The following is a 224,315-nucleotide window of genomic DNA, read 5'->3' on the forward strand; positions in this document are numbered from 1 at the left end:
TGCGGGCGGAAACGATCACGGACGAGACAGGGATAGACGCGGCCATCGCCCGCGGGCTAGCGGCCAGGGAGCCCTGTTTCATCGAGGTGAAGACCAGCCTGCAAGCAGTGCTACCGGTAAAAAAATAATGATGCGGTACGGCTTGCCTGGCTAGCGCCTCTGGCGCGGCTCGGTGTCGTCCGGAAGCGGGTAGTCGTCCGCGCCCCAGGCATCACCTTTCATCACGATGACCAGCACGCAGCCGACCGCCATCGTAATCACGGCCAGAACATCCACCATCGCGATGCCCGCAGCGATGAACAGGCCCACTTGCCAGGCCGGGTCGAAATACATCACCAGCAGTGCGAAGATTGCGGGCACAGCCAAGCCGCCGATCAGCAGCGACGGCAGCATCCGGAACAGTGCCCGCTCGCGGCCGGGCGGGAAGGGGTGGGAATCCGGTAGTTTGTGCATGATGGCTTTGGGGGGTATCAATGAATCAGGCTAGGCGCTGGGACGAGACTGCGCAATGTCAGACCCGCACCGATCCTGCCATGGCGTTGGAAAAAGCAGAAGGCTTTTGGCGGCAACGGCGCGAAGTAAATAACTGATATCAATGATCAGTGGGGGTGGAGAGGGTGGGGGCGGCGGCGCCTTGCACGACAGGCAAGGCATGCATCCGGGAATTGTCGGTCCGGGGGAAACACCCTATCATTCCGGTTTTACCGATCCTGAAGCGCCTGTCATGAACCTTCGTTCCATTGTCCGCCTTGTGCCGACCTCCATGGGCGGCATCCTCAATGCCATCTGCATGGTCTACTTCTTCCAGCGTGGGGGTAACTGGATCTTTCTCGGTGTGGCGCACGGCGTGATGGTGATCGTGCTCGGTTATATCGCTGCGCAAAAAGCCAAGGCCAGGGACGCACGCGAGGCCGGCGATGCGGCCGCGCCGGGCGAGCAGCAGCATTGATCATTGGTCAATGTTGCAGGGATCTCCGGGGTAATGCCATTGGTGGAATGTTGAGAATTCTCAATAAAATGCTTTTCTGAAAACAGGAATTCAGGCAATTCCCGCATCATCCATCGGAAACATTCCTCGTCCTGGAAGGAGAATCCGATGGTGCGTTTTGCTCGCTCTGCACTGTGCGTTGTGATTGCCGCTTCGACGCTGGCCCACGCTGCGCCCGGCAAAGAAAAATCCATCGCCCGCGGCCGCTACCTGGTCGAGATCAGCGGCTGCAACGACTGCCACACCCCGGGCTTCGCGATGTCTGGAGGCAAAGTACCGGAAAAGGAGTGGCTCACTGGCGACCAGCTTGGCTGGCAGGGTCCTTGGGGCACGACGTATCCGCCGAATTTGCGGCTATCGCTGCAAAAGATGAGCGAACAGGAATGGATCAAGTTCGCCCGCACCGCCGAATTGCGCCCGCCCATGCCGTTCTGGGCCCTGCGGACAATGAAAACAGAGGATTTGCGCGCGATTCACCGGTACGTGAAGACGCTGGCGCCGGCCGGCGATCCTGCGCCGGCCTACCTGCCGCCGGGGCAGGAGGCGAAGGGACCGGTTGTGAAGTTTCCGGCTCCGCCGAAGTAGGGGCAGGGGCATTGACCCGCGGGTGAGTGATTTTTTGGTTTTGTTGCTTTGCGGCTTTTTGGCTTGCGGGCCAAACGAACCGCAAGCCAAAGAGCGAAAACCCATGAACCGCAAGCCAAAGAGCGAAAAATCGACTCACCCAAGGTCATGGGTAGCAATCAACCCTTGAAGGCGAGCGCGGCCACCGCATGCCGCCAGTCATCCCCCTTCACCTGCTCCCCTTGGCAAACAACACCACCTGCACTGTATCGATAATGATCAGCAGATCCAGGAACAGGCTCTGGTTCTTGATGTAATAAAGATCGTACTGCAGCTTCTGGATCGAATCCTCGACCGTAGCCCCATAGCGATACCGCACCTGCGCAAAGCCGGTGATGCCTGGCTTGATGCTGTGGCGGATATCATAGAAGGGAACCTGCTGGCTCAGTTGGTGCACGAAGTAGGGGCGCTCCGGCCGCGGGCCGACGAAGCTCATTTCGCCACGGAGCACATTGAAAATCTGCGGCAATTCATCGATCCGTGTCTTGCGCATGAATGCGCCGACCCTGGTCACGCGCTGATCTCCCGCCTGCGCCCAGGTGGGGACACCTCCCGCTTCGGCATCCTTGCGCATGCTCCTGAATTTCAGGACCATGAAGGACTTGCCCCTTTTTCCCACCCGCTCCTGGCGGTACAGGACCGGCGCGCCGTCCTCGATCAGTATGGCCAGCGCGGCCAGCAGCATCACCGGCAGCGTGACCAGCAGCAGCGTCGTGGCTGCAAGCAAGTCGACGACGCGCTTTGCCATCGCGCGCAGCATGTTCTCGCGGAAGCCGTCGCCAAAGACCAGCGCACTGGGTTGCAGGTAATCGATCTGGATCTGGTTCACCTCGCGTTCGAAGAAGCGCGAGATCGGCGTGATCATGATGCCGTTGATCTTGCATTCCAGCAGTTGGTGGATCGGAACATTCAGGCCGCGCCAGTTCTTCAGGGAAATGACAATCTCGTTCACATCGTATTTGCGCGCGATGCTCATCAGCGATCCCTGGTTGGGCAGCAGGAAAGCACCCGCGATCGAATTCTGGTCGTTCTGCAGCGGGAGAATCCCGACCACCTCGAAGCGTTCGGAAAACGCGTTGTCACCGCTCATTTCCATGCACTCCCGTGCCTCCTGCGAAGCGCCCAGGAACAGCACGCGCGACTTCAGGAAGCGAGATCTGAATAGATGGAAGACGACCAGGCGCAGTAACAGGATGGCGCTCAGGCTGAGCACGAAGCTCAGGCCCAGCACGCCCCGTCCCAAGTATAGATCCGGGAAAAGGTAAAAGGCCGCGACCGTCAGGCAGGCGCCAATCAGGAATGCCGGCGCCAGGCGAAGTATCGAACCGCGCAGGCTCTGCCTGGAATGCAGTTCGTAGACACCCAGGCCGGCCAGCGACAGTGAGGTCAGCAGTGCATATACCACCGCCGAAATGCCGAAGTTCGGAATACGCTCCACGAACTCGTGTGGGCTCTCGCCGAAGCGCAGGCTGGCCGCCAGATAGGTGGCCGCGACGAAAATCGACACTTCGAGCAGCAAGAGCAGCGTGGCGACTCTGGGCGTGAAGTGATTGAATATCTTGTACATGCCGCGCCCTTTGAGCACCGTTTTCTTGTTTTTCCGGTGACGGGTGTGGCTCCCTGATCGCGTCTTGCAATTCATGTCAGGGTTCAAGAATAGCGATTGAAGAAGCCAGTCCTTTGATGCCGGACAATCGGTCATCGCATGATTGTGCGGTCAACGACTCTTGGCATGTTCAAGCCGAAACTTCGCCTTGCGCATTCAGATCAGTCCGTGATCCTTGTTCCCGCGTCATCCCATGCTGACCATGGTTTGAAGTAGATCATGGAGCGACTCCACATGATCGGGCGATGATGTTCGTGCGACTAAAGAACAAGAAAACAAAAATCGCACAAGCCAGGGGGCATGGGGATGTTCGTGCGGAGGAATTTTGTACACAAGCCTAGGTGAAAGTACTGACCCGGGTCCTGGCGGCGAGGCGCAGTTCAGCGCCTCAGGCGACATTCCCGGGATCGGCGTGGTCGCGGTGGTCGGACTGGGCTATGTAGGCTTGCCCTTGGCCATTGCGTTCGGCAAAAAGCACCGCACCGTCGGCTTCGATCTTTCCGAGGAAAAGATTGGACACTACCGAAGTCACTTCGACCCGGCCGGTGAAGTCTGCTGCGACGAATTCGAGGCCTCGTGCTGGCTCTCCGTGACCGGCGATGCCGGGGCGCTGGCGACCGCGGACGTGATTGTGGTTGCGGTGCCGACGCCGGTCGATGGTGCCAACAATCCGGATTTTGCGCCACTGATTGCGGCGAGCAAGAGCGTCGGCCGGCACATGAAGCGTGGCGCCGTGGTGGTGTACGAGTCGACAGTCTATCCGGGCGCGACCGAGGAGATCTGCGTGCCCGTGCTTGAAAAAGAGTCGGGCCTGACCTGGATGGAAGACTTCCACGTCGGCTATTCGCCGGAACGAATCAACCCCGGCGACCCGGAACGGACGCTGACTTCCATACTCAAGGTGGTGTCGGCCGACGACGCACCAACGCTCAAGACCGTGGCGGCGCTATACGGATCGATCGTCAATGCCGGCGTGTATCCCGTGTCGAGCATCAGGGTTGCCGAGGCCGCCAAGGTGATTGAAAACACGCAGCGCGACCTGAATATCGCCCTGATGAACGAGCTCGCCATCATCTGCGACAAGCTCGGCATCGATACCCGCGAAGTGCTGCAGGCCGCGGGGACCAAGTGGAATTTCCTGCGCTTCGAGCCGGGTCTGGTGGGTGGCCACTGCATAGGGGTCGATCCCTACTACCTGACCCACAAGGCGCAGGCGCTGGGATACCACCCGCAAGTGATCCTGGCCGGCCGCCGCATCAATGACGGCATGGCGAAATTCATTGCGGAAAAGACGATCAAGCAAATGATACAAGCCGGTTTTTGCGTCAGGGGCAGCGCTGTCAATGTGATCGGGCTGACCTTCAAGGAAAACTGCGCCGACCTGCGCAATTCCAAGGCGGCCGATCTGGTGATGGAGTTGCGCTCGTATGGCGTGGATGTCCATGTGCATGACCCGCTTGCCGCAGCCGCCGAGGCGCGCAGCGAGTATGGCATCGAGCTCGAATCCTGGGATCAGCTTCCGCGCGCGCGCGCCATGGTGATTGCCGTCGCGCATCGGGAAATTGCCGAACGCAGCATCTGGGATTTCGCTGAAAAGCTGGAAGACCAGGGCTGCTTCGTGGACGTCAAATCGAAATTCGATATCGATGCCTTGCGGACTGCGGGCTACAGCACATGGCGGCTGTGAGGATGCGCATGGGACTGTCTGCGGATTGGCGGTCATCAGTGGAGGCTATGCAATGAAGGCAATTGAGGCAATGAGGGCTCGTTCCGTACTTTTCCTGGCCTTGCGCCTGTTGTGCATCGCGTCGCTGGCGGCGCTTGCCGGATGCGCGTCGTCGAGCCGGCCGCTGGCGTCACAGGCGGCGGCGCCGGACGAGTACCGGCACGCCTATCTGATCGGGCCGGGCGACAGCCTGCACATTTCGGTCTGGCGCTATCCCGATATCTCGCTCAATGCGCCGGTGCGTCCTGACGGCATGCTGACCACGCCGCTGGTGGAAGACATGCAAGCCAGCGGAAAGACATCGACGCAGCTGGCGCGCGATATCGAAAAGGCGCTGGCCAAATTCATCAAGGATCCGGTGGTCACCGTCACGGTGACCGGATTCAGCGGGCCGTATGGCGAACAGATCCGCATCATTGGCCAGGCGGTCAAGCCGCAAGCACTGCCTTATCGCAACGGCATGTCGCTGATGGACGTGCTGATCGCGGTCGGCGGCATGACGCCCTTCGCGGCCGGCAACCGGGCGCACCTGATCCGCAACCAGGGCGGCAACATGCAGAAGGTCGATTTGCGCCTGAATGACCTGCTCAAGGATGGCGACCTGTCTGCGAATTTGCCGATGCGGCCGGGTGATGTGCTGGTCATCCCGCAAAGCTTGTTCTAGCTGCCGCTGAAGATGAGATATCGGGCGCTGATGAAATTGGCCAAATTGGCGAAATCAGCGATCTCGGTCGGGCTTGTACTGCTGGGCTGCCTGCTTGCCGCTGCTCCTGCCGGTTGCGGCGGCGGGGGCACATCGGGAACAGGGAACGGTGTTGCCAGCGCGAGCGGGTCCGACGGCACCGCAATTCCGGCAAATGCGACATTTCCCGACACCTTGCCATCCTTGCGCCTCACCAGCACTTCGGCCGGTGTCCAGCAGACGGTGCCGCTGACGGTGGGGCAGGCCTTTCCACCGGCGCTGCTGCAACCGGCCGACGGGCTGGTCGGTCAGATGAGCGATGGCAGCCAGGTTCCGGTGCAGGTCGACGCCAAGGCCACGCATGCGGATGGCAGCATCCGGCACGCGCTGCTGTCCACGGTCGTCCCGGCCTTGGGCCCGGGGCAGGCGCTGACGATGCAGCTCGCCAAGGGCGGCCGATCAAGCGCGGCAGCGGCCATCCCCGGGCCGCTGCTGGATGCCGGATTCACGGCCTCGGTCAACATCCTTGTCGATGGCATTGCCTATTCCGCTTCGGCCGATGCGCTGCTTCGCAGCGGCGGCTTCAGCACCTGGGTGGCCGGCCCCCAGGCGAGCGAATGGCTGATGTCCGCGCCTTTGACAAGCGCGGCGGGCACGGCGCATCCCCATCTGCAGGCGCGCTTTTCCATTCGCCATTATCCCGCCGCCAACCGGGCACGGGTCGATGTCACGGTCGAGAACGCCTGGGCGTTTGCGCCAGCGCCGCGCAACTTCACCTACTCGGTCCAGGTGCTGGTCGGTGGCCGGACTGTCTACGCCAATCCGCAACTGGTCCACACCCATCACGCCCGCTGGCGCAAGACATCATGGTGGGGAGGTGAGCCGGAAATCGATGCGGCTCACGATGCCGCCTACCTGATGGCCTCGCGGGCGCTGCCGCGCTACGACCCGTCGCTGCAGATATCCGGGGCCGCGCTGTCGGCCCTTGCGTCCGGCTGGACCGGGCCGAAGACCGAGCCGATGGGGGCGGGCCAGGCGAATCCGTCGATGCCGGATCCCGGCGGGCGCCCGGACATCGGATTGATCCCTGGCTGGGCCGTGATGTACCTGCTGAGCGCCGACCGGGGCGCCAGGGCCGTCACATTCGGCACCGCCGACCTGGCCGGCAGCTGGCCGATACACTATCGGGACCAGCAGACCGGACGCCCGGTGAGCCTGGCGAACTATCCTTACATGACCTTGCTCGGCAAGGACACGGACACCGTCAATCCGGCCACCGGAAGGGCGGAAGCGTTCCCGGCGTGTGGTGGCGACTGCAGCAGTCCCAACACCCCGGACTCACCACACCAGCCGGCGTTTTCATACTTGCCCTACTTGCTGAGCGGCGATCATTACCATCTTGAAGAGTTGCAGTTCTGGACGATGTTCAACCTGTTCCAGGATAATCCGGGCTTCCGGGAGGCGGGCAAGGGCTTGTTCAAACCCGACCAGGTGCGCGGCCAGGCATGGAGCATGCGCACGCTGGGCGAAGCCGCATGGATCACGCCCGACCAGGACCCGCTGAAGCTGCAGTTCGCCGGCTTCCTGTCGAACAATCTTGACTGGTACATCGCCAATTTTCCCGCCAATCCGAACGCCAACCGCCTGGCCATCCTCGACACCAATGAGTACGCCATCGAATATGACGGCGGCGTTGGCGTCGCGCCCTGGCAGGACGATTTCTTTACCTCCGCGATCGGGCGGCTCGACGAACTCGGCTTCGTCAAGGCCCGGCCGTTGCTGTCATGGAAGGCGACATTCGCGGTCCGGCGCATGACGGACCCGGGCTTCTGCTGGATTTTCGGCAGTAACTACACGCTCAAGGTGCGCGACTCGGCCAGCAGTCCCCTGTATCCGTCATTCTCCGAGGTCTACCGGGCCAGTGCGCCGGCGCAGGCGGGCCTGCCCTGCGGCGGTGCCGCCATGGCCGCCAGCCTGGGCCTGCAGCCGGGCGAGATGGTGGGCTTTTCCGCCACCAACATCGGCTATCCGTCCAACCTGCAGCCGGCGCTGGCGTATAGCGTCAACGCCGGCGCTCCCGATGCGGGCAGCGCCTGGGACGTCTTCATGAAGCGCCAGGTGAAGCCGGATTATTCCGACGGTCCCCAATTCGCAGTCGTGCCCCGGTAGGCCGCGCAGCCGGCCAGGCCGGTTCCGGCGTGGCGCCGCCATTTCGAGCCTCCATGGCCGCATCATCTCTTGCCTTGGCTGACATCTCCCGCTCCATCAGCGCGCGGGTCGCCACCAGCGCCGCCATCAGGAAATAGGGCACGTCGAGGTAAAGCAGGCTCAGGAAGGCGCCGCCCGCCGCATAGCCGAGCAGGCTGACCTGGAGCATCGAGGCCAGGCTGCGCGCCCAGCGGTACTGCTCGCTGCCGGCTGCATGGCGGATGATCCAGTTGGCGCAGCGCCAGGTCGCCAGCATGTACAACAGGACCAGGCCGAGCCCGACAAAGCCATGCTCGCCGAGCGCCTGGAAGTAAATGCTGTGGGCCACGTGAAGGTCATCCGGATTGGGGGCATAGATGGCGAACAACTCGGGCAGGTAGATCTGGAATCCACCGCCCACCAGCGGATGATCCAGGGCCAGGTTGTAAGCCATGGTCCAGGCGTTGATGCGTCCCATCGCCGATCCATCCTGCTCATAGAGATGGATGCCTTCCATGCGCGCCATCCATTCCGCCGGCATGAAGTTGAATGCAAACGGGAGGACGGCCAGGATGAACAGGAAAACGCCGGCCTTGTGGTGGCTGCGCAAGGCGAGCACGCCCACCATCAGGCCCATCGCGAGCAAGGCCCCGCGGGAGTAGGTTCCCAATATGGCTGCGAAGCACAGCAGCATCGCGCCGCTGAGGGCGTATCGCACGGTCCTGCTTTTGGTGGTGGTCTGCAGGTAGTGCATCAGCGGGATGGTCATCACCAATGCCAGCGCGATTTCATTGTTGTCCGCGATCGAGCTGAGTGGCGGCCCCCAGACCTTGTCCTTGCCGCCGGTGAGGATGGTGAAGATGCCACCCTTGACGCCGTAGAACCCGAGCGAAATGACGATGATCCAGATCAGTGCCTGCACATGGTGGCGATCCCGGATCAGGATCAGCGTGACGAATGTCATCAACATCACCTTCATCACGCGGTTCCATTGCTCGGGCACATCGGGCACCAGGGAGAAATGGGTGGTGACGTTCATCCAGAACACGAAGGCCAGCAGAAAAACGGTCACGGCGGTGAGCGGAAAGCGTTTTGGCACCGGACGCACCAGCAATGCCATCATGGTGACGCCGGCCACAATCGCCGCCAGCGGCCAGTCGGCGGCGACGCCATAGCCGAGGCGGTGCGGATTCATGACGCTGAGCCAGACCCACATGATGATGCCGATCCAGGGCCGCCACACGATCAGTGGCACCGATCCAAAGGTGATGGCAAGGACGAGCAGGTCTTTCATGGCCGGATTCCGTTCACGCTCATGCTCCCTGTGGCTTGAGGCGCAACCACTCCCTGACTTTTCCCAGCAGGTAGCTTTCCGGGCCGTCGCCACGCCCGCTCAGCAGCCAGAGTGCCAGGATCGCGGCAATGAATACGCCGGCTCCCAGCACCACCTTCCACAGCAACTGCAGGACGACCGGCATGCCCCCCGGCAACGGCAACATGGACAATGCAAGCCACATCAGCGCCGCGCCGATGCAGGGCCGCCAGACGGCATCCACCAGGTCCATCAGCCGCAGCGCCGGCAACTCGCGAACCAGCAGGAACACAAAGCTTGCCAGGCCGAGACCGGCCACGGCCAGCCTGAGCAGCGCGACGCCGACCGCGCCTTCATGGGGTATCAGCCACACGGCGCAGGCAAGGAACAGCAGCACTTGCAGCCAGGCATTGATGGCGACCACCTTCGGCCGTCCGATGGCCAGCAGCAGGCAGGCGCCGCTGGCGCTGATTGCGGTGGCGACGTTGATGACGCCCATGATCTGCACGAAAGGAATCGCAGCCTTCCACCTGTCGCCGAGCATGGCGGCCACCAACTCGGGGGCAACCAGGGCCAGGCCTGCGCCGGCCGGTATGCCGACCAGCGCCTGGATGCCGAGCGCGAGCAGGAATGTCTCGCGCAGCCTGGCAGGATCTTCTTTCTCCTTGACGAAGGCCGGCAGCAACACCCGTCCGATCGGCATCAGCAGTTCGGTGGAAGGCAGGGCGGCAATGTCGCTGGCCATGCTGTACTGGCCCATCATGCCGGTGCTCACGCGTCGTCCCACGATCAGGCGATCGGCATTCTCGTTGAGGTGGGCGCCGATGCTGCGCATCACGTTCCACATCGAGAACGAAAGGATGGCCCGGATTCCCGAAAAATCCAGGCGCGGCCGCATGGGATGCATGGCGTAACTGAGCGCCACGCCAGAGATGCGCAGCACAATCGTGCCGATCACCAGCGCCCAATAGCTCTGCAGAACCACGGCGGCGGCGAGGGTGACTGCGACGCTGATCACGCGTTTGTAAAAGAAGAAGCGGAAGTCCATGCCGAACTGCATGTTCTTCTGGAACGCGACAATCCCGATGTTCTCGAAGCCGGATATCAGGGTGGCGACGGCCAGCACCTGCATGACCGGACCGATGCGCGGATCGTGAAAGTAGTTGGCCGCCAGTGGAGCGCATGCCGCCACCAACACCGCGCCGATCACGAACTGGATCAGCCGCAGCGTCCATGCGGCGTGGTAGTCGCGGCGGGTGGCGCGCAGGTTCTGGACCAGCGTCGTCGCCACGCCCATGTCGAGCAGCACATCGATCAATTCGATCACCACCGAGGCAAGCGCGATGACGCCGAAATCCTCGGGCGCCAGCAGGCGCGCCAGCACCAGCGTGCTGAGCAGGCCCAGCAGGCGGTCGCTCCAGCGCATCGCCACCATGGTCGCGGCGCCGGCCGAAACCGACATCGCTTTCTTGTCTTGAGCCTCTGGCGGATTCATGGCCAGACTCGTGCTTGCGCTTCCGGCCTGCCTGGATCACCCGCCGCGGCCGGGGCGCCTTGTCCGCCGGCGAGTATGTGGCGGAACAGCGCCAGTTGCCCGGCGGTGGTGTCATCCCAGCCGAAGCCCTGCGCATGGCGCCGGGTCTGCTCCCGTGTCGGCAGGCACCGCCGTAGCGCGCGCACCGCCTGTGCGATCGCATCGGGGCTGCGCTGTTGCAGCAGGATTCCGGCTTGCGGTGCATTGACGACCTCGGGTGTGCCCGATACGTTGGTGGCGATCACCGGTGTACCGCAGGCGAGCGACTCCAGCAGCACGTTGGCCCATCCTTCGCTGCTGGAAGCGAGCACCAGCGCGTCCGCCGCGCCGTACACCTCGCGCAACTCCATCTGTGGCAAGGCGCCGAGGAAGCGGACGCGATCCGCTACCGACAGTTCGCGCGCGAGCAATTCCAGAGGGACTTGCTGCGGGCCGCTGCCGGCAATCAGCAATTGCACGCCTGGCAACTGCGCCAGCGCGCGTATCACCAGGTCGTGTCCCTTCAAGGGCACCAGGTGGCCGGCGGACAGCAGCGTAAAGCCCTGCAGCGCCAGCCCTGAGCGGACGCGGTTGCGTTCATCTTTGCACTCACCTTTGGGTTCGCCTTCGCCTTCACTATCTAGCGGCCGGAACACATCCAGGTCCACGCCATTGCGCAGCGGAACAATGCGTTGCGGGTCGACCCCCAGCCTGGCCAGTTCAAGCTTCAGCGCCTGGCATACCGTGACGACTGCACGCGCCCGTGCCGCCGCCCACAGGATCAGCCGGCGCGGCACTCGATAGCGCGGCAGCACATTCACATCGCTGCCGCGGGCGGTGATCACGACCGGCTTGTTGAAGTACTGGCCGAGCATGACCGCGGCCACGCCATCCGGATAAAGATAGTGGGCATCGATCAGGTCGAAGCCGCGCCCTTGATCGAGCAGGCGGCCGAGTACGGGCTTCATCGCGGCCGCCAGCATGAACGGTGCCAGTTCCATGCCGACCCTGGGAAGCAGCGGATAGCGCGGATGCTGCACCTGGAGCCCGAAGCGGACTTCTTCCCGCGGGACGCGGGCAAACCGCGCATAGGCGCCAAAGCGCTCGTGCCGGAACGGAAACCAGGGGACCGGCGCGACCACGCTCGCTTCAGCCTGGCCACTGGCGACCAACTGGCGCAGGCGGGTTTCGACGAAGATGCCGTGCTGCGGGCGCAGGGCATTCGGATACAGCGTGCTGAATGTCACCAACTTCATTGCACCGCCTGGTCGGACAGCTGTCCGGTCAGCTGCCCGTACACCTGCTGATAGCGGCTGACGCTGCGCGGCCAGTTGCGCTCGATTTCGACAAACTGGCGGGCGGCTGCGCGCATCGCATCCCAGCGCTCCGGGGCAGCCAGCAGCTCGCACAGGGTGTCGGCCAGCGACTGCACCTCGCCGGCCTTGAACAACCATCCGGTCAGCCGGTCTTCGATCAGCTCCCGGTGTCCGCCGACGTCGGAAGCGACCAGCAGCCGGCCCTGCGCCATCGCCTCCAGCGGCTTGAGCGGCGTCACCAGATCGGTCAGCCGCATCGGCAGGCGCGGATAGACCAGTACATTGACCAGGTCGTAGTAGCGTTGCACCTGGTCATGCGGCACGCGCCCGGTGAAAATGACGCGGCCATCAAGCCCCAGCGCGGCACTCAGAGTCCGCAGATGCGCATCCTGCGGACCGCCGCCGACCAGCAGCAATCTCAGGTCCGGATGGCGCTGCAGCAGCCGCGGCATGGCCTGCAACAACAGCGGCAATCCTTCGTAAGCATAGAACGATCCGATGAAGCCCAGCACCCGCTTGCCTTCAAGGCCGAGGCTGGCGGCCAGCGCCGGATCGGGGGCGGCGCCGGGTGCAAAATTCTCGATGTCGACCGCGTTCGGAATCACCGTAATGCGCTGCGCCGGTATCCCGCGCGCCAGCATGTCCTGGCGCAGCCCGTCGCAGATGGTGGTGACCGCGTCAGCGCGGCGCAGGGCAAAGCTCTCCAGCGCTCGCGACAGGCGATAGCGCGGTCCGCCCTCGCGGCTGGTGCCCTGGTCGACCGCGGCGTCTTCCCAGAACGCACGCACTTCGTACACCACGGGCACGCCGAAGCGCTGCCCGGCCTGCAGCGCCGCAATCGCATTCAATGCCGGGGAATGGGCGTGGATGACATCCGGCCGCAGCACCGGCACGATCTGCTGCAGACGCTTGCCGAGTTCGTGTATCACCGACACCTGGTTCGATAGTGGCAGGCGGGCAAGCAGGTTGGCTGTCGGCGGGGCGCGGAAGAACTGCCAGCCGTCCACGGTCTCCTCCTTTGCCCCATCCTCGCTGCCACGGCCTTGCTTCGGCCCGGTCAGATGGAAGGTCTCCCAGCCGCGCCGGCGCTGCTCCCGCAGTATCGAGAGCGTGCGGAAGGTATAGCCGCTGTGGAGCGGGGCTGAGTGGTCAAGCACGTGCAGGATGCGCATGGGTTGGTGCAATCCTCGTCTCATGTAGTGGATATCGCCATCCGCTGCGCCAGCCCGGCATACGCCTGGCCGCTTGCCGCATCGGTCTTGCGCAGGAAGGCTTCAAACATCAGCAATGCCCACAACGCAGCGGAATGGTCGCTGGCACCTGACAGATGCTGGCTGACCAAGCTGGCGATGCATTGCATGTCGAAGTAGCCGGTGGCACCCAGTCGTGGCCCCAGCAGGGCGGCCTGCATCGGCTGGCGCAGGGGGCCGCGCAGCCACACGGCAAGCGGCACCGAGAATCCCTTTTTGGAACGGTACAGCAGTGCATGCGGCAGGCTGGGCTCCATCGCCTTCTTCAACAAATACTTGCCTTCGCCGCCGCGCAGCTTGAGCGAAGAGGGAAGGGTGGCGGCCCACTCCACGAACTGATGGTCCAGCAGAGGCACCCGAACCTCCAGTCCATGCGCCATGCTGGCCCGGTCCACCTTGGTCAGGATGTCTCCCGGCAACCAGGTCTTGAAGTCCAGGTACTGGATGGTGGCGAGCGCATCCCCATCCGGTGCATTGCGGGCATGTGCGCGCATCATGTCGCTGGCCTGGAAACCCTGCAACTGCCTCTTGAATGCCGGGCTGAAGAGTTGCGCTCGCTGGCGGTCGGTCATCAGGGACACGCCGTGGAAATAGCCATCGGGCAGATCGCGTGCCAGGGATTCGAAGGTGCTCCTGGCGCGCAGCACGCGTGGCGCCCAGTCGGCCTTCGGATACCAGCGGCCAAGCGCACCGAACAAGGGCCGCCGCAGCGCCGGCGGCAACAGCTGGCGTAGCCGGTCCTCCGCCACCGCATGACGATAGCGGCGGTAGCCGGCAAAATTTTCATCGCCGCCATCGCCGGACAATGCCACCTTGACGCGCCTGGCGGCCAGTTGGCATACCCGGTAGGTCGGAATCGCGGAGCTGTCGGCGAACGGTTCGTCGTACAGCCATGCCAGCAAATCGACCAGGCCGAAGTCGTCGCTGCGCACCAGTTCCGACTGATGGTCGGTGCCGTAGCGGCTGGCCACTGCCTGCGCATAACCGGATTCGTCGAACTCCGGGCGGTCGAAGGCGATGTTGCTGGTCAGCACCGGACTCTGCTGCAAGCCGGCCATGGTGGCCACCACCGCGCTCGAGTCGACGCCCCCCGAGAGGAAGGCGCCGAGCGGCACATCGGCCATCAGGTGCGACTGCACTGCTACCCGCAGGCGCTCGCGCAGTTCGAATGCCTCGTCTGCAATATTTGCCGCCTTTTCCGGGCCGGGGCGGAAGGAAAGATCCCAATACTGGCGTTCCACCGGCGGTCCGCATCGTCGGCCGACCGCGAGCGTGTGCCCGGGCGGCAGCTTGCGCACATGGGCGAAAATCGTCAGCGGGTCGGGAATGTATCCATAACCGAAATAGGCTTCGACCGCCTGCGGCTCCAGGCTCCGGTCCAACTGCGGCAGCGCCAGCAGCGTCTTGAGTTCCGAGCCGAAGGCGAAGGTGCCGTCGGGCAGCAGCGCATGAAAAAGCGGCTTGATGCCGATCCGGTCGCGCGCCAGGAACAGGCTTTGCCGCTGGCGGTCCCAGATGGCGAAGGTGAACATTCCCTGCAAGCGCCTGACGCAGTCCTCGCCCCACGCCTGCCATGCGTGGACGATGACTTCGGTGTCGCTGTGGGTCAGGAACTCGTGCCCCAGCTTCCTGAGCTCCGCAGTCAGTGCGCGGAAATTGTAGATCTCGCCGTTGAACACGATCGCCACGCTGCCATCAGCGCTGAACAAGGGTTGCTGCCCGCCCTCCAGGTCGATGATGGAGAGCCGGCGATGGCCCAGGGCGACGCCGGGCTCCAGGTGGAGCGCCCCCTGGTCCGGTCCCCGGTGGTGTTGCGATTCGTTCATCGCATGCACCAACCCGCGCTCGAAGCGGCGCCAGCCGGTGGTGTCGAACAGGCCTGTTATTCCGCACATCGCGGCCTCGACTCATGCATGCCGGCGCCGGTCTTGTTCTTGCATAGCGTGTCGTACACCTCGATATAGTTTCCGACCATGGCCTGGATGCTGAAGTGCTGCTGGACCCGCTCGCGGCCGCGTGCGCCTTGCTCCCGCGCGCTTTGCGGGTCGCGAACATAGGCAAGCATGGCCTGCGCCAGCGCTTCGGTATCGCGCACCGGAACCAGCGTTCCGGTCACGCCGTCGAGCACCAGGTCGGGAACGCCACCCACCGGCGTAGCGATCACCGGCAGGCCGCTGGCCATGGCCTCAAGCAGGGCTACCGGCGTGCCTTCGCTTAGCGAAGGCAAGACAAACAGGGAGAGCCCATGCATGATTTCTGCAACGTCGGAGCGGGCTCCGGTGACCGTGATCACATCGCCCAGGCCTTCTTCCTGCACCCGATGCCTGACCGACGGCAATTGGTCCCCTTCGCCAACGATGGTCAGGCGCAAGCGGCCGGCATCCCGGGCGTCGCATAACTGGCGCAGCCGCAGGAACGCATCGATCAGGCCATGAGGATTCTTGATTTCGGTGATGCGGCACACTACGCCGATGACGAACAAGCCGTCCTCCATGGCGGGCTGCGAGGCCGACACCGGCAACGGCAACGGCCGGTAGTGTTCCGTGTCGACGCCGTTCATGATCAAGCGGTTCTTGGACTCCGGAACCGCAATCACATCTGCCAGCCACTCATTCAGGTCACGCGACACGGTCACGAACATGTCGATGAAAGGGCGCATCGCCCGCCGCAGTTGGTTGTGGCGGCGGTTGGTCCCGGCTATGTCCCCGGCATGGCGCCCATGTTCGGCATGAACCCGGACCGGCACCCGGGCCAATGCCCCCGCCAACGCATATTCGACGCCCGCCACGTTGTAGGTATGAAGTACCGTCGGGCGCAGTTCGCGCAGCAGCCGGTATACCTGCCAGTGGCTTTCCAGCCCGATGCCGGGTCCTTTGTCCAGCGAATGAATCACCGCGCCGGAGGCAGAGATCGAGCGGCTGAAATCGGTGTACCCCTCCAGGCAGATGATTGCATGCCGGTAGCGCCCGGCCGGGATGCGGTTCACGCACTCGGAAACCAGCTTCTCCATGCCGCCGAAATCGAAGCGGTATAGCAGGTGCACCACCAGCGGCGGTGTGGACACTGCTTCGGGGTGGCCGCGCTCAGCGAAGTTCATGGAAATGCTCCCGCGGATTGGATGCAAGCAAGGACAGCAGTGCCGGTTCCTGCGCCTGTCGGCCAGCATCCAGTGCCAGCTCGACCCGAGCCAGGTTGGGCTCCCAACCATAGCGCTCGAGAATGCGGGCTCGGGCGCGCTGGCCGAGCCGCACGCGCTGTTCCAGCGCGCCTTGGCGCAGCAGTGCCAACACCGCGTCCGAGAAGGCGGTCGCACCGGCGGCCACGATCAGCTCATCGCCATCGGTGGCATCGATGCCTTCCAGCGCTTCAGGACTGGTGACCACGGGCTTGCCCATGGCCATCGCTTCCAGCACCTTGTTCTGGACGCCGCGCGCCATGCGCAGTGGTGCGACGGCGGCCACGGCGTGGACCAGCCAGGGTCGGACATCCGGAACGGCTCCCGTGACGCGCACGCCGGGCAGCCGCGCCAGCATGCTGACTTCCTTTGCCGGGCGGGAGCCGACGATGGTGAACACGACGTCCGGCTCTTGTTCCCGTATGGCAGGCAGGACTTCGGTGGCAAACCAGCGCACCGCATCGACGTTGGGCCAGTAGTTCATGGCGCCGGTGAAGGCGATTGCGCGTTCCCCGCTCGGATAGGGGTTGGAAAAAGGCAGCCATGGAGAAAAATAGTCAGCGTCCACGCCGTTGTTGAACCAGCCGATGCGCCCGATGCTCTCCGGCGCCACCGACGCAAACAGTCGTGCCTCGGCCGCTGACACGAACAGCGAAGCATCGAAGCTTCTTGCCGTGCTGCGTTCGTGCTCGGCCAGTAGCGTGGCCTCGCGCCGGTACAGCCAGCGCGCAAAGGAATACCAGCGCCGGCGGTCTGCATACTGCCGCCATTTGTCGGAGTCGACATCGACGAAATCGATCACGCGCACGGCATTCTCCAGCCCGGCCGCATACTGTGCCATCGACGACGAGAACACCAGCACCCGGTCAATCCCGTGCGTGCGCACCGTATCCGCAACCCAGCGCGCCATGCGCTGGTCCGCATAACAGGAGGTCGTGAACGGGGCGCCCGTCAGCAAGCCCAGGGCGCCCCGGGCACGGGTCCGGAGCGCGCCCAGGGGAACCAGCTTGACGTCCCCGCAGACCTCGCGCAGCGCGCTTTCGTGCTGCCAGTCGCGTTCGTCGTCGACGAAGGCGCCAAGGTGGACGGTGAAGCGGCCCGCCAGGTGGCGCAGCAAATGGTAGGAGCGTATCTTGTCGCCCTTGTCCGGTGGCCAGGGAACGCGGTGCGCAAGGAACAGCAGGTGTGCGGTCGCCATGGTCATTTCCTAGCCCAGGTCCTTGACGATATGCGGCCCGACCGCGTTCGCTACCCAGAGCGGAAGACGCTGCCAGGCCTGGATGAATAGCCGGTACTTCGGATTGAGCGGATTGTGATCGGGTATCGATTGCGCCCGGTGCAACTGGTATTCGTAGTGCAGCGGCTGCGGCTCGAATCCCCAGTTTTTCTTGAAATCGAAGGAGCCGGTGCCGAGCTTGCTGCGGCCGAAATCGAACAGCCTGCTGCCGTGCAAGGCCGACCGTCGCATCAGCTCCCAGTACATGAAATCGTTGCCGGCGACATCGCGCGCGGCGTCGATGCCGCCGCCATGGTAGGGCAGCACCTCGTCGCGGAAATGAAAGCTCATTACGCCGGCGATCGTCCGGCCCTGGTGTTCCACGATCAGGCTGTCGCAGTCGCGCCGGAAGGTATCGCTCAGGAGACGGAAATACTTGCGCGGGAATGCCGGGGTGCCAAGCCGCAACAGGCTGCGCGAATAGACCTCGTACACGCGATCCGGATCCTGGCCGTCATGACTGGTCAGGCCGGCCTTGATTCCCTTCCTTACCATGGCCCGCTGTTTGCGGGGGATGGCAAGCAGGTTGGCCTCGTCATCGGCGCAGATCGCCTTGCGGAAGGTGGCGTAAAGCGGCTTCTCCGGCCAATCCGGATGGCGCCGTTCGAGATGCCGGTACTCCAGGTAGTCCACGCCAAGCCGCGCGGCCAGATCCTGCGCCGCCTGGTCCAGCGCCAGCGCAGCCGCCGGATCATCCGCAGCAATCCCGCCGTAGACGCAGAACGGTAACGCGCGCAGTGAATGTCCGAACAGGCGGCTCCTTATCTGCGCCAGCGGAAGCACGCCGGCAATCTCGCCGTCGCGTTCGGCGTAGTAGAACCAGGTCCGGTGGCCGAAGGCGTTCTCGATCACGGTCTTCCATCCGGCGCGGTGAAAAAATGTCGCCTGCGGGCACGACTGGACAAACCGGTCCCAGCGCGCGCCTTCGCCGCTATCCAGCTCGCGCACGTCGATCCGGCCGGCGCAGCGGGCAATATCCTGCCGTAGGACCTGGTTCAGTGCATCCATGTGCGATCGAGAAAAATCCGGTCGATCCGATCCCAGCGAAAATCATGCGCGAGCAACTCTATCCGCGATCGCATCCTGCCGAGGTTGAGATAGTGGCGCCAGCGCGTCTGCATGTTCAGGTTGCACGGCCGGGGCTGCTCGGGATCGATCTCCCAGGGATGGAAATAGAAGATGCAGGGCGCGCTGTATTCGGTGTTGACATGATTGATCATCCAGCGCGACACCGGGTACGGCAGCAGGCGGAAATAGCCGCCGCCGCCAGCTGGAAGATTGGTGTCGAGCATGCGCACCGTGGTAATGGGAATTTCCAGTAGCCCGCCATAATCCCGCGGATAGAACGGGAAACGCGGCGCATCCGCCATGCCATAGTGATCATGGCGAATCGGATAGACACTCGAGCTGTAGCGATATCCTGCCGCCTGCAGCACGTCCCACGCCCATTGGTTGCCGTGGCCGATGGAAAAGCTGGGTGCCCGATAGCCCACCACCGGCTGGCCGGTCAGCTGCTCAAGTATCAATTTTGTGGTGGACACATCGCGCAAGAAGGCCTCGGGCGTCATTTCATTCACGCGCTGATGGCCATAGCCGTGGCTGGCAACTTCATGGCCGGCCTGGTGCACCCGCTTGACCAGATGCGGATAGCGTTCTGCTATCCAGCCGAGCACGAAGAAGGTCGCCTTGATATCCAGCGCTGCGGTCAGGCCCAGGATCCATTCCATGTTGGCCTCGATCCGGCAGGCAAGATCCGGCCAGCTGTCGCGCGATATGTAAGGCGCAAAGGCAGAGACGTGGAAATAGTCCTCGACGTCTATGCTCATTGCGTTGCGGATCGCGTCCGCCTGCGGGATATCAGCCGCCTGCGGGTGCGTCAGCAGATGCTGATACTGCGGGTGGTCCATCGGTTTGCTCCATGATGTGGTGATCCATCCAGACTTCGCTATCCATCCGATCGCCTATCCAGTCGCGCAGCACATCGGCGATGCGGATCGAAGCCTTGCCGTCCCAATAAGCCGGGATTCTTCCTGTCTTGCCGCCGTGCAGCAGCACATCGTCGACCGCCGCCAGTATCCTGGCCGGGTCGCGTCCCACCACCGTATTGGTCCCCTCGATCACCGTGACCGGACGCTCGGTCGCCTCGCGCAGCGTCAGGCATGGCACGCCCAGGGCTGTGGTTTCTTCCTGTATGCCGCCGGAATCGGTCAGCACCAGGCGCGCATCCTTCATCAGCCCGAGCATCTCCAGGTAGCCGGCCGGCGCAAGCAGCGCGACCCGGCCAGCGCGCACCCGCGGCAGCAAGCCGAATTTTTCCAGCATGGCCGCTGTGCGCGGATGCACCGGAAACAGGACCGGTAGCGCACGGCTCACCTGCGAGATAACATCCGCCAGAGTGGCCAGCACCGCGGGGTCGTCGACGTTGGAGGGACGGTGCAGCGTCAACACCGCGTAGTTTCCCGCCCGTAGCTTGAACCGATCCCGATCCACAGGACTGACGCTCTGTTCGAAGCTTACGGCCCGCCCGAGGCTGGCGCGCAGCGTGTCGATCATCACGTTGCCGACGTGATGGATCGCGCCTGCCGGTATGCCTTCGCGCAGCAGGTTGTCGCGGGCATCGCTCTCGGTGGTGAACAGCAGGGTCGAGATCTGGTCGGTCAGGACGCGGTTGATCTCCTCCGGCATGCTGCGGTCGAAGCTGCGCAAGCCGGCTTCCACATGGATCACGGGCACCTGCTTCTTTGCGGCGACCAGCGCGCAGGCCAGGGTCGAATTGACGTCGCCGACCACCAGCAACGCGCGCGGCGCGAGTCGCTCCAGCGCCGGCTCGAAGCGGCGCATGATCTCGGCTGTTTGCATGGCATGGGAACCGGGCCCCACCTCGAGATCGATATCCGGACGCGGGATGCCGAGCGCCTCGAAATATTGACGGCTCATTGCCTGGTCATAGTGCTGCCCGGTATGCAGCAGCGTCACGCGTAGCGCCGGCGCCTGGGTAGCGAGGGCAGCGATGACCGGCGCGATCTTCATGAAATTCGGGCGGGCGCCGACCACGCACATGATGTCGCAGCCGTCCCGGCGGTCGGGGTTCGTGCTCATCAGCGGTCCTTCCCGGAAGCTCCGTTCATGCGGCTTGGCGTCACCAGCTTGCGCAGGGCGTCGAGCATCGACGCCAGGGACGACTCCATGCGCTCGACTTGCTCCTGCACCTGTTCGATTTGCTGCTGTCCAGCCGCGGCGGCAGCGCCGGCGCTGGACGAGCCGATCTGTTGCATCATTGTCGGCGGCACGCTGAACTCCTGTTGCAGGTCGTCTATCACCTGCTGGACTTCCAGGCCGCCGAAGTGATGCAGCTCCTCCAGGTATCCCATCAGGAACAGGCGGTCGCACAGCGTATTGATATTGCGCGGAATGCCGCCGGCATGGCTATGGATCGCGCGGTGCGCATCGCCGTCTATTTCGGGGTCGTTGCGCCAGCCAACACGATGCAGGCGATGCTCGATATAGGTCCTGGTTTCGTCCTCGTCGAGCGGGCCCAGGTGATAGGTTGCCCGCACCCGCTGGCGCAGCTGCGACATTTCGACGCTCATCATTGTTTCCCGGAACTCCGGCTGTCCGAGCAGGAAGGTCTGCAGCATCGGCGTGTCGCCGATGTGCAGGTTGGACAGCATGCGCAGTTCTTCCAGCGCGGGCCGTGACAGGTTCTGGGCTTCGTCGACGATCAGCAAGAGCCGCTTGCCGCGGCCATGGCATTCGTTCATGAACATTTCAAGCCGCATCAGCATGGCGGCCTTGCTGATGTTTTCGAACGGCTGCCTGAATGCTGCCAATACCATCCGCAATACGTCGACCGAGTTGTCGAGCGCACTGTTGACGATATTGGCCACCACGATCCGGTCGGCCGGCAAGCGGCGGCACAGGTTACGCACCAGCGTGGTCTTGCCAGCGCCAACATCGCCGGTGATGACGATGAATCCCTCGTCCTGCGACAGGCCGTACTGCAAATAGGCCATTGCCCGGCTGTGGCCCTTGCTGCCAAAGAAAAAATCCGGATCTGGCTTGAGCTGGAAGGGCTTGGCGTTGAAACCGTAATAGTCGTTGTACATTCAGGGCACCACATTGTTACAACTGGATGAACAGGAAGGCGATCACCGCGTTCTCCTTGTAGTCCACGTCGGACATGGAGGAACTGCGCTGCTGGCGGCGGAATTCGATCGATGCGCTGACCTTGTCCCGGAGCCGCCTGGCGAGCGCGATGCGCACGCTGCCATCGCGGTCGGTGCGGCCGTCAAGGTAGGAATGCAGCCGCGCATAATTCACGCCGAGGTTCAGGTGCGTGCGCGGAGAAAGATGATGGGTCAGGGAGAGGTTCACCCCTGCCTGCCTGCTGTTGTCGTCCTGGAACGGGAGCGCGGTAGGTGGTGGCGCTACCGGTGTGCTCGCGATGCTCAAGGGCTCGCGACGGGTCGCGAACAAGCGGACCATCATGTTGTTCCTGGCGCCGGTCAGCTCGAAGGTGGCCTGCAGCAGCTTTTGCAGGTAGACGCGATTCGACAAGCCATAGCTGAACCCTCCCAGCCCGCCGGGCAGCCCGGTGTTGCGCGCAAACGGATCGAGCAGGTTCTGCTGGGCGGTGCTGCTTGCCAGTGCCGCTGCAGCTTGCGGAATTATCGGCGCGATCGGGTTGCCCCAGCCGGGCGGGACCGGGACCGCGGCCTGGCCCGCGAAGGCTGGGACTGGAATCGTGCCCGGAGGCCCAGCTTCGGGCGGCGCCGCGACTCTTGCCGCCTCGCCTGCGGCCGCTTCGCCTGCAATGCCAGCCTCTGCCGCCATGGCGCGGTCCTGGTACGCGCTTGGCCTCACCGGTTGGCGAACCGGTCGAGCAGGAGTGGCCGTGGGACGTGAAGGCGTTGCCGATGTGCGTGGAAGGCCGGGCGCTGGCAGCGTCTCGCCGGCGGTCTCGCCACCCGCAGCATCAAGCCTGTCTCCCCTTGTATCGCCAGCAGATTCCCCGCGTGCCAGGCCGGCTGGTCCCGAGTCGGACGGCATGATCCGGCGCTGGTCCGCGCCCGCGGCTTGCGGGGCTGCGGACGGGCGTTGCGCGCCTCCCGCAGTCGCCGCGGCCGCTTCCGCGATGGCGGCGTCGGAGCCTGGTGCAAGTATCGGCAGCTGATCCTGGCGCTGCGCACGCTGTGCCTGTGACTGAGGCACTGGCATCGCAAGCGTTCCCGCACTCCCGTATGGATTCGGCCCGGACTGGCTGAAACCCGGGGGCAGGTTCTGGATGGTCGGCGCGTTCGCGTTGGCCAAGGCGCTCAGCATGCGCACCGTGTCGAAGGTGCCGGTCGAGCCGATCCCGGCCAGGGTCGTGACATCTTCGCTGTAGCCGAGGGTGAAGGCGCTGCGCTGTGTGCGCCGGCTGGCCAGCAGGTTGAAGGTGCGGCCAAAGAAGCGATGCCCCGCACTGCCCGACACAATGGTGTTTTCGGATGGGGCCCATGTGACGGCGCCGGCCCACACCCGGCCATTACCCTCTGCGCCAAGCGCGGGATAGTCGTTGTCCTCATGTCCGCCTATGATGTGGGCGGCCAGTCGCGGCGTGATGGCGTAGCGCAGCTTGGCGGTGTAGCGGTTGAACTCGAGCGGAAACGCATTCAGGTAGTCGATCTTCTGCCGGTCAAGCAGCACATCCCATCCCCAGCGGGCGAATTCGCTGCCGCTGCTGACATCCACCGTGACCCGGTGCGCGTCGGCATTGAGCAGGTCGCCGCTGGTAGTGCGGATGCTTTGCGCCGTGTAGCGTGCTTCTCCGATGGCGAAGCTTCCGAACTGGCGGCGCAGGTAGGGGCTCACCTGTACGTTGCGCACTTCGGTACGGTTGGCGGTGTCGTTGATCAGGTCTACCGACTGCGGGCCGAATCCCGATATGTTTTGCTGTGTCACGGACGCCGCGGCGTCGATGAACAGCCAGTCCTTTACCAGTTCACCGTTGGCCGTCAGGCTGCCGTTGTTCAGCGCATCGTTGCTTCCGCTTCGGCGGTAGTCGAGCAGGTGCAGGCCATAGCTGCCGGAGAACCGGAAGCGCGGACCGACGGCAGCCGCCGTGATGCCCGGCACCAGCTCGGTCACCCAGTCGCTGCTGGCACGAGGGGACGGGGTCAGTGCGACGTTGTCGGTGTACGCCTCCCGCAATCCGATGCTGGGGACGATGGTCCATTGCGCCGGCCGAGCCTCGGCGCAGAACAGCAGCAACACTGCCGGCATGACGAGATTAAGTCGGAAGCGCGGGCAGGGGACTGGGGGAGGGCTCATGGGGGCGTGTCAGTGCTTGTCAGTAATAACTGCCGTACATCGCGGCGCTGGAAAAGCGGCGCGCCTTGTTGTAGATCAGGCTGACATCGGGACGACCGTCCAGCATGTGGAGGGCTTCCTTGAGCTGGCGCTGGGTCGTGTTCAGGGCTTCCACCACCACCACGATCTGCCCCATGTGGTTGGCCAGTACCTGGGATTCGGAGGTTGCCAGCAGCGGCGGCGAGTCGAAAATCACGATCCGGTCCGGAAATCGGTTCGCCATCTCCGCCACCAGCCGGGCCATGCCCTGGCTGGACAGCAGTTCCGTCGCATGCCGGTCCTTGGTGCCGGCAGTGAGAATGCTCAGGGACGCAACGTTGGTATCGATGATCGCGTCTTCCAGGTCAGGGCCGCCTTCCTGCAGCACGTCCATCAATCCCGGCCGCTCCGGCAGGCCCAGCGTCCTCGGCACGGAAGGGCGAGCCACATCCGCGTCGACCAGCAGCACCTGATAGTCCTTTTCATAGGCGATGCTCATGGCCAGGTTGACGGCACAGTAGGTCTTTCCTTCGCCCGGCGCGCTGCTGGTCACCATGATGACGTTGGCAGGCCTGCCGGACCGGGTCTCGATCCCGCGCTGGCTCGCGACCTGCAATAGCAGGGGACGCTTGATGGTCCGGAACTCCTCGCCGATGGCGCTGCGCTCGTTGCTCGCCACCACCATTCCTCTCTCGCGCAATCGCTCCAGATCGATATCCAGCTGTTCGCGGGGCGCAACTGGGCGCAGTGTCCCGGCACGCGTGCCGGCATCGTCGGGATGCCACGCCTCCTTGTTTTCCGCGCGCCTGGCACCCTGCGCTGCCGCGCTGGCCGACCCGGACTCCGGCCTGGCTTCGGGCTCGATGCCACTGGTCTGGTTGAGGCGCCTGACAGCGTTTTCTATGATGCTCATGAGATACCGGCCTCCGTCGTTGCGGGCATGCGCGCCAGTTGGCACGCACAGTCCCTGTTACCGATCCGCCCCGCCGGCACCTTGCGGCGCTGGTCCCTGCTTACAGTCCACGCCTTTCAATCCAACCCTTTACCTGATCTTCAAAATCATGCCGGCGTAGGCCAGGGCGAGTGCGCCGAAAGCCAGGCTCCATGCGTAGACACCGCGCATTTCCCGCGTCCGTTGCACCGTGTTCCGGTTCAGCGTCACACAGCCCAGGACCGGCAGTCCGGTGATCTCCCGCAAGGCGGCCTGGTTCATGAAAGCGGGCCGCAAGCGGTTCAGCAGCAGGACGCCGACGACACCGGCAGCAAGCGCAAGCACCAGCGCGACCGAGAGCAGCAGGAATCGGTTCGGGCCGGCCGGTTTCTTGGGCACCACGGGGGCGTCGATGATCCTGAACTTGACCATGCCTGCCGAATTGAGATCCTCGGACAGCCTGGCGGCTTCGCGCCGGTTGATCAGCTTTTCGTAATTTTCCTTGTTGACCTGATAGTCCCGGTTCAGGCCGGTGAGCTGCGACTCCACTTCCGGCACGGTTCGCAGCATCGCCTTGAGCTTGGCGTGGCGCCTGGCATATTCGGACACCCGCGCACCCATTGCGGCATAGGTGGCTTCCGCCTCGGCCAGCGAGGCCGACAATTGCTGCATCACCGGCCCGGAAATGCGGCGCGTAGGATTCACCCGGACATTGGCTTGCTCGCGGGCGCGGCGCTCTTCCAGTTCGCCGATCAGGCGCTTGGTGGAGACGATGTCGGGGTGGCGCTCGGTGAATTGCATCTGCAGCGAGTCCAGGTTACGGTGCAGGACGAGCAGCCGGCGGTCCAGCTCGGTGTCGGCTGGCGGCGGCGGCTGTTCGGACAGCGGCGAATCGCTGGCAAGCTGACGACGCAAGGCGGTCCTGGTCTGGTCGGCTTCGCGCATTTCCAGCTGCGCCTGATCCAGCGCGTCGCTCACTTCCTTCAGCTTGGTCGCGTAGCTCATGCCCTCGCGGGGCAGCACCTCCGCATACTTGATCTTGAATTCCTTCAGTGCGGTCTCGGCACCGGCCAGCTTCTGCTCGTACATCCTGATCTGGTCTTCGATGAAAGAGACGGCCTGCTGGCTGTCCTGCTTCTTTTCGCCAGCGCTGCCCTCAATGAAAGTGGTCAGCAGCGCCTGCACCAGGTCCCTTGCCAACTGGGGATTGCGGTGGTTGTAGGAAATCGAATAGATGTCTTCGCGCCCGGTGCCACCCAGCTTGATGTCGCGGGTCACGTTCTGCACCAGTTTTTCCATCTCCTTGGGCGTCCTGGCGGTGGTGTCCAGATGGACCATGCGGATCACTTTTTCGATATTGGTGCGGCTCAGCAGGCTGCGGTTCATGATGAACACCTGCTGGTCCAGGTTGGGAATGGTGGCCATGTTCGACAGCAGTGGCTTAAGGATGCTTTGCGTGTCCACGTACACCCTGGCCGAGGCCTGGTAGGTGTCAGGCAGGAGCAGTATCAGCACACTGGCCGCGACGAACACGGCCCACGAAATGGCAGCGGCCCACCACCGGTACTTCCACATGCCGGTAAGTTCGGACCATATCTTGTTGGCGAAATCTTCCATTGACCAAGTCCTTTCACTACCTGCCAGAGTCCGCTGCTGCTGTCTTGACCCGATTCCAGCCTTAAGGCCGAACATTGACCATGAGAGCCATTAAACGAACGACGATCGAGTTTGTCATCCGTCCGCTGTCTGAAGGCTGATACAGATTCATCCGCAGATGCCGGGATCACGATCTAGATCAAACTGCACGGCCATGCTGGCAGGAAACGAATCAAGAGCGTGTCCGATTGTTTTTGAAGGGAAATAATGCGTTGGCCTTGCCGTCATCAGGCCGGTTCAAAGTCGGTGCTGCCCATCGGATCGGCTGAGCGCCGCCAGCAATTTCCCTGCTTCTCGAGCTCTCCTGCAAGCTCTCCTGCCAGTTTTCCTGGAAGCGATCTTGCAGGCGTGGAAATTTTGCTTGCCCGCACTTTTTCTACTTGTGGCGTTTGATCTTTGCTTAGCTCCGCTCCGGTGAGCGCTGATGTACCTCATGTCGGTACCCCTTGCGACTGCCACACTGGGCCTTCGTTGTGTTCGGTGACAGACTGGTTCGTCCATCTACGTACCGCTGCCGCCAAACCAACTCCGGCCTGTACCACGCACAAAGCAAGCCAATCCGGGACAGGGCAATAAATTACAGATCATCAGACGGCGATTTTTTTCGGGGGCAAGTGCCTCCGGGGCGCGGCAGGATTGCCGGGGGAGATTGGATTTCGATGTCAGCAATTGGGCCCACCGCTGGATCTGCCATCGCCGGCGCGACCGCAGAAGCCTCGGCAAAGTCGGGATCGGCCTTGCCGGCAGGATCGCATCGATCGCGGCGGCCGCTGCTTTACGGTTTGCTATTGATGCTGGCCGCCATCGCGATGATGGCGCGCTTTCATGTCGGCTTCCAGGGCGGTGACGACAAGAGCTACCTGACCGGCGCGATCGGTTGGTTGCAGGGCTTCCCGTACGTCGGCGACAACCATTGGGCATTGCGCCACACGATCACGATCCCGACGGCACTTTCGGTGAAGCTGTTCGGTTTGAACGAAGTATCGGTCGGTCTGAGCAATTCGATCTATTTCCTGCTGTTCACCGGCCTGAACGCATGGATGGTCAGCAAGCATTTCGGCGGCCGTTGCGCTGCGATTGCCAGCCTGCTGATCCTGACGCTTCCGGGCTTCATCGTGTTATCGACCTACCTCGACATCGATATTCCGGAGTTGCTGTTCGTCTCGCTGTCATTCTGGCTATTCCGGTGGGCGCTCGATCATCCGGCAGCATCCTCGGCCTGGATTGCCAGCGGGGCTTTGCTTGGAATCGCCTTCATCACCCGTGAAACCTCTGCGGCGATGGTGCTGTTCCTCGGCATCCTGTTCCTGTTTCATCCGATGGCCCCGCGCAGCCGTTACCTGTTGCAAGCCGGATCCTTTGCGACGGTGATTGCCATCGACTGGGGCTATCTGACGGCCATGACCGGCAATCCTTTCTACCGATACCGGATCGATTTCAATCACGACCATGTCGATCGCTTCGCCCAGGTGGCGCGCACGGTCGAGCGCGGCGGTCTGATCGATAGCGAAGGGAACCTCAGCATCAATGTCTTTCTTGACCCGGTGCTGAACCTGCTCGTGACCCAGAAATATGGCGTGGTGTTCTGGCTGCTGGTGCCGGCCATGCTGGCAGTGTGGAAAGGCCGGCGCAGCATGCAGCAGCGCACATTGCTGCTGCTGGGCGGGCTGGGGCTGGTCTGGTTCCTGTTCATCGCGCTCAATCCCCGGCTCTATCTGGTGCCACGATATTTCATTGTCCCCGCCTGGATCGCATCGATCGCCGTCGCCTGGTGGCTGGTCGACTTGTTCGGGCGCTCCCGGCGCCGCCTGGCCGGGGTCACCTTGTTGGCCATGCTGGTCGGTGTGAACTTGCTGGCGCTGTCGGTCGAGAACATCAATCCACGCTTTACTGAGCGGCAAATGGTGGCATGGGTCGCCGCGCATCCGGGCGAGAGGGTGTACAGCGATCTCGAAACCATTGGCAAGGTCCGGCACCTGCTCCGCTTTTCAGGGATACCAATGGATCGGGTCGCCGCAGGCCGGCCGGTGGACAAGGCAATTTTTTTCTACAACCCGGACCGCATCGAAACCTGCAAGCTGAACCCGCGCTGCAGGGAGAGCCTGGATCAATATCGACCGCGGCCTGACTGGAAAGTTGAACAGGTCATTACGCCGGCGCCGCTCCCGATCGGGCGGCTGGTGCGCGTTGCAGGGCTGGATGCGATGCTCCCCGGCGATATCAGCCGGCGCCTGCTCCAGCCCGGCGGCAGCGTGGTCGTGTACAGGACAGGAGGGACCTGACGATGGATACGGTGACGCTCGGCGCGGCAGCAACGATATCGGACTCATGGAGGGCACTTGGCGAGCCGCCGCGGATTGCGGTGCTGATTCCCTGTTACGACGAGGAAGTGGCCATTGCAAGCGTGGTGCGCAGCTTTCACCAGGCCTTGCCCGCCGCGCGGATCCATGTGTACGACAACAATTCCAACGACCGCACCGGGGAAGTGGCACGCACCGCCGGCGCGGCAGTGCACAACGAGCGCCTGCGCGGAAAAGGCAACGTGATCCGGCGCATGTTCGCCGACATCGACGCCGATGTGTACGTGCTGGTCGATGGCGACGGTACCTACGATCCGGCCAGCGCCGAAGCCATGGTTGCGTTGCTGCTGGCGGACAACCTCGACATGGTGGTGGGCTGCCGGGTCCACTGCACGTCCGCTGCTTATCGCCGCGGGCACCAGCTCGGCAATGCAATGCTCACCGGTTTTGTCGGCTGGTTGTTCGGCAAGAGCTTCACTGACATGCTTTCCGGCTATCGTGTTTTTTCGCGCCGCTTCGTGAAGTCGTTCCCGGCCCTGTCCCGTGGATTCGAGACAGAAACCGAACTGACCGTGCATGCGCTCGAGCTGCGCATGCCAATCGCCGAGGTCAAGACGGCCTATGGCGAGCGGCCGGTCGGCTCTGCCAGCAAGCTGCACACCTATCGTGACGGCTTTCGCATCCTGAAGCTGATCCTGTCGCTCTACAAGCACGAGCGTCCACTGGCATTCTTCATGGTGATCTCGGCGCTGCTGGCCGCGATCGCGATCGGGCTCGGGATCCCGATCGTGGTCGAATGGCTGTCGACCGGACTGGTACCGCGCTTTCCGACCGCCATTCTCGCGAGCGCAATCATGATCCTGGCCTCGCTGTCGGCCACCGCAGGCCTGATCCTGGAGACAGTGACGCGCGGCCGCAAGGAACTCAAACGACTGGTCTATCTGCAGATACCGGCATTCAAGGATGAATAGTGCCAGCGCTCACCGCACAGTTCCTGCGTTTTTGCCTGGTGGGCGGGATCGGCTTCTTGGTCGACGCCGGCCTCACCTTGTGGCTGCAGCAGCGATGGCATGCGGCAGTGCTGGAATCGCGGCTGCTTGCCTTCGTAATCGCTGCAACCGTGACTTGGGCTCTCAATCGCAGCTACACATTCGCTTCCACTGCCGGGGCCGGCAGCTGGCTGCGTTACCTGTTCCTGACGGCCGCGGGCGCGCTGATCAATATCGGCTTGTACCTTGCCTGGTTGACCGTGTTCGGCGCCGGATCCGCGAATGTACTGGCTGGCGTGGCGCTCGGATCAATTGTGGCGATGGGCTTCAATTTCACGGTTTCCCGGAAGTTCGTGTTTGCCGTGCGGTGAGGGCCGGCATTCCGCCCTCCCGCCAATGGAATGTCCTGACCGGCCCGACTGAGCTGAGCGAATGAACTGGGCGAATGAACTGAGTGAATGAAACAGTGTGCGGAACCTGAAAACAGATGCGAGTGATACTTTCATTCGATGTTGAAGTCTGGTGCGAGGGATGGGACGACCTCGACGCCAGCTTTCCTGCGTGCTTCGACACCTGCGTGCATGGACTGCAGGCGCTGCCGCCGGCCGGCCGCAGCAATGGCAGCACCGGCGTGGCTGGCCGTGCGGGTGGCTATGGCTTGCAGGACATCCTCGACCTGTTGCAGCGGCATCGCCTGCACGGCGTGTTCTTTGTCGAGCCGCTGTTTTCGGCGCGCTTCGGAAAGCGCTTCCTGGAGACCATCGTTTCGATGATCAAGGCAGCCGGCCAGGAGGTGCAGCTTCATCTGCATCCGGAATGGGTCGACGAGATCCGGCCTGCTTTCATCGCCAACTGCAGCGTCAAGCGGCCGATGCTGGCGTCCTACAGCCTGGCTGACCAGACCGCGCTGATACGCTGGGGCAGCGAGTTGCTGCAGGAGGCGGGGGCGCCGCGCCCGGCGGTGTTCAGGGCCGGTAACTTCGGCGCCAACCGCAACACCCTGACAGCACTGGCCCGCAATGACATCTGGCTGGACTCCAGCTTCAACGGCGCCTATGGTCCCGCTCTGGAGCGCGCGGACAGCATGGACGGCTACAGCGGATTGGGCCGGGAAATGCTGCTTTCCCCGTTCTCGGCCGGGGGCGTGTGCAGCATCCCGGTGTCGGTATTCAGGGACTTCAGGAACCGGTTGCGGCACGCGCAGGTCGGTGCGTGTTCTGTCGGCGAGCTGGCAGAAGCGATGGTGCTGGCGCGGCAATCGGGTCGCGAGGAATTCGTGATCCTGGCGCACAACTTCGAAATGATTCACCGCAAGGCGCGGGTGCCGAACCGGATCGTGGCACAACGGTTTGGCGCGCTCTGTTCCTTCCTGGAGGCGTCGATCGAGACGCTGCCGAGCGCTTCTTTCCGTGCCGTTCGCGCCACGTCCGGCGAGCAGGTCCGGTTCCCGGTTCCGCGCGTCAGCGCATCGGCCACGTTGCGCCGCTATTGGGAGCAGTTCAGGCAACTGGAATCCCGTTTTCATGTTTCGACCGGAGGCAATCATGCTGGATAGCCCAACTTCTGAGGAACCGGTGGTCGGGTCATCAGACCGTTCCTTCGGCCTGGTGTTCGCCAGCGTGTTCCTGATCATCGCGCTGCTCCCCTTGTTCTCGGGACACGCGCCGCGGCTTCCGGCGGTTGCGGTCGCGCTCGCATTCGGCGTGGCCGCTTTCCTGTTTCCATCGCTGCTTGCACCGCTGAACCGGGCATGGATGCGGCTCGGGATGATGCTGCACAAGCTGACTTCGCCAATCGTGCTGGGGCTGATCTTCTTCCTGGTGATCACACCGGCGGGGCTGATCCGCAGGGTCCTGACCGGCGATCCGCTGAGACTGAAAGCGAACAGGAAGGCGCAGACCTACTGGGTCGATCGCAATCCGCCCGGTCCGCGCCCGGACAGCCTTGACAATCAATTCTAGGGAGAGATCGATGAGCCTGATCCGGGAACTGTGGCGCTTCATGCGAGTGCGCAAGAAATTCTGGATGCTGCCTATCCTGCTGTCGATGCTGCTGCTGGGTGGCCTGCTGGTGCTGGCCAAGGGGTCGGCGGTGGCGCCGTTCATCTATACGCTGTTCTGACCGAGGGCTGGCATGCGCATATTGGGAATTTCTGCCTTCTACCACGACAGCGCCGCTGCGCTGATCGAGGACGGCGCGATCGTCGCCGCTGCGCAGGAAGAGCGTTTCACCCGGAAAAAGCACGATGCCGACTTTCCGAAGAACGCCGTCGAATACTGCCTGCGAACGGCGCGCACTTCGCTGGATGACATCGATTACGTCTGCTTCTACGAAAAGCCCTTGCTGAAATTCGAGCGATTGCTCGAAACCTACCTGGCGTTCGCGCCACGCGGGTTCAGCTCGTTTTGCATGGCCATGCCGCTCTGGCTGCGGCAGAAGCTGTTCCTGAAAGACCTGCTATCCAAGTCGCTGGCGCCGTACGCAAACAGCACGTATCCAGAGGAGCGCCTGCTTTTTTCAGAGCACCATCTAAGCCATGCCGCGAGCGCCTTCTATCCGTCGCCCTTCGAGCAGGCAGCGGTGCTGACAATGGACGGCGTCGGCGAATGGGCGACCACCTCACTGTGCTGGGGCGAGGGCAGCAAGCTCGAAGTGCGGCGCGAGATGCATTTCCCGCACTCGCTCGGCTTGCTGTATTCGGCCTTTACGTATTACACCGGATTCAAGGTGAACTCGGGCGAATACAAGGTGATGGGGCTGGCGCCATACGGTGAACCGAAATACACAGGTTTGATCCTCGACCACCTGATGGACCTGAAGGAGGACGGCAGCTTTCGCCTGGACCTGGATTACTTCAACTACTGTGCAGGCCTGACCATGACCAGCAATCGCTTCGACCGGCTGTTCGGCGGGCCGCCGCGCAAGGCGGAAGCGCAACTGACGCAACGCGAGATGGACCTTGCCGCATCGGTACAAGCGGTGACGGAGGAGGTGGTGCTGCGCCTGACACGCTCGATCCGGCGCGAGACCGGCGCGGCCAATCTATGCCTGGCCGGCGGCGTGGCGCTCAACTGCGTGGCAAACGGCAAGGTGCTGCGGGATGGCATGTTTGACGGACTGTGGGTGCAACCGGCATCCGGCGACGCCGGTGGCGCGCTCGGCGCCGCATTCGTGGCCTACCATTTGTTCAAGGACCAGCCGCGCAAGGTTCCGGTGGGAACGGCCGACCTGATGCAGGGAAGCTTCCTGGGGCCGGAGTATGCGCAAGCGGAATGCGAGGAACGGCTGCGCAAGGCCGGCGCCCGGTTCGATGTCCTGAGCGACGATGGGATCGTCGATCGTTGTGCGCGGGCGCTGGCGGATGGCAAGGCCCTGGGATGGTTCCAGGGCCGGATGGAATTCGGGCCGCGGGCGCTGGGCGGGCGTTCGGTGCTGGGCGACGCCCGGTCGCCGGCGATGCAGTCGGTACTCAACCTGAAGGTGAAATATCGCGAGTCGTTCCGTCCCTTCGCTCCCTCGGTATTGCGCGAACATGTCTCCGATTGGTTCGAACTCGATGCCAGCAGTCCCTACATGCTGCTGGTTGCCGATGTCGTCAAGCAGCGCCGCAAGGAAATGACGGAAGACGAGCAGAAGCTGTTCGGCATCGCCAAGCTCAACATTCCGCGTTCCGACATTCCGGCCGTGACGCACGTCGACTACTCGGCGCGGGTGCAGACCGTGCATGCCGACACCAACCCGAAATACCACCGTCTGATCTCGGCTTTCCATGGCATGACCGGTTGCCCCGTGATCGTCAATACCAGTTTCAATGTCCGCGGCGAGCCCATCGTGGGCACGCCGGAGGATGCCTTCCGCTGCTTCATGGGAACCGAACTTGATTGCCTGGCCGTCGGCAACTGCTTCCTTGAAAAAAGCGAACAGGACGCGGCGCTGAAGCAGAACTACGAGGCCGCTTTCGAGTTGGACTGAAGATGAGGCTGAACGGCTGAAAGAAAAGCTGACTGAAAAACGGACTGAAAAGCGCAGGGCAGGGGAGCGCCAGAGAAAACCATGGAAGAAACCAGCAGCCCGGATGGGGAGCGCCTGTCAAACCGTGCCAAGTGGGTCGCCCTGCTGGCGCTGCTGGCGGTCATCCTGCTGCTGGCGTTTGTCGGTGCCGAAGCGCTGTTGAGAATGCGGCAGGCAGCGAAATATGGCATCCAGAATTCGATCGAGTCGCGCTTCACGCAGGATCCGGTGAGCGGCTTGCGTGTGCCGCGGGCGGGATTTTCGAGCGGTCCCTATTCGATCAACAGCCTGGGATTTCGTGGTCCGGAACTGACACAGCCGAAGCCGGCGCAGCGCTTGCGCATCGCCTATCTGGGCGCATCCACCACTGCCTGCGAAGAGGTATCGGACAATGCCGCCATCTGGCCGCATCTTGCCACCGCCTCGCTGCATCAAGCCTTTCCCGCCCGGCAGATGGACTACATCAATGGCGGCGTCGCTGGCTACACGCTGCGCTCGTCAATCAGGAATCTCGAACTGCGCGTGGCGCAGCATCAGCCCGACGTGATTGTGATTTACCACGCCACCAACGACCTGAGCCGCGAGTTGCGTGAACTGGCCGTGAAGCAAGGCCTGATTCCGGAGGGGGGCTTCAAGGAGTTCTCATGGCCCGGCAACTATTCCCTGTTGTGGAACCTGGCCGAAAAGAACTTGCGCGTGATGGCGGCACAGCGTGCAGCCCGCGACAAGCAGGGTCGGCTGCGTTTCGATCCCGGCCAGCTCGGCCTCGGCTTCCGGGACGAATACATCGCCCTGGTGCGCCGCGCACAACATTCCGCGAAACTGGTCGCGCTGGCGACCTTCTCGACCCGGTTGCGAAAAGGGCAGTTACCCGAGGAGCAACAGCGGTCGATGGCCTCGGCCATCTTCTACATGCCCTTCATGAGTTTTGAAGGATTGCTGGCATCGTACGAGCGATACAACAACATCATCAGGGAAGTGGCTGCGGCAACCGGCGCCTTGCTGATCGAAGGCGAGCAGGACGTGCCGGGCACAGCAGAATATTTCAACGACTCAGTTCACTTCACCGGAGCTGGCAACCGGGCGATGGCGCAACGCATCGGCAGCGCACTCGCCGCCGATCCCCGGTTCCGGGCGCTGGCGAACGGATCAGCGCAGGCGCACTGATTCCGGTAGCCCCGATCGGCCGGGCACCGCTGTTTGCTGTCGAAATGGCAACCGTGCCGCCAGCGTCCAACGAGACCAACGAGGCCAACGAGGCCAACGAGACCGCCTTGATCGGAAGCGCAGTCTTTCAGATCTGTCCATCCCCGTAACATCTGGAAAATATTCCCTATGGAACCAATTTCCACACGGAAACCTCCAACCCGTTCTTATTCAGGTCCACGTCTGGACAAAACGGAGAGGTTTACATGGCTTTATTTGCACGATCGGTACTTCCCATGAGTTTGCTCGCCTGCGTCAGCAGTGCTGTTCTCCTCGCCGGCTGCGGCGGCGGCAGCGGCGACACAGCCGGTACCACCGATACCTCGGCGGTCGCGGCCGATTCGGCTTCAGCGGATGTCTTCGCGGCCCGGAGAAAGAAGGTTTCGACCACCACGACCACCACGACGACCACTACTGATCCGACGACTACCACGACGACCACTACTGATCCGACAACTACCACCACCCCGACCACTACCACGCCGACAGGCACGGTGCTAAGCGTCGGGCCTGGAAAACAGTACACGCTTCCCTGCCAGGCGCTGAAGGCAGCGCCTGACGGCGCAACAATTGAAATCGAGGGATCCGCCACCTATACCGGTGACGTCTGTGCTTTCTATGGAAACAATCTCACGATCCGTGGCGTCAACGGACGTCCCAAGATCGATGCCGCCGGCCTGGGCGCTGGCGGCAAGGGCACCTGGGTGGTCGGCGGCAAGAACACCGTGGTGGAAAATGTCGAAATGTACGGCGCCAAGGTCGCGGACCGCAACGGCGCAGCCATCCGGCTGGACGGCCAGCACCTGACGGTGCGCGGTAGCTATTTCCACAACAATGAAGATGGCATCCTGACCAGCAACGATGGCATCAGCGACATCGTGGTCGAGTATACCGAGTTCGGCGCCAACGGCTATGGCGACGGCCAGTCGCACAACATCTACGTGGGTTCGGTGAACAGCCTGCAGTTCCGCTACAACTATTCGCACGACGCGAAGGTCGGGCACAACCTGAAGTCGCGCGCCAAGACCAACCTGGTGGCGTACAACCGGTTCTCCAGCTCGGGCCTGGGCCAGCCCAGCTACGAGATCGACCTGCCGAACGCCGGTACCAGCTACATCATCGGCAACGTGATCCAGCAACCGGCGCAGAACCAGAATCCGAACCTGGTCGCCTACGGGGCGGAAGGTGCCACCAATCCGGGCAAGGACCTGTATTTGATCAACAATACTTTCCTGAACGACGGCAGCAGCGGAACCTTTGTCATGATCGGCAGTACTGTAACGACGCCGGCCCTGATCCAGAATAACGTCTTCGCCGGCACTGGCGCCGTGACCAACCAGGCCTCTGCAATCAAGCAGTCGAACTACGCGGCAGCCAATCCGGCATTCGTCGATCGTGCAAATTACGACCTGCGTCCGGCCGCTGGTGCGCCGTTCATCAACGCCGGCACCCAGCCCGGCACAGCGCCATCGGGTCTCACCCTGGCGCCGGTGATGGAGTACCTGCACCTGGGCTCCGGCCAGGCCAGGCCACTGGTTGGCACCATCGACATCGGCGCATACGAGGCGCGCTGATTGGTGCTGATCGTCCTGATTGGTGCTGATGTGAACTGATGCCGTAATGGCAATCAAGAAGGCGGGATCCTCCGGCAGGAGGTCCTGCCTTTTTTTTCGCTCTCGCCTGCCTTGCACTGCCGGTCCCTTTCCAGCGCATGGATCAAGGGCTGCGCATGCCTTTGCAGGCGCTGAAATCCTCGAACGCGCCGTAGGCGGCCAGCAAGGGACGCGGCTGGCCGCAGAGGTCCGGCATGCCGGGCGCGGCGGGTGTGCGCGCCGGCATGCCGCTCCATCCCAGGTCCAGCGACGCGACATCCCCGAACAGGGCGCGCACGGGATGGCTTCCGGCATACAGGCGGCTGAGCGGGGTCGATATGTTGTCATCCGTATCGAGCAAGGCGCCGTCGCGCGTGCGGATAATGCCGTCCACCAGGTTGCCCTGCACGTTGGCGGCAGTTTCGGCAAATCGCAGGTCGATGCCGGCAGTGTCGAGCAATGTGTTATGCGTGACCCGGCTGGCGGCTGCGCGGTTCAGGTAGATGCCAACGTCGGAGCAGGCGAGCACCAGGTTCGATTCGATGACGCTGTTCTCCTGCTCGGTAATGCAACGCCGGTCGCGGCAATAGGCCGGGCCGGTGCCGCCGCCGCCCAACGACAAGCCGACTTCCTGCCCGGCCGGCTGCAGGCGGTCATGGCAGATGACCAGGTTGCGCTCGATCCGGTTGCGGGAACCCGCGCCTTTCATGTAGACGCCGAAGCTGACCTTGTTGCCGCCGGTCTTGACGAAATCAGCGATCAGGTTCTCGCTGACCAGCCAGCCGCTGGCGGCGACGATATCGACCAGGTTGACCGATCCCGCTGTGCGCCGCGCAGAGGTGTTGCGTATGGTGTTGCGCCGGATGATCCCGTGATCCGGGTAATGGTTTTCAAGGCCGTTGACCTTGAAATGCGCATTGAAGTCGAGCAGCGTGTTGTCCGTCGCAACGAAATTCCTGGCCCGCCCGGCCACGTGGAAACCGTGTTCGCATTGATCTTGGCTGGCGCAGACGCCCTGGAGGTGCAGGTTGCGGAAAGTCCAGTAGGGTTCTTCGACCAGGATCGCCTCGGCGGTGGCAAACAACAATTTCACCGTTCCCTGCTTGCGCGCCTGCACCACGATGGGCCGCTGCGCGGAGCCGCCCCGGCTTGGTCCCAAGGTGCGTTCGAAACGGTATTCGCCGGGCAGGAAAGTGATGACATCGCCTGGCTGGGCCATCTCGAACGCCTGTTCCGCCTGCAAGGGCGTGGACACCAGCAACTCGCGTCCGGCTGGCTGCGCCGCAGGCTTCCCGTCGTCCACGGCAGCGCCGATGCCCGCAAGCGGACGCTGCCTGGAATGGCTGGCGGCCTGCCATTCGGCCTGGTCGATGCGATCGGCGTCAGCAATGAATCTGGCCACTGCGTAGCCGATGTCGGCCAGCGGCCCATCCCGCGGCATGATGCGTTGCTCGATCCGGTAGCCCAGCGTGCGAGGTGGCGCCTCGTCGATGGCCCGGATGGCATACAGCATGGAGCCCGACACCAGCGCAGCAGCCGCGAGCAGCAGCAAAAGCATGCGCGGCAGGTGGCCGGACATCATTGCTTCGGCCGCGCCAGTTCCTGGCCAAGCGCCCAGTCGATTGCGGTGCCGAGGCCGGCTTCGGTGGAGTGCGACGGAACATATCCGAGCAAGGTGCTGGCCTTGGCGATGCTCGCCTGGGAATGGCGCACGTCGCCGGGGCGAAACGCCAGGTAGACGGGTTCCTGGGTGCAGCGCACGCCGCGCTCCGCCAGCGTGCGCCTGATCGCGGCGAACAATTCGTTCAGGGTGGTCCGGTTGCCGAGCGCGATGTTATAGACCTGATTGATTGCATCCGGGTCGTCGTTCATGGCCGCCAGCAAGTTCGCTTGCACCACGTTCTGCACGAACGAGAAATCACGGCTGGTTTCGCCATCGCCGTGGATGAAAACCGGCTCGCCGCGGATCATGGCGGTGATCCATTTCGGAATTACCGCCGCATAGGGTCCATCGGGATCCTGGCGCGGACCAAAGACGTTGAAATAGCGCAGCCCCATGCTCTCGAATCCATGGGTGCGCGCGAATACGTCCGCGTACAACTCGTTGACCAGCTTGGTCACGGCGTAGGGTGACAGCGGATTGCCCACTCGATCCTCGATTTTCGGCAGGTCCGGATGATCGCCATATGTGGACGAGGAGGCGGCATAGATGAAGCGCAGCACACCGGCACCGCGGGCTGCAACCAGCATGTTCAGGAAGCCCGAGATGTTGACGGCGTTGGTGGTGAGCGGATCCTGTATGCTTCTCGGGACGCTGCCCAACGCCGCTTCATGCAGCACGAATTCGGCGCCGGAACAGGCTTCCCGGCACACTGCGGGATCCCGGATGTCGCCTTCAATCAGGCGGAAATTTTTCCAACGGCTGGCACCCAGCTGCGCCTGAATCTCCGCGAGGTTGCTTGCGTGTCCTGTGGAAAAATTATCGAGCCCGACGACCCGCTGATTCAGTGCAAGCAGGGCTTCCACGAGATGACTGCCAATGAATCCGGCAGCGCCGGTCACCAGCCATGCGCGTGGGCTTGACTCCATGGTTGCCCGGGTTTCTTCGTAGAAGGTGCTCATCGGTCGCCGCACAAGTCAGGCGTCCATACTGCACCTGTGGCGTGCGCCGGATATGAGCGAAATCGAAAGTTGGCGCTGTCCCGGGCTTTGGTGCAGGTGGTTTGTTGCACGGCTGTTCATCAGCCATGTCCTGATTCTTGGCGGAGAGCGTCGCGCGCCAGGAACGCTCCCTCCCTTTCAAGGTGAGGGAGATTCTTGGCGTGCGACGGGCCACGCGTTACACAGCATTCAGCATTCAGCTTGCAGCGGCGCCCCTACGTCGCCCCTTTGCCCGGGGCCTTGCTTGCCGGATTCGGCGCCGGCCGTTCGTCCGGCGCCACCACGACCCGGTTCTTTCCGCCCTTTTTCGCATCGCGAAGGGCGGTATCGGCGGCGGCATACAGGGCGTTCCATCCGTGCCCTTTTCGATGCTGGGCGACACCAATGCTGACCGTATATTGGATGTTGGACGGCCGCGCCTCGCTCCACTTCTGCCTCATTCGCTGTGCTATCCGGGCTGCAGCGTCTGCATCCGTGTCCGGCAGCAACACCGCGAATTCTTCGCCCCCCATCCGGCAGAAGTAATCAATGGCGCGAATGACGGTGCCGCCACGCAAGACCAGGTCGGCCAGGATCGTATCGCCCACCGGATGGCCGAACGAATCATTGATGCGCTTGAAATCGTCGACATCGAGCACCAGCAACGAAAGGGGATTGCCGGTGCGGTCGGCGCGCTCCGTTTCCCGTTCCGCGAATTCCAGCAAGGCCCTCCTGGACCAGGCGCCGGTCAGTACGTCAGTCTTGGCTTCATGGCGGGCAATCAACACCAGCCGGGAGGTCACCAGGATCGCACCGGCAAGCGTCAGCGCCGGAAACAGCATCAGTCCGAGCGCAAGGAACAAGGTGCCCAGGCCGTCCCAGTCTATGGCGGCGCCCATGCGGCCGGCCACGACAGAGTCGACCTCGGCGCCGATCCGGACAATCAGGATGGCGAGTATGGATAAGACCAGGATCCGTGCGAACGCCAGCGGGTGGCCCGATGCATGCACCTTGGGAGCGCTGCGAATCGTCAAATAGATGATGAAGGTCACTCCTGCATGAAACAGGGAAACCGCGATGACCCGGGCGCGCGGCAGGTCGGCCATGTAATGGAAGTAGTACAGGAGTGCGAACAGGGCACCCAATGCGTAGAACAGTGGACGATAAAGGGCGCTCTTGCCGAAGAAACGCCTGAAGCCGGCCGCAATCAGGATGCCGGTCGCGCCATAGGCGACGTTTGCCATCTCAAGCAGCAAGAAAGGGTGGTATTTCCAGCCGATGGAATACAAGGGATACGCGATGAGGGCCACTGCGTTGGCCGCGAACCATTCCCTCACGCCAGGCATGTTGCCGCGCCAAAGGGGCGCCAGAACCCCAAGCATGACAATGGACGTGCCTGCGGCGGACACGAGCATCACATCAACTGCACGCATTCAACGCTTCCTCAGAGGGGTATTGGGTGTTGCAACGGATACTTCGCTGTTGGAAGAATTTTATCCGAAACCTGTCCCTTGAAATGCGGTCGTGAAGGGTAACGGACCGAACGGAGCAACAAGATGAAGGACCTGAAACGATTTGTCACTGCGCAGGCTGAGGTCTTCGACCGTGTGCTCGCCGAACTTGCTGCCGGCGAAAAACGTAGCCACTGGATGTGGTTCATTTTCCCGCAACTGCGGGCGCTGGGGCGCAGCCCCACCGCGCAGTACTACGGCATTGCAGACCTGGACGAGGCAAGGGCCTACTGGCAGCACCCGCTGCTCGGACCGCGCCTGAAGACCTGTGCCGAGATGCTCCTGAACACACACGGGAGGACAGCACATCAGATATTCGGGACGCCGGACGACCTGAAATTGCGTTCCTGCATGACGCTGTTCGAGCGGGCCGCACCGGACGAGCCTGTCTTCGGCCTGGTGCTCGACCGTTTCCATGCCGGCGTCCGGGATGGCCTCACGCTGGATTTGCTCTGCGGAAATTGAGCGCGGCAAAGCTTCCACCCCGGTTCGAACCCGGTCGCGCTATCATGCGGCCTCATTCGAATGAAAGGGAAGTGACCGTGAATTTCAAGATGCGCGAGAACTCGCTGTTTGCCATTTTGCTACGCTCGCCGTACTGGATCAGCTTTCTGATCGCCGGCGCGCTGGGCGTGGTGGCAAGCATGACCTTGCCGCGCCAATATGCCAGCATGGGCGCCTTCGCCGGCGGGCCGTTTTTCATCATCGGCGTGATCGCCGCCTGGAAACAGTTGCGTGGCATCAGCCCGGCCCGCGCGAGCAAGCTGATCGACGAGATCAACCGCATGGCCTGGCCGGCGTTCGCCGATGCAATCGAAGAAAGCTTCAAGCTGGAGGGCTATGCCGTTACCCGATGCGCCGGGGCCGGCGCCGACTTCGAAGTTGAAAAATCGCAGCGCCGCACGATGGTCAGCTGCAAGCGCTGGAAAGCGGCCAGGCATGGGGTGGAGCCGCTGCGCGAATTGCAGGCGGCAGCTGCCGAACGCGGCGCGGAATGCGTGTACATGGCGACCGGCGAGGTGACCGAAAACGCACGACGTTTTGCAGCCGAAAACGGGATCGACCTGATGCAGGGAGCGCGGCTCGCACAGTTCCTGCGCAAGGCGGTGGCGCTCAAGAAGTAAGGGAGCAACTCACGAAACGAAATCAGCTTCCATCGCTGCGCGCACCGTCACCCGCGAGCCTTGAGCAGGAGCTTCCGCAGCGCAGTCAACGAGCGGGCATTGAGCACGTTGTCCGGCCCGGTCCATCCGCGCCGCGCCTGGGCAATGCCGAAGCGCAGGTTGTCAAAGTCGAGTACGCTGTGGGCATCCGAATCGATCGCCACCATCACTCCCTCACGCCGCGCCTGCATGCAGTACTGGTCGTTGAGGTCGAGGCGGCTGGGCTGTGAATTGACTTCCAGGAAGCAGCCGCGTTCGCGGGCGTGCCGGATCACCCGGTTCATGTCCAGCGCGTAGGGTTCACGTTCGCCCAGCAAGCGGCCGGAGGGATGGGCCAGCAGCGTGAAGCAGGGGTGGTCCATCGCCTTGAGTATGCGGGCAGTCTGGCGCTCGCTGGGCAGGTCCATCTTGCTGTGTACCGCGCCCACTACCAGGTCCAGACGGCGCAGCAAGTCATCGGGCAGGTCGAAGCTTCCGTCCACCCGGATCTCTGCCTCTATTCCTTTGAGCAAGACGATGCCGTGCAGCTCTGCATTGAGCGCGTCGATGTCATCGATCTGGCGCGCCAGCCCGTCGGCGTCCAGGCCCCCGGCCACGGCGAGCGAACTTGAATGGTCGGTGATCGCGATGTAGTCCAGCCCGCGTTGCTGCGCCGCCAGCGCCATTTCGCGCAGGCTGTTGCGGCCGTCACTGGAGCGGGTGTGCACATGCAGGTCGCCCTTCAGATCGGACAATTGCACCAGATCCGGCAGCTGTTCCTGCTGTGCCGCTTCGATTTCCCCACGATTTTCCCGCAGCTCGGGCGCGATCCATGGCAGTCCCACCGCCTTGAATACCGATGCTTCAGTCTCGCCGGCGATCCTTTCTTCTGCGGAGAAGACACCATACTCGTTGATCTTCAGTCCGTTCCTGCGCGCCAGGCCGCGCAGTGCGATGTTGTGCTCCCTGGAGCCGGTGAAGTAGTGCAGCGCAGCGCCGAAACTGACCGGCGCCACCACCCGCAGGTCGACCTGGATGCCCTGGCGCAGCACCACGCTGGCCCTGGTGCTGCCCTTGGCAAGCACCTGTCCCACGCCATCGAATGCGGCGAACGCGGCGATTAGTGCAGTGGGACGGCTGGAGCTGGCGACCAGGTCGAGGTCGCCCACCGTTTCGCGGCCGCGCCGGAAGCTGCCCGCCACTTCGACCTTCGCCTGCGCATCGCTGGCGCGAAGATGACGTACGAGCGTATCTGCCAGCTCAGTGGCGAGCGCGATGCCGAAGCGGCGCGACTTCGACAACCTGTCCTCGACCGCCTGCAGGATGCGTTGCTGTCCGCGTGTGCCCATTCCCCGCAAGCCTGCCACCGTTCCCTCGCGGCAGGCGTCTGCCAGTTGCTCCAGGCTGTCCACCCCCAGCACCTCGTGCAGCAGCTTTGCGCGCCGGGGGCCGATTCCGGGTACCGCCAGCAACTGTCGCAGGCCGGGAGGAAGTTCACGCCGCAATTGATCGCGCAGCGCGCATGTTCCGTGATCGGCGATCTCACGGATCTTGCCCATCAGGTCGGTGCCTATTCCCGGCAGATGCGGCACTGGCTGTCCCTGCTGCAGCATCGTCTGCAGGTTGGGAGCATAGCTCTGCAGCAGCCGTGCAGCATTGCGATAGGCTCGTACCCGGAACGGGTTGGCGTCCTGGATTTCCAGCATATCGGCGATCTCGGAGAAGATCTCCGCGATATCGCTGTTATGTACCAGCATCTTCCTCCTCCACGCCCCATCACGCTGCCGGTGCGCCGGTGCCCGATCAGGACCTGCGGCGGGCCAGCGTGCGCAGCTGTTCGTACAATGCCCGTTCCTCGCGGCCGAGATTTTCCGGCACGCGCACGCCGATGCGCAGGTACAAGTCTCCATGCTTGCCGCCGCCAAATGCCGGCAGGCCTTTTCCCGCAAGCCGCAGCACCGCATCCGGCTGGGTGCCAGGCGGCACCGTCACTCTGGCTGATCCCTGCAGCGTAGGGATGGTCAGGTCGGTGCCGAGCACGGCGTCGGTGAGCGCGATCGATTCCTGCCGCACCAGATCGGCCCCGAGGCGCTCGAAGCGCGGGTCCGGCCTGCTGCGAACCACGGCAAACAAGTCCCCGGGCGGCCCGTTCTTGTCGGGGCTGGGCATGCCTTTGCCGGGAATGCGCAAGGCCGTTCCTTCCTCGACGCCGACCGGAATCTTCACCGTCAGGCTCTCTTCGCTTTCGACCGTGCCGCTGCCCTGGCATTCCGGGCAGGGATGTTCAATGAACTGCCCGCTGCCATGGCAGGAAGGACAGGTGCTGATCTGCTGGATGAACACATGCTGTTTGTCCTCATGGCTGCTGTGGGTGATGCGGCCAGTTCCACCGCAGGCCTTGCATGGGGTTGGCGCTGCGCCATCTTTTGCGCCAGTGCCATGGCAGGCCTGGCAGGGGACAGGGCGGGCAATGTGCAGCGTTTCTTCGCCCCCGTTGGCAATATGCTCGAGCGACAGGGTCAGGGGCACCTGCATGCTTTCGCCGTGCCGTGGCCCGGATGGGCGCCGATGAAAGAAACGGGAGAAGGGGCTATCGCCGCCGAAACCCAGGCCGAGGCCGCCGAACAGGTCCTCGAAATCAATGTTGCCGAACAAGTCTTCCGCGCTGAATCCGGCCACGCCGGAGAAGCCACGTGCATCGTACTCGGATCGCTTCCGAGGGTCCGACAGCACCGCATATGCCTGCGCGATTTCCTTGAAGCGTTCCTCGGCGCCCGCGGACTTGTCGCGGTCCGGGTGATGCTTCAGCGCCAGCGCACGAAAGGCGTCCTTGATGGCCTTCTGGTCGGCATCGCGGCCGACGCCAAGCACCTCGTAATAATCACGTTGTCCGGAATCGATGGATCACCTCGAAAATTCAGGATGCATCGCGGGTTCCCCGGTGTTGGTCCGGCCCGCGCGCTACAGTGCCGCTAGCGGTTGTCCGGGTTGCCCGGGTTGTCCGGGTTGTCCCTGTATTCGGCGTCGACCACCTTGCCGCGCGGTCCCGATCCGCTGGGGCGCGCTTCGCCGGTGGCCGGCCCGGCATCCGGCGGCGGTTCCGGGGATTCCCATCTGGTTTCCGCGTAGGGACCGCCCTTGCCGGCCTTGCCTGATTGCGAGTACAGCACCGTGCCGGCTTCGCGCAGCACTTTCTTCAAGGCCTCGGCGCGTTCGGTGGCGGCGGCCACATCCTTCCTGGACACGGCGTCCCTGGCATCGCGCAAGCTGGATTCAATGCGGCCTTTCAATTCTGACGTGAGCTTGTCCTCGAAGTTCGCCAGCATCTTCTCCGCTTCGTAGCAGGTCTGGTCTGCTGCATTGAGCTTCTCCGCATCCTCCCGCCGCTTCTTGTCGGCGTCGGCATAGCGTTGCGCGTCCTCGACCATGCGCCGCTTCTCGCTCTCGGACAGGCGGGTGGAGCCACTGATCGTGATCGAACGGGATTTCCTGCTGGCGGTGTCGAGCGCCGCTACGCTCAGGATGCCGTTGGAGTCGAGATCGAAAGTGACTTCGATTTTCGGCACGCCGCGCGGCGCGGGCGGCAGGCCGTCGAGCGTGAATTCTCCAAGGCTGGTGTTGTCCTGCGCCATGGCCCGCTCGCCCTGGTAGACGTGGACGGTGACGCTGGTCTGCATGTCGGCGGCGGTGGTGAAAGTCTCGGTGCGCTTTACCGGGATCGGCGTGTTGCGCGCGATCAGCGAGGTCGCCACGCCACCCAGGGTTTCGAGTCCCAGCGTCAAGGGCGTCACATCCACCAGCACGATGCCGCCGACTTCGCCACCCAGCACGCCGGCCTGGATCGCCGCACCGGCGGCGACGCATTCCATCGGGTCCACCCCCAATTCCGCGGGGCGGCCGAACAGCTCTTCGAAGAAGGCGCGCACCGCCGGCATGCGGGTCGGCCCGCCGACGAAAACGATGCGGTCGATGTCCCTGGGGGTCACGGCCGCATCATGCAGCGCCTGCTCCACCGGTGCCCGGCAACGCTCGATGACGGGCCGCACGATGCGTTCCAGTTCGGTTCGGCCGAGATCCATTTCCAGATGCCGCGGCTCGCCGCCAACCGCAGCCAGGTAGGGAATGCTGACATGGGCGCTGACACTGTTGGTAAGGTCGATCTTGACGGCTTCGGCGGCTTCCATCAAGCGTGCTGCGGCCTTGCGGTCGCCACGAACATCGACCCCGCAATCGGCCTGGAAGCGATCCGCCAGATACTCGAAAATCCGCTGGTTCATATCGGTGCCGCCCAGTTGCGTGTCGCCGCTGGTGGCCTTGACCTCGAATACCCCTTTGCCGAACTCCATGATGGTGACGTCGAGCGTGCCGCCTCCAAGGTCGACCACGACAATTCTCAGTTCCTGCTCCAGGCGGTCAAGGCCGTAGGCCAGTGAAGCTGCGGTCGGCTCGTTGACCAGGCGCAGCACTTCCAGGCCGGCAATCCGGCATGCGTCTTTAGTGGCGCTGCGCTGGTTGTCGTCGAAATACGCCGGCACGGTGACGACAGCCTTCTCGACCGGCTCGCCGAGAAACGCCTCTGCATCGCGCTTTATCTTCTGCAGCAGGAAGCCGGAAAGCTGCTCGGGTGAATATTCGCGGCCGCGCAGGAGCACGGTTTCGCGCTTGCCCATCTTGCGCTTGAAAGCAGTGGTTGTGCCTTCGGGATTGGCTGTGGCCTGGCGCCGGGCGGGCTCACCCACGAGCATTTGGTCGTCGGCAGTCAGGGCGACATAGCTCGGGAATGCCTTGCCGCCAACACTGATTCCCTCGGCACTGGGAATGGTGACGGGCCGACCGCCGCGCAACACCGCGGCAGCCGAGTTCGATGTGCCGAGGTCGATTCCGATAGTGGCCATGAATGCTCCGTGGACGATGGAAATTGCACGACAAAGGCGCCGGAAGTTGAATGCGCATTAGTCCGGACAATGCGGCCAATCCGGTGAATCCTGTCCTGCTGTCGCATTCCGGCGGGGTTGCCATGATGGTGGGCCTTGCCATGCCCGGATTCGTTGATCGCGGTCAATGAGCGCTAGCGACCCGGATATTGACTGGGCTTTCCGGGGCTAAAGTAGATATCCGCAGGCGATCCGGGACCGGGGAGCGGTACTGGACGCGACTGATCTTCCAAGAATAAAAATGACGCCATCCCCATCACTTCTTCCAGGCCAGCTCTATCACGCGTGCGATCCCGCACAATTCAGCTTCGATACCACCGCGGATCTGGACGACCTGGGTGAAATGGTCGGCCAACTGCGCGCGATGGATGCGATGCGCTTCGGCGCAGACATTCGCCACGAAGGCTATAACGTCTTCGCGCTCGGCCCGTCCGGACTCGGCAAGCGCAGCGCGATACGTCAGTTGCTGGAGAAACAGGCGAGGACGGAGCCCGACCCCGACGACTGGTGCTACGTCAATAATTTCGCTCATCCGGACAAGCCGCGCAAGCTGCGACTGCCGTCCGGCCGGGGATCGATACTTCGCGCGCAGATGGCGCAGCTGGTCGACTATCTGCGCACCGCGATACCCGCACTGTTCGACAGCGACGAGTACCGCGGCAAGATGGATGCGATCCGGGATGAATACCGCGAGCGGCAGGAAAAGGCGTTCGGCGAGTTGGGCGATGATGCGCAAAAGCAGGACATCGTGTTGCTGCGCACACCGGGCGGATTCGCCTTTGCCCCAACCCGCAACAAGGAGATCATTCCGCCAGAGGAGTATGAAAAGCTGCCGGAAGAACAGACCAAGCAGGTGGAGGCAAAAATTGCCATCTTGCAGGAACGCCTGGAAAAGATCCTGCATCGCCTGCCGCAGTGGCACAAGGAGCGGGCAGAGCGCGTCAAGCAACTCAATCGCGACACGGTAGTTTCAGCCGTCGAGAACGCGATGATCGAGCCGCGCACCAATTTCAGCGACCTGGCCGAAGTGCTGGATTATCTGGACAAGGTGCAGCAGGACTTGATTGAACACGCCGACGATTTCAGCAAGCAGGAGGAATCCGCGGTGGTGGACGGCATGGTGATTTCGACCGGCCAGAATTTCCAGCGCCGCTATCGGGTCAACGTGCTGGTGGGGAACGGCAAGCATTGCGGCGCCCCCATCATCAGCGAGGATAACCCCACCTACACCAATCTGGTCGGGCGTGTAGAACACATGGCGCAACTCGGCGCCCTGGTAACCGACTTCAGCCTGATCAAGCCGGGCGCCCTCCATCGCGCCAATGGCGGCTATCTGCTGCTGGACGTGCGCAAGGTCCTGATGCAGCCCTTTGCATGGGAGGGACTCAAGCGGGTGCTGAAGGCGCACGAGATCCATATCGAATCCCTGGGGCAGATGTACAGCCTGGTCAGCACGGTATCGCTTGAACCGGAGCCGATCCCGCTCAAGGCCAAGATCATCCTGTTCGGGGATCGCCTGTTCTATTACCTGCTGCAGGAATACGATCCGGAGTTCAGCGAACTGTTCAAGGTTGCGGCCGACTTCGACGAGCAGGTTGAACGGACCCCCGATAACGATTTTCTCTATGCCCGCCTGTTTTCCACGCTGGCGCGCCAGGAGGGATTGTTGCATTTGGACCGGGGTGCGGTGGCAAGGACTATCGAGCATTGCGCCCGACTGGTTGGTGACGCACAACGCCTTTCGACTCACATTGGCAACGTCAAGAACCTGCTGCGCGAAGCCGACTACTGGGCGCACAAGGAAGGCACGCCGGTGGTGCAGGCATCCCATGTGCAACAGTCAATCGACCAGCAGATCAGGCGCCAGGATCGCCTGCGCAATCGATTGCAGGAGGAAATCCTGCGCGGCACCTTGCTGATCGCAACCGAAGGCGAGACCAAGGGCCAGATCAATGGCCTGGCGGTGCTCGAGTTGGGGGGCTTTGCCTTTGCCCATCCGATGCGCATTACGGCCACCACGCGGCTTGGCGAAGAAGAGCTGATCAATATCGAGCGCGAGGCAAAGCTGTCCGGCAAGCTTCATTCCAAAGGGGTGCTGATCCTTTCCGCTTTCCTCGCAAGCCGTTACGCGAAAGACCAGCCGATGGCACTGTCCGCCAGCCTGGTGTTCGAACAGTCCTACGGCGTGGTCGAAGGCGACAGTGCTTCGCTCGCGGAACTGTGCGTGCTGATCACGCATCTTGCAGACGCCCCGGTGAAGCAGTCGCTGGCCGTAACCGGCTCCGTGAACCAGTTGGGGCAGGTACAGCCGATCGGCGCGGTGAACGAGAAAATCGAAGGCTTTTTCGATATCTGCGCCGCGCGCGGCTTGAACGGCGAGCAGGGCGTGCTGATACCCGCTTCGAACGTGCAGCACCTGATGTTGCGCCGGGATGTGGTGGAAGCGGCGCAAGCCGGCCGGTTCCATATCCATGCCGTGGAGCACGTGGACGAAGCGCTGGCGATCCTGACCGGCCTGCCTGCCGGGGCACTGGGCCCGGAGGGCTATCCGGAAGGAAGCATCAATGACAGGGTTGCGAAGCGTCTGGCTGAACTGACCCGACTGCGGGAAAAGTATTCCACCGCCGGCGACGGGGACTCCAGGAAGGACAATGGCTCGCCGGACACTGCGGAAAGCACAGTCAGATAAGGACGCGGGAATCCGCACGCTGCCCACACGGTGCACATGGCTCATCCTGTGATCGCGCGGCAGCACGGGCAGGGCAGGGGCCTCGCGGGAAACCGGTCAGGGATGACGAATCAGGGATGACGAATGCGTGAGGGCTGGAAATCGCAGCCGGGATTCCTGCTGGCCTCGCTCGGATCGTCGGTCGGCCTGGGAAATATCTGGCGCTTCTCCTATGTGGCCGGCGAGAATGGCGGCGGCGCCTTCCTGCTGGTGTACGTGGCGATGTTGCTGCTGATCGGGCTCCCGCTATTGCTCGGCGAATTTGCGCTTGGCCGGCGCGCACATTGCGAAAGCTCGCGCGCCATGCACGCCGTGGTCCCGGCCCCACGCTGGCGCCTGGCAGGGATGCTGGGTGTGGTGATTTCCTGCGTCATCATGAGCTATTACCCGGTGATTGCCGGTTGGGTGTCCAGATACCTGTTTCTTTACCTGGCCGGTGGTCCGCAGGCGACCGGACCCGCGAGCCATGCACAAAGCTTTCATTTATTCATCTCGCACCCGCTGCAGCCGCTGGCGTGGCACTTGCTGGTGGTACTGCTCACGGTCGGGATCGTCTCGCGCGGAATCAGGCGCGGCATAGAGGCCGCCACTGCTTTCCTGATGCCGATCCTGGCTTTGATGGTGCTGGCCTTGGCGATCTACGGCATCACCTTGCCGGGCTTTCGCGAAGGGGCGGAATTCCTGTTCAAGCCAGACTGGTCGGTTCTCGCCACCCCCGGTGTGTACGTCGCTGCACTTGGGCAGGCCTTTTTCTCCATCGGTGTCGGGATGGGTGTGATGGTGACCTACGGCAGCTATCTGGGCCCGGGACACCGGCTTCCCCTGGCCGCTGCGGTCGTCGCCGGCGGCGACACCCTGATTGCGATTGCTGCCGGGCTGGTGATCTTTCCCGCCGTGTTCAGCTTCGGCCTCGACCCGGCCAGTGGCCCGTCACTGGCCTTCATCGTGATGCCACAGGCATTCGAGCAGATCGAAGGAGGGCGCTACCTGGCCATTTTCTTCTTTGCGCTGCTCCTGATTGCCGCGCTGACCTCGATGCTTTCACTGGTGGAAGTGGTGGTCGCCTACCTGATGGCGCAATTCGGCTGGTCGCGGCGGCGCGCGGTCGGTATCGCAGGCATCGTGATTTACCTGCTCGGCATGCCAGTGGCGCTGGGCTACGGCGCGGGATCAGTGCTGGGTGCAGTGGACCGGTTTGCCGTTCACGTCCTGCTGCCCTTGAATGGACTGTTGCTGGCCGTGTTCATCGGCTGGGCGTGGCCGCGGCAGGCAGCCACCGCGGCAGCCGGTTTAAGGCAAGGCTTGCCGGGACGCGCATGGCATTTTGCGCTGCGCTACATTGCGCCCTTGCTGTTGGCATCGGTCCTGCTGGCCGGAATCCTGTGAGCCTTGTTCGCGTTGCCTGGAGCGCCGTTTTCCGATCAAGCGGGCTGTATATTTGAGGTGTCACAAAATAGCTTCTACCAGCGCGGTCTGGCTGACGGGAACAAGGCATAGCATAGGCAGGCCGTTGATCAGATGGGTGGACATCATTCAGGGAGGAAGGGGTTCATGCATTCAAGGACAAGACCATGAACGAGCAACAGCTTATCGAGAAGGTGAAGCAAGGAAACGCCCTGTTCATTGCCGGAGACATCCAGCAATTGGTTGGCGGCTTTGCCGATGATGTGGAGTGGGTGATGGCTGATATCCCTGGCGTGCCCTTTGCGAAGACCTGGAAGGGAAAGCAGGAAGTCGCCCAGTTTTTCAAGACTTTTTCAGAGTCGCTGCGCACCAGCAGGTACGAACCGCGGGAATACATTGCTCAGGGAAAAAAGGTTGTCGTACTTGGCTATTACGCTGGGGAGGCCAAGCCCACCGGCCGTGCGCTGGAGGGGGATTGGGTGCAGATTTTCAGCTACAACAATGAAGACAAACTCTGCCGGTTCCAGCAATTCACGGATACGGCGGCGTATCAGGCAGCGTTTTCCCCGGTCATGACATCTGCGGCCACGCTCGGTACAGAGTTGCGGCACTGACGCCAGTAATGATGTTGAACCTGAGTTCCCCATCATTTGCGCACAACGGCGCAATACCGGCCAGCCACACCTGCGACGGCCGGGACATCTCGCCGGCGTTGGCTTGGACCGGCGTTCCGCCCGGCGCGAAGAGCATGGTCCTGATCGTGGACGACCCGGATGCGCCCGATCCGGCAGCCCCGCAGAGGACGTGGGTGCACTGGTTGCTGTACAACCTTCCGGCAGACTTGCCCGGACTGCCGGAAGGGGCGAAGGCCAGCGACCTGCCGGCAGGCGTCCTTGATGGCCGCAATGACTGGCAGCGCACCGGCTACGGGGGGCCATGCCCGCCGATCGGCACGCACCGCTATTTCCACAAAATTTATGCGCTGGACAAGGTCCTGCCGGACCTGAAGCATCCCGACAAGGCAAAACTGGAAAAGGCGATGAAGGGACATGTGCTCGCTCAGGGCGAGCTGATTGGATTATATCGGCGCAGCCGGTGAAGGCTGCAAGTCGCCGATTTTCGCAAGTGGATTGCCCGCGGGGGCAATAGTGCCCGCGGGCCTTGTCCTGACGCGTGATCAGTCCAGCCGGATCCCGGACGAGTCGACCACTTTCTCCCATCGGCGGACTTCAGCATCAATGAAACTCTTGAATGCCTCGGGCGTTGAACCGATTGGCTCTGCCCCCTGCGCCGCAAGCTTTGCCTTCACCTCGGGATCCTTCAGGGCGACGCTATACGCTGCGCTCAACTTGTTGATGATGGCCGGTGGCGTGCCTGCCGGCGCCATCAGGGCTTGCCACGCTCCCATGGAGAATCCGGGCAGGATCGATTCGCTGACTGTCGGCACATTCGGTGCCAGGGCAGAGCGTTGGGCGCCGGTGACGGCAATCGCGGTTACACGGCCGTCGCGCACATAGGGGTAGGCGGAGTTGATCGGATCGGCAAACAGATCGGTACGGCCCGCGATAAAGTCCGGGAATGCGCCGGCTCCGCCCTTGTAGGGCACGTGGGTCGCGTCAAGCTCCAGAGCCCTCAGTGCGACAAACATGGCGAGGTGGGTAAGATTGCCGGTGCCCGAGGATGCATAGCTCAGCTTGCCCGCGTTTTTCCTCGCGTAGTCGCGCAGGGTCTGGACATTGGTAATGCCGGACTGGTTGCTGGCCATGATCAACAAGGGCTGGTTGATCACCAGCGATACCGGCGCCAGGTCTTTGGCCAGGTCATAAGAGACCTTCTGACGAAAAGCAGCCGTGAATGCGAGCGAAGAGGTGCTGTGCAGTACCGTATAGCCATCAGGCGCAGCCTTGGCGACATAATCGGCGCCGATATTGCCGTTCGCACCGGGCTTGTTTTCGACCAGGACTGTCACGCCCAACTGAGCCGTGAGCTTGGTCCCCATCAGCCGGGCCACCTGATCGGTAGCGCCACCGGGCGCAAAGGGAACGATCAGGCGTATCGGCTTCGATGGCCACGCCTGTTGGGCGATCGCCTGGCTGCCGCCGATGAGCAGTGCGGCTGCCAGCAGGATCTTGCAATGTTTGAATGTGGTTTTTTTCATGTGACTCCTCCGGATATTTATGTTGCAGGGACAAGCTAAGTCTATTGAGCGGATCGGCCCCCGTCGGCCTTTGGTGGATTGGCCGTCAGGTACAAGCCGCGTCCGCTCGCGATCAGACGCCCGGAAAGATCGGTAATCCGCGAATCCGCCGTCGCCAGGGTGCCGCCAAGATTGACTACGCGGGCCTCCGCAAGCAGATCCCCGGGGGTGGCCGTGCGGTGGTAATCAACCCGAAGGTCAACGGTAGGGAGAGCGCGACCGATACGCGCAGCGACTGCATAGTCGCCACTGGTGTCAATCAGGGTGGCCAATATGCCGCCATGAGTGGATTGGCGCTCGGGGCTGGAAATGAGTTCCTCGCGCCAGCGAATACGCAGCAGGATGCTTTCCTCGCTGACTGACTCGACCGTCATTCCAAGCCAGCGGTTGAACGGTGAGCGATCAACGATTGCCTGCAGTTCTTGCTGATTCAATGTGCCATGAGCGGGATGCGACATTCGGATTGATCGTCCTTTTTCATTTGGTTAGCTGATCCGGCGTGCGCTGTCAGTGTCGGGCCGCAGGAGCGCGTCGGGCGCGGCAGGTGCGTGGCAGTTCTCGCCGACGTTCGGATATATGAACTGCGTTCCATTATTATAATCGCAGATCGCCGATGTGGTCGCATCCGCGCGCCTGCTTTTACGCGCCAGTTCGCCAATTCTGTTTGTCAGTTATCCAGCCATCCGCCTTTGCGCCAAGCCGTTTCGAACTCGGTTTCGAATTCCGTTTATATAATGTGCAAATGTTCGATCATCGAACTAAGCATGCGGCACGTCCGCCATCGATCCACTGATTCGTCCGGTGACAGGCGTCACGTACGACGTATCGCGCATTAACGCCGTCCGGCCACGCCTCCTGCCGCGTGAACCCGGACACAGGAAAGACATAATTGACAGCAATAGCAAGCCGGACGGATGCCGTCGCCAGCGGCGCGACAGGGCGTTTTTCCAGATTTCTCATCATCTTTTTCATCGCGGCAGCTGCGTCCTTCCAACTGCTCCCGGCGTATGCCGCGCGCTTTGAAGGCAAGGTTGTCGGTCTTTCCGATGGCGACACCATCACCGTCCTGTCCCGGGATCAAGTTCAATACAAGATTCGCTTGGCAGGGATAGACGCGCCCGAGAAACGCCAGGCGTATGGCGACAAGTCCAGGGCGCACCTGGCGTCGCTGGTTTTCGGGAAGTGGGTGGCGGTGGACTGGACCAAACGCGACCGGTACGGCCGCATCCTCGGAAAGGTGTCGGTGGCGGGCCAGGACGTATGCCTGGAGCAGATCAGGAACGGAATGGCGTGGCATTACAAAAAGTACGCCGCCGACCAGGATTGGTCGGACAGAAGCTTGTATGCCGCCGCGGAGCGTGACGCCGTGCGCGACAGGCGGGGGCTCTGGGGGGATGCTGCGCCGGTGCCGCCATGGGGATTCCGGTCAAACGGCAGGCATCCCACTTGAAGCGAGACGTTCTTCAGCGCCGGACGCCGAAGCCAATGCACGGCGGCACAGCCACTACACCTTCTGCGATGATGGAAGGCCGCAATGCGTTGGATGAGATCATCGCGGGGCTGGATTTGAAGTGACAAAAATTTCGGGGGTTGCAGCCTGGAGTCCCGGAAAGGGGAATCCAGTCCCGGTGCCTATACCTTAGAGGACTCCAGGAAGCTGGGTGCAACTTGTAATCCGCATTTTACATAATACAGAGTGATGTCTAAATCGCGTGCTAAATAATCCGTTACACCCTGGGCGAGAGGCCCAGTTTAGCGATGTGCAACGGCACGCGAAAACCCTTAAAAATCTCGTCCCAAACGGCGCGGGTTTCGTCGTTTGCAGCGCGTTCGCGGTGCATGTCGAGCATGACAAAGCCGGGATGAATTCCAAGCAGGGAAGCAACGCGCTTCGCTGTCTCATCATCGAACCCGCTAAGGCCTTTGCTCCAACGGCCAGCGGCCTGTTTCGATACGCCTAGGGCTTTCGCCAGCGCGTAATCAGTGGATACACCAAGCTTCTCGCGAAGCGCGGACAGATAGTCCTGTGTGTTCATAACCAACCCTCCTTTTTTTCCCGGATACCGGGAGCGAATGTGCGAAGAATAGGCAATTACCTATTGACGCGCAATAGACAATTGGCTGTTACCTATACTAAAAGTTGTGACAAATCAATACTTGCCGGAAAAAAATAAACAGCCAATGGGCTATTGACTGGACAAAAGACAATCGACTATTGTCCGTTGTCAGCGCAGCAAAACTGCTTTCAACCAACCCGGCAGGGGCCGCGAATCCCATCTTGCGGCGCTGACGTTTTATCTCATTCGTAGGGTTGGAATCGAGGGGTTACGGTATGTCAGTTACTTTCCGAAACAAAGAGTTCATCGAAAAAGCGGTGCTGTTCCTGCAAGGGGTGGCCTGTGGCCTGCTGATGGGCGCGCCGGTCCTGCTGTCCGCCTTCGGCGTGATCGGGGGATGACATGTGGCGAATCTACGAGCGCGACCCGCGCAACGACCAAAACAAATTCACCGATTCAGGCGTGGTTTTCGGCACGTTCGAACAAGCAAATTCGTACCTTGCGCAGAAGTACACGGAACAACCGGCGCTGGAATTCGAAGCGCGGTTTCGATGCTACTGGCCAGCGCTATGAAAGCCAACCGAATAGAACTGTCCGCACTCGCTGCGGTATCCGGGCCGATCAGGTCAAAGCAGGAAATCGAAACCCTGCACAAGTGCGCGGAACTGGCGCGAATCTCAGACCACATTGCGAAGCTGTCGAGCAGCGAGCGCCAGGAGCGCAGCGCAGCGGCTGCGGCGGCGCTGGCTAACATCGCTTCACCGGCAGACATTGAGGCGGTCCGGGCAGCGTTCTGGACCCGTTCGCGGCTGTCGGCGCGAAAAGTCGCTTGCATGGCGGCGAACATGCCGAAGGAACGCGCAGAAAAGGCGCTGGAGTCTTTCGACGCAATGGAGCGCGGCGCGGTGCATCTTGCGCTTGAAAAGCTCATAGCGGACCTGCAAAACATACAGCGGTGCATGAACGGCGGGCGTATGCCTAAGCCCGCGATCGGGCAGGGGGTGCATTGATGCGCGTCCTTGTGGCTTGTGAATATTCAGGCGTGGTGCGTGATGCGTTCCTTCGCGCTGGCCATGACGCAATGAGTTGCGACCTGCTGGAGACGGAAAAGCCGGGGCCGCATTATCAGGGAGATATCCGCGACGTGCTGGAGCCGGGGCAATGGGATTTAATGATCTGTCATCCGCCCTGCACGCATCTTTCCGTTTCTGGTGCGAGGCACTTCGCAGCGAAGAAAGCCAGCGGCGTGCAGGACGAGGCGCTGGACTTCGTGCGCTTCCTGCTGTCCGCTCCGGTTCCGCGCATCGCACTGGAAAACCCCGTTTCGATCATCTCAAGCAGGATCCGCAAACCGGATCAGGTAATCCAGCCGTGGCAGTACGGGCACGGAGAGACAAAGGCAACGTGTCTTTGGTTGCAGGGACTGCCAAAGCTGACGGCAACGGACGTGGTGGAAGGGCGCGAAGCGCGGGTGCATAAGATGCCGCCCGGGCCGGACCGCTGGAAAGAGCGGAGCCGGACATTTACCGGCATTGCGGCGGCAATGGCTGCGCAATGGGGAACCGTCGCGGCATGATGCAGGCGAACTACGTTACCGGGCTTCCGCGTCGGATGGGCGCCGCGATATCGGCGCTGTTCGCTCGGGACGGCTACGCCAGACACGCACGTAAATTCGCAGTGGTGCGCGAGTTGCAGCAGGACGGCGACAACCTGCCGCTGACGGCGGACGATGCGGCGCTGTTCAGGGCGGCGGAACAGGCGCAGCGGGCGTGCTATGAGGACGTATCGCGGCTGGTCACGGTCGATTCGATCATGGCCAGCATCGCGCAACGCTGCGACGCGGCGAACGTGCCATTTCCGGCCGGAGAAATGCCGCAGGAAATCATCGCCAGGGCGGTAGATCGGGCATGGTGGCTGCGCCAGCTTCGCAAAGAGCACGCGAGGCGCTTTGAACATGTGGCTATCCGCCTGGGCTTTACGGGGCTACGCGCCGGGGTGTACCTGTCGCACGAAAGCGCATCAAGACAAGCGCGGCGCAATGCGCAAAACCAGAAGCTGCTGGAATCAAAGACGCTGGTAAACGAAAACGGCCAGGAATACACGCTCGCAGAACTGGCGGCGCTCGGCATGGCGGACAAGGCGAAGCGGCGCGGCGAACTGATGACGCGCATCCGCGGCTTTGAAGAAATAGCGTTCGACCTGGGGCACGTGGGCATGTTCGCGACGATCACGGCACCTTCAAAATTTCACAGCGTAGGCGGGGAAAATGCGAATTATCAGGACTTCACGCCTAGAGAGGCTCAAGCCTATTTGGTCGGTGTATGGAAGTGCATCCGATCGAGTCTGCACCGTCGCGGAATTGGGGTTTATGGATTCCGTATTGCAGAACCCCATACGGACGGGTGTCCCCATTGGCATCTGCTTTTATTCGTTGAGGCAGAAAAACTTGTATATCTGGAATCCGTCATCCAGGCGTATGCACTTGCGGAAGATGGCGAAGAAAAGGGCGCGAAGGAAAACCGCTGCAAGCTGATACGCATCGAAGCGGGCAAGGGCACGGCGGCGGGCTACATCGCAAAGTACATAGCAAAAAACATAGACGGCGAGGGCGTGGGCGACCACAAGACCCGCGACGGATACACGATCGTGCCGGACATGTTCGGCAGCGAGACATTCACGCCGTCGCAGCGGGTAACGTACTGGTCACAGCTTCACGGCATCCGGCAGTTTCAACAGATCGGCGGCGCACCAATAGGGGTATGGCGTGAAATCAGAAGAATTAAGGCGGAGGCGGTGGCAAAAGCGCCAGCGGAGATTAAGGCGGCATGGCAAGCGGTCCAGGCTATTAAAAGCACGGATGCGGCGGTCGCGAAGCGTGCGGATTTCGCGGCTTATATCAGGGCGCAAGGTGGCGTATTCGTTGGACAAAAAGGGGCGATCAAAATTGCTCGGACTGCTGTCATGGTCGAAGGTCGGTATCTGACCAGAGAAGAACTGAAGCCGTGCGGCGTGTACGCGGTGCGGCAACCAGAAGCGGTGTACGAATCGACCCGCTACACCTGGACGGTGAAGCAGGGCGGCGGTGTGGCAGTTGCCGTTCCTTGGACTCGTGTAAATAACTGTACGGAGTCGCTGCGCGACCTGGGACAGAAAATGTACCGGGCGGCAAAGAAAAAGCCGGTAGCACGCGAAGTGCGGGTGCCGGTCCTGATTGATTGGGCCGGAATCAAGCGCAAGGCGCGAGATATCGAGCAAAAAACGAACGATTTTGCCAGGGGTGATTGATGCAATACACATGTAAACATAGTCCAACGGGGTTTTGCGACTGTTCACGAAATATGGTTTTTTGTCCACGAATGGTGAATGAGTCGGATGAACTGGAAAGGCGGGCTATCGCGCTGGTGAATCAGTACGGTTTTTTCCTGCCGAAAGAAGTAAAAGCGCTACTGCGCGATATCGCTGAGCGCCTGGGGTGGAAGGTTTTCAAGGTGTAATTTTCAGCAACGCGGGGACCGCTCACGAGGCGGAAACCGCACTCATACGGGCGCGCCTTACCGGGCGCGCCTGATAGGGGTTTCACATGGAAAAAGAAGTCATTGGGCGCTGCGATTGTCCGTACTGCGGGACCGTGGCCGGGATGCGGTTCACATGGGACCGGAACGGCAAGCCGTTCGGGTACTGCGAGGCGGAATGCCGGGGGCAGTTGCGCGTCGGCGGCGACGCCAGGCGCGAAAAGCTGTTCGCGGCGCGCCATGCATGGGCCAGTCAAAAGCCTGTAACGGTAACGGAGACAAAACCGGAACCGGAATTGCCGGTCCTGCCTGTAACGGTAACGGAACCGAAGAAGAAAAAACCGTCAACGAAGCCGGTAACCGTACCGGAACCGATACAGGAAAAAAAAGCGCACTGGACGGATAGCCTGTCCGCTGGCCTGGGCGCGCTCGGGATTGCCACATGATCGACCAGGACGACGAAAAAGCCGGGCCGGTAGACGGCGAGCGGGCGGCGGACTTCGCGCAATTGCAGCGCATGGCAGCGGAAGGCGACCAGGGCGCGCCGGGGGCCGCTGGCGAGGCGCAACAGGGCGAGGCGGGCGTGCCGCTGGCGCAGGAAATAAGCGCGGTGCTGTCGCTGCTGGTGAAGCTGGCAACGCCTATTTTCCCATCGCTGGAAGAAATCTACTCGGAACAGGTAATAGGCGCGGTCGGCGCGGCGGTAGAGCCGGTCTGTATCAAGCATGGCTGGCTGGCCGATGGCATCGGCGGCAAGTACGCGGAAGAACTGGCAGCGGCGTGCGTGCTGGGGCCGCTGGCCTGGGCGACGGTGACCGGCATCAAGCGCGACATTGCGAGTCGAAAAAAGCCTGAGGCAATCGGGCAGGGACCGGCGAACCTGAGCGCGCCTATACCTGATACGGCACCGGGACAGAAAACAGTCCAGTTCGGCGGCGCGGTGGCCGAATGAAAACGAACGATGGACGCTTGATCGTCATTGGAGGCGCGTCGCGATCGGGAAAAACCGCCTACGTCAAAAAGCAGGTGAACATCATCCGCCGAATTTGCGCGTGGGATCCGGAGGCGCAGTGGTGCGAGTTGCGCGGCTGGCGCAAGATCACGCGGCGCAGTGAACTGCTGGCCGCAATGCAGACGCCGGGGCATGTGAAGCTGGCGTATGTAGCGGGCGGAGACCTGAAAGCGGAGTTCGATTTTTGGGCGGCGTGCGTGATGCACGCGGGGCGATACATCGCGCCGATCACTTGCATTGCGGAGGAACTGGCGGACGTGACGACGCCGAGCAAAGCGCCTGGCAATTGGGGCATTCTGCTGCGGCGCGGACTCAAGCGCGGCATCACGATTTACGCCATTTCGCAGCGCTGGAGCGAGGCGGATAAAACGGCGGTCGGCAATGCGTCGGAGTTCGTGCTGTTCAGGCAGTCGAGCGCGGATGATGTGGCGTATATGTCGCGAAAAACGCGGGTGCCAGCGGACATGCTGGAAGGGCTGGAAACGCTGCAATTCGTTAGATTCAATGCAGATACAAGAGAGATAGAGCAAAGCAAACTGCGCTTCTGACCCTGTAACGGTAACGGTTACTGCTTGTAGACGCGGGATTTTGGAGGGCGTGTAATGGCGGCTAGTTACAAGTTCAATCCTTTAATTCTATGTGTACCTGTTCAGGAGAAAAAAACATGAGTGCAGACGTTCAAAAGCTGGCAATCGCTGCCGGTATCCTTTTCGCGGCCTACAAATACGGCAATGCGATGGTAAAAGGCGGCGCGCTGGCAATCGCTGCCGGTATCGCAGCGAAGCGGGTGCCGTACCTGAAAGAAGTCCTGTAAGACAGGGCAAAAAAGAACCGCTGCGACAGCTCACGAGGCTGGCAAGGCAAACCAAAAATGAGCGCCTTACCGGGCGCGAACGAGGGGAAAAAAATGTCTGTTGGAAAACTGATTCGCTACGGCCTGCCGTTCTCGAATGTCGTCGCCACCGGCACGGCAACGAACACCATCACGCCAGGCCGCACGCTGGAAAATTTCCAGTTGAAGCTGGGCGGAACGACCCTGACCAAAGCGATGCTCTCGCTGGTCAAGATCAAGGCAAACGGCAAGGTGATCATGGAAGGCACCGGCACCGAGATTGACAAGCTCAATGCCTACCGGGGCCAAACCACAGCGGCGGCATACCTGGATTTGCACTTCGCCGATTACTCGATGCTGTCCGAAGTGGACCGCATGGCGGGCGCTTTCGACACGTCGCTGGGCGTGGCGAACATCACGTCAGAAATCACCGTCGCTGGCGCGACCGCACCGATTCTGACACCGATTCTGGTCGAATCTGCTCAGCAGAAAACGACAAATGGCGCGATCGCGCCGTTCGCCCCATTGCTGACGAAATTCCTGCGCTATCCGTTCTCGGTGGCGACTGGCGGCACGCTGCCGGTCACGGTGCCATTCGGTCCGCAGTCGGGCGCAATCATCAAGCGTGCCCACGTACTGAGCGCGGCAGGACTGATGACCGGAGCGACCGTCAAACAGGACGGACTTGTCATCCATGAATCGCTCGCCGCTGAAAACACGTACATGCAGTTGAAGCATGGCCGTGTGGCGCAAACGAACATGTACACCATCGACTTTTGCCTGGACGGAAATCTAGCAAAGGCGCTGGATACCCGCGACGCAAAGTCGCTGGAATGGCTGTTCGCGTTCTCGGGCGCTGAGTCCGGCAACGTCATCATCGAATACCTGGACCCGCTCGGCAATCTGTAAGCGGGCAGGGCGGGCAGCGCGGGGCGCTGCCCAAATCCATTTCAAGAGGTGACGAATGAACGATATTGCATTGCCAAGCTACGAGGGCGGTTCATCGTGGTCGGAATGGCTGCAAGGCGCGGCAAAGGATGCGCTCGGCGCATATGCCGGGGCCTACACGACCAGGAGCAGCCAGAACTATGAATTGCAGCGGCTGCGCATTCAGGCGCTTGGCGCTGACGGCGCGCTGTACAACGAGGGCCAGCCACGCCTGCCAAGCGTCGCGGGCGTGAACACGTCCACGCTGCTGCTGCTGGCGGGCGCTGCCGCCGTGCTTTTCATGATGTCGAAGAACTGAGCGCATGGACCCGGTAACGGCAAACGTACTGAGCAAGGGCTTGACCATCGGAGCCGGTTCCGGCGCGGCACCGGCCGGACCGTCGCAGGCCTACGGCGGGAGCCTGGGCACATCGGGCATGTTCGACGGCTCGGGCTGGAACGTGAATTTCGGAGCGGGCGGCATCGAGTCGAGCGCAAGCAAAGCAGGGGAACTGTCGCAATACATGCCTTACATCGTGGTAGCTGTGGTCGGACTGCTGGCATGGCGCGCACTCAAACGCTGACGATTGCCGAGGCGCACTGGTCGGCGGAAATCGCTGAACTGGTGGGCCGGGCGGTACAGCACGCGAGCGTGGCCGATGTGCGAGCGCAATGGGCCGCAGGCGCGGCGCACGTGTTCACGGTGGCAGATGATGACTGGAATCTGGTGGCGGCATTCGTGCTGCGAACGGATGAATTGGCAGCGGGGAACGAAGGCGTGATCGTGGCGGCCGCGGGCGGCGCGGACGGCCTGAGTCTGACCGATAACGTGCTGCCAGCCATCGAGCGCATTTTCAACGGCTGCACATCGTTGCGCATTCATACGGCACGGCCAGGGTTGATCAGGCTGCTGACGAAGCGGCACGGCTACACGCTGACGGAATGCGTACTCAAAAAGGATATGGGAAATGGGCAGTAGCGGATCGCAGTCGTCGGCCAATCAGAGCCAGACGACCTACAACACGGACAAGCGCATCACGCTGCAATCCGGGGTTGCGCTGTCGTCTGAAAATTCAACGGTCAACGTCGAGACGCTGGACGGCGCAATCGTGCAGCGGGCGCTGGACGTGGTGTCGAACGCGGACGCGACCAACGGAGACAGCTTTTCTCAGTTGCTGTCCCTGGCGGACAAGATCATAACCGGCGCGGGCCAGTTGGCGATATCAACGCAGGACAGCGCACTGAAAGCGTACAGCCAGGCGACGACCGAAAAGGCCGGGACCATCGACAACAAGACAATGATCATCCTGGGCGTCGCTGCGGCGGCTGCGCTGGTGATGCGGGGGAAATAGCATGTACATCAATCAACCGCTGACGGCAGGCGCACGCTACGAATTCTCGGAACCGATCGACTACATATACATCCTGACGGCGGCAACGGCTGACCTGACGATGGAATGGTATCGCCAGGGGCGCAAGGTCGATGAAGTGCAAAACGTGGGAGCGGGCTATGCCGAGTTTTTCCGGGAGCCGATAGACCGTATCGTCATCGTGTCAACCGGCGGGCAGACGGTGAAGTTTGCAACCCGCCTGGGCGCGGAAATCCGCAACGACACGCCGCCGAACGGCAACGTGACGATTACCGGAACACCATCCGTGAACATCGCGAACGTCACGTCAAATTACGACTACGGCAAGGTGCGTTCATCGTCGGGACAGAATTTCATAGGCGGCGAGGCGCTGACGGCACCGGCAACGGCACCGAACGTGCAATTGTGGAATCCGGCCGCATCGGGCAAAACGCTGTACGTCGAGCGCGCCTTGCTGATGTCCAGCGGCAGCATGTATGCATCGCTGAGCCTGCACAATGCGGCGCTGACGACGCTGGCGCAGCAGGGCAAGAACAAGCTGCTGGCCGGAGCCAATGCGGTGGCGCAAATCAGAACGCAAGACGCCGCCAATCCGGGGACCGTCATCGCGGGCAAGATCGCGATTCTGAACAATGGCAACGTGCTGCTGGACTGGTCAAAAAACCCGATTGCGGTTCCACAAGGCTATGGGCTGCATGTGACCGGGCTGGCCGCAATCGCGGGCGGCGCATCGTTCGAATGGTTTGAGGAATAACATGAAAATCTACACCTTCGATGCGCGCACGCTGGCCTACACCGGCGACGCAATCGCGCAACCGCTGCCGGAAAATCCGGACATGCTCGCGATGCCGGAATGCAGCACAACCGTGCCGCCTGCCGAAGATCGAGAAGGATTCAGCCAGCATTTTGACGCTGTATCGTCGGTCTGGTTTTACCGCCAGGCGTGGCGGGCGCCAGAACCGACGCCGCAGAGCCAGCAAGAAATCGACGCGATGCGCGCCGAGGAAGTGCGCGCACGGCTGCTGGCGATTGACGCGGCCAGCGTGCGACCGGCCAGGGCGGTGGCATTGGCGCTGGCAGCAGGCGAAGCGGTCGATGATCTGGACCGCGAGCAGCTGCTTGACCTGGAGGAAGAAGCGGCGGCGCTGCGGTTCGAACTGCACAGCCTGACGACATGAGCAGACTGGCACTGGTGGCAGGGCTGGCACTGGTCGGCGGCGCGGTGTGGTGGGTGTCACGGCAGGACCAGACGGAAATCGCACAGGCCGCAGACGATGCGGCGCAGACGATGAATCAGACGGTGGACGATGTATTGGGCAGCGTGTCGGACGTGGTGGAAAGCGTGGCGGAAACGTTCGATTCAGTAACGGGGGGCATGTTGAAAATATCGGCAATGGCGCAGGTGACACCGGACCTGCTGACGAATCGGAACGTGCAGGCAATGCTGCGCGTGATTCGTCGCGGCGAGGGAACGGCGGACGCGGGCGGCTATCAACGGCTGTTCGGCGGCGGCACGTTTGACAGCCTGGCGGACCATCCGCGGCAAGTGATCAAGAAAAGCGGCTACACGTCGAGCGCGGCGGGCGCGTACCAGATTCTTTCTTCGACGTGGGACGAGACCAAACGCATCATGAAGTTGCCGGACTTTTCGCCACGTTCGCAGGACCTGGCCGCAATCGGGCGCATCAAGGCGCGCGGCGCGCTGGATGATGTACTGGCCGGACGCTTTACGAAAGCGGTCAACAAGATTGCGCGGGAGTGGGCAAGCCTGCCAGGTTCGCCCTACGGCCAGCCGACAATTTCATGGTCGACAGCCATGGCGGAATTCACGAACGCGGGCGGCACGTCCAGCGGCACGGCAATGGTCTAAGGGGAAATGATGAAAAATCAGGATTTGATGATACTGGCGGCGGCAATCGGCGGCGCGCTGCTGATCGTGAAAAGCGTCAAGGCAAACAACGCGGGCGCACCGGGCGGCACGGTGAAGGCAATCAAGGATTTCGCAACCGAGATTTTCGGCGCGAACGGTGCGACGTATGGCAACGGCTGGCGCTACTTCTCGGACGGAACGACGATTGACCCAAGCGGAAATTATTACAAGGGCGGGCAAATGATCTGGATGAATCCGGCATCTGCCACGATGGTCTGAGCATGAAGGCGCTACAAATTCCTTCGGTGGTGTGGCTGGCGGTGGCCGTGATCGGCGGCGCGCTGGTCTACGTGTCGATCAAGGGAGCGAAGGGTGCAGGCCAGGCGATAGGCAGCGCTGCGGTCGATATGGTCGATGGGGTGGTGTCGGGGACTGTCGAGGGCATCGGAAGCTTTGCCGGGATCCCGAAAACGAACATGTCCGAATGCGAGCGGGCGCGGGCCGAGGGGCGGACCTGGGACGCATCGTTCGCGTGTCCGGCAAAAGATTTTCTGAAACACGTTTTTTCATAAAGGAGAATGACATGGGCGCACGAGTACGGGCAAGGCTGCGGGAACCGTCCACCTGGGCAGGGCTGGCGGTGCTGGTGGCGGGCGGGGCAAAGCTGATCGCGCCGGAATGGGCCGTCTATTTCGACATGGCAGCGATGATTCTCGGCGGCGGCGCAGTCGTCAAAGCAGAGCGGACGTTCTGACATGTCGGCGCTGGAACTGGTGCTGTTGATGCTGAGTTCCGGCGTGCTGTCGGGCGGCGTCGGCGTGTCGCTGTGGGCGCTGAATGTCGAAAAGCGCGTGCGGGCAATAGAGGTCTGGAAAGAAGTCAAATTCAACAAGGGGTAAAGCATGGCAAAGAAAAAACGCAAACCGGCGAAGAAAACGCCGCCGAGAAAATCGAACGGCCAATTCCGCAAACGGAAGTCGAAATGATGGGCCGCGTCATCGGATGGCTGCTGCTGCTGAGCGTGGCGCTGGCCGGATGCACGCTGCCAGCGGCGGCGCAGAACGTGCGTCCGCTGTCGTCGGTGCAGGTGCTGGCGCAGTCGGGCGTGGCGGCATCGTGGACCGGGACCACCGATGAGGTGGCGCTGGCGACGGTGAACGTACCGGGCGGGCTGTTGGGACTGAATAGCGCAATAAGGGTAAAGGTCGTATTTACCACAACGAATAGCGCAAACAACAAAACGCTTCGCGTTCGATACGGTGGAATTTTGATGGGTGGACAGACGGTAACGACCGTCGCATCGTCAAATTTTGAGTGGGTGATACGCGCCAGGGGTGTACGAAATTCACAAGTCAGTTTTCCACAGCCAGCGGCGCAAACAACGGCACTATCGCCGATCACATCAAGCATCAACAGTGACAGCGATCAACCGCTGGTAATTTCCTGTAGTGTGGCGCTGTCCAGTGAATCATGCGGCATGGAAGGCTACACGATAGAATTGATGTCGCCCTAGACGATCGCGGCCAGCGCGAGGCGGGCGTGCCAGGCATGGCGGGGATGGGCGGTGATCGCATAGAACGTGCCGTCGATCTTGGCGCGGCGCACCTTGTCGGCGACGGCGTAGTGCGCGACATACGAGCGGAACGAGCGTTCCGGCGCCAGCCAGCGCGGGGAGACGGCGGCGACCCAGGCGGCGATATCATCGTCGGTGACGGGGACCTGACCGAACAGATCATGCGGGGGCTGCTTGTAATGCGGTGTCGAAGGCGGTAGCATAAAAGCTCGCAACATAGCAGAAATGACAACGGCATACCGGGCGGTATGCCGTTTTTGTTGCTGCACGCGATTTGACATAATACAGATTATGCGTCTATTGCCAGTGCAACCCGGCCAGCTTCCTGCGTTACAGTTTGCCGCCGTGAATAATGATAATCAAAAATGCGGTATCCAAACCTTCGCTATGGGAATCCCACCGAGATGGCGCACTACGCGCAGGGAATCCCGCTTGCAGACCTCGCCCGGCGCCTGCGCCGCTCCGAACGAACCGTCCATGACTGGCTGAATGGCCGCGCCCGAGTGCCCTGGTGGGTGCCCGAGCTGATGCGCCTGCAGCACCAGGAGCATCACGACCAGCTGCGCCGCATGGGACTCCGGCGCCACACACCGCTGCGCCTGGTCAGCGGCCAGCTGCTGGCGTTCAAGCCAAAAAAAGAGCCGCACAAGGCGGCTCAAGTTCCTGCTGGAGACTCCGAAATTCAGGGGCGCAAGACCTCAACGCTGTAGGCTTCCAAGCTACATGTCTCCGTCGAGACCGCCAAAGAACAAATTATTGATATCGGCTGATCAATCCTGCCATCTACCGAAGTAGGCGTCGATGTTAGGTTCGTTGTCGCAGCCGTTGGCTGGGTATAAGTGATTTGCGAATCCAATGTCCCACGACTTCGCACAATAACCTGGAGGTCAGATGCTACTGACGTCGTAATGCTCGCCCATCCCACAAGACTTCCACCATATCGAAATTTTAAGAGCTTGGCGTTGGCGCTGCTCGTATGCGAAAAGATCGCCCTGATTCGAATTGCGCCGTTCGGCCCAACTAAGCCCGCGGGGACATTCACCGTAGCGAAAGTCACCTCCGCAGTGGTTCCGGTTGTGGATACAGCGACTGCGGATTGATCCAGCAAGAACACGGTATTCGCGTTCAGCGTCGCGGGCACCGCCAGCGCCGGTACCGGTACCGCCACGCCGATGGCCACAGCCGCCAGCATCAGCACGGCAAAGAGTTTTTTCATTTTTCAGCCTTTTGCAGAATGTCGAGAATCATGTTCAGCTGGGTCCGCATTTCCGTGATCCGGTGTTCCAGCTTGAACGCATAGACCAGCGCGGGGACCACCAGGACGTTTGCCCATTGCAGAAGCTCGCGCAGGTCAATGGTCATGATCGATTAGCTGTTGTCGCCCAGCTCGGGCACCAGGACGGCCGCGACGCCGGCCAGTCCGCCGACGATCCGGCTAATGTCCCCGATCAGGCTTTCCGGCAGGCCGAACAGCACCGCCAGCACGCCGAGGCCGGCCATCGTGGACGGTTCACGCAAACGCTTGATCACTTTTTTCATGGCAGTTCCTTTAAAACAGGTTGAAGTTGATACCGCTGGAATTGTTTGAAACCGGGTCTTCAGACGACAAAATCGGATAGTCATACACCGGGTCGTGGTATCCGCTGGGCACCTGGTTGGCCCATGGAACAGTTGGCTCCCATGCTGGGGCGCCGCTGGTGGTGGTTGCTGGCCGAATGCCGAAGGCGTCCAGCGGATCCGTTACGATGGCAGCGCCGAGCTTGCCGAGCTGGCCCATGGCCTGCGCTCCATCCTTGACCACTTCGGGCACCAGCGCAGTCAAGCCGCTGATCCCCTTCTTCATCTTGTAGCCCAGGTACAGGCCGGCGCCGGCCAGCGCGGCCAGCATCACCAGCTTTACCTTGAGGTCACCGGAAATCATCTCAGCCCACCGTCCACATCTGCGACGGGTTCGACAGGTTTTCCGACGCCGGCGCGTTGTTGATCGCCCAGCTGATTTCCTTGGTCGCCTGCGTGTCCAGGTAGGACGGGTTCACGTAGGTCGACCAGTACGATCCACTGTTTGGCTGTGCCAGGTACTGCTCGTACCCGGTGCGCTGCACACCCGTGGCATTGGCCCGGCGCGACAACGAAAACAGCATGAAGCCCACGCCGGCCGTCACGGCCAGCAAGGTCAGGTCGATTGGTTTCATCCGTACACCCCACTGTTGAAAACCTGCATTTCTTCGTTGCGCCGGTTCCGGATCCCGTTCTGCAGGTGCGCCGGCACCCACGCGATCGACGTCGCCGCCATCTCGTTGATCCCCTGCCCTGCGTTCACCTGGTCCGCGAATTTGCGGAAACTGCGGGGGCTCATGTTGTAGGCGATCGAAACCAGTGCATCAAATTGATTTTGGGTGAGGTCTACGGTTACGTAGAGCTTCACCCATTTTTCTGCCCGGTTCACCAGGTCCGCATCGAACATCGCGTCCGCCTGCTCCCTCGTGATTCGGTCCGGCAGCGAAGACCGGCTTTTCTCGAAGTGGCCATAGCCGATGGTCCATCCGCCGTCCCCGAGGTTGTACGGTTCCAGCTTCAGCTGCTCGCGATCCTTCAGTAGCTCGCGCATGTCGGCCGAGGTTGTCATGCCGGCGACCGGGCCGCCGCCAGTCAGCACGCCGGCCACCTGGTCAATGCCGGTAATGATCGAATCCATCAATGAACCCTCGTTGGTTGCTGGTGCGTCGTTCGGCTCGTACAGATAGCCGCCGCCTTCTTCTTCGCCCTGGGGGCCGTACAGGCGCCAGGCCAGATAGCCGGCCGCGCCCAACATCGCCAGGAGAAGAATGTTTTTCATCACAGGATCGAGTAGAGGACGTTCTTCACGCCGCCGGTTTCGATCAGATTGGCAATCAGGTACAGGCCTTTACCGGCCGGCACGAACAGAGGCGTCTGCACCGTGCTGACCCCGGCGCCATTGACCGCGATGTTCAGCACGTCGCCATCGGTCACGCTGGCTGGTGCGGAAGCCTTGGCAATCAGCACGGCCAGCCCGGCGCCGGCGTCGGTGTGCTGCAGCTGCGACAGGTGCACCGTGATACCGGCCACGTTGAGCGTTGGATTCACCACCATGACCGCGGTATTTGCGGTCGGCAGCGTCGCGCCGACTGCTGCATAACTGCCGGTGTACTGAAGTCCAGTCGCCTGCGTCTTGACGGTACCGGCGACTTGCACGGTACCGGCCACGCTCCGAGTTCCGGACTCGCCGTAAGAGATCAGGAATTTGACCGTCTGCGACGTGCTGGAAGTGATCGCGACCCGCTTGAATCCGCCATCCGGGACCATGTAGGTGCCAGCCTCCACGCCCGTGGCCAGGCCGTTCGTGATTTCGACGCCGTTGGCGTTTTGCAGCGAGACCGTGACGGTGCCGGCGCCAGAGCAGGACAGGATTTCCAGCCGGTTGCCAGGGATGAAAAATTCCTGCTTTACGCCGGCGACGAAGGCTTCGGAAATGGTGCGCATGATCTACCTTTTGAAGATTGCCAGCGCGGCCGCGAGCGCGACCATGCCAATGGCAATGGTGGTGTTCTTGCTGAGTTCGGTCTTGCCCGAGTCGTTGGGCGCGTAGGACATCACTGCATCGGTCGCCAGCTTGGTGTTTTGGGCTGCGGTGTCCTGGTTCACCTTCAGCATGCGGTCGAAGGATGCGAACAGCCGGTCAAGAACGTTTTCATGGGTGACGGCCAGCGTGTCGACGGTTTGCCGCAGGACTTCGCCATCTGTCGAATTGATGATGACGGATCCGCCGCTGGAAGCGGTAGCGCCGACGCCGCCCTGGTTCAAGTTCAGGCGCTGGTCGGCGTTGTTGGTTGTGCTCGATGTGGTGCTGGTGCTTGCCGAGTCGCTGATGAACATGGGCAACCAGGCAATGCAGAACCACGCTTTGAGAATGTGGATGATGCTCACGCGATCGCCTTTTTCATGATTGTTCCCTTGCCGTTATTCGTGACGCCGGCGACCTGGTAGCCCAGCTGCGCCGCCTTCCTGATCAAGCCGCGTCGCTTGGTCTGGAAAATGATGTTTTGCACTCCGTCCGGCCGGTACTGGGTGATCGCTTGCGTGATGATCCTGGTAAGGTCGCGCCGGCTGCGCCCTGCTGCTGCCGTTACCCACACATCCGGCTTGCAGACCTTGATCGTGAAACCCGCCGACGCCCTGCCCTGCTCGATCACCAGATAGCCGCCCAGCTTCGCTATGTCCTGCGCCGTCTGCTGGCCGTCTGTCATATCGAACCTTGCCGCGGACTGCACGAATGGCAGCACTTCTTCCGCGCTGGCTTCCTGCAGCCTTACTTCTTCCTGGTCAGCATCCATACCAGGGCGACCAGTGCCAGCGCCGTCAGCGGCAGCGAACCGGCCTTCATGGTCGCCGCCGCCGCCGAGGTGCCGGCGAAAAAATCGCCAGTCTGAAAACTGGCGCTGTTCCAGATATCGCCGGCGTCCGAAGTACTCGACGACGATGACTTCAGATTGATCGGCGGCAGATTCATGCCTTCAGCGCCTTCAGCGCGACAAAGCCGATCAGCGCGAAGATCAGCAGCTGCTGCATGCCGCCCGTCGTGGTCGGCAAAATCGACGTTGCCACGCCGGGACGGTAGGTGTAGCCATTGGCGCCCTGGATGCCGTAGCCCTGCGCCTGCATGAGACGGCTGGCTTCCTGATCCTTGTAGTGCGAGTCGATCGCACGGGTCGCGCCCACCTGCAAGAGACGTTCCCACCATGGCATGTCGGCCGGCCCCGGCTGCATGCTGCCCAGCTTGCGCTCGTCTGCCTGGTCAGAGGCGAAGACGAAGCCGCCGCCGTTGTCGACCGACAGAATCCCTGCGTCGTAATCTGATCCTTCATCCCACATGCTTTTCTCCTGGTGGTAGCACATCGGCCCGCATCGCTGCGGGCCGTTCGATTCGCTGCGCCGGTTAGACCCGGCTCAGGCTGTCGATGTACTCCACGTACATGTTGATGGTGTCGGCCGCGCTGGCCGTCACCAGGAAGTCCAGACTGTTGACCACGCCAGCGCCCTGATCTGTGCCGCGTGCGTTCAGCATGTCCGAACCCAAGTTGCTCATCACAGGGTCGTAGACCATCAGGTTCGTCTGCGGCACCTTGCGCTTTTCCGTCTGCATGAAACGGTTCTGCGTGTCGGTCAGGTTGAACAACTCGAAGTTGTTGCGCTTGATCTGCAGACCGGTGCAGTTCCCGCCGTGGAACATCCAGACGCGCTTGACCTGGCCGCCCTGGGCACGGCCGTACGGCACGTACACCGGGAAGGTGCCAGCGGCCGTGATGCCGATCTGGTTCCAGATCATGCGGGTGACGATATCGTTTGCCGATGGCTCGCCGCATTGCTGGATCAGTGCCAGCGTCGGTGCCGTGGCGCCAGCGATCGTGACCTCGATGGTCGCGGACTGCACGCCGGCTTCCTGGGTGCACGCGAAGGTGCCCAGCAACATGGCTTCGATGGTCTTGAAGTCTTGTTCGGTGAAGTCGATGGCCAGATACGCGGCATTCGCAGCCAGGCCGCGATAGGTGTTCATCAGGTCCAGGCGGGTGCCGGTCGCACGCCAGAACAGCTTGCCATTCACCTTGATCTGGATATCCGTGATCATGGCTTTGGTGAAGGTCGTGCCGCCCAGTTCCAGAATCAGGCGTTCGTAAGTGCGGCCGAGCTTGAGCTGGGCCGTGGCGACGTTGTTGGCGCCGACATTGACAAAGGCAATGTCACGGAGATAGGTACTCATCGTTTTCCTTCGGTTGTGAGGGGAATGGAGACCGGCCGATTACGAAGGCAGGTACTGACCCACAACCGGGATCGGCATCACATTGCGCTGGATGATCGTCACCAGTGCATAGGCAGCCAGTGCGGTCAGGCCGATTTTTACTGCCGGGTTCTTGAGTGCGGACATTTGACGCTCCTAATAGTCGAGAGGGGAAGGCACTGAATTTCCCCTGACCAGCTTTTGCAGGCGGGGATGTTGAGAGATGACCCAAGCCGCGACCACAGTGGCGATCAGCACCGCAATGACTTCCTGCGAGACTTTATCCAGCGGTGGTATGTATTTCGAAATCGACATTGGGGCTCCTGACAGACGCCCCAAATATCTCAGTTACAAGAAAATCGACAAACTCAGGAAATTGCAGGCTTTTGCGGCTTTTTCCGGGACCGGCGAGCGGGGGCCGGTGGAAGTTTTTTTGTCGAATTCGGGATTTTCGCCACACCAGGACTGTTTATTCCCTGGTTGACCATCCGATGGATGTAATGAAACTGCGGCAGGCCGGCGATTTCCTGCCTGGTGACGAACATCGAGTCCGCCATCGTGGTCACAGCTGACGCCGAGTTCACGCGGTAGCACCGGATTTCCGTGCAGTTGCCCAGGAAGTCCTTGTCGATGTTCTGCGGCCGCTGGGCCGTTGCGATCAGGCCAGCGAACCGGCGCCGGCCACCAGTGCACAGCTTCTTCCACGGCATCGGTGCCCAGCTGGCCTGCGTGACCAGCGCCAGCTCTTCCACGACCACCAGCGGATCCGGCAGATTCCAGACGATATTGCAGAACTGATCGAACTGGCGTTTGCAGCGCCCTTCCTCCTGCGCCGGCACGAAGACGATCCGCTTGTGCCCCTTCTGCAGCGCCGCGCCGAAGCCGACAAAGGTATCGACTCGGATCCCCTTGATCAAGCCGGCGTAGTCATCGCCCTTTTCCTCCCGGGTGATCGGGTCAACGCTGGTCTCGTACGGGCTCCAGACAATGATCATCGGATGCGTCGCCCAGCGGCCCTGGATCAACTCGTACTTCACGCACAGGCCCTTGCCCTGCATCGATGCGCCGATGACGCCGATTATTGGAGCGTCGCGGCTCATGACGCTTTCTGCGTTTCGTCCATGTTCCGGACGGTGACGGCAGGGTGACCGGACCGCGCCGCCATCGCGCTGGCCGGCGTGGATATCGCCGCCGGCGGCGCCGGTGGCCGGTTGGCCTCGATGGCCGCCTGAATCCGTGACTTCTTGATTTCGATTGCAGCCAGGCCGATCGGGAATGCCGCCATCGCCAGCTTGACCAGCGGATGGTTCAGGGCTTCGCCCAGGCCGAGACCGTAGTAGTCGCAGGCTTCGCCCAGGGCTACGCCGAAGGCTTCCCACATGTCCCGCGTCACCCGCGCCTTGAATTCTGGCAGGAACGATTCGATCATCGGGACCGCTTGCATCACGGCGATTTTCCATCCCTCGATGTTCGCGGCCTTGGCCGGGTCCACTCCCAACTGGGGCATGCCCGGTGCACCTGCTGCACCCGGGTCCATCTGCTCGGATGCTTGGGCAGCGCTTAGCGCGTTCGCCAGATCGTTGTTCAGTGCTGCGTTTTTGGTGTCGTCTTTCATGTCAGGACTCCATCAAAGAAGCCTGCTTTTTTCTTGGCCGGTCCCGGTACCGTATTCGCCGGTACCGGGATAGCGCCTTCCGGGGGTGGGGTATTCTGCGCCGGCTCATCTCGCTCCACTTTGCCTTGCAGGAAGGCTTGCGAGTGCCGCATGTTGGAGAACTTCGGGAAGAATCCGCAGGGGCCGCACTTGTAGTAGGCCAGGCCATTTTTGTCAGTGTAGACGTCGGCCTTTTTCCCGCAATTTTGGCAGCTGCAGCCGCCTTCGTATTTCGCCATCTCTTTGCTCCCTCTGCCTGGGCCGGTAAGCCCAGGCTTCGAAGTGGCAGCGCCGGCCCGGTAAGGTCGGCGCTGCCGTTGGATTTGCAGCTTACAGCTGCCGGACGTATTGCTTGTCGATCGAGATGATCGGCTTGCCGTCGCCTGGATTCACCTGCAGTTCATCGCCAGCGCCGCCGCACACGATGCCCACCACGCCGGAATGTTCACCGGCATTTTCGATGACCTGCACCAGCGTCCAGATCTGCAGCGCCGGCGCGTCTACCGTCTTCGGCTGGGCGGCCTGCCAGGCGTTGAATTCATTGCTGGCATTGATGGCATCGTTGATGTTGACCGACAGGTTGCCGGCGGCGTCGGGTTGCTGCTGCTGCAGGCCGGCGAACAGCGCGGCCACGATTGCGAGTTTCATGATTTGTCCTGGTTGAGGTGGTCAAGGGTCTTGCAGATATCGATCAGCAGGGTGATCAATGCGGTGGGCACCACGGCCTTTGCCATTCCGGACAGTCCGGCGGCCAGCTCGATGGCGCGTTGTTCGAAGGTTTTGTTCATGCTGGCAGCTCCTCGTCGGCATAGGCGAAGCCGCGAACATGCATTTTTCGCTTCACTTCGCCGCGGCTTACCCGTGGCTGTAGTCGTGCCCATTCGATGTAGTCGTCAATCTCCTGCTGGGCGACCTCGATATCGGTGCACCAGGTAGCGACGTAGCCGATGAAGTTCCCCAGCAGCCGGCGCGACTGCAGCACGGACAAGGCTTCGGAGTCGATCCGGCCCACGCGCTCCTCGTCGGGCATCGTGTTCTGTTCGGCTTGCTCGTCGGTCAGCTCGTCCAGTCCGGTCAGTTCCTTCTTCAGCCCCGGCGACCAGGACAGCATGCGCTTGCCCTCGAAGGCGTGGACGTATTCCCGGAACTCGCGGCCTGCCTGGTCGTCACCCTCAGCAGCCCACGCCAGCAGCTGGAAAGGGTGAGCTCCGGCATATTCGCCGGCCTTCTTCCCGCCGGTCTTCGCCGCGTGCATGGTGACTTCTCGAGACAGGCCCCACTTCTGTTCTTTTCCGAATTTCGCGATGTATTCAGCAGCGTACTGGCCGCCGCGCACGTCCAGTCCGTGGGCCAGCACGTCATTCATCTGCGATTGCTCGCAAAGCCCGGCCTTGCGAAGCGCCATGTACCAGGCTGCTTTCAGCTCGTCGATCACGGACGACGCCATGCGTCCGCCGTCCAGCTCGCGTACCAAGCCAAAGGCGTCAGGCGTTGCAAAGACAAGATCATGCTGGTGGGGGTGCCAGCCGTTCTCGCCCAGGGTGACCTCGAGACTGGTGACCGATCCGCGCCGCACGCCACCCTTTGGCAGAATCTTTTTGTACGTCCTCGAATTCTTGAATCTGTCCTTTGCTTTGCTGAATTGCCCCAGCAGCTGCGCCAGCGGTACGCCGCGCTCATGGGGGAACGTCAGTGTCATCAGCCAGGTGTAACCCCCCTGCCCCACCCATGCCTGCATGCCAGCGGAAAGCTCCGCCTGGCGCGCCGCGCATATCCGCGCGCTGCACACTGGGCAGGCCCACACTGATTTGCAGGTTGTGACGCCCTGCAGGCGCGCCGAGTCGCCGCTGGTCTGCCGGTACACGGAGACGCCGGCGCCCGGGTTGGCCGTGCCACGGTGGCACCAGCAGGTGCGGTGCTGTTCGCTCGCGGCCTTGTTGTGGTCGTGGATCAGGGATTGCGCCGTGCGCAGCAGGCCGAATTTTTCGGTACGGCCAGCGGCCACATCAGAAATCGGAAGACCGGCCCGAAACCGCTTGTAACTCGTTGATTCTTTTGGGCCGTTTGTGGATTTACCACTAATACCAAGTTGATTAGAGGCGGGTTGCTGGGGGTGGCTCGAATTAAGCATGATCGAGGTCGCCTTTCACTTCCACGGCACGAACGCAAACCGACACGGAAGGCAAAACGGCCTCACACACCTCAGCAGCTCTGTAAGCCTCATCCGCAGTTGTCCACGGTTCGCCAACCGTCACCCATTCCCCATTGCGCACCCGGTACACCTGGTAGCGCCTCATATCGCAAGCTCCAGCTGGAGAGGCTTCGATAGGGCTGCAGACACCGGCCGGCAGCCGGTATGCCACATGGACGCGCTTTCTACGGCCTGCGCAGGGCTGTGCGCCCAAATGGACTTAAAAGGGAACAGCGAGCCGTCCTTACGCCTCATGGTGACTGTGTAGGATTCGTTCATATCGCAAACAGAGCTTCGGCCCTGTCCCTCAGTCTCTGCGCAGCTCCGCGAATTGCAGCTTTTTCCAGCTCCGTCAGGTCGCGGTCCAGTTTGGATATCACGGCAATATCCAGACTTGCGGCCCTGCAGATCAGCTTGCGGAATGGTTCCGGCGTGTCATGCCAGCAGTTGAGATTTTTCGGGATTCTGCCAATCCGCACCGGTGGCTTGCGCATCTCCTCCAGCGTCTTCGCCAGCACACTGCGGCCGTGGTCGCGGCAGGTAATTTCGGGGATTTCCGGGGGCTTGGCATCGAGCCAGGACGGGTGCCAGGTACGGGCCGGCAGCGTGGAAACGTCGGAGGGGTCGGCGTCGCCCTGGTGCAGCTCGCCGGGGTCGCGGTCGTGCATTTCAGAGATTCGCTGCTTTAGCAGCTGCTGGAAGTCACTCATTTCAGCTCCCCTTCCAGCTCGCGATTTTCGAAGTAGGTGATCAGGCCGGCACGCTCAAGCGCCCAAAGGAATCCCCACCAGTGCGTCCTGTAGCTATTAATTGCCGCAGGCACAACAAGCAGCAGTCCTTCCATACGCTTCAACTCAGCATCAATGATGGCTTTCGTGTTTGGCGTCATGGTCTACCCCTGAATGACGCCGAGGGCGACCAGGAGCACGGGGGAGCCCATCAGCAGGCCGCAAAAAATCCCCTGCGCCACGAGAGCGAGAGGGGACGGTTTTTTGTCACAAGAAGTAAATGTTTTCACTGGTTGCCCTGGTCTTTTCCCCTGGTCAGAAGGCCGCCGGGCCTCACATATGCCATCCGGACCAGGGAACAGTTTTGGGAATTGCCCGGCGGCAGGTGTGACATTACGTCAAGGCCTTGTCGTACGTCAAGCACCTTTGCGCAAAGCGTCATGCCTCTTGAACGGTCAAGGGGGGTGAACTATAGTCCGGTCAGGTGGGATTCTTCCCATGCCAAGACCAGGAGAACATGTGAAATCGATCGAATATCTTGACCAGGCGAAGCGTCGCCTGGGGATTGAATCGGACTATGCCCTAGCCAAAGCGCTGGGAATTACCCACTCTGCGATGAGCAATTACCGGGCAGGTCGAAGCCGGATTGATGACTCGGTGGCCGTCAAAGTTGCCCAGGTGCTGGATATCAATCCGATGGAGATCATCGCCGCGGCAAATATCGAACGCGCGAAAACGGACGAAATGCGGGTGATGTGGTCCGGCGTCATGGAAAAATTTTCCATGGGTTTTGAAGCCCTGCTATGTCAAGTAACCCCTTGTTTTCAAATGAGAAAAACAAGGTCATAGCAGGTACAGGGTTGCACTTGCAATATACAGATTATGGGCTTAACGGCCATTCATCTTGAGCCGGGTTTCGGCCCTCCAGGCGGCCGCATCCGCCTCGACCTCTTCATCAGAAATCACGTCACCAGCGTCAGCAGCGTCCAGCCCGGTCTGGACGGCTTGCCGAAACCAGGCTTCGTGCTCAGCCATATCTTTCTCTTGTCTCATGACTCAGAACTTGACTACGTATCCTGGCCCTTCGATCAGCGGAAACTGCTCGAAGACCGATTCATCAACGTCGACGCCGAGTCCCGGGCGGTCTGGCGGTTCGACGCAACCGTCCGCGCCGATCTCGTACACCGTGCCGAACATGTCCCGCAACGGGTTGTATTCCGAAACGCAGGATTCAAAGTAACCGGCGTTTTCCGTCGCCGCCAGGAAATGAAGTGTCGCTGCATGGTTGATGCCGGTGGCCGAACTATGCGCATGTAGCGGTATGCGCCAGGCAGACGCAATCGCCGCAATACGCAAGCCTTCGGTGATCCCGCCGGTCTTGGACAGGTCCGGCTGCCAGACTTGCACTGCGCCAGCTTCCAGCATCTGCGCGAATTCGAAACGGGTGAAATGGTTTTCGCCAGCGGCTATCGGCACCAGCGGCGTGATGGCTGCGGCGGCCCGGTAGGATGCGAAGTCATTGCACGCGAATGGCTCTTCCAGCCAGCCGGCATTGATCTCGGCCAGCACCGGAAATACCCGCCGCACATCGGCGATGGTATATGCCGTGTTGGCGTCGGTGAGGATGTCGATATCGTCGCCGAGTTGCTTTCGCACATGAACGACGCGCTCGATATCGGCCCTGGCGGTGTCGCCGATCCGCAATTTCAGCGCCTTGTAACCCTGCTCAACGTATCTCTGCGCCTCGTCCGCGAGCGATTCCTTTTCCTGGAATCCCAGTGCGATACCGCCCGCATATGCCGGCATGCGTCGCTTGCTGCCGCCCAGCAGTTTGTACAAGGGCATGTTGGCAGCCTTGCCGCGAATGTCCCACAGCGCCATGTCAATGCCGGACAGGCCCATCGCAGCGGCAGCGCCCTGGCCGTGGCTCGACAGCTGCATGCGATGCACCCGTTGCCAGACGCCGGTGGTATCGGTGGCTTCCATGCCAATCAGCATGGGCGCGAGTGTGCTGTTGATCAGGTTGGACACGGCGCCGGGGCCGCGTCCCGGATGCGACTCGCCATACCCGGTGATTCCGTCTGAAGTCTGGACTCTGACGATGATGGTGTCACGCTTGGTGGTGCTGCCGATGCCCATCTTGACGGTTTTCCCTTCGGGAAGCCGGTACGACAAGGGGATCGCGGTGATGTTCGTTATTTTCATGGGTAGATATCGTCTTTCAATCAGCGGGATGCGCCCGCGGCCCTGGCTCGCAGATCTGCTGCATTGGCGCAGTTCAAAGGGGGTTCGCCACGTAAAACCCGCAGCACATCTTCAGTGGAATCCATGCCCATTCGAAGCATCGCTTCCTCGGTCAGCGCTGCACTGTGCGGCGTGAAGATCACATTGTCGATGCCCAGCAAGGGATTGTCTGCTTTTGGCGGCTCATCCTCCAGGACGTCCAGGGAGGCACCGCGAACGCGCCCTGCCCTGAGCGCCTCGGCCAGCGCTGCGGTATCGACCAGTCCGCCGCGCGCGGCATTGATCAGATATGCGCCCTGCCGGATGTTGGCGAACGCCTCGGCATTCATGATGTGTTTCGTTGCCGCATTCATCGGCAGGTGCAGGGTCAGGAATTCTGATTGAGCCAGGATGTCCTTGAACGACACCGGCTCGCCGCCGCGCTGGACAATGTCATCGGGGCCGAGATGCGGATCATAAGCAAGCACACGCATGTTGAAGGCAGTGCGGCAGATCGCGGCCACGCGCGTTCCGATGCGACCCATTCCGACGATGCCGATGCTGCGGCCATAAAGGTCGACACCGACCATGCCGTCGCGGCGCTCCCATTGATGCGATCGCACAGCGCGATCTGCCGGTCCGAAATAATGCGCCAGCGCGATCATGGAACCGAGTACATGCTCTGCCACCGATTCAGTATTCGCATTCGGCGTGAAGATCACCGGCAAACCCAATTCCGTGCAGGTCTCGACCGGAATGTAGTCCAGGCCGACCCCGTGCCGGGCCACGGCCTTCAGCCCGGTCCCGGCTTTGATGACCGCTGGTGAAAGCGGCATCCGGACGATGATCGCCGATGCGTCGCTGATGGCGGCGCACAATGACGCTTCATCATAGGCATCCGCGACCCGTATTTCGGCCTCCTCGCCCAGCCGTTCCATGGCGCGCGGATGAATGGCGTGAGTTAAAAAAACGATTGGTTTCATGTTTCAGGAAAAGTGGAGAGGATGGCGAAAGTGATTCGAACAGCGCGGGAAAGCCAGTCCGGTGGTTTGATCAACGCACCGGACAAGCTATCACGGCTCAACCTCCAAAATAAGCTTTCCGGATGGATTCGCTTTGCTTCAGTTCTTCGGCATTGCCCTCAATGCTGACCTTTCCCGATTCCAGGATGTAGGCCCGATGAGCGACTTTCAGAGCGAGATATGCGCTCTGTTCAACCAGCATGACGGTGGTTCCGCGGCGGTTGATTTCCTGCAGCGAGTGGAATATGTCTTCGATGATCAGCGGCGCCAGGCCAAGCGAAGGCTCATCCAGCAACAGAAGCTTTGGATTGGACATGAGCGCACGTCCCATGGCGAGCATCTGTTGTTCACCGCCACTCAAGGTACCCGCCAGTTGCTTGCGCCGCTCTTTCAATAACGGGAAAAGATCGTAGGCCTGCTCCAGGTTCGCCTTGACGTCCGCACCCCTGGTAACCGTGTAAGCTCCCAGCGCCAGGTTTTCATAGACCGACAGATCGGCGAACACACGGCGCCCCTCCGGAACGTAACCCACACCCAGCTTGCAGATCTGATGGGCCGGAACATGGGCGATGGACTGCCCCATGAGTTCCACTTTGCCCGAAGTCGGGGCCACGATCCCCATGACCATGTTCAGCAAGGACGACTTCCCTGCCCCGTTCGCCCCCAGGACGGCGACGGTCTCTCCCTGGTTCACCTTCAGGCTGACGCCCTGAACGGCATGCACCATTCCATAATGGATATGAACGTTTTCAATGTTCAGCATCATGCCGTCGCTCCCGTCTCGCCCAAATAGGCAGAAATCACCTTTGGATCATTTGCAATTTCAGCCGGGGTTCCCATGGCGATCGCTTTGCCATAATGCAGGACCATGATGCGGTCCGAGATTCCCATCACCATTCGCATATCATGTTCGATCAAAAGTATGGGCATGCCGCCCTTGTGCAGCCTGTCTACCAGCTGCGTTATGGAGGCACGTTCTTCGGCATTAAGCCCGGCGACGGGCTCATCCAGCATCAGCAGTTTGGGATCCGTCGCCAGAGCGCGTGCGATTTCCAGGCGCTTCTGGTCTCCGTACGACAGTTCAGTTGCGGACAGGTCTGCCTTGTCTGTCAGGCCAACCATCTCCAATGCCTCCCAGGCACGCTTTCTTGCCGCTTCGTGCGGATCCCTTGAGCGCCGCGAGCCAAACAGGTCACCCAACAACGACACCTCCGAGCGCACCATCGAGCCCGTCATGACATTTTCAAATACCGACATGCTGGAAAACAGCCTGATATTCTGGAATGTGCGCGCCACGCCGGATCGATTCAACTCCATCGGCGATTTACCGGTGACGCGGGTGTTGTCGAGATAAACCTCTCCACCCGTCGGGCGGTAAATACCCGTAATGACATTGAATAATGTGCTTTTGCCGGATCCGTTGGGGCCAATCACACTGAACAATTCACCAGGCCGCAACTCCAGCGAAACGCCATTCAACGCGGTCAGCCCGCCAAATCTCATCGTCAAGCCTTCAGTTCGTATCATTTGCGCGTTACTCCTTCCGCGGATTTGATCCGAAAGCGCTCAGGCAACAACTGAGGAATCCGGCTCAGATACGGGCCAATTCCATTCGGCATATAAATCATACCCCATAGCAAAAATAGACCATAAGCGACCATCCGGTATTCACCGATATTGCGGAGATACTCGGTAGTCCCGGTAAGAACCAAGGTGGCCAACAGCATTCCGGTGATGCTGCGTTGTCCACCGAAAACAGCCATGGTCAACAGCATCACCGACAGGTCCAATTTGAAATTGTCCGGATGGATATAGCCAACGTAATGCGCATACAAGGAACCTGCAATACCAGCCCAGATGGCGCTGATCACGAAAGCAATTACCTTTGAGCGCACGGTGTTGATACCGACCATGGTCGCCGCAATCTCACTGTCGTTCAGTGCCCTGAAGTACCAACCCAGTCGCGACCGCATCACCCTGAGCGTCAACCAGATGAAGAGCACCAACATGGCAAGGGCCAGGAAAAAGAACGATCTCGGCGAGTCGATTGCATAGCTGCCGATCATCGGTGGCGGAATCTGCAAGACGCCCTGCGCGCCCTTCGTCACCTCGGTTGCATTCATCATGACCAATGAGACGATCTCGCACACGCCAATGGTCACCATGACGAGATACAGCCCGGAGACCCGAAGTGTCGGCACGCCCACCGCCAGGCCGGCCAAGCCGGTAACGGCAGCCGCCGCAAGGATGCCAATCCAGAATGGCACGCCAAAATTGATGGCAAGCAAGGCAGATACGTAGGCGCCGATCCCGTAGAAAGCCGCCTGGCCCAGAGATGTCTGCCCAGCGTAGCCTCCCAGGATCCCCAGGCCCAGCACGGCGATACCGTTGATGGCGACCATTACGCCAATATGGACGATGTATTTCGGCCCCAGGATCGGGAACAACAGAACCGCAAGAAGCCCTATCGCGAAGAGATTTATTTTCGCTGTTTTTGAAATTGAGATGCTCATTGTTTTCGTCATACCTTCGTTGGGATAGCGCGACCGAACAGTCCGTGCGGGCGTACCAGCAACATGATTATCAATACCGCGAAAACTACGGCGTCTTTATAGGCGGAGCTGATATATCCGGCTGACAAGTTCTCCAATACGCCGATGATGATTCCACCAACGATTGTTCCTGGAACACTATTAATGCCACCGATAATCGCTGCCGAGAAGGCTTTCAAGCCGACCATGTCGCCCATGTCAAAGGATGCGTAATAAAGCGGTCCGATCAACAAACCACCAATCGCCGCCACCGATGTGCTGATGGCGAAAATCATCATGATCGCCAGATTCACGTTAATTCCCATCGCGGATGCGACAACCCGGTCAGAGGCCACAGCCCGTAATGCCCGCCCATGCCTTGAATAGGTAAAAAACAGGTGAAGCAGGGTGACAGCGATGAGTGCCACGCCAACGACCCAGAAGAAAGGCTCGGCGATGCGTATTCCTGAAAACTCGTACACCTTGGTACCGAACAGTGCCGGGTACTTGACTGGTTCAGGATAGAAAATTCGAATCCCGTTCTGAAGCACGATCCCCAGACCGATCGTTGCAATCACGAAATTCATGTGGTTGGCGGAATACAATTTTCGGAACGCAAGTCGGTCCAGTATGATTCCGAAAATGAATCCAGCCACGGCAACCATCAAAATCGCCGTGACCGGACCAACTGGAAATTTCGACACAATCGCAAATCCAAGAAAGGATCCCGCCATGAAGACGTGACCTTGCGAGAATATGACCTGATTCAATGTGCGAAATACCATTGTGAAGCCGAGACCGACCAGTGCATATACTGCACCGGTCGCAATCCCTTGAACAAGCAGCTGTGGGAACATGAGTATTACTCAGCCTCGGTTATCGTTAGTTCTGATTTGAAAATTCAACAAAATGCCGCATGCCTGATTATTTCGAGAACAATGCAAACTTGCCGTCTTTGACTTCAACCAATACGGATCGCTGAACAAGCTGATGGCTCTTGTCGAAAGACACGGCATCAGCCACGCCAAACACCTTGCCATTGAAGGACTCGAGGCCTGCACGAATCTTTTCCTTGTCGGAACCGGCGGTTTTCAGCACAGGGGCCACGATCTGCGAGATCGTGCGGTATTCCCAAGCAGCCAGGACCGGACGTGGTGCGCTTGCGCCGGACGTGTACTTCGCGGTGTAGCGCTTGCCCCATGCACCGGCCTCGGCGTCCGAGTCTTCATGGAAATAGGTCGTCAGGACCGTGCCCTCGGTTGCCTGGCGGCCGAGCTCCATCAGCTGCTCGTTGGCCAGCCCACCGGTACCGATGAAGCGCGCGGTGATCCCCAGTCCACGTGCCTGCGACATGATGGCCGGTGCGGCCGGGATCGTTCCGAACACGGCGATGCCATCCGGCTGCGCTTCCTTGATCTTGCTCAGTTGGGCAATGAAGTCCTTGTCATTGGTCTTGAAAGTTTCCATCGCGACCGGATCGACCCCCAAGCTCTTCAAATGCTTGACGAACACTTCTTTATTGCCAGTTCCATAATCATTGGAATCAAAGATCACGGCGATTTTCTTCAGGTTCAGCTTCTTGACCGCAGCTTCGGCGATCTCAACCGATTGAATGCTGTCCGTCTGAATGACACGGAAGGACCATTTGTTGCCCTCTTTCGTGATTTTCGGGTTGGTTGCGCCGACGATCACGTAAGGCACGCCCTCTTTCTCTACCGTACCCTGATGGGCGAGGACCTGGGACGAGCCCCAGCCACCGACGATGACGTCAACTTTCTCGTTGTCGACCAGCCGTTTCATGGCGGTTACGCTCTGTGCAGGATCGCTGGCGTCATCAACGACGACCAGATTGATTTTCCTGCCGTTGACGCCGCCCGCCGCATTGATTTCCTCGACGGCCATTTCCGCGCCTTGCTTGATGCCAAGGCCGTATGAGGTACCGCCGCCGCTCAGTGGTGCAATGACGCCCAGCTTGATCGGCGTGTCTTTCGAGCCGCTGTCACAGCCCACCAGGAATGTAGCCGCCACCATACCGGCCAATACCGTCTTTCCAAATGCCTTCACCATTTTTGTCGCCTTTATAAATTTCATTGATATGGGTAAAAAACTTCATGCACGCTGGACTGCAACATCGAAAAGGGCCTGCTATCGACAGATGAATGTTGCGTCGATCTCCACCTGAATTCCTCTTAGCCCCGCCTGTACGAGAGTTCGTGCGGGATACGGCTCCGAGAAATACTGAATATAAATCTCGTTGAATTTCGGGATATTAGAAAGCTCGGTCAGATAGACAGTTAATTTCAATGCATCCGTCAAGTCGCAATCAGCTGCCGCCGCGATTTTCTTGATGTTTTGAATCGTCAGGTGCACTTCGCTCTCGAACGTTCCCGTCACTGGCGTATTGGTAACAGGGTCAAGCGGACCCTGGCCGGAAACGAATAATTGATTGTTGTATTTAACCGCTTGCGGGAATGGCCCCCGGCCTTTCGGTGCATCTGGTGCAAATACGGTTTCTTTATTCAGGCTCATATCAGTATTGGATTATTTTGTGAATATGAAATTACAGCTTCAGCAGGCGTGCCACATTGCCGGAGAAAAGCAGCGCTTTGTCGCTTTCCGAAAGGAATGGGCAATGCCGTTCCAGATATTGCCTGCCCTGCTTGTATGTGCAATTACGTTCGAGATTCGGCAGATCCGATCCCCATAGCAACTTGTCCGGACCCAGTTTCGCGTAAAGATCCTTGATGATCGGATGGACCTCGGTGTACGGGTAGTCCCAGATTGTCCCGCCCGGCGTCGGATGACTGACCTGCATCGGGAACAGCAGCTCCAGGTACACATTCGGCTGCTTCCAGATGTTCCAGAGCTCGTCAGGAATATCCATCAGCTGATCGCCCTTGCGGACATAGCGCAGCGGCACGCCATGAACCAGGATGCACGGAATTTCCGGGAAATTGCGGCGCCAGTTTTCAAACCGGTGCATTTGATGGGAGAAGCGGTCGTATGGCGTTTCGGCGCTATGACCCGGCTCTTTCAGGGCGACGAGATCCCAGTACACAGGGATTCCAAGATCACGAACTTCATTCCAGAATGGATGGAATTTCGGATCGTCAAAATAGCTGCTGTAGCCGTTCTCGAAAAACCTCGCGTTTGCGTAATACAAGGCCTTCAGGCCGAGTTCGAGGACACCCCTGCGGAGCTCCCGGATCTGGACTTCAGAATCTGCAAATGCTTCGCTGATTTGCACCGAGCCGACGAATCGTCCCGGATATTTTTTCATTGCATCTGAAAAATAGTCATTCATCTGCCCATAAATCCAGGCATTTTGCAGGACCGCCATCCCAACGCCGGCATAATCCATCTGGGCGATCAGGAACTCAGGTGGCGACGTCAGCTTCTGCAGGTTAGGGCCATACAGATGCATGAAATAGTCAGTTCCCTTCGTGGTCCAGACCAGGCGTCCGAATTCACCAAGGCGGAAATTCACGTCATAGGCACCATTCGGGCTCGGATCATTTGGATCCCACATGGCCCACTGTGTGCGGTCTTCGATGATTGCGTTGTCTTTCAACCGGCGCACTGCTTGCGCCGGCGATTCGGAAACGAATTTCTGGAGATACAGCAACGGGAATGATTTATCTTCCCCGCTGGAAGCACCTTCCAGATTCGGGAATATGTGAGTATGCGAATCGATAATCATGGTGTTCCTAATAAAGTCAAAGATTATTCTTGCCCTGCCGTCTAATCGGCGGATTTTTCAGCATTCAGGCCCTCTACGATCAAACTGCTCCCTCCGACCAGATAGCCGCCACTTGTCAATGCCAGGCCAGGAGAATTTTTCTGCGGCTTCGCATTCAGGACCAGCTTGTACAGATCCCCGCGGAGATACACCCTTGCCACCTGGATTACCCGGCGGTCTTCGGTCCTGGAAACGGATTGGTGCAATAACAGCGCATCATTGGACGAGATCGCAAGAAGCTGCGATTGCCTGGGCGTGGCGATCACCGCCTGCAAATGCATCTCGACCTCGGCCACCTGGTAGCCGACCTGGTTGATAAGGGTCAGGATCGAGCCCTTGCCGAGATCTGCCTTCACAAGTTCGCGGCCCACATCGAGAGGAAAATATCGGGACTCTATCCAGAGCGGTTGCTCGCCGGCCCGGCCAAGCCGTCGGATGCGAACGGCCTCGGCACCGGGGGGCAGGTCCAGGAGCGAAGCGATGAATGATGGGGGCGCCCCCTCGCTGACCTCCAGGATGGCGGCATTGGGACGGATTCCGAGGTCATGCAACTCGTCTTCGAAGCCACGAAAGTCGCCGCGGGGCCGTTCGCCTTTGGGCATGAGCGAAATTTTCGGGGAAAGGATGGTGCGCGCCCCCCGGCGTCGAATGATCAGTCCGTCCTCCTCCAGCCGGTCGAACGCACGGCGGACGGTGATGCGGCTGACATTGAACATCTCTGCCAATGAATTTTCACTTGGCAAAGACTCCCCCGGCTTCAGCTCGCCGGACTCGATCCGTTCGCGAAGCAACAATTCCAGCTGGTAATACAACGTAATGGGGCTATTCGCCTGTAGCTTGCTTGTCACCTTCGGGCCCTCAACTTGTACGCTTGTTATAACAATACATCTTGTTTTCTGTCTGTGTCAACCGTCAGGCGGATCATTCACAACCGGTGGTTTCGCATGAGAAAGCTGTCAAAAATGCATTGAATGGCCCGTGCCGGGAGGTTCCGAGGGATAGACGCCGAGAGCGTCACTGGCCGGATGTTCGGGGGAAACCTGAGGGAATTTTGGCCGTTCTGGCCGAAGGTATAGCCGGTAAGAAACGACCTCAAGGGAGGACGGCGCCTGGACGCCCAAGCGACTCTCAAGCGAATCGGCCACGCAGCACGTCCCTGATTGAAATCAATCACCGTGTGATCCAGCGGCGTAGCTTTTCATGTCCACTTCAATCAAACATCCAAGGAGATTGCCATGAAGCAGGTTTCAATCGAGATGCCCCTGGTGTCGGGATGTTCGGCCGTAGAGTGTGTCTACAACCGGAACAGCGATTGCCATGCCCGCGCCATTACTGTCGGCGACGGCGTGCATCCGGGCTGTGACACCTATTTCAATCTTCCTGCTCCGGAAACCTTCCACACGAAGGCGAAGCACCAGATCGCCGGCGTGGGAGCATGCAAGGTGTCCCTATGCCAGCACAACACGGACTATGAGTGTCATGCGGATGTCATCGCGGTCGGTCGGACTGCCGAACAGGCGAATTGCCTTACCTTTCATGCTCGTTGACGCATGAATCGAGCGCTTGCGTCGTTCACCTTGCAGCGATCAGGCATGCGGAGCGCTCTGGCCAACAAGGCTCACATCACGGCGCAGATCAAGGCTCAGATCAGGGTTCAAATACTGGCGCTGACCAGTTGCCCCAGCGTCGTGATCGCAGCCTCCGCCCGCGCGTCCCACGGATGGCCATAGTTCAGGCGCAGGCAATTGGTGAACGCGCGCCGCGCCGAAAACATCGGCCCCGGCGCGATGCTGATCCCCAGCGACAGCGCCTGTCGATGAATCTGCAGCGTATTCACATTGCCCGGCAGTTCGATCCATAAAAAGTAGCCGCCGGCCGGCCTGGTCGCTTTGGTCCCGCGCGGGAAATGGCGCACCACTGCCTGGATCATCGCGCTTTGCTGGGCTGCAAGCACATGGCGCAGCTGCCGCAGATGCTTGTCATAGCCGCCTTTTTCCAGGTAGTCAGCCAGCGCCGCCTGTGCAGGCGCGGAAGCCGAGAGCGTGGTCGTCAGTTTCAGCCTGGAGACGTCCCGCGTAAACTTGCCTGCCGCCGCCCATCCGATCCGGTAGCCCGGTGCCAGGCTCTTGGAGAACGACGAACAATGCATGACCATTCCCCTGGTATCGAAGGCCTTCGCCGAAACCGGGCGCTTGCTGCCAAAGTACAGCTCGCCGTAGACGTCATCCTCGATCAGTGGCACCTCGTGTGCAGCCAGCATTTCGACCACGGCTTTCTTTTTCTCGTCCGACATCAGGCTGCCGAGCGGATTCTGGAAATTGGTCATCAGCCAGCATGCCTTGGGCTGGTGGCGCTCCAGCGCCAGCGCCAGTGCATCCAGGTCGATGCCTTCGCGCGGATGAGTCGGCACTTCAATTGCGCTCAGGCCGATCCGTTCCAGTGCCTGCAGCGCTGCGTAGAAGGTCGGGGATTCAATGATCACGCAGTCACCAGGACGCGCTACCGCTTCCAGGCACAAGTTGAGCGCCTCGAGCGCACCGTTGGTGATGACGATTTCGTCGGTATGTACATGAAGCCCGTCGGCCAGGTAGCGCAGCGCAACCTGACGGCGCAGGCCGGCATTGCCGGGCGTCAGGTCATCAACCGTGTTCCATGGGTCCATGGCGCGCACGCTGGATGCCATCGAGCGCGCCAGCCGCTGCAGCGGAAACAACAGCGGGCTCGGAAACGCTGATCCGAACGGGACCACATCCCTGGCCCTGGCCGACTCCAGCACCTCGAATACCAGGTTGCTGACGTCGACCGAGGTCGATCCGCCGTCAGGGCCGGAAGAAATTTCCGGCTCGGGCAGCAGCGGTTTCGCGCGGTCGATGACATAGTAGCCAGAGCGCTCGCGGGCGCGGATCAGCCCGCGGGCTTCGAGCAGGTAATAGGCCTCGAACACGGTGGAAGGGCTGACTGCCCTGTTCGCGCTGGCCTGCCTGACCGACGGCAATCGATCCCCCGGTTTCATCACGCCGCTGTGGATAGACTGCGCTATCTCGTCGGCCAGTACCTCGTAGCGCTTCATGAATGGGGCATCCTGTGGATCTCGATTTGGACCTCAATCCGCGATCGGCAAACCGGCAAGCGTCACGGCACGACGAAATGAACGATCGCAATCAGCGACCCGACAAAGATGGCCGTCCCTGCCAGGCCGGCGAACAGCACGTACAGCGGATTGAGTCCGCCGACGTCCTGATCGAAATCCTTTTTCCTGCGCAGGCCGATGAATGACCACGCAACCGCCAGCATCGTGGCGCTGAAAGAGCGCGTAGCCGGTTTTTCAGTGACTTTATTTTCCATGGGGATGATGGTGCCGCTTATCCCCACCCAAAAACAGATGCAGAAGCGCGAAAGTTTTACATATCAGATGGGAGATTGCCAGCGTCTGACGCCTGACGCCGCACAATGAGCCGGTATCAGTGCCCGAGAACTTGTCCAATGTGCGTGGCAGATTGCATCTGATATGGTGAAAAAACATGGCACTGCATCTGTTACATGACACCCGTCTTGCGCACAATACGGTACCGCGCAGAGTGCCCATTGCACATCCACAGCATGCCGCTCCGATCGGGAACTCCTGCAACACAAGCTTGTAGCCCTTAGATGAAAAATACCAAACCAGCCGATATCAGTGAGCACAACCGCGAGCACTCCGGCCAGCGCTCCCCTTTGCGCTCGATGTCCCGAAAATTACTCCTGCTGTGCATTTCGGCCGCCGTCCCGGCACTGGTGCCCTGCACTGCGCTCGCATTGCAGCCGACCCAACTGCCGGCACAGCTTCACGACAGCATCGCGCAGCGGGCAGTGGCCTGTGCCGCCTGTCACGGCAAGGAAGGCCGGGCGACCAGCGAAGGATATTTCCCCCGCATTGCCGGCAAGCCGGCCGGCTACCTGTACAACCAGTTGCTGAATTTTCGGGAAGGCCGGCGGCAGTATCCGCAAATGACTTACATGGTCGGCCACATGTCTGACGACTACCTGCAGGAACTGGCGAACTACTTTTCAACGCTTCATCCGCCCTATCCGGCGCCGCAGGCAAGCACGCTGCCGGCCCGGGTACTGGAGCGCGGACGGGTGCTTGCCTTGCGCGGCGACCCGTCGAAGAACATCCCGGCCTGCATTGCCTGTCATGGCCAGAACCTGACCGGCGTGCTCCCTGCCACTCCGGGCCTGCTGGGCCTGCCACGCGACTACCTGAACTCGCAATTCGGCGCGTGGAAGACGGGAGCGCGCAGGGCGACGGCACCGGACTGCATGGGGCAGATCAGCGCAAAGCTGACCCCGGAAGACATCGGTGCCGTATCGGCCTGGCTCGCATCGCAGCCGATTCCAGCCGACATGGCCCCTGCTCCCGCCCTTTCAGCCAAGCTGCCGCTTGCTTGTGGCAGCGCACCGCAACCGAAATGAGTCGTTCCATGAAGCGCATTTTATTTATCGCCCTGGCTGCCGTGATCCTGGTGCCCCTGATGGTGATCGGGATCGACATGTTCCGCGATCCCGCAAGCGAACACGCCAGCATGCCGGTGGCGGACACTGCCGGGCAGCTAAAGCGTGGCGAATACCTGGCGCGGGCCGGCAATTGCATGGCCTGCCACACCGAGCGAGGTGGAAAGGAGTATGCAGGCGGACGCGCGATCGCGACGCCGTTCGGCAACATCTACTCGTCCAACCTCACGCCCGACCGCGAGACCGGGATTGGCACATGGAGCGCAGATGACTTCTGGCGCGCCATCCATGCCGGCAAGTCGAAGGATGGCCAGTTCCTGTATCCGGCCTTTCCGTATCCGAATTACACCAAGGTCACGCGGGCGGACGCAGACGCCATGTACGCCTGGTTCCGGACCCTGCCCCCAGTGCAGCAAGCGAACAAACAGCATGAGCTGAGGTTCCCCTACAACCAGCGAATCCTGCTGGCGTTCTGGCGCACGCTCTATTTCACGCCAGGCGAATACAGGGCGGAAGCGAACAAGACTGCGCAATGGAATCGCGGCGCCTACCTGGTACAGGGATTGGGTCATTGCGCCGCCTGCCATACCAGCCGCAACGCACTTGGCGGGACAGTCGCGCAAGCCGACCTGGCCGGCGGCATGATCCCGATGCTTAACTGGTACGCCTCGTCGCTGACGGTGGATGCGGGAAGCGGGCTCGGTGACTGGGACGCCAGGGATATCGCCAGCCTGCTCAAGACCGGCGTGTCGCAGCGAGGCGCGGTGTTCGGCCCGATGGCCGAAGTGGTTGGCAAGAGCCTGCAGCATCTTTCTGAGGAAGATATCGGGGCGATGACGACCTATCTGAAATCCATCCCGAAGGCAGATACAGCACCTGCAAAAGGCGCGGTCCGCGTGTCGGGCGATACCGAGGCGGTGCTGAAGCAAGGGGCAAAGCTCTACGAGAAGCATTGCGTCGAATGCCACAAGTCGGATGGCACCGGCATGCCGCCAGCCTATCCGCCACTGGCCGGGAATCACTCGCTATCCGCATCGGCCATCAACCCCATCCGTATTGTTCTTAACGGTGGCTATCCTCCATCAACTGCAGGCAATCCACGCCCTTATGGGATGCCTCCATTCGGATCGGCGCTGAATGACGAGGAAGTCGCTGCGGTGGTCTCGTTCATCAGGACCAGTTGGGGCAACAAGGGTGATGTGGTTTCGCCGGTCGATGTCGGCCGGTTTCGGGGGGCGTTCATCGAGTAAGGAAGCTGCCTCGCGGTGCCAGGCGCAAACCTCGATCGCGAGAGCCTGGCAACGGCATCCGTTCCGGCGGCCGTAGTTCGCGTATCATGGCGACCCTTCCAGATTCGGGTATTTCAGCATGACGCAAGCATGTGGCGTCGATTTCGGCACCTCCAATTCCACCGTAGGCTGGCACCGCGCCGGCCAGCCAGCCCTGCTGGCATTGGAAAACAGCAACACCACCCTGCCATCGGTCGTCTTCTTCAATGCCGAAGATGACAAGATCAGTTACGGGCGCGCGGCGCTGGCCAACTACCTGGCCGGTTATGAAGGCCGCATGATGCGCTCCATGAAAAGCCTGCTGGGCACCAGCCTGATGGATGGCCAGACCGAAGTGCTGGGACGCGCACTGCCGTTCCGCGCGCTGCTCGGCCAGTTCATCTCCGAACTCAAGCGCCGCGCCGAAGCGAGCGCCGGGCGCAGTTTCGAGCGCGCCGTGCTGGGCCGGCCAGTGCATTTCATCGACGACAACCCGCAGGCCGACCAGTTGGCCGAAAACACCTTGCGCGAAATCGCCCTGGATGCGGGTTTTCGAGAGGTCGCTTTCCAGTTCGAGCCGATCGCCGCCGCATTCGAGTACGAATCCCATATAAATCGGGAGGAACTGGTGCTGATTGCGGACATCGGCGGTGGCACCTCGGACTTCTCCCTGGTGCGACTGGGGCCGGACCGCGCCGGCCGGCCGGACCGCCGTGATGACATCCTCGGCAATGCCGGCGTCCACCTGGGCGGGACTGATTTTGACAAGTACCTGAGCCTGTCGTCCGTGATGCCCCTGCTGGGCCTGGGCTCGCGCCTGAAGAACAATGGCGAGATGCCGTCCAGCCATTACTTCAACCTGGCGACCTGGCACACCATCAACCTGGCCTACATCCCGCGCGCGGAGCGCGAATTACAGGATCTTCAGCGCGATGCGCTCGAACCGGAAAAACTGGCCGTGTTGCTGAAACTGATCCGGGATCGCGCCGGACACTGGCTGGCGTTGCGGGTGGAAGAAGGGAAAATCCTGCTGTCCGACACAGCCACAGCCGAGCTGGACCTGCCGCGCATGTCGCCGTCGCAGAAGCTGGTCCTGGAGCGCGAGCGCTTCAATAGCGCCATCGGCCCGCTGACGGAATCCGTGGAAAGCACGGTGCGTGGCCTGCTGCGCGATGCTGACCTGGGCAGCCAGTCGGTCGACACGGTGTTTTTCACCGGCGGGTCGAGCGGCGTGCCCTTGCTGCGGGAACGGATCGCGGCGGTCGTGCCGAACGCCCGCAGGGTGGAGGGCGACCTGTTCGGCAGCATCGGTGCCGGGCTCGCGCTGGATGCGGCGCGCAGGTTCGGCTGAATGCAGGACAAGTACAGGGGGACGCGTTCGGCGGCCCCCGTACGGCGTATAATTTGTTCAGATTGTAAGTTTAATAGCTTATTCAACAACTTACGATTCATTATTAATCTAATATCGAGATTCTGCGGACGGGTTCGGGCGCTGCGTTTGATCCAGCAATCCCGCCGTTACAGCCCGATTGCCCTTCCGGCGGATCGGCTCGCTTAAATTGTTGCAATGCACCAACCAACCATGCAGTCGAACACCGCCCCGGTCGAAGACGACCAGGGCAGCTCCCTCCAGGCGTATTTCAGGTCTAACGTTCCGGCCGAGGACATCGAACAGGTCTACCAGCTCAGGAAGGCGCAGCCCTTGTTGCAGGCCTTCACCGCCTTGTTCCATGGCGGTTTCAACAGCGTGCTGGTGCGCTTGCTGGTATTGCGCGAACTGGCGGCCGAGGTCCAGTCCACCGCCCTGACCCGGGCTGACATCAACGCCAAGCTTGGCTATCTGGACCCGGACAGCCTGGAAACCGTGCTGTCCCGCCTGCGCTCGCATGACCTGCTGGCCTGGGATCCGGGCCAGTCGGTCTACCGGGTGACGCCGACCGCCCGCAACATACTGGCTTCCATAGAAGGCCTGCTGGCGGCCACTGCCGGCGATGACGACGCCGAAGTCGGCTTCTTGCTGTCCCAGGTGGCCGGTGCCCAGGCAATCGGCGGCGTGACCGCCGAACAGTTGCACCACCTGCTGGGGCGGCTGGTCGAACTGACCGAGGAATTCCGCGACGCGATCGCTTCCGGATCCGAATTCCTGTTGCGCACGGCGCAACTGAAGTGGAACACCGCCTGCGACTGGGTCGAGCGCGGATCGAAGATCATCCATGCGATCACCGCGGATTCGCGGGCCGATATCGCGACCCACCGGGCAGCCCAGGCCATCGGCCGGGCGCAGAGTGCCTTGTTGAACATGCAGGGCATGTTTTCCCGCGCCCTCAACCAGATCGAGCGCCAGCGGGTCCACCTCGGACAGTCCGGCTTGTCCACCACCGATATCAAGACCTGGCTGATGCAGCAGGACGACCTTGCCTGCATCGCTTCCGGCGCCCTCTCCTTCCCGGTCAGGACGGCCTTCATCACGCCGCAGGAAATGCTGGACGTGGCAGAAGCCGAACTGTTTGCCGATCGGGTTGTGGCGGCCGATGCCGGCCTTCCTGTCGGCGAGGACGTGCATATTTCCGAATCCGACAGCGCATCCACCCCGGTGGAACTGGGCAGGTGGCTGGACGCGCTCACCACGCTGGCCGGCGAAGTGCGCGAAGCCCGGTCGGTACACGAAACGCTGCTGCCGGCCAGCTTCGCCATCGCCTCCTATCGCGCTTCGCTGCTGCCATTGCTGGGCGACGAGAGTGAGTCGGCATTGCAGGGAGGCACCGCCACCATGGCGCGGCTGCCGCTCGAGTTCAGACCCAAAGATGCCTTGAAGCGATTGTCCGATCCGCAAATCGCGGCAATTTCCGCAGGCACCCTGCATCCCATGCCGAAAAATCCAGGCCAAACCGAACATGAATGACGATTCCCAGATACTGATTGCCCGGCTGCTGGCCCACCAGACCCTGGCGCGCGAGGACAAGCTGGTCAAACGGGCCCTGTCCGACGAGGTGTTCCGCGCCGACCTCGACACGCGCCTGGCGGCCTGCGGGCTGAAACTTCTCGACAACGTCTACGCCGACCATGTGGCTCTCGCCCTCGCCCGCGAGGTCGAGCCCAAGGTTTTCGGCGCACGGGAAGTCTGGCAGAACAACAACATGGGCCTGGCGCGCGACGGCGTCGCGCTGCTGGTAGTCCTGTGGTCCTTGATCGTCCTGCCCAAGCGCGAGCGACAGGAGTCGCACCAGGAGGCCGCAGAGGACCAGGACGACATGTTCGGCAAGGACAAGCCACTGCCCCGCGCCGCCGGCGCTTCAGTCGGCATTTCCTATCGCGCGCTGCTGGCCGACTTCGGCGACAAGCTGGGCAAGAAAACCCGGCTCGACATGAACCTCGGCCAACTCAACAAGCTCGGTTTCATCGAGCGCCGCGGCGACCAGATCGTGGAAGGACCCTTGCTGGACCTGATGATGGACACCGACGTGCTGAGGGAGCGCGTGGTCAACGGCGCCCTGGCCGATATTTTCAAACGCGATATCAGCCCGCAGACGCACGAGGAAAGCAACGTGATCGCCCTCGATATTCCGCAACCGCAATAAGGTCCAGACCACATGTTTCACATCAAATCGCTGGAACTGGTCCACTGGGATTACTGGCAACGCGTCAAGAACATCCCGCTGGACGCCAGGATCATCACGATCGCCGGCCAGAATGGCTCGGGCAAGACCACCCTGCTGGACGCACTGCGCACACTGTTCGGCCTGGACTGCTCGATGGGCCGCACCTACAAGCACTACGCCCGCCACTCGGGGCAGCAGACCGCCTGGCTGCGCGCCGTGATCGACAACCGGGCAAGCGGCAAACAGCTGTCGAGCCGCCCTTTCCGCACCTCCGGATTTTTCAGCGACGACGAAGTGACGCTGTTCTGCCAGATCCAGAAGAACGGCGGCGACTGGAAGCGGCAGTACCTGATGCGTGGCGGCGCGGTCGAGATCGAGTCGGTGCAGGATGCGACCGACTGGCTTGGCGTCGATACCTACCGCAAGCGGCTGGCCAATGCCGGCCTGTCCTCGGCGATCGCCAAAGTGCTGGCCCTGGAACAGGGCGAGACCGACAAGCTGTGCGAATACTCTCCGCGCCAATTGCTCGACCTGGTGTTCCAGGTGTTCGGCGACAAGGAAGTGCTGGATGCCTATGAAGAGGCAAAACGGCACCAGCGCGACACCGAGAGCGAGCTACAGAGTTTCGAAAAAGAGCTCGAATCCTCGCAGACCAGCCTTGAACGGCTCAAGCTGCGTGTGACGAATTACCACCAGTGGGAAGGCATCAACCAGGAGCGGCGCGACCTGCGCGAGGAAATCCTGCCGGCCCTGCAATACCACGAGGAACGGGAAAAAGCCCTTGAGCGCAGCGCTGTATTGCGGGACGCAAGGAAACTGCTGGCGTCACAGGAACAGCAACTTGCCCGCAAACGCGGCGAGGTGGCCGAGCGCGCGGCGGCGCTGGATGAAGCCCGAAAACATGAAGCCGCGCTGGAGACCGAAAAGGCCGGACTCGAGCCCCGGCTGTCCGCGCTCAATGACAAGCTCAAGCCGCAGGAAAGCCTGTTGATGCAAAAGAACCGCCTGCAGCAACTGGCGGCACAAGCGGGTGGCGACGTCGCCGAATTCGCCGCGCAACTGGCCGGCAAGGAGAGCGACTTGTCACGCCTCCGGCAGCAGCGCAAGGAGCTTGAGGGCCGGATCGCGGAGACCCGGGCCGACATCGCTGCGCTGGAAAGCAAGGCCCCGCTGCCCGAGCCGGAGGCGGTGCGCGGCATGCGGCGCGCCATGCGCGAAGCCGGCATCGAGCACGTCATGCTGCCCGACGTGGTCGAAGTGTCGGATCCCGCCTGGCAGGGCGCCGTCGAGGGCGTGTTGCGCAGCTATGCGTCGGTGGTATTGCTGGAAGACGCCAGCCAGGCCCGGGCCGCGTACCGGCTGGGCGAGAAGGAGCGCTACGGGCATTTCATCGTACCCGATCGTGTCACCGCGCCTTCGGTCAAGGACCAGAGCCTGCTGTCGGTGGTGCGCTTCAGCGCGCCGGTCCCGGGCTGGCTGGTCGAGCAACTGGCACGGATCACCCGCGTCGATTCGGTCGATGCCGGCATGGCCGTGGCGGCCGACAAGGAATGGATTACCCCGGGCGCCTATCATCGCGAGCGGCGCGGCGGCCGCTCGCTGTTTGTCGAGCCGGCGCGCTACCGCTTCGGCCAGGCCGGACGGGCACAGCGCCTGGCAGCGCTGCAAACCGCGCTGCCGAAGCTGGACGCCGAGGACGACCGGCTCACCATGCAGATCAGCAAACTGGCCGGCGAAGTGGGCGCGCTCAAGTCGCGCATCGAAGGCGTGGATGCGGCCAGGGAACTGGTCGCCCGCGAAGTCGAATTCGAGGAGGCGGAACGCGCTGTTGCGCCGCTGAAAGCTACCCGGATGGAGGTCGGCGCCCGTCTGGCAGAGTTGCTGTCCCTCACCAAGGCGGCCACCGAATCCCGTGCCGGCGCCGATTGGGCCTGGAACACGGCCAGGCAGGAGCTGGCGAACGCCGAGTCGGGCGGGCGCCAGAATACGAAGCGGCATCAGGAAGAACGCGGCGCACAGGCGCTGAAGTTGGCCGGACTGCGCAATGGCTGGCGCGGCATCCCGTTCAGCTGGCGCCGCCCGGAACGCCGCACTTCCCTGATCGCTCAGCACCGCAACTCGCATCAGGTGGCATTGCGGATCACCGCGCTCGAATCCGACCTGGCCCGCGAGGACTGGGAAAAGGATGCGACCGTGGTCGACCAGCATGCGCGGCTGGCTGCCCTGCTCGCCGCCCGCCAGGCTGAAACGGACGAACGCCGCTACCAGAACAATCGCGCGATCGAAGCGACGACCAATGCCCGTGGCGCCTACATCGAGCGGCTGCGCTATACGATCCGGACCTACGGCCGCAACATCAAGGAACTGGGTGAACTGGCTGGCATTGATGTCCATGCCGACCCGGTGCGCCTGGAAAACGATGACCTGCAACTGTCCCAGGCCGGCCTGCATGTGCGATTCAAGTTCGACGGCAAGGGTGCAATCGGCATGAATGACGGCGAGGCATCGGGCGGGCAGCAAGTGATGAAATCGCTGATCCTGCTGATCGGCCTGCTGAAGTCGGATGACGGCGCTGGCGGCTTTGTGTTCATCGACGAGCCGTTTGCCCACCTGGATATCCGGAACATCCAGCTGGTCGGCCAGTTCCTCAAGAACACCGAAGCGCAGTACCTGATGACGACGCCGCTGACGCACAACACCGACGTCTACGATCCTTCGGAGCTGACCCTCATCACCAGCAAGAAGAAGCGCGACGACCCGTGGGCGCCGCCGATATTCGTGTTGCAGCGCAGGCAGGGCAAGGCAAAAGCAGCTTAGGGAAAAGCTGCGGGGGAGCCGCGTGGCCGCTCGGCGGCAAGTGCACTTCTCATTTTTATCAGTGAGTTATGACTTTAATTTCGAGTGAAACCGGAGATATTGTCGCGCCGGATGCGGGGGCAGCCAGCGATCCTCTGGCTGCCCCCGGCTCCACGGCTGTATCATTCCATCCATCCCGTTTTCCAAAACCCCACTCCAGACAACGATGACGGACGCTCATGCGCCATTGGTGGATGCAGCCCACGCCGCCTTCATCCAGGCCGGCGTCAGCATTTCGGTCGGCGGCTGCGACCGCAACAATCGGCCATCCCTGGCGCGCGCCACCGGATGCCGGGTTGCCCCGGACGGACGGCGGCTGGTGATCTTCGTGTCCGCGGTACAGGCCGCGCCGCTGCTGCAATGCCTGCGCGATAACGGCTCGATCGCGGTCGTATTCACCCAGCCTTCCACCCACCGGACCGTGCAATTCAAGGGTATCGACGCCGTTGTCGGCGATCTGCAGGATGGCGACCTGCAACGCATCCGCAACTACCGCGATGCATTTTGCAGCGAACTGGAGCCCATGGGCTTCTCGAAAATCCAGATCCGCACCCTGCTGGCGGTCCCGCCGGCCGACCTCGTGACGCTCGAATTCACGCCTGGCGAAGCGTACTCCCAGACACCGGGGCCGCACGCCGGCGAAGTGCTGAAAGCCAACCCATGAGACCCCGGCTCGATGCCATCCGCGAATGCCTGGAGGGCGTTATCCCGGGCACCATGGCGACCGCGTCGCCGGACGGCACGCCGAATGTGTCCTACCTGTCGCAGGTACAGTTCGTCGATAGCGATCACGTCGCGCTCTCCTACCAGTTCTTCAACAAGACGCGCCACAACCTGATGGCAAATCCGCATGCGCTGCTGATTGTTACCAGTCCGCTCAGCATGGCGCAGTACCGGCTCAGCCTTGAATATCTGCGTACGGAGACCGCGGGACCGCTGTTCGAGAGCATGAAGGCCAAATTGGCCGGGATTGCCTCGCATACCGGCATGAGCGGCGTGTTCCGCTTGCTCGGCTCGGACGTGTTCCGGGTCAACTCGATTGAGCAGGTGCCGGGCGAAACGCTGCCGGCAGCACCGCCGCAGCGCAACCTGCTGGCCGCATTGCGCGCCACCAGCTCCAGGCTCAGCGCCTGCGCCGATCTCGATCGCCTGCTGGCCGAGACCCTGGCCTGCCTCGAACAGCAGTTCGGCATCCAGTACACGATGGTGTTGATGTTCGATGAAAGCAGCAGCCGGCTGTACACCGTCGCCAGCCGCGGCTATCAATCATCGGGCGTCGGCTCCGAAATCGCGCTGGGTGACGGCGTGATCGGTGTCGCCGCGCGCGAAAGGACGCCCATCCGAATCGGACACATGAATTCGGAATATTCGTACAGCCGCGCCATCCGCGAGAGCACCGCCAGCAGCGAGTTTGCCGATGCGCTGGAGAGCGAAATTCCCCTGCCCGGCCTGTGCCAGCCACGCAGCCAGTTGGCGATCCCGATCACTACCGGCGAACGGCTGCATGGCGTGCTTTACGTCGAAAGCGAGCAGGACCTGCGCTTCAGCTACGACGACGAAGATGCGCTGGCGAGCGTTGCCGGGCATCTGGGGACGGCGATCCAGTTGCTGCAGGGCGCAAGCGAAAACGTCGAGGAAATCTTGGGCGCTACCCGCGCGCCGGTGCCGCGACGCGGGCCAGCGCCGGCCGCCGCCCCCCTGCTGATCAGGCACTTCCGCGAGAACGACAGCATATTCCTGGGTGACGACTATCTGATCAAGGGGGTGGCCGGTTCAATTTTCTGGACCTTGTTGAAGGACTATTCCGACAAGCAGCGTACCGAATTCACCAACCGCGAACTGCGTCTGGATGGCCGCATCCGACTGCCAGATGTCAGCGACAACCTGGAGGCCCGCCTGATCCTGCTGAGCCGTCGCCTGGAAGAACGGGATGGTCCGATCCGGATCGGAAAAACCGGCCGCGGACGCTTCCGGCTCAGCGTCGATTGCCCGATACGGCTGGCCGAAGAGCAGGAGCGCGCCTGACGGAGACGCTGCCATCCCTGCCAGGATGGCAGCGCGCTGACACACGCGGTGGCATCGGACCGGGGCTGATTTACCCGTTCAGCGCGTTTTACACGCAAAAAACCGCTGCTTGCGGCACTTGCGATTCAGGCGCTCACTGGCACGCCAATTGCGTTAGGATTGATTCGCAGCATAATGAATACCCAATCACAACTCAAAGGAAACATCATGAAAGCAAACGTTGGCGGTGTGGATCGTGTCTTGCGTATCGTCGTGGGCGTGGCCCTGCTGGTAGCAACTGGAACTGGGATGATCGGCCCTTGGGGATGGATAGGCATCGTGCCGCTGGCGACCGGCCTGCTCAACTTCTGCCCGCTGTACATCCTGCTGGGCGTGAACACCTGCACGGTAAAAAAATGAGCATGATTCATCTGCAGCGGTGCACCGCATGAGCGATGCCGGCAAGGGTTATAAATCCCTGACCCAGTCGATCTCGAAATCGCTGCATACCATGCGCGCCGACCTGCCCGAGGTCATGCAGGCCTTCAATGATCTCGGGCGTGCCGCATCGAAGGACGGCGCGCTGGAGCGCAAGACCAAGGAGCTGATTGCGCTCGCCCTGGGCGTCGCGGCGCGCTGCGACGGCTGCATCGGCTTCCATGTGCAGGCACTGGTGAAGCTTGGCGCAACCAAGGCGGAAGTGGAGGAAACGCTGGCGATGGCAGTCTACATGGGCGGCGGACCGTCGCTGATGTATTCGGCGAATGCGCTGGCGGCTTTCGAGGAAATGTCGCAGGCTTGATGGGTGCTGCGTTCTGATGCTTGAAGGTCAGGAACGGTAATAGCTTGATTGATAGCGCAGACCGGCGCACACCATGAACGCACCCTCCCCTTGAAAGGGAGGGTGCCATAAGGTCGCTCGGCAGTTGACGCTCTTGCTGCGGCAAATCGCCCTTGGCTCTCAACCCGCCGCGCAGACCTCCGGCGACAACTCCGACACCGCCTGGTAATGCGTCAGGTACACCTTCCCGCTCAGATGCCGCAGGAAATCGGTTTTCTGCAGGCGGTCCATCACCGGTCCCTTTACCTCTGACAGGTGCAGGGCAATCCCTGCAAGATACAGGCGCTCTGCAATTGCCTCCAGGCTTTCCAGCGCGCTCGCATCGATATCGTTGACTGCCGAACATTGCAGGATCACGTGCTTGAGTTGCGGATGGGTCGCTACCGCATCGTTGATCCAGTCTTCCAGATAGCGCGCGTTGGCGAAATACAGGCTCTCGTCCACCCGCAAGCTCAGCACGGATGAAGACACCGCGACCGTGTGGCGCAGCACATTGCGGAAATGTTCCGTGCCACGGACCAGGCCGACTTCCGCAATATGCGGCCGGCTGGTCCGGTACAGGTGCAGGGCCAGTGAAATCGTCACACCCACAATCAGTCCGGTCTCCACGCCGAGCGCCAGCGTGCTGAGCAAGGTACCGGCAGCAGCGAAGAAATCCGGCCGCGAATAAGCCCAGGTACGCCGCAGTATGCTCAAATCGACCAGGGACAGGACCGCCACGATAATGGTCGCGGCCAAGGTAGCCTGCGGCAGGAAATACAGCGCGGGCGTCAGGAACAGCGATGCCAGCGCCAGGCCGACGGCGGTGAACACACCGGCGGCCGCAGTCTGCGCGCCGGCATCGAAATTGACAACGGAACGGGCAAAGCCGCCGGTCACCGGAAAGCCGCCGGTCAGGGAAGAAGCGATGTTGCTGGCGCCGAGCGCAACCAGTTCCTGGTCCGGTTCTATGCGCTGGCGCCGCTTGGCTGCCAGCGTCTGCCCCACCGATACCGATTCGACAAATCCGACCACGCTGATCAGCAGCGCCGGCACCAGCAACTGTTGCCACAGCACCGGATTCCAGGCCGGCAGCGTGAACGGCGGCAATCCCGTTGGAATTTTGCCGACGATCGCCACGCCGCTTGCATCCAGTTTCCAGCCCCAGACCGCGATCGAGGTGGCCGCGATCGCGGCAATCGGCCCGGCCTTTGCCAGCAGGTCCGCCATGCGTGCAGACAGCCCCACCCGCACCAGAAGCGGCTTGAGCCCCTTTCGCACCCAGAACAGGAATGCCAGCGCCGAGAGGCCGATCGCCAAGGTGACCAGGTTGGTTTGCGGCAGCTTGCGCGCCAGCGCCTGCAACAGTTCAAACAGATTGTGCCCGTCTGCCTTCACACCCAGGATGTACTTGAGCTGGCTGGCGGCAATGATCAAGCCGGACGCGGAGATGAATCCCGCAATGACCGGATGACTGAGGAAATTCGTGAAAAACCCCAGGCGCAGCAGGCCCAGCCCCAGCAGCAATACGCCCGACAGGAAGGCCAGCACGATCGCAGCCTCCCAGTATTGCGGCGATCCCTGTGCGGCGAACTGGCCGATGGCCGAGGCCGTCATCAGCGACACCACCGCCACCGGGCCCACCGCCAGCACCCGGCTGCTGCCGAACAGCGCATACGCGACCAGCGGCGCAATGCTGGCGTAGATGCCGACTTCCGGCGGCAGCCCGGCCAGCATGGCATAGGCCAGGCTTTGCGGAATCAGCATGATGGTGACGATCACCGCCGCCACCAGGTCGCCCGTCAGGGATTCGCGGTCATAACGGGCGCCCCACTCCAGTATCGGTAATGACGGCAGCCAGCGGGCCAAGCTTGATTGCCTGTTTTTCATCGATCGGTCATCTCCGGTTCTGCCAGCCATTCGCGTCCTTTCAGCATGCCTTGCCAGTACAGGGGCGGCAGTATGCGCTCTTTCAACAGCCACGCCAGGCGCGAAGGACGGGTGCCGTCGATCAGCCATTTGGGGAAGCTGGGCGCCACCTTGCCGCCGTACAGGAATTCGGCCAGCACGATCTTGCCACGTTCCACCGTCAGCGGACAGGAGCCATAGCCATCGTAGCGCGCATAAGTATTGACCATGCCCATTTCGGCCAGCACATTGTGGGCCACCACCGGCGCCTGCTTGCGCGCAGCAGCCGCGGTTTTTGCGTTTGGCGAATTGGTGGCGTCGCCCAGTGCGTGCACGTTGGCAAAACGCTTGTGACGCAAGGTCGACTGGTCGACGTCGATCCAGCCGGCGGCATCGGCCAGCGGACTGACACGGATGAAATCGGGCGCCACCTGCGGCGGCACCACGTGGATCATGTCGAACGACTGCTGGATCGTCTCCTTGCTGCCGTCGGCATTGCTGCGGCTGAAAGTGGCGATGCGGCCCGGGCCATCGATGGCGGTCAGGTTATGGCTGAATTGCAGGTTGATGCCGTATTTCGCTACATATTCGTTCAGGGCTGGCACGTACTCGGGCACGCCGAACAGCACAGCACCGGCGTTGCAGAAATCGATCTCGATCTTGTCCAGCACGCCGCTGCGGAGCCAGTGGTCGGCTGACAGGTACATCGATTTCTGCGGCGCGCCGGCGCATTTGATCGGCATCGGCGGCTGGGTGAACAAGGCGCGGCCGCCGCGCAATTTCTGCACCAGTTCCCATGTGTAGGGAGCCAGGTGATAGAGATAGTTGGAGGTGACGCCATTGCGTCCCAGCGTCTCGGACAGTCCCTCCACGGCACCCCAGTTCAGCTTGAGGCCGGGACAGACCACCAATTGCTGGTATTTCACCACCCGGCAGCCGTCAAGGATGATGGCGTTGTTGTCGGGCTCGAAGGCCGCCACGGCAGCCTTGATCCAGTGCACCCCGCGTGGAATCAGCGATGCCATGGTCCGGGCCGTTTGTTTCGGCTGGAACACGCCCGCGCCAACCAGGGTCCAGCCCGGCTGATAGTAGTGGATATCGGCTGGATCGACGATCGCAATATCGAGGCTGGCGTCGCGCGCCAACAGACTGGCGGCGACCGAGATGCCGGCGGCGCCGGCACCGACAATCACGATCTGGTGTGTGGCTTCAACCGCCTCCAGCGGCGTCTTGCCCTTGTTGACGATACGCCGTACGACCGCCTTCAGGTCATACCCGGCGCTGCTGGATGTTTGCAATATTTCCGTCAGCGGCAACTTGCCCGACTGCGACAGCGCCCACATCGTGGCCGAACGCATGCCGGTGCGGCAGTAGGCCAGCACCGGTTTGGGCAGCCCGGCCAACAAGCTTCCGAAATCGGTCCCCTGCTGGTCGGTGACCTTGCCTGGTTCGGCCGGCAGATAGTGCGCTTCCAGCCCGGCCGCGCGCGCCGCATCTTCGATCTCGCTGAACAGCGGCTGGTCCGAGCCCTCGCCATCCGGCCGGTTGCAGACCACGGCCCGGAAACCGGCAGCCTTCAATGCAGCCATGTCCTCCATCAGGATCTGCGGCGAAACCGACAACTCGTCATTCAACTTGCGAATTTCCATCCCTGTCTCCTTTGCGTGCTTTTGTTTTTGCGTGAATTCTGGTCGATCACAGCGCGTTGAGCGGAATCTTCAGGTAACGCTGCCCATTGGACTCCGGTTCCGGAAGATGGCCAGCCCGCATGTTGACCTGCACCGAAGGCAGGATCAGGACCGGCATTTCAAGCGTCGCATCGCGCTTGGTGCGCATGGCAACGAACTCTTCTTCGGTAATGCCATTGCGCACATGAATATTGCTCGCGCGCTCCTCGTCGACGGTGGTCACGAATTGCACCTCGCGGCCGCCCGGCTGGTAGTCATGGCACATGTACAAGCGGGTATGGCCAGGCAGGCTGAGCACCTTGTTGATCGAGCGGAACAGGGTGCGGGCGTCGCCGCCGGGGAAGTCGCAGCGCGCGGTGCCGTAATCGGGCATGAACAGTGTATCGCCGACAAAAGCCGCCGTTTCCCGGCCGTCGCTGATCACATAAGTCATGCAAGCCGGCGTGTGCCCTGGGGTATGCATCGCCCGGCAGGTGAGCGAGCCGATTTCAAAGGTCTCGTTGTCCGCGAACAGGCGGTCGAACTGGCTGCCATCGCGGGCAAAGCTGCTGTCCGCATTGAACAGAGTGCCGAATGTTTCCTGCACCACGCGGATGTTCTGGCCGATGCCGAACTTGCCGCCGAGGTGTTGCTGGATCCAGGGCGCAGCCGACAGATGGTCGGCATGCACGTGGGTCTCCAGTATCCAGGCCACGCTTGCGCCGAGTTCGCGCACCCGCGCGATCAGCTTGTCGGCCGACGCGGTGCTGGTGCGGCCCGACTTCGGGTCGTAATCGAGCACGCTGTCGATCACCGCGCACTGCATGCTTTCGGTATCCAGCACGATATAGCTGACGGTCCAGGTGGCGGTGTCGAAAAAGCCTTCGATCTGCATTTTGCTTTGCGGGGTCATCTCGTCTTTCTCCAGTGCAGTCGCCGAATCCGGCGGATGGTTACGGGTGATGGGTTGCAGCATATGGAGAGCTCATAGCAAAAGGCTTGCCTGCACGAGCCGGATCGATAGATCGCGCGCAACTCTATGAAAAACAAGGGGATTTTTTTGCGGCGAGCAGGGATCGCGCGGAATCCACGGAAGAAATAACTGCCACTGCCATGCGATTGGCAGTGAACTTGGCAGTGTTTTTGGGAGATCCCGAAAAGATTCAGGCGAGACCGAGGGATTTCAGGCGGCGATAAAGCGTGCGTTCGCTGATGCCAAGCGCAACCGCCAGTTCGCGCCGGGTGCCCTCGAAATCCTTGAACCGGTGCCGCAAACCTTCATCCCGGTCGGTTTCCAGCGCAAGGACTGGCTTGACCGACTCGGCCCGGACGATTTCCGGCGGAAGATGTTCGGGATGTATCGTGCCCTGGTCGGCGAACAGCCGGGCGCGTTCGATGACGTTGCGCAGCTCGCGGATATTGCCGGGCCAGCCGTAGCTGCACAGCAGCGCCATCGCCGCCGGATCGACCGTGAGCCGCGGTTGGCCCTGATTGCGCTGCAGGATGGTGTTGACCAGCAGCGGAATGTCGGCAAGCCGCTCGCGCAGAGCCGGCAGCTGGATTGGAAACGCGCTGATGCGGTAGTACAAGTCCTGGCGGAAGCGGCCGTCCGCGATCATTTCCCGCAGCGGCTTGTGGGTCGCTGCCACCAGCCGGAAATCGGCGTGCAGGGTGTCGGTGCCGCCGACCCGGCGGAAAGTGCCGGTTTCGATCAGGCGCAGCAACTTGACCTGCATGCCGAGCGGCACGTCGCCGATTTCGTCCAGGAACAGGGTGCCGCCACGGGCGGTTTCCACCAGTCCCTGCTTGCGATTCACGGCGCCGGTAAAAGCACCCTTCTCGTAGCCGAACAGCTCGCTTTCGAACAAGGTCTCGGTCAGGCCGGAACAGTCGACCACGACGAAGGGCTTGCCCGCGCGGGCGCTGGCTTCATGTACGGCGCGGGCAAACAGTTCCTTCCCGGTGCCGGACTCGCCTAGCAGCAGCACCGGCAACATTGAGGGCGCTACCCGCTCGAGTGCCGCGATCGCGCCGTTGAAGCGGGCGGAACTGCCGACCAGCCCTTCCTCCGTGCTGGGCCGCGCCGACGCGCTGCGCACCACTGCCAGCCGTTCCACATAGGCCACTATTTCACGGCCTTCGTTCAGGATCGGGCGCAGCTCGACGTCCACATGCTCCTGCCCGCGCGGGGTGTGATGGATATGCAGCACGCGATCGCGGCCGCGCGTCTCGATCGCACGCTTCATCGGACAGTGTTCGCCGGCCTGGTCGCAGGGAACGTCGTAATGGTGCGAGACCCGGTAGCACTTTTGCCCGATATAAGGCTTGTCGTCCGTCGCGAACTGGCGCCGGTAGGCCAGGTTCGCTGCCAGGATGTTGTAGTCCGGGTCGAGCACGATCATCGGGTGCGACTCCTGCTCCAGGAACGAGATCAGGGCCTGGACCTGGGCGGGATCGTGCCGCGCGCTGGCGGACGCGGCGGCGGTGGCAGCGCCGGAATCGGGAGTTGGCAGAGTAGTCATGAGCGGGATTCGGTTTCCTGTTCCTGGCAAATTTATGCCAAATTCTGCCAGGCGCAGGTAGGTTCTGCCAATTATGGCAGAACCTGCAGTAAAACATTAGGGAATCCGCAGTAACTAATGACGCTAAGTTCTTGATCAGAAAGGAATCTGCCAGATCAGGTTCTTGCGCCTAGGCGGCAAGTCGCTCCGGCACTGACAAGGCTGCTGCCAGCGCGCTCCACTCCCGTGCAGAAAGATTTGCCCGGGCGATGCCCAGCAGACCTTTGAATACTTCCGCCGGCGCCTGCGCCTGAGCCCCGGACAATGTCGCCACGCGTTCAGCATGGTTCATCGCCGGGATCATCCAGCGCATCGACAGCGCCGACTCTTCCGCTGGCAGCGAGGCCACGATCGCCTGCTCGATGCCTGCCAGTTCCTGGTCAGAATGCGTCGCCCAAAGCACCGCATTGTGGCGGGTCTCCTCCATGTCCATGTGGGTCAGGTTGTGCGCGACGAACAGTGTCAACTCACGGTACAGCCGCGCCAGGGCCCGGGCGGACTCGGCTGGCGCCGCGTGTTCCACTGCGTCGGACAGCGAGCGCAACTGCGCCAGCTCGAGCAGGTGATGCACATGATCGCCGGCAATCTCCGTCGTCGAGCCAGCGCGCCTTGCTTCCATTGCGGCGTGGACAAATTCGTTTTCGTGCTGCAGGTGTCCGGCGCAGAACGCCAGCAGCGAGCGCAGTTGAGCCAGCGTGTCTTTCAGTCCCTCCGCGTCTGCGCTGTCGGCGCTGCCGACCCGGGTCAGCGTGTCGAACATGAACATGCGCAGCGCCTTGTGGATGCCGGCATAGATGTCATGCCGGCCATAGGTGTTCCCTGGTGCGATTACGGCGTCGGACCAAAGTGCGGATAGCGGTTTGATTTCCATCATCGGACTCCTTTTCCTTGAATGATTGCTTGCGGGTGAAGCGTAGATTAAGAGGCCGCCCGGCCTTCCTTTCCTAAAACTTCATTCAACAAATCCTAAAAAAACCTTAAGGCCGGAAGCCGGTGCTTTTTTCGCTGGCAGGCGGAAGTAGACTCGCCACACATCCACACCCCGCCCCTATCAAGGACCGACATGAACCCGATCACCCAGCACAGCACGCCGCAATCGATGCTTGAACGCATGATGCTGATCCGTGCTTATGAAGAGCAACTCGCCGCGCTGCACGCAGAGGGCAAGGCCGCCGGCACCTGCACATCGGTTGGCCAGGAGGCATCGGCCGTCGGCGTGGTGGCGGCATTGTCGGCCGAGGACAGCATCCTGACCAATCACCGCAGCGCCGGCCACCTGCTGGCGCGCGGCGCCGATCCCGGCCGGATGATGGCCGAGGTGCTGGGCCGGAGCACCGGTTATTGCAAGGGCAAGAGCGGCTCGCTGCACATATCCGTCAAGGAACTCGGCGTGTTGCTGACTTCCACCATCGTCGGCGGCGAACTGTCGCTGGCGCCCGGTGTGGCACTGTCCAATACGATGCTCGGCCGGCCCGGCATCGTCGCCTGCTTCTTCGGCGATGGCGCCGCCTGCGAAGGTGTGTTCCATGAATCGCTGAACCTGGCCGCGGTGTGGAACCTGCCCATCCTGTACATCTGCGAAAACAACCAGTGGCAAGCCTTCGTCCACCGCAAGGAAACCATGGTCGCCGACCATGTCAGCGTGCATGGCGGCGGTTACGGCATTGCCAGCCGCACGGTAGATGGCAACGACGTCGAAGCAGTGCGCGGGGCGGCAGTTGAAGCGGTGGCGACCATAAGGGAAACCGGCAAGCCCTTCCTGCTGGAGACCTATACCTACCGCCTGCGCGGCCACTTCGAGCCGGATGACCAGTCCTACGTGGATCCCGCCGAACTGGAACGCTGGCGCGAGCGCGACCCGATCGCCCTGATGCGCCAGCGCCTGCACAACAGCGACCAGCTGAGCGTGGACCAGCTGCAGGAAATGCAGGCGCGGGTGCAAGCCGCGATAGAACAGGCGCTGGAATTCGCGAACGCGTCGCCCGTCCCGGACCTGTCCGAACTGACGACCGATATCTACGCTTGACCGACAACCAGGAGCGCACCATGGCACAGATCACAATCAACGAAGCAATCGGCCAGGCGCTGGCCGAAGAAATGCGGCGCGATTCGCGCGTGATGATGTTCGGCGAAGGCGTCGCCACCAAGCGGCCGGAACTGGTGAATGAATTCGGCAAGCTGCGGGTGCGCAATACCCCGCTGGCGGAAGGCATCATCGCCGGCACGGCAGCCGGCGCCGCGGCGACCGGATTGCGGCCGGTGGTCGACCTGCTGTTCGCACCCTTCCTGTGCTTCGCGATGGACGAGATCGTCAACAGCGCCGGCAAGCTGCGCTACATCTCGGGCGGGCAGTTCGAATTCCCTATGGTGGTGATGGCGATGACCGGCGGCGGCTGGACCGTCGGCGCCCAGCACAACCACAACCTGGAGGCCTGGTTCGTGCACAGCCCGGGACTGAAAGTAGTGATGCCCTCCTGCGCCGCTGATTTCAAGGGATTGCTCAAGTCGGCGATCCGCGACGACAACCCGGTACTGTTCTTTGTCGACCTGGCGCTGGGCTATGTGCCGGGCGAGGTGCCCGATGGCGAACACATGATCCCGCTCGGCCGCGCAGCGCTGCGGCGCGAGGGCTCGGATGTGACGCTCATCTCCTATGCCAAGACGGTGGATCACTGCCTGCAGGCGGCGGCGAAGCTGGCCGAAGAAGGCATCTCGGCCGAGGTGATCGACCTGCGCTCGCTCAAGCCGCTGGACGAGGAAGCGATCCTGGCTTCCGTACGCAAGACCGGGCGCTTGATCGTGGTGCACGAGGCCAGCCGCATGTGCGGCGTCGGCGCCGAAATCAGCGCACTGGTGGCCGAACATGCGTGGGCTTCACTGAAAGCACCGGTAGTGCGCCTGACCGGCCCCGATGCGCCGGCGCCATCGAGCTACGTGCTGGAGCAGGCGTTCATACCGCAGGCCGACGGCATCACTGCGGCCGCGCGCAAGCTGCTCGCGCCGGCTGGGCAGCCGCAGTCGGATCGGGTTGCCGCGACAGCGTGATCAATTCACAAGGCTGAAGCACAAGACTGACTCACAAGGCAGAAGCACAGGGGCGCAGGGAGACAGCGGCACAGGCAAAACATCGGATCAAAGCGGCGTGCGTTCATAAACCATCGGTGCGGCGAGTTGAACAAGACTGTTCACCATGACACCAAGCTGGATTCCAGCCAACACCGAGGTCCATTGATGAAGCGTGTTTCCCCTGATTCACCGCCATCCACCGCTCGTACTCCTGCCCGCGAACTGCAGCCGGTACCAACCCGGGCGATCGAGCCGCAGTTGCGACAGAACCCACGGCCATCGCTTCAATGGATCTCGTACGGCGCGCCCTGGCTGGAGATGCGTCACACGATCTTGTACAACGCGCTGCCAGCCCTGAATGGCCGTCAGGATGCCCTGGCTGATGTTGCGATCAAGCTCGGGCCTCGCCGGCGCCTTTCTCTCCCGGCCAACCACGACGCCGCCCTTCCCCATGAAATGTTGGCGCACGTTGCCCGTTTCATCACCGATCGCCAGTCACTGCTGCGCTGGCGCTCGGTCAGCAAGGCCAACTATTTCGCCATGGCCGAGGTGCGCGAAACAGGACAACTGATTGCTTGCGTGAAGGACCTGCGCAAGCTGCACGGGAATTGCGTGGAACGGTACCAGATGGAATTCGCGAAAGCGTGTTGCGAAGACGATGGCCTTTACAACCGCCTGCTGATCATGCCGCTGCCGGAACATGTCCGGATATTGCTGCCGCTGATGCTGCTTGACAGTCTCTACCCGCACCCGGATAGGCCAACGGAGAGACAGGAATTTGCGGACCATCTGCTCGACTATCTGCGCCAGATCGGACCGAAACAACTTGCCGACGCGCTGGTTTGGCTGGTTTCCATGTCCGGACAGCCGGGCTCCCCGTTTGACCAGGGCCGCCTCCATCCGGAATTGGCCGAGCTTGCCGATTCCATTTCCACGGCCTTGTTGCTGGAACCGGCCTTGCTGGAGAAATTGATTCGCTCGACCACGGCCGGCAGGGACCGCATTGCGCTTATCCAGGTGCTGCTGGAGCTGGTCGGTCTTCACCCGACCGGCTACATTGTCGCCTTCGAAATGCTCGGACCACTTCCCGCCCTGCTATCCGATTGCGATCCAACCGCGCAGACAAGCGCTGCAGTTCATTTGTCGCTTGGATTCCTGCGCGGGCAGCGAGGCGAGACTGACCTGGCGTGCGCGCACCTGAAAACCCTCGCAGATCAATTGGCGAAGATGTCCGGCGAAGCTCGGATATCCGCACTGCATGAACTTGCCAGCGACATCAGCAGGATGCAGGAAAGACATATCGCTGCCATGAAGGAATGGAGGCATATTCGCAACGTGCCGGGGCAGTCGCTGTCGACAGCGGCGAGTGCGACCACGCCCCCGGTCACCCGCCCTTTCATGGACTGCTGGGAGCAATTGGTGATCTGCGCCCGGCAGATCACCAGCGTAGTCGGGCGTGCCAGGCTCCTGCTTGAGCTATCCGGCCGGATCGAAAGTGAAATGATGCTGTTCGCAGACACGGTGAGGTTAAGGTTGAGCGCCTACTTTCTGGTAGGAGATGCCGAATTCCTGACCGAAAGACTGAGGCGGATTGTCGATCAATGGAGCTCTGGCACCCCCACACCGGAGGTGAGCGACGCGATCCGGATCGTGCACTCGCCAGGCGCGAACCTTTCCATCCACGAAGAGTGCGCACATCGCTTGTTGAGCGTATTCCGGAACCTCGTTGCGGCCGCGCCCGCGGCGGATTCCTGCGCCGACGCTCTGCTCCTTCGACAGAAGCTGGCCGGGATTGCTGCCGCCTGGCCCATGGAGGACAGCCGCGCCGTGCTTGCGTCGTGGCTGACTCAGTTCCCTCAGTTCCCTCAGTGATCTCAGTGGCCTTGGTGACTCGTGCGCTCCCGCCGCCCACCATCAATCTGGCTCAGCAGAGAGCCCAGCTGAGCCAGGCTTTCCAGGTTATGCACCGGAAGGAAGCGGTCGACGTGCGGCAGCATCGCGCGGATGCCGGCGGGCCTGGCTTCGAAGTGTTCGTAGCGTAGCAGCGGGTTAAGCCAGACCAGGCTCCGGCAGGAACGTTTCAGACGCGCCATTTCCTGCGCCAGTTCGTCGGCCGCATCGCTGTCGAGGCCGTCGCTGATCAGCAGTACGATTGCTCCCTGCCCCAACAGCCGGCGCGCCCAACGCTGGTTGAATTCATGCAGGCAGGCGCCGATGCGGGTGCCCCCGGCCCAGTCCTGGACCTGGCGCGACACCCGGGTCAGCGCGACATCCACATCGCGGTCGCGCAGTGCGCGGGTGATGTTGGACAGCCTGGTGCCGAACAGGAAGCTGTGCACCCGGCTGCGGTCGTTGGTGACGGCGTGGATGAAATGCAGCAGCATGCGGGTGTAGCTGTCCATCGAACCCGAGATATCGCACAGGATCACCAGCGTCGGTGGCCGCAGTCGCGCGGCACGGTGACGCAACTCGATCAGGTCCTCGCCTGATTTCATCATCTGCCGCATGGTATTGCGCAAGTCGATGCGGCCGCCATGGGCGCGCGGCCGCGAACGGCGGGTGGCAATCTGCGGCAGCCGCATGCGCATGCCGGCGACCAGCCTGGTCGCCTGTTGCAGCTCTTCCGGCGTCATGGCAGCGAAGTCGCGTTGCTGCAGCAACTCGCGCCCGGACAGCGTCAGCGAGGCATCCAGCGTGAGTTCCGGCGGCAAGGCCTCGTTGGCGGTCGGCGGCCGGGCAGCCCCGGGCCACAAGGCATGCGCCAGCCTTGGTGAAACCGCCTGCCTGCCAGCATCCGGCTTGCGCAGTCCGCCGCCCAGTTGCTCCAGCAAGGACTGCAGCTTTTGCGCAGCCTGGTCGGGATCGCGCCAGAACAGCTGGAATGCCTGGTCGAAAATCACCTGATGCTCGTGACGGTTGACCAACACCGCATTCAAGGCGAAATAGAAATCGTCGCGGCGTTCCAGCCCGACCGCCTGCAGCGCCCGCAGCGCATCCAGCACCTTGTCCGGCCCAACCGGCAGGCCGGCATGGCGCAGCACGCGCACGAAGCGCACCACATTGCCGGCCAAGGTGCCGGCTGGCTTGCCGACGTTCACGTCCGATGTTGCGGCCGCTGTCATCGCCCGGCGGCGGCATCGTTGCGGACCGCTTCCACCATGGCGCTGACCTTGTCATGGTCCATGCGGGCCAGGTCATCCTGGTATTTCAGGACCACGCCCAGCGTCGCATGGACTGTCTCCGGGTCCAGTTCCACCCGGTCGAGCGCGGTCAGCGACGCCGCCCAGTCGATGGTCTCGGCAACCCCGGGCAGCTTGTACAACTCCATCTGCCGCAGCCTGGCGATGAAGGCCACCACATCGCGGCTCAGCCGGTCGGCGGCTTGCGGCACCTTGCGGCGCACGATTTCCAGCTCGCGCACACGGTCCGGATAGTCGACCCAGTGATAGAAGCAGCGGCGCTTGACCGCATCGTGGATCTCGCGGGTGCGGTTGGAGGTGATCACCACGATCGGCGGTTGGGATGCCTTGATGGTTCCCAGTTCGGGGATGGTGACCTGGTATTCCGCCAGCACCTCCAGCAAGTAGGCTTCGAACGGCTCGTCGCTGCGGTCGAGTTCATCGATCAGCAGCACGGCCGGGCCTGACTCGTCGCTCTCCAGCGCTTGCAGCAGCGGGCGCTTGATCAGGAATCGGTCCGTGAAAATGTCGGCCGCCAGCGCGTCGCGCGATGCGCCGCCGGCCGCTTCGGCGAGCCTGATCTCGATCATCTGGCGCGGGTAATTCCATTCGTAGACCGCGCTCGCTGTGTCCAGACCTTCGTAGCATTGCAGGCGCACCAGCCGGCGTTGCAATCCAGTGGCGAGCGCCTTCGCGACTTCGGTCTTGCCGACGCCGGCCTCGCCTTCGAGGAACAACGGGCGGCCCATCTTGAGCGCCAGGAAGATGGTGGTCGCGAGCTGGCGGTCAGCGACGTATTCCTGGGTGGCGAGGAGTTGCTGGACCTGGTCGACCGATTGGGGGAGCTGGTGGATAGTCATGGGAAAACAGGTAGAGGGAGAGGGAAAGGGGGACACCCTTTCCCTTCAATGGGCGCAGACCAAACTAGCCCAGCGCCTTCTCCACCGCCCTCCCCGCCAGCACCGGTATCAGATGCGCCCGGTAGGCCGCGCTGGCATGCAGGTCGGAATTAAGGTCGTCGGCCGGCATCTGCACCGCCTTTGCCGCAGCCGGCGAGAAATCGGCATTCAGCGCCGCCTCGATCTGCGTGGCGCGGAATGCGTGGCTGGCCGAACCGGTCACTGCGACCCTGGCCCCGCCCTCGCCCTTGCTGACGAATACCCCGACCAGCGCGAAACGCGAGGCCGAATTGGCGAACTTGATATAAGCCGCCCGCTCCGGAATCGGAAAATGCACGGCCGTGATCATCTCGTCGCTGGCAAGCGCCGTTTCGAACGCGCCGGTAATGAAGTCGTCGGCAGCGATCGTGCGGCGGTCGGTCTGGACCCGCGCGTTCAATGCCAGCACCGCCGCCGGATAGCAGGCAGCAGGGTCGTTGTTGGCCAGCGACCCGCCTATGGTGCCCATGTTGCGCACCTGGGCATCGCCGATCTCGCCGGCAAGCCATGCCAGCGCCGGAATCGCCTTTTGTACCTCGGGCGATGCCGCCACCTGTGCATGGGTGGTGCCGGCGCCGATCACGATCGTATTGCCTTCGCGCCGGATGCCGCGCAATTCCTTGATCTGGCCAAGATCGACCAGTGCGCCCGGCGCCGCCAGCCGCAGCTTCATGGCGGCGACCAGGCTCTGGCCGCCGGCCAGCGGGCGGCTCTCTTCCCCGAGCAGGGCGACCGCGTCTTTCACGCTGGTCGGCTGATGCAGTTCGAATGCGTACATGACGGACTCCCTATGCGGATGATTTTGCGGACTGGATCGCGGACCAGACGCGGTGCGGCGTGGCCGGCATGTCGATATGCGTGACGCCCAGCGGTCCCAGGGCGTCGATCACGGCATTGATCACCGCCGGCGGCGAGCCGATTGCGCCGGCTTCGCCGCAACCCTTCACGCCCAGCGGATTATGCGAACAGGGCGTGACCCGGTTGCCGACCTTGAAGCTCGGCAGGTCCTCGGCGCGCGGCATGCTGTAGTCGAGGTAACTGCCCGACAGCAACTGGCCGCTTTCCTTGTCGTAGACGCAGTTCTCCATCAATGCCTGGCCGATGCCCTGCGCCAGTCCGCCATGAACCTGCCCCTCGACGATCATCGGGTTGATGATGTTGCCGAAGTCGTCCACCGCAGTCATCGCAGCGATCTCGACCACGCCGGTATCCGGATCGACTTCCACCTCGCAGATGTGGGCGCCGGCCGGATAGGTGAAGTTGGTCGGGTCGTAGAAGGCGGTCTCGTTGAGCCCCGGCTCCAGTTCCGCGAGCGGATAGTTATGCGGCACATAGGCCGAAAACGCGACCTGGCTGAATGGCACGCTGCGATCGGTTCCTTCGATCGTGAACTTGCCGTCCTTGAACTCGATATCGCCGGCCGATGCTTCCAGCAAATGGGCGGCGATCTTCTTGCCCTTGGCGACGATCTTGTCCACCGCTTTCATGATCGCGCTGCCACCCACGGCCAGCGAGCGCGAGCCGTAGGTACCCATGCCGAACGGCACCCGGCCGGTGTCGCCGTGGACGATGTCGATCTGGTCAATCGGCACGCCGAGCCGCTCGCCGACAATTTGCGCGAATGTGGTTTCATGGCCCTGGCCGTGGCTGTGCGAGCCGGTGAACACGGTAATGCTGCCGGTCGGATTGACCCGCACCTCGCCCACCTCGTACAGGCCGGCGCGGGCGCCGAGCGCGCCGGCAATATTGGACGGCGCCAGGCCGCAAGCCTCGATGTAGGTCGAATAACCCAATCCGCGCAGCTTGCCGCGCTTCTTCGATTCCTCGCGACGGGCGGCAAAGCCGGCCACATCCGCCAGCTCGACCGCGCCGTCCAGGCAGGCGTTGAAGTCGCCGACGTCGTACTGCAATGCAACCGGCGTCTGGTAGGGGAATTGCGTGATGAAATTGCGGCGCCGGATGTCGATGTCGCTGATCTTCATCTCGCGCCCGACGGCCGACACCAGCCGTTCCACCACATAGGCGGCCTCCGGTCGTCCCGCGCCGCGGTAGGCATCCACCGGTGCGGTGTTGGTGAACACGCCGTCCACCTCGCAATAGATCTGCGGCGTGGAGTACTGCCCGGCCAGCAGCGTTGCGTACAGGATGGTCGGCACCGAGGTGGCGAAGGTGGACAGGTAGGCGCCGAGGTTGGCAACCGTATGCACCCGCATGGCGAGGAACTTGCCGTTGGCGTCCACCGCCATTTCCGCCAGCGTCGCATGGTCGCGGCCATGGGCGTCGGTCAGGAAGGACTCGGAGCGCTCTGCCGTCCATTTCACCGGGCGGTTCACTTTTTTCGAGGCCCAGGTCACCACCACGTCTTCCGCATACAGGAAGATTTTCGAGCCGAAGCCGCCGCCGACGTCAGGCGCCACGACCCGCATCTTGTGTTCCGGCAGGCCCATCACGAAAGCTGTCAGCAGCAAGCGCTCCACATGCGGGTTCTGGTTGGCGACATAGAGCGTGTAGCTGTCGTCGCCACGGCTGTAATGCCCGATCGCGGCGCGCGGTTCCATCGCATTCGGTATCAGCCGGTTGTTGCTCAGTTCCAGGCGCGTGACGTGGTGCGCGCCGGCGAATGCCGCATCGACCGCTGCCTTGTCGCCGATCGACCATTTGTAGCATCGGTTGTCCGGCGCGACATCATGCAGCACCGGCGCACCGGCTTTGATGGCGTCGCTGGCATCGACCACGGCCGGCAACACGTCGTACTGGACATCCACCCGCTCGGAAGCCTCCTTGGCCTGCAGGTAGGTACTGGCAATGATCACCGCCACCTGGTCGCCGACGTAGCGCACCTTGCCGTGCGCCAGCGCCGGATGCGGCGGCTCCTTCATCGGCTGGCCGTTGACGTCGGTGATCAGCCAGCCGCATGGCACGCCGCCCAGCTTGTCGGCGGCGAGGTCGTCGCCGGTCAGCACTGCCAGCACGCCCGGCGCGGCCAGCGCGGCGCTTTTGTCGATCGACACGATGTTGGCATGCGCATGCGGCGAGCGCAGGAAATAAGCGAAGGTCTGGCCTTGCAGCTGGATGTCATCGGTGTACCGGCCGCTGCCGGTCACGAATCGGTAGTCTTCCTTGCGGCGCACGGAGGCGCCAATGCCGGTCTGGATTTCAGCGGGCGCGTTCATCTCAGGCTCCTTCCATGTTGGCGGCGCCGAGCTGGATGGCCCTGACGATGTTGTGATAACCGGTGCAGCGGCACATGTTGCCGCGGATTTTTTCGCGGACTTCGGATTCGGTGGGAGTCGGGTTGTCCTTCGCGACTTCGAGCGCGCACATGATCATGCCGGGGGTGCAGAAGCCGCACTGCAGGCCGTGACATTCCTTGAATGCGGCCTGCATCGGATGCATGGTGCCGTCCGCGGCGGCGACGCCCTCGATGGTGGTTACCTCGGCGCCCTGGAACTGTGCTGCCAGCGCTGAACAGGATTTCACCGCATTGCCATTGACGGTCACGGTGCAGGCGCCGCACTGGCTGGTGTCGCAGCCGACGTGGGTGCCGGTGAGTTGCAGGTTTTCCCGGAGAAACTGGACCAGCAGCGTGCGCGGATCGATGTCCGCACTGACGGGAGTACCGTTTACCGTCAGGGATACATGAATAGCCATTTGCCTCGACTCCTCGTTTGAATGATCAAGCGGGCGATACAGCCATTCGATGCAAGGGCGGGAAGATCAACGCGAAGGCGAAGGCAACGGCCAGGCGGATGCCCGGTCGTGAATCTGTCGTCTCCTCGTTATCCCGATCACCAGGCAGATCGCCTCGTTACCGATTTCTTCTTCTCCAGCTTTTTTTGCCGCAACAGGGAGGCCTGGGCCGGGATCAACACGAAGCCTGCTGCTGCCAGGCAAGCGTACTGCCGGTGAGGGCCGGTCTTTTGCGGAAAATCAATAATATCAGCAAGGTTCCGGCTTGTTGGTATCGGGTACTTGAAAAAAATTCACAAGGAGCGCAATGGGGTCAGGTCTTGACCTTTCCCGAACAGATGTACTGCAAGGGGTCAGGTCTTGACTTTTCCCGCACGGATGTACTTACCTGATCAAACCTTCCCCAAGGCACGCAACACCTTCTCCGGCGTCACCGGTTGCGACCATACCTGGGCCTTGAAGGGTGCCAGTGCATCGTTGATCGCGTTCACGATCGCCGCTGGCGCGCCGGCCGTGCCGGCCTCGCCGGCGCCCTTGGCGCCCAGCTTCGACGTCGCGGTCGGGGTTTCCACATGGGCTACCTCGATGTCCGGCATCTCGGCCGCCATCGGTACCAGGTAGTCGGCCATGCTGCCGTTGAGCATGATGCCGTTGTCGTCATACAGGCATTCCTCGTACAGCGCGCCGCCTATGCCTTGCACGATCGCGCCACGCATCTGTTCGTCGACCAGCAGTGGGTTCAGCACCCGGCCGCAGTCTTCCACCACCCAGTGCTTCAGCAGCTTGACGAAGCCGGTGTCTACATCCACCTCGACATACGAGGCCTGAATGCCATTGGTGAAAATGAAGGGATAGTCGCGTTGCGCATAGTGCCGCGTGACCATCAGCTCCGACTGGAAACCGGCCGGCAGTGTGTCGGGCCGGAAATAGGCGATCCGGCCCAGTTCCGCCAGTGGCAGTACCGGCTCATGCGAATCCGCATCGACAATGGCGTCACGCCGTACCGACAGCGTCGAGCGCTCGCGTTGCAGGATTGCGCAGGCCACCGTCAGGATGTTTTCGCGCAGCGCCATGCCGGCCAGCAGCACCGCTTCGCCGCCAATACCTGCACCGCGCGAAGCCCAGGTGCCGCCGCCATACGGCGTGACGTCGGTGTCGCCGGTCACGACCCGCACGCGCTCGATGCCGACCCCGACCGCGTCAGCCGCGATCTGGGCATAGATGCCTTCGGTTCCCTGCCCTTGCTCGCCGACGCCAATCAGGATCGTGACCGCGCCGCTCGGCTCCAGCCGTGCGGTGGCGCCGTCCTGGGCCGAGATGCGGGCGCCGCCCACTCCATAGAATGCGGCGCTGGGGTTGGTCAGTTCGATCACCGCCGCAAAGCCGATGCCGCGATGGATGCCCTTGCTGCGCAAGGCTGCCTGTTCCTGCAGCAGCGCGCTGTAATTCATCATTGATTCGAGCTTGCTCATGCAGGCTTGGTGCGACAGAACTTCCAGCTTGATGCCGGAGGCGCCGGTGCAGGGATAGGCGTCGTCCGGTATCACGTTGCGGCGCCGCAATTCGAGCGGATCCATGCCCAGCTTGCGCGCGGCCAGGTCGACCAGGCCTTCAGTGACGGCGCAGGCGATCGGGTGGCCAACGCCGCGGTACTGGCAGGTCGGCGTCTTGTTCTGGAATACCACGTCGAGATGGGCGCGGTAATGCTTGTGCTTGTACGGCCCGCCGACCAGATTGACCACCTGGTTGCCCTCGATGGCGCTGGTGCGCGGGAACATCGAGTACGGCCCGATGGCGGTCAGGTCGTCGATCTCGAATGCAATGATTTCGCCGGCGGCGGTGGCTGCGATGCGTCCACGCACCCTGTGCTCGCGGGCATGGATGTCGCTGGAAAATGACTCCAGCCGGTCGGCCACGAACTTGACCGGACGCTTGAGCATGATGGACAGCGCGACCGTCGCGAAATCGTCCGGATAGGCATGCACCTTGATGCCGAACGAGCCGCCGACGTCACGGCAGATCACTCGTACCGACGCCTCCGGCAAATCGAACTGGCGGGAATACAGGTCCTGCATCATGTGCGGCGCCTGCTGCGAGTGATACACCGTCAGGCGCTGCTGGCCCGGATCCCAGTCCGCAATCTGAGCGCGCGGCTCGAGCGTGACACCGGTATGGCGGCCGAATTGAAAGGTCGCTTCCTCCACCACGTCGGCACGGGCGAAAGCGTCATCCACGCCGCCAGTGTCGAGGTCGCGCGTGAAGCACAGGTTGTCGCCCAGTTCGGGATGGATCACCGGCGTGGATGGCGACAGCGCGCTTTCCATGTCGACCACCGGCGTCAATTCCTCCAGGTCGACCTGCAGCAACTGCATCGCATCTTCGGCTTGCGCCCGGGTCTTGGCCACCACCGCCACTACCGGCTCGCCCTGCCAGCAAACGCGTTCCGGCGCCAGCGGATATTGCGGCGCCGACTTCATGCCGGGCAGGTGACCGAGCACGGCAACCCAGGGCTTGCATACCTGGGCCATTTCCTTGCCGTCGACAACCGCCAGCACGCCGGGCATTTGCAGGGCTGCCGAGCGATCTATCGAGACGATGCGGGCATGCGCCAGCGGGCTGCGCCAGAACACCACATGCCCCATGCGCGGCAGCGAAAGGTCATCCAGGTACTGGCCGCGGCCTTCGGTCAGGCGGCGGGCACCGCTGCGCGGCACGCTTTCGCCGACATAGCGCGGATCCTCGGTGACTGGCGGCAGCGGCAGGGTGATTTTTTCCGGTGCGTTCATGCTTTTGCTCCTTGTGCAGCCAGGCGTCGCGCCTGCAACACGTCACAGATTGCGTCGACGATGGCGTGATAACCGGTGCAGCGGCAGAAATTGCCGGCAATGAAGGACCGCACTTCCTCGCGCTGCGCGCCGGGCTGCTGCTCGATCAGTTCGGATGCGGCCATCAGCATGCCGGACGTGCAAAAGCCGCATTGCAGCGCATTGCGCTTGACGAAGGCGTCCTGCAGGTCGCGCATGGTCCCGGATTCGGTGAGCCCCTCTACCGTCTGCACCGATTTGCCGTCGGCCTGCACCGCCAGCACCAGGCAGCCGCGGACGATGACGCCGTCCAGCTTCACCGTGCACGCACCGCACACGCCGTGCTCGCAACCAAGATGGGAGCCGGTCAGTTCAAGTTCATTGCGCAGGAAATCGACCAGATGCTGGCGCGGCTCGACTTCATAGCGACCGGCCTGGCCATTGATGGTGACCTCGATGCTGCAGGTCGGGTTGGATGTGCTCATGTCGGGTCCTATTTTTTGTGCCGCGATTGTGCCGCGATGGTTCCGCTACTGTGCAGCGATCTGCGCCAGCTGCCGGCGCAGCAGCACCGTCGCCAGGTGGCGCTTGGTGGCGGATGAGTTTGTCAGGTCGGACATCGGCGCGTACTCGCCGCTCAGTTCGGTCCTCAGTGCGGCGGCAGCATCGTCGATGGCCTGCGCATCCAGTCGCCTGCCGTTCAGCACAGCTTCGGTCTGGCGCGCGCGCAGCGGCGTGTTGCCGACGCCCAGGAAAGAAAGTCGCGCATCGGCCACCAGCTCGCCGTCACGACGCGCGGCCACGGCCAGCCCGACGATCGCATAATCGCCATGGCGCCGCGCCAGTTCATCGAATGCATGACGCCAGTCCGGACCGCGCAGTGGAATCTCGCAGGCGACCAGCACCTCGCCAGCAAGCAAGGAAGTCGTCAGCACGTCGACGAAGAAATCGGCGGCTGCGATGCGGCGTTCGCCGCTCCTGCTGCGCACGATCAATTCGGCGTCCAGCGCCAGCGCGCAGGCCGGCCATTCGGCGGCCGGGTCGGCGTAGGCGATGGAGCCGCCGAAAGTGCCGAGGTTGCGGATCGCCCGGTGCGCGATATGCGGCACCGCCATCGCCAGCAGCGGCGCATGCCTGGCCACCAGGGGCGAATCCTCGATTTCAGTGTGCCGGGTGAGTGCGCCGATGCGCAGGTGCGTGGCGCTGACCGAAATGCCGGATAGTTCGGCAATGCCGTTGATGTCGACCAGCAGTGCCGGCTCGGACAATCGCATGTTCAGGGTTGCCAGCAGGGTCTGGCCGCCGGCCAGCAGCCGCGCATTGTCGCCGTGTGCCGCGAGCAGGTCGAACACCTCGGCCAGGCTGGCTGGCCGGGCGTAGTCAAAAGGAGGCGCTTTCATCGCGGCATCCCGGGGCCGTTCTTGCTGCGCGCATGCTGCAGTGCGCCAACAAGCTTATCGCTGTCTTGTTTCATTGCGTCTCCTCGCAGCCCTCGTAGAGGACCGTTGTTCTTGCTGTTGTCCTGTGCTGCAGCGACTTGCGCGGCATGGCGCGATCAGGCAACCAAGCATGCAACCAAGCCTGCAGTTAAGCCTCGAATTAAGCCTATTTACCAGCTGATAAATAATATGCCACAATGTTGAACACTTGGTAAATAACAAAATATGAAACAAGGGGACACGTCAGTGCGTCGTTCAAGCGCTTCCGCCGGAGAGACCGCACCGGCACGCCGGCGGCTGTCTGTAGAGGAGCGCGAGAAGCAGATCCTGCTGGGCGCGGTTGCGTTCTTCTCCGAACACGGGCTGGACGGGCAGATGCGCGTGCTGGCACAGGACATCGGCATCACCCACGCCCTGCTCTATCACTATTTTCCGACCAAGCAGGCACTGATCGAGCGCGTCTATTACGAACTGTTCGAAGGCCGCTGGAAGCCGGAGTGGGAAAAGCTGCTCGATGACCGGAATATCGGCGCGGAGGAAAAGCTCGTGCGCTTCTATTGCGACTACGCCGGGACGATACTGGACCGCGATTTTGTGCGCATCTTCATTTTCTCCGGCCTGTCCGACCATTACATTACCGACCGTTTCTTTGCCCTGCTGCGTGACAAGCTGTTTCCGCGTTTGGTGCGCGAGGCGCGCCGTCATTGCGGCAGCACTTCCCGCGCCCGTCCGAGCGCGCGAGAACTGGAATTACTGATGGGCCTGCACGGCGGCATTTTCTACACCGGCGTGCGACGCTGGATCTACGGCCAGGCAGTGCACGGCGCCGAGGCCACGGAAAACGACGAAATCTACATAGCAGACCGGGTGCGATCCTATCTGTGGTCATCGGCCCGGATACTGGAAGACAGCGTCCGGCCGGCAAAGCCGGCGCGATCCGCAGCGGGTGGCAAGACAAGCAGGTTGGCGAACAGCAAAGCAAACGACAGAGCGAACGACAAAGCGAACAACAGCGCGAGCAAAAAGCGCGCACCCAAAGGAGAATGACATGGCACTGACGCTGAACCATTTTTCGATACGTACCATGGACCTGGAGGCGTGCCGGGCGTTTTACGTCAATGTGCTGGGCCTTACCGTCGGCCCGCGTCCGCCCTTCCCTTTCCCGGGGATATGGCTGTACCGCGGCGATCACGGCGATTATTACAACGCAGTGGTGCACATCATCGGCATCGACCCGAATGATCCCGAGGGCCTGAAAAAATACCTGGGCGATCGCGATCCCTCCGAACTGAAGGGCACGGGCACCATCGATCACATCGCCTTCTTCGCCGAAGGGCTGTCCGACATGCTCGACCATCTGGGCAAGCTCGGCATCGCGGTGCGCGAACGCACCGTGCCCAGCATCGGCCTGCACCAGTTGTTCCTGGACGATCCGAACGGCGTGGTGATCGAACTGAACTACCCGGCGGCCGAAAAAGAAGCCCTTGACGCGCGCCCCGCACGGGCCTCCTGAGATGGCGCGTATCCTGATTGCCGGCGGATCGCTGGGCGGGCTGTTCGCTGCCAATATCCTGCTGCGTGAAGGCCATGACGTGCTGGTGCTGGAAAAGGCATCCGAGTCGCTCGACGGCCGCGGCGCCGGCATCGTGACCCACAAGGCGCTGGAGCGCGGGCTGCTGCGCGCCGGCGCCCGCGTCGACGAGACGCTCGGCGTGCGGGTCGAAGAACGGGTATCGCTGCAGATCGACGGCACGCCGGACGTCACGGTCGTGATGCCGCAGATACTCACGTCCTGGAGCCGGCTCTATCATCTGCTGCAAGAGGCGCTGCCTGCCGGACGTTATGTCCATGGGGCGAGCGTGAAGAGCGTCACCCAGACCGAAGACAGCGTGACCGTGCACTGCGAGGACGGCCGTGATTTCAGCGGTGACCTGCTGGTGGCCTCCGATGGCCTGCGTTCCGCGGTTCGCGCCCAATATGCGCCGCAGGTGCAGCCGCAATATGCCGGCTATGTGGCCTGGCGCGGCGTCTGCGACGAGTCGGTACTGTCAAAATTCACGCTGGATTCGGTGTTTGAACGCTTCGGCTTCGGCCTGCCGCCTGGCGAGCAGATGCTCGGCTACCCGGTGGCCGGCGCCGGCAACTCGACCGTGCGCGGCAAGCGCCGCTTCAACTTTGTCTGGTACCGGCCGGCAGCCGAGCCGGAAGGGCTGAATGCCTTGCTGACCGACGCCGACGGCAATTTCTATCCGACCGGCATCCCGCCGAACAAGGTCAACTGGCGTAATGTCGCCGCCATGCGCGAAGCCGGACGCCGGTTGCTGGCGCCACAGTTCGCTGAAGTGCTGGAAAAGACCGCCCTGCCCTTCCTGCAACCGATCTACGATGTGGTTTCGCAGCAGATCGCATTTGGCCGCGTGATGCTGATGGGCGATGCCGCTTTCGTCGCCCGTCCGCATTGCGGCATGGGCGTGACCAAGGCCGCGCAGGACGGCGGCGCCATCGCCGACGCGATCGCGCTGCATGGCGCCACGCCGGCTGCCGGGCTGGCCTATCAGTCGGCACGCTTGCAGATGCTCCAGGATGTCGTCCAGCATGCGCGTAATCTCGGTGCCTACATGCAGTCCCAGACTGGCAGCCGCAAGGGAACCGTGGCGCGCAGCGACGAAAAGGTGGTGCGCGAGACGGCAGTCGATCCGTATGAACCACCGGCCTCAAGCACGCGTTGAGCAAGGAACTGTGAGCAAGGAAAGTTGAAGCAGGAGAATCACCCGGCAAACAGCAAAGGAAAGCAGAAAAGGAAAGCAGGAAGCAGCAAAAAAAAGCAGCAAAAAATGCAGCAAAAAAAAAAGCAGCATCGAAGTAATCGGGCACAAGCGAAAAAAGCAACAAAAGCAACAAAAGCAAGCACTCGCGACCACACCATCGATCTATCGAGGAGACAGAAATGACGCAGTCCACACATAACAAGCATCGCCGCATGATAGTAGGCGCCGGCCTGGCAGCAGCCAGCTCGCCGCTCTGGTTCAACATTGCGCAGGCCCAGAGCACGCCGATCCGGATCGGCTTTCCGGTGCCGCTGACCGGTCCTTTCTCTGCCGAAGCACAGGACCAGGTGCGCGCGGCCCAGCTCGCCGTCAACGAATGGAACGCCGCTGGCGGCTTCAACGGCCGCAAGGCCGAGTTGCTGGTGCGCGACGACAAGCTCAACCCGGGCGAGGCTGCCACCCGCACGCTGGAACTGATTGAAAAAGACAAGGCCGATTTCATCGTCGGTTCCTTGTCAGCTGCGACGCAGCTGTCGATCAACGCCGTCTGCCGCGACCGCAAGATCCTGTTCAACTCGATCAGTCAGTCCGATGCGATCAACGAAGCCAAGGACTGGAGCCTGTTCACGTTCCATGAAGCGCTCAATCCGCACTTGACCGCCGGCGCGGTCGCCCGCTATGCCTTCCCGAAATACGGCAAGACCGTGGTCTACCTGACCGCCGACTATGCTTATGGCCATGAAATGGTGCGCGGCTTCCAGCGCGCCGGCCAGGCTCTCGGCACCAAAATGCTGGCTGACATCCGGCACCCGATTGGCACCGCCGATTACTCCGCCTTCCTGCCGCGCATCCAGGCGCTCAAGCCGGACATGATCGTGCTGAACAACTTCGGCCGCGACAATATCAACTCGGTCAAGCAGATCACCGACTTCGGCCTGAAAGCCAAATCCAAGGTCATTGTCCCGGTTCTGCTGTTCACCGCGCGCGTGGCTGGCGGCGCCGACGCCTACGAAGGCGTCATGGGCGGAACTTCCTATTACTGGGGCATGGAAGACACCGTTCCCAGCGCCAAGGCGTTCAACGACAAATTCCGCAAAGCCTATGGCGGCGCGGTGCCGTCCGACTACGGCGCGCTCGGCTATGCCGGCGTGCGCAGCGTGCTGCAGGCAGTGCTGAACGCCAAGTCCACCGATTCGACCAAGGTCAGCATTGCGCTGCGCCAGTTGCGCTACGACTTCTACAAGGGCGAACAGTTCTACCGCAAGTGCGACCACCAGTCGGTGCAATCGGTGGTCATCGTCGAGTCCAAGTCCAAGGGCAAGGACAAGAACGACGTGTTCAAGGTTCTCGCCGTCGAAAAGCCGAACGAGGCGAACTTGCGCAGTTGCGACGAGCTCGGCCACAAGATAAGCACCTGAACCAGATAGCCGAGGAGGACAACACACATGGGCGACATCACGCTCTCACTGCTGGCAGCACAACTGATGACCGGCATCGCGCTGGGCGCAGTGTATGCGTTGCTGGCGATCGGCCTGTCACTGATATTCGGCATGCTGACCGTCGTCAATTTCGCGCATGGAGCGTTTTTCATGGTGGGCGCCTTCCTCGGCGTCTATTTCATCGCGCTGACCGGAAATTTCTGGTTCAGCCTGGTGCTTACCCCGCTGGCAGTCGGTGCCATCGGGCTGGTGACCGAGCGTTTCCTGGTGCGGCCCTTGTACGGGCGCGGCATCGACTATCCGCTTCTGCTTACCTTCGGCCTGTCGTATGTAATGATCGAGGCGATGCGGGTGGCGTTCGGCATCGAAGGCATGCCGACGTCGACGCCGCCTGAACTGCGGGGCGCGGTCAACCTCGGCTTCGGCCATTTCCCGCTGTACCGCCTGTTCCTGATCGGCGCCACCGCGGTAGTGATATTAGGGCTGTGGCTGTTCATCGAGAAAACCCGCTTCGGCCTGATCATCCGGGCCGGTTCGCGCGATCCCGAAATCGTGCGGGTGCTGGGCATCGATGTGTCGCGGGTGTGGCTGATCGTGTTCGGAATCGGCACCGCGATCGCCGGCCTGTCCGGCGTGCTGGCGGCGCCGACGCGGGCGGTCAACCCCGAAATGGGCATACCGATCCTGGCCGAATCTTTCGTAGTGACGGTGGTCGGCGGCATGGGCTCACTGCCCGGTGCCGTGGTGGCCGGCCTGTTGGTCGGCGTGGTGTTCAGCATGACTTCGCTGTTCGCGCCGGAACTGGCCGAACTGTCGATCTTCGTGCTGATGGCTGTGGTGCTGCTGATCCGGCCGCAAGGCTTCTTCGGCAAAGCCGGACTGATGAGTTAAGACCATGCAGAATTTCATTTCCCTGATTGCCCGGAACCGGGTAGCAGCCGTGCTGCTGTTCCTGCTGATATTCCCGCTGGTGATGCCGTACGAGGCGCTGGCGATCAACATCCTGATCTTCGGCCTGTATGCGGTCGGCCTGAACCTGCTGTTCGGCTACACCGGCATGCTGTCCTTCGGCCATGCGGCTTTCTTCGGCGTCGGCAGCTATGCGACCGGCATCGCCATGGTGCACTTCAACGTGCACTGGGTGCCGGCGATCGTGATCGGCGTGATCGGCTCCTTGATAGTGGGCGCCATCGTCGGCTATCTTGCCATTCGGACCCGCGGCATCTATTTCTCGATGGTGACGCTGGCGCTGGGGCAGATCGTGTACTACGGCTTCTACAAGGCAGAGCGCTGGACCGGCGGTGAAAACGGCCTGCGCGGCATCAAGGTCGAGAAGATACAGTTGCCCGGCATCGAACTCGATTTCCTGCATCCCTTGACCAAGTACTACATCCTGTTCGTGTTCGTGGCGCTGGCGTTGTGGTTCGTTTCGCGCGTGCTGAACTCGCCGTTCGGCGCCGTCATCGAAGCCATCCGCGAAAACGAAAAGCGCACCGCCGCCTGTGGCTTTGACGTCGCCCGCAGCAAGCTGCTGGTGTTCGTCATATCGGCCGGCGTGTGCGGACTGGCCGGCACGCTGCGCGCGCTGCACTTGTCCATCGTGCCTGTCGATTCGCTGCACTACGTCCAGTCCGGCCAAGGCATCATGATGTGCCTGCTCGGCGGCATGGGCACCTTCTTCGGCCCCTTCGTCGGCGCCGCGGTATTCCTGTACCTGGAAGACGTGGTGACGGCAATGACCAAGCACTGGATGGCGGTGGTCGGCGTGGTTTTCATGCTGTTCGTGCTGTTCTTCCCGAAAGGCATCTGGGGCAGCATCGTCGGCTGGGCCCTGCGTTATGCCGGGCATGAACAGAAAGCGGCGGTCGCGCCGCTGGCCGCGGATGCTGCGGGGGCCGCAAAATGAGCACACCGATCCTTGAAGTGGAAGGCATCACCCAGCGCTTCGGCGGCTTCCGTGCGCTCAACGACATCAACGTCAGCTTCCAGCCCGGCAAGCTGACCGCGATCATCGGCCCCAATGGCGCTGGCAAGAGCACGTTTTTCAATGTCGTCAGCGGGGCATTCCCGCCCAGCGAGGGGCGGATACGCTACCAGGGCCGCGACATCACCGGCATGCCGCAGCATGAATTCGCGCGCATCGGCATCGCCAAGAGTTTCCAGATCACGAACGTGTTCAAGCAGTTGTCGGCGCACGAGAACGTGCGCGTGGCGGCGCAGATGCGGCGCGCCCGCTTTTCGCTGTGGCGCAACCGCGCGGACTTGCCGGAACTGATCGAACTGGCCGACCACCTGCTGGAACGAGTCGGATTGAGCGCGGTGCGCAACCGTCCGGCGGCCGACCTGGCGCACGGCCAGCAGCGAGCGCTGGAAATCGCGATGGCCCTGTCCTGCGATCCGACGCTACTGCTGATGGACGAGCCCACCGCCGGCATGTCGCCGCAGGAAACCACGGTGATGATGTCGCTGATCACCTCGCTGGCGCAGGAGCGCACCGTGATCCTGGTCGAGCACAAGATGAAGCTGGTGATGGGCATCTGCGAGCGCCTGATCGTGCTGCATCACGGCGAATTCCTGGCCGAGGGGACGCCTGATGAAATTCGCAACAACAGCGAAGTCAAGCGCGTCTACCTTGGGCAGAATTAAAGGAAAACCGATGCTGAAAGTAGACCGACTCAATGCCTGGTACGACCGCAGCCATGTGGTCCAGGACATTTCTTTCGAAGTGAAACCGGGCGAGATCGTCACGCTGATGGGCCGCAATGGCGCCGGCAAGACGACCACCCTGCGCACCATCATGGGACTGGTGGGCAAGCGCAGCGGCAGCGTCCTGTTCGACGGCCACGAGTGCCTGGCTTCAGCGCCGCATACGCGCTTCCATCTTGGCCTGGCCTATGTCCCGGAAGACCGGCGCATCGTGCAGGGCTTGACCGTGCGCGAGAACCTGCAACTGGGCCTGATCGCCTCGGCGGGGCGCCATCAGATGGCCGAGATGATCGAAGAGATCGCCGCAATCTTCCCGCGCCTGAAGGAACGTCTGGATCAGGACGGCACCTCGATGTCCGGCGGCGAGCAGCAGATGCTGGCGATCGCGCGGGCCATGATGGCAAAGCCCAAGATGATCCTGCTGGACGAGCCGTCGGAAGGCATCATGCCGATCCTGGTCGATGAAATGTTCCACCTGTTCCGCAAGATGAAGGAACAAGGCACCACCATCCTGCTGGTCGAACAGAACGTGGAACGTGCGCTATCGATTTCAGACCGGGCATATATCCTGGATCAGGGCGAGATCGTGCACACCGGGACCGCGGATGAATTGCTGGCGGACCGCGAGATACAGGAAAAGTACTGCGCGGTGTAAGAAGCCGGGAAGCCAGGAAGCCAGGACCATGCAGCGCAGGTCAGGGGCGGGACTCGAACGGGGTCAACCTGCCCCCGACTTCGCCACTTTCTGCCTGACCTGTTCGAAAAAGCACACGGCAGCACTGGCCGCGACATTCAGGGATTCGACCGGGCCGAGGTGCGGAATCGAGATGGATGCCGTGGTCAATGCCATCAGTTCATCGGATACGCCCTGCCCTTCATGGCCGAACAGCCATCCTGCTTCGCCGTGCAGGTCGAGCTCGTAGATGGTGGCGCTGGCATGCGAACTGGTCGCATAGACCGGTACCCTGGCCGTGCGCACACATTCGGCCAAGTCCACATTTTCATGAATGGTCAACGCAAAGTGCCCGCCCATCCCGGCACGCAACACCTTGCTCGACCACGCGAAGGCCGTCCCCGGGCCGCAGCAGATGACGCGGATGCCGGCTGCTGCTGCGCTGCGCAGGATGGAGCCGACATTGCCCGGATCCTGCACGTTGTCCAGCAGTACCGCCGATTCGGTCAGCACCGGCGCTGGTCCGGTGGACGGTGTGTCGATCACGAACAGCAGTTCGATGCCATGTTCGACCTGGCTCAGTTGGCCGAACAGTCCATCCGCCAGCACCAGGCAGCGCGCCCCGGCGCGGGCGACGATTGCAGCCACTTCGGGATTCGAGCGCGCGCTCTCGCCGACCACGCAGGTGTGCGGCAGGCCGACCTGGTCAAGGTAAGCCTGGCACAGGTGTATGCCGTCCAGCAGGCACTGGCCGGCCCGGCGCCTGGCTTGGGTGCTGGATGCCAGTTGCCGCAGTGCCTTGTACTGCGGATTGTCGCGGGAACTGATGTGCTTCTCGTTCATTGGTCTTGGTCCGGGATCGTGGCGGCATCCGCCCTGATTGCGCGCTCCAGTGCTGCCCTGACCGGCGCATACGACCGGCGGTGCACCGGCGACACGCCGTGCAAGGCCAGCCGTTCCAGATGCATGGCAGTCGGATAGCCCTTGTGCTGGTCGAAGCCGTATAGCGGGTATTGCTGGTGCAATTCCTGCAGCGCAGCGTCGCGCGCGGTCTTGGCCAGGATGGAGGCGGCGGATATGGCCGGGATCAGGTCATCGCCGCCGACCACTGCTTCGCTCGGGATGTCGATCACCGGGCAGCGGTTGCCGTCGATCAGGGCCAGCGTGGGTGTCACCGCCAGTCCCTCGATTGCGCGCCGCATGGCCAGCATGCTGGCCTGCAGGATGTTGATCTGGTCGATCTCGGCTTCGGAACACTGGGCCACGCTCCATGCGATCGCGCAGGCGCGGATCTGCGCTGCCAGTTCATCGCGCCGCTCGGCGCTCAGCTTCTTGGAGTCGCGCAGGCCGTCGATCGGCCGGTCGGGGTCGAGTATCACTGCCGCTGCATACACCGGCCCTGCCAGTGGTCCGCGCCCGGCTTCATCGACGCCGCAGACCAGCCGGTCGCCGTAGTCGAACAGCGGCAATGCCAGGGTGGCGCTACGCTTTTTCATGGGCGCTTGCCCTGCGGTGTCCGGTGCTCCGCCATCACTTCCAGCACGGCTTCCGCGCTCAGGGTGGCGGTATTGCGCAGCAGGTCGTGATGCATCATCGTGAAACGGTCCTGCAGGCGCGTGCGCAGACCTTGGTCCTCGAGCTGGCGCGACAAGGCATCGGCGATCGCCTGCGGCGTGGCGGCGTGCTGCAGCAGCTCGGGCACCACGAACTCGCGCGCAAGGATGTTCGGCAACCCGATCCAGGGCTGGTAGCCCATGTGACGCAGTACCTGCCATGACGCCGCCATCATCTTGTAGGCGATCACCATCGGCTTCTTGAACAGCGCGACTTCCAGCGTGGCCGTGCCTGATGCGACCAGCACGGCATCGGCCGCGGCGATGGCGGCATGCGACTGGCCTTCGAGGATTTCGAGCGGCACATCGGACAGGCCGGCCTTGGCCAGCAGTTGCCTGAAATACGCGGCCTTGGCTGCGCCGGCCATCGGCGCGATCAGGCGCAGAGAGGGATTGCGCTTGAGCAGCAAGGCCGCCGCCTCGACAAAGGTGGCGGCGTTGTAGCGCAATTCGGACATCCGGCTGCCGGGCAGGATGGCCAGCACGGCGCCATGTTCGGGCAGTCCAAGGCTGGCGCGCGCCGCGCCGGTGTCCGGCTCCATGGGAATCACTTCTGCCATCGGATGGCCGACATAGGTCACCGGAATGCCGGCCTGGCGGTAGATCTCTTCCTCGAACGGGAACACGACCAGCATGTGCGACACGGCGCGTGCAATCTTCTTGATGCGCGATCCGCGCCAGGCCCAGATCGACGGACTGATGAAATGCACGGTCGGAATGCCGGCCTCGCGCAACTGCATCTCGAGGCCGAGGTTGAAGTCCGGCGCGTCGACACCGATGAAGACGGCCGGCCGCTCCTTGAGCAGGCGGTCGCGCAAGGAGGTCTGTATGCCCTTGATCTCTCGGTAATGCGCCAGCACTTCGAACAGTCCGCGCACGGCCAGCTTGTCCATGGAGACGTCGCTCTGGAAGCCCCAGCGGGCCATTTCGGGGCCGCCAATGCCATGCAGGCGGGCATGGGGCAGGCGCGGGCGCAGCCCGGACAGCAGGCGGCCGGCCAGCAGGTCGCCCGAGGTCTCGCCGGCGACCATGGCAATCGACACTGCCTCGTCCGGCGTCACCCTGGAGGAAATGCGTTGCCCCGTCTGGTCAGCGGACGATGCCACGAGTCGCGCTGTCCAGGAACTTGCGGATGGCCAGGATGTGTGGCGCGGCCACCGGATCGCCCGCTGCCTCCGCCTCCAGCGCAGCCTTGGCTTGTTCCAGGGTCAGGCTCGATTTGTAGAGCAGCTTGTAGGCGCTGCGTATGCCCTGGATTTCTTCCGGGGAAAAGCCGCGACGGCGAAGGCCCTCGACGTTGATGCCGCGTGGCGCGACCGGGCTGCCGCCGGCCAGCACGAATGGCGGGACGTCCTGGCTCAGGCTGGCGTTCATGCCGACGAAGGCGTGCGCGCCGATCTTGCAGAACTGATGAACGGCGGCAAAGCCCGACAGGATCGCATGGTCGCCGACGTGGACGTGCCCGGCGAGCGTGGCGTTGTTCGAAAAAATCGTGTGGCTGCCGACCTGGCAGTCATGCGCCAGGTGGACGTAGGCCAGTATCCAGTTATCGCTGCCCAGCCGGGTGACGCTGGCGTCCTGTACCGTGCCGGTATTGAACGAACAGAACTCGCGTATGGTGTTGCGGTCGCCGATCTCCAGGCGAGTGTCCTCGCCGGCGTATTTTTTGTCTTGTGGCGCCGCACCGAGCGAGCAGAACTGGAAAATGTGGTTGTCGCGGCCAATCGTGGTGTGGCCTTCGATCACGACATGCGGGCCGACACGGGTGCCGGCGCCGATCGTCACGTTGGGACCGATGATGCTGTAGGGACCGACTTCGACCGTCGCGTCCAGCGCCGCCTTCGGATCGACGATTGCCGTCGGATGGATACGCGTCATGCTTATACCGCCGGCCGGCTGGCGTCCTGTGCGCTGCGCATCGTGCACATCAGTTCGGCTTCGACGGCGGTCTTGCCGTCGACAGTGGCGCGAGCCGTGTATTTGTAGATGCCGCGCGCGGCACGGATCAGCGAAACTTCCATGCGCAGCTGGTCGCCCGGCTCCACCGGCCGCTTGAAGCGGGCATTGTCGATACCGGCAAAGTACACCACCGAATTCTCGTCCGGCTTCTGGCCCATTGACAGGAAGGACAGCAGCGCGGCGGTCTGCGCCAGCGCCTCGATCATCATCACGCCCGGCATCACCGGCTTGTGCGGGAAATGGCCGTTGAAGAATTCTTCGTTGATCGTCACGTTCTTGATGGCAACGATGTTCTTGTTGGGTTCCCAGTCCAGCACGCGGTCGACCAGCAGCAGCGGGTATCTGTGCGGCAGGTATTCCTTGATCTGGTTGATGTCCAGCGTTTTCATTTCTTGCGGTTGCATGTCAGGGTTCTTCTTTCTTGACTTTTAGTTCTTTCAGTTCCTTGAGAGCTTTTTCAAGCTCGCGTATCTTGTCCCGCATCGAACCGAGGTTGCGCACGATGGCCGCGCTTTTTTCCCAGTCGGCATTCTTGGCCAGCGGATAGAATCCGGTGTACTGCCCAGGCTCGTGTATCGAACGCGACACCAGGCTGCCCGACGACACATGCACATTATCGGCGATCGTCAGGTGGCCCAGCACCATGGCGGCACCGCCGAAGGTGCAATGACGGCCTATGCGGGCGCTGCCTGCCACACCCACGCAGCCCGCCATCGCAGTATTCGCACCGATGTGACAGTTATGCGCTATCTGGATCTGGTTGTCGAGCTTGACCCCGTCCTCGATCACGGTATCGGACAGCGCGCCACGGTCGATCGTGGTGCTGGCGCCAACCTGCACATCATCGCCGATGATGACTCGCCCGGTTTGCGGGATCTTGATCCAGGCACCGCCTTCATTCGCAAACCCGAAGCCATCACCGCCGATCACCGCGCCGGAATGGACGATGCCGCGTTCGCCGATTTCACAGCCGGCATGGAAGGTGACGTTGGCGAAAAAATGCGTGCCACGGCCAATGCGCGCACCGCGGCCGACGAAGCAGCCACTGTCCAGCACGCAATCGTCGGCCACCTCGGCCCCCGCCTCCACCGTCACGTGCGGCCCTATGCAGGCCGTGCCCGCAATCCGGGCCGTCGGGTCAACAGCTGCGGTGTGATGGATGCCGGGAATTACCGGCGGTGCATTCAGCGCCGCGAAGTGCTGCGCCGCACGAGCAAACCATGCGTAAGGATTCGGCGTCAACACGCGCGATCCGGCATAAGCCGGCCCGAGCGCTTCGCTGTCTGCCACGCTCAGCACCAGTGCCGCGGCCTGGCTGCTGCGCGCCTGGTCACGGAGTTTTCGATTTGAAAGGAAGGTGACCTGCGAGGCGTCGGCGCTGTCGATCGGCGCGATGCCTGTCACGACCAGATCGGGGTTGCCGACCAGCTCTCCACCCAGGCGCTCGACCAGTTCTGCAAGACGTGTGCTCATCGTCGCCGGCGGCGGGCCCTGCCCGTTATTTGCTGTTGTTCAGCGTCCTGATCACCTTGTCGGTGATGTCGAGACGCGGATTCACGTACACCGCTTCCTGGAACACGATGTCGTACTTCTCGGCCTCGGCGATCTGTTTGATCACGCGGTTGGCGCGTTCAAGCACGGTGGACAGTTCCTCGTTGCGGCGCTGGTTCAGGTCTTCACGGAATTCACGCTGCTTGCGCTGGAAATCCTTGTCGAGATCGGCCAGCTCGCGCTGGCGGCGATTGCGGTCCGATTCGGATAGCACAGGCGCATCCTTGTCCAGTTTCTCGGACATGCTCTTGATACGGCTGGCGATGTCCTGCAATTCCTTCTCGCGCTTGGAAAACTCCTGCTCGATCTTGGCGGTGGCCGCCTTGGCCGGCGCAGCATCGCGGAAAATCCGCTCGGTGCTGACGAAACCGATCTTGCCGTCCTGGGCGACGGCGTCAGCCATCAGGCATGTGGACGCGGCGAAAATCGCGAACAATTTCTTGAGATTATGTGATGACATCAAGATTCTCTCCGTATCTGTTGCTATGTACTGTAATCAATGTGACGAAAATTCCGCCGGAAATCAGAGGCCGGAAATCAGAAACCTGTTCCCAGCTGGAACTGGAATGCCTGTTTCCGGTCGGCGTCTTTTGCGTTAAGCGGCGAACCGAAGCTGAGCTTCAGCGGTCCGACTGGCGAAATCCAGCTTATGCCCAAGCCGACAGAATAGCGCAGGTTGGCGGTCTGGATTTTTTCTCCGGCGTCCAGGTTGAACACCTGGCCGGCGTCGAAGAAGGTAAACCAGCGCAAGGTGCGGTCGGCGCCCGGTACCGGGAACTGCAATTCGGCGTTGGCGATCAGGCGCGCCTGGCCGCCGGTCGGATCGACACCGGTCACCGGACTCACCTGCAGCGATGACCCGGAAAAGCCGCGCACCGAGCCGATGCCGCCAGCGAAGTAGTTCTTGAACACCGGATAAGTCTGGCCAAACAGCCCCTTGCCGTAATTGACCTCGCCATTCAGCGCCAGTACCGAAGTGCGGGCCGCGTTCATCGGCCGGAAATACTGTTGCTGGTAGGTGGTCCGGTAGTAACGCAGCGAACCGGCTGGCGCGACCTCGAGGTTGGCGCGCTGGTAGCGGCCGGTGGTCGGGATCAGGGCGCTGTCGCGGTTGTCACGCTGCCAGGCAACCGTGAAGGGGAAGCTGTTGGTGCGGGCGTCGGTACCATTGCCAAAATCGTTGGTGTACTTCTGGTACAGCGCCGGACTGTTGAAATAGGTGTTGACCTCGGTACGCTCGTAGCCGACGCCGAAGAACACACGGTCGACTTCGGTGAACGGAACGCCGAAACGAATATTGCCGCCCAGGGTCTGGACCCGGAAATCGCCGTTGTAGATCAGCGGCGGACGAACCGTGCGCAGGAACACCTCATAGGTGCGGCTGACGCCATCGTCGGTGAAGTACGGATTGGTCTGCGAGAGCGCCAGGGTGCGATAGCGGCGGCTGGTATTGACGTCGACGCTGAGCGTATTGCCGGTGCCGAACACGTTCTGCTGCGAGATCGATCCGAGCAGGGTGAGTTTCTCGTCGGACGAGAAGCCGGCGCCGATGGTGATGGCGCCGGTAGGCTTCTCGGCCACGGTCATGTTGACGTCGACCTGGTCGGGCGTGCCCGGCACTTCCGGTGTTTCGATGTTGACTTCGGTGAAATAGCCCAGGCGGTCTACGCGATCGCGCGACAGCCGGATCTTGTCGCCGTCGTACCAGGAGCTTTCATACTGCCGGAATTCACGGCGCACGACTTCGTCCCGGGTGCGGGTATTGCCGGCGATATTGATGCGGCGGACATAGACGCGCTTGCCGGGATCGACCAGAACCGTGAAGGCGACTTCCCGCTTCTCGCGGTTGATCTCGGGGCTGGCATTGACGTTGGCGAAGGCATAGCCGAAGTTGCCCATGCGCTCGGTGATCTTCTTGATGCTGCCTTGCAGCTTCTCGCCGTTGTAGACCTCGCCTTTTTTCAGTTCGATCAGCGCGCGCAGTTCTTCTTCGCGTCCCAGCGTTTCGCCTTCCACCTTGATGTCGGAGACGGTGAATTTCTCGCCTTCGCTGATGCCGAAGGTGACATAGATATCCTTGCGGTCCGGCGTGATCGACACCTGGGTCGACTCGATCTGCATTTCGAGGTAGCCGCGGTTGAGGTAGAACGAGCGGATGGCTTCGATGTCGCCGGTCAGTTTTTGCCGGGAATACTGATCTGACTTGCTGAACCAGGTGAACCATCCCGGCGTGGTCAGCTTCAGCATGGCGCGTAGTTCTTTTTCGCTGAATGACTTGTTGCCGACGAAATTGATCTCGCGGATGCGGGCAGCCGTGCCCTCGTCGACGGCGAACGAGATGTTGACCCGGTTGCGCTCGATCGGCGTCACCGTGGTCGTGATCTGCGCGCCATACAGTCCGCGTGACAGGTATTGCCGCTTCAGTTCCTGCTCGGCGCGGTCGAGCAGCGCCTTGTCGTAGATGCGGGTTTCGGCCAGGCCGATTTCCTTGAGCGCCTTGACCAGCGTGTCACGGTCGAATTCCTTGGTGCCGGAGAATTCGACGGCGGCGATCGAAGGCCTCTCCTCGACCTGCACTACCAGCACATTGCCTTCGGCTTCGATGCGCACATCCTTGAACAAGCCGGTGGCGTACAAGGCCTTGATGGAGGCTGCGCCCTTTTCGTCGTTGAAGGTATCGCCGACCCGCACCGGCAGGTAGCTGAATACGGTCCCGGCTTCAGTACGTTGAATGCCCTCGACCCGGATGTCCTTGACGACGAAAGGATCGACCGCCAGCGCGGGGCCGGAACATAGTGCGAAGGCAGCAGCGGCGACGATACGGCGGGATAATTGAAGAGGCAGAGGCAGGCGCTGGAGTGGAAAGTTCATTGGCTTTTGTTATGTAATGATCGCGTACCGATGGCAGCGGCTGCCCGGTCGCACCGCCAGCCGCGCTCAGCAGCCAGATGCGACTCAGGAGATGAGCCGCACGATGTCGTTGAACATGGCGACCATCATCAGCGTCATCAGTATCCCGATACCCGCACGCTGCGCCAGCTCGCCGAATCGTTCGGATACTGGTCGCCCGGTCAAAACTTCGACTGAATAATACAGCAAAAGCCCCCCGTCCAGAACGGGGATGGGTAGCAAATTCATCACCCCAAGGCTGATGCTGATGAAGGCGATATAGCTGAGGAAGCTGATGATGCCTATGCGCGCGGTCTGGCCCGCGTAGTCCGCAATCGTGATGGGGCCGGTAATGTTCTTCCACGAGACTTCGCCGACCAGCATCTTGCCGAGCATGCGCAGGGTGAGCGTGCTGGTATCCCAGGTCTTGACTACCGCCTGTCCGAGCGCCTTGATCGGGCCGGAGCTGCTGACCGCCATCTCGGGCGCCATCGGCACCTCGGCCTGTATCCGTCCGAATGTCTTGCCGTCCTTGGACACCGGGGCCGGCGTCACGCTGAGCGTGAACGGCTGGCCCTGGCGCAGGCCGGTGAGCGTCAGCGCCCTCCCCGGTGCAGCGCGCACGGATTCGACGAAGGCCACGGCGTCGGCGACGGGTCGCCCATCGATCGCCGTGATGGCATCGCCGCTGCGCAGTCCGGCGCGCTCCGCGGGGCCGTCGGCGCCAATGCGGCCCAGAACGGCTGCCGGGCGGGCCAGGTCGAGCCCGAGCTTGCCGAGGAAATCGCCCTCGAGGTCGGCCACGCTCAGCATGTCCGTGCGCAGGCGCAGTTCCTCGGTGCGGCTGGCGCCCGGCCGTTGCGGGTCGGCGCGCATCACCTCGATGCGGGCGACCTCGCGGTCGACCGCGAGGTCGATCATCTTCCAGCGCAGGGTGGACCAGGAATCGACCGCCTGGCCGTTGACCCGGGTGACCAGGTCGCCGGCCTGGACGCCGGCCTGGGCCGCCGCGCTATGAGCCGGCGCTGCCCGCAGGCGGGCGGTCGGCTCCGGAATGCCGTACATGTAGAGACCGGCGAAAACCAGGATCGCCAGCAGGAAGTTGGCCAGCGGACCGGCGGCGACGATGATGATCCGGCGCCATACGGATTGCCGGGTGAATTCGCGGGCAAGGTCGGCGGGCGCGATCTTGCTCAGGTCCTGCTCGCGGGCATCCAGCATCTTGACGTAGCCGCCCAGCGGTAGCGCCGAGAGCGCCCATTCGGTCTGGTCGCGGCCGAAGCGGCGCGACCAGACGATCCGTCCCATTCCGACCGAGAATCGCAGCACCTTGACGCCGCACCAGCGCGCCGCAAGGTAATGGCCAAGTTCATGCACCACGACCAGCGTGCCAAGCACGACGAGAAAAGCCAGTACTGTCTGGATCAGCATCATGATGAGGTCGACCGGATGGTTGGCATCGTTCGGATAAGTGCCCGGGTTGTCTCGCGCGCCAGCTCGTCCTGTTCCAGCAAGCTCCCGATGTCGGTCACTGGCCCGGCGGGCAGGCGTTCCATTACGGTGGCGATCAGGCGATCGATGGTGCGAAATCCGATGCGACGATCAAGGAATGCGTCCACTGCAACCTCGTTGGCCGCATTCAGTATCGTCGCCGCGCTGCCGCCAGTCCGAAGGGCATCATACGCCAGTTTCAGGCAGGGAAAACGCCCGAGATCGGGGCGTTCGAAGCGCAGTTGCGCTATCTCGGCCAGATCCAGCGGCGCCACCCCGGACGCAATGCGTTCCGGCCAGGCCAGCGCATGGGCGATTGGCGTTCGCATGTCCGGATTGCCCAGCTGCGCCAGGACCGAGCCGTCGATATAGGACACCATCGAATGGATCACGCTTTGCGGATGGATCACCACCTCGATCTGGTCGGCAGAGGCGCCGAACAACCAGTGCGCCTCGATCACTTCCAGCCCCTTGTTCATCATGGTGGCGGAGTCGACCGATATCTTACGCCCCATCACCCATTTCGGATGGGCGACCGCTTCTTCCGGCGTGACCGTTTCCAGGGTGGCGACGTCGCGTTGCAGGAACGGCCCGCCGGAAGCCGTCAGCATTATTTTTGCAATGCCGTGCCCTTGCGGCACCCGCTGGTAACCGACCGGCAGGCACTGGAATACCGCATTGTGCTCGCTGTCGATGGGAAGCAGGGTCGCGCCGCTGGCGGCCACCGCATCCATGAACAGCTGGCCGGACATGACCAGCGCCTCCTTGTTGGCAAGCAGGACCTTCTTGCCGGCGTGCGCAGCGGCCAGCGTCGGCGCCAGCCCGGCTGCGCCCACGATGGCCGCCATCACCACATCGGTTTCATTGCCGCTGCTGATCTGGCACAGCGCTTCCTCGCCCCATGCGACCTCGGTCGGCAGGCGGCGTTCGCGCAGCAGCGTCGACAGGCGGGCCGCCGCATCGGCGCTGCCGACCACGGCCACCGCCGGCCGGAACCGCTCGCACAGCGCGGCCAGCTTCTCAACCTTGGAATTGGCGCTCAGCGCATGCACCTGATAGCGCTCGGGATGACGGGCGATCACGTCCAGCGTCGATTCGCCGATCGAGCCAGTGGCGCCCAGTATGGAAATGCGTTGCATCAGGATAGGCTCAAAGGCGCGCGCTCAGCAGGACCGCCAGCGGCAGCACGGGAATCAGCGCGTCGATCCGGTCCAGCACGCCGCCATGGCCCGGCAGCAGGTTGCTGCTGTCCTTGATCCCGGCGCGTCGCTTGAGTTGCGATTCGAACAGGTCGCCGACGACGCTGGCCACGGTGATCAGCGCCAGCACCACGCCGGCGCCGGCCCAGCCCCACTGCCGCTGCACCGCAGCCGGGAACGTATCCGCCAGGGACGGCAGCGAGGCTGCCAGCACGCCCAGCAACAGCACGCTGAGCAGCCCGCCGACCGCTCCTTCCCAAGTCTTGCCGGGTGAAATCGAGGGTGCCAGCTTGTGGCGGCCGAATGCGCGGCCGGAAAAATAGGCGCCAATATCGGCGGCCCAGACCAGCGCCATCACGGAAAACAGGTACAGGCCGGACATCCGGTACAGCGTGTCGAGCGCGGTGAAGCAGCCCAGGATTGCAATTGAATAGGTCAGGGCCAGCAACCGGCTGCCGATGCCGGACGCCGGCGGCAGGCCGAGCCCGAGCGCGGGCGCGAAGCGCAAGGCCCACAAGGCCACGCACAGCGCGAACAGGATCTGCGTCTGGTCCGGACGAAACTGGACCAGCACCAGCAGTAACACGCCGGTCCAGACGGCAGCCCCCAGCAATGGCCGCCGTAGTCCGAACAGCCGCATGCATTCCCAGGCGGCGGCGGCCTGGAAGGCAGCCAGCACCAGCACGAATGCGAGGAAGGATTGCGAATACACCACCGCCAGCAAGATAGCCAGCAGCACGACGGCGGTGATGACACGGGTCTTGAGCATCAGGAAGCCTTCTTGGATTCGACCAGCTGCTCGCTGGTACGTCCGAAGCGGCGTTCCCGCTGCTGGTACGAAGCAATCGCCAGGTCAAGCGCTTCGCCGTCGAAATCAGGCCAGTAAGTGTCAGTGAAATACAACTCGGTATAGGCCAGCTGCCAGAGCAGGAAATTGGAGATGCGCTCCTCGCCCCCGGTACGGATGAACAGGTCGGGCTCGGGCGCGTACGCCATCGACAGGTGCTGCGCCAGGTCTTCCTCGGTGAAGTCGGCGGCTGCGCCACCGGATGCGACCAGCTTCTTCATTGCCTGCAGGATGTCCCAGCGGCCGCCATAGTTGGCGCAGATCGTCAGCGTCAGGCCGCGGTTTCCAGCGGTCCTGGCCATCGCCACCGCGATCATCTCCTGCAGCCGCTTGTCGAAGCGCGACAGGTCGCCAACCACCTTCACGCGGATATCGTTGGCGTGCATCTTGGCGACTTCGCGCTCCAGCGCGGTCATGAACAGGCGCATCAGCACCGATACTTCATCGGCCGGACGGCGCCAGTTTTCGGAACTGAAGGCAAACAGCGTCAGGAACTGCACGCCGCGGGCCGCACAGGCTTCGACGATGGTCCTGACCGCTTCAACGCCCTTGGCATGGCCCGCCACCCGCGGCATGTAGCGGCTGGTGGCCCAGCGGCCATTGCCGTCCATGATGATGGCGACATGCTTTGGCACGGCCGTTACCAGCGGTATTACCTGGGTCGAACTGGAATGCGTCATGTGGTTTGGGCCAGATTGTGGGGAAACGGCAAAACGGCGCGCAGGAGACGATCCGTCAAACCTTCATCACCTCTTTTTCCTTCTCGGCGGCGAGCTTGTCGATTTCGGCAACGAACTTGTCGGTCAGCTTTTGCACCTCGTCCTGTGCGCGTCGCTCGTCGTCTTCGGAAACCGCCTTGTCCTTCACCAGTTTCTTCAGGCTTTCGTTCGCATCGCGGCGGATGTTGCGCACGGCGATCTTGGCATCCTCGGCTTCGCTCTTGACCAGCTTGACCATCTCCTTGCGGCGCTCCTCGGTCAGGGCCGGAGTCGGCACGCGGATGATGTCGCCCTGGGTGGCGGGGTTCAGGCCGAGATCGGATTCACGGATCGCTTTCTCGATCGCGGCGACCATTTTCTTTTCCCATGGCTGCACGCCAATGGTGCGCGCGTCCAGCAGCGTGACGTTGGCCACCTGGCTTATATGGGTCGACGTGCCGTAGTAATCGACCTGGACATGGTCCAGGATGCCAGGATGGGCGCGTCCGGTGCGGACTTTGGACAGATTCGACTTGAGAGTCTCAATCGACTTGTGCATCTTTTCTTCAGTGCTGTTTTTGACGTCGGCGATCGTCATGCGGCTCTCCTCAATTGCAGGGCGTGATTTTCTGGGTTCAAACGTGGACCAGGGTGCCTTCATCCTCACCCAGGATCACGCGTTGCAGCGCGCCGGGCTTGGTGATGGAGAACACCTTGATCGGGAGTTTCTGGTCGCGGCACAGCGCGAATGCGGTGGCGTCCATCACTTCCAGGTGACGGGCGATGGCCTCGTCGAAGGTGATGGTGGCGTAGCGGGTAGCGTGCGGATCTTTCTTGGGGTCGGCGCTGTAGACGCCATCGACCTTGGTCGCTTTCAGCACGATCTGGGCGCCAATCTCCGAACCGCGCAGCGCGGCGGCGGTGTCGGTCGTGAAGAACGGGTTGCCGGTACCGGCAGCGAACACCACGATCTTCCCTTCTTCCAGGTATTGCAGCGCCTTGGGACGGACGTAGGGTTCGACGATCTGCTCGATGGCGATCGCCGACATGACGCGGGCGGTCAGGCCAGCCTGGCGCATGGCGTCGGCCAGCGCCAGCGAGTTCATCACCGTGGCGAGCATGCCCATGTAGTCGGCGGTGGCACGGTCCATTCCCTGGGCGCCGGGGGCCACGCCGCGGAAGATGTTGCCGCCACCGATCACGATAGCCAGCTCCACACCCATCGCCGCGATACCCGCCACGTCTGCCACCATCCGGTCAATCGTCACCCGGTTGATGCCGTAGGCGTCATCGCCCATCAGCGCTTCACCGGAGAGTTTGAGGAGGACGCGCTTGTAGGCGGCTTTTGACATCGGTTCTGGCTCCTGTGTTCCGGTGGATTTGGGACCTTGACTATGCAAAGTCCCGGAATTATCGGACATTTTACTTTCCTGCGACTTGCTTGGGCTTAAAACGGGGCATTCTTTCTGGAAAGCCTTGTAAGCAATCGCAACTACTCGAAAAAACGGGCCTTGCGGCCCGCTTTTCCTGATCCTGACTGCTTACGCCTGCTTGGCGGCAGCCACTTGCGCTGCCACCTCGGCAGCGAAGTCGTCCTGCTTTTTCTCGATGCCTTCGCCGACGATGAACATCACGAAGGATTTCACCGATGTGCCGGTGGCCTTCAGCATTTGCTCGACGGTCTGCTTGTCGTTTTTGACGAACGACTGGTTCAGCAGCGACACTTCCTTCAGGAATTTCTGGACCGAACCCTCGACCATCTTGGTCACGATTTCGGCCGGCTTGCCCGATTCCGCTGCCTTCAGCGAAGCGACCGAACGCTCTTTCTCGATCAGGTCGGCTGGAACTGCGTCGGACGACAGCGCTACCGGCTTCATGGCAGCAATGTGCATGGCAACATCCTTGCCAACCTGCTCATCGGCGCCTTCGTACTCGACGATCACGCCGATCCGGGTGCCGTGCAGGTAAGACACCAGCTTGGAGCCGGAATCGAAGCGCTTGAAGCGGCGGATTGACATGTTCTCGCCGATACGGCCAACCAGCGCCGTGCGCAGCTGCTCGACCGTGGTGTCGCCATCGATCGGCAGTGCCGACAGGGCGGCGACGTCAGCCGGGTTCTTTTCAGCGACCAGGCGGGCCAGGTCATTGGCCAGCTTCAGGAAATCGTCGTTCTTGGTGACGAAATCGGTTTCGCAGTTGACTTCGATCAGTGCGCCGACATTGCCGCTGATGAAAGCAGTGACCACGCCTTCTGCGGCGATACGGGAAGATGCCTTGGAAGCCTTGCTGCCCAGCTTGACGCGCAGGATTTCCTCGGCACGGACCATATCGCCGTCGGCCTCGGTCAGCGCCTTCTTGCATTCCATCATCGGTGCGTCGGTCTTGGCGCGCAGTTCGCCTACCATTCCCGCAGTAATTGCTGCCATTTTTTCTCTCCTGTACTGGTTTGGTTGCCCGGCGCGCAGCGCCCGGCAACGAGAATCTGTTTGAAAAAAAGGGGCACACTGCCCCTTTTTCGCCGAGGTCGCTTCTTTCGAAGCGGCCGGCATCAGGCCTGGTCGACCTCGACGAATTCGTCTGCGCCGCCCTTGATGGCTTCGACCAACTCGCTGGTGGAGCTGGAACGGCCTTCGAGGATCGCGTCAGCCACGCCTTTGGCGTACAGGGCGATGGCCTTGGACGAGTCATCATTGCCCGGGATCACGTAGGTGACACCCTCTGGCGTATGGTTGGTATCGACAACGCCGATGACCGGAATGCCCAGCTTGGCGGCTTCGGTGATGGCGCCCTTGTGGTAGCCGACGTCAATCACGAAGATCGCATCCGGAACGCCGCCCATGTCCTTGATGCCGCCGATGGCCTTTTGCAGCTTGGTCATCTCGCGCTGGAACATCAGGCCTTCTTTCTTGCTCATCTTCTCAACCGAGCCGTCAGCGATCGCTGCTTCCATGTCCTTCAGGCGCTTGATCGAGGTCTTGATCGTCTTGAAGTTGGTCAGCATGCCGCCGAGCCAGCGCTGGTCGACGTAAGGAACACCGGCGCGTTGCGCTTCGGCTGCGATCAGCTCGCGTGCCTGGCGCTTGGTGCCGACCATCAGGATGGTGCCGCGATTGGACGACAGTTGACGGATGTACTTCATCGCCTCCTGGTACATGCCCAGGGTTTTTTCCAGGTTGACGATATGGATCTTGTTGCGATGACCGAAAATGTAGGGGGCCATCTTCGGGTTCCAGAAGCGGGTCTGATGTCCGAAATGGACGCCGGCTTCCAGCATTTCACGCATGGTGACTGACATTACTTTCTCCAGGGTTGGGTCTTGAATCCGGACTGTGACCGCCTGCATCGAGCTGCTTGCAGGGCGGCACCCTTTGTGTCCGGAGTCGCGATTTTCGTTGCTCCGCCCAGCACCATGCCAGGCGAACCCGTGATTCTAATACAATTACCCCTTCCGGTTCAAGACCTGCCTTCCAGGCGGCGACGAATACCGTGCCGGTCGTCTATAATTGCATCTTGACAGACTAGGTGTATCACATGGGCTCCATCTCCATCAAAACAGCAGAAGACATCGCCGGCATGCGGGTTGCAGGCCGGTTGGCGGCAGAAGTACTCGACTACATCGAGCCCTTCATCAAGCCCGGGGTCACCACCGAAGAGCTGGACCGGCTCTGCCACGATTACATGGTGAATGTGCAAGACAGCATCCCGGCCCCGCTGAATTATTGCCCGCCGGGCTACACGCCCTACCCCAAAGCAACCTGCATCTCGCTCAACGACATCGTCTGCCACGGCATACCGGGCGACAAGGTGCTGAAGAATGGCGATGTGCTGAATATTGACATCACCGTGATCAAGAACGGCTATCACGGCGACACCAGCCGCATGTTCGCCGTCGGCGAGCCGTCGATCCTGGCTCGCCGGCTGTCGGAAATCACCTTCGAATGCATGTGGCTGGGTATTTCCAAGATCAAGCCGGGCGCACATCTTGGCGACATTGGCCATGTAATCCAGCAGCATGCTGAAAAAGCCGGCTACAGCGTGGTACGCGAATTCTGCGGCCATGGCATCGGCAAGGTGTTCCATGAAGAGCCGCAGGTGTTGCATTACGGCCGGCCCGGAACGCTGGAAGAACTGAAGGCCGGCATGATTTTCACGGTCGAGCCAATGATCAATTCCGGCCGCCGTGAAATTCGCGCGATGGGCGATGGCTGGACCATCAAGACCAAGGATCGCAGCCTGTCCGCTCAATGGGAACACACTGTGCTGGTGACCGAAACCGGGTTCGAAGTGTTGACCGTCTCCCCGGGCATGCGGCCAGCTCCCGCGATCGCCCAGGTTCCGGCCCCGAGCGCCACCGCCTGAACCGATGGCCACGCTTGCGGCGTCGCTGAAAGAGCAGCTTCGGGAAGGCAAACAGTCTGCCATTGACGGCTTCCTGGTCAACGGCCGCCCCGAGAAACTCCTGATGCGGCTGCGGCAAAACGTGGACGCCGCGCTGACCCGCGCCTGGCGCGAGTTCGGCATTCCGGCCGCGCTGTCGCTGGTCGCTGTCGGCGGCTATGGCCGCGGCGAGCTGTTCCCCTACTCCGACGTCGATGTGCTGATCCTGCTCGACCAGGCACCGGATCCGGTGCTGCAGGCCAGGCTGGAACAACTGGTGACGCTGCTGTGGGACCTCGGGCTGGAAGTGGGGCACAGCATCCGCACCATCGATGAATGCCTGACGGAAGCCGCAGCCGACATCACGGTGCAGACCGCGCTGCTGGAGGCGCGCCTGATCACCGGCAACCGCCGCCTTTTCGCCCGGCTGCGCGAGAGCTGCCAGGCGGCGATGGACGCGCCGGCATTCTTCCGCGCCAAGACCCTGGAAATGCGCCAGCGGCATGTCAAATATGAAGACTCCCCCTACAGCCTGGAGCCGAACTGCAAGGAGAGCCCCGGTGGTTTGCGCGACCTGCAGGTGATCCTGTGGGTGGCCAAGGCCGCTGGCCTCGGCGATTCCTGGCGCGCCCTTGCCGAGCGCGGCCTGCTCACCCCGACCGAAGCGCGGCAACTGAAGCAGAAGGAGCGGATCTTCAAGGAGATCCGGATCCGGCTGCACATCATCACCAGGCGGCATGAAGACCGGCTGGTATTCGACGTGCAGACCCCGGTCGCCGAGCTGTCGGGGTATCGCTCGACCGAGACCCGGCGCGCCAGCGAATACCTGATGCAGCACTACTACTGGGCGGCCAAGGCAATTACCCAGCTCAACACCATCCTGCTGCAGAACATCGAAGCCCGGCTGTTTCCCACGGCTGGCGTGGCACGTCCGCTGAACGAGCGCTTCAATGAAATCAACGGCCTGATCGACATTGCCCGCGACGACACCTTCGAAAGCCAGCCGTCGACCATGCTCGAAGTGTTCCTGATGCTGGAGCTGCACCCGGAACTGAAAGGCATGACGGCGCGCACCATGCGATCGCTGTGGCATGCCCGCTTCGGCATCGACCGCAAGTTCCGCGCCGATCCGGTGAACAGGGAGCTGTTCCTGAAGATCCTGCAGGCGCCGCAAGGAATCACCCATGCACTGCGGCGGATGAACCAGCTGTCGGTGCTGGGCCGTTACCTGCCAAATTTCCGCCGCATCATCGGCCAGATGCAGCATGACCTGTTCCACGTCTACACGGTCGACCAGCACATCCTGATGGTGGTGCGCAACATGCGCCGCTTCGCCCTGCCCGAGCATGCGCACGAGTATCCGTTCTGCAGTCAGCTGATGGCGAATTTCAGCCAGCCCTGGCTGCTCTATATCGCCGCGCTGTTCCACGACATCGCCAAGGGGCGCGGCGGTGACCATTCCGAACTGGGGCAGGAGGACGCCCGCAGCTTCTGCCGCGCGCATGGATTGTCGGCGCCCGACACCGAACTGGTCGTGTTCCTGGTCAGGCAGCACCTGTCGATGTCGCAAGTGGCGCAGAAAAAGGACTTGTCGGATGTCGAAGTGCTGCAGGATTTCGCGAACATGGTGAAGGACGAGCGCCACCTGACCGCGCTCTACCTGTTGACCGTTGCCGATATCCGCGGCACCAGCCCGAAGGTCTGGAACGCCTGGAAGGGCAAGCTGCTGGAAGAGCTGTACCAGAAGACGCTGCGCGTGCTCGGCGGCGAAACCCCGAGCGTCGATCGCGAATTGCGCAACCGGCAGGAAGAAGCGCTGAAGACGCTGCGCCTGTATGGCATGTCGGAGCAGGCGCACGAGCGGCTCTGGGACCAGCTCGACGTGGTCTACTTCCTGCGTCACGACGCTTCCGACATTGCCTGGCAGACCCGCAGCCTGGCGACCAGGGTGGACAGCGATACGCCGGTGGTCAAGTGCCGGCTGGCGCCGATCGGCGAGGGCTTGCAGGTGACCGTGTATGTCAGGGACCAGCAAGACCTGTTCGCGCGCATCTGCAGCTACTTCGATCGCAAGAATTTCAGCATCCTTGACGCCAAGATCCACACGACACGGCACGGCTATGCGCTCGACACCTTCCTGGTGACCGAACCGAATTTCGCCAAGAACTATCGCGACATCATCAACCTGATCGAGCATGAACTGGCCCAGGCGCTGACCTCGAACGAAGCGTTGCCGCTGCCGCGCAAGGCAAGGCTGTCGCGGCTGTCGCGCAGCTTCCCGGCCACCCCCACGGTCGACCTGCGCCCCGACGAACGCGGCCAGTACTACCTGCTATCGGTTTCCGCGAACGACCGCAACGGCCTGCTATACGCGATTGCCAGCGTGCTGGCAAAGTACAAGATCAATCTGCACACTGCCAAGATCATGACCCTGGGCGAGCGCGTGGAAGACGTTTTCCTGATCGATGGCCCGACCCTGAACCACGCCCGCAGCCAGATCCAGCTGGAGACCGAATTGCTGGATGTGCTGAAGGTCTGACGGCCGGCAAGCCACCGTGCCCTGCGCTGCCATGTTTTTCTCCCTCTAACTCGCACCTCACCCCGCATCAAATGACCGAACCTCTGCGCCTCTCCAAAAGAATGTCCGAACTGGGCCTGTGCTCGCGCCGCGAAGCTGACGAATGGATCGCGCGCGGCTGGGTGCGCGTGGACGGGGTCGTGGTGTCGGAACTGGGAAGCAAGGTCCTGCCGCACCAGAAGGTCACCGTCACCCGCGAAGCCAGCGTCGAACAGGCGCAACGGGTCACGGTGCTGCTGCACAAGCCGATGGGCTATGTCAGCGGACAGGCAGAAGATGGCTACCAACCCGCCTTCGTGCTGGTCCGGCCGGAAAACCGCTGGAGCGAAGACACGGCGCCAATCCGGTTCCACCCCTCGCAACTGAAGAGCCTGGTCCCCGCCGGACGGCTGGATATCGATTCCACCGGCCTGCTGGTGCTGACCCAGGACGGCCGCATCGCCAAGCAGCTGATCGGCGAAGACACCTCGATCGAGAAGGAATACCTGGTGCGGGTGCAGTACTCACGCCCGGGCCGCCTGCCGGATGCCGACCTGAAGCGACTCAATCACGGCCTGTCCCTGGATGGCAAGAAGCTGTTGGCGGCAAAGGTCACCTGGCAGAACGACGACCAGTTGCGCTTCATCCTGCGCGAAGGCAAGAAGCGCCAGATCCGGCGCATGTGCGACATGGTCGGACTGAAAGTGCTGGGCCTGAAGCGTGTTCGCATCGGCCGCGTAAAGCTGGGCGACCTGCCGCCAGGGAAATGGCGCTATCTGTCGGCGACCGAGAGCTTCTGAACGCGCTGCAGTCCTAGCGGTAGTAACGACCCGGATGACGGTAGTACCGGTAAGCCGGATAGGCGGGATAAGCCGGATAAGCCGGGTAGGCATAGACCGGCCCCACTACCACCGGCGGCGGCGGGTTGACATAGACACCGGCGGAGATGCCGACTTCCGGCGGATAGGCCGGCACCACTGCGCATCCGGCCATCAGGGCCGACAGCGCAAGCAATCCACCTGCCATTAAAATTTTCACGATGAGCCTTTCAAGGAAACCTGAGGCATCATCCGCCGGCAAGCCAGTCAATGCTGTGACGATTTGTAAAGGGTGTGCCAGGGCGCCGACAAGCGGGGACGTTCGAGACCTTCCGCTGCATCGCGCTTAGCGCGATGCGACTATCTGCTTCTTCAATCCACCCCGGCCGGCATTACCGAATGCAGCATCGCCTGCAACACCGCGGCGCCCAGGGCCGCGCTGCGCGCACCGTTCCAGCCCACCTCCGGATCCGGCAAGGCAGCGTTATCCTTGAACGGCATCTCCAGCGTCAGCGACACGCATCCGAATGCATGGCCGACATACTTCGAGGCCAATGCCAGCATCTCTTCCCGATACTTCCCCGACGGGTAGCCATGGACCTTCTGGAAGTCCGGGCTCGCATCGCAAAAACGATCGATGAATGCCTGCTGCGCCCTCGCCTGCTGTGCGGTGAAGCCGTCGAGCATTTCACAACCGGCCGTGAACACATACGGCAAGCCCTCATCGCCATGCACGTCGAGGAACAAGTCACACCCGGTCTGGTGGATCTTGTTGCGCACGCATAGCACTTCCGGGCTGCGCTCGGCCGACGGCGTCATCCATTCCCGGTTCAGGTTGGCCCCCGCTGCATTCGTGCGCAGGTTGCCAAGGACCGAGCCGTCCGGATTCATGTTCGGCACCACATATAGCACCGCATGTTCAAGCAAGCGCGCCGCGACCGGATTGGCGCGCTCGGTCAGCGCATTCAGCATGCCATCGACGAACCATTCCGCCATCGATTCACCGGGATGCTGGCGCGCGATGACCCAGATTTTCTTTTCCTTGGTGGTATCGCCGACCACCACCATGTCGATGTCGCGCCCCTCCAGCGTCACGCCGAGATTTTCCAAGCGCGCACGCGGCGAATTCGACATGCGGCCCAGCAGGTCCAGGTGCCGTTCCCACGAGTATGGTTCGAAATACGCGTAGTAGACGACATCCGCCGTCGGCGTGTGCTGCACCGTCAGCACCTGTCCATCGTAAGTGGTCGGAACGCGATACCAGCGCTGCCGGTCCGTGCTGGCAACAACCTGATAGCCAGGCCAGCCGTCCGGATAAGTCGCCTTGCCCGCATTCAGGAAACGCAGCACCGTGTGCTGGCCACGCACGCCCTCGACACGGAAATAAAACCACTGGGAAAAATCGGCCTTGCTGTCGCGCCGGATGTTCAGGCGAATGTCATTTGCGGATTGTGCGAGGACGACTTCAATCGCGCCCGCGTCGAACTGGCTGCTGATTCTGATGGTCATGAAAAAAGTTGAATAGCTGGGGAGGAAAAATCTGTCGGATCAGCATACGCCAATCCATATTGCTCTGCTATAATTCGGGCCTCAGTCGGGGCGTGGCGCAGCCTGGTAGCGCACTTGCATGGGGTGCAAGGGGTCGCGAGTTCGAATCCCGCCGCCCCGACCAACAGAATCAAAGGGTTGCAGATCACAAGTCTGCAGCCCTTTATCTTTTTCGCTCCGCGGCGCACCACACCTGCCCTACTTTTTCCCCTGCATCTTGGTCGACAAACCATCGGCCCGCCTGCGCTGCTTCATCGCCCCGATAAACCCCTCGATCAATGTCTTGATCAGCGCATTGGCGACCTTCGGCAATCCCGACTTGTAGACCCACTTGCGCATGCCCAGGTAAAAGATGCTGGCGTGCAGTGCCCAGACCAGTTCGACATCCATCTCGGGGTCGTCGGCATCGGCTGGTTCTGCGAGTTGATACGCATGGCGCACCTCTTCCGCCACGGTCTTGAAGATCCGCTCGCGCAGCAATTCAAACAGCCGGTTTTTGATGCCCTCCTGCTTCAGGCTGGCAAAGAGCCTGTTGAACGGCCGGCAACAAAGTACAGCAGCCTCAGTGCTGTAAGTTGGCTAAAAATCAAACTTGAACAGTGAATTCGCCCCCAATGTTCGTACGAAAGGAATAAAACCCGTACTGTTCATAACAGCGGGCTCTAACACCCAGAACCCACTGGAAAAATAATGAGTGCAATCAAGGTTCGTTCGCTACATGGCGAAATTGTTGATCTCAGCAGCCAGGCCGTGGACAACTTGCAAGCAAAGGTTCGCGGCCAAATAATTACGCCGAGCAGCGCCAACTATGACGAGTTGCGTGAGATATGGAATGCGATGATTGATCGCCGTCCGGCTCTGATTGTGCGCTGTAGTGGTGCGGCTGATGTGATGCAGGCAGTAAGGTTTGCCAGGCAGCATCAGCTGCTCACATCCGTCCGTGGAGCGGGTCATAACATCGCCGGCAAGTCCCTTCACGACGGTGCATTACTTATCGACCTTGGCGCCATGAACACTGTCTGGGTCGATCCTGAAGCAAAAATCGCTGTGGCCGGCCCCGGCGCTATGCTTGGGGATGTGGATCATGAGACCCAGGCCTATGGCTTGGCGGTTCCTACCGGAATCAATTCCACGACGGGTATTGCGGGCCTGACCCTGGGTGGTGGATTTGGCTGGACCAGTCGCTCGTTAGGGCTGACAGCTGACAATCTCATTGCGGCTGAGGTGGTCACCGCCGAGGGGGAACAAATTCGCTGTGATGAAAATAGCCACCCAGATCTATTCTGGGCCATTCGCGGAGGGGGCGGGAATTTCGGTGTTGTGACCTCGTTCAAGTTCAAATTGCACACTGTCGGTCCAGAAGTCATGTCCGGCCCGATTGTGTTTCCATTTGACCAGGCTAGCTCCGTATTGCATAAATACCGCGAGTTCTGCGCCAGTTGCCCTGAGGAACTGACTGTATGGGCGGTCATGCGTGATGCACCGCCGCTTCCTTTTCTCCCTCCAGAAGTGCACGGCACTAAAGTGTTGATTCTTCCAGCGCTATACAACGGCCCGTTGAACGCGGGGAAAAAGGCGTTGGCCGCTCTCAAAAAGTTGGGGCAACCCATTGGTGATGGCTTCGGGGCGTATCCCTACACCGGCTTCCAGCAAGCTTTCGACCCATTGCTTACCCCCGGCGCGCGCAACTACTGGAAGTCACACAATTTCACTGAACTGAGTGACGAGTTAATTGGCAAGCTGATCGATTACGCAAGCAAGCTTCCCAGCGCGCAGTCAGAGATTTTCATAGCGCAAATGGGAGGGGCAACCAATCGAATTTCACCTGATGCCACCGCCTATCCACATCGTGATGTCGAGTTCATCATGAACGTTCACACCCGCTGGGACACTGCCGATCAGGATAATGCCTGCGTGAGTTGGGCACGCGAGTTCTACGCTGCCACCGAACCCTTTGCCACCGGGGGTGTTTACGTAAATTTCATCAGTGAAGGTGACGACTCGGTTCGGAGTGCATACGGCAACAACTATGACCGGCTGTCCCGGGTGAAATCCAAATACGATCCCGATAATTTCTTCCGCCTTAATCAGAATGTCAGGCCAGACTGAGCAGTACGCTCTGAATTGCCCTGGCAAGGGTTAGCTAGTTCGAATCCCGCCGCCCCGACCAACAGAATCAAAGGGTTGCAGATCACAAGCCTGCAGCCCTTTTTCTGCAATTCTCCACGCACCAGCCCTACCCTACTTTTTCCCCTGCTCGTTCGTGGCCAAACCATCGGCCCGCCTACGCTGCTTCATCGCCCCGATGAACCCCTCGATCAATGTCTCGATCAGCGCATTGACGTCCTTCGGCAATCCGGACTTGTAGACCCACTTGCGCATGCCCAGGTAAAAGATGCTGGCGTGCAGTGCCCAGACCAATTCGACGTCCATCTCGGCGTCGTCGGCATCGGCAGGTTCGGCGAGTTGGTAGGCATGCCGCACCTCTTCCGCCACGGTCTTGAAGATCCGCTCGCGCAGCAGTTCAAACAGCCGGTTGTTGATGCCCTCTTGCTTCAGGCCGGCAAAGATCAGGATGCGCACCCAGTCCTTCTTGAGCATGCTCTTGGCGTAGTCGAGGTAATAGCGCTTGAGCCGCGCTTCGATCGGCACGGTCCGGTCTCGTAACTGCTGTTCCCATAGCGGATTCCAGCGCGCTACGTACACTTCCTGGTAGACCCGGTCCACCAGGGCCTGCTTGTTCGGAAAGTACTTGTAGAGCAGCGACTGGGTTACACCTATGTGGCGGGCAAGGTCGCGCGTGCCGCACTCGAACCCGTGCTGCGAGAAGTATTCGATGGCCTTCTGGACGATCAATTGCTCGCGTTTGGAGATGTCCATCCGGGGTGCGCGCGGCTTGCGTACGGCTGTCGTTGTTTGATCTGTCGTCATGAGAAAGCGGGTGTTTCGTAGCGCCGGCAATGGGTACGGTTCGAATTGCGGAATTGTAACGCTGCCATGCAACGCTGCCCTTCAAGGCAGGACTTGCAAAAGGAAAACCGTCAACTTATAGTGATCACCTGATCACTATAACTCGGAGACCTTTGATGAAGTTGGGAATGTTCATGATGCCCTTGCATCCACCGGGCCGACGCCTTTCTGACACCCTGAAAGAAGACCGGGAGGCGATCCTGCTTGCCGACCGCCTGGGCTACAGCGAGGCTTTCGTCGGCGAGCACGTGTCGGATGTGGCTGAACCCATTTCGTCGTGCGTCGCCTTTCTCGCCAGCCTCGCCTACGAGACCACGCAGATCCGGCTCGGCACCGGCACGGTGAACCTGCCCAACAACCATCCGGCAATGGTCGCCGCGCAAGTGGCGATGCTGGACCACATGTGCGAGGGGCGATTGATCTTTGGCATCAGCCCGGGCGGGCTGATGTCCGATGTCGAGTTGTTCGGCAACCTCGACCGCGACCGGACCGAAATGCTGGTCGAGTCGATGGACATGATTCTCGACATCTGGACCAAGGAGGCGCCGTACGAACTCAAGGGCAAGTACTGGAGCGTGAGCACCGCGAAGACCGGCATTCCCGAGATCGGCCAGGGCAAGATCGTCAAGCCGTTCCAACAACCCTTTCCGCCGGTGGTGGTGACCGCGGTCGCTCCCTTCTCCAAGGGCGTGACCGAGGCAGCCAAGCGCGGCTGGCAGCCGATCTCGGCCAACTTCCTGCTACCCAAGTGGGTCGCCAGCCACTGGCCGAAATATGTAGAGGGACGGCAGGCGGTTGGCCAGGAAGCGCATCCGCGTGAATGGCGGGTCGCCAAGAGCATCTTCGTGGCCGACAATGACCGCGATGCCCGCGAATACGGCAAGGGCCCGAATGGTCCCTATGCGTTTTACTTCAAGCAATTGATGCGCAAGCTGATCGTCGGCGGCGGACGCTCGAACCTGTTCAAGCCGGACCAGGACATGCCGGATTCGGCGGTCACGCTCGAGTATGCGCTGGACCAGCTGGTCATCGCCGGCACCGTCAATGACGTGGTGGACCAGCTGCTCGCCTTTCGCGATCAGATCGGTGATTTCGGCACGCTGCTGTACGCCTGCCACGACTGGATCGATCCGGCGTTGGGCAAGCGGTCCATGGAGCTGATGGCGACCGAGGTGCTGCCTCGGGTGAACCAGGCATTGGGGCGCTGAATAGCGGGCTTATGAAGAAGGCTGGCCGGTGGTTTGCACGCGATCCGGCTAGCCCCGCTTGCAGCTGATCCTGCACGGCTGCTATCCCACCGCCACCTGGTTGCGTCCGGCATTCTTGGCTCGATACAGCGCTTCATCAGCACTGAACACCAGCGCCTCGGCCGACGTCTCCCCGCCCGGGATCATTGCGGCGACGCCGATACTCACGGTGACCTTGCCAAACGGCGATTGCGCATGCGGAATTTCCATCGACTCCACGGCCTGGCACAAGCTTTCCCCCAGCACTTTCGCCTGAACCAGGTCGGTATCTGAGGCAATCACGACGAACTCCTCGCCGCCATAGCGGGCGCTCATGTCGCCCGAACGGCGCGCTCCGCCCTGCAATGCGCCCGCCACCTTGATCAGGCAGTCATCCCCGGCCTGGTGGCCATAGCAGTCGTTGTACCTCTTGAACAGATCGATATCGATCATCAGGATCACCAACGCCTCCCCGGCGCGTCGGGCGCGCGCCCATTCGGCGGCGAGCACTTCATCGAAATGACGCCGGTTGTACAAGCCGGTCAGGCCGTCCGTGATTGACAGCGCTTCCAGCTTGCGGTTGGCGTCTTTCAATTCGTCGGAATAGTCTTTCAGCGTGGCATTCTGCTGCCGCAAGATCTCGCGATTCTGGAACAGTTCATGTTCGGCGCGCTCGTGGATCATCAGCACCATGCCAATCGAAAGCAAGGTCAGGTCGATGATGGCAGTCAGGAAGGTAAGCGTCTGGATCTGGTTGTTCGCGAGGAAGGTCGCCAGTTCCATTTGTCCGGTCAGTGTCCCGACGATCCGGGCCAGGAAAATCAGGGTGGCGAAAAGGAATCCCGTCATCAGGATGTACTGGCCGCGCCCACTCGTTTCATGGCGCCGCTGGATCAAGGTGATCAATGCAGTCGCGGTCAGCCCGGCGCAAATCACGCCGCTGATGACCAGCCGCGCCTGCATGGCATCCAGCAAAAAGGAAAAGCTCAGTCCGAGAACCACAACCGGTAGCCAGATCAGCCAGTGCCGCGCACGACGCTGCTGGAACAAGAGAATTCCTTCGACGAACAGCGTCAATCCCGATACCAGCGCGACATTGGCAAGCAGGATCGAGATCAGGTCGCTGATCTGCCCGCGCAGCACAAACAGGCCATAGGTGAATGCATGTAGCGCCAGCGCACCGGACCAGGCCAGCATGACGCGGCTACGGCGGTAGGCGACTGCGGCGAGGGCAATCGCCACCGCGGAACTGGTGACGATGATCGTCACCATTAATGTCGGGATATCAAGATTCATGATGCAATTTTGACACATTGCCACGAGGAAAAGCATCGCCATCGCGCACCGAAGCGCTCAAGACAGGATCAAGCGCAGGTCACTCCTTTTTCCATATAACTGCAATGCATAAGCAAACTCGGAAAACATTCTTGTGCGGTGGGTCTCGCTCGCACAAACTTCAGCCTGTTCCAGACCCGCAAACGCACTTTTTAGACATCCTTATCTGAAGGCACCTATGGCTACCCTGATCAAATCCGCATTCTTGCGCGGCGCCGCGCTCTCCCTGGTTTTGTCCGCCATCTGCGGCGGGGTTGCTGCGGCCAGCATGGTCCAGGATGCCGGACAGCAGCCGGCCGATGCGCTGGGCGCGAAGGCCCGGACGCACGCCACCATTGAAGCTGGACTCGCAGAAGACATTGCCAGGCGCTTGCCGCTGGCAACAGCCGATTCGGGTTCAGCACAGCGCTCGCGCATCCAGATCAAGACGATTGCAGACCTGAACGCACTGCCAGGCAGCCGGGCAGTCATTCCGGTCAAATACAGCACTGCACCCATGGCCATCCTGCGCACCGACACCTCGATTCGTAGCGCCCAACAACTTGCCGGCCAGACCGTATGCCTGGCCGAGGGCGGGAATTACGCTGGTCTGGCCGAAGCCCGCTACGGCGCAATTGAAAAGGCTTACCCGTCCCTGACCGACGCGCTGGTTTCCTTGCGCACCGGTGCATGCGCCGCGGTCGTGCATGACAGCACGGTGCTCGAGGAACTGTCCAGGCTGCCGGAATGGAAGAAGTTCTCCGCACAGATTCCCTTGGGCGAATCGAGGACGCTGGCCTTGGTCTTGCCTGCAGCAGATACCACGACTGTCGCCCAATTGAAGCAGGCGGTCGGCGACTGGAACGCGAAATCCTTCCCGGACGCCCTGGTCAAGCAGGTGGTGCGCGGAATTTCATCCGACGTCCATCTGACGCAGCGGGCACCGGACGCGTATTGAAATAACGCCCGCCACGGAAATCCACCATAAGCGGCGACTTTTCTGATGGTGCAAAAAGGCCAACCACCACGGTTGGCCTTTTTGCTTTCCGGCGTCCTTGTGCTATACAGATGGCCAGCCACAACACCGCCATCATCCTCGACCATCCGCCTGCAATGACAAACGACGCAACCCTGAACGTCCCCTCGGCCCCACCCTTCGACCCGCCCTACATCACGGCCCTTGAAACCGGACTCGGCACCCGATGGGTTGAAACCCGGGCAGACGGCACGGTTCGCGACATCGTCCGTGCGCCCAGACCTGCTCCCGGGTCCGCCCCCAGCCCTGCCGCCCCGTCAAAGTCCACCGCACCGCGCCGGTCCGGCCAGGCGGCCGGGCGGACAGCGTCGGCGGGCAAGTCCGCCATGGTGCTGGATGTTCCATTCAGCGAGAAAGATGATGCCAAGCGCCTCGGCGCCCGCTGGGACAGCGTCCAGCGCAAGTGGTATGTGCCGCAGGGCCTGGATATCAAGCTGTTTTCGCGCTGGTCGGATCAGTCCTGACGAATGTCTGCGGGGCCGGCACTACTTTCCCTCACTTTCAGCTTCCTCGCCCAGCCCGCCATCACGGCATCGACCGCCGAAATCAAATTCCGGACATCGATCGGCTTGCGAACGTAAGCCGTGAATCCTGCAGCGATCGCCCGCGCTCCGTCCTCCCTGCGCGCGAATGCCGTCAGCGCGATGGCCGGCATCTGCGCCACGCCGTTCCCCAGCTTCCGTACGCGCCGTATCAGTTCAAACCCGTCCACGTCCGGCATGCCGACGTCGCTGACCAGCAGATTCGGCGTGTCCCTGGTCAGCAACGCTAGCGCCTCGATGGCAGAACTGGCCCCGATCACGTGTGCGCCGTACTGAGCGAGTATCCGGGTGACCAGATGACGGGCGTCGGCGTCGTCATCCACCACCAGTATCCTGAACGCCGAAAAGTCGACTGCCTCCGCGGCGGTGCCCGCCACTGCGGCGCGCGCCAGCGCTTCGGGCGAGCCGGTCCGATCCGGCCGGCTTGCCCCGGCAACCGGAAGGGACACCACCAATGTGGCGCCCCGCCCTTCTCCAGGGCTGGCCGCGCTGACGCTGCCGCCATGCAGTTCGACCAGTTGCCGGACGATTGACAGGCCGATGCCCAAGCCGCCATGCCGGCGTGTGGTGGATGCGTCCGCCTGCCGGAAGCGGTCGAACACATGCGGAAGAAAATCGGCGCGGATGCCAATCCCGGTGTCCGACACTGTGATCTCGATCTGTTCGCCGGCCCGATTGAGTTCGACCACCACCTCGCCGCCTTCCGGCGTGAACTTGATTGCGTTCGACAACAGGTTCGACATCACCTGCTGCAAGCGCGCCGGGTCGCCCCATACGCGATCGGCAGCGCCGCAGGCATTGACGAAGCGAATACCGACCTGCCTGGCACTGGCGGCCGGTTGCGCGCTCTCGATTGCCGTCCGGATGAACGAAACAGGATCTGCCAGTTGCAACTCCAGGCGCACGTGGCCGGCGACGATCCGGCTCATGTCGAGCAGATCGTCGATCAGCTGCGCCTGCAGGCGTGCATTGCGTTCAATGGTGGCAAGGCCGTTCTGCGCCGCCTGGTCGGTGATTTGCAGCCGCAACAACTGGGCCCAGCCCAGCACCGAATTCAAGGGTGTGCGAAGCTCGTGCGACAGGGTGGCGAGGAACTCGTCCTTCAGGGCGCCGAGTCGCTCCGCGTCGGCACGCGCAGCCCGTTCGCCTTCCAGCAAGCGCTGCCGCTCCTCGGCAATGTCTCTTGTCAGCGCCAGCATCTGCGTGCGCGACTCAAGCCGGGCGTCAAAAATCGAGGTCAGCAACGCGATCGCCAGGACTGAAAAGGTTGCGATGGAAACGACGATCGCCAGCCCATCCTGGCTGAATCCCGATCCCGCGGCCAGGCACACGCTGCCCAGAGGAAAATTGGCCGCCAGCATGCCCGTGTAATGCGTGCCCGCTATCGTCCCTCCCAACAGGATCGACGCCGCAGCCCTCGGGATCCAGATCCGTGTCGTCCTGTCGCGCAGGATGCGCCCGACAAAAAGCGCGATGACGCCGGCGACGACCGCAAAAACGACAGATGCCGCGACCCATGCAGGATCGTAGACAATGGCGGGCTCCATCCGCATCGCGGACATGCCGATGTAATGCATGGCGCCGATTCCGGCCGCCAGCAGCAGCGCGCACGCCAGCAGTCGCGACACGGATGGTGCGCGCAAGCGCATTTGCACCAGCGCAAGCGCCGAAGCGAGGATAGGGATCAGCCAGGACCCGAGGGTGATGCCGAGGTCGTAGCCAACCGGAATCGGCAAGCGGAACGCAAGCATGCCAATGAAGTGCATGGCCCAGATGCCGGTGCCCATGGCAAACGCACCGCCGACTATCCACCAGAATGCGCCCCCGGCTCCTTGCTGGTTGACGCGGCTTCCCAGGGTCAGCGCGATATACGAAGCCAGGATCGCCACCAGTATGGAGATCAGGACCAGCGGATGTTGATAGTGGCTCGACAACATTTTGATGGGTCCGGGCAGGGAGCTTGATGGTTCGACCACGAGATTGAAGATTCGGTCGGGCCGCGTGTGTTTCCCGTCTCGGGCAAGCCATTGCAAAGCCGCAGATTTCCATTATGGAAGCACAGGAAGTTCCTGGCAGTAAAATGCCGGGATGAAAACTGCATTGGCACCGGGCATCGCCCTCATGAGTTCACTGTGCTTCGGCATTGCGATGATCACATCACGAGTCGGACTGCGCTCGCTGGACGCGCGCTCCGGTGCTGCCATCAGCATTCCGACTGCGACGCTGCTGTTCATCATCGCGGCGCCGTTCATACTGGATACCAGCGGCTTCACCATGCACGCGGCCCTGGTGTTCGCCGCGATCGGCATCTTCTTTCCGGCCGTTGTGACGATGTTCACGTTCCGCTCCAACGAGCTGCTTGGCCCCACAGTGACCAGCGCAGTGTCAGGCACCGCGCCACTGTTTGCGCTGCTTGCCGCTGGCATCTTCCTGCAAGAACGGGTGCCGCCGCAGGCAGCGCTGTCTGCGCTCGGCGTCGTGGCCGGGGTGGTGATGCTGACGTGGAAAAGAAACGCAGTACGCAGCGATTTCGCCGCCAGCTCATTGTCGTGGGCGGTCGCGGGCGCCGTCATGCGCGGCCTGGCGCAAGCTGCGGTCAAGGCCGGATTGCTGCTGTGGCCGAGCGCCTTCGCTGCCGGCCTGATCGGTTATGTGATGTCGTCGGCAACGGTGCTTGGCGCCGATCGTTTGCGCAAGGGAAAGCGACCGATATTGAACCGCAAAGGACTTGCCTGGTTTGCCGTTACCGGTGTTTTGAACGGTAGCGCCGTGCTGCTGATGTACGTGGCCCTGAGCATGGCCCCGGTGTGGAAAGTTGCACCGATCATCGCCTCGTACCCATTGATCACGGCGATCATCGGCGCTGCAGTCCTGCACGACGAGAAACTCTCGCTGCGTACCGCCGCTGGCGCATGCCTTACCGTGGCTGCCATCGTCTACCTGGTGCTGTCGAAGGCCCACTAGCCGTTCCGACCTCGCCGCGCGCGGGGCGATGCTACAGCGGCCAAATTCGAGACACTCCGGCACACCCCGCACCCCGGACGTGTGGAGGTGCGAGGCGGCGGCAGGCGTTCAGGCCATCACTGCCATCACGGGGCAATGCCCGGATTGCCTTCCATGCCAATAATGCGCGGCGTGTTCAGCTTGCGCGACTTGACCACCTTGTTGGCGCGCAGCCAGGTGGCGACCACGTCCCATACCGGTTCGCCCTTCGCGCCTTCGGCCACCGGCGCCCAGCCGGCGACCTTGTAGGTCTTGCCGGCTTCGATCGGCTTGCCGTTCAGGCGCATGTCCTGGATGCGCGATCCCATTTTTGCGTTCGGCTCGATCGAATAGGTCATGCCGCCCACCCGCACCATGTCGCCGCCCTGCTGGTAATAAGGATCGGGATTGAACAGGTTGTCGGCCACGTCCTCCATCACCGTCTTGATCATCTCGCCCTTCATTTCGCTGAGCGTGGTGTACGAATAGGTGGTGGCGGTCTGGTCGAGCACATGCTCCATCAGGATCGGGCTGTTCGGCAGCAGCGAGGTGCCCCAGCGGAAGCCGGGCGAGAACGCGAGGTCAGCGCCCTTCACTTCCATCAAGGCGTCCACGATCAGCTGGTCGAAAGTGCCGTTGAAATTGCCGCGCCGATACAGCGTGCCTTCGGTGATGGCGAGCTTTTCGTTCAGTTTCGCTTCGTAGGGCGCGCGCACCTTCGTGATCAGCTGGTCCATCTCCTTGTCGGCCGGCAGGAAGTTGGAGAATACCGGCAGCAAGCGGTACTGGAAGCCGTCGATCTTGCCGCCACGCACGTCGAAGTCGAGCACGCCCAGGAATTTGCTGTTGCTGCCGGCATTGGTGACCAGCGTCTTGCCACCGGCATTGTTCACGACCACCGGAGCCGGCATGCCGTCGTGCGTGTGGCCGCCGAGGATGGCGTCGATGCCGCGAACGCGGGACGCCATCTTGATGTCCACGTCCATGCCATTGTGCGACAGCACGACCACGACTTTCGCACCCTTGGCGCGCGCTTCGTCAACCATCTTCTGCATGTTGTCGTCCTGGATGCCGAAGCTCCACTCGGGCACCATGTAGCGCGGATTGGCGATCGGCGTGTACGGGAATGCCTGGCCGATGATGGCCACCGAAACGCCGTTCATCTGCTTCATCACATACGGTGCGAAAACCTGGTCGCCGAAGTCGGTGGTCTTGATGTTTTGCGCAATGAAGTCGACCCGGCCCTTGAAGTCCTTCTCGACGATTTCCTTGACGCGCTTGTCGCCCAGCGTCATTTCCCAGTGCGCGGTCATCACGTCCACGCCCAGTTGCAGGCAGGCGTCGACCATGTCCTGGCCATTGGTCCACAGTGCCGTGCCGGAACCCTGCCAGGTGTCGCCGCCGTCCAGCAGCAGCGCGCCGGGACGGCCGGCCTTCATCCGCTTGACCAGCGTGGCCAGGTGGGCGAAGCCGCCGACTTTGCCGTAGGTCCGCGCCGCCTGCTCGAAATCGAGATACGAGAAGGCATGTGCCTGCGGCGTTCCCGGTGCGACGCCGATTTGCTTCAGCAATCGCTCGCCGACCAGGTGCGGCATCCGTCCGACCGCTTCGCCGACGCCGAGGTTGACGTTGGGCTCACGGAAGTAAATCGGCTTGAGCTGCGCGTGGCAATCGGTGAAGTGCAGCAAGTGGACATTGCCGAAGCGCGGAATGTCATACATTTTGCCGGCCGACGGCGCCGCCAGCACGCCGGGTGCATTCAGCGCCATGCCACTGGCCGCCGCCATCCCCATCAGTTGCATGAACTCACGCCGATTCATACCCATCATCATTCCTTGAAAATATTTCTTAACGTAATCTGGACGCAAGCTGCAAAGCAGGATGCGGAGGCCGGCATGCCGGTCCTCCGCATCCGTCCTGCTATTTGCCGCTTACTTGTTGACTGGCGAAGCCGGGTCCATCAGCAGCGCCATCACATCCTTCAACTGGCCCTCGGTCAGGATGCCAGCATGGCCGAAACGCGGCATGTTGGAGCACGCGGTGTAGGCCTGGGAGTTGTAGATCTTGCCCCAGGTGTACTGCATGATCGCATCGCTTTGTCCGCGCAGCTTTCCGTAGTTGTACAGGGAAGGCCCGATGTTGCCGTACGAGATTTCCTGCTTGCTGATCTGGTGGCAGGCATAGCAGTTGCCGCCGTTGACGCCACCCACCTGGTCAGACGATTGCATGCCGCGCCCGTTCTGCGCGACCTTCTCGCCTTCCTGCCATTTGCCAAGGTATTTGCCGTCGGACGGCAGCTTGATGTTCTTCATCTGGGTGGCCTCGATCCGTGCCGCCACTTCCTTCGGCCGCTCGGTCGGATATTCGCTGCACAGCTTCTGGGCTTCGTCCTGGTTGAGCATCCTCTCCATCGTGGCCGGGCCCTTGGAGCGGAAGTCTTCCTTCAGCATTTTCATGGCCAGGTCGTTGCCGTCCCCTTGCGTAGCCATCGCTGCGCAGCCGGCGAGGAACACGCCGGACACGAGCAGGAGGCCTGTCTTTTTCAGCTTCATCTGTCGTCTCCCTTATCGTTTCAGCGCAGGGCCGGCGTAGACGCCACCCTCGGCATTCTTTGCCAGGAACATCGTCACCGCAGTGATCGCATCAGAGCCATACAAGGGCTCCGGGAATCGTTGCTGGCGGAAGCAGTCGTTCAAGCGATGCTGCATGGTCCGCACCTCGCCTTGCGACACGCGGTACGCCGGCCAAGTGGTGTAGGCCAGTTGCGCGTTCTTCTTGTTCAGGATGTTGGGCAGGTCCTGCAGGCGGATGCGCTGGTTGTCCACGGAATGGCAGGTGGCGCATGCAAAGTCATAAGCGCCCCCGCGGTAGAAGAAAATCTTCTTGCCCGCTTCGTACATCGCCTTTTCCATCGGATGACCGGTGGGCGTTGCCATCGGCAGGCCGCGCGACTCGGATGTGATGTACGACACGATCGCCTCGATGTCGGACGGTTTGCCGGTGGCGGCAAAGGGCTGCGCAGTTGCCTGGGCACGGGTCAGGCCCTGCAGCGTCATGCGGCAATGCATCAGCCGCTGCTCCAGGTCCATCACCTTGTTGACGTCCTTGAAGTGACGCGGCAGCTCGGTATAGGCGCCCTTCACCACGCCCGGCCCTTTGCCGAGGTCGCACTGCTCCAGCGAGACGTTCTTGGGGCCGGTCTTTTTCTTCCAGAGCTCCTCGCCGCGCATCTCCCACAATTCCGCGGGGTTGCCATCGGCCAGCATTTGCCGGTAGCGGGCAATCTCGTCAGTTGCGGAGGCTTGCGCCAGCGCCGGGCCGGCGGCACCGGCCACAAGGGTTGCGAACCCCGTCAACAATAAAAGCTTCTTGCGTCTCATCTTGTCTCCTTTGGATAAATGGAGGCGGTTCTGCGCCGCCCTGCTTCGCCTGCCGATGCTCAGGAAATCGTCGCTTCGTCAGTGCGGGTGTCGCCTTTGCTGTCGACCCAGGTTACCGTGACCTTGTCGCCCTTGGCGCCGCCCTTGAATTTGAACGACAGGAACGGGTCCTTGGAAATCGCCGTGCCGAAGTTAGCGTCGAGCACGACTTTGTCTTTCCATTTTGCTTGCAGGCTCTTGATGAAATGCGCCGGGATCGGTTTGCCGGCCGCGTCCTTGCGCTGGCCGGTTTCCATGTCGTGACGCATCAGGATCTTGACTTCGACTTCGTCACCAGTTGCATTTGCGCGGATGCGCATCGGATCTGCCATGATATTTTCCTCTGGATTGTCTTGGATTGCCTGGATCGATCAGCCGCCGCAGCCGCCGAGCGTGACCTTGATTTCCTTGCTGGCGATGAGCCACTTGCCATTCGCTTTCACCAGCGCGTGGACATTGGATGTGCCACCCATTTTCACGCGCGTGCTGAAGGCCGGGTTGCTGCCCGGGGGAATGGTGAAAGTGGCGGCCAACGGGGTCGGGTTCTTCTCGACCAGGATCGCCATGAACTCGGTATTGGGAGCCGAGCTTGCAATCGAGACCGGCACCACCGCACCGTTCTCCGCGATGTCCGGACCGTTCATGGTCACATCCTTGCTGACCTCGAACTTGTCGCTGCCGAGTGCCTTGATGGCCTCTTCCATGGTCTTGCTGTCAAATGCCTTGCCATTCCATTCGGCCGCAAAAACGTCCGATGGCTTCAGCAGTCCGGCGGTGAAGGCAAGGCCCAGCACCGTCGAGATACGCATTACGTCGCGTCGTGTCTGATTCATTGTGGTCTCCAGCGAGATATTAAGATTGAAAATAGAGCCGGCTGTAGCCGGTCTTGCTGTTGGCTTGCTTCGGCTGTCGATCCGTGACCTGGCGAAACGGAGATCGATCAAGGCTTTGCGCCCTGAACGATCCAGCGCACCATCGACATGATATCGTCATCCTTCAGTTGCGGGTGGCCTGGCATGGGCACTGGCCCCCAGGTACCGGCCGATCCATTCTTGACCTTGCCGGCCAGGCGCGCTTCGGCACTGGCGTCGCCCTTGTACTTCGCGGCGATTTCGTTGAAGCCTGGCCCCACGATCTTGTTGCTCATGCCGTGGCAGGCCACGCAGCCGTTCTGCTTCAGCAAAGCGACCGGATCAGGCGCGACCGATGCGCCCTTGGCAGCAGCCTTCGGCGCCGCCGCCTGCGCTACCAGCTCGCGCCGTCCCGCCGAAAGCGGGGCGGTGCTCGCCGGCTTGGTGGTATCGGCGCCGCGCACCGGACCGAACGTGCGGTTCTGTTCCTGGATATTGCCGTGCGCGTTGCGCGAGCTTTCCGGCAGTTCCGAGCGGATGCCGGGCTCGACCTTGCAGTCTTTCATGCAGGCCACGCTCTTCACATCGGGTTTGCCTTTCACATCCCACAGCCCGTGCTTGGTGGTCATGCCATTGCGGTTGGGCATGCGTTGCTGGACATCGGCGATGTTCTTGTCCGACAACGTGAAATCATCGGGGACGATTTCAGCCATGTTGAGGATGTATGCCGTCACCGCATACACCTCTTCGGTGCTCAGCGTCTTGGGTGCAGTCCATGGCATGGCGCGGTTGATGTAGTCCCACAGGGTCGAGACCGTGGCGACTTTCATCATCGTGGTCTTTTGCGGCTGCTTGCCGTCGATCAGCGCTGCGACCCGCCCTGTCTTCTGGTCCTCTTTCGTGGTGCCGCCGACAATAGGCGTGAAGACCTCGTTCGATTCGCCGAAGCTGCCGTGGCAGGAGGCACATTTGCCGTCCCAGATGACCTGCCCCTTGGCTACCGTGCCCGATCCGGGTGGCAGTCCTTTGAAATCGGGACGCACATCGATGTCCCAAGCCTTGATTTCCTTGTCGGTGGCAGTGCGGCCGATACCTTCATATTTCTGGGCGAAGCCGGCGCAACTCGCGCTGGCCAGCACGACGGCGAGGAACGCCTTAGTAAACCTGGACATTCGAAACCTCCCCGCTCGGTGCGACTTTCCATGACTGGATCATGTTGTTGTGATAGATCGAACGGGTGCCGCGCACGGCGCGCAACTCATTCACTTTCGGCTGGACGTAACCGGTTTCGTCGATCGCGCGCGACTGCAGCACGGCCGGACCGCCATCCCAGGTCCAGTCGATGTTGAAACGCGTCAGGCACTTGGTCAGCACCGGCGATTCCAGGCGCGCGGTGCGCCAGTTGCGGCCACCATCGACCGATACGTCCACGCGCTTTATCTTTCCGCGGCCGGACCATGCCAGTCCGGTGATGTTGTAGAAGCCCTTGTCCAGCAGCGCCTGTCCGCCGGAAGGCGTGGTGATCACCGACTTGCATTCCTGGATCGAGCTGTACTGGCGGTGCAAGCCATCCGGCATCTGGTCGATGTAATGGATGGCCTCGTCTTTCGACGCCCACGGCTGGTCGCCGACCTCGATCCGGCGCAGCCACTTGACCCACGACACGCCCTGCACGCCCGGAACCACCAGCCGCAGCGGATATCCGTTTTCGGGGCGCAGCATTTCACCGTTCATGCCCCACACGACCAGCACATCGTCCAGCGCGCGAGAGATGTCGATGGTGCGCGTCATGCCGGAGCCGTCACCGCCTTCGGCCATGACGAACTTTGCTTTCTTGCTGTCATAGCCGCAGTCGTCCAGCAGCACCGACAGCGGCACCCCGGTGAATTCACTGCAAGACAACATGCCGTGCGAGTACTGCACCGTCGGCACGGCCACATTGCCCCACTCCATCGCGGTGTTGGCGCCGCATTCGATGAAGTGCATGCGCGATACCGAGGGCATGCGCATCAGGTCATCCATCGTGTAGACCTTGGGGTTCTTCACCAAGCCGTTGATCATGAAGCGATGGGTAGCCGGGTCGATATCGACCCAACCCTGATGGTGGCGCTCGAAATGCAGGCCGCTGGGCGTGATGATGCCGAACAAGCCCTGCAGCGGCGTAAAGGAAACCGATGCGGCCGGCACCCGGGTCAGGCCCGGCGATTCCCGGCGCAGCAGCTTGTTCTCGAACTTCGACGGCACGCCATAGGGGTTGGTGGCGACTGGCTTGCCCAGCGTTTTCGCGTGCTCGGGCAGGTTCAGTATGTTGGGATCGCCATCGCCGATTCCGCCGGCCGGCGGCTGTGCCAGCGCGGATCCGCCAGCGAGCGCTGCGCCCGCGGCGAGGAAGCTCTTCCTCAAGAAGCCTCGACGCGATTCATTCAGCCCCCCGCTATTGATTTCGGTGGCCAGCGCGCTGTCCACGAAATTCTCGGGCGCTCGCAGAATGCGGCCCGTCTGGCGCACTTTACTTGACATGCAAAACACCTCGGATGAAAAGTTGAATCTACGGCTATATAACTAACCGCTCATATTTATTGCCAAAATGAACCGCGGTTAAGCGGTTCCTGGCTGTCTCACTCGCCCAGCTTGCTGTTACTGCTTGCTGTTACTGCTTGCTGTTACTGCTTGCTGTTACTGCTTGCTGTTACTGCTTGCTGTTACTGCTTGCTGTTACTGCTTGCTGTTACTGCTTGCTTCCACTGCTTGCTTCCACTGCTTGCGGCCAACTCTGGCTTCTCGCTACGGCAGGCGGTTTCCTGACATGCAGCTACCCCGCATATCTGGCGCCGCCGCTTCAGTCCGCTTGGGACATGAAGCTCTCAACCGCAATCTGGCTAATAGACGGCCCGACCTGCACTTTGGTTGCCATCTGGCCGCACACCGTACGGCACACATCGATCGTATTCTGGTCGTCGATCCGGTAATAGACCTGAGTCCCGTCCTTGCGCCGCGCCAGAATTTTCGCCCGGTAAAGCATGTTGAGTTGGCGCGACACATTGGCCTGGGTCGACTCGATTTCCGTGACGATATCGCCCACCGAACGTTCCTCATTACACAAGGCATGCAGGATCTTCAGGCGGGTCGGCTCGGACAACAGGAAAAAATAGTTCGAGACTTCCTCGATGACTTCGCTCATCTGCGCCTTGCTCAACTCTTTTTCCATGACTATCGTTCCATGCGTGAGTGCGCATATAACCAAATAGAACGAATCTTTGCAAGAAAATTCTCTTGTGCATCGCAACAAGCAGAGCCTCCGCCAGGACTCCTATTTCTGCAGGCTTTCCTTCTCCATCAGGATGTAGGTGCCATAGGCATTGCCCCGATTGGCCGCTTCGAAGGCCGGGTAGTTGCTGAACGCGGACCAGTCGGTTTTCTTGTATGCCTCCTCGAACGGCATCATGTCGCTGACCGCGTCACCCATCGCCTTGCGCAGGAACTGCAGGTAATTCCGCGTCAACTCGATATCCTTCAACGGCTCGGTCGAGGACCGGCCGTGCCCGGGAACGACCATCCTTGGCTTGAGTTCCAGCATGCGGTCCAGGGCCACCAGCCAGACCTTGCTGTTGGCGTCGCCCACGAAGGGAATGCGGCCGGTGAAAAACAGGTCGCCGGCGAACAGCACGCCATCGTTGTCCACCGCCAGCATGATGTCATCATTGGAATGAGCGCCGCTGCTGTCGATGATCTGGAACCGGATGCCTCCCATCTCGAATGGAATCGGTTTGCCGCTGCTGAACTTGAGCCAGCGGTCGGCTGCCACCATGCGGGTGTTCTGATCTATCCATGGTGCGAGGTCGGCGCGGCGCTGCGCCAGGCGCTGCTGGGCAAGGTCGGATTCCAGGTAGCCGCGGCCGTTCTCGTGCGCCCAGATTTCCGCGCCCTGGGCCTTGAAAGCCTGCAGTCCGTAGAAATGGTCGGCGTGGTAGTGGCTGACAATCACCCGCGTCACCGGTTGCGGCGTCACGCTGCGGATTGCCTTCAGCATCGCTTCACCGAGCGCCGGCGAGCCAAGGGTATCGAACACGACCACGCCGTCTTTGGTCACGACAAAGCCTGCGTTCGACATGAAAGCCTTGTTGGCGGCGGTGGCCATTCCGGATTCACCCTGGAAATACCAGGTGTTGGGGCCAACCTGTAGCGGCTTGAGGGTGATCGGGTCGAGTGCGGACGCGGCGGGTGCGAAGGCCAGCGTCAGCAAGGCCAGCGCAATGCGCCAACTGTTGAAAAAAGATTGCATGTGTATCTCCTGTTAATCGTAACGATCCTTGGGATCCATGGGATCCCAAGGATCGATGGCAGACGGCATATTACCCATATCGCGGTCTGCCGCGCAGGCCACGATGTGAATTCATCTTCCCGTCGCCCTTCACGCCACCCGCTTCCCCAGATAGTCGAGCAGTCGCTCCAGCGTGGTCAATTGGCGGTAATCCGACTCCGGTATCTCGACATGCAGCTTCTGATGCAAGCCCATCAGGAAATGCAGCCAGTCCATCGAATCCAGGTCAACCTGGTCACGCAGCGGCGTGCCGGGTTCCAGTTGCGACAGCTGCACCTCCGGCGCAATACCGCGCAAAGTCTCGAACACCACGCCCTTGAGCTGCTCGCGGTCCATCAGGCGCTCCTCACAGTTGCTCCGGACTCTGCAGCAAGCCGGCGATGCGCGACAGGAATGCGGCGCCGCGATGGCCATCCGATACCCGGTGATCTGCCGCCAGCGTAGCGGTGACGACCGGCATGATCCGTATCGCGCCATCGTCTGCCCACACCCGGTCGGCAATGCGGCCGAAGCCAACCAGCGCCACCTGTGGCGGATAGATCACGCCGTGCACGCTATCCACGCCGCGCTCGCCAAGATTGGTCAGCGTGATGGTCGGATCCGACATCTCCGAACTGCGCAGCGATCCGGCGCGCGCCCGCTTCACCAGGTCTGACAGCGCGGCCATCAACTCGTCCAGCGTGCGGTTGGCTGCGTCATGCAGCGCCGGTGCGATCAGGCCGCCGCTGCGAAGCGATATCGCCACGCCGACATGCACCGCCTGCGATGGACGGTGACCGCCTCCAACATGAAAACCGTTGAGCTCGGGAAACGCAGCGGCAGCGAGCGCCACCGCCTTTATCTGCAGCACCGCCATCAGCAAGCGCTGCGGCAGCGCGCGCTGCGCGTTCGCCTGCTCCAGCCACCGCGACGCTCGCAACAGCGGCACCTGTTCGCTCAGGTAGTAGTGCGGAATCTCGCGCTTGGATCGGCTCATTGCCGCGCCGATCGCCTGCTGCATCGCTGCCGCCCGGGTGGCACCAGCAACGGCTTCGGGCGTCGGTGCCGGTGCAGCTCCCCGCGCGGCGCGTTCCACATCCTGCAGGGTCAGCGCACCGTCCGGCCCGGTACCGGAAAGTGTGTCGATATCGATGCCGAGGTCTTGCGCATGCTTGCGCGCAGCGGGAGATATCCGCCTGCGCCCCGCCGATGCCGGGGCAGCGGCCCCGGCCCCCGCTGATGGCAAGGGTGCGGCCTGGACCGCAGTGGACACCGCGGCCGTCGGCAGCGCGGGCGCCATCGCCGCCTTCGCGGCAGCAATGGCGGCTGCATCTACCGTCTCGTCGCCTGCAGCAAGCAGCGCCATCGGCATCCCGACCGGAATGGTCTGGCCGGGCTCGACCAACAGCGCTGCGACCTGCCCGTCATCCCAGGTCTCGACGTCGACTGCGGCCTTGGAAGTGTCGACCACCGCCACTATCTGGCCGCGGCGGACAGTGTCGCCAGGCTTCACCAGCCACTTCAGCAACTTGCCCTGATCCATGTCCGATCCGAGCGAAGGCAGCAAGAAAGCTTTCATTGCCGCCCCGTCAGTTGCCTGGCCGCCGCAACGATGTCCGCTACCTGCGGCAGCGCCGCCTGCTCCATTTGCCTGGCATAGGGAATCGGCACCTCGGCGCCGCACACGCGCAGCGCCGGCGCGTCCAGTTCGTAAAAAGCCTGCTCCGCCACGCGCGCCACGATTTCAGCCGACAGGCTGCCACTGCGCCATTCTTCATCCACCACCAGCAGCCGATGCGTCTTGCGCACCGAAGCGATGATGGTGTCGCTGTCGAGCGGGCGCAGCACCCGCAGGTCGATCACCTCCGCATCGATGCCCTCGCCGGCCAGCGCGGCTGCTGCCTCCATCGCCTTGGGCAGGCCGCCGCTCCAGGCAACCAGCGTCAGGCTACTGCCGGCACGGCGCACCACGGCATGATCGATATCGCATTGACTGTCCAGCTCCTCCGGCAAGTCCTCTTCGATGTTGTACAACTGCGCATGTTCGAAAATCACGACCGGATCGGGATCGTCCAGCGCCGGCTTCAGCATCGCACGCGCGTCTGCGACAGTGCCCGGCGCCAGCACGCGGATGCCGGGTATGTGCGCATACCATCCCTCCAGGCTATGCGAGTGCTGCGCAGCCAGTTGGCGGCCGGCACCAGTCGCCATCCGGATCACGATCGGAACGCTGAACTGGCCGCCGGACATGTGGCGCAGGGTCGCCGCTGTATTGACGATCTGGTCCAGCGCCAGCAAGCTGAAGTTCACCGTCATGATCTCCACCACCGGCCGCATTCCGCCCAGCGCGGCGCCGATGCCGGCGCCGACGAAGCCCAGTTCCGACAGCGGCGCATCGCGCACCCGGTCGGGCCCGAACTCTTCCAGGAAACCCTTGGACACGGCATACGAGCCGCCATACCGGCCCACGTCCTCCCCCATCAGGAATACGCGGCTGTCAGCGCGCATGGCTTCCCGCAATGCTTCACGCACGGCTTCGCGGTAGCTGGTTTTCATGATCGGGTGTTTTTCATGGCGGCGGGCGTCGTCACATCGCGCAACAGGTCGGCCGGATCCTCGGCCGGCGATGCCTCGGCGAAGGCAATGGCGTCGGCAATTTCCTGGCCCACCCGCGCATCCAGCGCCAGGAACGCGTCCTCGGTCAGTAATCCGGATTGCTTGAGGCGGGCGGTAAATGTGTGGATCGGCCCGCGCTGCTTCCAGACCTCCACCTCGGCCTTGTCGCGATACAGTTCCGGATCGAACATGGAATGCGCGCGGAAGCGAAAGGTCTGGCATTCGAGGAACACCGGTCCGCCGCCCTCACGCACCACGCGGGCGGCGTCGGCCACTGCCCGGTGCACCGCCAGCACATCCATGCCGTCGACCCGCGACGCCGCCATGCCATAAGACTGCGCCCGCTGGCACAGGTCGGTGCAGGCCTGCGATCGCGCCAGCGCGGTTCCCATTGCGTAGAAATTGTTCTCGCACAGGAACAGTACCGGAAGCTGCCACAAGGCGGCCAGGTTCATTGACTCGTGGAACACGCCTTCCGCGCACGCGCCTTCACCGAAGATGCAGGCATTGACCCGCTCCCGTACCTGCATGCGGTCGGCCAGCGCCAGCCCGCATGCGAGCGGCAGGCCGCCTCCAACGATGGCATTGCCGCCATAAAAATTTTGCTCCCGATCGAACAGATGCATCGACCCGCCACGGCCATGGCAGCAACCGCCCAGCTTGCCGAACATTTCGGCCATGATGCTGCGCATGGGCACGCCGCGCAGCAGCGCATGGCCATGCTCGCGATAGGTGGCGACAATATTGTCCAGTGACTGCAAGGCGCGCATCGCGCCGGCGGCGACGGCTTCCTCGCCAATGTACAAATGCAGGAAGCCACGAATCTTGCCGGCGCCATAGAGCTGGGCGCAGGCTTCTTCCATGCGGCGTATGCGCAGCATGTCTTCCAGCAATGCGGTCGCGACAGCGGGATCGGTTCCTGCAGGAAGCGGCGCAATTGTGGCGGTGTTGGCGGTGGCGGGGGTTTCCATTCAGGCTCCGGCCTCCAGTGTCGAGATGTCGCCCTCCGGCAAGCCAAGTTCGCGTGCCTTCAGGAGCCGCCGCATGATCTTGCCGCTGCGGGTGCGCGGCAGCACGGACAGGAAGGCAATCTCCTTGGGTGCGATGGCCGCGCCCAGCCTGCTGCGGGCGTGGCCGAGCAGTTCCAGGCGCAAGGACTCGGCCGGCTCGAATCCTGGCTTCAGCGAGACGAAAGCCTTGATGCTTTCCCCGGTGGTCGGATCGGGCTTGCCGATCGCCCCCGCTTCCGCCACTGCGGGATGTTCCATCAAGGCATTTTCAATCTCGAACGGCCCGACCAGGTGACCCGAGCATTTGATGACGTCGTCGCTGCGCCCGACGAACCAGAAATAACCGTCTTCATCGCGCCGCGCCAGGTCGCCGGTGAGATACAGCTCGCCGGCAAAACATTTTTGATAGCGTTCTTCATTGTGCAGATAGCCGCGCAGCATGGATGGCCAGCCGCGCCGCAGCGCCAGCTCGCCCTGCTCGCCCACTTGCTCCACCACCTGCACCGCGCCGCTCTCGTCGCGCCGCACGATGCAGGCATCGACCCCGGGCAGCGGGCGTCCCATCGAGCCGGGCTTGATATCGAAGGCCGGCGTGTTGGCGATCATGATGCCGCCAGTCTCGGTCTGCCACCAGTTGTCATGCACCGGCAGTCCCAGCACGTCCTGCCCCCACCACACCGCTTCCGGATTCAACGGTTCGCCGACGCTGGCGATGAAGCGCAGGCGCGGATAGGCATGCTCGCGCGCGAGCGCGGGGCCGGCCCGCATCAGCATGCGCAATGCTGTCGGCGCCGTGTACCAGACGCTGACCTCCTGCGTTTCCAGAATCTCGTACCAGCGCTGGGCATCGAACTCCCCGGCATCGACCACCGAGGTCACGCCGTGCAGCAGCGGCGCGATGATGCCGTACGACATGCCGGTGACCCAGCCCGGGTCGGCGGTGCACCAGAACACGTCCTCGTCATGCAGGTCGAGTGCATATTTTCCGGTGGCGTAATGGGTGACGACCGCGCCATGCACATGGATTGCGCCCTTGGGGGTACCTGTGGTGCCGCTGGTGAAGTGCAGCAGCGCCGGATCCTCCTCTGCCGTTGCGACGATATCGAACCCGGTCGCGGCTTGCGCCATCAGTGCGTCGAGGTCGAGCGTGCCGGGCAGCATGGGCAGGGAGCGGTCGCAGCCGGTCAGCAGCACCTGGCGCAGTCCCGGCAGCGAGTCCCGCATGGGCGCGACCTTGCGCCGGTACAGTGCCTGGGTGGTCACCAGCACCCGCGCATCGCCGATCTTCATGCGGGTGGCCAGCGGCTCCGGGCCAAAGGCAGGAAACAGCGGACACGCCACGCAGCCGTTCTTGAACGTGCCGAGGGTGGCGACGTACATGGCCTGGCTTCTGCCGGCCAACAGGAATACGGCGTCGCCGCGCGCCACGCCCAACGTGTTCAGTACGTTCGCGAAGCGGTTGCTTTCGCGCGACAGCTGCGCATAGGAGATCGTCGTGGTGCCGGCATCGTCGACGAATCGAAAGGCGGTGCGATCCGCCCTGGTCCCCTGCGCATGCCGCTCGACCGCGGCCCAAGCGATATTCATGCCGCCGCCAGCGGGCTGGCCCAGTTCGCGCCGCGCCTGCTCCCAGGAAAAGCTTTTGCGCAAGGCCTCGTAGGCAGTCCAGTTTGGCGTCACGCCACCGGGCTGGGAAGATTTGCGGATCAGGTCGGGACGCGCGGCATTCATGGCGATCGCAGGAAGCTGGCAGAACCCGATCTTCCCGCCAATGGCCGCCGTTCGCTTGACCTGAAACAAATGTGCCCCGACGAACAGAATCGGCAGCAGGTCCGATCAGCAAGCTTCTTTAACTGCATCAAGCGCAGGGGAATATCCTGCCCTACAGTCAATCATCCAGCCACCCGCCGGGCGAGTCCTGCTGCAGCGAATGCAGATTTGCCGCCAAGCCCATGCCGACCCCATCGAACAGGAACAACCAGGAAAGCCAGGAACCTGAATCGCCAGAAGGCGAGTCCGGGGTGTTCCGCGGGCTTGCCCGTTATGAAAGCTGCGCCAAGGTGCGGCAGCTGTCCTACTATATTTCGGGCGAGATTGTCGAACCGAATTACTACACGGAACTGTTCCATACGCTGCGCAGCGCCGACGAATCGGACGTCATTGCATTGCACCTGAACACATCGGGTGGGGATTTCGATACCGGGCTGCAGTTGATCAACAACATGATGGCATCCCGCGCCCGGGTGGTAACGGTGCTGGAGGCGCGCGGCTTCTCGATGGGCGCCTTCATCTTCCTCGCCGGCGACGAACTGGTGGTGCACGACAACTGCCAGCTGCTGTTCCATATCTATTCCGCCAGCATGGCCGGCCGCGGCCATGAGCAGCAGGCCGAGGTAGCAGCCATCAGCGCTTGGTTTCGGCGCTTCATGACCCGAACTTGCTCCCCTTTCCTGTCGGACAGCGAAATCAGCGGCGTGCTGAAGGGCTCGGACGTGTGGATGGACTCGGACGAAATATCGCGGCGGCTGGCGCGCCTTCATCGCGCCCGCGAAAAAGGCCGGCCCGGACGAAAACCCCAGCCGGCACATCCGCATGGACGCGCTGAAGACAGCGTGAAACCGGTGCAAAGAGTTGAGCGCGCCAGCCACGAAACAGCGGCGGCAGCAGCAGCGTCGGCAGCAGCGGCCGGCACGCCGTCCGCCGCCGAGCGCAAGGCGGGCAGCGCGGTGCAAGCGCTGGAACCGCTGTGGCATCAATTGCAGTCAGCCGCGGACGAGGACTGGAACGAGCGGCGCAATGCATTGATCCTTGCGCTGCAAGCCCTCGATGCATCGCCATTGCGCCCTGCCGATGCCCGGCCCGCGCCGGACAGCGCCAGCGCCCCCTGAGCTCAGGCTTCCAGCGGACGCAGCCCGACAGTGAGTTCCTTCAGGGCAGCTTCGTCCAGCGTCTCTTGCTGCAACAAGGCTTGCGCGCTGCGGTCCAGGATCGCCCGGTTCGCGGCAAGGATCGCAATTCCCCGCTCCAGGCTTTCCTGCAGGATGTCACGCACGGCCTTGTCGATAGCCTGGCGCGTCGCTTCGGAAACGTCGTAGCGCAGCGCGATGCTCCCGGCCGTGACGTCGCGCACCGCGCTGCGGCTGCTCTCGTACGATGCGCAACCAAGGTCCTCGTCCATGCCGAAGCGCGTCACCATTTCATGCGCGATCTGGGTCGCCTTGGCCAGGTCGTCGGCAGCGCCGGTGGAGACTTCGCCAAATACCAGCTTCTCGGCCGCGCGCCCGCCCAGCAACACGGCGACCTTGTGCTCCAGTTCGTCGCGCCGCATCAGGTAGCGGTCTTCGGTCGGGCGCTGGATGGTGTAGCCGAGGGCGCCGCCTCCGCGCGGAATGATCGACACCTTGTGCACCGGATCGCCGGGCCGCGACAAGGCCACCAGCGCATGGCCCATCTCGTGATAGGCGGCCCGTTCTCGCTCGGCTGGATCCAGCACCCTGTTGCGTTTTTCCAGCCCGGCCACGATCCGCTCGAAGGCGACGGTGAAGTCGTCCGCGCCGACAGCATCGGCTTTCCTGCGCGTGGCCGCGATCGCTGCCTCGTTGACCAGGCTGGCAAGGTCGGCGCCGCTGAATCCGGCAGTGAAGCCGGCGACCTCGTCCAGCGATAGCGCCGGATCGGTCTTCACCTTGCGTATGTGCACCTTCAGGATATCGACCCTGCCCTTCCGGTCCGGCCGGTCCACCATGACCTGGCGGTCAAAGCGGCCGGCGCGCAGCAGCGCCGGGTCGAGTATCTCGGGGCGGTTGGTGGCGGCCAGGATGACGATGCCGGGCGAGGTGTCGAAGCCGTCCATCTCGGCCAGCAACTGGTTCAGCGTCTGCTCTTTTTCATCATGTCCGCCCAGTTCCGGGTAGGCGCCGCGCGCGCGGCCAAGCGCATCCAGCTCGTCGATGAAGATGATCGCCGGCGCCTTCTGCCTGGCTTGCTCGAACAGGTCGCGCACGCGGGCCGCGCCAACCCCGACGAACAGTTCCACGAACTCACTGCCGGAAATCGAGAAAAATGCAGTGCCGGCCTCGCCCGCCACCGCTTTCGCCAGCAAGGTCTTGCCGGTGCCCGGCGGCCCCACCAGCAGCACCCCGCGCGGGATATGCGCACCCAGGCGGCCGAAGTCGGCCGGATGTTTCAGGAACTCCACTACCTCCTTCAACTCGTCCTTGGCCTCGTCGACACCGGCCACATCAGCGAAGGTGACGCCGGTGTCGTGCACCACGTACACCTTGGCGCGGCTTTTCCCTATCGTCAGGAAGCCGCCGGGTCCGCGCGTATCGGCCATCTTGCGGATGACGAAGTACCAGATGCCCAGTACCAGCAGCGATGGCAGCAACCACGACAGCAGCCCGGACAGCAGCGTGCTCTGCACCACCCGGCTGTAGGTCACCTTGTACTTGCCGAGATGCTCCGCCAGTTCGGGTTCGACCCGCACCGCCATCAGGGCGGTCTTGCGGCCCTGGGGCGTCTTCAGTTCCCCGGTCACGGTGCGGTCCTGCACGATGACATTCTTGATCCGCCCCTCCGCCAGCGCCTGCTCGAATTCGCTGTACGGTACCGCCTCGGTGTGAGCGACGCCTTCCCAGACATCCTGCAGCAGCAGGACCAAAAAGATCGCGCTGGCCCAGTAGATCCAGTGCCATTTCAGGTTGCGGTCCATCCGGATACCTCGCTGATGATCCGGAACTGGCGCCGGAGTTGACCGGTAAGGGGTTCGGAGAATGACATGGGCAGGCAATGTCCGAGAGACGGGCTATCGGTCATGTTGGCGTCTGGCCAGTCCTGCCGCTTGATCCAGATCATCTTTCCTGAGCCCACGACTTGCCCGGGCCGGGGATGGCGGTCTGCTAGCATGCGGCAACAGTGCAATTCTCAGTTCAAGATCAAGATCGAGCTCAAGACCAAGGAACCCGCCATGCAGCCAGCAAAAGTACTCGCCTTCGACGTCTTCGGTACCGTGGTCGATTGGCGCGGCAGCATCATTAGCGAGGTCAGCGAAATGGGCCTGGCGGTCGATGCCAATGCCTTCGCCCTCGCCTGGCGCGATGGCTATCGACCGGCGATGCAGAAAGTGATGTCGGGCCAACTGCCCTGGACCCGCATTGACGAGCTGCACCGGATGATGCTGGACGAGGTACTGCTGCGCTTCGGGGTCGAGCTTGACGAACAAGGCCGGCGTCACCTGAACAAGGCGTGGCACCGGCTGAAGCCCTGGCCGGATGCGGTCGAAGGGCTGCAACGCCTGAAGTCACGCTTCATCATCTGCACGCTTTCCAACGGCAATATCGGTTTGCTGACAGAGATGGCAAAACACGCCGGCTTGCCGTGGGACTGCATACTGTCCGCCGAGGTGTTCCGGAAATACAAGCCGGATCCGGGCACTTACCTGGGCGTGGCGGACGTGTTCGACCTGGCGCCCGACGAAGTCATGCTGGTGGCGGCCCACCAGGACGACCTGGCAGCGGCCCGGAATTGCGGTCTGCAGACCGCCTTCATCGAACGTGCGCTGGAGTTCGGACCGACCCGCACCAATGATGTGTCGCCCAACCCGGCCAATACCTGGCACGCAAGGGATTTCGTCGACCTGGCACGGCAGCTTGGCTGCTAGAAACCGGCTGTGGCAGGTGGCAGGCCGCCAGCCGCTGACCGCCGACCGCCGACCATCAGCCCCGGCCCTGCCACATTAAAAAAAACATCGCTGCCACACCAGCAAACATGAACAGCGTCGCCAGCCATCCCAGCGCCTTGAGCCGCGGGCCGACGACAAACCGGCCCATGATGTCGCGCCGTCCGGCCATCAGCATCATCACCGCCATCACCGGCACCGAGATCACGCCATTGATCACTGCGCTCCAGTACAGCGCCTTGATCGGGTCGATTCCGACGTATCCCAGCAGCATGCCGCCCAGGGTGGACAGCGCTATGATCGAATAGAACTGCTTGGCCTTGAGCGGAGCCCGCTCCAGGCTGTTCTTCCATTTGAAGGCACCGGCCATCGCATAGGCTGAAGATCCGGCCAGCACCGGAATGGCCAGCATGCCGGTGCCGATGATGCCGGCGCAAAACAGCGCAAAGGCAAAATCGCCGGCCACCGGGCGCAGTGCGATGGCGGCGTCGGCCGAGGTGCTGATGTTCGTGATCCCGTGCACATTCAGGGTGACGGCCGTGGTCAGGATGATGAAGAACGCCACCAGGTTGGAAAATCCCATTCCGACCAGTGTGTCGATCCGGATGCGCCGCAGGTGGGCCGGCGCCTGGCCGGGAGCCTTGAGCAGCGGCTGCATGGCGGGGTCGGCCAGCTGGTCTTCGACTTCCTGCGAGGCCTGCCAGAAAAACAGATAGGGACTGATCGTGGTGCCGAACACGGCGACCGCGGTGGTGATATAGGCCGCGCTCCAGGACCATTCCGGCATCAGCGAGCGCGATACCACCTGCGGCCACGGTATGTGGACCACGAACGCGGTCGCCACATAACTCAGCAGCGCCAGCGTGAGCCACTTCAGCAGGCGCACATAACGCCGGTAGGGAATGAACACCTGCAGCGAGAGTGATACCAAGCCGAATGCCAGCGCGTACATATGTGCCGGGCCGCCCGTCAGCAGGCTCATCGCCTCACCCATCGCGGCGATGTCGGCGGCAATGTTGATGGTGTTGGCAATCAACAGGAGTGCGACCGTCGAATACAGCATCCACCCCGGGAAATGGCGCCGGATGTTGGTCGCCAGGCCATGGCCCGTGACCCTGCCAATCCGCGCGCTCACCATCTGGATCCCGACCATCAGGGGCAAGGCCAGCAGCACCGTCCACAGCATGTTGAATCCGAACTGCGCCCCCGCCTGGGAGTAGGTGGCAATCCCGCTCGGATCGTCATCCGCTGCGCCGGTGATCAGCCCTGGTCCGAGCTTGCTCAGCCAGGATCCGTCCGGTCTGGTGGCGGGATCCTGGACCGGATGCAGCGTCTCCACTGGCGGCACGCTCGCCATCAACTGGCCCTTGTCATCATTGTTTCGCAAGCGCGCAGCCCGACAGCAACAGGGCCGCAGCCGTAACGACGGTCTTGGCCAAGATGAGCGCAACCGGGATTGCGCGGGTCCTGTCGGTAACTCAAATGCTACTCCCCTCTGTGGTCTGGCCGCGATAACTATACAGGCAGACTGATCTTGATTGCAGCGCGGGATCGAAACATCGTCCACGTTACATTTGTCAGTTCAATGTCAGCTTTATCTCAGCTTATCGTCAGCGTCTTTCAGTAATCTGCTTGCTCCCGGTAGCGCCCGCCCAAATGGGCGACCGATACCAGTTCGTCAATTCCAGCAAGCGACAGGAAAGCCAGCAATTGTTTCGATCACTCCCCGGTAACCCCTGGTCACGCCTCAGCGCCCTCGCCTTGCTTATATGGCCTCTGCTGGTCACGGCGGCCCCGCCTGAAGTAGCTGGATTGGACAGCCTGAGCCTGACCCGCGCACTCGATATCGCAATCGAACGCAATCCCGATATCACCCTGTCGGCGATAGCGGTGCGCGCTGCCGAAGCGGCGGTCCTCACGGCCGATGTTTCGCCCAATCCCGCGCTCTCGCTGCAGGCGCAGAGCATCAATCCGCGCCAGGGTATTGGCCCCGGCTCGCTGCGTGACAAGCAGATCGACACGACGGTCCGACTGGACCAGTTGATCGAGCGCGGCGGCAAGCGCCAGTACCGTACCGAAAACGCCAGCCAGATGGCCACCGCTTCCCGTTCCGATCTGCAGGAAGCGCGCCGCCAATTGCGGCTGAGTGTCGCAACTGCATATTACGACCTGCTGGCTGCGCAGGAGCGAATGGCCATCACGCGGGAAACCGCGAGCCTGTTCCAGTCCACCCTGGATGCCGCGCAAAAGCGCAAGGCGGCCGGCGACCTGGCAGGTTCCGAGGTGGAGCGCCTGCGGGTTGACGTACTGCGGGCCCGCAATGATGCACGGCAGGCACAAGCCGACCTGACGCGCAGTCGGCTGGCCCTGTTGCTGATGCTGGGCATCAGCGCTGCGCCGGACGAGATCAGCGCCGCCGATGCCTGGCCGGCGCCGCAGGCTGGCGCACGGCCAACGGATGTCGACGCGCTGCTGGCCCGGCGTCCCGATGTGCAGGCCGCCAGCGCCCGCGTACAGGCGGCGCAGGCTGGACTGCGGCTGGCCCAGGCCTCGCGCACCCGCGATGTCTCGGTCGGGGTGCAAGCGGACCGCTCGCCAGCCAGCCCGATGAATGGCTATTACAGCAGCAACTCCTTCGGCGTGTCGGTGCAGGTGCCGCTGTTCACGAGCAATTATTTCGAAGGCGACATCCGCAATGCCCTGGCCGGCGTCGACAGCGCGCAAGAAAACCTGCACAAGGTCCGGCGCCAGGCCAGCTTCGAACTTCAGCGGGCATACAACGACATGCAGTCGGCACAGGAACGGGTGGCCCGCTTTCGCGACGAACTGAGCCAGGCTGCCGGGCGTGCCGTCGAGGCCGCCGAATTCGCTTTCCGTAACGGCGCCATCAGCGTGACGGACGTGCTCGACGCGCGCCGCACCTTCCGCGCCATCACCATCGACGAACTGAGCGCTCGCGCCGACTACGCAAAGGCATTGTCTGCCTGGCGCGCTGCCACACTGGAAGATTCAAGCAAATGAAACTCGTGACCAAGCTCGCCATCGGCGCAGCGATCATCACTGCGGCCGCCGTCACGGTGGTGGGGGTGAATTATTTCCAGAAGCCGCCAGTAGCCGAGCAGGCTGCGGAAAGCAAGCCTGCCGGGCCACGCGTGGTGCAGTACGCGAAGGATGCGCCACAGATGTCGTCGCTGAAGACGGAGGCCGTCCATCAGCTGGCCTTGCCGATTGCAGATCCGGTAAATGGCCGCATTGCCTATGACGAGAACTTCACAGCCCGCGTCAGTTCGCCGGTGACGGGCCGCGTCACAAAATTGCTGCGCGAGATTGGCGACCGCGTGAATGCCGGCGATGCGCTGCTGGCAATCGATTCGGCGGACCTGGCTGCTGCCGAGGCGGACGCACAGAAGAGCCGGGTCGATGAGCAGCGCAAGAAGCTGGCCTTTGAAAGGGCAAGCAACCTGTACGAACGCGAGGTGATCGCCCGCAAGGATTTCGAGGCGGCGCAGGCCGACTACCAGCAGGCCGTGGCGGAAACACGGCGCACCGCGCAGCGCATGAAGTTGCTGGGCGCAAGCGGCAATGAAAATGGCCGCTTTGCACTGAAGTCGCCGATCAATGGCGTCATTGCCGACCGTCAGGCAAATCCCGGCATGGAGGTGCGGCCGGACCTGCAGAACCCGCTGTTCGTGGTTACCGACATTTCCCGCCTGTGGCTGCTGGCCGATGTGCCGGAACGCTACCTGGCTGACGTCAAGCCTGGCCAATCGGTGAGCGTATTGACCGACGCTTATCCAAACCAGTCCTTCCCCGCTACCGTGGAACGCGTGGGTGTCGCGCTCGACCCGGTGACCAGGCGGGTGCAGGTACGGTGCGTGATCAGGAATACCGACATGCGGCTGCGCCCGGAAATGTTCGCCCGGGTCTACTTCCTGGCAGACGAGCACAAGAAAGGCATCCGGGTGCACAACAGCACGCTGATTTCGGAAGGCCTGTACAGCTATGCATTCGTGGAAACCCAGCCCGGCCGCTTCGAGCGCCGGCGCGTCAACGTCGTGCTGAAAGGGCCCGAAAGCAGCTTCATCGATTCCGGCATTGCCGATGGCGAGAAAGTGGTGACCCACGGCGCCCTGTTGCTGAACGCCGAGGCTTCCTCCAATGCTCAGTAAGCTGATTGACTTTGTCCTGACGCAGCGGGTGTTCGTCCTGCTGCTGACTGCCGCGCTCGGCATCTTCGGATACCGCGCGCTTTCCAACCTGTCGATCGAAGCCTTTCCCGATGTGCAGGATGTGCAGGTCCAGATCGTCACCCAGTTTCCCGGCCAGGCGCCGGAAGAGGTGGAACGTACCGTCACGCTGCCGATCGAGCGCGAGATGAGCGGCGTGCCGCGCCAGACCCAGCTGCGCTCGGTCACCATCACCGGCCTGTCGGTCGTGACCCTGACGTTTGCCGATGGCACCGACGACTATTTCGCGCGCCAGCAGGTTCTTGAAAAGCTGCAGACGGTGTCGCTTCCGCCCGGAATACAGCCGACCCTGGCGCCGCTGTCCACCGCAGTCGGCGAAATTTACCGCTATATCCTGGAAGCGCCGGCCAATATGAGCGAGAACGATTTGCGCTCGCTGCAGGATTGGGTAGTCCGGCCGGCCCTGAGGATTACCCCCGGCGTGGCTGAAGTGGTCAGTTTCGGCGGCACGGTCCGCGAATACCAGGTGCTGGTCGATCCGAACGCCCTGCGCCGCTATAACGTCACGATCGACCAGGTCAGCCAGGCCCTGAACAACAACAGCGCCAATGTCGGCGGCGGACTGGCACGCCGTGGCGAAGAGGCGCTGGTAATCCGCGGAATCGGCATCCTGGGCGGGGTCGAGGACATCGGCCGGGTCGTGGTCAACGCCAGGGGTGGCAAGACCGTGCTGGTGTCGGACGTGGCGGAAGTCAGGATCGGCCAGCGGCCGCGCTCGGGCATCGTGGCCTACAACCAGAACGACTCGGTAGTCCAGGGCATCGTGCAGATGACCAAGGGCGGCAACGCGACCAAGGTTGTGAGCGACCTCAAGGAACGGGTGGAACAAGTCAACGCCAAGCTACCGCCAGGCGTGAAGATCCGGACCATCTACGACCGTACCCAGCTGATCGACCACACGGTGATGACCGTGGTTGAAAACCTGCTGGTGGGTGCCGCGCTGGTGATCGCGCTGCTGGTGATCTTCCTGCGCAACTGGCGCGCGGCGCTGATCGTGGCGACCGTCATTCCGCTGTCGCTGCTGTTCGCATTCATCATGCTGGACCTGCGCGGCATTCCCGCCAACCTGATTTCGCTCGGCACGGTCGACTTCGGCATCATCATCGATGGCGCGGTGGTGCTGGTCGAGGCTTTGATGGTGAGGCTGGCGGTGCGCAACTTCGACCCCACCCATGCGGAGCGCAATGCCGTCTGGCGGATCAAGGTGCTGAAGGACACGGTAATCGAGTTGGGCCACCCCATCCTGTTCGCCAAGGCGATCATCATCGTCGCCTTCATTCCCATCTTCACTTTCCAGCGGGTGGAGGGGAAAATATTTTCGCCGGTCGCGCTGACCATTTCATTTGCCATGCTGGGCGCGGTGATCCTGACGATGACGCTGATCCCGACCTTGCTGGCGATGACGATGGAACGTCACACGCTGGAGGAAAAGCACATTCGCTGGATGGAGTGGCTGCAGCAGCGTTACCGGGCCTTCCTGCACTGGTCGGGCCTGCACCGCTTCCTGCTGCTGTTGAGTTCGGCCAGCGTGCTGGTCGTTACGCTGGCCTTGGCGCCGCTGCTCGGCAGCGAATTCCTGCCCAAGCTGGATGAAGGGAATATCTGGCTCACCCTCAGCCTGCCGACGTCGAGCTCGCTGCAGACATCGAAGGAAGTGGAGCGGCAGGTTCGCAACATCGTCCTCGGCTATCCGGAAGTGAAAAACGTGATTGCCCAGGTGGGACGGCCGGATGACGGCACCGACCCCAAGGGCTCGAACAATATCGAGTTCCTGGCCGAACTGAAGCCACGCGAAAGCTGGCGTTTTTCCGGCAAGGACAAGCTGATCGCCGACATGTCGGCCAGGATCCGCGCCATTCCCGGCGTGCCGACCAACTTCTCGCAGGTAATCCAGGACAACGTGGAGGAATCGCTGTCCGGCGTGAAGGGCGAAATTGCGGTCAAGGTGTTCGGACCTGAGCTTGAAATCCTTACCCAGAAATCCGAGCAGATCGCCACCATCCTGAACGGCATCCGCGGCGCCACCGACGTCGCCGCGATCAAGATCGGCGGACAAACGGAATTGTCGGTCACCGTGGACCGGGAAAAGATTGCGCGCCTGGGCATCAATGTCGCGGACGTGAACCTGGCGCTGCAGGGCGCGCTGGCGGGCGTGCCTGTGAACACTTTCTACGATGGCGACCAGCGCTATGACATTACAGTCAGGCTGAGTGAGCGCCATCGCGACTCGATCGACGACATCGCCAACATCCAGGTCAACCTGCCCAACAATGCCGGCACCATCGGCCTGGGCGACGTCTGCCGGATCGAGGTTCGCCAGGGCGCCGCGCGAATCAGCCGCGAAGCGGGCGGGCGCAATGCCTCGGTGAAAGCCAACCTGCTGGGCCGGGACCAGGGCAGTTTCGTCGCCGAAGCGCAAAAGAAAGTCGCCAGCCAGGTCAAGCTGCCGCCCGGCTACCGCATCACCTGGGGCGGCCAGTTCGAGAACCAGCAACGCGCAATCAAGCGGCTGGGCATTATCGTGCCGATCACGCTATTGTTGATTTTTTCCCTGCTGTTCTGGGCCTTCCGCTCGATCCGGATGGCAGCCCTGGTACTGTCAATCGTGCCACTTTCGCTGATCGGCGGCGTGGTCGGACTGGCGCTGGCCGGATTGCACTTCTCCGTGTCGGCGGCGGTCGGCTTCATTGCCGTGGCCGGGATCTCGGTGCAGAACGGCGTGATCATGCTGGAGCAGATCATTGAAAACAATCGGTCCGAAGCATCCCGGTTCAGCAGCGCGGTCGAAGGCGCGGTGTCGCGCCTTCGACCGATCCTGATGACGGCGCTGATGGCAGGACTGGGCCTGCTGCCGGCGGCGCTGTCGCACGGCATCGGCTCGGAAACCCAACGGCCCTTCGCAGTAGTGATTGTTGGCGGCATCGTATCGGCCACGCTATTTACGCTGATGCTGCTGCCCCTTGCCTATCCGTTCTTCGCCGAAAAGCGCCTCAAGCCCGAAATCGACGAAAATGCCGATGCATCTGCCCTAACTGATGGCAATGTCTGAGTTTTATCGTATCCACCCGACTTCCTGACCCTACCTGCCCATGCGCGTACTCCTTGTAGAAGATGACATCGTCCTTGCCGACGGCATTTCCCGCATTTTGAAAGACCATGGGATGGCGGTCGAGATGGCTCACACCGGTACTGACGCCGACAGCATCCTGCAGCGCAGCCAGTTCAGCATCCTGGTGCTCGACATTGGCCTGCCGGGCATTGACGGATTTTCCCTGGTGCGGCGCCTGCGAGCCCGCGGCAGCACGCTTCCGGTGCTGTTGCTGACCGCGCGCGATGCGGTACAGGATCGGGTGCACGGCCTGGAACTGGGCGCCGACGACTATCTGGTCAAGCCGTTCGACACCAGTGAACTGGTGGCGCGCCTGCGCGCCCTGGTACGGCGCACGACCGCCAGGACCAGCGAGCTTGAAGCCGGCGGGCTGGTGATGGACCTGCTGGCCAAGCGCGCGCGGATCGGCAACGATGCACTCGAGCTTTCCGCCCGCGAATGGGCCGTGCTCGAATACCTGATGCGCCAGGCAGGACGGGTGGTATCCAAGCAGCAGATCATGGATGCCATCCTGCAATGGGGTGAAGAACTCAGTGAAAACGCGGTCGAGGTCTATGTCTCCCGTATCCGCATCAAGACGGCGGCGGCCGACCTGTCCATCCGCACCATCCGCGGCTTTGGTTACATGCTGGAAAAGCGCGGCTCATGAAAAGCATCCGCCTGTCCCTGCTGAAGTGGCTGATCCTGCCTCTTCTCGCCATCAACCTGGTGGCGTCGGGACTGGCTTACTGGACCGCCTGGCGGCCGACCCAGGCTGCGTTTGACCAGAGCCTGGCCGACGCAGCCTGGTCGCTGGTGCCCAGCATCTCCGACCGCAACGGCGGAATCGAGGCGCACCTTTCCAAGCAGACCGAACAGTTCCTGCGGATGGATCAGTTCGACATGATCTTTTTCACGATCCGCCACCTGGACGGCAGCGCCATCGCCGGCGACCATGATTTCCCGGTGCTGGAGGCGCCGGTCCGCCTGCGTGAACCGTCCGCCCACGACGACTTCATGCGCGGCGTGCCGGTGCGGGTGGTGCTGATGCGGGTCCAACTCGAGAAGGAGCAGGTGCTGATCGGCGTGGCCGAGACGCTGCAGTCGCGCAACAAGGTGCGCAACGAAATCCTGTCCGTGCTGATCACCCAGCAGCTGCTGCTGGCGGTGCTGTTCGTGGTGATCGCATGGGTCGGGGTCGGGATCGGCCTGTTCCCGCTGCAGCGGATGCGGGCGCAGCTGAATACGCGCGATCACGACAACTTGTCGCAGGTCGAGACCACCGACCTGCCAGTCGAGCTGCAACCGCTTGCCCAAGCCCTGAACGGCCTGCTGGAACGGACCTCGAAAGGCAAGCAGGCACAGCAGGATTTCCTGGCAAACGTCGCCCACCAGTTGCGCACGCCCTTGTCCGGCCTGAAGACGCAGCTGGCCTGGATTCGCCAGCGCTATGCCGGCGACAAGGAAGCGGCGCATTCGGCCAGCATGATGACTTCCTCGGTTGATCGCATGATCCGCCAGACCAACCAGCTGCTGGCACTGGCGCGGGCGGAGCCGAGCCAGTTCGAGAAGCAAAGGCTGGAAACGGTAGAACTCGACAAGGTGGTCGAAGAGTCCGTGCAGCATTTCGTGCAGGAAGCAGACAAGAAGGAAATCGACCTCGGGTTCGAGTTGCGTCCGACGCTGGTGGCCGGTGACCGATTCCTGCTGCGCGACCTGGTCGACAACCTGATCGACAATGCCATCCGCTATTCACCTCCGCGGGCGACGGTCACTGTGCGCAGCCATGAAAAGGATGGAAGCGGCGTGCTGGAGGTCGAGGATAACGGACCCGGCATCGCTGCGGCAGACCGCGAGAAGGTGTTCAACCGCTTTTACCGGCTGGACGACAAGGTGGCAGGAACAGGACTCGGATTGGCGATCGTTCGTGACATCGCGGCGGACCACGATGCGACAATCGAAGTACAGACCAGCGAAGGCGGAAGCGGGACCGTGGTCTCGGTCCGCTTTCCCCTGGTCCGGGGAAAACCTGCGGATACGGCATTGCGCCAGTCCAGCCGCGCACCCGGCGGTCAGGGTTCAGGACCCGCGGTAGAGTGACAGCGATTGGAGCGCCCAGCTTTGCATGTCGAGCGTCGCGCCATGGTGCCTGCCCCCGAACCGTTCATGCGTTTCCTATCAGTCGGCAGAGCATCTGGTGCGCAGCGGTTCAAACCGGTCGTGCCCCACGAGCAGCAAGGCACCCACCGAATCCGCGCAGGAATCGGTGGGCGATACGTACCGCCCCGGGCATTCACACGCCACCGATATCCGAAGCGCGGATAAGCACCTGCTCGCCAGGTCGTTTGCGCAGCATTTGTTCCGCCACGGCATGAATCCTCTGGCGGCCCAACTGATACGCATCTAACGGACGCATTCCCTCGCCAGTCTGGAAATGGGTCTCCAGGGCATCGAGGCTGACCTGGCAGCGCACCGGCTTTCCTTCGACGATAGCCTTGAAATAGACGCCGCCATCCTCGGCCGGGGTTGCCTCGTCGGTGAAATTCACTGCGGTGCTCCCCATTGCCGCTCGCTTGGCAAACGGCGGATGCGCCTGCTCGCAGTGGGAAACATCGACCGTCGCCGCACAAGCCTGGAAGCGGTCGGCATCCATCGCGCTGTTGAACAGGTACACGGTTTCACCCACCTGCACTTCGGTTGTTGCTATCCGGACGATCGCCATCGCTACCCTCTGAGAATTTGAACCCGCAGCGTCAATGGACAGATTCCGCGTGACTCTGTTCCTGCCTGCGCCACTGTTCGAACTCGCCAGCCGACAAAGGTTTGCTGAAATAGTAGCCTTGCGCCTGGTTGCAGCCGCGATCGTGAAGGTAGGAAAACACCGCCTCGGATTCAATGCCTTCGCCGACGACTTTCAGCCTTAGGGAGCGGCCGAGCGCCAGCACGGTGTCGGCGATTGCCCTGGACTGCGGATCCTGGGCAATGGACTGGACGAATACCTGGTCAATCTTGAGGGTGTCGACCGGCAAGGAACTGAGCAGGCCGATGCTCGAAAAGCCGCTGCCGAAATCGTCCAGTGCCACCTGCACGCCAAACTGGCGGATCTGCCGCAGCGCTGCCACGGAGTCGGGCACGCCCTCCAGCACGGTGCTCTCCTTCAACTCGATCTGCAGAAAACGGGGATCCATTCCGGAACGGTTCAGGCTGTCCATCAGATGCCCGACAAATCCGCGCTGGCGAAACTGCTGTGGCGCGATGTTGACGCATATGGGCATGCCAGGCAGTCCTGCCAGGCACCAGTGCGCATGCTGGCGCCCGACTTCGGACAGCACCCAGTCTCCAAGCCGGTTGATCAGTCCGCTCGATTCGGCAACCGGGAGGAAGGCATCCGGCGCCAGTACTTCTCCCACGGCGAGCGGCAGGCGCAACAAGGCCTCCACGCAAACCGTCATGCCGGTCTGCATGTCGATTACCGGCTGGTACAACAATTGCAGCCCATCATTGTCCAGTGCTTGCCGCAACAAGCTCTCGATTTGCATGTCACGGTCTTCACTACCTTCATCGATCGGATTGAAAAAGCGATAGCGATTGCTGCCACCCTGCTTGGCCATGTACATGGCATGGTCGGCTGCCTTCAGCAGGCTATCGAGGTCACTCCCGTGCCGGGGATAGAGGCTGATGCCGATCGAGGCCGACAAATGCAGTTGCAGGTTGGCGACATGAAACGGCTCGCCGAGCGAACGGATGATGTGCTTGGCGACCGTCGCCGGGCCGTAGCGGTCGTCGGGATGCGGGATCGCGACCACAAATTCGTCACCGCCCAGGCGGCCGACAATGTCCTCCTGCCGCACACAAGCCAATAGCCGCTTGGCCACCTGTTGCAACACCAGGTCACCCACGCCATGCCCATGGGTGTCGTTGATGGGCTTGAAGCGGTCGAGGTCGATGAAAAGCATGGCGCCACTGCTGTGGGTGCGATGGGCCATGGCAAGCAGATGGCTGCAATATTCATACAGCAGTCCCCGCCCCGGCAGGCCGGTAAGCGGATCGCGCTGCCAGACGACGCGCAACTGCTGTTCGGCAAGCTTGCCGTCGGTGACATCGAGCGTGATGCCGACGAAGTGCCTGAAGCCCGGACCGCTACCGGCAAGCGGCGCGCCGCTCGCTCGCAGCCAGCGCAGCGCACCGTCGTCCTGACGCAAGACGCGGTACTCGATATCCAGTCGCGCCACCTCATGATCATGCTCCAGCGCGGCCAGGGCAGCCTCGACCCGGCCGCGGTCCTCCGGATGGATGCGGGCGAGCAAGTCCTCTGTCCGGGCATCGTGGTCCGCCGGCAGGCCATGCAGGCGGTTAAGCGTTCCATTCCCCGCCAGCGCACCGCTTGCGGGCTCGAACTCCCACAATCCAAGCGTGGCGAGCGTGGCAGCCAGTGGCAGGATATCGTCGCGCAGCTTGAACGCGTGACTCGGCGGCGGACGTGTTCCGCCCTCCTGTTGCGCGAACGCAGTCCCGCCAAGGGGAGGGGAACCCGGCACCCGGGCTTGATTCGTCAAGTCGCGCATTTTTTCCCGCTGCAAACAGCCAGAAGCAGGTAGGACACTGGACTCTTTTACAAGTTCGCAAGATTGACGGTGCCAAACCCGGGATAAAAAAAGCCCCGCCCTTCCTTGCGGTCGGCGGGGCAATCCAACGGAGACATCCGGATACAATAATAATCCTGAATCCTGTCAGAAAGCTGTCAGAACCTAAAATATCAGCGAGATATCAGGGATTGCTATGCGCTCCCTTCCAGCGACGGCGACGCCGCCGGGGGCGCGCCCCCGGTCCAACCGCAGTCAAGCGCCGCCATTGCCAGCGCCATGTCCATCGTCGAGATGTGAAAAATGAACCATTGCGGCAGCAATTCGAGTACCTGGCGGGCGAGCGCGGTGTCGCCCTCCTGAACCCGCGGCATTGCATGGTGCAGCCCCGACAGCACCCGCGCATGCTGCTCAAGGTGGCTGTGCAGCCCCGGAAAGTCAATTTCCTCCATCATGGCTTCTTCGCCGGCGAAGTCCTGTTCGACGTCCGCCACCAAGCGAGCGAATGCCTCGGGAAAAGCGGCGTCAGGCAAGCCTGCCAACTGCTGCAGGCTCGCCAGCATGCTGGCATGCGAGCGATCCATCTCGGGAATGCCGACCGACAATTCGGCCGACCAGCTCGGGATCGTCATACTGCTCCTTTTAACGGAATACCAGGACCGGCAGCGTGCTGTGCGCCAGCACCTTTTGCGTTTCACTGCCGACAAACAGGCGGTTCAGCCCCTTGCGGCCATGGGAAGCCATGAAGATCACGTCGCAGCCGCTGCTTCCGGCCAACTTGACGATTTCCTCATACGGATTGAACGACTGCACCGTGTGGGTTTCGCACTGGACTTCAGCCTGCCTTGCAGCCAGCGCCACCTTGTCCACATTCTGCCGTGCCAGGTCCATCGCCTTTTGCTCGTATGCCGCGAGGTCCGGCGTGAATGCTGTTTCCCCGATCGGCGAGTACGGGTACGGTTCGGCGACAGACAGCGCCACCAACTGGCCGCCGGCCGTGCGGGCGACCTCCACGGCCGCAGCCACAGCCTTGTCCGAAAGCTCGGAACCATCTGTGGGTACAAGTATTTTTTTGAACATTGTCGACTCCATTCAGGTTGAGCAAGGACAAGTCATCCTAAGTGGTGCATCCCGAAAGTTGTTTGACTCATGTCAAAAATGTCCACTATGCAGCCCTGCATTGCGAACCCTGCGCTGCCAAGCGTGCCACAACCGCCAGTCCTGCATCGATCCCGCCGATTTCCTAGCGGACCCCTTTCCTGCCCTTGACGGCTTCGGCGACATGCATGCCCTGATGATCCGCTGCGGCGGGCGGCATGTCAGGTGGCACTTCAATGCGGGTGATGCTCGATGCGATCGACGGCGGGTCACTGGCGGGGAAACTCATCTCGACCGAGTCGTCGATCAGTTTCTCCTCCGCCTCTTCCTTGGCCGGGGAATGTTCAAGGTCCGCGAGCAACACGATGGCGCGCGCAAGCCGGGTGCATTCCAGGCCGGCCAGTTGCCGGATTGTCTCGACCGCAAATGCTGATTTCAAGGCGTCGGCTGCCTTGTGGCTGACGCCATGCAGGGCAGTAACCGGAGAGTCGGCGATCTCGCGCAGGCTCTTTCCCTTGTATCCGGCATCCAGTGCTGTATCGATATTCATGGTCGTTCCCCGTGATATCCGGCAAGCTCTCTTGCCCATTGTCTTGTTGCCAATGTCAGTAGACCTTTTTTGCGCTTACAAAATCCGCGGTCGTGATTGATAGGCGATGTGCTGGCTGCCGGGAGTTGGTCCGGTACAGGACGGTTCCCCTCTCATGAACTGATCATTAGCCACATCTCGATCTGGAGAACGGCAACGACCGATCGACTTTGTAGCTCCCTCCCTTCCAAGGGGAGGGAGCGCTCATGGCGTGCGCCGGTCTGCGCTGTCAATCGAGCTGTGGGTAATAATCAGCTCTCATGAACGAGACTCAGATAGTCTCGGGCTCCTGCATCCACGCCGGGATATCGCGTTGGCCGTGCAGCACGCGCCAGACATCGATGTGTTGCGGACGCTCGATGTAGAACACCAGAAAGGAATAGCCTGTCAGCGGCCAGAAACGAAGGCCGGGCAGGTTCAATTCGTGGGCGTAGCGTGGCGATCCAGCCGCTGGATGGCGACCGATGTGCGCATAAGCCTGCTCCAGGGCGTCAATAAAGCCGAGCGCGGCTTGTTCAGCGCCTTCGCTGAGGTAGAAGGTAATCGCGTCATCGATGTCCCGGTTGGCCAACTCACGCGGAACGACTGGCTTGGCCGTCACCTGCGAGTACCGTCCCTGCCCCCGTCCCTGCCCCCGTCCCTGCCCGCCTTGCGAATCCGATCACGCAGCCCTTCGAAGTAGGCCGGATCGGCCGGGGCTGCAGGTGCAGACGCCGCGCCCGCGAGCAGGAGGCCGCGCAGTTGCAGGCGATCCTGATCCTTGCGGATCAGCTCACGCACGTACTCGCTGCTAGTGCCGTACCCGCCTTGATTGACCCGCTCATCCACGAAGGACTTGAGCGCATCGGGTAGCGATATGTTCATTGTGCTCATGGGTCAAGATTAGGATGTTTGGCAAATTTTGGCAAGGTCAAGAGTTCACCCCGGCTGGACGGGCCAAAAAAAAGCCCGCAGCGAGCTGCGGGCTTTTCACGACAGAAGAATTACTGATTACTTCTTGCCGAGCATGAAGTTCTGCATCGGCGCTTCGCCGACGGAGAACCACTGGTTTGCGTCCTGGCGGAAACGCTTCCATGGTTCGTAGATCTTCTTGAACTTGGCGTTCTTCGCAGCTTCTTCGTTGTAGGTCTCGGTGGCAGCAGCATAGGCTGCATCCATGATCGGCTTGGAGAAGGTGCGCAGCTTGACGCCTGATTTCAGCAAGCGGGCAAGTGCCTGTGGATTACGCGAGTCGTATTCGGCCTGCATGCCGGTATGCGCCTCGACAGTCGCCACTTCCAGCGCCGCCTGGTATTCCTTCGGCAGCTTTTCCCATTCCTTGATGCCGACGTAGAACGCCAGCTGCGCGCTCGGCTCCCACCAGCCCGGTGCGTAGTAGAACGGGGCGACACGGCTGAAGCCCAGCTTTTCGTCGTCATACGGACCGACCCATTCAGCAGCGTCGATCGTGCCTTTTTCAAGCGACGGGTAAATGTCGCCGCCCGCAACCTGCTGCGGCACCACGCCCATCTTGGACATGACGCGCCCGGCCATGCCGGCGATACGCATCTTCAATCCCTTCAGGTCGTTGACCGTCTTGATTTCCTTGCGGTACCAGCCGCCCATCTGGGTGCCCGTATTGCCGCCCATGAAGTTGACGATGCCGTAGTCCTTGAAGAACTCGCGCATCAGGGGCATGCCGCCGCCATGCATCATCCATGCCGTCTGCTGCCGCGAATTCAGGCCAAACGGGATCGCCGTGTCGAAGCAGAAGGCCGGATCCTTGCCGAAGTAGTAGTAGCCAGCGGTGTGGCCCATCTCTACCGTGCCGGCCTGGACTGCATCAACCACCTGCAGTGCCGGAATGATTTCGCCGGCTGCGAACACGCGGATGTTGAACTTGCCGCCGGTCAGGGCAGCCACTCGCTTGCTGAATATTTCGGACGCGCCGAAGATGGTATCAAGCGATTTGGGGAAACTGGAGGCGAGGCGCCAGTTGACGGTAGGTTGGGTCTGGGCCAGTGCCGGCGCCGCGATGGCGCTGACGGTGGCGCCAACGGCCGCATTCTTGAGGAAGGAACGACGTTGCATTAGATTGTCTCTCCGATTGTTATTTAAAATGCACTTCATTTGCCTGCCGAGTATCTCTCGTGTCAAAGCATCCCGTAATTGTCGCGTAAATCGGTGGCATTTGGCTACGTTCTTTTTGCCGGGAAGCCATACGGTTTACCCTTACCGCCCTGCGCAATCCAGTCCGATGGCGAAAAAAAACCGCCCGATCTTCCGGGCGGGCGGCTTGCTGCACTGCGGACGCCGGATGCCGGCGTCGAAAACGGAGTGCCGATTACTTCTTGGGGGCGTCCGCTTTTGCAGCGGCAGGTGCGCTGGCTTTGTCATTCGATGCTTTCGGCTCAGCTTTTTTATCTTTTTTCTTGGCTTCAGTTTTCTTCACTTTCTTCTCAGCCTTGGCATCAGCCTTGTCCATCTTGCCATTGGCGGAAGCCGAAGCGCTGGCAGGAGCAGCGGCAGGCGCAGCGCTGTGGGAAGCAGCAAATGCCGAGGTGGCAAACACGGTCGAGACGAGTGCGATGATCAGTTTGTTCATTTCGAAAACCTTTCTTCAGACGTTATGAAAGTGGATCTCAGGAATCGGCACTTTCGAACCGATTCCCTCCATAACGTGGTCAGTCAGCACCAGGTTGACCTTGGTCGGCCAGAATATGCAAGAGCTTGCCACCGCCAAACGGTGATGACGAATTATCAACCAGCCTCGGCCACTGCCCCAGCCGCCACCAGCGTGTCGATCTCCTGGGAGGAATAGCCATATTCAACCAGCAGCTCCCGAGTGTGCTCACCCAGCATGGGTGCATGCCTGAGGACCGCGGTCGGCGTTTCCGAAAAATGAACCGGGCAGCCTAGGGCGCGGGTGTGGCCTGCCTGTGGATGATCCACCTCGACCACCATGTTGCGCGCCAGCGTTTGCGGATGAGTGAGCGCCTCGCCGACCGACAGCACGGGACCGGCAGGAACGCCGGCGGCATCGAATGCGGCAATCCATTCGGATTTGCTGCGGGTGACGAGTACGGCATTCATCGCCTCGCACAGCGCCGGCAGGTTCTCCATGCGCCCCTTGTTGGTAGAGAAGCGCGGGTCCTGCTTCCATTCCGGATGGCCCAGCACTTCGGCAATGCGCTCCCAGTTGGCCTGGTTGGCGCCGCCGATATTGATCCAGCCATCGCTGGCCTGGAAGGCCTGGTAAGGAGCGGTCAGCAAGTGCGCCGAGCCGGTCGGGCCAACCGATGTACCGTTGGCGAAGTAGACCGCTGCTTGCCAATAGGTCTGCTGCAGCCCGGCTTCCAGCAGCGATGTGTCGACCATCTGCCCCTGCCCGGTCTTGAGCTTGTGGACATAGGCGGCAGTGATCCCGATCACCGCCAGCACGCCGGCATTGATATCCGTGATCGAATTTCCGGTCTTGACCGGAGGCCGGCCGGGCTCGCCAGTGAAGGACATCAGGCCGCTCATGCCCTGTGCAATCAGGTCGAAGCCGCCCTTGTCGGCGAAGGGACCATCGCGGCCATACCCCGAAATGGAACAGTAGATCAGTCCGGGATTGTGTTCGCGCAGGGTTTCATAGCCCAGTCCCAGCTTCTCCATGGTGCCGAGCCGGTAATTTTCAATCAGGACGTCGGCATCCTTCACCATGCGCAGCAGCACTTCCCTGCCCTGCTCCTGCTTCAGGTTGACAGCGATGCCGCGCTTGTTTCGGTTCAGGACCATGAATGGCGCCGAGACGCCATTTACGCGCGGCTCGCTGTAGCCGCGCGAATCGTCGCCGCCCGGCAGCTTCTCGACCTTGATGACGTCAGCGCCCATGTCGGCGAGCATCATGCCGCAAGTCGGGCCGGCCATGATCTGGGCCAGTTCGAGTACGCGCATTCCGGCCATTGGCCCGGAATGGCGGGAAGTTTCCTTGGTTTTCATGGATGAGGCTGATTGCCTGTGATTCTGTTGGATGCCTGCACAGGCCGGGTCAGGACCCGGTCCATTCAGGACGTTTCTTGTCGAGAAATGCGTTGACGCCGATCTTGAAATCGCGGCTGCCGTAGCAGGCGCGGATCAGGTCATCACCTGCCGGGACGCTCTCTGCGACGACGCGACGGATGGCTTCCTTGGATACCCGCATCGTCACCGGCGCGTGCTGCGCCAAGCGCGTGCAGAGCGCATCGACCGCGGCCTCCAGTCCAGCCGAATCGACCACTTCCGTGACGAAACCGCAGGCTTTCGCTTCATCGGCAGCGATGCTTTCTGCCAGCAGCAGCATGCGCTTGGCGCGCGCCGCGCCGAACCCTGCTACGACCCGCGCCACATTGCCGGTGGACAGGCAGTTGCCCAAGGTGCGCGCGATCGGCACGCCAAACGAAGACTTCGGCGTGGCGATCCGGAAATCGCAGGCGGCGCTGATGGCCAGCCCGCCGCCAATTGCCCAGCCATCGACGATCGCCACGGTCGGCATCGGCAAGCTCTCTATCTGGCCGATGCGCTCATCGATGATCTTCTCGTACGCGATCCCGTCCTCGCCAGTCTGGAAATCGCGGAATTGCTCGATGTCGGTGCCGGCGACAAATGCCTCGCCGCCGGCGCCGCGTATGGTCGCGACCCGGATCGCCGGATTGCTGGCGATCTGCTCGCAAATCCTGGCGAGTTCCTCGTACATCGACCAGGTCATCGCATTGCGCGCTTGCGGGCGGTCGATCAGGATCTGTGCGATACCGTTGTGGATCGTCAGATGGACTTGGCCATTGCTCATGTCAGGAGTGCCTCGATGGAAATCAGGCTGCCCGCGCCATCGGCGCACTGGACGTCTGCGCCAGGTAATCCAGCGCCGCCTGCACGCCGCCCTTCTTGTGCGGCACACCGGCCGCAGCCAGGCCCATCTCGACGCCCGACAACGTGCCGCACAGGGTCAGGTCATTGAAGTCGCCAAGGTGACCGATGCGGAACACCTTGCCCGACACCTTGCCAAGGCCCTGCCCGAGCGACATGTTGAAGCGCTCGAGCACGATCTTGCGGAAGGCATCGGCACTGTGCCCCTCGGGCATCAGCACCGCAGTCAGCACCGGGCTGTATTCGTCCGGATTCAGGCACAGCACTTCCAGGCCCCAGGCACGCACTGCGCGCCGGGTCGCTTCGGCATGGCGATGGTGTCGCGCGAACACATTGTCCAGCCCTTCCTCCAGCAACATGTCGATTGCTTCGTTCAAGCCATACAGAAGGTTGGTCGCCGGCGTGTAGGGGAAATAGCCGGTCGGATTGATTGCCAGCATTTCCTTCCAATCCCAGTAGGAACGCGGCAGTTTCGCCTGTTCGGACGCCGCGATCGCCTTGGCGCTGAGTGCATTGAAAGACAGGCCCGGCGGCATCATCAAGCCCTTCTGCGACCCGGCAACCGAGACGTCCACGCCCCACTCGTCATGACGGTAATCGGCCGAAGCCAGTCCGGAAATGGTGTCGACCATCAGCAGGGCTGGATGTCCGGCGCGGTCGATCGCACGGCGCACTTCGGCGATGCGGCTGGTGGCGCCGGTCGAGGTTTCGTTGTGCACGACGCAGACTGCCTTGATCTCGTGTCCCGTGTCCTGCGCCAACCGGGCCTCGACGGCTGCCGGATCGACCCCGTGGCGCCAGTCGCCGGGAATGAATTCCGAGCGCACGCCCATCTTCTCCGCCAATTTCCTCCACAGCGTCGCGAACTGGCCGGTCTCGGCCATCAGCACCAGGTCGCCGGGCGACATGGTGTTGACCAGGGCGGCTTCCCACGCGCCAGTGCCCGAGGACGGATAGATCACGACCTGCGACTCGGTCTGGAAAATCTTCTTCATGCCGGCGATGACCGCCTTGCCCAGTACCGCGAACTCAGGCCCCCGATGGTCGATGGTGGCGTTATCGATCGCGCGCAAAATGCGGTCCGGGACCGTACTCGGCCCGGGAATCTGCAGGAAGTGACGGCCGGCCGGATGGGAATTCAGGGAGATCATCGAAAAGGGCTCCAGTTCGTTGGTATACAAAACTGGATCATAAAGACCTTCCCCATCCCTTGCAAGCGCGATCCACATTGCAGAGCAACATGCGCATCGAAAATTCTCCTATGAAGAACCGAGTCAGTCGCGTGACATGCCGGCGCCTGGGCTTTATTTTTCAGGACAAAGGCATTATGCTAGCGCCATCACCTTGGTATACCAGATGCCCTCCCACCTGAAACTCAGCACCGCACCTGACGCAGACCGCTCGACGCTCCCGGCCACCGTCGCCACCCGCTTGCGCGAAATGATTACCGAAGGTGAACTTGCCGCGGGCGCCCGGCTCAACGAGCGCGCCCTGTGCGAACGGCTGGGTGTTTCGCGCACGCCATTACGTGAAGCCTTCCGTTTGCTGGCTGCTGAAGGGCTGGTCGCGATCGAGCCCAACCGCGGCGCCCAGGTAGTGGCGCTGTCGGATGAAGACGTGCGCCAGAGTTTCGAGGTGATGAGCGGCCTGGAAGCGCTTTCCGGCGAGCTGGCGTGCCGCCACATCACCGAGGACGAGATCGCGGAAATCCGGGCGCTGACCTTCGAGATGCTGGCCTGCCATGCGCGCAAGGACCTGCCCGCCTACTACCGCCTGAACCGCCAGATCCATGACCTGATCAACCTGGCAGCGCGCAACCGCATCCTGACCCAGACTTACCAGACGCTGAACACGCGCATCCAGAACCTGCGCTTCCGCTCGAATTTCGACCGCGCGAAATGGGACCAGGCATGCCGTGACCACGCCGAGATGGTCGAGGCGCTGGCAGCGCGGGACGCCGTGCGGCTGACTGCCATCTTGCGCACCCACCTGACCCACAAGGGCGAGTCGGTGCTGGAAGCCCTGCATGAGCAGCAATCCGAGCGCGCCCGCGCGTCCTGACTACACGAACCTGCCCGCACCATGAATGCACCGACCCCGCAACAAGTCCTGATCCACTCCGGCCCCTTCGTCAACGAGTTGTCGGGCCGCTTGCGGCGCGCCGTTGCCGGCGAAGTCCGGTTCGACCGAGGGACCCGAGGACGTTATTCCACCGATGCATCGATCTACCAGATCGAGCCGGTCGGCGTGCTGATTCCGAAATCGGTCGATGACGTACGCGCCGCGATTGCCATCTGCCGCGAACTGCAGGTGCCGCTGCTGCCGCGCGGGGCCGGCACATCCCAGTGCGGCCAGACCGTCGGCGCGGCACTGGTGATCGACAACAGCAAGTACCTGAACAAAGTGCTGGCATTCGACAAGGATGCCATGAGCGTGACGGTCGAACCGGGGATTGTGCTGGACCACCTGAATGCCTGGCTCAAGCCGCACGGGGTATGGTTCCCGGTCGACGTATCGACCGCCGCGCAGTGCACGATCGGCGGCATGGCCGGCAACAACTCCTGCGGCTCGCGCTCGATTGCCTACGGCAACATGGTGCACAACGTACTGGCGCTCGACGCCATCCTTGCCGACGGCAGCGAAGCGCACTTTACTGCCGAAGGCGACATGCTGGCGCAACACGCCGCCGGAACCCGGATCGGCGACCTGGTGCGCGGACTGCGCACCATCGGCGAACGCGAGCGCGACGAGATCGAGCGCATGGTGCCCAAGGTCATGCGTCGCGTCGGCGGCTACAACATCGACATCTATCACCCGCAAAGCGAGCGTCCATACACCGCCGATGCCAGCGTCAACCTGTCGCATCTGCTGGTAGGCAGCGAGGGGACCCTGGCCTATACCCGCGCGCTGACACTGAAGCTGTCGCCGCTGCCGAAACAGAAAACCCTGGGCGTGGTCAACTTCCCGAGTTTTCATCAGGCGATGGACAGCGCCCGTCACATCGTCAAGCTGGGGCCGGCAGCGGTGGAACTGGTAGACAGCACGATGATAGAACTGGCGCGCAGCAATCCAGCATTCCGCCCCGTGATCGACCGCGCCCTCACCGGCGAACCGGAGGCGATCCTGCTGGTTGAATTCGCCGGCGACAGCCGCGACGAACAACTGGCGCGGCTGGCGCAACTGGTGCAGTTGATGAGCGATCTCGGCCTGCCTGGCAGCGTGGTCGAAATGACCGATGCCGGGCCGCAAAAGGAATTGTGGGAGGTGCGCAAGGCAGGCCTGAACATCATGATGAGCATGCGCGGCGACGGCAAGCCGGTGTCTTTCATCGAAGATTGCGCAGTGCCGCTCGAGCACCTCGCCGAGTACACCAGCCGGCTGACGGAAGTCTTCCACAAGCATGGCACCCGCGGCACCTGGTACGCCCATGCCTCGGTCGGGACGCTGCATGTGCGGCCGATCCTGAACATGCGCGACGACGGCGCCGGCAAGATGCGCGCAATTGCAGAGGAAGCCGGGGCGCTGGTACGCCAGTTCAAGGGCGCGTTCTCGGGCGAACATGGTGACGGCCTGGTGCGCAGCGAGTGGGTCGGCTGGCAGTTCGGCGAGCGCCTGACGCGCGCATTCGAGGAGATCAAGGACCGCTTCGATCCGGACGGCCTGATGAACCCCGGGAAAATCGTGCGCACGACCCGCATGGACGAGCGCTCGCTGTTCCGTTTCAAGCCCGGCTACCAGGCCGAGGCCATCACGACTGCGCTCGACTGGAGCGCGTGGAATGTGCAGGTCGATCCGGTCACCGAGCAAAGCAGCGCGCCGGGCACCGGCGGCGATCCGGCCGGTGGGTTGGCCAAGGCTCTAGAGATGTGCAACAACAATGGTCATTGCCGCAAGTTCGACGCCGGCACGATGTGTCCGAGCTATCGGGTCACGCGCGATGAGCAGCACCTTACCCGCGGTCGTGCCAATACGCTGCGGCTGGCGCTGTCGGGCCAGCTTGGTCCCGACGCATTGGCGTCGGATGAAGTCGCGGCAACGCTCGACCTGTGCGTCAGCTGCAAGGGCTGCAAGCGCGACTGCCCGACCGGTGTCGACATGGCGCGCATGAAAACCGAAGTGCTGTACCAGCGCCAGAAAAAACACGGGCTGCGTTTCAAGGAAAAGCTGATCGCCACGCTACCAAGGTGGGCGCCGTGGGCGGCGCGCATGCACTGGCTGGTGAATCTGCGCGACACCCTGCCCGGCGCCGCGCGGCTGTCGGAAAAGCTGCTCGGATTCTCTGCACGACGGTCGCTGCCGGTCTGGCGCGCCGACACCTGGCTGCGCGACGCCGCGTCCACCCCGGGCCGCTCGAGTGGGGCCCTGGCCAGCGAAGTGGTGCTGTTGGCCGACACCTTCAACAACTACTTCGAATCGGAAAACTTGCGTGCGGCGCAACGGGTGCTGGAGGCCGCCGGCTACCATGTCCATATCGCACGTCCCAAGGCAAACGATACCGATGCCGGGCGTCCGCTCTGCTGCGGCCGCACTTACCTCGCCGCCGGCCTGGTCGATGAAGCGAAGCAGGAGGCGCGCCGCATGATAGAGGCGCTGTCGCCCTGGGTAGAACGCGGCATTGCCATCGTCGGCCTGGAGCCTTCCTGCCTGCTGACGCTGCGCGACGAATTCCTGGCAATGGGTCTTGGCAAGCAGGCTGTCGCGCTGGCCTCCAATGCATTCCTTTTCGAAGAGTTTCTCGCGCGTGAAATTGCTGCTGGCCGGCTCAAACTCGACCTGAAGCCGCTGGCCGGGCAGAAGGCGCTACTGCATGGCCACTGCCATCAGAAGGCATTCGATGCCGTGACGCCGGTGCAGAAGGTGCTGGGCCTGATTCCGGGGCTCAAGGTAGAGCTGATCGAGTCGAGTTGCTGCGGCATGGCGGGAAGCTTCGGTTACGAAGCGAGTCACCATGACGTGTCGATGCAGATGGGCGAGCTGTCGCTGCTGCCGGCCGTGCGCAAAGCCGATGCCGATACCATCCTGGTTGCAGATGGCACGAGCTGCCGGCACCAGATTGCCGACGGGGCGCAGCGTGAGGCGTGGCATGTGGCGCGGGTGCTGGAGATGGCGCTGGCGTAACTGCGCAGCGTTTGGCAATGCGTGTCGGCTAGCGGGGCCTGACCTTCCCGCAGCAGCACCAACCAAGCCTGCGCGGCCTTAGCGCCGCAGCAGCTCCATGATGTCCTCAAGCTCGTGGCGGATCGCGATCGTATCAATGTCGAGCGGCGGCAAGGCCACCAGGTCTTCCTGGATTTCGTGTGTGTTGCGGCTGTCGAGCTTGTTGCGCGCACCGCTGATGGTGAAGCCCTGTTCATAGAGCAGTTCACGGATGCGGCGAATCAGCAGGACTTCATGATGCTGGTAGTAGCGCCGGTTTCCACGCCGCTTGACCGGCTTGAGCTGGGCGAATTCCTGCTCCCAGTAGCGCAGCACATGCGGCTTCACGCCGCATAATTCGCTGACCTCGCCGATCGTGAAATACCGCTTCGCAGGAATGGGCGGCAATACGACCGGCTCGGGCTTACTGATGCGCTCGTTCATGGGGACTCAATCAGGCGATCTCGGCGACCGGCTGTTGCTGCGTCGGTTCGACCATGCTCTTCAATTTCTGGCTGGCGTGGAAGGTCACAACCCGGCGCGCCGTGATGGGAATTTCCTCGCCGGTCTTGGGATTGCGGCCAGGACGCTGCGGCTTGTCGCGAAGCTGGAAATTGCCGAAACCCGACAGCTTGACTGCTTCGCCGGATTCCAGCGCCTTGCGGATCTCGTCGAAGAAAGTCTCGACCATGTCTTTCGCTTCGCGCTTGTTGAGACCGACCTGCTCGAACAGCAGTTCGGCGAGTTCCGCCTTGGTCAGCGTCGGCAGGTCTTTCTCGGCCTTGCTGCGCGCTTGCGATTCAAACACCGCACGGCTCAGGTCGGCAGCCAGGACTGATTGGAATTCGGCAGTGTTCACGTCATTCATGTCTGTTTCCCGGCCTGTCATGTGCGCAATCTGGCGCCATGCTTGCTCTGGACTGCGGCAATGAACGCGGCCATTGCTTCGTCTACTTTGTTGTCGCTCAGGGTAGATTGAGTATCTTGCAGAGTAAAACGGAAAGCAAGACTTTTTTCGTCATCTTCCAGGCCCTTGCCGCGATATTCATCAAATAAAACAAGAGCTTGCAAAATCGAGCATGCCGGGGTCGAGGCCTTGACCGAAGCCAGCGTATCGATCACATCGCCAGCCGCGACCTCGTGTTTGACGACCAGCGCCAGATCGCGGGCGACCGCCGGGAATTTTGATATTTCCTGGTATGAAGGCAAGGGCCGCTGTTGCGCTGCGACGGCATCCACTTCAAACAACACCGGAGCCAGCGGCAGCTCGTACTTTTGCTGCCAGCGCGGGTGCAACTCGCCGATGAAACCAATCGCAAGCCCGTCCAGCATCACCTGCGCGGAACGGCCGGGGTGCAGCGCCGGATGTTCCAGCTTCTCGAAACGCAACACGCGGGGCGCGAACAATGCTTCGAGGTCGGCCTTGAGGTCGTAGAAGTCGGCATTGCGGGTGGGCTGGCCCCATTGCTCCTCGGCCACCGCGCCGTAGGCCACCGCGCCAATCCGCTTGGGCTGATGAAAGCCTGCGACCGCAAGCGTTCCGTCCTCGCGCGTGTCGGCACGCAGGTAGACCGCGGCCACTTCAAATGCGCGCACCCGGCTCAGCTTGCGGTTCAGGTTGTATTTCACGTTGGCCAGCAAGCTGCCGACCAGGTTGGAGCGCATCACGCTCATCTGGCTCGCGATCGGGTTGAGCAGCCGGATCGGATTGGCGTTGGCGGCGAAGTCGCGCTCCCAGGCTTCTTCAATGAAGCTGAAGTTGACGACTTCCTGGAAATCGCGGTCGGCCAGCTGGCGCCGCAGCGTGAATAGCGAACGCTGGTTCTCCGGCGCGATGCGGATGGCGCTGGCAGCAACCGGCGGCAGCGCCGGAATGTTTTCGAAGCCATACACGCGCGCCACTTCTTCGATCAGGTCTTCCTCGATCTCGAGGTCGAAACGGAAGGACGGTGGCGTAACCGAAAATTCGCCCGGGCGGCGCTCGAACGGCAGCCGCAGGCGCGTGAAGATGTCGGCAACCTGGTCGTCGCTCAGCGCGACACCGATCACCTTGACGGCGCGCGCGGTGCGCAGCGTGACCGGATTGCGTGCCGGCAGCTTGACGATCTGGTCGTCGACTGGCCCGACCGTGGTCTGGCCCGGCTGGCCGCAGATGTCCACGATCAGCGCGGTAATGCGCTCGATGTGCTCGACCGTGGTCGCATAGTCGACGCCACGTTCGAAGCGATGGGCCGCATCGGTCGAAAAATTGTAGCGGCGCGCCCTGCCCTGCAGCGCCTGCGGCCACCAGAACGCGGCTTCGAGATAGATGTTTTGCGTGTCGAGCGAAACCGCAGTGGCGTCGCCGCCCATGATCCCGGCCAGCGATTCGACCTGGCTGTCGTCGGCGATCACGCCGACCCAGTCGTCGAGTTCGACCGTGTTGCCGTTCAACAGCTTCAGGCTTTCGCCCTTGCGGCCCCAGCGCACTTCCAGCCCGCCATGGATCTTGTCGAGATCGAATACATGGGTCGGACGACCGAGCTCCAGCATCACATAATTGGAGATGTCGACCAGCGCCGAAATCGACCGCTGGCCGCTGCGTTCCAGTCGCTGCTTCATCCATGCCGGCGTGGCAGCGTGCGCGTTCAGGCCACGAATCACGCGACCGGAAAAGCGCCCGCACAGGTCGGGCGCCTTGATCGATACCGGCAGTTTCTCGTCGCTGCTGGTGGCCACTGGATGGCACTCGGGTGCATTCAGCGTTACGCCGGTCAGCGCCGACACTTCGCGCGCGACACCGAGCACCGACAGGCAATCAGCCTTGTTGGGGGTGAGCTTGATGGTGAACTTGCGGTCGTCCAGTTCATAGTAGTCGCGGAAATCCTGGCCGACCGGCGCGTCGTCCGGCAGCGCCAGCAGGCCGCCATGTTCATCCGACAGCTTCAGTTCGCGCGCCGAGCAGAGCATGCCCTGCGACTCGACGCCGCGCAACTGGCCGACCTTGATCTCGAATGGCTTGCCGTCATCGCCGGGGGGCAGCACCGCGCCCGCCAATGCGCACGGCACCTTCATGCCCGCCGCCACGTTAGGCGCGCCGCAGACAATGTTGAGCAGGCTGCCGGTGCCGGCATCCACCTGGCAGACATTCAGACGGTCCGCATTCGGGTGCTTGGCCACTTCGACCACCTGCGCCACTACCACCTTGGTGAATGGCGGCGCCACCGTCTCGACCTCTTCCACCTCCAGGCCGGACATCGTCAGCAAATGGGAAAGCTCGTCCGAACTCAGCGCCGGATTGGCCATCGTACGCAGCCAGTTTTCAGAGAATTGCATATTCGTCGCTCAATGCTTGGTGGGCAAGGATGGGCGCATGGCGCGCCATCCTTGCCGCTCAGTTGAATTGCTTCAGGAAGCGCAGGTCGCCTTCGTAAAACAGGCGCAGGTCGTTGATGCCATAGCGCAGCATCGTCAGTCGTTCCAGGCCGGAACCAAATGCGAAGCCGATATGTCGGGCCGGGTCGAGTCCCATGTTGGCAACCACCGTCGGATGCACCTGCCCGGCGCCGGAGACTTCCAGCCAGCGCCCCTTCAGGGGACCGCTGCCAAAGGCGATGTCGATCTCAGCCGAGGGCTCGGTGAACGGGAAATACGAAGGACGGAAGCGCACCTGCAAGTCGTCGGTCTCGAAGAACGCACGGACGAAATTCAGGTAGACGCCTTTCAGGTCGGCGAAGCTGATGTTCTCATCGATCCAGAGTCCTTCGACCTGATGGAACATCGGCGAATGGGTGGCGTCGCTATCCACGCGATAAGTGCGGCCGGGCGCGATGACCTTGATCGGCGGCTGGTTCATGCGCGCATAGCGCACTTGCATCGGGCTGGTGTGCGTGCGCAGCAGCAACTGCTTGCCGAGCGTGTCGCGGTCCTCGATGTAGAACGTGTCCTGCATCGAACGGGCCGGGTGGTTTTCCGGACTGTTGAGCGCGGTGAAGTTGGTCCAGTCGGTCTCGATCTCGGGGCCATCGGCCACATCGAATCCGATCGAGCCGAATATCTGTTCGACCCGTTCCCAGGTTCGCATCACAGGATGGATACCACCGGTGCCGCGGCCACGTCCGGGCAGCGTGATGTCGATCGCTTCGGCGTCCAGGCGCGACTGCATCTGGGCGTTGGACAAGGCGTCGCGGGCGGCATTGAGGGCAGCCTCGATGCGCTCCTTGGCGGCGTTGATCAACGCACCTTGGGACTTGCGCTCGTCCGGCGCCAGCTTGCCCAGGCCTTTCATCTGCTCGGTGATTTGCCCGGTCTTGCCCAGGTAGCGGGCCTTGGCGTTTTCCAGCGCAGCCGGATCGGGCGCTGCGCAAAAATCTTCTTGAGCCTGTTGTACGAGTTGTTCCAGGGAGTTCATGCTTTGTAGGCGGTATCGGCGCTATCGGCGCTGGGCAGGCCTGGCAGGCCGGCCTTTCGGAAATAAAAAACGGGGCACAGGGTCAAGACCCCAGCCCCGCTCGTGTCACTGTATCAGCAACGCACTCAGGCAGCAGCGATATTGGCCTTGACCTGGTTGACAATCGCGGCAAATGCCGGCTTGTCGGAAACAGCCAGTTCAGCCAGGACCTTGCGATCCAGTTCAATCGAAGCTTTTTTCAGGCCGTTCATGAACACGCTGTACGTCATGCCATGCTCGCGGGACGCTGCGTTGATACGCGTGATCCACAGCGCGCGGAACACACGCTTGCGGTTACGACGATCACGATAGGCATACTGCCCTGCGCGCATGACCGCCTGTTTGGCGATGCGGAATACTTTACTGCGACGGCCGCGGTAACCCTTGGCCTGGTCCAGAACTTTCTTGTGGCGGGCCCGTGCGGTAACCCCACGTTTAACTCGAGGCATGGTAGCTCCTTAAGTGAGGTTAAGCGAACGGCATCATTGCGCGGACCGACACCATATTGGTGTCATGCACCCCTACGGAGCCACGCAACTGACGTTTGTTCTTGGTGGTTTTCTTGGTGAGGATGTGACGCTTGAACGCCTGGCCTCGCTTGACAGTTCCGCCCGGACGAACGCGGAAGCGCTTTTTCGCGCTGCTCTTGGTCTTCATTTTTGGCATAGCAAACACTACCTTTTCAGGCAGTCCTTTTTTTAGATGATTGCAGGTGGCAACGGCCGTTGCGCTTGGATGCCTGCACTCACTTGTCATGCAGCGGCTTCCCGCTGCTGCCAGCGCTGATGACTGCGGAAATTACCCCGAGGTCACCGCAACTGTCTTTTTTACAGCGGGCCCTGCAGTATTCCTGCCGACCCTGCTGCTGAATCCTGAATCTTGCTGCTTGCTTCGTGCTGCCCGCTGCTTGTTACAGCATGCTGCTCGTTACTTTTTCTTTTTCGGGGCCAGCACCATTACCATCTGGCGCCCTTCCATCTTTGGAAACTGCTCGACCTGGCCATAGGGCTCGAGGTCGGTTCTCAATTTCTCCAACATCCGCATGCCGATGTCCTGGTGGGCCATTTCACGGCCGCGGAAACGCAGCGTGATCTTGGTTTTATCGCCGTCTTCAAGGAACTTGACCAGATTGCGCAGCTTGATGTTGTAGTCGCCGTCATCCGTACCCGGACGAAACTTGACTTCCTTCACCAGGATGACTTTCTGTTTGAGCTTGGCTTCGTGCGCTTTCTTCTGTTCCTGGTACTTGAACTTGCCGTAGTCCATCAGGCGGCAGACAGGCGGCTGGGCGGTCGGCGCAATTTCAACCAGATCCACGTTCGCTTCCTCGGCGAGGCGAAACGCCTCTGCCAGGCTCACTATACCCAAGGGCTCGTTCTCGACGGAACTCAGGCGCACTTCCGGCGCCGTGATCTCACCATTGATCCGATGCGATTTGTCAGTAGCTATTGTCGTTTCCTTAAAATATCAAATAATCAGGCCGTGCTCCCGCACGAAGGACAAATGTCTCAGCCCCTGGTTTCAACTTCGTTACGAAGCCGATCCACCAGTTGCTCGATCGGCATGACGCCGAGGTCGACATTGCCACGTGCACGCACGGCCACTGTGTTCCCGTCCCGCTCCTTGTCACCGACGACGATGATATAGGGCAGCTTCTGGACAGAATGCTCGCGTATTTTATAGGTTATTTTCTCGTTACGCAAATCCGCGTGCACTCTAAACCCTTGTTTTTTCAGGTTTTGTGCGATTGCCTGCGCGTACTCGGCCTGGGCATCCGAAATGTTCAGCACGACCACCTGGACCGGGGCCAGCCAGAGCGGCATTGCACCGGAGTGATTTTCGATCAGCATGCCGATAAAACGTTCGAAAGAACCCAGGATTGCCCTGTGAAGCATGACCGGCGTACGGCGGCTGTTGTCTTCCGCGACATACTCCGCTTCCAGCCGGTTCGGCATCGAAAAGTCGACCTGTATCGTCCCGCATTGCCACATGCGGCCAATGGCATCCTTCAATGTGTATTCGATCTTCGGGCCATAGAAGGCGCCCTCGCCTGGCGAGATGCTGTACTCGCAACCCGAGCGCTTGAGCGATTCGATCAGAGCGGTTTCCGCCTTGTCCCACAGATCGTCGGAACCGACCCGTTTCTCGGGCCGCGTCGCCACCTTGAAGATCACCTCGGTAAAGCCGAAGTCGTGATAAACCTTTTGCAGCAGCGCAGTAAAGGCAACGCACTCGTCGAGGATCTGGTCTTCGGTACAGAAGATGTGTCCGTCATCCTGCGTAAAGCCGCGCACCCGCATCATGCCGTGCAGCGAACCTGAGGGTTCGTTGCGATGGCACTGGCCGAATTCGCCATAGCGCAGCGGCAGTTCCCGGTAGGAGTGCATGTTCGAGCGGAAGATCTGCACGTGGCCCGGGCAGTTCATCGGCTTGAGCGCGTACGCGCGATTCTCCGACTCGGTGGTAAACATGTTCTCCTTGTAGTTCTCCCAGTGCCCGGAGCGCTCCCAAAGAGTACGGTCAAGAATCTGCGGCGCCTTCACTTCCTGGTAGCCGTTGTCCTGGAACACCTGGCGCATGTACTTCTCGACCTGCTGCCAGATGATCCAGCCTTTTGGATGCCAGAAAATCAGGCCTGGCGCCTCTTCCTGGAAGTGGAACAGGTCGAGCGCACGACCCAGCTTGCGGTGGTCGCGCTTTTCGGCCTCTTCCAGCATGTGCAGATAGGCTTCCTGGTCTTCCTTCCTGACCCATGCGGTGCCATAGATCCGCTGCAGCATTTCCTTGTTCGAATCGCCGCGCCAGTAGGCACCGGCCAGCTTCATCAGCTTGAATACTTTCAGCTTGCCGGTGGATGGCACGTGCGGCCCGCGGCACAGGTCGGTGAAGCCGCCTTCAGCGTACAGCGACACATCCTCGCCGGCCGGGATCGAGGCAATGATTTCCGCCTTGTAGTGCTCGCCGATCGAGGTGAAATAAGCCACGGCCTCGTCGCGAGGCAGCACGCGGCGCTGCACCGGCTCGTCCTTCTTCACCAGCTCGAGCATTTTCTTTTCGATCGCCAGCAAGTCTTCAGGAGTGAAAGGCCGCTTGTACGAAAAGTCATAATAAAAACCGTTTTCGATCACCGGACCGATCGTGACTTGCGCGTCCGGGAACAACTCCTTGACCGCATAGGCCAGCAAGTGGGCCGTCGAATGGCGGATGACATCCAGCCCTTCCGGATCCTTGTCGGTCACGATCGCCAGGTCGGCATCCTGCTCGATGACAAAGGATGTGTCGACCAGTTGGCCGTTGACCTTGCCTGCAAGCGCCGCCTTGGCCAGGCCGGCGCCGATGCTGGCTGCCACCTGCGCCACGCTGGGCGGGGTATCGAACTGTCGTTGCGAGCCGTCGGGAAGTTTTACTGAAACCATGCTTGTTCTCCAGGCCAGCCTTGCTGGCCGCTTGCCGCTGCAAAGGCACCGGCTTCGGGGGTGGAAAAATAATAATACCGACAAAAAATGCGGACGAAAAACGCGGGCGAAAAGAACGCGGGCGAAAAAAAACGCGGACCAGCCGCGCTTTTTTCAGATGCAGAAAGGAAAAAACGTCGACTAGCGTCGCTTGGCAGGGGTCTCCGTTCTAGTTCGCGGTGTCATAACCGTGATGCCTTTCTCGCTCTTACATTCGGGTGATCGGGAGTCGGGGCGCGGCCGCGTGAAGCAGCGCGCAAGCTGACGAAACTATATCAGAGATCGCCGATACATTCCAGACGAACGCCCTGCCCCGAGCATCCCTCACCAGGGCAAGCATGACATCGACAAGGCTGGATCCTGGTGCCATTGCGGGGATTTCAACCACCGGACCTCCTGCTTACATGACAGGCGCTCTGGCACTGAGCTACAACGGCATGAGCATCATGGTACCCAAAGGCCGGCCCCCGGCTTTGTGAGAAAACAAGGAAATTCAGCATGCCATCGAGCCCGACGAACAGGACCGGCGGGCTCGATGCGTCCCGCTCCGCGCCGCTCTCCGCAGCGCCGGCGGACTGGCGCTGCGCTTTCTGCTCGAGTTTCGCTCGATTTCTGCTCGCCCGCTCTCCGTATATTCCTCCTTTACTGCTCGCGACGGTTCAGCAAGGCATAAAGCAGAATCGCGCCGAAGGTAGCAGTGCCGATGCCGCCCAGCGCGAACTGGCCGAATTTGAGCGTGAAGTCACCGGTGCCAATGACCAGCGTGATGGCGGCGACGATCAGATTCTTGTTCTGCGAAAAATCGACCTTGTTGTCGACCCAAATCTTGGCGCCGGCCACGGCAATCAAGCCGAACACGACGATCGACACGCCGCCCATCACCGGCAAGGGAATTGCCTGGATGATGGCGCCGAACTTGGGTGAAAAACCCAGCAGTACAGCCAGTAGTCCGGCCACGAGGAAGGTAGCCGTGGAGTAGATCCGGGTTGCCGCCATCACGCCGATGTTTTCAGCATAGGTCGTCACACCGGTGCCGCCTGCTGCGCCGCTGACCATGGTCGCCACGCCGTCGCCAATGAAGGCACGCCCCATATAGGCATCCAGGTTGCGGCCAGTCATCGCCGTCACCGCCTTGATGTGGCCAAGGTTTTCCGCTACCAGGATGATGGCCACCGGCGCGATCAGCAGCATGGCGTTGGCTTCAAACACCGGCGCGGCGAATCCGGGGAGGCCGAACCAGGCCGCGTTTGCCACGCCCGACAGATCGAGCGGTTTGCCCAGGCCCAGGCCATTGGTCAGCACGGCATGGATCGCACTGGCCAGGATCAGGCCGACCAGGATCAGCAGTCGCTGGACCATGCCGCGCGTGAAGACGGCCACCACGCCCACGCAGACAAAGGTGATCAGTTGCATCCAGGCGTCGAAATTGCCGGCCGCCATGTTCTTGATCGGAATACCAGCCAGGTTAAGGCCGATCACGGCAACAACGGCACCAGTTACCACTGGCGGCATGAACCTCTCGATCCACCTGGTGCCTATCGACTGCACTACCAGTCCGATCAATGTGTAAATCGCCCCGCAGGCGATAATACCGCCCAGGGCCAGTCCGATATTCGGATTCGGCCCTTTGCCTGCATAGGCCGTGGCGGCAATCACCACGCCGATAAAGGCAAAGCTGGAGCCGAGGTAGCTCGGCACCTTGCCGCCTGTAACCAGGAAGAAGATCAGCGTGCCGACACCGCTCATCAGGATCGCTATATTCGGATCGAAACCCATCAGGATGGGAGCCAGCACCGTGGCCCCGAACATCGCGATCACGTGTTGCACGCCCATGACGGCGGTCTGCGGCCAGGGTAGCCGCTCGTCGGGCCCGATTACGCCGCCTTGCTGCAGTACATCGACATTTCTTTCAGTCCAGTTGAACAGGCTCACTCTTTTTCTCCCCTTTCATGTGCTGCAGCCATGCCGAAAATTTTGCCGTGCTTACATGGGCCGCCAATCCCCACGGCAACAAAATGCGGCATTATGCTGCTATTTCCGAACTCTGTAAAAAAGAGCAAGACCATGACCCCGATTGACCCGGCAGCCCGCGCGAACGTACACCTCGTCGACCATCCACTGGTCCAGCACAAGCTGACCCTGATGCGCAACAAGGAAGCCAGTACCAACAGCTTCCGGCGACTGCTCAATGAAATCAGCACCCTGATGGCATACGAGGTATTCCGCGACATGCCCATGCAGGAAGTGCAGATTGAAACGCCACTGGAAACGATGACTGCCAAGGTCATCGATGGCAAGAAGCTGGTATTTGCCAGCATCCTGCGCGCCGGCAATGGCATCCTCGACGGAGTGCTTTCAGTGGTGCCGGGGGCGCGCGTTGGCCATATCGGCCTGTATCGCGACCCGCAGACCCTGAAGGCAGTGGAGTATTACTACAAGATGCCGAAGAACATGGAAGAGCGCGACGTGGTGGTGGTCGACCCCATGCTGGCCACCGGCAATTCCGCTTCGGCGGCGGTAACCCGCCTGAAGCAGTCCAATCCGAAGTCGATCAAATTCCTGTGCCTGCTGACCTGCCCGGAGGGCATCAACACGCTCTACCGGGAACACCCCGATGTGCCGGTATTTACAGCCGCCATCGACCGTGAACTGAGCGACCACGGCTATATCCTGCCCGGACTGGGCGATGCGGGCGACCGCATTTTCGGCACGCAGTAAGCTGCGCTGACAGAGGCCCGGAACGGTGCCGCCCGGCCTCAATCCATCTGTGTGACGAATTTTGTATTCAGGTAGCCGTCGAAGGTTTCCGTGCCGCCTTCCCAGCCCATGCCACTATCCTTGATTCCGCCGAACGGGGTTTCGGGGAGCGCCTGGCCGAAGTGATTGATGTTGACCATGCCGGCTTCGAGCCCGTTCTGCACGGCCAGCGCATTCCTGGTCGAATTCGTGAACGCATAGGAGGACAAGCCATAAGGCAAGGCGTTCGCCCGCCGCAGGACCTGGTCAACATCCTTGAACGGTACACAGGATGCGATCGGGCCGAAGGGCTCGTCACACATCGCCAGGCAGTCATCGGGCACATTGGTCAGCACTGTCGGCGCGAAGAAGCTGCCAGACTCGCCGATGCGCTGGCCACCGGTCTCGATGCTGGCGCCGCGGCTGAGTGCGTCGTCCATGAGTCTATGCATCGCGGCCAGGCGCCGCGGGTGTGCCAGAGGACCCATCGTGGTCTCTGCATGCAGGCCATCGCCTACCTTGATCTGCCGCGTCTGGCCGAGGAAGCGCCCGAGGAACCGGTCGTAAGCCTTTTCCTGGATGTAGAAACGAGTGGGCGAGACGCACACCTGGCCCGCGTTGCGGAACTTGAACGCTGCCAGCATATCGGCGGCCCGGTCGATGTCGGCGTCGTCAAACACGATTACCGGCGAGTGACCACCCAGCTCCATGGTTGCGCGCTTCATGTGGCTGGCTGCCAGGACTGCCAGCTGCTTGCCTACCGGGACCGAGCCCGTAAACGAAATCTTGCGCACGACCGGGGAATTGATCAGATACGCCGACACCTCTGCCGGATCGCCCCAGACCACGTTGAGGACGCCCGGGGGCAGCCCCGCCTCATGGAACATGCGGGCGATGGCCAGCACCGCGCTGGGCGCGTCTTCCGGCCCTTTTATGATAATCGTGCAGCCGGCGCCGATTGCAGCCGCGATCTTGCGAATCGCCTGGTTGTAGGGAAAATTCCATGGCGTAAACGCAGCGCACACGCCAACCGGCTCGCGCAGCACCATCTGGCGCACATTCGGCAAACGGGCAGGAATCACACGGCCATAGATCCGGCGGCACTCCTCGGCGTGCCAGTCGCAATGATCGGCGCAGGCAATGACCTCCCCCACGGCTTCGGCCAATGGCTTGCCCATGTCGAGTGTGATATTGCGTCCGATTTCCCGCGCATTCTTGCGCGACAGTTCACCCACCTTGCGCAATATGCGGGAACGCTCGAGGGGCGAACTCAGCTTCCATGTCTCAAATGCCCTTGCAGCTGCAGAGAGGGCGCGGTCGAGGTCCTCCCGTGTAGCGTGCGGCAAGCTGGCGATGCATTCCCCGCTCGCGGGATACAACACCTGCTGCTCCTTGCGCCCCCCACCCTTGAGGAATTCGCCGTCGATGTAGAGACAAAGGTCTTCGTAACCTGTGCGATCGACCGCGGGAGTTTGCGGCATGCTTGCAATGTTCATCTGGCTGTCCTGTGCGTTCCGAATGCTGTTTTCAATGGGTCATCAGTCTTCACTGATGGAGAGAAGGTTTTCCAGGCCGGGATTGGCCAGCTGATCGTCCGCCAGCTCCACGGATACCTGGTGAATGGTCCCGGTGAACGTGAACGGACAGCGGTAACGGTCGCTGACCGGGCTGCCGTCGTCGTAGCCGCAATAAACACCGCCTGCGGTCGCGCCCAATGGCCACATGTTGCGCATCTCGATGCGGCCCAGCACTACGCCGTCGCAGAGCATGGTGCCGGTGCCGGCGCCATGTCCGTGCCTGGCGAATTCAAATTCCAGGATATGACGACCGGGGGCAAGGGCTGCCCCGGATTCGAGCACCCATCGCCTGTCAGGGCCGACATACTCATGCACCAGATGGCCGCCCTCGACAAAGAGCACATAGCCGCCGAAGCGGGTGCCCGCAGCCAGGATCACGCCAGCGGTGTCTGCCGCCAGCTCGACGTCCGCAACGATCCGGTAGGAGCGATTGGCCACCGGCGGGGCGGCCACGACCGATAGCCGGTCCATGCCGGGCTCGAACACGTAGCGCTGGCGGGAAGGAAGCTTGTAGGTGAACAGGATTCGTTGGCGGTCGCGGTCGTCAAGCGGGAGGACGTGATGCATTTCAGCCTGTTCCCACCAAAGTTCAACCAGTTGCCTGAGCTTTTCCGGATATCGCAAAGCCACGTCCTCGCTCTCCGTGAAGTCGACATCCACGTGGTAGAGCTCCCAACGGTCGCTCTCGTAGTCCGCTCCCTGCACATGGTGGGTCACTGCCTTCCATCCATCAGCCCAGATCCCGCGGTGCCCTAGCAGCTCGAAGTATTGGACTTTCTTGCGGCCGGGCGCGCGCGGCTCATCGAAGGTGTGCAGGAAGCTCGTGCCATGGATCGGCATCTGCTCCACTCCCTGAACCGTGGCCGGCGCATCCACCCCCACCGCCTCCAGCACGGTTGGCACGATATCGCTGCAATGACAGAACTGGGCGCTTACGAGCCCACCCTGCTTCATCCGCGCCGGCCAGTGGACTACCAGCGGGTCGCGCACGCCGCCGCCGTGCGTATGCATCTTGAACCATTTCAGCGGCGTGTTGCCTGCATGTCCCCAGCCCCTTGGATAGTTGTTGAACATGTGCTCGGAACCGAGCCGGTCCAACGCAGCCAGCTTTTGCTCCAGCGGCTCATCGAGGAACTGGTAATGCCTTCGGATGTTGGCATCGCCGAAGTCACCACCCTCCTCCGTCGCGCCGTTGTCCGACAGCACCATGAGCAGCGTGTTGTCGAGCAGGTCGCGCTCTCCGAGGTAGTCGACCAGGCGCCCTATCTGTTGGTCGGTGTGGTCCAGGAAGCCGGCGAATACCTCCTGATGACGGGCGCAGAGCCTGCGCTCATCCGGGCTCATGGAGTCCCATGGCCTTACTGCTTCATTCATCGGGGTCAGGTGCGATCCGGCAGGGACAATCCCCAGCTCCAGTTGCCGTGCAAACCAGCGCTCGCGCGCGACATCCCAGCCTTCATCGAAGCGGCCCGCATACTTGTCAATATGAGACCTGGGCGCATGATGCGGCGAGTGACAGGCCCCCAGCGCCACGTAGGAAAAAAAGGGCTTGCCTGGCGCCGCCGCTTGTTGGTCCCCGATCATGCCGATGGCCCGCTCGATCAAGTCTTCGGTCAGGTGATAGCCGGGGCGCCGCGGCGTCGGTATGGCGTGGTTGTCGCAGACCAGCTCCGGATTCCAGTGGTCCATCAGGGATGCAAGAAAGCCGTAATAACGCTCGAAACCGCGTCCGAGCGGCCACTGCCCGAACGGGCCGGCAGCAGTCCAGTCGCGCAGCCGTGCCAGGTGCCACTTGCCAACCGCGAAGCAGTTGTACCCGGCTGGTTGCAGGATCTCGGCCAGGGTTGCCGCACGCCGCGTCACCTGCCCCTGGTAGCCAGGGTAACCGGTACACCAGTCGGCAATCATTCCCATGCCGACTGCATGATGGTTGCGACCAGTCAACAGGGATGCGCGCGTCGGCGAGCACATCGCGGTGGTGTGGAAGTTGTTGTAGCGCCTGCCCGAAGCCGCCAGCGCATCGATGCGCGGCGTCTCGATGGTGGAACCATAGCACCCGAGATGCCCGAATCCGACATCATCCAGCACGATGATCACGACATTTGGCGCGCCAGGTGGCGCGCTTGGCTCGGGCACGATCCAGGGCTTCGAGTCCTGGTAGCTCCGCCCGATGACGCCGCCGAATTTTTCCGCTTCCTGGCTCATCTGGCAGTGCTTCCGGCGCACGCCATCAGGGAGCGTCCCGATATATCTTCCGGCGCGCCCGTACCGGTTCGAGCAGCGACCAGTCACCTTGCTCGACATCGAAGCCTTGCGGGAACGGCGGCCGCGGCTGCATGCCCAGCGCTTGCATGATCCGGTCATCGCGGTAATAGCACCTCGTCGTCACTGCTACCAGCGCACTCGCCAGCGCCGGATGATCGTCACGCATTTGCTGTGCAAGTGCCTCCTGCTGGCTGGCCGGCAGGTCAGCGAAGGGGCCTGCGGACATTTCTTCCAGGTGCTTGAGCACCTGCCGGACAGCACCGGCGTCCCGCCCCAGCGAGGAGACGATATCGCCAAAAATTGCTTGGTCATCGGCGCCGGGTACCTGGTACTCGGCGCTGGCGGGAATCATCAGCGCCACCAGCGCGCGCAGTGAACGCCGCTGCGTGTCGGACAGCGCGTTTGCTCCCGCAATCGGGATGTGCTTTGTCATCGGGGCCTCAATCAAACAGGTTGGCAAGACGGTTCTTGATGTTGTCGGCGATATAAAGAGCCAGCGCCTGGATGGTGGCGGTGGGGTTGACCCCGCCGGAGGTGACGAAGATGCTCCCATCGACGATGAACAGGTTCTTGACGTCGTGGCTGCGGCCCCACTCGTTGACCACCGAGCGCTCCGGGTCGGTTCCCATGCGAGCAGTACCCATCAGGTGCCAGCCCGCATGTGGCAGCGGTCCGTCGCTGACGATATCGCGCGCACCTGCGGCCTTGAGAATCTCGGTGCCGCGGGCGATCGAATGATCCAGCATCCGACGGCTGTTCTCGCTCAGGCGGTAGGTGATCTTGGGTGCCGGAATTCCGTTCGAGTCCTTCAGATGCGGATCGAGCGTGACGGTGTTGTGTTCTTCGGGCAGGTCCTCGCAGATCGCCACCATTCCCGCGCTGCGATCGAACAGCTGCCGATAGGCCTGATGGTGTCCTTCACCCCATGGAATCAGCCCGGAGGCCATGCCCGTCATTGCGGTCAATACCGGACCCTGCCCGCGCACGAACTGGTAGGTGTATCCGCGCAAATACCCGCGGCTGCGGTCGGTTTCGTAGAACTCCTGGCTCCAGGTGCCGATATGCGGTCCGCGATAGCCGTCCAGCGGCTCGTCGAAATAGCCGCGAATCGACGAGTAAGGGTGGAACATCAGGTTCTTGCCTACCAGTCCGCTGGAGTTGGCCAGACCATTGGGAAAGCGCGAAGAAGCCGAGTTCAGCAGGAGCCGCGGCGTCCCCACGCCATTGCAGGCGATGATCACCACCTCTGCGGGCTGGAAATGCTCCACGCCATCGGCGTCGTAATAGATCGCGCCGGAGGCCATGCCATCCTCGTTGGTGGTGATCTCGCGCACCCGGCAGCGCGTACGCAGCTCGACACGCTGGCGCAAAGCCACGGGCCAGTAGGTGATGTCGGTGCTGGCCTTCGCCCCTTGGGCGCAGCCAGCAATGCAGTGGCCGAGGTTGATGCACTTCGCCCTGCCCTCGTAGTCCTGGGTGGAGATGGCACTGTCAGCAGCCCACCAGTGCCATCCCAGCTGGTTCATCGCGCGCCCCAGCACCATGCCGGTCTTGCCCAGCGGCAGCGGGGGCAGCACCGCTTCCTTGGGCGGATAGGCCGGATCCCCGGCCAGCCCCGCTATGCCCATCATCCGGTCGTTCAGCGCGAAGTAGGGTTCCAGCGTGGCATAGTCCACCGGCCAGTCGTCAGCGACGCCATCAAGCGTGCGCACCCGGAAGTCCGAGGGATGCATGCGCGGGAAATGTCCTGCGTACAGGATCGTGCCCCCGCCCACACCATTGAAATTGGCGACCTTGATCGGCGTATCGTCCTCGTTGACAGGATAGTCCGCTGGATTGCCACGGCGGTTCGGATTGACGCTGAAATCGCCGAACTGCCGCTCCTCCCAGTCGCGGCCATTGCTCGGGTAGTCGGACGACTTGACCCAATCCCCTTGCTCCAGGCACACGATACGCATGCGGGTCTCGGCCAGGCTCCACGCTACCGCAGCGCCCGAAGCGCCGGCTCCGATAATCAATACATCAACAGCATTCGTCATAAGGACTTCCCTGGTCACTCAGTGGCTTTCGACGGGGATGAAGGCGCGCTGCCTGCATCGACAAATACACGATCTGCAAGACAGGCGACGATCAGCTCTGGGGCCGGGAACGGCCCATCAGGCCGTGCACCGCGATCGGCGGATATTCTTTGATGGCGTCTTCATTGGGTTCGGTGCCCCAACCCGGGCGGTCCGGCAGCACCAGGTGACCATCCTCGTAGACCGGTACATGGGTGAACAACTCGTGATCCCAGGCGATGCGGTCGATGTCCACCTCCATGATGCGCAGGTTCGGCACTGCCGCGCAGAAGTGCGCGTTCATCATCGTGCACAGGTGGCCGTAGAAGTTATGGCAGGCCACGTTGACCTCGTGCGCCTCGGCCGCAGCGGCGATCTTCATGGACTGCCATACGCCATTCCACGGCGTGTCGACGATCGCCACGTCCACCGCTTGCTCGCGCAGGAAGGGCAGGAACTGCTGCACGCCGATCAGCGTTTCGCAGGAGGCGATGGGATGCCGGCTTTGCGAGCGCAAGTACGCCAGCGCTTGCGGGTTCAGGGTGTCGATCTCGACCCAGAACATGTCGAGGTCGGCGATCTCGCGCAGGATCCGCAGGTAGCCCTCGGTCTTGGCATTGAAATTCAGGTCCAGCATGATGTCCATGTCCGGGCCGGCGGCGTCGCGGAGGATCTCCAGGTGCTCGCGCAAGCCCTTCAGGACCTTGCGGTCGATGTTGAGTTCCGGCGCGAATGGCGTACCGAAGCCGGTAGCCCAGCGCGCGATCTTTCCGTCCTGCTCATAGCGCCAGATGTTGGTCTTGAGCCCAGTAAACCCTTTTTCCCTGACCTCGCGGGCCAGGTCGCGCACCCCCGCTGCGTCGTGGATCTCGGGCTGGTAGTGGGGTACGCGGCCAGCCCGCCAGGTGACGCAATGCGACCAGTACACGCGCAGGCGATCGCGGATCTTGCCGCCCAGCAGGTCGTAGCAGGGCACCCCCAGTGTCTTGGCCTTGGCGTCCAGCAGCGCGTTTTCGATGGCGCCGAGCGCCTGCCCGACCACCCCGCCCGAGCCTGGCCGCGTCACGCAGTGCAGGTCTTCGCGGATGCGTTCGTGCTGCATCACCGACTGCCCCACCACTCGTGAAGCCAGTTGCTCGATGACTGCGCCCACCCCGGGCGAGCCGAAGCCTTCGTCGAACTCGCTCCAGCCGACCAGGCCGTCGTCGGTCGTGATTTTCACGAAGTAGTAGTTGCGCCAGGAGGCGCTGCACGAGAGGGTCTTGAGTTCGGTTACACGGTGCTGGGCTGTCATGGGAAGTGCGTCCTTATGGGTATATGGAGGAGTGGTTCTAGTCACGGGTGGCAAACGGGACGCTCCCGCCTGCATCGGCAACAGTGGCCGCGCGGTCCAGCAAGTACTGCGGGAATGAGCCACCGGCGTCTTCCTTGCCAATGCGGAACATGGCCTCCACGATCTCGGGATGTTCGGCGGCCATGCTGGTCTCCTCCCCCTGCGGCCGGTGCGCGGGGTACAAAAACGCGCCGGTTCCGTCGATCTTGGCGTTGAACCACCAGTTGTCGTCGATGACGGTCATGCCCACGCCCCATCCGACCGTGACATGGTCGCGAATCGGCGCGCCGCCGGCGAAGGCGGTTTTATAGAAGGACTTTCCGTCAATCGGCTCCGGGCTCGTCACGCCGGTGGCCTCGAGCACGGTTGCGGCAATGTCGTGTGCCTGCACGAACGCATCGCACTTTGTCCCGGCGCCAAGCTTTCCGGGATGCCGGATCATCAAGGGGACATCGTAGGTCTCGGGGTCGGACGGATAGGGACGCTTGCCAATGAATCCGCGGCGATCCCACAGCGAATGACCGTGGTCCGAAGTAACGATCACGATCGAATCCTCCAGCATGCCGTTGACCCGCAGCGACTCCATCAAATGACCGAACCAGCGGTCGCACATTTCCACCAGTCCGGAATAATTTGCCCGCGTGCGGCGCAGCAAGTCTTCGCTGATGTCCGGGATTTCCGCGTAAGGCGAAATCACCTGCTCGCGGCCTTCATGGGCGTCGTAGCGCTTCCGGTAGTGCTCGGGCACGAACCATGGCTCGTGCGGGTCGAAGCATTCGACCGTCAGAAACATGCGCTCGGCATCCTGGTTCTGCTCAACCCAGCGGCCCGCCTCCTGCATCACCTGCGCGTTGAACCACAACTCCTCGCGCACCCGGTCGCGCATGTTCAGCAATGCCTTGCTGTCGAACCAGAACGAATCCTTGTTGGCGGCTTTCATTACCCGGTCGTGGACCTCGCTGAACTCCGGCGGAATCCAGCGCTCGATCTCCTCCTTCGTCGGCACGCGCCCGCTGCGCGAGTGATCCGTTTCCTGGCCCCGTATGAAAGTCCACTGGTCGAAGCCGCGCCAGAAGTTCTTCCCCGGCTTGAACTGGTGATACAGATCCGAGACGAGACCGGTGCGGAATTTCTGTTCAGAAAATATTTCGGACAAGGTGTGTTGCTGCTCCGGGATTGGCCCCCAGCCCGGAAAGTAGCCGACGCACCAGTCCCCCTTCATGTAACGGAAATCGCCGTTATGAAATGGATAGGTGCGCTGACCCGTGTAGATTGCGCGGCGCGCACACAGGGTCGGCAAGGACTCGGGGAAAGCGCGCGTGAACATCACGGACTCTTCGGCAAATGCATTGAGATTCGGCGTGTGGATCGAACCCCACGGAGGTGATCCGCCGTAGCAGCCCAGGGCGTCACGCCGCAGGGAATCAAAGACGACCAGGATGACGTTGCGAGCGGGTGCGGCGGACATGGAGCTCCTCGTAGTGCGCTTGTTGCGCTGTTTGACCAATCAGTAGTCAGCGCAATGGTAGCGCATATCATTTTGAACTGCAACAATCCTGTTTCACAAAATTCTTGAATAGCCAAACCAGACTGGATGACAGCAACTCTCTCGTTGCATATCCCGCATATACCATAGCTAACAGTCGAAACTTTTTGGCTACCGCAGCTACCACGACCCGCTTGCCGCAATCCTTGATCACCGCTATCATCCAAGCTGCATTCGCCTCACCGGCCAAGCTGCGAACCGCAGGCTGCCGCGTAAAACCCGCAGCAAACCTCACCGCGCCTCCCGTCACACCGATCACCCATAAGGAAGCACTTCCCATGACAGCCCAGCACCGTGTAACCGAACTCAAGACCCTCTCGTGCAGCGCCTCCTGGCGCAACTACTACTTCGTGAAAATCACGACCGACGACGGCTTGGTCGGCTGGAGCGAATTCGACGAAGGCTTCGGCTCGCCCGGGGTGGGCGCAGTCATAGAGCAACTGGCTTCACGGGTGGTGGGGCAGTCGGTGATGCAGCACGAACGCATCCGCGAAGACCTGCACTGCGTGACGCGGCCAGGCTCGGGCGGGGTGGTCGGGCAGGCGCTCGGCGCCATCGAAAACGCGCTGCTGGACGCCAAGGCCAAGACGCTGGGGGTGCCCTGCTACGACCTGCTGGGCGGGAAGATCCGCGATCGCCTGCGCGTGTACTGGTCGCATTGCGTGACATGGCGGGCCTCGCGCCGGCCACACTACCAGCCCGAGATCCACGACGCTGACGGCGTTCGCAAGCTGGCGCGCGAAGTGCGCGAGCGCGGCTTCACCGGGCTCAAGACCAATATGTACCGCTACGAGAACCAGCAGATCCTGGGTTGGGGCGCCGGCTTTGGCAACCCGTTCATGCCGGAACTCAACATCGACCGCAAGGTCCTGAAGGGCTTGCGCGAGCACCTGGAGATCCTCCGCGACGCCGCCGGCCCGGACATGGACATCATGCTGGACCTGAATTTCAACGCCAGGACCGAGGGCTACCTGCGGATCCTGCGCGAGATCGCCGACCTCGACATGTTCTGGGTCGAGATCGACACCCTGAACCCGCAGGCGCTAGCGTACTTGCGCTCGCAGAGCCGGCATCCCATCGCCTCCTGCGAAACGCTGATCGGCGTGCAGCAGTTCCTGCCGTTCCTGCGCGAGCAAGCGGTGGACGTGGCGATCGTCGACACGCCGTGGAATGGCGTATGGCAGTCCATGAAGATCGCCGCTGCGGCCGAGGCGCACGAGGTCAACGTGGCCTGCCATAACTTCTACGGCCACCTGTGCACGATGATGAACGCGCATTTCTGCGCGGCAGTGCCGAACCTGCGCATCATGGAGGTGGACATCGACCGCATCGCCTGGGATCACGAGTTGTTTACCCATGTGCCGGTCTACGAGGATGGTCACCTGGTGCTGCCGGACCGCCCGGGTTGGGGCACCGAGCCCAATGAAGACGCCATCAGGGAATATCCGCCGATCGCGGTGCACGGCCTGATGGGCCGTTCGCAGCCGCCGAACTAAAAGCTGGATAGGGCAAGGAAAATGGCGGTATCCTTGCCCTGTCCACAGAAAAAAAATCCATGGCTGAATCGAAGTCAAAACGCGTTCGCGCAGGCAGTAGCGGGCACCGGATCGAGGAAGTAGCGAAGCTTGCAGGCGTTGCGCCGATCACTGTATCCAGGGTCCTGAACAAGCCCGACACCGTATC

227 protein-coding genes and 2 tRNA genes (2 of these 229 only partly in view) are annotated in these 224,315 nt (G+C 62.0%); 89 read left to right on the forward strand and 140 right to left on the reverse strand.

Annotated features, from left to right (window positions below):
* Nucleotides 1-128: the final stretch of a thiamine pyrophosphate-dependent enzyme gene (locus FVE66_RS06930; RefSeq protein ID WP_241673068.1), read on the forward strand. 1,507 nt of this gene lie to the left of the window's left edge; 128 of the gene's 1,635 nt are visible here — the last part of the coding sequence; its start codon lies off the left edge, out of view; its stop codon occupies nucleotides 126-128.
* A gap of 22 nt (nucleotides 129-150) precedes the next feature.
* Here the strand turns inward: FVE66_RS06930 and FVE66_RS06935 are convergent, their stop codons facing one another.
* Nucleotides 151-453, reverse strand: coding sequence for a hypothetical protein (locus tag FVE66_RS06935; protein ID WP_151446678.1), 303 nt, complete (start codon nucleotides 451-453; stop codon nucleotides 151-153).
* 199 nt (nucleotides 454-652) lie between these two features.
* On the opposite strand from FVE66_RS06935, the gene FVE66_RS06940 reads away from it, so the two are divergent.
* On the forward strand, nucleotides 653-949 hold the full coding sequence (locus tag FVE66_RS06940) for a hypothetical protein (RefSeq protein WP_151446679.1): 297 nt from the start codon (nucleotides 653-655) through the stop codon (nucleotides 947-949).
* 147 nt (nucleotides 950-1,096) lie between these two features.
* Nucleotides 1,097-1,573 carry a cytochrome C gene (locus tag FVE66_RS06945; protein ID WP_151446680.1) on the forward strand — a complete coding sequence of 159 codons (477 nt, stop codon included), beginning with the start codon at nucleotides 1,097-1,099 and terminating at the stop codon, nucleotides 1,571-1,573.
* A gap of 208 nt (nucleotides 1,574-1,781) precedes the next feature.
* Here FVE66_RS06945 and FVE66_RS06950 read toward each other — a convergent pair whose 3' ends face one another.
* Nucleotides 1,782-3,254 (reverse strand): TIGR03013 family XrtA/PEP-CTERM system glycosyltransferase, encoded by a 1,473-nt coding sequence (locus tag FVE66_RS06950; protein WP_241673069.1) that lies wholly within the window; start codon nucleotides 3,252-3,254, stop codon nucleotides 1,782-1,784.
* Nucleotides 3,255-3,624: 370 nt separating this feature from the next.
* Here FVE66_RS06950 and FVE66_RS06955 point away from each other — a divergent pair, with 370 nt between their 5' ends.
* From FVE66_RS06955 to FVE66_RS06965, 3 genes are all read left to right on the forward strand, one after another.
* Nucleotides 3,625-4,905, forward strand: coding sequence for a nucleotide sugar dehydrogenase (locus FVE66_RS06955; RefSeq protein WP_151447233.1), 1,281 nt, complete (start codon nucleotides 3,625-3,627; stop codon nucleotides 4,903-4,905).
* 70 nt (nucleotides 4,906-4,975) lie between these two features.
* Complete coding sequence (locus FVE66_RS06960; protein ID WP_151447234.1) at nucleotides 4,976-5,608, forward strand: XrtA/PEP-CTERM system exopolysaccharide export protein; 633 nt, start codon at nucleotides 4,976-4,978, stop codon at nucleotides 5,606-5,608.
* Between the two features lie 30 nt (nucleotides 5,609-5,638).
* On the forward strand, nucleotides 5,639-7,795 hold the full coding sequence (locus tag FVE66_RS06965; protein ID WP_241673073.1) for a hypothetical protein: 2,157 nt from the start codon (nucleotides 5,639-5,641) through the stop codon (nucleotides 7,793-7,795).
* On the opposite strand, the gene FVE66_RS06970 is transcribed toward FVE66_RS06965, so the two are convergent.
* The 14 genes from FVE66_RS06970 to FVE66_RS07035 all read right to left on the reverse strand — a co-directional run bounded on the left by FVE66_RS06970 (nucleotide 7,731) and on the right by FVE66_RS07035 (nucleotide 26,533).
* The gene (locus FVE66_RS06970) at nucleotides 7,731-9,107 is read right to left on the reverse strand and encodes a putative O-glycosylation ligase, exosortase A system-associated (RefSeq protein ID WP_151446681.1); all 1,377 of its coding nucleotides are present in this window, start codon (nucleotides 9,105-9,107) and stop codon (nucleotides 7,731-7,733) included. The two genes, FVE66_RS06965 and FVE66_RS06970, sit on opposite strands and share 65 nt — an antisense overlap.
* A gap of 19 nt (nucleotides 9,108-9,126) precedes the next feature.
* Complete coding sequence (locus tag FVE66_RS06975; protein ID WP_206668724.1) at nucleotides 9,127-10,620, reverse strand: oligosaccharide flippase family protein; 1,494 nt, start codon at nucleotides 10,618-10,620, stop codon at nucleotides 9,127-9,129.
* Nucleotides 10,617-11,894, reverse strand: a complete 1,278-nt coding sequence (locus FVE66_RS06980; RefSeq protein ID WP_151446682.1) for a glycosyltransferase family 4 protein — start codon at nucleotides 11,892-11,894, stop codon at nucleotides 10,617-10,619. Before FVE66_RS06980 ends, FVE66_RS06975 begins: the two co-directional genes overlap by 4 nt.
* Nucleotides 11,891-13,126, reverse strand: coding sequence for a TIGR04063 family PEP-CTERM/XrtA system glycosyltransferase (locus FVE66_RS06985; RefSeq protein ID WP_151446683.1), 1,236 nt, complete (start codon nucleotides 13,124-13,126; stop codon nucleotides 11,891-11,893). Before FVE66_RS06985 ends, FVE66_RS06980 begins: the two co-directional genes overlap by 4 nt.
* A gap of 20 nt (nucleotides 13,127-13,146) precedes the next feature.
* Nucleotides 13,147-15,099 carry an XrtA/PEP-CTERM system amidotransferase gene (locus FVE66_RS06990; protein ID WP_151446684.1) on the reverse strand — a complete coding sequence of 651 codons (1,953 nt, stop codon included), beginning with the start codon at nucleotides 15,097-15,099 and terminating at the stop codon, nucleotides 13,147-13,149.
* The gene (locus FVE66_RS06995; RefSeq protein WP_151446685.1) at nucleotides 15,087-16,301 is read right to left on the reverse strand and encodes a TIGR03088 family PEP-CTERM/XrtA system glycosyltransferase; all 1,215 of its coding nucleotides are present in this window, start codon (nucleotides 16,299-16,301) and stop codon (nucleotides 15,087-15,089) included. Before FVE66_RS06995 ends, FVE66_RS06990 begins: the two co-directional genes overlap by 13 nt.
* Nucleotides 16,288-17,577, reverse strand: coding sequence for a TIGR03087 family PEP-CTERM/XrtA system glycosyltransferase (locus FVE66_RS07000; protein WP_151446686.1), 1,290 nt, complete (start codon nucleotides 17,575-17,577; stop codon nucleotides 16,288-16,290). The genes FVE66_RS06995 and FVE66_RS07000 overlap by 14 nt, the downstream gene beginning before the upstream one ends.
* A 9-nt stretch (nucleotides 17,578-17,586) precedes the next feature.
* The gene (locus tag FVE66_RS07005; RefSeq protein ID WP_151446687.1) at nucleotides 17,587-18,663 is read right to left on the reverse strand and encodes a FemAB family XrtA/PEP-CTERM system-associated protein; all 1,077 of its coding nucleotides are present in this window, start codon (nucleotides 18,661-18,663) and stop codon (nucleotides 17,587-17,589) included.
* Nucleotides 18,651-19,562, reverse strand: coding sequence for an XrtA system polysaccharide deacetylase (locus FVE66_RS07010; protein WP_151446688.1), 912 nt, complete (start codon nucleotides 19,560-19,562; stop codon nucleotides 18,651-18,653). The genes FVE66_RS07005 and FVE66_RS07010 overlap by 13 nt, the downstream gene beginning before the upstream one ends.
* Nucleotides 19,513-20,754: a non-hydrolyzing UDP-N-acetylglucosamine 2-epimerase gene (gene wecB, locus FVE66_RS07015; protein WP_151446689.1), complete on the reverse strand. Its 1,242-nt coding sequence runs from the start codon at nucleotides 20,752-20,754 to the stop codon at nucleotides 19,513-19,515. The genes FVE66_RS07010 and wecB overlap by 50 nt, the downstream gene beginning before the upstream one ends.
* Nucleotides 20,754-21,761, reverse strand: coding sequence for an XrtA/PEP-CTERM system-associated ATPase (locus FVE66_RS07020; protein WP_151446690.1), 1,008 nt, complete (start codon nucleotides 21,759-21,761; stop codon nucleotides 20,754-20,756). The genes wecB and FVE66_RS07020 overlap by 1 nt, the downstream gene beginning before the upstream one ends.
* Nucleotides 21,762-21,777: 16 nt before the next feature.
* The gene (locus FVE66_RS07025; RefSeq protein WP_151446691.1) at nucleotides 21,778-23,967 is read right to left on the reverse strand and encodes a TIGR03016 family PEP-CTERM system-associated outer membrane protein; all 2,190 of its coding nucleotides are present in this window, start codon (nucleotides 23,965-23,967) and stop codon (nucleotides 21,778-21,780) included.
* 19 nt (nucleotides 23,968-23,986) lie between these two features.
* Complete coding sequence (locus tag FVE66_RS07030) at nucleotides 23,987-24,898, reverse strand: XrtA-associated tyrosine autokinase (protein ID WP_151446692.1); 912 nt, start codon at nucleotides 24,896-24,898, stop codon at nucleotides 23,987-23,989.
* A 129-nt stretch (nucleotides 24,899-25,027) separates the two neighbouring features.
* A complete protein-coding gene (locus FVE66_RS07035; RefSeq protein WP_151446693.1) occupies nucleotides 25,028-26,533 on the reverse strand; it encodes an XrtA system polysaccharide chain length determinant in 1,506 nt (501 codons plus the stop codon).
* Nucleotides 26,534-27,363: 830 nt separating this feature from the next.
* Between FVE66_RS07035 and FVE66_RS07040 the strand changes: the two genes are divergently transcribed.
* The 9 genes from FVE66_RS07040 to FVE66_RS07080 all read left to right on the forward strand — a co-directional run bounded on the left by FVE66_RS07040 (nucleotide 27,364) and on the right by FVE66_RS07080 (nucleotide 36,652).
* Nucleotides 27,364-28,854 (forward strand): ArnT family glycosyltransferase, encoded by a 1,491-nt coding sequence (locus FVE66_RS07040; protein WP_206668725.1) that lies wholly within the window; start codon nucleotides 27,364-27,366, stop codon nucleotides 28,852-28,854.
* Between the two features lie 2 nt (nucleotides 28,855-28,856).
* Nucleotides 28,857-29,843 (forward strand): glycosyltransferase, encoded by a 987-nt coding sequence (locus FVE66_RS07045; RefSeq protein WP_151446695.1) that lies wholly within the window; start codon nucleotides 28,857-28,859, stop codon nucleotides 29,841-29,843.
* Entirely contained in the window at nucleotides 29,843-30,232 is a 390-nt protein-coding gene (locus tag FVE66_RS07050) for a GtrA family protein (protein WP_161993206.1), read from the forward strand. Before FVE66_RS07045 ends, FVE66_RS07050 begins: the two co-directional genes overlap by 1 nt.
* Nucleotides 30,233-30,348: 116 nt before the next feature.
* Nucleotides 30,349-31,416, forward strand: coding sequence for a polysaccharide deacetylase family protein (locus tag FVE66_RS07055; RefSeq protein ID WP_151446697.1), 1,068 nt, complete (start codon nucleotides 30,349-30,351; stop codon nucleotides 31,414-31,416).
* Nucleotides 31,406-31,822 carry an SxtJ family membrane protein gene (locus FVE66_RS07060; RefSeq protein WP_151446698.1) on the forward strand — a complete coding sequence of 139 codons (417 nt, stop codon included), beginning with the start codon at nucleotides 31,406-31,408 and terminating at the stop codon, nucleotides 31,820-31,822. The genes FVE66_RS07055 and FVE66_RS07060 overlap by 11 nt, the downstream gene beginning before the upstream one ends.
* Before the next feature lie 10 nt (nucleotides 31,823-31,832).
* The gene (locus FVE66_RS20280) at nucleotides 31,833-31,982 is read left to right on the forward strand and encodes a DUF5989 family protein (protein WP_166454473.1); all 150 of its coding nucleotides are present in this window, start codon (nucleotides 31,833-31,835) and stop codon (nucleotides 31,980-31,982) included.
* Between the two features lie 12 nt (nucleotides 31,983-31,994).
* Complete coding sequence (locus FVE66_RS07065; protein ID WP_151446699.1) at nucleotides 31,995-33,833, forward strand: carbamoyltransferase family protein; 1,839 nt, start codon at nucleotides 31,995-31,997, stop codon at nucleotides 33,831-33,833.
* A gap of 81 nt (nucleotides 33,834-33,914) precedes the next feature.
* Nucleotides 33,915-35,039 (forward strand): SGNH/GDSL hydrolase family protein, encoded by a 1,125-nt coding sequence (locus FVE66_RS07070; protein WP_151446700.1) that lies wholly within the window; start codon nucleotides 33,915-33,917, stop codon nucleotides 35,037-35,039.
* A 275-nt stretch (nucleotides 35,040-35,314) separates the two neighbouring features.
* Nucleotides 35,315-36,652 (forward strand): right-handed parallel beta-helix repeat-containing protein, encoded by a 1,338-nt coding sequence (locus FVE66_RS07080; protein WP_241673074.1) that lies wholly within the window; start codon nucleotides 35,315-35,317, stop codon nucleotides 36,650-36,652.
* A gap of 142 nt (nucleotides 36,653-36,794) precedes the next feature.
* Here the strand turns inward: FVE66_RS07080 and FVE66_RS07085 are convergent, their stop codons facing one another.
* The 3 genes from FVE66_RS07085 to FVE66_RS07095 form a co-directional block, all read right to left on the reverse strand.
* Nucleotides 36,795-38,252: a right-handed parallel beta-helix repeat-containing protein gene (locus tag FVE66_RS07085; protein ID WP_151446702.1), complete on the reverse strand. Its 1,458-nt coding sequence runs from the start codon at nucleotides 38,250-38,252 to the stop codon at nucleotides 36,795-36,797.
* Entirely contained in the window at nucleotides 38,249-39,292 is a 1,044-nt protein-coding gene (locus tag FVE66_RS07090; RefSeq protein ID WP_151446703.1) for an SDR family oxidoreductase, read from the reverse strand. The genes FVE66_RS07085 and FVE66_RS07090 overlap by 4 nt, the downstream gene beginning before the upstream one ends.
* A gap of 254 nt (nucleotides 39,293-39,546) precedes the next feature.
* Nucleotides 39,547-40,743: a GGDEF domain-containing protein gene (locus tag FVE66_RS07095; protein WP_151446704.1), complete on the reverse strand. Its 1,197-nt coding sequence runs from the start codon at nucleotides 40,741-40,743 to the stop codon at nucleotides 39,547-39,549.
* 123 nt (nucleotides 40,744-40,866) lie between these two features.
* On the opposite strand from FVE66_RS07095, the gene FVE66_RS07100 reads away from it, so the two are divergent.
* Entirely contained in the window at nucleotides 40,867-41,286 is a 420-nt protein-coding gene (locus FVE66_RS07100; RefSeq protein WP_151446705.1) for a DUF1810 domain-containing protein, read from the forward strand.
* A gap of 71 nt (nucleotides 41,287-41,357) precedes the next feature.
* On the forward strand, nucleotides 41,358-41,945 hold the full coding sequence (locus FVE66_RS07105; protein ID WP_161993207.1) for a restriction endonuclease: 588 nt from the start codon (nucleotides 41,358-41,360) through the stop codon (nucleotides 41,943-41,945).
* 47 nt (nucleotides 41,946-41,992) lie between these two features.
* On the opposite strand, the gene polX is transcribed toward FVE66_RS07105, so the two are convergent.
* The 3 genes from polX to dnaK form a co-directional block, all read right to left on the reverse strand.
* Nucleotides 41,993-43,720: a DNA polymerase/3'-5' exonuclease PolX gene (gene polX / locus FVE66_RS07110; protein ID WP_151446707.1), complete on the reverse strand. Its 1,728-nt coding sequence runs from the start codon at nucleotides 43,718-43,720 to the stop codon at nucleotides 41,993-41,995.
* 46 nt (nucleotides 43,721-43,766) lie between these two features.
* On the reverse strand, nucleotides 43,767-44,834 hold the full coding sequence (locus FVE66_RS07115) for a DnaJ C-terminal domain-containing protein (RefSeq protein ID WP_241673075.1): 1,068 nt from the start codon (nucleotides 44,832-44,834) through the stop codon (nucleotides 43,767-43,769).
* Nucleotides 44,835-44,935: 101 nt separating this feature from the next.
* A complete protein-coding gene (gene dnaK / locus FVE66_RS07120; RefSeq protein ID WP_151446709.1) occupies nucleotides 44,936-46,858 on the reverse strand; it encodes a molecular chaperone DnaK in 1,923 nt (640 codons plus the stop codon).
* A gap of 280 nt (nucleotides 46,859-47,138) precedes the next feature.
* Here dnaK and FVE66_RS07125 point away from each other — a divergent pair, with 280 nt between their 5' ends.
* The 4 genes from FVE66_RS07125 to FVE66_RS07140 all read left to right on the forward strand — a co-directional run bounded on the left by FVE66_RS07125 (nucleotide 47,139) and on the right by FVE66_RS07140 (nucleotide 52,128).
* Entirely contained in the window at nucleotides 47,139-49,586 is a 2,448-nt protein-coding gene (locus FVE66_RS07125) for a Lon protease family protein (protein WP_151446710.1), read from the forward strand.
* Nucleotides 49,587-49,709: 123 nt separating this feature from the next.
* Nucleotides 49,710-51,011, forward strand: a complete 1,302-nt coding sequence (locus FVE66_RS07130; RefSeq protein WP_151446711.1) for a sodium-dependent transporter — start codon at nucleotides 49,710-49,712, stop codon at nucleotides 51,009-51,011.
* A gap of 185 nt (nucleotides 51,012-51,196) precedes the next feature.
* Nucleotides 51,197-51,643 carry a nuclear transport factor 2 family protein gene (locus FVE66_RS07135; RefSeq protein WP_151446712.1) on the forward strand — a complete coding sequence of 149 codons (447 nt, stop codon included), beginning with the start codon at nucleotides 51,197-51,199 and terminating at the stop codon, nucleotides 51,641-51,643.
* An 8-nt stretch (nucleotides 51,644-51,651) separates the two neighbouring features.
* A complete protein-coding gene (locus tag FVE66_RS07140; RefSeq protein ID WP_151446713.1) occupies nucleotides 51,652-52,128 on the forward strand; it encodes a YbhB/YbcL family Raf kinase inhibitor-like protein in 477 nt (158 codons plus the stop codon).
* A 78-nt stretch (nucleotides 52,129-52,206) separates the two neighbouring features.
* On the opposite strand, the gene FVE66_RS07145 is transcribed toward FVE66_RS07140, so the two are convergent.
* Complete coding sequence (locus FVE66_RS07145) at nucleotides 52,207-53,187, reverse strand: Bug family tripartite tricarboxylate transporter substrate binding protein (RefSeq protein WP_151446714.1); 981 nt, start codon at nucleotides 53,185-53,187, stop codon at nucleotides 52,207-52,209.
* 41 nt (nucleotides 53,188-53,228) lie between these two features.
* Entirely contained in the window at nucleotides 53,229-53,684 is a 456-nt protein-coding gene (locus FVE66_RS07150) for a PaaI family thioesterase (protein WP_151446715.1), read from the reverse strand.
* Between the two features lie 431 nt (nucleotides 53,685-54,115).
* Here FVE66_RS07150 and FVE66_RS07155 point away from each other — a divergent pair, with 431 nt between their 5' ends.
* On the forward strand, nucleotides 54,116-54,676 hold the full coding sequence (locus FVE66_RS07155) for a thermonuclease family protein (RefSeq protein WP_241673077.1): 561 nt from the start codon (nucleotides 54,116-54,118) through the stop codon (nucleotides 54,674-54,676).
* A gap of 277 nt (nucleotides 54,677-54,953) precedes the next feature.
* Here the strand turns inward: FVE66_RS07155 and FVE66_RS07160 are convergent, their stop codons facing one another.
* On the reverse strand, nucleotides 54,954-55,262 hold the full coding sequence (locus FVE66_RS07160; protein WP_151446716.1) for a helix-turn-helix domain-containing protein: 309 nt from the start codon (nucleotides 55,260-55,262) through the stop codon (nucleotides 54,954-54,956).
* 296 nt (nucleotides 55,263-55,558) lie between these two features.
* Between FVE66_RS07160 and FVE66_RS20595 the strand changes: the two genes are divergently transcribed.
* From FVE66_RS20595 to FVE66_RS07245, 21 genes are all read left to right on the forward strand, one after another.
* Complete coding sequence (locus FVE66_RS20595) at nucleotides 55,559-55,684, forward strand: hypothetical protein (protein ID WP_277753153.1); 126 nt, start codon at nucleotides 55,559-55,561, stop codon at nucleotides 55,682-55,684.
* Nucleotides 55,685-55,852: 168 nt separating this feature from the next.
* A complete protein-coding gene (locus tag FVE66_RS07165) occupies nucleotides 55,853-56,293 on the forward strand; it encodes a hypothetical protein (RefSeq protein ID WP_151446717.1) in 441 nt (146 codons plus the stop codon).
* Nucleotides 56,293-56,859: a DNA cytosine methyltransferase gene (locus tag FVE66_RS07170; RefSeq protein WP_151447239.1), complete on the forward strand. Its 567-nt coding sequence runs from the start codon at nucleotides 56,293-56,295 to the stop codon at nucleotides 56,857-56,859. Before FVE66_RS07165 ends, FVE66_RS07170 begins: the two co-directional genes overlap by 1 nt.
* On the forward strand, nucleotides 56,856-58,568 hold the full coding sequence (locus tag FVE66_RS07175; RefSeq protein WP_161993208.1) for a replication endonuclease: 1,713 nt from the start codon (nucleotides 56,856-56,858) through the stop codon (nucleotides 58,566-58,568). Before FVE66_RS07170 ends, FVE66_RS07175 begins: the two co-directional genes overlap by 4 nt.
* Before the next feature lie 352 nt (nucleotides 58,569-58,920).
* Nucleotides 58,921-59,241 (forward strand): hypothetical protein, encoded by a 321-nt coding sequence (locus FVE66_RS07180; protein WP_194164358.1) that lies wholly within the window; start codon nucleotides 58,921-58,923, stop codon nucleotides 59,239-59,241.
* Nucleotides 59,238-59,747 carry a hypothetical protein gene (locus FVE66_RS07185; RefSeq protein ID WP_151446719.1) on the forward strand — a complete coding sequence of 170 codons (510 nt, stop codon included), beginning with the start codon at nucleotides 59,238-59,240 and terminating at the stop codon, nucleotides 59,745-59,747. Before FVE66_RS07180 ends, FVE66_RS07185 begins: the two co-directional genes overlap by 4 nt.
* Nucleotides 59,744-60,355 (forward strand): hypothetical protein, encoded by a 612-nt coding sequence (locus tag FVE66_RS07190; protein WP_151446720.1) that lies wholly within the window; start codon nucleotides 59,744-59,746, stop codon nucleotides 60,353-60,355. Before FVE66_RS07185 ends, FVE66_RS07190 begins: the two co-directional genes overlap by 4 nt.
* 116 nt (nucleotides 60,356-60,471) lie before the next feature.
* Entirely contained in the window at nucleotides 60,472-60,621 is a 150-nt protein-coding gene (locus tag FVE66_RS20135; RefSeq protein WP_161993209.1) for a hypothetical protein, read from the forward strand.
* Nucleotides 60,622-60,714: 93 nt separating this feature from the next.
* Entirely contained in the window at nucleotides 60,715-61,548 is an 834-nt protein-coding gene (locus FVE66_RS07195) for a major capsid protein P2 (protein ID WP_151446721.1), read from the forward strand.
* Nucleotides 61,549-61,603: 55 nt separating this feature from the next.
* A complete protein-coding gene (locus tag FVE66_RS07200) occupies nucleotides 61,604-61,885 on the forward strand; it encodes a hypothetical protein (RefSeq protein WP_151446722.1) in 282 nt (93 codons plus the stop codon).
* Between the two features lie 4 nt (nucleotides 61,886-61,889).
* On the forward strand, nucleotides 61,890-62,150 hold the full coding sequence (locus tag FVE66_RS07205) for a hypothetical protein (protein WP_151446723.1): 261 nt from the start codon (nucleotides 61,890-61,892) through the stop codon (nucleotides 62,148-62,150).
* Complete coding sequence (locus tag FVE66_RS07210; protein WP_151446724.1) at nucleotides 62,129-62,545, forward strand: hypothetical protein; 417 nt, start codon at nucleotides 62,129-62,131, stop codon at nucleotides 62,543-62,545. The genes FVE66_RS07205 and FVE66_RS07210 overlap by 22 nt, the downstream gene beginning before the upstream one ends.
* Nucleotides 62,535-62,918, forward strand: a complete 384-nt coding sequence (locus FVE66_RS07215; RefSeq protein WP_151446725.1) for a hypothetical protein — start codon at nucleotides 62,535-62,537, stop codon at nucleotides 62,916-62,918. The genes FVE66_RS07210 and FVE66_RS07215 overlap by 11 nt, the downstream gene beginning before the upstream one ends.
* 1 nt (nucleotide 62,919) lies before the next feature.
* Nucleotides 62,920-63,690 carry a hypothetical protein gene (locus tag FVE66_RS07220; RefSeq protein ID WP_151446726.1) on the forward strand — a complete coding sequence of 257 codons (771 nt, stop codon included), beginning with the start codon at nucleotides 62,920-62,922 and terminating at the stop codon, nucleotides 63,688-63,690.
* A 1-nt stretch (nucleotide 63,691) separates the two neighbouring features.
* Entirely contained in the window at nucleotides 63,692-64,114 is a 423-nt protein-coding gene (locus FVE66_RS07225) for a hypothetical protein (RefSeq protein WP_151446727.1), read from the forward strand.
* On the forward strand, nucleotides 64,111-64,806 hold the full coding sequence (locus FVE66_RS07230) for a glycoside hydrolase family 24 protein (RefSeq protein WP_151446728.1): 696 nt from the start codon (nucleotides 64,111-64,113) through the stop codon (nucleotides 64,804-64,806). Before FVE66_RS07225 ends, FVE66_RS07230 begins: the two co-directional genes overlap by 4 nt.
* Nucleotides 64,807-64,815: 9 nt before the next feature.
* Nucleotides 64,816-65,085, forward strand: coding sequence for a hypothetical protein (locus tag FVE66_RS07235; protein WP_151446729.1), 270 nt, complete (start codon nucleotides 64,816-64,818; stop codon nucleotides 65,083-65,085).
* Between the two features lie 2 nt (nucleotides 65,086-65,087).
* On the forward strand, nucleotides 65,088-65,378 hold the full coding sequence (locus FVE66_RS07240) for a hypothetical protein (RefSeq protein ID WP_151446730.1): 291 nt from the start codon (nucleotides 65,088-65,090) through the stop codon (nucleotides 65,376-65,378).
* An 11-nt stretch (nucleotides 65,379-65,389) separates the two neighbouring features.
* Nucleotides 65,390-65,560: a hypothetical protein gene (locus FVE66_RS20140; protein WP_161993210.1), complete on the forward strand. Its 171-nt coding sequence runs from the start codon at nucleotides 65,390-65,392 to the stop codon at nucleotides 65,558-65,560.
* Nucleotide 65,561: 1 nt separating this feature from the next.
* The gene (locus tag FVE66_RS20145) at nucleotides 65,562-65,705 is read left to right on the forward strand and encodes a hypothetical protein (protein ID WP_161993211.1); all 144 of its coding nucleotides are present in this window, start codon (nucleotides 65,562-65,564) and stop codon (nucleotides 65,703-65,705) included.
* An 83-nt stretch (nucleotides 65,706-65,788) separates the two neighbouring features.
* Nucleotides 65,789-66,319, forward strand: coding sequence for a hypothetical protein (locus tag FVE66_RS07245; protein ID WP_151446731.1), 531 nt, complete (start codon nucleotides 65,789-65,791; stop codon nucleotides 66,317-66,319).
* Here the strand turns inward: FVE66_RS07245 and FVE66_RS07250 are convergent.
* Nucleotides 66,316-66,660: a hypothetical protein gene (locus FVE66_RS07250; RefSeq protein WP_151446732.1), complete on the reverse strand. Its 345-nt coding sequence runs from the start codon at nucleotides 66,658-66,660 to the stop codon at nucleotides 66,316-66,318. The genes FVE66_RS07245 and FVE66_RS07250 overlap by 4 nt on opposite strands.
* Before the next feature lie 84 nt (nucleotides 66,661-66,744).
* Between FVE66_RS07250 and FVE66_RS07255 the strand changes: the two genes are divergently transcribed.
* Nucleotides 66,745-67,089 (forward strand): helix-turn-helix domain-containing protein, encoded by a 345-nt coding sequence (locus tag FVE66_RS07255; protein ID WP_151446733.1) that lies wholly within the window; start codon nucleotides 66,745-66,747, stop codon nucleotides 67,087-67,089.
* Here FVE66_RS07255 and FVE66_RS07260 read toward each other — a convergent pair.
* The 22 genes from FVE66_RS07260 to FVE66_RS07340 all read right to left on the reverse strand — a co-directional run bounded on the left by FVE66_RS07260 (nucleotide 67,062) and on the right by FVE66_RS07340 (nucleotide 76,907).
* Nucleotides 67,062-67,595, reverse strand: coding sequence for a hypothetical protein (locus tag FVE66_RS07260; protein ID WP_151446734.1), 534 nt, complete (start codon nucleotides 67,593-67,595; stop codon nucleotides 67,062-67,064). The two genes, FVE66_RS07255 and FVE66_RS07260, sit on opposite strands and share 28 nt — an antisense overlap.
* Nucleotides 67,592-67,741, reverse strand: coding sequence for a hypothetical protein (locus FVE66_RS20150; protein WP_161993212.1), 150 nt, complete (start codon nucleotides 67,739-67,741; stop codon nucleotides 67,592-67,594). Before FVE66_RS20150 ends, FVE66_RS07260 begins: the two co-directional genes overlap by 4 nt.
* Before the next feature lie 6 nt (nucleotides 67,742-67,747).
* Nucleotides 67,748-67,918 (reverse strand): hypothetical protein, encoded by a 171-nt coding sequence (locus tag FVE66_RS20285; protein ID WP_166454474.1) that lies wholly within the window; start codon nucleotides 67,916-67,918, stop codon nucleotides 67,748-67,750.
* 10 nt (nucleotides 67,919-67,928) lie between these two features.
* Nucleotides 67,929-68,300: a hypothetical protein gene (locus FVE66_RS07265; protein ID WP_151446735.1), complete on the reverse strand. Its 372-nt coding sequence runs from the start codon at nucleotides 68,298-68,300 to the stop codon at nucleotides 67,929-67,931.
* Between the two features lies 1 nt (nucleotide 68,301).
* Entirely contained in the window at nucleotides 68,302-68,571 is a 270-nt protein-coding gene (locus tag FVE66_RS07270) for a hypothetical protein (protein ID WP_151446736.1), read from the reverse strand.
* Complete coding sequence (locus FVE66_RS07275; RefSeq protein WP_241673078.1) at nucleotides 68,568-69,215, reverse strand: lysozyme; 648 nt, start codon at nucleotides 69,213-69,215, stop codon at nucleotides 68,568-68,570. Before FVE66_RS07275 ends, FVE66_RS07270 begins: the two co-directional genes overlap by 4 nt.
* Entirely contained in the window at nucleotides 69,215-69,880 is a 666-nt protein-coding gene (locus tag FVE66_RS07280; protein ID WP_151446737.1) for a hypothetical protein, read from the reverse strand. The genes FVE66_RS07275 and FVE66_RS07280 overlap by 1 nt, the downstream gene beginning before the upstream one ends.
* A gap of 3 nt (nucleotides 69,881-69,883) precedes the next feature.
* Nucleotides 69,884-70,324, reverse strand: a complete 441-nt coding sequence (locus FVE66_RS07285; RefSeq protein ID WP_151446738.1) for a hypothetical protein — start codon at nucleotides 70,322-70,324, stop codon at nucleotides 69,884-69,886.
* Nucleotides 70,321-70,731, reverse strand: a complete 411-nt coding sequence (locus FVE66_RS07290) for a hypothetical protein (protein ID WP_151446739.1) — start codon at nucleotides 70,729-70,731, stop codon at nucleotides 70,321-70,323. Before FVE66_RS07290 ends, FVE66_RS07285 begins: the two co-directional genes overlap by 4 nt.
* Entirely contained in the window at nucleotides 70,707-70,907 is a 201-nt protein-coding gene (locus FVE66_RS07295) for a hypothetical protein (RefSeq protein ID WP_151446740.1), read from the reverse strand. Before FVE66_RS07295 ends, FVE66_RS07290 begins: the two co-directional genes overlap by 25 nt.
* Complete coding sequence (locus tag FVE66_RS07300; RefSeq protein ID WP_151446741.1) at nucleotides 70,904-71,269, reverse strand: hypothetical protein; 366 nt, start codon at nucleotides 71,267-71,269, stop codon at nucleotides 70,904-70,906. The genes FVE66_RS07295 and FVE66_RS07300 overlap by 4 nt, the downstream gene beginning before the upstream one ends.
* Before the next feature lie 64 nt (nucleotides 71,270-71,333).
* Complete coding sequence (locus FVE66_RS07305; protein WP_151446742.1) at nucleotides 71,334-72,155, reverse strand: major capsid protein P2; 822 nt, start codon at nucleotides 72,153-72,155, stop codon at nucleotides 71,334-71,336.
* A 39-nt stretch (nucleotides 72,156-72,194) separates the two neighbouring features.
* Entirely contained in the window at nucleotides 72,195-72,320 is a 126-nt protein-coding gene (locus FVE66_RS20600; protein ID WP_277753154.1) for a hypothetical protein, read from the reverse strand.
* 9 nt (nucleotides 72,321-72,329) lie between these two features.
* On the reverse strand, nucleotides 72,330-72,488 hold the full coding sequence (locus tag FVE66_RS20290) for a hypothetical protein (RefSeq protein ID WP_166454472.1): 159 nt from the start codon (nucleotides 72,486-72,488) through the stop codon (nucleotides 72,330-72,332).
* 53 nt (nucleotides 72,489-72,541) lie between these two features.
* A complete protein-coding gene (locus FVE66_RS07310; RefSeq protein ID WP_151446743.1) occupies nucleotides 72,542-73,273 on the reverse strand; it encodes a hypothetical protein in 732 nt (243 codons plus the stop codon).
* Nucleotides 73,270-73,788 (reverse strand): hypothetical protein, encoded by a 519-nt coding sequence (locus FVE66_RS07315; RefSeq protein ID WP_151446744.1) that lies wholly within the window; start codon nucleotides 73,786-73,788, stop codon nucleotides 73,270-73,272. Before FVE66_RS07315 ends, FVE66_RS07310 begins: the two co-directional genes overlap by 4 nt.
* Nucleotides 73,785-74,066 carry a hypothetical protein gene (locus FVE66_RS07320; protein ID WP_151446745.1) on the reverse strand — a complete coding sequence of 94 codons (282 nt, stop codon included), beginning with the start codon at nucleotides 74,064-74,066 and terminating at the stop codon, nucleotides 73,785-73,787. Before FVE66_RS07320 ends, FVE66_RS07315 begins: the two co-directional genes overlap by 4 nt.
* 91 nt (nucleotides 74,067-74,157) lie before the next feature.
* Complete coding sequence (locus FVE66_RS07325; protein WP_151446746.1) at nucleotides 74,158-74,475, reverse strand: hypothetical protein; 318 nt, start codon at nucleotides 74,473-74,475, stop codon at nucleotides 74,158-74,160.
* Nucleotides 74,472-74,615, reverse strand: a complete 144-nt coding sequence (locus tag FVE66_RS20155; protein WP_161993213.1) for a hypothetical protein — start codon at nucleotides 74,613-74,615, stop codon at nucleotides 74,472-74,474. Before FVE66_RS20155 ends, FVE66_RS07325 begins: the two co-directional genes overlap by 4 nt.
* Nucleotides 74,612-75,958 carry a protein rep gene (locus tag FVE66_RS07330; protein ID WP_206668726.1) on the reverse strand — a complete coding sequence of 449 codons (1,347 nt, stop codon included), beginning with the start codon at nucleotides 75,956-75,958 and terminating at the stop codon, nucleotides 74,612-74,614. The genes FVE66_RS20155 and FVE66_RS07330 overlap by 4 nt, the downstream gene beginning before the upstream one ends.
* 335 nt (nucleotides 75,959-76,293) lie before the next feature.
* Nucleotides 76,294-76,728: a hypothetical protein gene (locus FVE66_RS07335; protein ID WP_151446748.1), complete on the reverse strand. Its 435-nt coding sequence runs from the start codon at nucleotides 76,726-76,728 to the stop codon at nucleotides 76,294-76,296.
* Nucleotides 76,725-76,907: a hypothetical protein gene (locus FVE66_RS07340; protein WP_151446749.1), complete on the reverse strand. Its 183-nt coding sequence runs from the start codon at nucleotides 76,905-76,907 to the stop codon at nucleotides 76,725-76,727. Before FVE66_RS07340 ends, FVE66_RS07335 begins: the two co-directional genes overlap by 4 nt.
* Before the next feature lie 358 nt (nucleotides 76,908-77,265).
* On the opposite strand from FVE66_RS07340, the gene FVE66_RS07345 reads away from it, so the two are divergent.
* Entirely contained in the window at nucleotides 77,266-77,595 is a 330-nt protein-coding gene (locus tag FVE66_RS07345; RefSeq protein WP_151446750.1) for a helix-turn-helix domain-containing protein, read from the forward strand.
* Nucleotides 77,596-77,634: 39 nt separating this feature from the next.
* On the opposite strand, the gene FVE66_RS20160 is transcribed toward FVE66_RS07345, so the two are convergent.
* The 11 genes from FVE66_RS20160 to FVE66_RS07395 all read right to left on the reverse strand — a co-directional run bounded on the left by FVE66_RS20160 (nucleotide 77,635) and on the right by FVE66_RS07395 (nucleotide 87,109).
* Complete coding sequence (locus tag FVE66_RS20160; protein WP_161993214.1) at nucleotides 77,635-77,781, reverse strand: hypothetical protein; 147 nt, start codon at nucleotides 77,779-77,781, stop codon at nucleotides 77,635-77,637.
* Nucleotides 77,782-77,802: 21 nt separating this feature from the next.
* Nucleotides 77,803-78,951 (reverse strand): mandelate racemase/muconate lactonizing enzyme family protein, encoded by a 1,149-nt coding sequence (locus FVE66_RS07350; protein WP_151446751.1) that lies wholly within the window; start codon nucleotides 78,949-78,951, stop codon nucleotides 77,803-77,805.
* 20 nt (nucleotides 78,952-78,971) lie between these two features.
* Entirely contained in the window at nucleotides 78,972-79,952 is a 981-nt protein-coding gene (locus tag FVE66_RS07355; RefSeq protein WP_151446752.1) for a hydroxyacid dehydrogenase, read from the reverse strand.
* 97 nt (nucleotides 79,953-80,049) lie between these two features.
* Entirely contained in the window at nucleotides 80,050-80,754 is a 705-nt protein-coding gene (locus tag FVE66_RS07360) for an ABC transporter ATP-binding protein (RefSeq protein ID WP_151447241.1), read from the reverse strand.
* Nucleotides 80,754-81,518: an ABC transporter ATP-binding protein gene (locus FVE66_RS07365; protein WP_151446753.1), complete on the reverse strand. Its 765-nt coding sequence runs from the start codon at nucleotides 81,516-81,518 to the stop codon at nucleotides 80,754-80,756. The genes FVE66_RS07360 and FVE66_RS07365 overlap by 1 nt, the downstream gene beginning before the upstream one ends.
* Complete coding sequence (locus tag FVE66_RS07370) at nucleotides 81,515-82,504, reverse strand: branched-chain amino acid ABC transporter permease (RefSeq protein WP_161993215.1); 990 nt, start codon at nucleotides 82,502-82,504, stop codon at nucleotides 81,515-81,517. The genes FVE66_RS07365 and FVE66_RS07370 overlap by 4 nt, the downstream gene beginning before the upstream one ends.
* A gap of 8 nt (nucleotides 82,505-82,512) precedes the next feature.
* On the reverse strand, nucleotides 82,513-83,379 hold the full coding sequence (locus tag FVE66_RS07375; protein ID WP_151446755.1) for a branched-chain amino acid ABC transporter permease: 867 nt from the start codon (nucleotides 83,377-83,379) through the stop codon (nucleotides 82,513-82,515).
* Nucleotides 83,380-83,446: 67 nt separating this feature from the next.
* Entirely contained in the window at nucleotides 83,447-84,589 is a 1,143-nt protein-coding gene (locus FVE66_RS07380) for an ABC transporter substrate-binding protein (protein WP_161993216.1), read from the reverse strand.
* Between the two features lie 78 nt (nucleotides 84,590-84,667).
* A complete protein-coding gene (locus FVE66_RS07385; protein ID WP_151446757.1) occupies nucleotides 84,668-85,051 on the reverse strand; it encodes a RidA family protein in 384 nt (127 codons plus the stop codon).
* A 31-nt stretch (nucleotides 85,052-85,082) separates the two neighbouring features.
* Nucleotides 85,083-86,222, reverse strand: coding sequence for an amidohydrolase family protein (locus FVE66_RS07390; RefSeq protein WP_151446758.1), 1,140 nt, complete (start codon nucleotides 86,220-86,222; stop codon nucleotides 85,083-85,085).
* A 41-nt stretch (nucleotides 86,223-86,263) separates the two neighbouring features.
* Nucleotides 86,264-87,109, reverse strand: coding sequence for a GntR family transcriptional regulator (locus FVE66_RS07395; protein WP_151446759.1), 846 nt, complete (start codon nucleotides 87,107-87,109; stop codon nucleotides 86,264-86,266).
* A 387-nt stretch (nucleotides 87,110-87,496) separates the two neighbouring features.
* Here FVE66_RS07395 and FVE66_RS07400 point away from each other — a divergent pair, with 387 nt between their 5' ends.
* Entirely contained in the window at nucleotides 87,497-87,808 is a 312-nt protein-coding gene (locus FVE66_RS07400; RefSeq protein ID WP_151446760.1) for a DUF1540 domain-containing protein, read from the forward strand.
* Between the two features lie 107 nt (nucleotides 87,809-87,915).
* Here the strand turns inward: FVE66_RS07400 and FVE66_RS07405 are convergent, their stop codons facing one another.
* Nucleotides 87,916-89,331 carry an aminotransferase-like domain-containing protein gene (locus FVE66_RS07405; protein WP_151446761.1) on the reverse strand — a complete coding sequence of 472 codons (1,416 nt, stop codon included), beginning with the start codon at nucleotides 89,329-89,331 and terminating at the stop codon, nucleotides 87,916-87,918.
* Nucleotides 89,332-89,393: 62 nt separating this feature from the next.
* Nucleotides 89,394-89,606 (reverse strand): DUF2970 domain-containing protein, encoded by a 213-nt coding sequence (locus FVE66_RS07410; RefSeq protein WP_151446762.1) that lies wholly within the window; start codon nucleotides 89,604-89,606, stop codon nucleotides 89,394-89,396.
* A 378-nt stretch (nucleotides 89,607-89,984) separates the two neighbouring features.
* Here FVE66_RS07410 and FVE66_RS07415 point away from each other — a divergent pair, with 378 nt between their 5' ends.
* The 10 genes from FVE66_RS07415 to FVE66_RS07460 all read left to right on the forward strand — a co-directional run bounded on the left by FVE66_RS07415 (nucleotide 89,985) and on the right by FVE66_RS07460 (nucleotide 101,281).
* Nucleotides 89,985-90,713 carry a c-type cytochrome gene (locus FVE66_RS07415; RefSeq protein WP_151447242.1) on the forward strand — a complete coding sequence of 243 codons (729 nt, stop codon included), beginning with the start codon at nucleotides 89,985-89,987 and terminating at the stop codon, nucleotides 90,711-90,713.
* Between the two features lie 8 nt (nucleotides 90,714-90,721).
* Nucleotides 90,722-92,002: a c-type cytochrome gene (locus FVE66_RS07420; protein WP_151446763.1), complete on the forward strand. Its 1,281-nt coding sequence runs from the start codon at nucleotides 90,722-90,724 to the stop codon at nucleotides 92,000-92,002.
* 118 nt (nucleotides 92,003-92,120) lie between these two features.
* Nucleotides 92,121-93,371, forward strand: a complete 1,251-nt coding sequence (locus FVE66_RS07425) for an Hsp70 family protein (protein WP_151446764.1) — start codon at nucleotides 92,121-92,123, stop codon at nucleotides 93,369-93,371.
* 231 nt (nucleotides 93,372-93,602) lie between these two features.
* The gene (locus FVE66_RS07430) at nucleotides 93,603-94,922 is read left to right on the forward strand and encodes a hypothetical protein (protein ID WP_151446765.1); all 1,320 of its coding nucleotides are present in this window, start codon (nucleotides 93,603-93,605) and stop codon (nucleotides 94,920-94,922) included.
* A complete protein-coding gene (locus tag FVE66_RS07435; protein ID WP_241673080.1) occupies nucleotides 94,915-95,598 on the forward strand; it encodes a hypothetical protein in 684 nt (227 codons plus the stop codon). The genes FVE66_RS07430 and FVE66_RS07435 overlap by 8 nt, the downstream gene beginning before the upstream one ends.
* 12 nt (nucleotides 95,599-95,610) lie before the next feature.
* Entirely contained in the window at nucleotides 95,611-98,436 is a 2,826-nt protein-coding gene (locus tag FVE66_RS07440) for an ATP-binding protein (protein ID WP_151446766.1), read from the forward strand.
* A 205-nt stretch (nucleotides 98,437-98,641) separates the two neighbouring features.
* The gene (locus tag FVE66_RS07445; RefSeq protein WP_151446767.1) at nucleotides 98,642-99,139 is read left to right on the forward strand and encodes a pyridoxamine 5'-phosphate oxidase family protein; all 498 of its coding nucleotides are present in this window, start codon (nucleotides 98,642-98,644) and stop codon (nucleotides 99,137-99,139) included.
* Nucleotides 99,136-100,500: a GAF domain-containing protein gene (locus tag FVE66_RS07450; protein ID WP_151446768.1), complete on the forward strand. Its 1,365-nt coding sequence runs from the start codon at nucleotides 99,136-99,138 to the stop codon at nucleotides 100,498-100,500. The genes FVE66_RS07445 and FVE66_RS07450 overlap by 4 nt, the downstream gene beginning before the upstream one ends.
* 207 nt (nucleotides 100,501-100,707) lie before the next feature.
* Nucleotides 100,708-100,899, forward strand: a complete 192-nt coding sequence (locus tag FVE66_RS07455) for a YgaP family membrane protein (RefSeq protein WP_151446769.1) — start codon at nucleotides 100,708-100,710, stop codon at nucleotides 100,897-100,899.
* Nucleotides 100,900-100,927: 28 nt separating this feature from the next.
* Nucleotides 100,928-101,281, forward strand: a complete 354-nt coding sequence (locus tag FVE66_RS07460) for a carboxymuconolactone decarboxylase family protein (protein WP_151446770.1) — start codon at nucleotides 100,928-100,930, stop codon at nucleotides 101,279-101,281.
* Between the two features lie 159 nt (nucleotides 101,282-101,440).
* On the opposite strand, the gene FVE66_RS07465 is transcribed toward FVE66_RS07460, so the two are convergent.
* The 5 genes from FVE66_RS07465 to FVE66_RS07485 all read right to left on the reverse strand — a co-directional run bounded on the left by FVE66_RS07465 (nucleotide 101,441) and on the right by FVE66_RS07485 (nucleotide 108,309).
* Nucleotides 101,441-103,189 (reverse strand): SulP family inorganic anion transporter, encoded by a 1,749-nt coding sequence (locus FVE66_RS07465; protein ID WP_151446771.1) that lies wholly within the window; start codon nucleotides 103,187-103,189, stop codon nucleotides 101,441-101,443.
* Nucleotides 103,186-104,856, reverse strand: a complete 1,671-nt coding sequence (locus FVE66_RS07470) for a bifunctional protein tyrosine phosphatase family protein/NAD(P)/FAD-dependent oxidoreductase (RefSeq protein WP_151446772.1) — start codon at nucleotides 104,854-104,856, stop codon at nucleotides 103,186-103,188. The genes FVE66_RS07465 and FVE66_RS07470 overlap by 4 nt, the downstream gene beginning before the upstream one ends.
* Nucleotides 104,857-104,902: 46 nt before the next feature.
* On the reverse strand, nucleotides 104,903-105,787 hold the full coding sequence (locus FVE66_RS07475; protein WP_151447243.1) for an MBL fold metallo-hydrolase: 885 nt from the start codon (nucleotides 105,785-105,787) through the stop codon (nucleotides 104,903-104,905).
* Between the two features lie 250 nt (nucleotides 105,788-106,037).
* Nucleotides 106,038-107,276 carry a sigma-54 interaction domain-containing protein gene (locus tag FVE66_RS07480; protein ID WP_241673124.1) on the reverse strand — a complete coding sequence of 413 codons (1,239 nt, stop codon included), beginning with the start codon at nucleotides 107,274-107,276 and terminating at the stop codon, nucleotides 106,038-106,040.
* A gap of 289 nt (nucleotides 107,277-107,565) precedes the next feature.
* Nucleotides 107,566-108,309: a hemerythrin domain-containing protein gene (locus FVE66_RS07485; protein ID WP_241673081.1), complete on the reverse strand. Its 744-nt coding sequence runs from the start codon at nucleotides 108,307-108,309 to the stop codon at nucleotides 107,566-107,568.
* A 189-nt stretch (nucleotides 108,310-108,498) separates the two neighbouring features.
* Here FVE66_RS07485 and FVE66_RS07490 point away from each other — a divergent pair, with 189 nt between their 5' ends.
* The 3 genes from FVE66_RS07490 to FVE66_RS07500 all read left to right on the forward strand — a co-directional run bounded on the left by FVE66_RS07490 (nucleotide 108,499) and on the right by FVE66_RS07500 (nucleotide 112,373).
* Entirely contained in the window at nucleotides 108,499-109,461 is a 963-nt protein-coding gene (locus FVE66_RS07490) for a thiamine pyrophosphate-dependent dehydrogenase E1 component subunit alpha (protein ID WP_151446774.1), read from the forward strand.
* A gap of 20 nt (nucleotides 109,462-109,481) precedes the next feature.
* Entirely contained in the window at nucleotides 109,482-110,480 is a 999-nt protein-coding gene (locus tag FVE66_RS07495) for an alpha-ketoacid dehydrogenase subunit beta (protein ID WP_151446775.1), read from the forward strand.
* Between the two features lie 354 nt (nucleotides 110,481-110,834).
* On the forward strand, nucleotides 110,835-112,373 hold the full coding sequence (locus FVE66_RS07500) for a hypothetical protein (protein WP_151446776.1): 1,539 nt from the start codon (nucleotides 110,835-110,837) through the stop codon (nucleotides 112,371-112,373).
* A 2-nt stretch (nucleotides 112,374-112,375) separates the two neighbouring features.
* Here the strand turns inward: FVE66_RS07500 and FVE66_RS07505 are convergent, their stop codons facing one another.
* The 8 genes from FVE66_RS07505 to FVE66_RS07540 all read right to left on the reverse strand — a co-directional run bounded on the left by FVE66_RS07505 (nucleotide 112,376) and on the right by FVE66_RS07540 (nucleotide 122,512).
* Nucleotides 112,376-113,623 carry a vWA domain-containing protein gene (locus tag FVE66_RS07505; RefSeq protein WP_151446777.1) on the reverse strand — a complete coding sequence of 416 codons (1,248 nt, stop codon included), beginning with the start codon at nucleotides 113,621-113,623 and terminating at the stop codon, nucleotides 112,376-112,378.
* Entirely contained in the window at nucleotides 113,620-114,540 is a 921-nt protein-coding gene (locus tag FVE66_RS07510; RefSeq protein WP_151446778.1) for an AAA family ATPase, read from the reverse strand. Before FVE66_RS07510 ends, FVE66_RS07505 begins: the two co-directional genes overlap by 4 nt.
* A 64-nt stretch (nucleotides 114,541-114,604) precedes the next feature.
* Nucleotides 114,605-115,396, reverse strand: coding sequence for an FAD binding domain-containing protein (locus tag FVE66_RS07515; RefSeq protein ID WP_151446779.1), 792 nt, complete (start codon nucleotides 115,394-115,396; stop codon nucleotides 114,605-114,607).
* A gap of 10 nt (nucleotides 115,397-115,406) precedes the next feature.
* A complete protein-coding gene (locus FVE66_RS07520) occupies nucleotides 115,407-117,791 on the reverse strand; it encodes a xanthine dehydrogenase family protein molybdopterin-binding subunit (protein ID WP_151446780.1) in 2,385 nt (794 codons plus the stop codon).
* Nucleotide 117,792: 1 nt separating this feature from the next.
* Nucleotides 117,793-118,269 carry a (2Fe-2S)-binding protein gene (locus FVE66_RS07525; protein WP_151446781.1) on the reverse strand — a complete coding sequence of 159 codons (477 nt, stop codon included), beginning with the start codon at nucleotides 118,267-118,269 and terminating at the stop codon, nucleotides 117,793-117,795.
* Nucleotides 118,270-118,700: 431 nt separating this feature from the next.
* Entirely contained in the window at nucleotides 118,701-121,094 is a 2,394-nt protein-coding gene (locus FVE66_RS07530) for a xanthine dehydrogenase family protein molybdopterin-binding subunit (RefSeq protein ID WP_151446782.1), read from the reverse strand.
* A complete protein-coding gene (locus tag FVE66_RS07535; protein ID WP_151446783.1) occupies nucleotides 121,091-121,597 on the reverse strand; it encodes a (2Fe-2S)-binding protein in 507 nt (168 codons plus the stop codon). The genes FVE66_RS07530 and FVE66_RS07535 overlap by 4 nt, the downstream gene beginning before the upstream one ends.
* A 45-nt stretch (nucleotides 121,598-121,642) precedes the next feature.
* Nucleotides 121,643-122,512, reverse strand: a complete 870-nt coding sequence (locus FVE66_RS07540) for an FAD binding domain-containing protein (protein WP_151446784.1) — start codon at nucleotides 122,510-122,512, stop codon at nucleotides 121,643-121,645.
* Between the two features lie 285 nt (nucleotides 122,513-122,797).
* Between FVE66_RS07540 and FVE66_RS07545 the strand changes: the two genes are divergently transcribed.
* The 9 genes from FVE66_RS07545 to FVE66_RS07585 are packed head-to-tail and all read left to right on the forward strand — an operon-like array spanning nucleotide 122,798 to nucleotide 130,119.
* Nucleotides 122,798-123,598, forward strand: coding sequence for a TetR/AcrR family transcriptional regulator (locus tag FVE66_RS07545; protein ID WP_241673082.1), 801 nt, complete (start codon nucleotides 122,798-122,800; stop codon nucleotides 123,596-123,598).
* A 1-nt stretch (nucleotide 123,599) separates the two neighbouring features.
* The gene (locus tag FVE66_RS07550; RefSeq protein WP_151446786.1) at nucleotides 123,600-124,064 is read left to right on the forward strand and encodes a VOC family protein; all 465 of its coding nucleotides are present in this window, start codon (nucleotides 123,600-123,602) and stop codon (nucleotides 124,062-124,064) included.
* A 1-nt stretch (nucleotide 124,065) separates the two neighbouring features.
* Nucleotides 124,066-125,280, forward strand: a complete 1,215-nt coding sequence (locus FVE66_RS07555; RefSeq protein WP_151446787.1) for an FAD binding domain-containing protein — start codon at nucleotides 124,066-124,068, stop codon at nucleotides 125,278-125,280.
* Between the two features lie 24 nt (nucleotides 125,281-125,304).
* A complete protein-coding gene (locus FVE66_RS07560) occupies nucleotides 125,305-125,502 on the forward strand; it encodes a hypothetical protein (protein ID WP_151446788.1) in 198 nt (65 codons plus the stop codon).
* The gene (locus FVE66_RS07565; protein ID WP_151446789.1) at nucleotides 125,499-126,737 is read left to right on the forward strand and encodes an ABC transporter substrate-binding protein; all 1,239 of its coding nucleotides are present in this window, start codon (nucleotides 125,499-125,501) and stop codon (nucleotides 126,735-126,737) included. The genes FVE66_RS07560 and FVE66_RS07565 overlap by 4 nt, the downstream gene beginning before the upstream one ends.
* A gap of 27 nt (nucleotides 126,738-126,764) precedes the next feature.
* Nucleotides 126,765-127,649 carry a branched-chain amino acid ABC transporter permease gene (locus FVE66_RS07570; RefSeq protein ID WP_151446790.1) on the forward strand — a complete coding sequence of 295 codons (885 nt, stop codon included), beginning with the start codon at nucleotides 126,765-126,767 and terminating at the stop codon, nucleotides 127,647-127,649.
* A gap of 4 nt (nucleotides 127,650-127,653) precedes the next feature.
* On the forward strand, nucleotides 127,654-128,664 hold the full coding sequence (locus FVE66_RS07575; protein ID WP_151446791.1) for a branched-chain amino acid ABC transporter permease: 1,011 nt from the start codon (nucleotides 127,654-127,656) through the stop codon (nucleotides 128,662-128,664).
* Nucleotides 128,661-129,404: an ABC transporter ATP-binding protein gene (locus tag FVE66_RS07580; protein WP_151446792.1), complete on the forward strand. Its 744-nt coding sequence runs from the start codon at nucleotides 128,661-128,663 to the stop codon at nucleotides 129,402-129,404. The genes FVE66_RS07575 and FVE66_RS07580 overlap by 4 nt, the downstream gene beginning before the upstream one ends.
* A gap of 10 nt (nucleotides 129,405-129,414) precedes the next feature.
* Nucleotides 129,415-130,119: an ABC transporter ATP-binding protein gene (locus FVE66_RS07585; protein ID WP_151446793.1), complete on the forward strand. Its 705-nt coding sequence runs from the start codon at nucleotides 129,415-129,417 to the stop codon at nucleotides 130,117-130,119.
* Nucleotides 130,120-130,182: 63 nt separating this feature from the next.
* Here FVE66_RS07585 and FVE66_RS07590 read toward each other — a convergent pair whose 3' ends face one another.
* From FVE66_RS07590 to rpsB, 16 genes are all read right to left on the reverse strand, one after another.
* On the reverse strand, nucleotides 130,183-130,980 hold the full coding sequence (locus tag FVE66_RS07590; protein WP_151446794.1) for a TrmH family RNA methyltransferase: 798 nt from the start codon (nucleotides 130,978-130,980) through the stop codon (nucleotides 130,183-130,185).
* The gene (gene rnhB / locus FVE66_RS07595) at nucleotides 130,977-131,633 is read right to left on the reverse strand and encodes a ribonuclease HII (RefSeq protein WP_151446795.1); all 657 of its coding nucleotides are present in this window, start codon (nucleotides 131,631-131,633) and stop codon (nucleotides 130,977-130,979) included. Before rnhB ends, FVE66_RS07590 begins: the two co-directional genes overlap by 4 nt.
* Nucleotides 131,630-132,856, reverse strand: coding sequence for a lipid-A-disaccharide synthase (gene lpxB, locus FVE66_RS07600; RefSeq protein WP_421829308.1), 1,227 nt, complete (start codon nucleotides 132,854-132,856; stop codon nucleotides 131,630-131,632). Before lpxB ends, rnhB begins: the two co-directional genes overlap by 4 nt.
* A complete protein-coding gene (gene lpxA / locus FVE66_RS07605) occupies nucleotides 132,840-133,628 on the reverse strand; it encodes an acyl-ACP--UDP-N-acetylglucosamine O-acyltransferase (RefSeq protein ID WP_151446796.1) in 789 nt (262 codons plus the stop codon). The genes lpxB and lpxA overlap by 17 nt, the downstream gene beginning before the upstream one ends.
* A gap of 2 nt (nucleotides 133,629-133,630) precedes the next feature.
* On the reverse strand, nucleotides 133,631-134,098 hold the full coding sequence (fabZ, locus tag FVE66_RS07610) for a 3-hydroxyacyl-ACP dehydratase FabZ (protein ID WP_151447246.1): 468 nt from the start codon (nucleotides 134,096-134,098) through the stop codon (nucleotides 133,631-133,633).
* Nucleotides 134,099-134,114: 16 nt separating this feature from the next.
* Nucleotides 134,115-135,182 (reverse strand): UDP-3-O-(3-hydroxymyristoyl)glucosamine N-acyltransferase, encoded by a 1,068-nt coding sequence (gene lpxD, locus FVE66_RS07615; protein WP_151446797.1) that lies wholly within the window; start codon nucleotides 135,180-135,182, stop codon nucleotides 134,115-134,117.
* 25 nt (nucleotides 135,183-135,207) lie between these two features.
* Nucleotides 135,208-135,720, reverse strand: coding sequence for an OmpH/Skp family outer membrane protein (locus tag FVE66_RS07620; RefSeq protein WP_151446798.1), 513 nt, complete (start codon nucleotides 135,718-135,720; stop codon nucleotides 135,208-135,210).
* 77 nt (nucleotides 135,721-135,797) lie between these two features.
* Nucleotides 135,798-138,131, reverse strand: coding sequence for an outer membrane protein assembly factor BamA (bamA, locus tag FVE66_RS07625; protein WP_151446799.1), 2,334 nt, complete (start codon nucleotides 138,129-138,131; stop codon nucleotides 135,798-135,800).
* Between the two features lie 84 nt (nucleotides 138,132-138,215).
* Nucleotides 138,216-139,583, reverse strand: coding sequence for an RIP metalloprotease RseP (gene rseP, locus FVE66_RS07630; RefSeq protein ID WP_151446800.1), 1,368 nt, complete (start codon nucleotides 139,581-139,583; stop codon nucleotides 138,216-138,218).
* Complete coding sequence (ispC, locus tag FVE66_RS07635) at nucleotides 139,580-140,779, reverse strand: 1-deoxy-D-xylulose-5-phosphate reductoisomerase (RefSeq protein WP_151446801.1); 1,200 nt, start codon at nucleotides 140,777-140,779, stop codon at nucleotides 139,580-139,582. The genes rseP and ispC overlap by 4 nt, the downstream gene beginning before the upstream one ends.
* Before the next feature lie 10 nt (nucleotides 140,780-140,789).
* Nucleotides 140,790-141,608, reverse strand: coding sequence for a phosphatidate cytidylyltransferase (locus tag FVE66_RS07640; RefSeq protein WP_151446802.1), 819 nt, complete (start codon nucleotides 141,606-141,608; stop codon nucleotides 140,790-140,792).
* Nucleotides 141,608-142,366, reverse strand: a complete 759-nt coding sequence (uppS, locus tag FVE66_RS07645; RefSeq protein ID WP_151446803.1) for a polyprenyl diphosphate synthase — start codon at nucleotides 142,364-142,366, stop codon at nucleotides 141,608-141,610. The genes FVE66_RS07640 and uppS overlap by 1 nt, the downstream gene beginning before the upstream one ends.
* A 55-nt stretch (nucleotides 142,367-142,421) precedes the next feature.
* Complete coding sequence (frr, locus tag FVE66_RS07650) at nucleotides 142,422-142,982, reverse strand: ribosome recycling factor (protein WP_151446804.1); 561 nt, start codon at nucleotides 142,980-142,982, stop codon at nucleotides 142,422-142,424.
* Nucleotides 142,983-143,019: 37 nt separating this feature from the next.
* Nucleotides 143,020-143,736: a UMP kinase gene (gene pyrH, locus FVE66_RS07655; protein ID WP_151446805.1), complete on the reverse strand. Its 717-nt coding sequence runs from the start codon at nucleotides 143,734-143,736 to the stop codon at nucleotides 143,020-143,022.
* A 189-nt stretch (nucleotides 143,737-143,925) separates the two neighbouring features.
* The gene (gene tsf, locus FVE66_RS07660; RefSeq protein WP_151446806.1) at nucleotides 143,926-144,810 is read right to left on the reverse strand and encodes a translation elongation factor Ts; all 885 of its coding nucleotides are present in this window, start codon (nucleotides 144,808-144,810) and stop codon (nucleotides 143,926-143,928) included.
* 122 nt (nucleotides 144,811-144,932) lie between these two features.
* The gene (gene rpsB, locus FVE66_RS07665) at nucleotides 144,933-145,679 is read right to left on the reverse strand and encodes a 30S ribosomal protein S2 (protein WP_151446807.1); all 747 of its coding nucleotides are present in this window, start codon (nucleotides 145,677-145,679) and stop codon (nucleotides 144,933-144,935) included.
* Between the two features lie 236 nt (nucleotides 145,680-145,915).
* On the opposite strand from rpsB, the gene map reads away from it, so the two are divergent.
* The 3 genes from map (at nucleotide 145,916) to FVE66_RS07680 (ending at nucleotide 150,118) form a co-directional block, all read left to right on the forward strand.
* On the forward strand, nucleotides 145,916-146,743 hold the full coding sequence (gene map / locus FVE66_RS07670) for a type I methionyl aminopeptidase (RefSeq protein ID WP_151446808.1): 828 nt from the start codon (nucleotides 145,916-145,918) through the stop codon (nucleotides 146,741-146,743).
* Nucleotides 146,744-146,747: 4 nt separating this feature from the next.
* Nucleotides 146,748-149,300 (forward strand): [protein-PII] uridylyltransferase, encoded by a 2,553-nt coding sequence (locus FVE66_RS07675; RefSeq protein ID WP_151446809.1) that lies wholly within the window; start codon nucleotides 146,748-146,750, stop codon nucleotides 149,298-149,300.
* Between the two features lie 71 nt (nucleotides 149,301-149,371).
* Nucleotides 149,372-150,118, forward strand: coding sequence for a pseudouridine synthase (locus FVE66_RS07680; protein WP_151446810.1), 747 nt, complete (start codon nucleotides 149,372-149,374; stop codon nucleotides 150,116-150,118).
* 13 nt (nucleotides 150,119-150,131) lie between these two features.
* On the opposite strand, the gene FVE66_RS07685 is transcribed toward FVE66_RS07680, so the two are convergent.
* Nucleotides 150,132-150,356, reverse strand: coding sequence for a hypothetical protein (locus FVE66_RS07685; protein WP_151446811.1), 225 nt, complete (start codon nucleotides 150,354-150,356; stop codon nucleotides 150,132-150,134).
* A 152-nt stretch (nucleotides 150,357-150,508) separates the two neighbouring features.
* Nucleotides 150,509-151,645, reverse strand: a complete 1,137-nt coding sequence (locus FVE66_RS07690) for a M14 family metallopeptidase (protein WP_151446812.1) — start codon at nucleotides 151,643-151,645, stop codon at nucleotides 150,509-150,511.
* An 86-nt stretch (nucleotides 151,646-151,731) separates the two neighbouring features.
* On the opposite strand from FVE66_RS07690, the gene FVE66_RS07695 reads away from it, so the two are divergent.
* Nucleotides 151,732-151,808: transfer RNA gene (locus FVE66_RS07695), tRNA-Pro, on the forward strand.
* A gap of 74 nt (nucleotides 151,809-151,882) precedes the next feature.
* On the opposite strand, the gene FVE66_RS07700 is transcribed toward FVE66_RS07695, so the two are convergent.
* The gene (locus FVE66_RS07700; RefSeq protein ID WP_151446813.1) at nucleotides 151,883-152,164 is read right to left on the reverse strand and encodes a hypothetical protein; all 282 of its coding nucleotides are present in this window, start codon (nucleotides 152,162-152,164) and stop codon (nucleotides 151,883-151,885) included.
* 246 nt (nucleotides 152,165-152,410) lie between these two features.
* On the opposite strand from FVE66_RS07700, the gene FVE66_RS07705 reads away from it, so the two are divergent.
* Nucleotides 152,411-153,793 (forward strand): FAD-binding oxidoreductase, encoded by a 1,383-nt coding sequence (locus tag FVE66_RS07705; RefSeq protein WP_151447247.1) that lies wholly within the window; start codon nucleotides 152,411-152,413, stop codon nucleotides 153,791-153,793.
* Nucleotides 153,794-153,925: 132 nt separating this feature from the next.
* On the opposite strand, the gene FVE66_RS07710 is transcribed toward FVE66_RS07705, so the two are convergent.
* On the reverse strand, nucleotides 153,926-154,564 hold the full coding sequence (locus FVE66_RS07710) for a TetR/AcrR family transcriptional regulator (protein WP_161993218.1): 639 nt from the start codon (nucleotides 154,562-154,564) through the stop codon (nucleotides 153,926-153,928).
* Between the two features lie 206 nt (nucleotides 154,565-154,770).
* On the opposite strand from FVE66_RS07710, the gene FVE66_RS07715 reads away from it, so the two are divergent.
* Nucleotides 154,771-155,862: an LLM class flavin-dependent oxidoreductase gene (locus tag FVE66_RS07715; RefSeq protein WP_151446815.1), complete on the forward strand. Its 1,092-nt coding sequence runs from the start codon at nucleotides 154,771-154,773 to the stop codon at nucleotides 155,860-155,862.
* Between the two features lie 81 nt (nucleotides 155,863-155,943).
* Here FVE66_RS07715 and FVE66_RS07720 read toward each other — a convergent pair whose 3' ends face one another.
* Nucleotides 155,944-157,176: a GGDEF domain-containing protein gene (locus FVE66_RS07720; RefSeq protein WP_161993219.1), complete on the reverse strand. Its 1,233-nt coding sequence runs from the start codon at nucleotides 157,174-157,176 to the stop codon at nucleotides 155,944-155,946.
* Between the two features lie 217 nt (nucleotides 157,177-157,393).
* On the opposite strand from FVE66_RS07720, the gene FVE66_RS07725 reads away from it, so the two are divergent.
* Nucleotides 157,394-158,152 carry a type 2 periplasmic-binding domain-containing protein gene (locus FVE66_RS07725; protein ID WP_151446817.1) on the forward strand — a complete coding sequence of 253 codons (759 nt, stop codon included), beginning with the start codon at nucleotides 157,394-157,396 and terminating at the stop codon, nucleotides 158,150-158,152.
* Between the two features lie 155 nt (nucleotides 158,153-158,307).
* The gene (locus FVE66_RS07730; protein ID WP_151446818.1) at nucleotides 158,308-158,694 is read left to right on the forward strand and encodes a DUF5710 domain-containing protein; all 387 of its coding nucleotides are present in this window, start codon (nucleotides 158,308-158,310) and stop codon (nucleotides 158,692-158,694) included.
* On the opposite strand, the gene FVE66_RS07735 is transcribed toward FVE66_RS07730, so the two are convergent.
* Nucleotides 158,685-160,709: a hybrid sensor histidine kinase/response regulator gene (locus FVE66_RS07735; protein WP_151446819.1), complete on the reverse strand. Its 2,025-nt coding sequence runs from the start codon at nucleotides 160,707-160,709 to the stop codon at nucleotides 158,685-158,687. The two genes, FVE66_RS07730 and FVE66_RS07735, sit on opposite strands and share 10 nt — an antisense overlap.
* Before the next feature lie 151 nt (nucleotides 160,710-160,860).
* Here FVE66_RS07735 and FVE66_RS07740 point away from each other — a divergent pair, with 151 nt between their 5' ends.
* Nucleotides 160,861-161,736 carry a DMT family transporter gene (locus FVE66_RS07740; RefSeq protein ID WP_151446820.1) on the forward strand — a complete coding sequence of 292 codons (876 nt, stop codon included), beginning with the start codon at nucleotides 160,861-160,863 and terminating at the stop codon, nucleotides 161,734-161,736.
* A 125-nt stretch (nucleotides 161,737-161,861) separates the two neighbouring features.
* Here the strand turns inward: FVE66_RS07740 and soxB are convergent, their stop codons facing one another.
* The 14 genes from soxB to acsA form a co-directional block, all read right to left on the reverse strand.
* Entirely contained in the window at nucleotides 161,862-163,574 is a 1,713-nt protein-coding gene (gene soxB / locus FVE66_RS07745) for a thiosulfohydrolase SoxB (RefSeq protein ID WP_206668727.1), read from the reverse strand.
* A gap of 111 nt (nucleotides 163,575-163,685) precedes the next feature.
* Nucleotides 163,686-164,306, reverse strand: coding sequence for a sulfur oxidation c-type cytochrome SoxX (gene soxX, locus FVE66_RS07750; protein WP_151446822.1), 621 nt, complete (start codon nucleotides 164,304-164,306; stop codon nucleotides 163,686-163,688).
* A 12-nt stretch (nucleotides 164,307-164,318) separates the two neighbouring features.
* Nucleotides 164,319-165,134, reverse strand: a complete 816-nt coding sequence (gene soxA / locus FVE66_RS07755; protein ID WP_151446823.1) for a sulfur oxidation c-type cytochrome SoxA — start codon at nucleotides 165,132-165,134, stop codon at nucleotides 164,319-164,321.
* Nucleotides 165,135-165,193: 59 nt separating this feature from the next.
* Entirely contained in the window at nucleotides 165,194-165,505 is a 312-nt protein-coding gene (gene soxZ, locus FVE66_RS07760) for a thiosulfate oxidation carrier complex protein SoxZ (RefSeq protein ID WP_151446824.1), read from the reverse strand.
* Between the two features lie 39 nt (nucleotides 165,506-165,544).
* Nucleotides 165,545-166,006 carry a thiosulfate oxidation carrier protein SoxY gene (gene soxY / locus FVE66_RS07765; protein WP_151446825.1) on the reverse strand — a complete coding sequence of 154 codons (462 nt, stop codon included), beginning with the start codon at nucleotides 166,004-166,006 and terminating at the stop codon, nucleotides 165,545-165,547.
* A 107-nt stretch (nucleotides 166,007-166,113) separates the two neighbouring features.
* Nucleotides 166,114-167,196, reverse strand: a complete 1,083-nt coding sequence (locus FVE66_RS07770; protein ID WP_151446826.1) for a c-type cytochrome — start codon at nucleotides 167,194-167,196, stop codon at nucleotides 166,114-166,116.
* Nucleotides 167,180-168,544 (reverse strand): sulfite dehydrogenase, encoded by a 1,365-nt coding sequence (soxC, locus tag FVE66_RS07775; RefSeq protein WP_151446827.1) that lies wholly within the window; start codon nucleotides 168,542-168,544, stop codon nucleotides 167,180-167,182. The genes FVE66_RS07770 and soxC overlap by 17 nt, the downstream gene beginning before the upstream one ends.
* Nucleotides 168,545-168,863: 319 nt before the next feature.
* Nucleotides 168,864-169,232, reverse strand: coding sequence for an ArsR/SmtB family transcription factor (locus tag FVE66_RS07780; RefSeq protein WP_241673084.1), 369 nt, complete (start codon nucleotides 169,230-169,232; stop codon nucleotides 168,864-168,866).
* Between the two features lie 102 nt (nucleotides 169,233-169,334).
* The gene (locus FVE66_RS07785; protein ID WP_151446828.1) at nucleotides 169,335-170,306 is read right to left on the reverse strand and encodes an MBL fold metallo-hydrolase; all 972 of its coding nucleotides are present in this window, start codon (nucleotides 170,304-170,306) and stop codon (nucleotides 169,335-169,337) included.
* 129 nt (nucleotides 170,307-170,435) lie between these two features.
* Nucleotides 170,436-170,681, reverse strand: a complete 246-nt coding sequence (locus FVE66_RS07790; protein ID WP_151446829.1) for an acyl carrier protein — start codon at nucleotides 170,679-170,681, stop codon at nucleotides 170,436-170,438.
* A gap of 10 nt (nucleotides 170,682-170,691) precedes the next feature.
* Entirely contained in the window at nucleotides 170,692-171,903 is a 1,212-nt protein-coding gene (locus FVE66_RS07795) for a dihydrolipoamide acetyltransferase family protein (RefSeq protein ID WP_151446830.1), read from the reverse strand.
* On the reverse strand, nucleotides 171,900-172,880 hold the full coding sequence (locus tag FVE66_RS07800; RefSeq protein WP_151446831.1) for an alpha-ketoacid dehydrogenase subunit beta: 981 nt from the start codon (nucleotides 172,878-172,880) through the stop codon (nucleotides 171,900-171,902). The genes FVE66_RS07795 and FVE66_RS07800 overlap by 4 nt, the downstream gene beginning before the upstream one ends.
* On the reverse strand, nucleotides 172,877-173,911 hold the full coding sequence (gene pdhA / locus FVE66_RS07805) for a pyruvate dehydrogenase (acetyl-transferring) E1 component subunit alpha (RefSeq protein WP_151446832.1): 1,035 nt from the start codon (nucleotides 173,909-173,911) through the stop codon (nucleotides 172,877-172,879). The genes FVE66_RS07800 and pdhA overlap by 4 nt, the downstream gene beginning before the upstream one ends.
* Nucleotides 173,912-175,681: an acetate--CoA ligase gene (gene acsA, locus FVE66_RS07810; RefSeq protein WP_151446833.1), complete on the reverse strand. Its 1,770-nt coding sequence runs from the start codon at nucleotides 175,679-175,681 to the stop codon at nucleotides 173,912-173,914. It abuts the gene before it with no gap.
* Nucleotides 175,682-175,902: 221 nt separating this feature from the next.
* Here acsA and FVE66_RS07815 point away from each other — a divergent pair, with 221 nt between their 5' ends.
* Entirely contained in the window at nucleotides 175,903-176,838 is a 936-nt protein-coding gene (locus FVE66_RS07815; protein ID WP_151446834.1) for a Clp protease ClpP, read from the forward strand.
* Between the two features lie 2 nt (nucleotides 176,839-176,840).
* Here the strand turns inward: FVE66_RS07815 and ftsH are convergent, their stop codons facing one another.
* On the reverse strand, nucleotides 176,841-178,661 hold the full coding sequence (gene ftsH / locus FVE66_RS07820; RefSeq protein WP_151446835.1) for an ATP-dependent zinc metalloprotease FtsH: 1,821 nt from the start codon (nucleotides 178,659-178,661) through the stop codon (nucleotides 176,841-176,843).
* Between the two features lie 255 nt (nucleotides 178,662-178,916).
* On the opposite strand from ftsH, the gene FVE66_RS07825 reads away from it, so the two are divergent.
* Nucleotides 178,917-179,609, forward strand: coding sequence for a haloacid dehalogenase type II (locus tag FVE66_RS07825; RefSeq protein WP_151446836.1), 693 nt, complete (start codon nucleotides 178,917-178,919; stop codon nucleotides 179,607-179,609).
* A gap of 55 nt (nucleotides 179,610-179,664) precedes the next feature.
* On the opposite strand, the gene FVE66_RS07830 is transcribed toward FVE66_RS07825, so the two are convergent.
* Entirely contained in the window at nucleotides 179,665-180,984 is a 1,320-nt protein-coding gene (locus tag FVE66_RS07830; protein WP_151447249.1) for an NRAMP family divalent metal transporter, read from the reverse strand.
* Nucleotides 180,985-181,439: 455 nt separating this feature from the next.
* On the opposite strand from FVE66_RS07830, the gene FVE66_RS07835 reads away from it, so the two are divergent.
* The 5 genes from FVE66_RS07835 to FVE66_RS07855 are packed head-to-tail and all read left to right on the forward strand — an operon-like array spanning nucleotide 181,440 to nucleotide 189,062.
* Entirely contained in the window at nucleotides 181,440-182,648 is a 1,209-nt protein-coding gene (locus FVE66_RS07835) for a TolC family protein (protein ID WP_161993222.1), read from the forward strand.
* Nucleotides 182,645-183,796, forward strand: a complete 1,152-nt coding sequence (locus tag FVE66_RS07840) for an efflux RND transporter periplasmic adaptor subunit (RefSeq protein ID WP_151446838.1) — start codon at nucleotides 182,645-182,647, stop codon at nucleotides 183,794-183,796. The genes FVE66_RS07835 and FVE66_RS07840 overlap by 4 nt, the downstream gene beginning before the upstream one ends.
* Complete coding sequence (locus FVE66_RS07845) at nucleotides 183,786-186,923, forward strand: efflux RND transporter permease subunit (protein ID WP_151446839.1); 3,138 nt, start codon at nucleotides 183,786-183,788, stop codon at nucleotides 186,921-186,923. The genes FVE66_RS07840 and FVE66_RS07845 overlap by 11 nt, the downstream gene beginning before the upstream one ends.
* Nucleotides 186,924-186,963: 40 nt before the next feature.
* On the forward strand, nucleotides 186,964-187,632 hold the full coding sequence (locus FVE66_RS07850; protein WP_151446840.1) for a response regulator transcription factor: 669 nt from the start codon (nucleotides 186,964-186,966) through the stop codon (nucleotides 187,630-187,632).
* The gene (locus tag FVE66_RS07855) at nucleotides 187,629-189,062 is read left to right on the forward strand and encodes a sensor histidine kinase (RefSeq protein ID WP_151446841.1); all 1,434 of its coding nucleotides are present in this window, start codon (nucleotides 187,629-187,631) and stop codon (nucleotides 189,060-189,062) included. The genes FVE66_RS07850 and FVE66_RS07855 overlap by 4 nt, the downstream gene beginning before the upstream one ends.
* A gap of 193 nt (nucleotides 189,063-189,255) precedes the next feature.
* Here FVE66_RS07855 and FVE66_RS07860 read toward each other — a convergent pair whose 3' ends face one another.
* From FVE66_RS07860 to FVE66_RS07915, 12 genes are all read right to left on the reverse strand, one after another.
* The gene (locus FVE66_RS07860; protein ID WP_151446842.1) at nucleotides 189,256-189,684 is read right to left on the reverse strand and encodes a DUF1488 family protein; all 429 of its coding nucleotides are present in this window, start codon (nucleotides 189,682-189,684) and stop codon (nucleotides 189,256-189,258) included.
* A 31-nt stretch (nucleotides 189,685-189,715) separates the two neighbouring features.
* Nucleotides 189,716-191,518 (reverse strand): putative bifunctional diguanylate cyclase/phosphodiesterase, encoded by a 1,803-nt coding sequence (locus FVE66_RS07865; protein WP_161993223.1) that lies wholly within the window; start codon nucleotides 191,516-191,518, stop codon nucleotides 189,716-189,718.
* A 221-nt stretch (nucleotides 191,519-191,739) separates the two neighbouring features.
* A complete protein-coding gene (locus FVE66_RS07870) occupies nucleotides 191,740-192,177 on the reverse strand; it encodes a bacteriohemerythrin (protein WP_151446844.1) in 438 nt (145 codons plus the stop codon).
* Between the two features lie 10 nt (nucleotides 192,178-192,187).
* A complete protein-coding gene (locus FVE66_RS07875; RefSeq protein WP_151446845.1) occupies nucleotides 192,188-192,625 on the reverse strand; it encodes a universal stress protein in 438 nt (145 codons plus the stop codon).
* Between the two features lie 163 nt (nucleotides 192,626-192,788).
* Entirely contained in the window at nucleotides 192,789-193,193 is a 405-nt protein-coding gene (locus FVE66_RS07880; protein ID WP_151446846.1) for a hypothetical protein, read from the reverse strand.
* 310 nt (nucleotides 193,194-193,503) lie between these two features.
* Nucleotides 193,504-193,833, reverse strand: a complete 330-nt coding sequence (locus tag FVE66_RS07885) for a type II toxin-antitoxin system RelE/ParE family toxin (RefSeq protein ID WP_151446847.1) — start codon at nucleotides 193,831-193,833, stop codon at nucleotides 193,504-193,506.
* A complete protein-coding gene (locus tag FVE66_RS07890) occupies nucleotides 193,830-194,105 on the reverse strand; it encodes a type II toxin-antitoxin system ParD family antitoxin (RefSeq protein ID WP_151446848.1) in 276 nt (91 codons plus the stop codon). Before FVE66_RS07890 ends, FVE66_RS07885 begins: the two co-directional genes overlap by 4 nt.
* Before the next feature lie 117 nt (nucleotides 194,106-194,222).
* Entirely contained in the window at nucleotides 194,223-195,302 is a 1,080-nt protein-coding gene (locus tag FVE66_RS07895) for a TRAP transporter substrate-binding protein (RefSeq protein ID WP_151446849.1), read from the reverse strand.
* 253 nt (nucleotides 195,303-195,555) lie between these two features.
* Nucleotides 195,556-195,816 carry a hypothetical protein gene (locus tag FVE66_RS07900; RefSeq protein ID WP_151446850.1) on the reverse strand — a complete coding sequence of 87 codons (261 nt, stop codon included), beginning with the start codon at nucleotides 195,814-195,816 and terminating at the stop codon, nucleotides 195,556-195,558.
* 155 nt (nucleotides 195,817-195,971) lie between these two features.
* Nucleotides 195,972-197,195: a CaiB/BaiF CoA transferase family protein gene (locus tag FVE66_RS07905; RefSeq protein ID WP_166454476.1), complete on the reverse strand. Its 1,224-nt coding sequence runs from the start codon at nucleotides 197,193-197,195 to the stop codon at nucleotides 195,972-195,974.
* A gap of 49 nt (nucleotides 197,196-197,244) precedes the next feature.
* Nucleotides 197,245-198,021, reverse strand: coding sequence for an enoyl-CoA hydratase/isomerase family protein (locus FVE66_RS07910; protein WP_151446851.1), 777 nt, complete (start codon nucleotides 198,019-198,021; stop codon nucleotides 197,245-197,247).
* A gap of 22 nt (nucleotides 198,022-198,043) precedes the next feature.
* The gene (locus FVE66_RS07915) at nucleotides 198,044-199,249 is read right to left on the reverse strand and encodes a pyridoxal-phosphate-dependent aminotransferase family protein (RefSeq protein ID WP_151446852.1); all 1,206 of its coding nucleotides are present in this window, start codon (nucleotides 199,247-199,249) and stop codon (nucleotides 198,044-198,046) included.
* 205 nt (nucleotides 199,250-199,454) lie between these two features.
* Between FVE66_RS07915 and FVE66_RS07920 the strand changes: the two genes are divergently transcribed.
* Together FVE66_RS07920 and FVE66_RS07925 are read left to right on the forward strand one after the other, a co-directional pair.
* The gene (locus FVE66_RS07920) at nucleotides 199,455-200,159 is read left to right on the forward strand and encodes a GntR family transcriptional regulator (RefSeq protein WP_151446853.1); all 705 of its coding nucleotides are present in this window, start codon (nucleotides 199,455-199,457) and stop codon (nucleotides 200,157-200,159) included.
* Between the two features lie 21 nt (nucleotides 200,160-200,180).
* Nucleotides 200,181-203,216: an FAD-binding and (Fe-S)-binding domain-containing protein gene (locus FVE66_RS07925; RefSeq protein WP_151446854.1), complete on the forward strand. Its 3,036-nt coding sequence runs from the start codon at nucleotides 200,181-200,183 to the stop codon at nucleotides 203,214-203,216.
* Between the two features lie 78 nt (nucleotides 203,217-203,294).
* On the opposite strand, the gene FVE66_RS07930 is transcribed toward FVE66_RS07925, so the two are convergent.
* The 10 genes from FVE66_RS07930 to FVE66_RS07975 form a co-directional block, all read right to left on the reverse strand.
* Nucleotides 203,295-203,678 carry a MerR family transcriptional regulator gene (locus tag FVE66_RS07930; protein ID WP_151446855.1) on the reverse strand — a complete coding sequence of 128 codons (384 nt, stop codon included), beginning with the start codon at nucleotides 203,676-203,678 and terminating at the stop codon, nucleotides 203,295-203,297.
* 10 nt (nucleotides 203,679-203,688) lie between these two features.
* The gene (locus FVE66_RS07935) at nucleotides 203,689-204,102 is read right to left on the reverse strand and encodes an integration host factor subunit alpha (protein ID WP_151446856.1); all 414 of its coding nucleotides are present in this window, start codon (nucleotides 204,100-204,102) and stop codon (nucleotides 203,689-203,691) included.
* Nucleotides 204,103-204,119: 17 nt separating this feature from the next.
* The gene (gene pheT, locus FVE66_RS07940) at nucleotides 204,120-206,549 is read right to left on the reverse strand and encodes a phenylalanine--tRNA ligase subunit beta (RefSeq protein WP_151446857.1); all 2,430 of its coding nucleotides are present in this window, start codon (nucleotides 206,547-206,549) and stop codon (nucleotides 204,120-204,122) included.
* Between the two features lie 58 nt (nucleotides 206,550-206,607).
* Nucleotides 206,608-207,624, reverse strand: coding sequence for a phenylalanine--tRNA ligase subunit alpha (gene pheS / locus FVE66_RS07945; RefSeq protein ID WP_151446858.1), 1,017 nt, complete (start codon nucleotides 207,622-207,624; stop codon nucleotides 206,608-206,610).
* 125 nt (nucleotides 207,625-207,749) lie between these two features.
* The gene (gene rplT / locus FVE66_RS07950; RefSeq protein WP_151446859.1) at nucleotides 207,750-208,112 is read right to left on the reverse strand and encodes a 50S ribosomal protein L20; all 363 of its coding nucleotides are present in this window, start codon (nucleotides 208,110-208,112) and stop codon (nucleotides 207,750-207,752) included.
* 19 nt (nucleotides 208,113-208,131) lie between these two features.
* Nucleotides 208,132-208,329, reverse strand: coding sequence for a 50S ribosomal protein L35 (gene rpmI, locus FVE66_RS07955; protein ID WP_151446860.1), 198 nt, complete (start codon nucleotides 208,327-208,329; stop codon nucleotides 208,132-208,134).
* A 261-nt stretch (nucleotides 208,330-208,590) separates the two neighbouring features.
* On the reverse strand, nucleotides 208,591-209,112 hold the full coding sequence (gene infC, locus FVE66_RS07960) for a translation initiation factor IF-3 (protein ID WP_151446861.1): 522 nt from the start codon (nucleotides 209,110-209,112) through the stop codon (nucleotides 208,591-208,593).
* A 59-nt stretch (nucleotides 209,113-209,171) separates the two neighbouring features.
* Nucleotides 209,172-211,079 (reverse strand): threonine--tRNA ligase, encoded by a 1,908-nt coding sequence (gene thrS / locus FVE66_RS07965; RefSeq protein WP_151446862.1) that lies wholly within the window; start codon nucleotides 211,077-211,079, stop codon nucleotides 209,172-209,174.
* Nucleotides 211,080-211,479: 400 nt separating this feature from the next.
* Nucleotides 211,480-211,555: transfer RNA gene (locus tag FVE66_RS07970), tRNA-Thr, on the reverse strand.
* A gap of 205 nt (nucleotides 211,556-211,760) precedes the next feature.
* A complete protein-coding gene (locus FVE66_RS07975) occupies nucleotides 211,761-213,050 on the reverse strand; it encodes a solute carrier family 23 protein (protein WP_151446863.1) in 1,290 nt (429 codons plus the stop codon).
* 132 nt (nucleotides 213,051-213,182) lie between these two features.
* On the opposite strand from FVE66_RS07975, the gene upp reads away from it, so the two are divergent.
* A complete protein-coding gene (gene upp / locus FVE66_RS07980) occupies nucleotides 213,183-213,836 on the forward strand; it encodes a uracil phosphoribosyltransferase (RefSeq protein ID WP_151446864.1) in 654 nt (217 codons plus the stop codon).
* Between the two features lie 38 nt (nucleotides 213,837-213,874).
* Here the strand turns inward: upp and FVE66_RS07985 are convergent, their stop codons facing one another.
* The 6 genes from FVE66_RS07985 to FVE66_RS08010 all read right to left on the reverse strand — a co-directional run bounded on the left by FVE66_RS07985 (nucleotide 213,875) and on the right by FVE66_RS08010 (nucleotide 222,554).
* Nucleotides 213,875-215,350, reverse strand: a complete 1,476-nt coding sequence (locus FVE66_RS07985; protein ID WP_241673086.1) for an NAD-dependent succinate-semialdehyde dehydrogenase — start codon at nucleotides 215,348-215,350, stop codon at nucleotides 213,875-213,877.
* 42 nt (nucleotides 215,351-215,392) lie between these two features.
* Nucleotides 215,393-217,636: an arylsulfatase gene (locus FVE66_RS07990; protein ID WP_161993224.1), complete on the reverse strand. Its 2,244-nt coding sequence runs from the start codon at nucleotides 217,634-217,636 to the stop codon at nucleotides 215,393-215,395.
* A gap of 25 nt (nucleotides 217,637-217,661) precedes the next feature.
* The gene (locus FVE66_RS07995; protein ID WP_151446866.1) at nucleotides 217,662-218,129 is read right to left on the reverse strand and encodes a hypothetical protein; all 468 of its coding nucleotides are present in this window, start codon (nucleotides 218,127-218,129) and stop codon (nucleotides 217,662-217,664) included.
* A gap of 7 nt (nucleotides 218,130-218,136) precedes the next feature.
* Nucleotides 218,137-219,735 carry a GMC family oxidoreductase gene (locus FVE66_RS08000; protein WP_151446867.1) on the reverse strand — a complete coding sequence of 533 codons (1,599 nt, stop codon included), beginning with the start codon at nucleotides 219,733-219,735 and terminating at the stop codon, nucleotides 218,137-218,139.
* Between the two features lie 91 nt (nucleotides 219,736-219,826).
* Entirely contained in the window at nucleotides 219,827-221,047 is a 1,221-nt protein-coding gene (locus FVE66_RS08005; protein WP_151446868.1) for a mandelate racemase/muconate lactonizing enzyme family protein, read from the reverse strand.
* A gap of 37 nt (nucleotides 221,048-221,084) precedes the next feature.
* Nucleotides 221,085-222,554, reverse strand: a complete 1,470-nt coding sequence (locus FVE66_RS08010) for a sulfatase (protein ID WP_151446869.1) — start codon at nucleotides 222,552-222,554, stop codon at nucleotides 221,085-221,087.
* A gap of 356 nt (nucleotides 222,555-222,910) precedes the next feature.
* On the opposite strand from FVE66_RS08010, the gene FVE66_RS08015 reads away from it, so the two are divergent.
* Nucleotides 222,911-224,128, forward strand: a complete 1,218-nt coding sequence (locus tag FVE66_RS08015; protein ID WP_151446870.1) for a mandelate racemase/muconate lactonizing enzyme family protein — start codon at nucleotides 222,911-222,913, stop codon at nucleotides 224,126-224,128.
* A 59-nt stretch (nucleotides 224,129-224,187) separates the two neighbouring features.
* Nucleotides 224,188-224,315: the start of a LacI family DNA-binding transcriptional regulator gene (locus tag FVE66_RS08020; RefSeq protein WP_151446871.1), read on the forward strand. The gene runs 922 nt beyond the window's last position; the window shows 128 of its 1,050 coding nt (coding positions 1-128); its start codon is at nucleotides 224,188-224,190; the stop codon falls past the right edge of the window.

It is taken from the genome of Lacisediminimonas profundi, assembly GCF_008831265.1.
GTDB lineage: Bacteria > Pseudomonadota > Gammaproteobacteria > Burkholderiales > Burkholderiaceae_D > Lacisediminimonas > Lacisediminimonas profundi.

Bases quoted from the DNA above. Each gene is read 5' to 3' on its own strand.
- FVE66_RS06935 (WP_151446678.1), bottom strand. From the start codon at position 453: ATGCACAAACTACCGGATTCCCACCCCTTCCCGCCCGGCCGCGAGCGG.
- FVE66_RS06940 (WP_151446679.1), top strand. From the start codon at position 653: ATGCATCCGGGAATTGTCGGTCCGGGGGAAACACCCTATCATTCCGGT.
- FVE66_RS06945 (WP_151446680.1), top strand. From the start codon at position 1,097: ATGGTGCGTTTTGCTCGCTCTGCACTGTGCGTTGTGATTGCCGCTTCG.
- FVE66_RS06950 (WP_241673069.1), bottom strand. From the start codon at position 3,254: ATGAATTGCAAGACGCGATCAGGGAGCCACACCCGTCACCGGAAAAAC.
- FVE66_RS06960 (WP_151447234.1), top strand. From the start codon at position 4,976: ATGAGGGCTCGTTCCGTACTTTTCCTGGCCTTGCGCCTGTTGTGCATC.
- FVE66_RS06965 (WP_241673073.1), top strand. From the start codon at position 5,639: ATGAAATTGGCCAAATTGGCGAAATCAGCGATCTCGGTCGGGCTTGTA.
- FVE66_RS06970 (WP_151446681.1), bottom strand. From the start codon at position 9,107: ATGAAAGACCTGCTCGTCCTTGCCATCACCTTTGGATCGGTGCCACTG.
- FVE66_RS06975 (WP_206668724.1), bottom strand. From the start codon at position 10,620: ATGAATCCGCCAGAGGCTCAAGACAAGAAAGCGATGTCGGTTTCGGCC.
- FVE66_RS06980 (WP_151446682.1), bottom strand. From the start codon at position 11,894: ATGAAGTTGGTGACATTCAGCACGCTGTATCCGAATGCCCTGCGCCCG.
- FVE66_RS06985 (WP_151446683.1), bottom strand. From the start codon at position 13,126: ATGCGCATCCTGCACGTGCTTGACCACTCAGCCCCGCTCCACAGCGGC.
- FVE66_RS06990 (WP_151446684.1), bottom strand. From the start codon at position 15,099: ATGTGCGGAATAACAGGCCTGTTCGACACCACCGGCTGGCGCCGCTTC.
- FVE66_RS06995 (WP_151446685.1), bottom strand. From the start codon at position 16,301: ATGAACTTCGCTGAGCGCGGCCACCCCGAAGCAGTGTCCACACCGCCG.
- FVE66_RS07000 (WP_151446686.1), bottom strand. From the start codon at position 17,577: ATGGCGACCGCACACCTGCTGTTCCTTGCGCACCGCGTTCCCTGGCCA.
- FVE66_RS07005 (WP_151446687.1), bottom strand. From the start codon at position 18,663: ATGGATGCACTGAACCAGGTCCTACGGCAGGATATTGCCCGCTGCGCC.
- FVE66_RS07010 (WP_151446688.1), bottom strand. From the start codon at position 19,562: ATGGACCACCCGCAGTATCAGCATCTGCTGACGCACCCGCAGGCGGCT.
- wecB (WP_151446689.1), bottom strand. From the start codon at position 20,754: ATGAGCACGAACCCCGACCGCCGGGACGGCTGCGACATCATGTGCGTG.
- FVE66_RS07020 (WP_151446690.1), bottom strand. From the start codon at position 21,761: ATGTACAACGACTATTACGGTTTCAACGCCAAGCCCTTCCAGCTCAAG.
- FVE66_RS07025 (WP_151446691.1), bottom strand. From the start codon at position 23,967: ATGAGCCCTCCCCCAGTCCCCTGCCCGCGCTTCCGACTTAATCTCGTC.
- FVE66_RS07030 (WP_151446692.1), bottom strand. From the start codon at position 24,898: ATGAGCATCATAGAAAACGCTGTCAGGCGCCTCAACCAGACCAGTGGC.
- FVE66_RS07035 (WP_151446693.1), bottom strand. From the start codon at position 26,533: ATGGAAGATTTCGCCAACAAGATATGGTCCGAACTTACCGGCATGTGG.
- FVE66_RS07040 (WP_206668725.1), top strand. From the start codon at position 27,364: ATGCTGGCCGCCATCGCGATGATGGCGCGCTTTCATGTCGGCTTCCAG.
- FVE66_RS07045 (WP_151446695.1), top strand. From the start codon at position 28,857: ATGGATACGGTGACGCTCGGCGCGGCAGCAACGATATCGGACTCATGG.
- FVE66_RS07055 (WP_151446697.1), top strand. From the start codon at position 30,349: ATGCGAGTGATACTTTCATTCGATGTTGAAGTCTGGTGCGAGGGATGG.
- FVE66_RS07060 (WP_151446698.1), top strand. From the start codon at position 31,406: ATGCTGGATAGCCCAACTTCTGAGGAACCGGTGGTCGGGTCATCAGAC.
- FVE66_RS20280 (WP_166454473.1), top strand. From the start codon at position 31,833: ATGAGCCTGATCCGGGAACTGTGGCGCTTCATGCGAGTGCGCAAGAAA.
- FVE66_RS07065 (WP_151446699.1), top strand. From the start codon at position 31,995: ATGCGCATATTGGGAATTTCTGCCTTCTACCACGACAGCGCCGCTGCG.
- FVE66_RS07070 (WP_151446700.1), top strand. From the start codon at position 33,915: ATGGAAGAAACCAGCAGCCCGGATGGGGAGCGCCTGTCAAACCGTGCC.
- FVE66_RS07080 (WP_241673074.1), top strand. From the start codon at position 35,315: ATGAGTTTGCTCGCCTGCGTCAGCAGTGCTGTTCTCCTCGCCGGCTGC.
- FVE66_RS07085 (WP_151446702.1), bottom strand. From the start codon at position 38,252: ATGATGTCCGGCCACCTGCCGCGCATGCTTTTGCTGCTGCTCGCGGCT.
- FVE66_RS07090 (WP_151446703.1), bottom strand. From the start codon at position 39,292: ATGAGCACCTTCTACGAAGAAACCCGGGCAACCATGGAGTCAAGCCCA.
- FVE66_RS07095 (WP_151446704.1), bottom strand. From the start codon at position 40,743: ATGCGTGCAGTTGATGTGATGCTCGTGTCCGCCGCAGGCACGTCCATT.
- FVE66_RS07100 (WP_151446705.1), top strand. From the start codon at position 40,867: ATGAAGGACCTGAAACGATTTGTCACTGCGCAGGCTGAGGTCTTCGAC.
- polX (WP_151446707.1), bottom strand. From the start codon at position 43,720: ATGCTGGTACATAACAGCGATATCGCGGAGATCTTCTCCGAGATCGCC.
- dnaK (WP_151446709.1), bottom strand. From the start codon at position 46,858: ATGGCCACTATCGGAATCGACCTCGGCACATCGAACTCGGCTGCCGCG.
- FVE66_RS07125 (WP_151446710.1), top strand. From the start codon at position 47,139: ATGACGCCATCCCCATCACTTCTTCCAGGCCAGCTCTATCACGCGTGC.
- FVE66_RS07130 (WP_151446711.1), top strand. From the start codon at position 49,710: ATGCGTGAGGGCTGGAAATCGCAGCCGGGATTCCTGCTGGCCTCGCTC.
- FVE66_RS07135 (WP_151446712.1), top strand. From the start codon at position 51,197: ATGAACGAGCAACAGCTTATCGAGAAGGTGAAGCAAGGAAACGCCCTG.
- FVE66_RS07140 (WP_151446713.1), top strand. From the start codon at position 51,652: ATGATGTTGAACCTGAGTTCCCCATCATTTGCGCACAACGGCGCAATA.
- FVE66_RS07145 (WP_151446714.1), bottom strand. From the start codon at position 53,187: ATGAAAAAAACCACATTCAAACATTGCAAGATCCTGCTGGCAGCCGCA.
- FVE66_RS07150 (WP_151446715.1), bottom strand. From the start codon at position 53,684: ATGTCGCATCCCGCTCATGGCACATTGAATCAGCAAGAACTGCAGGCA.
- FVE66_RS07160 (WP_151446716.1), bottom strand. From the start codon at position 55,262: ATGAACACACAGGACTATCTGTCCGCGCTTCGCGAGAAGCTTGGTGTA.
- FVE66_RS20595 (WP_277753153.1), top strand. From the start codon at position 55,559: ATGTCAGTTACTTTCCGAAACAAAGAGTTCATCGAAAAAGCGGTGCTG.
- FVE66_RS07165 (WP_151446717.1), top strand. From the start codon at position 55,853: ATGAAAGCCAACCGAATAGAACTGTCCGCACTCGCTGCGGTATCCGGG.
- FVE66_RS07170 (WP_151447239.1), top strand. From the start codon at position 56,293: ATGCGCGTCCTTGTGGCTTGTGAATATTCAGGCGTGGTGCGTGATGCG.
- FVE66_RS07175 (WP_161993208.1), top strand. From the start codon at position 56,856: ATGATGCAGGCGAACTACGTTACCGGGCTTCCGCGTCGGATGGGCGCC.
- FVE66_RS07180 (WP_194164358.1), top strand. From the start codon at position 58,921: ATGCGGTTCACATGGGACCGGAACGGCAAGCCGTTCGGGTACTGCGAG.
- FVE66_RS07185 (WP_151446719.1), top strand. From the start codon at position 59,238: ATGATCGACCAGGACGACGAAAAAGCCGGGCCGGTAGACGGCGAGCGG.
- FVE66_RS07190 (WP_151446720.1), top strand. From the start codon at position 59,744: ATGAAAACGAACGATGGACGCTTGATCGTCATTGGAGGCGCGTCGCGA.
- FVE66_RS20135 (WP_161993209.1), top strand. From the start codon at position 60,472: ATGAGTGCAGACGTTCAAAAGCTGGCAATCGCTGCCGGTATCCTTTTC.
- FVE66_RS07195 (WP_151446721.1), top strand. From the start codon at position 60,715: ATGTCTGTTGGAAAACTGATTCGCTACGGCCTGCCGTTCTCGAATGTC.
- FVE66_RS07200 (WP_151446722.1), top strand. From the start codon at position 61,604: ATGAACGATATTGCATTGCCAAGCTACGAGGGCGGTTCATCGTGGTCG.
- FVE66_RS07205 (WP_151446723.1), top strand. From the start codon at position 61,890: ATGGACCCGGTAACGGCAAACGTACTGAGCAAGGGCTTGACCATCGGA.
- FVE66_RS07210 (WP_151446724.1), top strand. From the start codon at position 62,129: ATGGCGCGCACTCAAACGCTGACGATTGCCGAGGCGCACTGGTCGGCG.
- FVE66_RS07215 (WP_151446725.1), top strand. From the start codon at position 62,535: ATGGGCAGTAGCGGATCGCAGTCGTCGGCCAATCAGAGCCAGACGACC.
- FVE66_RS07220 (WP_151446726.1), top strand. From the start codon at position 62,920: ATGTACATCAATCAACCGCTGACGGCAGGCGCACGCTACGAATTCTCG.
- FVE66_RS07225 (WP_151446727.1), top strand. From the start codon at position 63,692: ATGAAAATCTACACCTTCGATGCGCGCACGCTGGCCTACACCGGCGAC.
- FVE66_RS07230 (WP_151446728.1), top strand. From the start codon at position 64,111: ATGAGCAGACTGGCACTGGTGGCAGGGCTGGCACTGGTCGGCGGCGCG.
- FVE66_RS07235 (WP_151446729.1), top strand. From the start codon at position 64,816: ATGAAAAATCAGGATTTGATGATACTGGCGGCGGCAATCGGCGGCGCG.
- FVE66_RS07240 (WP_151446730.1), top strand. From the start codon at position 65,088: ATGAAGGCGCTACAAATTCCTTCGGTGGTGTGGCTGGCGGTGGCCGTG.
- FVE66_RS20140 (WP_161993210.1), top strand. From the start codon at position 65,390: ATGGGCGCACGAGTACGGGCAAGGCTGCGGGAACCGTCCACCTGGGCA.
- FVE66_RS20145 (WP_161993211.1), top strand. From the start codon at position 65,562: ATGTCGGCGCTGGAACTGGTGCTGTTGATGCTGAGTTCCGGCGTGCTG.
- FVE66_RS07245 (WP_151446731.1), top strand. From the start codon at position 65,789: ATGATGGGCCGCGTCATCGGATGGCTGCTGCTGCTGAGCGTGGCGCTG.
- FVE66_RS07250 (WP_151446732.1), bottom strand. From the start codon at position 66,660: ATGTCAAATCGCGTGCAGCAACAAAAACGGCATACCGCCCGGTATGCC.
- FVE66_RS07255 (WP_151446733.1), top strand. From the start codon at position 66,745: ATGCGGTATCCAAACCTTCGCTATGGGAATCCCACCGAGATGGCGCAC.
- FVE66_RS07260 (WP_151446734.1), bottom strand. From the start codon at position 67,595: ATGAAAAAACTCTTTGCCGTGCTGATGCTGGCGGCTGTGGCCATCGGC.
- FVE66_RS20150 (WP_161993212.1), bottom strand. From the start codon at position 67,741: ATGACCATTGACCTGCGCGAGCTTCTGCAATGGGCAAACGTCCTGGTG.
- FVE66_RS20285 (WP_166454474.1), bottom strand. From the start codon at position 67,918: ATGAAAAAAGTGATCAAGCGTTTGCGTGAACCGTCCACGATGGCCGGC.
- FVE66_RS07265 (WP_151446735.1), bottom strand. From the start codon at position 68,300: ATGATTTCCGGTGACCTCAAGGTAAAGCTGGTGATGCTGGCCGCGCTG.
- FVE66_RS07270 (WP_151446736.1), bottom strand. From the start codon at position 68,571: ATGAAACCAATCGACCTGACCTTGCTGGCCGTGACGGCCGGCGTGGGC.
- FVE66_RS07275 (WP_241673078.1), bottom strand. From the start codon at position 69,215: ATGAAAAACATTCTTCTCCTGGCGATGTTGGGCGCGGCCGGCTATCTG.
- FVE66_RS07280 (WP_151446737.1), bottom strand. From the start codon at position 69,880: ATGCGCACCATTTCCGAAGCCTTCGTCGCCGGCGTAAAGCAGGAATTT.
- FVE66_RS07290 (WP_151446739.1), bottom strand. From the start codon at position 70,731: ATGGATGCTGACCAGGAAGAAGTAAGGCTGCAGGAAGCCAGCGCGGAA.
- FVE66_RS07295 (WP_151446740.1), bottom strand. From the start codon at position 70,907: ATGAATCTGCCGCCGATCAATCTGAAGTCATCGTCGTCGAGTACTTCG.
- FVE66_RS07300 (WP_151446741.1), bottom strand. From the start codon at position 71,269: ATGTGGGATGAAGGATCAGATTACGACGCAGGGATTCTGTCGGTCGAC.
- FVE66_RS07305 (WP_151446742.1), bottom strand. From the start codon at position 72,155: ATGAGTACCTATCTCCGTGACATTGCCTTTGTCAATGTCGGCGCCAAC.
- FVE66_RS20600 (WP_277753154.1), bottom strand. From the start codon at position 72,320: ATGTCCGCACTCAAGAACCCGGCAGTAAAAATCGGCCTGACCGCACTG.
- FVE66_RS20290 (WP_166454472.1), bottom strand. From the start codon at position 72,488: ATGTCGATTTCGAAATACATACCACCGCTGGATAAAGTCTCGCAGGAA.
- FVE66_RS07310 (WP_151446743.1), bottom strand. From the start codon at position 73,273: ATGAGCCGCGACGCTCCAATAATCGGCGTCATCGGCGCATCGATGCAG.
- FVE66_RS07315 (WP_151446744.1), bottom strand. From the start codon at position 73,788: ATGAAAGACGACACCAAAAACGCAGCACTGAACAACGATCTGGCGAAC.
- FVE66_RS07320 (WP_151446745.1), bottom strand. From the start codon at position 74,066: ATGGCGAAATACGAAGGCGGCTGCAGCTGCCAAAATTGCGGGAAAAAG.
- FVE66_RS07325 (WP_151446746.1), bottom strand. From the start codon at position 74,475: ATGAAACTCGCAATCGTGGCCGCGCTGTTCGCCGGCCTGCAGCAGCAG.
- FVE66_RS20155 (WP_161993213.1), bottom strand. From the start codon at position 74,615: ATGAACAAAACCTTCGAACAACGCGCCATCGAGCTGGCCGCCGGACTG.
- FVE66_RS07330 (WP_206668726.1), bottom strand. From the start codon at position 75,958: ATGCTTAATTCGAGCCACCCCCAGCAACCCGCCTCTAATCAACTTGGT.
- FVE66_RS07335 (WP_151446748.1), bottom strand. From the start codon at position 76,728: ATGAGTGACTTCCAGCAGCTGCTAAAGCAGCGAATCTCTGAAATGCAC.
- FVE66_RS07340 (WP_151446749.1), bottom strand. From the start codon at position 76,907: ATGACGCCAAACACGAAAGCCATCATTGATGCTGAGTTGAAGCGTATG.
- FVE66_RS20160 (WP_161993214.1), bottom strand. From the start codon at position 77,781: ATGGCTGAGCACGAAGCCTGGTTTCGGCAAGCCGTCCAGACCGGGCTG.
- FVE66_RS07350 (WP_151446751.1), bottom strand. From the start codon at position 78,951: ATGAAAATAACGAACATCACCGCGATCCCCTTGTCGTACCGGCTTCCC.
- FVE66_RS07355 (WP_151446752.1), bottom strand. From the start codon at position 79,952: ATGAAACCAATCGTTTTTTTAACTCACGCCATTCATCCGCGCGCCATG.
- FVE66_RS07360 (WP_151447241.1), bottom strand. From the start codon at position 80,754: ATGCTGAACATTGAAAACGTTCATATCCATTATGGAATGGTGCATGCC.
- FVE66_RS07365 (WP_151446753.1), bottom strand. From the start codon at position 81,518: ATGATACGAACTGAAGGCTTGACGATGAGATTTGGCGGGCTGACCGCG.
- FVE66_RS07370 (WP_161993215.1), bottom strand. From the start codon at position 82,504: ATGAGCATCTCAATTTCAAAAACAGCGAAAATAAATCTCTTCGCGATA.
- FVE66_RS07375 (WP_151446755.1), bottom strand. From the start codon at position 83,379: ATGTTCCCACAGCTGCTTGTTCAAGGGATTGCGACCGGTGCAGTATAT.
- FVE66_RS07380 (WP_161993216.1), bottom strand. From the start codon at position 84,589: ATGGTGAAGGCATTTGGAAAGACGGTATTGGCCGGTATGGTGGCGGCT.
- FVE66_RS07385 (WP_151446757.1), bottom strand. From the start codon at position 85,051: ATGAGCCTGAATAAAGAAACCGTATTTGCACCAGATGCACCGAAAGGC.
- FVE66_RS07390 (WP_151446758.1), bottom strand. From the start codon at position 86,222: ATGATTATCGATTCGCATACTCACATATTCCCGAATCTGGAAGGTGCT.
- FVE66_RS07400 (WP_151446760.1), top strand. From the start codon at position 87,497: ATGAAGCAGGTTTCAATCGAGATGCCCCTGGTGTCGGGATGTTCGGCC.
- FVE66_RS07405 (WP_151446761.1), bottom strand. From the start codon at position 89,331: ATGAAGCGCTACGAGGTACTGGCCGACGAGATAGCGCAGTCTATCCAC.
- FVE66_RS07410 (WP_151446762.1), bottom strand. From the start codon at position 89,606: ATGGAAAATAAAGTCACTGAAAAACCGGCTACGCGCTCTTTCAGCGCC.
- FVE66_RS07415 (WP_151447242.1), top strand. From the start codon at position 89,985: ATGTCCCGAAAATTACTCCTGCTGTGCATTTCGGCCGCCGTCCCGGCA.
- FVE66_RS07420 (WP_151446763.1), top strand. From the start codon at position 90,722: ATGAAGCGCATTTTATTTATCGCCCTGGCTGCCGTGATCCTGGTGCCC.
- FVE66_RS07425 (WP_151446764.1), top strand. From the start codon at position 92,121: ATGACGCAAGCATGTGGCGTCGATTTCGGCACCTCCAATTCCACCGTA.
- FVE66_RS07430 (WP_151446765.1), top strand. From the start codon at position 93,603: ATGCAGTCGAACACCGCCCCGGTCGAAGACGACCAGGGCAGCTCCCTC.
- FVE66_RS07435 (WP_241673080.1), top strand. From the start codon at position 94,915: ATGAATGACGATTCCCAGATACTGATTGCCCGGCTGCTGGCCCACCAG.
- FVE66_RS07440 (WP_151446766.1), top strand. From the start codon at position 95,611: ATGTTTCACATCAAATCGCTGGAACTGGTCCACTGGGATTACTGGCAA.
- FVE66_RS07445 (WP_151446767.1), top strand. From the start codon at position 98,642: ATGACGGACGCTCATGCGCCATTGGTGGATGCAGCCCACGCCGCCTTC.
- FVE66_RS07450 (WP_151446768.1), top strand. From the start codon at position 99,136: ATGAGACCCCGGCTCGATGCCATCCGCGAATGCCTGGAGGGCGTTATC.
- FVE66_RS07455 (WP_151446769.1), top strand. From the start codon at position 100,708: ATGAAAGCAAACGTTGGCGGTGTGGATCGTGTCTTGCGTATCGTCGTG.
- FVE66_RS07460 (WP_151446770.1), top strand. From the start codon at position 100,928: ATGAGCGATGCCGGCAAGGGTTATAAATCCCTGACCCAGTCGATCTCG.
- FVE66_RS07465 (WP_151446771.1), bottom strand. From the start codon at position 103,189: ATGAAAAACAGGCAATCAAGCTTGGCCCGCTGGCTGCCGTCATTACCG.
- FVE66_RS07470 (WP_151446772.1), bottom strand. From the start codon at position 104,856: ATGGAAATTCGCAAGTTGAATGACGAGTTGTCGGTTTCGCCGCAGATC.
- FVE66_RS07475 (WP_151447243.1), bottom strand. From the start codon at position 105,787: ATGACCCCGCAAAGCAAAATGCAGATCGAAGGCTTTTTCGACACCGCC.
- FVE66_RS07480 (WP_241673124.1), bottom strand. From the start codon at position 107,276: ATGATCGTGCTCGACCCGGACTACAACATCCTGGCAGCGAACCTGGCC.
- FVE66_RS07485 (WP_241673081.1), bottom strand. From the start codon at position 108,309: ATGATGGAAATCAAACCGCTATCCGCACTTTGGTCCGACGCCGTAATC.
- FVE66_RS07490 (WP_151446774.1), top strand. From the start codon at position 108,499: ATGAACCCGATCACCCAGCACAGCACGCCGCAATCGATGCTTGAACGC.
- FVE66_RS07495 (WP_151446775.1), top strand. From the start codon at position 109,482: ATGGCACAGATCACAATCAACGAAGCAATCGGCCAGGCGCTGGCCGAA.
- FVE66_RS07505 (WP_151446777.1), bottom strand. From the start codon at position 113,623: ATGACAGCGGCCGCAACATCGGACGTGAACGTCGGCAAGCCAGCCGGC.
- FVE66_RS07510 (WP_151446778.1), bottom strand. From the start codon at position 114,540: ATGACTATCCACCAGCTCCCCCAATCGGTCGACCAGGTCCAGCAACTC.
- FVE66_RS07515 (WP_151446779.1), bottom strand. From the start codon at position 115,396: ATGTACGCATTCGAACTGCATCAGCCGACCAGCGTGAAAGACGCGGTC.
- FVE66_RS07520 (WP_151446780.1), bottom strand. From the start codon at position 117,791: ATGAACGCGCCCGCTGAAATCCAGACCGGCATTGGCGCCTCCGTGCGC.
- FVE66_RS07525 (WP_151446781.1), bottom strand. From the start codon at position 118,269: ATGGCTATTCATGTATCCCTGACGGTAAACGGTACTCCCGTCAGTGCG.
- FVE66_RS07530 (WP_151446782.1), bottom strand. From the start codon at position 121,094: ATGAACGCACCGGAAAAAATCACCCTGCCGCTGCCGCCAGTCACCGAG.
- FVE66_RS07535 (WP_151446783.1), bottom strand. From the start codon at position 121,597: ATGAGCACATCCAACCCGACCTGCAGCATCGAGGTCACCATCAATGGC.
- FVE66_RS07540 (WP_151446784.1), bottom strand. From the start codon at position 122,512: ATGAAAGCGCCTCCTTTTGACTACGCCCGGCCAGCCAGCCTGGCCGAG.
- FVE66_RS07550 (WP_151446786.1), top strand. From the start codon at position 123,600: ATGGCACTGACGCTGAACCATTTTTCGATACGTACCATGGACCTGGAG.
- FVE66_RS07555 (WP_151446787.1), top strand. From the start codon at position 124,066: ATGGCGCGTATCCTGATTGCCGGCGGATCGCTGGGCGGGCTGTTCGCT.
- FVE66_RS07565 (WP_151446789.1), top strand. From the start codon at position 125,499: ATGACGCAGTCCACACATAACAAGCATCGCCGCATGATAGTAGGCGCC.
- FVE66_RS07570 (WP_151446790.1), top strand. From the start codon at position 126,765: ATGGGCGACATCACGCTCTCACTGCTGGCAGCACAACTGATGACCGGC.
- FVE66_RS07575 (WP_151446791.1), top strand. From the start codon at position 127,654: ATGCAGAATTTCATTTCCCTGATTGCCCGGAACCGGGTAGCAGCCGTG.
- FVE66_RS07580 (WP_151446792.1), top strand. From the start codon at position 128,661: ATGAGCACACCGATCCTTGAAGTGGAAGGCATCACCCAGCGCTTCGGC.
- FVE66_RS07585 (WP_151446793.1), top strand. From the start codon at position 129,415: ATGCTGAAAGTAGACCGACTCAATGCCTGGTACGACCGCAGCCATGTG.
- FVE66_RS07590 (WP_151446794.1), bottom strand. From the start codon at position 130,980: ATGAACGAGAAGCACATCAGTTCCCGCGACAATCCGCAGTACAAGGCA.
- rnhB (WP_151446795.1), bottom strand. From the start codon at position 131,633: ATGAAAAAGCGTAGCGCCACCCTGGCATTGCCGCTGTTCGACTACGGC.
- lpxA (WP_151446796.1), bottom strand. From the start codon at position 133,628: ATGACGCGTATCCATCCGACGGCAATCGTCGATCCGAAGGCGGCGCTG.
- fabZ (WP_151447246.1), bottom strand. From the start codon at position 134,098: ATGAAAACGCTGGACATCAACCAGATCAAGGAATACCTGCCGCACAGA.
- lpxD (WP_151446797.1), bottom strand. From the start codon at position 135,182: ATGAGCACACGTCTTGCAGAACTGGTCGAGCGCCTGGGTGGAGAGCTG.
- FVE66_RS07620 (WP_151446798.1), bottom strand. From the start codon at position 135,720: ATGTCATCACATAATCTCAAGAAATTGTTCGCGATTTTCGCCGCGTCC.
- bamA (WP_151446799.1), bottom strand. From the start codon at position 138,131: ATGAACTTTCCACTCCAGCGCCTGCCTCTGCCTCTTCAATTATCCCGC.
- rseP (WP_151446800.1), bottom strand. From the start codon at position 139,583: ATGATGCTGATCCAGACAGTACTGGCTTTTCTCGTCGTGCTTGGCACG.
- ispC (WP_151446801.1), bottom strand. From the start codon at position 140,779: ATGCAACGCATTTCCATACTGGGCGCCACTGGCTCGATCGGCGAATCG.
- FVE66_RS07640 (WP_151446802.1), bottom strand. From the start codon at position 141,608: ATGCTCAAGACCCGTGTCATCACCGCCGTCGTGCTGCTGGCTATCTTG.
- uppS (WP_151446803.1), bottom strand. From the start codon at position 142,366: ATGACGCATTCCAGTTCGACCCAGGTAATACCGCTGGTAACGGCCGTG.
- frr (WP_151446804.1), bottom strand. From the start codon at position 142,982: ATGACGATCGCCGACGTCAAAAACAGCACTGAAGAAAAGATGCACAAG.
- pyrH (WP_151446805.1), bottom strand. From the start codon at position 143,736: ATGTCAAAAGCCGCCTACAAGCGCGTCCTCCTCAAACTCTCCGGTGAA.
- tsf (WP_151446806.1), bottom strand. From the start codon at position 144,810: ATGGCAGCAATTACTGCGGGAATGGTAGGCGAACTGCGCGCCAAGACC.
- rpsB (WP_151446807.1), bottom strand. From the start codon at position 145,679: ATGTCAGTCACCATGCGTGAAATGCTGGAAGCCGGCGTCCATTTCGGA.
- map (WP_151446808.1), top strand. From the start codon at position 145,916: ATGGGCTCCATCTCCATCAAAACAGCAGAAGACATCGCCGGCATGCGG.
- FVE66_RS07675 (WP_151446809.1), top strand. From the start codon at position 146,748: ATGGCCACGCTTGCGGCGTCGCTGAAAGAGCAGCTTCGGGAAGGCAAA.
- FVE66_RS07680 (WP_151446810.1), top strand. From the start codon at position 149,372: ATGACCGAACCTCTGCGCCTCTCCAAAAGAATGTCCGAACTGGGCCTG.
- FVE66_RS07690 (WP_151446812.1), bottom strand. From the start codon at position 151,645: ATGACCATCAGAATCAGCAGCCAGTTCGACGCGGGCGCGATTGAAGTC.
- FVE66_RS07710 (WP_161993218.1), bottom strand. From the start codon at position 154,564: ATGGACATCTCCAAACGCGAGCAATTGATCGTCCAGAAGGCCATCGAA.
- FVE66_RS07715 (WP_151446815.1), top strand. From the start codon at position 154,771: ATGAAGTTGGGAATGTTCATGATGCCCTTGCATCCACCGGGCCGACGC.
- FVE66_RS07720 (WP_161993219.1), bottom strand. From the start codon at position 157,176: ATGAATCTTGATATCCCGACATTAATGGTGACGATCATCGTCACCAGT.
- FVE66_RS07725 (WP_151446817.1), top strand. From the start codon at position 157,394: ATGGCTACCCTGATCAAATCCGCATTCTTGCGCGGCGCCGCGCTCTCC.
- FVE66_RS07730 (WP_151446818.1), top strand. From the start codon at position 158,308: ATGACAAACGACGCAACCCTGAACGTCCCCTCGGCCCCACCCTTCGAC.
- FVE66_RS07735 (WP_151446819.1), bottom strand. From the start codon at position 160,709: ATGTTGTCGAGCCACTATCAACATCCGCTGGTCCTGATCTCCATACTG.
- FVE66_RS07740 (WP_151446820.1), top strand. From the start codon at position 160,861: ATGAAAACTGCATTGGCACCGGGCATCGCCCTCATGAGTTCACTGTGC.
- soxB (WP_206668727.1), bottom strand. From the start codon at position 163,574: ATGAATCGGCGTGAGTTCATGCAACTGATGGGGATGGCGGCGGCCAGT.
- soxX (WP_151446822.1), bottom strand. From the start codon at position 164,306: ATGAAGCTGAAAAAGACAGGCCTCCTGCTCGTGTCCGGCGTGTTCCTC.
- soxA (WP_151446823.1), bottom strand. From the start codon at position 165,134: ATGAGACGCAAGAAGCTTTTATTGTTGACGGGGTTCGCAACCCTTGTG.
- soxZ (WP_151446824.1), bottom strand. From the start codon at position 165,505: ATGGCAGATCCGATGCGCATCCGCGCAAATGCAACTGGTGACGAAGTC.
- soxY (WP_151446825.1), bottom strand. From the start codon at position 166,006: ATGAATCAGACACGACGCGACGTAATGCGTATCTCGACGGTGCTGGGC.
- FVE66_RS07770 (WP_151446826.1), bottom strand. From the start codon at position 167,196: ATGTCCAGGTTTACTAAGGCGTTCCTCGCCGTCGTGCTGGCCAGCGCG.
- soxC (WP_151446827.1), bottom strand. From the start codon at position 168,544: ATGTCAAGTAAAGTGCGCCAGACGGGCCGCATTCTGCGAGCGCCCGAG.
- FVE66_RS07780 (WP_241673084.1), bottom strand. From the start codon at position 169,232: ATGGAAAAAGAGTTGAGCAAGGCGCAGATGAGCGAAGTCATCGAGGAA.
- FVE66_RS07785 (WP_151446828.1), bottom strand. From the start codon at position 170,306: ATGCAATCTTTTTTCAACAGTTGGCGCATTGCGCTGGCCTTGCTGACG.
- FVE66_RS07790 (WP_151446829.1), bottom strand. From the start codon at position 170,681: ATGGACCGCGAGCAGCTCAAGGGCGTGGTGTTCGAGACTTTGCGCGGT.
- FVE66_RS07795 (WP_151446830.1), bottom strand. From the start codon at position 171,903: ATGAAAGCTTTCTTGCTGCCTTCGCTCGGATCGGACATGGATCAGGGC.
- FVE66_RS07800 (WP_151446831.1), bottom strand. From the start codon at position 172,880: ATGAAAACCAGCTACCGCGAAGCCGTGCGTGAAGCATTGCGGGAAGCC.
- pdhA (WP_151446832.1), bottom strand. From the start codon at position 173,911: ATGGAAACCCCCGCCACCGCCAACACCGCCACAATTGCGCCGCTTCCT.
- acsA (WP_151446833.1), bottom strand. From the start codon at position 175,681: ATGAATGCCGCGCGTCCCGACCTGATCCGCAAATCTTCCCAGCCCGGT.
- FVE66_RS07815 (WP_151446834.1), top strand. From the start codon at position 175,903: ATGCCGACCCCATCGAACAGGAACAACCAGGAAAGCCAGGAACCTGAA.
- ftsH (WP_151446835.1), bottom strand. From the start codon at position 178,661: ATGGACCGCAACCTGAAATGGCACTGGATCTACTGGGCCAGCGCGATC.
- FVE66_RS07825 (WP_151446836.1), top strand. From the start codon at position 178,917: ATGCAGCCAGCAAAAGTACTCGCCTTCGACGTCTTCGGTACCGTGGTC.
- FVE66_RS07830 (WP_151447249.1), bottom strand. From the start codon at position 180,984: ATGGCGAGCGTGCCGCCAGTGGAGACGCTGCATCCGGTCCAGGATCCC.
- FVE66_RS07840 (WP_151446838.1), top strand. From the start codon at position 182,645: ATGAAACTCGTGACCAAGCTCGCCATCGGCGCAGCGATCATCACTGCG.
- FVE66_RS07845 (WP_151446839.1), top strand. From the start codon at position 183,786: ATGCTCAGTAAGCTGATTGACTTTGTCCTGACGCAGCGGGTGTTCGTC.
- FVE66_RS07850 (WP_151446840.1), top strand. From the start codon at position 186,964: ATGCGCGTACTCCTTGTAGAAGATGACATCGTCCTTGCCGACGGCATT.
- FVE66_RS07855 (WP_151446841.1), top strand. From the start codon at position 187,629: ATGAAAAGCATCCGCCTGTCCCTGCTGAAGTGGCTGATCCTGCCTCTT.
- FVE66_RS07860 (WP_151446842.1), bottom strand. From the start codon at position 189,684: ATGGCGATCGTCCGGATAGCAACAACCGAAGTGCAGGTGGGTGAAACC.
- FVE66_RS07870 (WP_151446844.1), bottom strand. From the start codon at position 192,177: ATGACGATCCCGAGCTGGTCGGCCGAATTGTCGGTCGGCATTCCCGAG.
- FVE66_RS07875 (WP_151446845.1), bottom strand. From the start codon at position 192,625: ATGTTCAAAAAAATACTTGTACCCACAGATGGTTCCGAGCTTTCGGAC.
- FVE66_RS07880 (WP_151446846.1), bottom strand. From the start codon at position 193,193: ATGAATATCGATACAGCACTGGATGCCGGATACAAGGGAAAGAGCCTG.
- FVE66_RS07890 (WP_151446848.1), bottom strand. From the start codon at position 194,105: ATGAGCACAATGAACATATCGCTACCCGATGCGCTCAAGTCCTTCGTG.
- FVE66_RS07895 (WP_151446849.1), bottom strand. From the start codon at position 195,302: ATGCAACGTCGTTCCTTCCTCAAGAATGCGGCCGTTGGCGCCACCGTC.
- FVE66_RS07900 (WP_151446850.1), bottom strand. From the start codon at position 195,816: ATGAACAAACTGATCATCGCACTCGTCTCGACCGTGTTTGCCACCTCG.
- FVE66_RS07905 (WP_166454476.1), bottom strand. From the start codon at position 197,195: ATGAAAACCAAGGAAACTTCCCGCCATTCCGGGCCAATGGCCGGAATG.
- FVE66_RS07910 (WP_151446851.1), bottom strand. From the start codon at position 198,021: ATGAGCAATGGCCAAGTCCATCTGACGATCCACAACGGTATCGCACAG.
- FVE66_RS07915 (WP_151446852.1), bottom strand. From the start codon at position 199,249: ATGATCTCCCTGAATTCCCATCCGGCCGGCCGTCACTTCCTGCAGATT.
- FVE66_RS07920 (WP_151446853.1), top strand. From the start codon at position 199,455: ATGCCCTCCCACCTGAAACTCAGCACCGCACCTGACGCAGACCGCTCG.
- FVE66_RS07925 (WP_151446854.1), top strand. From the start codon at position 200,181: ATGAATGCACCGACCCCGCAACAAGTCCTGATCCACTCCGGCCCCTTC.
- FVE66_RS07930 (WP_151446855.1), bottom strand. From the start codon at position 203,678: ATGAACGAGCGCATCAGTAAGCCCGAGCCGGTCGTATTGCCGCCCATT.
- FVE66_RS07935 (WP_151446856.1), bottom strand. From the start codon at position 204,102: ATGAATGACGTGAACACTGCCGAATTCCAATCAGTCCTGGCTGCCGAC.
- pheT (WP_151446857.1), bottom strand. From the start codon at position 206,549: ATGCAATTCTCTGAAAACTGGCTGCGTACGATGGCCAATCCGGCGCTG.
- pheS (WP_151446858.1), bottom strand. From the start codon at position 207,624: ATGAACTCCCTGGAACAACTCGTACAACAGGCTCAAGAAGATTTTTGC.
- rplT (WP_151446859.1), bottom strand. From the start codon at position 208,112: ATGCCTCGAGTTAAACGTGGGGTTACCGCACGGGCCCGCCACAAGAAA.
- rpmI (WP_151446860.1), bottom strand. From the start codon at position 208,329: ATGCCAAAAATGAAGACCAAGAGCAGCGCGAAAAAGCGCTTCCGCGTT.
- thrS (WP_151446862.1), bottom strand. From the start codon at position 211,079: ATGGTTTCAGTAAAACTTCCCGACGGCTCGCAACGACAGTTCGATACC.
- upp (WP_151446864.1), top strand. From the start codon at position 213,183: ATGACCCCGATTGACCCGGCAGCCCGCGCGAACGTACACCTCGTCGAC.
- FVE66_RS07985 (WP_241673086.1), bottom strand. From the start codon at position 215,350: ATGAACATTGCAAGCATGCCGCAAACTCCCGCGGTCGATCGCACAGGT.
- FVE66_RS07990 (WP_161993224.1), bottom strand. From the start codon at position 217,636: ATGAGCCAGGAAGCGGAAAAATTCGGCGGCGTCATCGGGCGGAGCTAC.
- FVE66_RS07995 (WP_151446866.1), bottom strand. From the start codon at position 218,129: ATGACAAAGCACATCCCGATTGCGGGAGCAAACGCGCTGTCCGACACG.
- FVE66_RS08000 (WP_151446867.1), bottom strand. From the start codon at position 219,735: ATGACGAATGCTGTTGATGTATTGATTATCGGAGCCGGCGCTTCGGGC.
- FVE66_RS08005 (WP_151446868.1), bottom strand. From the start codon at position 221,047: ATGACAGCCCAGCACCGTGTAACCGAACTCAAGACCCTCTCGTGCAGC.
- FVE66_RS08010 (WP_151446869.1), bottom strand. From the start codon at position 222,554: ATGTCCGCCGCACCCGCTCGCAACGTCATCCTGGTCGTCTTTGATTCC.
- FVE66_RS08015 (WP_151446870.1), top strand. From the start codon at position 222,911: ATGACAGCCCAGCACCGTGTAACCGAACTCAAGACCCTCTCGTGCAGC.